204 protein-coding genes, 6 tRNA genes and 1 other RNA gene (1 of these 211 running past the window's edge) are annotated in these 229,097 nt (G+C 56.5%); 133 read left to right on the forward strand and 78 right to left on the reverse strand.

The features are described from left to right. The first annotated feature begins 25 nt into the window (after nucleotides 1–25). A tRNA-Met gene (locus NQF86_RS04650) sits at nucleotides 26–102 on the forward strand. Nucleotides 103–200: 98 nt separating this feature from the next. On the opposite strand, the gene NQF86_RS04655 is transcribed toward NQF86_RS04650, so the two are convergent. Next, nucleotides 201–1,007: an N-acetylmuramoyl-L-alanine amidase-like domain-containing protein gene (locus NQF86_RS04655; protein WP_266116479.1), complete on the reverse strand. Its 807-nt coding sequence runs from the start codon at nucleotides 1,005–1,007 to the stop codon at nucleotides 201–203. 169 nt (nucleotides 1,008–1,176) lie between these two features. Then, nucleotides 1,177–2,196: an MBL fold metallo-hydrolase gene (locus tag NQF86_RS04660; RefSeq protein WP_266116481.1), complete on the reverse strand. Its 1,020-nt coding sequence runs from the start codon at nucleotides 2,194–2,196 to the stop codon at nucleotides 1,177–1,179. 218 nt (nucleotides 2,197–2,414) lie between these two features. On the opposite strand from NQF86_RS04660, the gene NQF86_RS04665 reads away from it, so the two are divergent. After that, nucleotides 2,415–2,912, forward strand: a complete 498-nt coding sequence (locus tag NQF86_RS04665; protein ID WP_407652865.1) for a hypothetical protein — start codon at nucleotides 2,415–2,417, stop codon at nucleotides 2,910–2,912. 26 nt (nucleotides 2,913–2,938) lie between these two features. On the opposite strand, the gene clpA is transcribed toward NQF86_RS04665, so the two are convergent. Next, entirely contained in the window at nucleotides 2,939–5,272 is a 2,334-nt protein-coding gene (gene clpA / locus NQF86_RS04670; RefSeq protein WP_266116483.1) for an ATP-dependent Clp protease ATP-binding subunit ClpA, read from the reverse strand. 84 nt (nucleotides 5,273–5,356) lie between these two features. Continuing rightward, entirely contained in the window at nucleotides 5,357–5,737 is a 381-nt protein-coding gene (gene clpS, locus NQF86_RS04675) for an ATP-dependent Clp protease adapter ClpS (protein ID WP_266116484.1), read from the reverse strand. A 308-nt stretch (nucleotides 5,738–6,045) separates the two neighbouring features. On the opposite strand from clpS, the gene NQF86_RS04680 reads away from it, so the two are divergent. From NQF86_RS04680 to NQF86_RS04715, 8 genes are all read left to right on the forward strand, one after another. Beyond that, nucleotides 6,046–7,032 (forward strand): D-alanyl-D-alanine carboxypeptidase family protein, encoded by a 987-nt coding sequence (locus NQF86_RS04680; protein WP_266116485.1) that lies wholly within the window; start codon nucleotides 6,046–6,048, stop codon nucleotides 7,030–7,032. Nucleotides 7,033–7,223: 191 nt separating this feature from the next. Next, nucleotides 7,224–8,024, forward strand: a complete 801-nt coding sequence (gene map / locus NQF86_RS04685; RefSeq protein WP_266116486.1) for a type I methionyl aminopeptidase — start codon at nucleotides 7,224–7,226, stop codon at nucleotides 8,022–8,024. Between the two features lie 60 nt (nucleotides 8,025–8,084). Next, nucleotides 8,085–9,878 (forward strand): gamma-glutamyltransferase, encoded by a 1,794-nt coding sequence (gene ggt, locus NQF86_RS04690; protein ID WP_266116785.1) that lies wholly within the window; start codon nucleotides 8,085–8,087, stop codon nucleotides 9,876–9,878. A 72-nt stretch (nucleotides 9,879–9,950) separates the two neighbouring features. Further along, an RNA gene (gene ffs, locus NQF86_RS04695) (signal recognition particle sRNA small type) lies at nucleotides 9,951–10,047 on the forward strand. A gap of 104 nt (nucleotides 10,048–10,151) precedes the next feature. Continuing rightward, nucleotides 10,152–12,206, forward strand: a complete 2,055-nt coding sequence (locus NQF86_RS04700) for a DNA polymerase III subunit gamma/tau (RefSeq protein ID WP_266116487.1) — start codon at nucleotides 10,152–10,154, stop codon at nucleotides 12,204–12,206. 57 nt (nucleotides 12,207–12,263) lie between these two features. Continuing rightward, complete coding sequence (locus NQF86_RS04705; RefSeq protein ID WP_266116488.1) at nucleotides 12,264–12,587, forward strand: YbaB/EbfC family nucleoid-associated protein; 324 nt, start codon at nucleotides 12,264–12,266, stop codon at nucleotides 12,585–12,587. 23 nt (nucleotides 12,588–12,610) lie between these two features. After that, on the forward strand, nucleotides 12,611–13,207 hold the full coding sequence (gene recR / locus NQF86_RS04710) for a recombination mediator RecR (protein WP_266116489.1): 597 nt from the start codon (nucleotides 12,611–12,613) through the stop codon (nucleotides 13,205–13,207). A gap of 2 nt (nucleotides 13,208–13,209) precedes the next feature. After that, nucleotides 13,210–13,962 carry an SDR family oxidoreductase gene (locus tag NQF86_RS04715; RefSeq protein WP_266116490.1) on the forward strand — a complete coding sequence of 251 codons (753 nt, stop codon included), beginning with the start codon at nucleotides 13,210–13,212 and terminating at the stop codon, nucleotides 13,960–13,962. On the opposite strand, the gene NQF86_RS04720 is transcribed toward NQF86_RS04715, so the two are convergent. Both NQF86_RS04720 and NQF86_RS04725 read right to left on the reverse strand, forming a co-directional pair. Continuing rightward, nucleotides 13,898–14,590: a chorismate--pyruvate lyase family protein gene (locus tag NQF86_RS04720; RefSeq protein ID WP_266116491.1), complete on the reverse strand. Its 693-nt coding sequence runs from the start codon at nucleotides 14,588–14,590 to the stop codon at nucleotides 13,898–13,900. The genes NQF86_RS04715 and NQF86_RS04720 overlap by 65 nt on opposite strands. After that, nucleotides 14,571–14,888 (reverse strand): FYDLN acid domain-containing protein, encoded by a 318-nt coding sequence (locus tag NQF86_RS04725; protein WP_182040946.1) that lies wholly within the window; start codon nucleotides 14,886–14,888, stop codon nucleotides 14,571–14,573. Before NQF86_RS04725 ends, NQF86_RS04720 begins: the two co-directional genes overlap by 20 nt. Before the next feature lie 227 nt (nucleotides 14,889–15,115). Between NQF86_RS04725 and aroA the strand changes: the two genes are divergently transcribed. From aroA to NQF86_RS04755, 6 genes are all read left to right on the forward strand, one after another. Then, nucleotides 15,116–16,444: a 3-phosphoshikimate 1-carboxyvinyltransferase gene (gene aroA, locus NQF86_RS04730; RefSeq protein WP_266116492.1), complete on the forward strand. Its 1,329-nt coding sequence runs from the start codon at nucleotides 15,116–15,118 to the stop codon at nucleotides 16,442–16,444. After that, nucleotides 16,441–17,094 carry a (d)CMP kinase gene (cmk, locus tag NQF86_RS04735; RefSeq protein WP_266116493.1) on the forward strand — a complete coding sequence of 218 codons (654 nt, stop codon included), beginning with the start codon at nucleotides 16,441–16,443 and terminating at the stop codon, nucleotides 17,092–17,094. The genes aroA and cmk overlap by 4 nt, the downstream gene beginning before the upstream one ends. Before the next feature lie 253 nt (nucleotides 17,095–17,347). Next, a complete protein-coding gene (gene rpsA / locus NQF86_RS04740; RefSeq protein ID WP_266116494.1) occupies nucleotides 17,348–19,057 on the forward strand; it encodes a 30S ribosomal protein S1 in 1,710 nt (569 codons plus the stop codon). Nucleotides 19,058–19,279: 222 nt separating this feature from the next. After that, the gene (locus NQF86_RS04745) at nucleotides 19,280–22,660 is read left to right on the forward strand and encodes a glycosyltransferase family protein (RefSeq protein WP_266116495.1); all 3,381 of its coding nucleotides are present in this window, start codon (nucleotides 19,280–19,282) and stop codon (nucleotides 22,658–22,660) included. Between the two features lie 80 nt (nucleotides 22,661–22,740). Further along, nucleotides 22,741–25,677 (forward strand): glycosyltransferase, encoded by a 2,937-nt coding sequence (locus tag NQF86_RS04750; protein ID WP_266116496.1) that lies wholly within the window; start codon nucleotides 22,741–22,743, stop codon nucleotides 25,675–25,677. Nucleotides 25,678–25,711: 34 nt separating this feature from the next. Continuing rightward, complete coding sequence (locus tag NQF86_RS04755) at nucleotides 25,712–26,743, forward strand: CgeB family protein (protein WP_407652869.1); 1,032 nt, start codon at nucleotides 25,712–25,714, stop codon at nucleotides 26,741–26,743. Nucleotides 26,744–26,826: 83 nt separating this feature from the next. On the opposite strand, the gene NQF86_RS04760 is transcribed toward NQF86_RS04755, so the two are convergent. Further along, nucleotides 26,827–29,568: a M16 family metallopeptidase gene (locus NQF86_RS04760; RefSeq protein ID WP_407652876.1), complete on the reverse strand. Its 2,742-nt coding sequence runs from the start codon at nucleotides 29,566–29,568 to the stop codon at nucleotides 26,827–26,829. A gap of 156 nt (nucleotides 29,569–29,724) precedes the next feature. On the opposite strand from NQF86_RS04760, the gene NQF86_RS04765 reads away from it, so the two are divergent. Both NQF86_RS04765 and NQF86_RS04770 read left to right on the forward strand, forming a co-directional pair. Next, nucleotides 29,725–30,255, forward strand: coding sequence for a hypothetical protein (locus NQF86_RS04765; RefSeq protein WP_266116498.1), 531 nt, complete (start codon nucleotides 29,725–29,727; stop codon nucleotides 30,253–30,255). Then, nucleotides 30,245–30,751: an MliC family protein gene (locus tag NQF86_RS04770; RefSeq protein WP_266116499.1), complete on the forward strand. Its 507-nt coding sequence runs from the start codon at nucleotides 30,245–30,247 to the stop codon at nucleotides 30,749–30,751. Before NQF86_RS04765 ends, NQF86_RS04770 begins: the two co-directional genes overlap by 11 nt. 164 nt (nucleotides 30,752–30,915) lie before the next feature. Here NQF86_RS04770 and metE read toward each other — a convergent pair whose 3' ends face one another. Further along, nucleotides 30,916–33,243, reverse strand: a complete 2,328-nt coding sequence (gene metE / locus NQF86_RS04775) for a 5-methyltetrahydropteroyltriglutamate--homocysteine S-methyltransferase (RefSeq protein ID WP_266116500.1) — start codon at nucleotides 33,241–33,243, stop codon at nucleotides 30,916–30,918. Between the two features lie 257 nt (nucleotides 33,244–33,500). Here metE and NQF86_RS04780 point away from each other — a divergent pair, with 257 nt between their 5' ends. Both NQF86_RS04780 and metF read left to right on the forward strand, forming a co-directional pair. Further along, the gene (locus tag NQF86_RS04780; RefSeq protein ID WP_266116501.1) at nucleotides 33,501–34,469 is read left to right on the forward strand and encodes an ArsR/SmtB family transcription factor; all 969 of its coding nucleotides are present in this window, start codon (nucleotides 33,501–33,503) and stop codon (nucleotides 34,467–34,469) included. 27 nt (nucleotides 34,470–34,496) lie between these two features. After that, nucleotides 34,497–35,375: a methylenetetrahydrofolate reductase [NAD(P)H] gene (gene metF / locus NQF86_RS04785; protein ID WP_266116502.1), complete on the forward strand. Its 879-nt coding sequence runs from the start codon at nucleotides 34,497–34,499 to the stop codon at nucleotides 35,373–35,375. Between the two features lie 113 nt (nucleotides 35,376–35,488). Here the strand turns inward: metF and infC are convergent, their stop codons facing one another. The 4 genes from infC to NQF86_RS04805 form a co-directional block, all read right to left on the reverse strand. Beyond that, nucleotides 35,489–36,049, reverse strand: coding sequence for a translation initiation factor IF-3 (infC, locus tag NQF86_RS04790; protein ID WP_266116503.1), 561 nt, complete (start codon nucleotides 36,047–36,049; stop codon nucleotides 35,489–35,491). Between the two features lie 121 nt (nucleotides 36,050–36,170). Further along, nucleotides 36,171–38,117, reverse strand: a complete 1,947-nt coding sequence (thrS, locus tag NQF86_RS04795) for a threonine--tRNA ligase (protein ID WP_266116504.1) — start codon at nucleotides 38,115–38,117, stop codon at nucleotides 36,171–36,173. 140 nt (nucleotides 38,118–38,257) lie between these two features. Further along, on the reverse strand, nucleotides 38,258–39,208 hold the full coding sequence (locus tag NQF86_RS04800) for a glycosyltransferase family 9 protein (RefSeq protein WP_266116505.1): 951 nt from the start codon (nucleotides 39,206–39,208) through the stop codon (nucleotides 38,258–38,260). Between the two features lie 28 nt (nucleotides 39,209–39,236). Beyond that, nucleotides 39,237–39,866, reverse strand: a complete 630-nt coding sequence (locus NQF86_RS04805; RefSeq protein WP_266116506.1) for a nucleotide exchange factor GrpE — start codon at nucleotides 39,864–39,866, stop codon at nucleotides 39,237–39,239. 401 nt (nucleotides 39,867–40,267) lie between these two features. Here NQF86_RS04805 and NQF86_RS04810 point away from each other — a divergent pair, with 401 nt between their 5' ends. From NQF86_RS04810 to NQF86_RS04835, 6 genes are all read left to right on the forward strand, one after another. Then, nucleotides 40,268–41,044: a response regulator transcription factor gene (locus NQF86_RS04810; protein ID WP_266116507.1), complete on the forward strand. Its 777-nt coding sequence runs from the start codon at nucleotides 40,268–40,270 to the stop codon at nucleotides 41,042–41,044. Between the two features lie 56 nt (nucleotides 41,045–41,100). After that, on the forward strand, nucleotides 41,101–42,834 hold the full coding sequence (locus tag NQF86_RS04815) for a sensor histidine kinase (protein ID WP_266116508.1): 1,734 nt from the start codon (nucleotides 41,101–41,103) through the stop codon (nucleotides 42,832–42,834). A 120-nt stretch (nucleotides 42,835–42,954) separates the two neighbouring features. Further along, nucleotides 42,955–43,887, forward strand: a complete 933-nt coding sequence (rapZ, locus tag NQF86_RS04820; RefSeq protein ID WP_266116509.1) for an RNase adapter RapZ — start codon at nucleotides 42,955–42,957, stop codon at nucleotides 43,885–43,887. Nucleotides 43,888–43,889: 2 nt separating this feature from the next. Continuing rightward, nucleotides 43,890–44,465 carry a transcriptional repressor gene (locus tag NQF86_RS04825; RefSeq protein ID WP_266116510.1) on the forward strand — a complete coding sequence of 192 codons (576 nt, stop codon included), beginning with the start codon at nucleotides 43,890–43,892 and terminating at the stop codon, nucleotides 44,463–44,465. A 174-nt stretch (nucleotides 44,466–44,639) separates the two neighbouring features. After that, entirely contained in the window at nucleotides 44,640–46,040 is a 1,401-nt protein-coding gene (locus NQF86_RS04830) for a sugar porter family MFS transporter (protein WP_266116511.1), read from the forward strand. 182 nt (nucleotides 46,041–46,222) lie between these two features. Beyond that, a complete protein-coding gene (locus NQF86_RS04835; RefSeq protein WP_266116788.1) occupies nucleotides 46,223–47,617 on the forward strand; it encodes a sugar porter family MFS transporter in 1,395 nt (464 codons plus the stop codon). Nucleotides 47,618–47,736: 119 nt separating this feature from the next. Here NQF86_RS04835 and NQF86_RS04840 read toward each other — a convergent pair whose 3' ends face one another. Beyond that, nucleotides 47,737–49,266 carry a glycosyltransferase family 2 protein gene (locus tag NQF86_RS04840; RefSeq protein WP_266116512.1) on the reverse strand — a complete coding sequence of 510 codons (1,530 nt, stop codon included), beginning with the start codon at nucleotides 49,264–49,266 and terminating at the stop codon, nucleotides 47,737–47,739. A 32-nt stretch (nucleotides 49,267–49,298) separates the two neighbouring features. Then, nucleotides 49,299–50,357 carry a quinone-dependent dihydroorotate dehydrogenase gene (locus NQF86_RS04845; RefSeq protein ID WP_266116513.1) on the reverse strand — a complete coding sequence of 353 codons (1,059 nt, stop codon included), beginning with the start codon at nucleotides 50,355–50,357 and terminating at the stop codon, nucleotides 49,299–49,301. 371 nt (nucleotides 50,358–50,728) lie between these two features. On the opposite strand from NQF86_RS04845, the gene NQF86_RS04850 reads away from it, so the two are divergent. The 7 genes from NQF86_RS04850 (at nucleotide 50,729) to hflX (ending at nucleotide 58,376) form a co-directional block, all read left to right on the forward strand. Continuing rightward, the gene (locus NQF86_RS04850; RefSeq protein ID WP_266116514.1) at nucleotides 50,729–51,007 is read left to right on the forward strand and encodes a hypothetical protein; all 279 of its coding nucleotides are present in this window, start codon (nucleotides 50,729–50,731) and stop codon (nucleotides 51,005–51,007) included. Nucleotides 51,008–51,106: 99 nt separating this feature from the next. Further along, nucleotides 51,107–52,156, forward strand: coding sequence for a tRNA dihydrouridine synthase DusB (dusB, locus tag NQF86_RS04855; protein WP_266116515.1), 1,050 nt, complete (start codon nucleotides 51,107–51,109; stop codon nucleotides 52,154–52,156). Then, a complete protein-coding gene (locus NQF86_RS04860) occupies nucleotides 52,156–52,896 on the forward strand; it encodes a helix-turn-helix domain-containing protein (protein ID WP_266116516.1) in 741 nt (246 codons plus the stop codon). Before dusB ends, NQF86_RS04860 begins: the two co-directional genes overlap by 1 nt. Nucleotides 52,897–52,913: 17 nt before the next feature. Continuing rightward, nucleotides 52,914–55,271, forward strand: a complete 2,358-nt coding sequence (locus NQF86_RS04865) for a sensor histidine kinase NtrY-like (RefSeq protein ID WP_266116517.1) — start codon at nucleotides 52,914–52,916, stop codon at nucleotides 55,269–55,271. 9 nt (nucleotides 55,272–55,280) lie between these two features. Then, nucleotides 55,281–56,708, forward strand: coding sequence for a nitrogen assimilation response regulator NtrX (ntrX, locus tag NQF86_RS04870; protein WP_266116518.1), 1,428 nt, complete (start codon nucleotides 55,281–55,283; stop codon nucleotides 56,706–56,708). A gap of 11 nt (nucleotides 56,709–56,719) precedes the next feature. Further along, nucleotides 56,720–56,947: an RNA chaperone Hfq gene (gene hfq, locus NQF86_RS04875; RefSeq protein ID WP_266116519.1), complete on the forward strand. Its 228-nt coding sequence runs from the start codon at nucleotides 56,720–56,722 to the stop codon at nucleotides 56,945–56,947. Between the two features lie 106 nt (nucleotides 56,948–57,053). Then, the gene (gene hflX / locus NQF86_RS04880) at nucleotides 57,054–58,376 is read left to right on the forward strand and encodes a GTPase HflX (protein ID WP_266116520.1); all 1,323 of its coding nucleotides are present in this window, start codon (nucleotides 57,054–57,056) and stop codon (nucleotides 58,374–58,376) included. Nucleotides 58,377–58,435: 59 nt separating this feature from the next. Here the strand turns inward: hflX and NQF86_RS04885 are convergent, their stop codons facing one another. Next, nucleotides 58,436–59,890 carry a SulP family inorganic anion transporter gene (locus tag NQF86_RS04885; protein WP_266116521.1) on the reverse strand — a complete coding sequence of 485 codons (1,455 nt, stop codon included), beginning with the start codon at nucleotides 59,888–59,890 and terminating at the stop codon, nucleotides 58,436–58,438. 276 nt (nucleotides 59,891–60,166) lie between these two features. Here NQF86_RS04885 and NQF86_RS04890 point away from each other — a divergent pair. Further along, nucleotides 60,167–60,242: transfer RNA gene (locus NQF86_RS04890), tRNA-His, on the forward strand. Nucleotides 60,243–60,406: 164 nt separating this feature from the next. Here the strand turns inward: NQF86_RS04890 and NQF86_RS04895 are convergent. After that, nucleotides 60,407–62,059 carry a hypothetical protein gene (locus NQF86_RS04895; RefSeq protein ID WP_266116522.1) on the reverse strand — a complete coding sequence of 551 codons (1,653 nt, stop codon included), beginning with the start codon at nucleotides 62,057–62,059 and terminating at the stop codon, nucleotides 60,407–60,409. Between the two features lie 346 nt (nucleotides 62,060–62,405). On the opposite strand from NQF86_RS04895, the gene rplM reads away from it, so the two are divergent. The 3 genes from rplM to NQF86_RS04910 all read left to right on the forward strand — a co-directional run bounded on the left by rplM (nucleotide 62,406) and on the right by NQF86_RS04910 (nucleotide 64,704). After that, nucleotides 62,406–62,879 carry a 50S ribosomal protein L13 gene (gene rplM, locus NQF86_RS04900; protein ID WP_266116523.1) on the forward strand — a complete coding sequence of 158 codons (474 nt, stop codon included), beginning with the start codon at nucleotides 62,406–62,408 and terminating at the stop codon, nucleotides 62,877–62,879. 11 nt (nucleotides 62,880–62,890) lie between these two features. Continuing rightward, nucleotides 62,891–63,394 (forward strand): 30S ribosomal protein S9, encoded by a 504-nt coding sequence (gene rpsI, locus NQF86_RS04905; RefSeq protein ID WP_043558030.1) that lies wholly within the window; start codon nucleotides 62,891–62,893, stop codon nucleotides 63,392–63,394. A 224-nt stretch (nucleotides 63,395–63,618) separates the two neighbouring features. Beyond that, a complete protein-coding gene (locus NQF86_RS04910) occupies nucleotides 63,619–64,704 on the forward strand; it encodes a branched-chain amino acid aminotransferase (protein WP_266116524.1) in 1,086 nt (361 codons plus the stop codon). A gap of 25 nt (nucleotides 64,705–64,729) precedes the next feature. On the opposite strand, the gene NQF86_RS04915 is transcribed toward NQF86_RS04910, so the two are convergent. From NQF86_RS04915 to NQF86_RS04935, 5 genes are all read right to left on the reverse strand, one after another. Next, nucleotides 64,730–65,488 (reverse strand): tetratricopeptide repeat protein, encoded by a 759-nt coding sequence (locus tag NQF86_RS04915; protein WP_266116525.1) that lies wholly within the window; start codon nucleotides 65,486–65,488, stop codon nucleotides 64,730–64,732. 135 nt (nucleotides 65,489–65,623) lie between these two features. After that, a tRNA-Leu gene (locus tag NQF86_RS04920) sits at nucleotides 65,624–65,710 on the reverse strand. Nucleotides 65,711–65,727: 17 nt separating this feature from the next. Next, a complete protein-coding gene (locus tag NQF86_RS04925) occupies nucleotides 65,728–66,399 on the reverse strand; it encodes a M48 family metallopeptidase (protein WP_266116526.1) in 672 nt (223 codons plus the stop codon). Nucleotides 66,400–66,405: 6 nt separating this feature from the next. After that, nucleotides 66,406–66,900 (reverse strand): YcgN family cysteine cluster protein, encoded by a 495-nt coding sequence (locus NQF86_RS04930; protein ID WP_266116527.1) that lies wholly within the window; start codon nucleotides 66,898–66,900, stop codon nucleotides 66,406–66,408. Between the two features lie 17 nt (nucleotides 66,901–66,917). After that, on the reverse strand, nucleotides 66,918–68,045 hold the full coding sequence (locus NQF86_RS04935) for an extracellular solute-binding protein (protein ID WP_266116528.1): 1,128 nt from the start codon (nucleotides 68,043–68,045) through the stop codon (nucleotides 66,918–66,920). 362 nt (nucleotides 68,046–68,407) lie between these two features. On the opposite strand from NQF86_RS04935, the gene NQF86_RS04940 reads away from it, so the two are divergent. From NQF86_RS04940 to NQF86_RS04955, 4 genes are all read left to right on the forward strand, one after another. Further along, on the forward strand, nucleotides 68,408–68,851 hold the full coding sequence (locus NQF86_RS04940) for a hypothetical protein (RefSeq protein ID WP_266116529.1): 444 nt from the start codon (nucleotides 68,408–68,410) through the stop codon (nucleotides 68,849–68,851). A 297-nt stretch (nucleotides 68,852–69,148) separates the two neighbouring features. Continuing rightward, complete coding sequence (locus tag NQF86_RS04945; protein WP_266116789.1) at nucleotides 69,149–69,343, forward strand: DUF1656 domain-containing protein; 195 nt, start codon at nucleotides 69,149–69,151, stop codon at nucleotides 69,341–69,343. A gap of 15 nt (nucleotides 69,344–69,358) precedes the next feature. Continuing rightward, entirely contained in the window at nucleotides 69,359–70,270 is a 912-nt protein-coding gene (locus NQF86_RS04950) for an HlyD family efflux transporter periplasmic adaptor subunit (protein WP_266116530.1), read from the forward strand. A gap of 1 nt (nucleotide 70,271) precedes the next feature. Then, a complete protein-coding gene (locus NQF86_RS04955; protein WP_266116531.1) occupies nucleotides 70,272–71,780 on the forward strand; it encodes an efflux transporter outer membrane subunit in 1,509 nt (502 codons plus the stop codon). 21 nt (nucleotides 71,781–71,801) lie between these two features. Here the strand turns inward: NQF86_RS04955 and NQF86_RS04960 are convergent, their stop codons facing one another. After that, entirely contained in the window at nucleotides 71,802–72,758 is a 957-nt protein-coding gene (locus NQF86_RS04960; protein WP_266116532.1) for a glycosyl transferase, read from the reverse strand. A gap of 119 nt (nucleotides 72,759–72,877) precedes the next feature. Here NQF86_RS04960 and NQF86_RS04965 point away from each other — a divergent pair, with 119 nt between their 5' ends. The 6 genes from NQF86_RS04965 (at nucleotide 72,878) to NQF86_RS04990 (ending at nucleotide 79,133) form a co-directional block, all read left to right on the forward strand. After that, nucleotides 72,878–73,036 carry a hypothetical protein gene (locus NQF86_RS04965; protein WP_266116533.1) on the forward strand — a complete coding sequence of 53 codons (159 nt, stop codon included), beginning with the start codon at nucleotides 72,878–72,880 and terminating at the stop codon, nucleotides 73,034–73,036. Further along, on the forward strand, nucleotides 73,036–73,950 hold the full coding sequence (locus NQF86_RS04970; protein WP_266116534.1) for a J domain-containing protein: 915 nt from the start codon (nucleotides 73,036–73,038) through the stop codon (nucleotides 73,948–73,950). Before NQF86_RS04965 ends, NQF86_RS04970 begins: the two co-directional genes overlap by 1 nt. 99 nt (nucleotides 73,951–74,049) lie before the next feature. Continuing rightward, nucleotides 74,050–74,244: a hypothetical protein gene (locus NQF86_RS04975; protein ID WP_266116535.1), complete on the forward strand. Its 195-nt coding sequence runs from the start codon at nucleotides 74,050–74,052 to the stop codon at nucleotides 74,242–74,244. Nucleotides 74,245–74,299: 55 nt separating this feature from the next. Beyond that, the gene (locus tag NQF86_RS04980; RefSeq protein ID WP_266116536.1) at nucleotides 74,300–75,865 is read left to right on the forward strand and encodes a peptide MFS transporter; all 1,566 of its coding nucleotides are present in this window, start codon (nucleotides 74,300–74,302) and stop codon (nucleotides 75,863–75,865) included. Between the two features lie 249 nt (nucleotides 75,866–76,114). After that, the gene (locus NQF86_RS04985) at nucleotides 76,115–77,617 is read left to right on the forward strand and encodes a carbohydrate porin (protein WP_266116537.1); all 1,503 of its coding nucleotides are present in this window, start codon (nucleotides 76,115–76,117) and stop codon (nucleotides 77,615–77,617) included. A 160-nt stretch (nucleotides 77,618–77,777) separates the two neighbouring features. Next, on the forward strand, nucleotides 77,778–79,133 hold the full coding sequence (locus NQF86_RS04990) for an outer membrane beta-barrel protein (RefSeq protein ID WP_266116538.1): 1,356 nt from the start codon (nucleotides 77,778–77,780) through the stop codon (nucleotides 79,131–79,133). Nucleotides 79,134–79,177: 44 nt separating this feature from the next. Here the strand turns inward: NQF86_RS04990 and queF are convergent, their stop codons facing one another. Continuing rightward, nucleotides 79,178–79,666, reverse strand: a complete 489-nt coding sequence (gene queF, locus NQF86_RS04995; protein ID WP_266116539.1) for a preQ(1) synthase — start codon at nucleotides 79,664–79,666, stop codon at nucleotides 79,178–79,180. Nucleotides 79,667–79,818: 152 nt separating this feature from the next. Here queF and typA point away from each other — a divergent pair, with 152 nt between their 5' ends. Further along, nucleotides 79,819–81,639: a translational GTPase TypA gene (typA, locus tag NQF86_RS05000; RefSeq protein WP_266116540.1), complete on the forward strand. Its 1,821-nt coding sequence runs from the start codon at nucleotides 79,819–79,821 to the stop codon at nucleotides 81,637–81,639. 131 nt (nucleotides 81,640–81,770) lie between these two features. Continuing rightward, a complete protein-coding gene (locus tag NQF86_RS05005) occupies nucleotides 81,771–82,064 on the forward strand; it encodes a putative quinol monooxygenase (RefSeq protein WP_266116541.1) in 294 nt (97 codons plus the stop codon). Nucleotides 82,065–82,150: 86 nt separating this feature from the next. On the opposite strand, the gene NQF86_RS05010 is transcribed toward NQF86_RS05005, so the two are convergent. Further along, the gene (locus tag NQF86_RS05010) at nucleotides 82,151–83,179 is read right to left on the reverse strand and encodes an NAD(P)/FAD-dependent oxidoreductase (RefSeq protein WP_266116790.1); all 1,029 of its coding nucleotides are present in this window, start codon (nucleotides 83,177–83,179) and stop codon (nucleotides 82,151–82,153) included. Between the two features lie 133 nt (nucleotides 83,180–83,312). Here NQF86_RS05010 and tsaE point away from each other — a divergent pair, with 133 nt between their 5' ends. The 6 genes from tsaE to NQF86_RS05040 all read left to right on the forward strand — a co-directional run bounded on the left by tsaE (nucleotide 83,313) and on the right by NQF86_RS05040 (nucleotide 93,304). Further along, nucleotides 83,313–83,834, forward strand: coding sequence for a tRNA (adenosine(37)-N6)-threonylcarbamoyltransferase complex ATPase subunit type 1 TsaE (gene tsaE, locus NQF86_RS05015; protein WP_323670745.1), 522 nt, complete (start codon nucleotides 83,313–83,315; stop codon nucleotides 83,832–83,834). Further along, nucleotides 83,834–86,908, forward strand: a complete 3,075-nt coding sequence (addB, locus tag NQF86_RS05020) for a double-strand break repair protein AddB (protein ID WP_266116543.1) — start codon at nucleotides 83,834–83,836, stop codon at nucleotides 86,906–86,908. The genes tsaE and addB overlap by 1 nt, the downstream gene beginning before the upstream one ends. Further along, the gene (gene addA, locus NQF86_RS05025; RefSeq protein WP_266116544.1) at nucleotides 86,905–90,567 is read left to right on the forward strand and encodes a double-strand break repair helicase AddA; all 3,663 of its coding nucleotides are present in this window, start codon (nucleotides 86,905–86,907) and stop codon (nucleotides 90,565–90,567) included. The genes addB and addA overlap by 4 nt, the downstream gene beginning before the upstream one ends. Before the next feature lie 257 nt (nucleotides 90,568–90,824). Continuing rightward, a complete protein-coding gene (gene trxA, locus NQF86_RS05030) occupies nucleotides 90,825–91,154 on the forward strand; it encodes a thioredoxin TrxA (protein WP_266116545.1) in 330 nt (109 codons plus the stop codon). Nucleotides 91,155–91,285: 131 nt separating this feature from the next. After that, complete coding sequence (gene rnd / locus NQF86_RS05035) at nucleotides 91,286–92,467, forward strand: ribonuclease D (RefSeq protein WP_407652871.1); 1,182 nt, start codon at nucleotides 91,286–91,288, stop codon at nucleotides 92,465–92,467. A 147-nt stretch (nucleotides 92,468–92,614) separates the two neighbouring features. Then, nucleotides 92,615–93,304: a GcrA family cell cycle regulator gene (locus NQF86_RS05040; protein WP_266116792.1), complete on the forward strand. Its 690-nt coding sequence runs from the start codon at nucleotides 92,615–92,617 to the stop codon at nucleotides 93,302–93,304. A 93-nt stretch (nucleotides 93,305–93,397) separates the two neighbouring features. Here NQF86_RS05040 and NQF86_RS05045 read toward each other — a convergent pair whose 3' ends face one another. Next, nucleotides 93,398–93,898, reverse strand: coding sequence for a bactofilin family protein (locus NQF86_RS05045; protein ID WP_266116547.1), 501 nt, complete (start codon nucleotides 93,896–93,898; stop codon nucleotides 93,398–93,400). 299 nt (nucleotides 93,899–94,197) lie between these two features. Here NQF86_RS05045 and NQF86_RS05050 point away from each other — a divergent pair, with 299 nt between their 5' ends. Beyond that, nucleotides 94,198–95,184: an adenosine kinase gene (locus tag NQF86_RS05050; protein WP_266116548.1), complete on the forward strand. Its 987-nt coding sequence runs from the start codon at nucleotides 94,198–94,200 to the stop codon at nucleotides 95,182–95,184. A gap of 65 nt (nucleotides 95,185–95,249) precedes the next feature. Here the strand turns inward: NQF86_RS05050 and hpnK are convergent, their stop codons facing one another. The 4 genes from hpnK to NQF86_RS05070 form a co-directional block, all read right to left on the reverse strand. Continuing rightward, nucleotides 95,250–96,086, reverse strand: coding sequence for a hopanoid biosynthesis-associated protein HpnK (hpnK, locus tag NQF86_RS05055; protein ID WP_266116549.1), 837 nt, complete (start codon nucleotides 96,084–96,086; stop codon nucleotides 95,250–95,252). Nucleotides 96,087–96,225: 139 nt separating this feature from the next. After that, on the reverse strand, nucleotides 96,226–97,650 hold the full coding sequence (gene hpnJ, locus NQF86_RS05060) for a hopanoid biosynthesis associated radical SAM protein HpnJ (RefSeq protein ID WP_266116550.1): 1,425 nt from the start codon (nucleotides 97,648–97,650) through the stop codon (nucleotides 96,226–96,228). Nucleotides 97,651–97,733: 83 nt separating this feature from the next. Beyond that, a complete protein-coding gene (gene hpnI, locus NQF86_RS05065) occupies nucleotides 97,734–98,915 on the reverse strand; it encodes a bacteriohopanetetrol glucosamine biosynthesis glycosyltransferase HpnI (RefSeq protein WP_266116551.1) in 1,182 nt (393 codons plus the stop codon). Between the two features lie 113 nt (nucleotides 98,916–99,028). Beyond that, nucleotides 99,029–99,685, reverse strand: a complete 657-nt coding sequence (locus NQF86_RS05070; protein ID WP_266116552.1) for an ABC transporter substrate-binding protein — start codon at nucleotides 99,683–99,685, stop codon at nucleotides 99,029–99,031. A 357-nt stretch (nucleotides 99,686–100,042) separates the two neighbouring features. Here NQF86_RS05070 and hpnH point away from each other — a divergent pair, with 357 nt between their 5' ends. The 6 genes from hpnH to NQF86_RS05100 all read left to right on the forward strand — a co-directional run bounded on the left by hpnH (nucleotide 100,043) and on the right by NQF86_RS05100 (nucleotide 105,045). Next, on the forward strand, nucleotides 100,043–101,251 hold the full coding sequence (gene hpnH, locus NQF86_RS05075; protein ID WP_266116553.1) for an adenosyl-hopene transferase HpnH: 1,209 nt from the start codon (nucleotides 100,043–100,045) through the stop codon (nucleotides 101,249–101,251). Nucleotides 101,252–101,325: 74 nt separating this feature from the next. After that, entirely contained in the window at nucleotides 101,326–102,618 is a 1,293-nt protein-coding gene (locus NQF86_RS05080; protein WP_266116554.1) for a hemolysin family protein, read from the forward strand. Nucleotides 102,619–102,898: 280 nt separating this feature from the next. After that, a complete protein-coding gene (dksA, locus tag NQF86_RS05085) occupies nucleotides 102,899–103,312 on the forward strand; it encodes an RNA polymerase-binding protein DksA (RefSeq protein ID WP_266116555.1) in 414 nt (137 codons plus the stop codon). 56 nt (nucleotides 103,313–103,368) lie between these two features. Next, nucleotides 103,369–103,443, forward strand: a tRNA-Thr gene (locus NQF86_RS05090). A gap of 106 nt (nucleotides 103,444–103,549) precedes the next feature. Beyond that, nucleotides 103,550–103,912: an arsenate reductase gene (locus NQF86_RS05095; protein ID WP_266116556.1), complete on the forward strand. Its 363-nt coding sequence runs from the start codon at nucleotides 103,550–103,552 to the stop codon at nucleotides 103,910–103,912. Nucleotides 103,913–104,004: 92 nt separating this feature from the next. After that, entirely contained in the window at nucleotides 104,005–105,045 is a 1,041-nt protein-coding gene (locus NQF86_RS05100; RefSeq protein ID WP_266116557.1) for a hypothetical protein, read from the forward strand. A 67-nt stretch (nucleotides 105,046–105,112) separates the two neighbouring features. On the opposite strand, the gene NQF86_RS05105 is transcribed toward NQF86_RS05100, so the two are convergent. Together NQF86_RS05105 and NQF86_RS05110 are read right to left on the reverse strand one after the other, a co-directional pair. Then, complete coding sequence (locus NQF86_RS05105) at nucleotides 105,113–106,663, reverse strand: glycosyltransferase family 2 protein (protein ID WP_266116558.1); 1,551 nt, start codon at nucleotides 106,661–106,663, stop codon at nucleotides 105,113–105,115. Continuing rightward, nucleotides 106,653–107,126: a hypothetical protein gene (locus tag NQF86_RS05110; protein ID WP_266116559.1), complete on the reverse strand. Its 474-nt coding sequence runs from the start codon at nucleotides 107,124–107,126 to the stop codon at nucleotides 106,653–106,655. Before NQF86_RS05110 ends, NQF86_RS05105 begins: the two co-directional genes overlap by 11 nt. Before the next feature lie 144 nt (nucleotides 107,127–107,270). On the opposite strand from NQF86_RS05110, the gene gap reads away from it, so the two are divergent. Further along, entirely contained in the window at nucleotides 107,271–108,293 is a 1,023-nt protein-coding gene (gap, locus tag NQF86_RS05115) for a type I glyceraldehyde-3-phosphate dehydrogenase (protein WP_266116560.1), read from the forward strand. Nucleotides 108,294–108,295: 2 nt separating this feature from the next. Then, nucleotides 108,296–109,489, forward strand: a complete 1,194-nt coding sequence (locus tag NQF86_RS05120; RefSeq protein WP_266116561.1) for a phosphoglycerate kinase — start codon at nucleotides 108,296–108,298, stop codon at nucleotides 109,487–109,489. 143 nt (nucleotides 109,490–109,632) lie between these two features. On the opposite strand, the gene rpoH is transcribed toward NQF86_RS05120, so the two are convergent. Continuing rightward, a complete protein-coding gene (rpoH, locus tag NQF86_RS05125; protein ID WP_266116562.1) occupies nucleotides 109,633–110,538 on the reverse strand; it encodes an RNA polymerase sigma factor RpoH in 906 nt (301 codons plus the stop codon). Nucleotides 110,539–110,758: 220 nt separating this feature from the next. Further along, on the reverse strand, nucleotides 110,759–111,769 hold the full coding sequence (locus NQF86_RS05130; protein WP_266116563.1) for an RluA family pseudouridine synthase: 1,011 nt from the start codon (nucleotides 111,767–111,769) through the stop codon (nucleotides 110,759–110,761). On the opposite strand from NQF86_RS05130, the gene NQF86_RS05135 reads away from it, so the two are divergent. Beyond that, nucleotides 111,753–112,178, forward strand: coding sequence for a hypothetical protein (locus NQF86_RS05135; protein ID WP_266116564.1), 426 nt, complete (start codon nucleotides 111,753–111,755; stop codon nucleotides 112,176–112,178). The genes NQF86_RS05130 and NQF86_RS05135 overlap by 17 nt on opposite strands. A 36-nt stretch (nucleotides 112,179–112,214) precedes the next feature. On the opposite strand, the gene NQF86_RS05140 is transcribed toward NQF86_RS05135, so the two are convergent. Beyond that, a complete protein-coding gene (locus NQF86_RS05140) occupies nucleotides 112,215–112,541 on the reverse strand; it encodes an ArsR/SmtB family transcription factor (protein ID WP_266116565.1) in 327 nt (108 codons plus the stop codon). 180 nt (nucleotides 112,542–112,721) lie between these two features. Between NQF86_RS05140 and NQF86_RS05145 the strand changes: the two genes are divergently transcribed. After that, nucleotides 112,722–113,807: an alkene reductase gene (locus tag NQF86_RS05145; protein ID WP_266116566.1), complete on the forward strand. Its 1,086-nt coding sequence runs from the start codon at nucleotides 112,722–112,724 to the stop codon at nucleotides 113,805–113,807. A 75-nt stretch (nucleotides 113,808–113,882) separates the two neighbouring features. Here NQF86_RS05145 and rlmB read toward each other — a convergent pair whose 3' ends face one another. Next, complete coding sequence (gene rlmB, locus NQF86_RS05150; protein WP_266116567.1) at nucleotides 113,883–114,686, reverse strand: 23S rRNA (guanosine(2251)-2'-O)-methyltransferase RlmB; 804 nt, start codon at nucleotides 114,684–114,686, stop codon at nucleotides 113,883–113,885. A 75-nt stretch (nucleotides 114,687–114,761) separates the two neighbouring features. Between rlmB and NQF86_RS05155 the strand changes: the two genes are divergently transcribed. Next, a tRNA-Tyr gene (locus NQF86_RS05155) sits at nucleotides 114,762–114,847 on the forward strand. A gap of 157 nt (nucleotides 114,848–115,004) precedes the next feature. On the opposite strand, the gene NQF86_RS05160 is transcribed toward NQF86_RS05155, so the two are convergent. From NQF86_RS05160 to NQF86_RS05175, 4 genes are all read right to left on the reverse strand, one after another. Next, nucleotides 115,005–118,442, reverse strand: coding sequence for a DEAD/DEAH box helicase family protein (locus NQF86_RS05160; RefSeq protein WP_266116568.1), 3,438 nt, complete (start codon nucleotides 118,440–118,442; stop codon nucleotides 115,005–115,007). A 51-nt stretch (nucleotides 118,443–118,493) separates the two neighbouring features. Continuing rightward, complete coding sequence (locus NQF86_RS05165) at nucleotides 118,494–119,621, reverse strand: restriction endonuclease subunit S (protein WP_266116569.1); 1,128 nt, start codon at nucleotides 119,619–119,621, stop codon at nucleotides 118,494–118,496. Then, nucleotides 119,618–121,153 carry a type I restriction-modification system subunit M gene (locus tag NQF86_RS05170; protein WP_266116570.1) on the reverse strand — a complete coding sequence of 512 codons (1,536 nt, stop codon included), beginning with the start codon at nucleotides 121,151–121,153 and terminating at the stop codon, nucleotides 119,618–119,620. The genes NQF86_RS05165 and NQF86_RS05170 overlap by 4 nt, the downstream gene beginning before the upstream one ends. An 84-nt stretch (nucleotides 121,154–121,237) precedes the next feature. Then, complete coding sequence (locus NQF86_RS05175) at nucleotides 121,238–122,350, reverse strand: hypothetical protein (RefSeq protein ID WP_266116571.1); 1,113 nt, start codon at nucleotides 122,348–122,350, stop codon at nucleotides 121,238–121,240. Nucleotides 122,351–122,503: 153 nt separating this feature from the next. Between NQF86_RS05175 and NQF86_RS05180 the strand changes: the two genes are divergently transcribed. After that, nucleotides 122,504–125,041 (forward strand): excinuclease ABC subunit UvrA, encoded by a 2,538-nt coding sequence (locus NQF86_RS05180; protein ID WP_266116572.1) that lies wholly within the window; start codon nucleotides 122,504–122,506, stop codon nucleotides 125,039–125,041. A gap of 46 nt (nucleotides 125,042–125,087) precedes the next feature. On the opposite strand, the gene NQF86_RS05185 is transcribed toward NQF86_RS05180, so the two are convergent. The 3 genes from NQF86_RS05185 to NQF86_RS05195 all read right to left on the reverse strand — a co-directional run bounded on the left by NQF86_RS05185 (nucleotide 125,088) and on the right by NQF86_RS05195 (nucleotide 127,806). Continuing rightward, a complete protein-coding gene (locus NQF86_RS05185; RefSeq protein WP_266116573.1) occupies nucleotides 125,088–126,155 on the reverse strand; it encodes an NAD(P)-dependent alcohol dehydrogenase in 1,068 nt (355 codons plus the stop codon). A 102-nt stretch (nucleotides 126,156–126,257) separates the two neighbouring features. Next, nucleotides 126,258–127,214, reverse strand: coding sequence for an AraC family transcriptional regulator (locus NQF86_RS05190; RefSeq protein ID WP_266116574.1), 957 nt, complete (start codon nucleotides 127,212–127,214; stop codon nucleotides 126,258–126,260). A 4-nt stretch (nucleotides 127,215–127,218) separates the two neighbouring features. After that, nucleotides 127,219–127,806 carry an NAD(P)H-dependent oxidoreductase gene (locus NQF86_RS05195; RefSeq protein WP_266116575.1) on the reverse strand — a complete coding sequence of 196 codons (588 nt, stop codon included), beginning with the start codon at nucleotides 127,804–127,806 and terminating at the stop codon, nucleotides 127,219–127,221. 263 nt (nucleotides 127,807–128,069) lie between these two features. Here NQF86_RS05195 and NQF86_RS05200 point away from each other — a divergent pair, with 263 nt between their 5' ends. From NQF86_RS05200 to NQF86_RS05220, 5 genes are all read left to right on the forward strand, one after another. Beyond that, nucleotides 128,070–128,924 (forward strand): winged helix-turn-helix domain-containing protein, encoded by an 855-nt coding sequence (locus NQF86_RS05200; protein WP_266116576.1) that lies wholly within the window; start codon nucleotides 128,070–128,072, stop codon nucleotides 128,922–128,924. A gap of 17 nt (nucleotides 128,925–128,941) precedes the next feature. Beyond that, nucleotides 128,942–129,469 (forward strand): flagellar basal body-associated FliL family protein, encoded by a 528-nt coding sequence (locus tag NQF86_RS05205; RefSeq protein ID WP_266116577.1) that lies wholly within the window; start codon nucleotides 128,942–128,944, stop codon nucleotides 129,467–129,469. A 16-nt stretch (nucleotides 129,470–129,485) separates the two neighbouring features. After that, nucleotides 129,486–130,718 (forward strand): flagellar motor switch protein FliM, encoded by a 1,233-nt coding sequence (gene fliM / locus NQF86_RS05210; RefSeq protein WP_266116578.1) that lies wholly within the window; start codon nucleotides 129,486–129,488, stop codon nucleotides 130,716–130,718. Continuing rightward, nucleotides 130,702–131,295: a hypothetical protein gene (locus NQF86_RS05215; protein WP_266116579.1), complete on the forward strand. Its 594-nt coding sequence runs from the start codon at nucleotides 130,702–130,704 to the stop codon at nucleotides 131,293–131,295. The genes fliM and NQF86_RS05215 overlap by 17 nt, the downstream gene beginning before the upstream one ends. A gap of 112 nt (nucleotides 131,296–131,407) precedes the next feature. Beyond that, on the forward strand, nucleotides 131,408–132,370 hold the full coding sequence (locus tag NQF86_RS05220) for a flagellin (protein WP_266116580.1): 963 nt from the start codon (nucleotides 131,408–131,410) through the stop codon (nucleotides 132,368–132,370). 83 nt (nucleotides 132,371–132,453) lie between these two features. Here NQF86_RS05220 and NQF86_RS05225 read toward each other — a convergent pair whose 3' ends face one another. The 8 genes from NQF86_RS05225 to flgF all read right to left on the reverse strand — a co-directional run bounded on the left by NQF86_RS05225 (nucleotide 132,454) and on the right by flgF (nucleotide 140,779). Beyond that, nucleotides 132,454–133,386: a glycosyltransferase family 8 protein gene (locus NQF86_RS05225; protein ID WP_266116581.1), complete on the reverse strand. Its 933-nt coding sequence runs from the start codon at nucleotides 133,384–133,386 to the stop codon at nucleotides 132,454–132,456. 28 nt (nucleotides 133,387–133,414) lie between these two features. Then, nucleotides 133,415–134,320 (reverse strand): glycosyltransferase, encoded by a 906-nt coding sequence (locus NQF86_RS05230; protein ID WP_266116582.1) that lies wholly within the window; start codon nucleotides 134,318–134,320, stop codon nucleotides 133,415–133,417. A gap of 93 nt (nucleotides 134,321–134,413) precedes the next feature. Further along, on the reverse strand, nucleotides 134,414–134,854 hold the full coding sequence (locus NQF86_RS05235; protein WP_266116583.1) for a GlcG/HbpS family heme-binding protein: 441 nt from the start codon (nucleotides 134,852–134,854) through the stop codon (nucleotides 134,414–134,416). Nucleotides 134,855–134,888: 34 nt separating this feature from the next. Then, the gene (locus tag NQF86_RS05240) at nucleotides 134,889–135,902 is read right to left on the reverse strand and encodes an alpha-ketoacid dehydrogenase subunit beta (RefSeq protein WP_266116584.1); all 1,014 of its coding nucleotides are present in this window, start codon (nucleotides 135,900–135,902) and stop codon (nucleotides 134,889–134,891) included. Between the two features lie 28 nt (nucleotides 135,903–135,930). Beyond that, complete coding sequence (locus tag NQF86_RS05245; protein WP_323670746.1) at nucleotides 135,931–136,932, reverse strand: thiamine pyrophosphate-dependent dehydrogenase E1 component subunit alpha; 1,002 nt, start codon at nucleotides 136,930–136,932, stop codon at nucleotides 135,931–135,933. Between the two features lie 247 nt (nucleotides 136,933–137,179). Further along, complete coding sequence (locus NQF86_RS05250; protein WP_266116585.1) at nucleotides 137,180–138,265, reverse strand: flagellar biosynthesis protein FlgL; 1,086 nt, start codon at nucleotides 138,263–138,265, stop codon at nucleotides 137,180–137,182. Between the two features lie 51 nt (nucleotides 138,266–138,316). Next, the gene (flgK, locus tag NQF86_RS05255) at nucleotides 138,317–139,864 is read right to left on the reverse strand and encodes a flagellar hook-associated protein FlgK (RefSeq protein WP_266116586.1); all 1,548 of its coding nucleotides are present in this window, start codon (nucleotides 139,862–139,864) and stop codon (nucleotides 138,317–138,319) included. 159 nt (nucleotides 139,865–140,023) lie between these two features. After that, nucleotides 140,024–140,779, reverse strand: coding sequence for a flagellar basal-body rod protein FlgF (flgF, locus tag NQF86_RS05260; protein ID WP_266116587.1), 756 nt, complete (start codon nucleotides 140,777–140,779; stop codon nucleotides 140,024–140,026). 290 nt (nucleotides 140,780–141,069) lie between these two features. Between flgF and flgG the strand changes: the two genes are divergently transcribed. From flgG to fliP, 12 genes are all read left to right on the forward strand, one after another. Beyond that, nucleotides 141,070–141,858: a flagellar basal-body rod protein FlgG gene (flgG, locus tag NQF86_RS05265; protein WP_043558144.1), complete on the forward strand. Its 789-nt coding sequence runs from the start codon at nucleotides 141,070–141,072 to the stop codon at nucleotides 141,856–141,858. Nucleotides 141,859–141,875: 17 nt separating this feature from the next. Then, nucleotides 141,876–142,934, forward strand: a complete 1,059-nt coding sequence (flgA, locus tag NQF86_RS05270; RefSeq protein ID WP_266116588.1) for a flagellar basal body P-ring formation chaperone FlgA — start codon at nucleotides 141,876–141,878, stop codon at nucleotides 142,932–142,934. Next, complete coding sequence (gene flgH, locus NQF86_RS05275; RefSeq protein ID WP_407652877.1) at nucleotides 142,934–143,710, forward strand: flagellar basal body L-ring protein FlgH; 777 nt, start codon at nucleotides 142,934–142,936, stop codon at nucleotides 143,708–143,710. Before flgA ends, flgH begins: the two co-directional genes overlap by 1 nt. A 76-nt stretch (nucleotides 143,711–143,786) precedes the next feature. Further along, entirely contained in the window at nucleotides 143,787–144,308 is a 522-nt protein-coding gene (locus tag NQF86_RS05280) for a bactofilin family protein (RefSeq protein ID WP_266116589.1), read from the forward strand. 29 nt (nucleotides 144,309–144,337) lie between these two features. Next, nucleotides 144,338–144,922, forward strand: coding sequence for a MotE family protein (locus tag NQF86_RS05285; protein ID WP_266116590.1), 585 nt, complete (start codon nucleotides 144,338–144,340; stop codon nucleotides 144,920–144,922). A 27-nt stretch (nucleotides 144,923–144,949) separates the two neighbouring features. Then, complete coding sequence (locus tag NQF86_RS05290) at nucleotides 144,950–145,315, forward strand: hypothetical protein (RefSeq protein ID WP_266116591.1); 366 nt, start codon at nucleotides 144,950–144,952, stop codon at nucleotides 145,313–145,315. Nucleotides 145,316–145,490: 175 nt separating this feature from the next. Then, the gene (gene fliF, locus NQF86_RS05295) at nucleotides 145,491–147,116 is read left to right on the forward strand and encodes a flagellar basal-body MS-ring/collar protein FliF (RefSeq protein WP_266116592.1); all 1,626 of its coding nucleotides are present in this window, start codon (nucleotides 145,491–145,493) and stop codon (nucleotides 147,114–147,116) included. Nucleotides 147,117–147,128: 12 nt separating this feature from the next. After that, entirely contained in the window at nucleotides 147,129–148,214 is a 1,086-nt protein-coding gene (locus NQF86_RS05300) for a flagellar motor switch protein FliG (RefSeq protein ID WP_266116593.1), read from the forward strand. 17 nt (nucleotides 148,215–148,231) lie between these two features. Then, nucleotides 148,232–148,984, forward strand: a complete 753-nt coding sequence (locus tag NQF86_RS05305) for a FliH/SctL family protein (protein ID WP_266116594.1) — start codon at nucleotides 148,232–148,234, stop codon at nucleotides 148,982–148,984. A gap of 2 nt (nucleotides 148,985–148,986) precedes the next feature. Further along, entirely contained in the window at nucleotides 148,987–149,364 is a 378-nt protein-coding gene (gene fliN / locus NQF86_RS05310; protein ID WP_266116595.1) for a flagellar motor switch protein FliN, read from the forward strand. Further along, on the forward strand, nucleotides 149,364–149,729 hold the full coding sequence (locus tag NQF86_RS05315; RefSeq protein ID WP_266116596.1) for a hypothetical protein: 366 nt from the start codon (nucleotides 149,364–149,366) through the stop codon (nucleotides 149,727–149,729). The genes fliN and NQF86_RS05315 overlap by 1 nt, the downstream gene beginning before the upstream one ends. 134 nt (nucleotides 149,730–149,863) lie before the next feature. Then, on the forward strand, nucleotides 149,864–150,595 hold the full coding sequence (fliP, locus tag NQF86_RS05320; RefSeq protein ID WP_266116795.1) for a flagellar type III secretion system pore protein FliP: 732 nt from the start codon (nucleotides 149,864–149,866) through the stop codon (nucleotides 150,593–150,595). Nucleotides 150,596–150,608: 13 nt separating this feature from the next. Here the strand turns inward: fliP and NQF86_RS05325 are convergent, their stop codons facing one another. Together NQF86_RS05325 and flhA are read right to left on the reverse strand one after the other, a co-directional pair. Further along, nucleotides 150,609–151,463 carry a hypothetical protein gene (locus NQF86_RS05325; protein WP_266116597.1) on the reverse strand — a complete coding sequence of 285 codons (855 nt, stop codon included), beginning with the start codon at nucleotides 151,461–151,463 and terminating at the stop codon, nucleotides 150,609–150,611. Nucleotides 151,464–151,488: 25 nt separating this feature from the next. Further along, nucleotides 151,489–153,687, reverse strand: a complete 2,199-nt coding sequence (gene flhA, locus NQF86_RS05330) for a flagellar biosynthesis protein FlhA (RefSeq protein WP_266116598.1) — start codon at nucleotides 153,685–153,687, stop codon at nucleotides 151,489–151,491. Nucleotides 153,688–153,895: 208 nt separating this feature from the next. Here flhA and NQF86_RS05335 point away from each other — a divergent pair, with 208 nt between their 5' ends. Continuing rightward, nucleotides 153,896–155,503: a tetratricopeptide repeat-containing glycosyltransferase family protein gene (locus NQF86_RS05335; RefSeq protein WP_266116599.1), complete on the forward strand. Its 1,608-nt coding sequence runs from the start codon at nucleotides 153,896–153,898 to the stop codon at nucleotides 155,501–155,503. A gap of 3 nt (nucleotides 155,504–155,506) precedes the next feature. Next, a complete protein-coding gene (locus NQF86_RS05340) occupies nucleotides 155,507–156,424 on the forward strand; it encodes a glycosyltransferase family 2 protein (protein ID WP_266116600.1) in 918 nt (305 codons plus the stop codon). Between the two features lie 11 nt (nucleotides 156,425–156,435). Here NQF86_RS05340 and NQF86_RS05345 read toward each other — a convergent pair whose 3' ends face one another. Then, entirely contained in the window at nucleotides 156,436–157,452 is a 1,017-nt protein-coding gene (locus tag NQF86_RS05345) for a transglycosylase SLT domain-containing protein (protein WP_266116601.1), read from the reverse strand. Between the two features lie 161 nt (nucleotides 157,453–157,613). Here NQF86_RS05345 and NQF86_RS05350 point away from each other — a divergent pair, with 161 nt between their 5' ends. Genes NQF86_RS05350 through NQF86_RS05360 form a run of 3 tightly spaced genes read left to right on the forward strand, consistent with a single transcriptional unit; the run spans nucleotide 157,614 to nucleotide 159,609 of the window. Next, nucleotides 157,614–158,714, forward strand: a complete 1,101-nt coding sequence (locus NQF86_RS05350; RefSeq protein ID WP_407652878.1) for a flagellar basal body P-ring protein FlgI — start codon at nucleotides 157,614–157,616, stop codon at nucleotides 158,712–158,714. 56 nt (nucleotides 158,715–158,770) lie between these two features. Continuing rightward, the gene (locus tag NQF86_RS05355) at nucleotides 158,771–159,130 is read left to right on the forward strand and encodes a rod-binding protein (RefSeq protein WP_266116602.1); all 360 of its coding nucleotides are present in this window, start codon (nucleotides 158,771–158,773) and stop codon (nucleotides 159,128–159,130) included. Further along, a complete protein-coding gene (locus tag NQF86_RS05360) occupies nucleotides 159,127–159,609 on the forward strand; it encodes a hypothetical protein (protein ID WP_266116603.1) in 483 nt (160 codons plus the stop codon). Before NQF86_RS05355 ends, NQF86_RS05360 begins: the two co-directional genes overlap by 4 nt. Before the next feature lie 39 nt (nucleotides 159,610–159,648). Here NQF86_RS05360 and NQF86_RS05365 read toward each other — a convergent pair whose 3' ends face one another. Both NQF86_RS05365 and NQF86_RS05370 read right to left on the reverse strand, forming a co-directional pair. Continuing rightward, on the reverse strand, nucleotides 159,649–160,122 hold the full coding sequence (locus tag NQF86_RS05365; protein ID WP_266116604.1) for a hypothetical protein: 474 nt from the start codon (nucleotides 160,120–160,122) through the stop codon (nucleotides 159,649–159,651). A gap of 7 nt (nucleotides 160,123–160,129) precedes the next feature. Next, on the reverse strand, nucleotides 160,130–160,855 hold the full coding sequence (locus NQF86_RS05370; protein WP_266116605.1) for a glycosyltransferase family 25 protein: 726 nt from the start codon (nucleotides 160,853–160,855) through the stop codon (nucleotides 160,130–160,132). A gap of 201 nt (nucleotides 160,856–161,056) precedes the next feature. On the opposite strand from NQF86_RS05370, the gene NQF86_RS05375 reads away from it, so the two are divergent. The 9 genes from NQF86_RS05375 to NQF86_RS05415 all read left to right on the forward strand — a co-directional run bounded on the left by NQF86_RS05375 (nucleotide 161,057) and on the right by NQF86_RS05415 (nucleotide 170,246). After that, on the forward strand, nucleotides 161,057–161,890 hold the full coding sequence (locus NQF86_RS05375; protein ID WP_266116606.1) for a DUF1217 domain-containing protein: 834 nt from the start codon (nucleotides 161,057–161,059) through the stop codon (nucleotides 161,888–161,890). Between the two features lie 98 nt (nucleotides 161,891–161,988). Continuing rightward, nucleotides 161,989–163,404 carry a flagellar protein export ATPase FliI gene (fliI, locus tag NQF86_RS05380; RefSeq protein ID WP_323670748.1) on the forward strand — a complete coding sequence of 472 codons (1,416 nt, stop codon included), beginning with the start codon at nucleotides 161,989–161,991 and terminating at the stop codon, nucleotides 163,402–163,404. 52 nt (nucleotides 163,405–163,456) lie between these two features. After that, entirely contained in the window at nucleotides 163,457–163,906 is a 450-nt protein-coding gene (locus tag NQF86_RS05385) for a hypothetical protein (protein WP_266116607.1), read from the forward strand. A gap of 245 nt (nucleotides 163,907–164,151) precedes the next feature. Then, nucleotides 164,152–164,883 (forward strand): hypothetical protein, encoded by a 732-nt coding sequence (locus NQF86_RS05390; RefSeq protein ID WP_266116608.1) that lies wholly within the window; start codon nucleotides 164,152–164,154, stop codon nucleotides 164,881–164,883. Nucleotides 164,884–164,928: 45 nt separating this feature from the next. Further along, nucleotides 164,929–166,146: a flagellar motor protein MotB gene (locus NQF86_RS05395; RefSeq protein ID WP_266116609.1), complete on the forward strand. Its 1,218-nt coding sequence runs from the start codon at nucleotides 164,929–164,931 to the stop codon at nucleotides 166,144–166,146. 42 nt (nucleotides 166,147–166,188) lie between these two features. Continuing rightward, nucleotides 166,189–167,049 (forward strand): flagellar motor stator protein MotA, encoded by an 861-nt coding sequence (gene motA, locus NQF86_RS05400; RefSeq protein WP_266116610.1) that lies wholly within the window; start codon nucleotides 166,189–166,191, stop codon nucleotides 167,047–167,049. 40 nt (nucleotides 167,050–167,089) lie between these two features. Continuing rightward, a complete protein-coding gene (locus tag NQF86_RS05405; RefSeq protein WP_266116611.1) occupies nucleotides 167,090–169,033 on the forward strand; it encodes a hypothetical protein in 1,944 nt (647 codons plus the stop codon). Between the two features lie 26 nt (nucleotides 169,034–169,059). Continuing rightward, complete coding sequence (locus NQF86_RS05410) at nucleotides 169,060–169,782, forward strand: flagellar hook assembly protein FlgD (protein WP_266116612.1); 723 nt, start codon at nucleotides 169,060–169,062, stop codon at nucleotides 169,780–169,782. A 95-nt stretch (nucleotides 169,783–169,877) separates the two neighbouring features. Further along, nucleotides 169,878–170,246 (forward strand): flagellar biosynthesis regulator FlaF, encoded by a 369-nt coding sequence (locus tag NQF86_RS05415; protein WP_266116613.1) that lies wholly within the window; start codon nucleotides 169,878–169,880, stop codon nucleotides 170,244–170,246. A 10-nt stretch (nucleotides 170,247–170,256) separates the two neighbouring features. Here NQF86_RS05415 and glf read toward each other — a convergent pair whose 3' ends face one another. Together glf and NQF86_RS05425 are read right to left on the reverse strand one after the other, a co-directional pair. Next, nucleotides 170,257–171,411: a UDP-galactopyranose mutase gene (glf, locus tag NQF86_RS05420; protein ID WP_266116614.1), complete on the reverse strand. Its 1,155-nt coding sequence runs from the start codon at nucleotides 171,409–171,411 to the stop codon at nucleotides 170,257–170,259. Nucleotides 171,412–171,424: 13 nt separating this feature from the next. Next, nucleotides 171,425–171,850 (reverse strand): hypothetical protein, encoded by a 426-nt coding sequence (locus NQF86_RS05425; RefSeq protein WP_266116615.1) that lies wholly within the window; start codon nucleotides 171,848–171,850, stop codon nucleotides 171,425–171,427. A gap of 301 nt (nucleotides 171,851–172,151) precedes the next feature. Between NQF86_RS05425 and NQF86_RS05430 the strand changes: the two genes are divergently transcribed. Further along, nucleotides 172,152–172,436, forward strand: coding sequence for a hypothetical protein (locus tag NQF86_RS05430; RefSeq protein ID WP_266116616.1), 285 nt, complete (start codon nucleotides 172,152–172,154; stop codon nucleotides 172,434–172,436). 316 nt (nucleotides 172,437–172,752) lie between these two features. Further along, a complete protein-coding gene (locus tag NQF86_RS05435) occupies nucleotides 172,753–173,463 on the forward strand; it encodes a MucR family transcriptional regulator (RefSeq protein ID WP_266116617.1) in 711 nt (236 codons plus the stop codon). Nucleotides 173,464–173,582: 119 nt separating this feature from the next. On the opposite strand, the gene NQF86_RS05440 is transcribed toward NQF86_RS05435, so the two are convergent. From NQF86_RS05440 to NQF86_RS05460, 5 genes are all read right to left on the reverse strand, one after another. After that, on the reverse strand, nucleotides 173,583–175,340 hold the full coding sequence (locus tag NQF86_RS05440) for a flagellar hook-basal body complex protein (protein WP_266116618.1): 1,758 nt from the start codon (nucleotides 175,338–175,340) through the stop codon (nucleotides 173,583–173,585). 107 nt (nucleotides 175,341–175,447) lie between these two features. After that, the gene (locus NQF86_RS05445) at nucleotides 175,448–176,560 is read right to left on the reverse strand and encodes an EscU/YscU/HrcU family type III secretion system export apparatus switch protein (protein WP_266116619.1); all 1,113 of its coding nucleotides are present in this window, start codon (nucleotides 176,558–176,560) and stop codon (nucleotides 175,448–175,450) included. Then, nucleotides 176,553–177,386: a flagellar biosynthetic protein FliR gene (locus NQF86_RS05450; protein WP_266116620.1), complete on the reverse strand. Its 834-nt coding sequence runs from the start codon at nucleotides 177,384–177,386 to the stop codon at nucleotides 176,553–176,555. The genes NQF86_RS05445 and NQF86_RS05450 overlap by 8 nt, the downstream gene beginning before the upstream one ends. Further along, entirely contained in the window at nucleotides 177,387–177,662 is a 276-nt protein-coding gene (locus NQF86_RS05455; RefSeq protein WP_266116621.1) for an EscS/YscS/HrcS family type III secretion system export apparatus protein, read from the reverse strand. It abuts the gene before it with no gap. A gap of 29 nt (nucleotides 177,663–177,691) precedes the next feature. Continuing rightward, on the reverse strand, nucleotides 177,692–178,048 hold the full coding sequence (locus NQF86_RS05460) for a flagellar hook-basal body complex protein FliE (protein WP_266116622.1): 357 nt from the start codon (nucleotides 178,046–178,048) through the stop codon (nucleotides 177,692–177,694). A 236-nt stretch (nucleotides 178,049–178,284) separates the two neighbouring features. Between NQF86_RS05460 and NQF86_RS05465 the strand changes: the two genes are divergently transcribed. The 5 genes from NQF86_RS05465 to NQF86_RS05485 all read left to right on the forward strand — a co-directional run bounded on the left by NQF86_RS05465 (nucleotide 178,285) and on the right by NQF86_RS05485 (nucleotide 183,089). Then, nucleotides 178,285–178,527 carry a hypothetical protein gene (locus NQF86_RS05465; RefSeq protein ID WP_266116624.1) on the forward strand — a complete coding sequence of 81 codons (243 nt, stop codon included), beginning with the start codon at nucleotides 178,285–178,287 and terminating at the stop codon, nucleotides 178,525–178,527. A gap of 179 nt (nucleotides 178,528–178,706) precedes the next feature. Further along, nucleotides 178,707–181,400 carry a tetratricopeptide repeat protein gene (locus NQF86_RS05470; protein WP_266116625.1) on the forward strand — a complete coding sequence of 898 codons (2,694 nt, stop codon included), beginning with the start codon at nucleotides 178,707–178,709 and terminating at the stop codon, nucleotides 181,398–181,400. A gap of 19 nt (nucleotides 181,401–181,419) precedes the next feature. Further along, entirely contained in the window at nucleotides 181,420–181,815 is a 396-nt protein-coding gene (locus NQF86_RS05475; protein ID WP_266116626.1) for a flagellar basal body rod protein FlgB, read from the forward strand. A 45-nt stretch (nucleotides 181,816–181,860) separates the two neighbouring features. After that, nucleotides 181,861–182,271, forward strand: coding sequence for a flagellar basal body rod protein FlgC (gene flgC, locus NQF86_RS05480; RefSeq protein WP_266116627.1), 411 nt, complete (start codon nucleotides 181,861–181,863; stop codon nucleotides 182,269–182,271). Nucleotides 182,272–182,303: 32 nt separating this feature from the next. Beyond that, nucleotides 182,304–183,089 (forward strand): MotE family protein, encoded by a 786-nt coding sequence (locus NQF86_RS05485; protein WP_266116628.1) that lies wholly within the window; start codon nucleotides 182,304–182,306, stop codon nucleotides 183,087–183,089. A gap of 12 nt (nucleotides 183,090–183,101) precedes the next feature. On the opposite strand, the gene NQF86_RS05490 is transcribed toward NQF86_RS05485, so the two are convergent. Continuing rightward, nucleotides 183,102–183,743, reverse strand: a complete 642-nt coding sequence (locus NQF86_RS05490) for a hypothetical protein (RefSeq protein ID WP_266116629.1) — start codon at nucleotides 183,741–183,743, stop codon at nucleotides 183,102–183,104. Between the two features lie 495 nt (nucleotides 183,744–184,238). Here NQF86_RS05490 and NQF86_RS05495 point away from each other — a divergent pair, with 495 nt between their 5' ends. Genes NQF86_RS05495 through NQF86_RS05515 form a run of 5 tightly spaced genes read left to right on the forward strand, consistent with a single transcriptional unit; the run spans nucleotide 184,239 to nucleotide 191,991 of the window. Then, the gene (locus NQF86_RS05495) at nucleotides 184,239–186,485 is read left to right on the forward strand and encodes a dynamin family protein (protein ID WP_266116630.1); all 2,247 of its coding nucleotides are present in this window, start codon (nucleotides 184,239–184,241) and stop codon (nucleotides 186,483–186,485) included. 33 nt (nucleotides 186,486–186,518) lie between these two features. Continuing rightward, nucleotides 186,519–187,589, forward strand: coding sequence for a hypothetical protein (locus tag NQF86_RS05500; RefSeq protein ID WP_266116631.1), 1,071 nt, complete (start codon nucleotides 186,519–186,521; stop codon nucleotides 187,587–187,589). Further along, nucleotides 187,589–190,864 (forward strand): ATP-binding protein, encoded by a 3,276-nt coding sequence (locus NQF86_RS05505; protein ID WP_266116632.1) that lies wholly within the window; start codon nucleotides 187,589–187,591, stop codon nucleotides 190,862–190,864. The genes NQF86_RS05500 and NQF86_RS05505 overlap by 1 nt, the downstream gene beginning before the upstream one ends. Beyond that, entirely contained in the window at nucleotides 190,861–191,568 is a 708-nt protein-coding gene (locus NQF86_RS05510) for an HNH/ENDO VII family nuclease (RefSeq protein ID WP_266116633.1), read from the forward strand. Before NQF86_RS05505 ends, NQF86_RS05510 begins: the two co-directional genes overlap by 4 nt. A 24-nt stretch (nucleotides 191,569–191,592) precedes the next feature. Then, nucleotides 191,593–191,991: an SMI1/KNR4 family protein gene (locus NQF86_RS05515; protein WP_266116634.1), complete on the forward strand. Its 399-nt coding sequence runs from the start codon at nucleotides 191,593–191,595 to the stop codon at nucleotides 191,989–191,991. A 6-nt stretch (nucleotides 191,992–191,997) separates the two neighbouring features. On the opposite strand, the gene NQF86_RS05520 is transcribed toward NQF86_RS05515, so the two are convergent. Continuing rightward, nucleotides 191,998–192,981, reverse strand: a complete 984-nt coding sequence (locus NQF86_RS05520) for a helix-turn-helix transcriptional regulator (RefSeq protein ID WP_266116635.1) — start codon at nucleotides 192,979–192,981, stop codon at nucleotides 191,998–192,000. Between the two features lie 44 nt (nucleotides 192,982–193,025). Then, complete coding sequence (locus NQF86_RS05525; protein WP_266116636.1) at nucleotides 193,026–193,208, reverse strand: hypothetical protein; 183 nt, start codon at nucleotides 193,206–193,208, stop codon at nucleotides 193,026–193,028. 1,190 nt (nucleotides 193,209–194,398) lie between these two features. On the opposite strand from NQF86_RS05525, the gene NQF86_RS05530 reads away from it, so the two are divergent. The 12 genes from NQF86_RS05530 (at nucleotide 194,399) to NQF86_RS05585 (ending at nucleotide 205,653) form a co-directional block, all read left to right on the forward strand. After that, complete coding sequence (locus NQF86_RS05530; RefSeq protein ID WP_266116637.1) at nucleotides 194,399–195,937, forward strand: methyl-accepting chemotaxis protein; 1,539 nt, start codon at nucleotides 194,399–194,401, stop codon at nucleotides 195,935–195,937. Between the two features lie 23 nt (nucleotides 195,938–195,960). Next, on the forward strand, nucleotides 195,961–196,236 hold the full coding sequence (locus NQF86_RS05535) for an STAS domain-containing protein (protein ID WP_266116638.1): 276 nt from the start codon (nucleotides 195,961–195,963) through the stop codon (nucleotides 196,234–196,236). After that, on the forward strand, nucleotides 196,226–196,609 hold the full coding sequence (locus NQF86_RS05540; protein ID WP_266116639.1) for a response regulator: 384 nt from the start codon (nucleotides 196,226–196,228) through the stop codon (nucleotides 196,607–196,609). Before NQF86_RS05535 ends, NQF86_RS05540 begins: the two co-directional genes overlap by 11 nt. 12 nt (nucleotides 196,610–196,621) lie before the next feature. After that, nucleotides 196,622–198,877 carry a chemotaxis protein CheA gene (locus NQF86_RS05545; protein ID WP_266116640.1) on the forward strand — a complete coding sequence of 752 codons (2,256 nt, stop codon included), beginning with the start codon at nucleotides 196,622–196,624 and terminating at the stop codon, nucleotides 198,875–198,877. A 69-nt stretch (nucleotides 198,878–198,946) separates the two neighbouring features. Next, complete coding sequence (locus tag NQF86_RS05550; RefSeq protein WP_266116641.1) at nucleotides 198,947–199,429, forward strand: chemotaxis protein CheW; 483 nt, start codon at nucleotides 198,947–198,949, stop codon at nucleotides 199,427–199,429. A 10-nt stretch (nucleotides 199,430–199,439) separates the two neighbouring features. After that, a complete protein-coding gene (locus NQF86_RS05555; protein ID WP_266116642.1) occupies nucleotides 199,440–200,282 on the forward strand; it encodes a CheR family methyltransferase in 843 nt (280 codons plus the stop codon). Nucleotides 200,283–200,286: 4 nt separating this feature from the next. Next, nucleotides 200,287–201,333 carry a protein-glutamate methylesterase/protein-glutamine glutaminase gene (locus tag NQF86_RS05560; RefSeq protein WP_266116643.1) on the forward strand — a complete coding sequence of 349 codons (1,047 nt, stop codon included), beginning with the start codon at nucleotides 200,287–200,289 and terminating at the stop codon, nucleotides 201,331–201,333. An 85-nt stretch (nucleotides 201,334–201,418) separates the two neighbouring features. After that, entirely contained in the window at nucleotides 201,419–201,808 is a 390-nt protein-coding gene (locus NQF86_RS05565; protein WP_266116644.1) for a response regulator, read from the forward strand. After that, nucleotides 201,805–202,266, forward strand: coding sequence for a chemotaxis protein CheD (locus NQF86_RS05570; protein ID WP_266116645.1), 462 nt, complete (start codon nucleotides 201,805–201,807; stop codon nucleotides 202,264–202,266). Before NQF86_RS05565 ends, NQF86_RS05570 begins: the two co-directional genes overlap by 4 nt. A gap of 73 nt (nucleotides 202,267–202,339) precedes the next feature. Beyond that, the gene (locus NQF86_RS05575; RefSeq protein ID WP_266116646.1) at nucleotides 202,340–202,726 is read left to right on the forward strand and encodes a hypothetical protein; all 387 of its coding nucleotides are present in this window, start codon (nucleotides 202,340–202,342) and stop codon (nucleotides 202,724–202,726) included. 95 nt (nucleotides 202,727–202,821) lie between these two features. Beyond that, nucleotides 202,822–203,661 (forward strand): hypothetical protein, encoded by an 840-nt coding sequence (locus NQF86_RS05580; protein ID WP_266116647.1) that lies wholly within the window; start codon nucleotides 202,822–202,824, stop codon nucleotides 203,659–203,661. A gap of 144 nt (nucleotides 203,662–203,805) precedes the next feature. Continuing rightward, nucleotides 203,806–205,653, forward strand: a complete 1,848-nt coding sequence (locus NQF86_RS05585; protein WP_266116648.1) for a carbohydrate porin — start codon at nucleotides 203,806–203,808, stop codon at nucleotides 205,651–205,653. Nucleotides 205,654–205,746: 93 nt separating this feature from the next. On the opposite strand, the gene NQF86_RS05590 is transcribed toward NQF86_RS05585, so the two are convergent. The 4 genes from NQF86_RS05590 to NQF86_RS05605 all read right to left on the reverse strand — a co-directional run bounded on the left by NQF86_RS05590 (nucleotide 205,747) and on the right by NQF86_RS05605 (nucleotide 208,005). Next, nucleotides 205,747–206,229, reverse strand: a complete 483-nt coding sequence (locus tag NQF86_RS05590; RefSeq protein WP_266116649.1) for a phosphate-starvation-inducible PsiE family protein — start codon at nucleotides 206,227–206,229, stop codon at nucleotides 205,747–205,749. 220 nt (nucleotides 206,230–206,449) lie between these two features. Next, a tRNA-Thr gene (locus NQF86_RS05595) sits at nucleotides 206,450–206,524 on the reverse strand. Between the two features lie 122 nt (nucleotides 206,525–206,646). Further along, nucleotides 206,647–206,847: a hypothetical protein gene (locus NQF86_RS05600; protein ID WP_266116650.1), complete on the reverse strand. Its 201-nt coding sequence runs from the start codon at nucleotides 206,845–206,847 to the stop codon at nucleotides 206,647–206,649. 39 nt (nucleotides 206,848–206,886) lie between these two features. Continuing rightward, nucleotides 206,887–208,005: an Mrp/NBP35 family ATP-binding protein gene (locus tag NQF86_RS05605; RefSeq protein WP_266116651.1), complete on the reverse strand. Its 1,119-nt coding sequence runs from the start codon at nucleotides 208,003–208,005 to the stop codon at nucleotides 206,887–206,889. A gap of 113 nt (nucleotides 208,006–208,118) precedes the next feature. Here NQF86_RS05605 and NQF86_RS05610 point away from each other — a divergent pair, with 113 nt between their 5' ends. Next, entirely contained in the window at nucleotides 208,119–209,735 is a 1,617-nt protein-coding gene (locus NQF86_RS05610; RefSeq protein WP_266116652.1) for a Do family serine endopeptidase, read from the forward strand. A gap of 18 nt (nucleotides 209,736–209,753) precedes the next feature. On the opposite strand, the gene NQF86_RS05615 is transcribed toward NQF86_RS05610, so the two are convergent. Together NQF86_RS05615 and NQF86_RS05620 are read right to left on the reverse strand one after the other, a co-directional pair. Next, a complete protein-coding gene (locus NQF86_RS05615; protein ID WP_266116653.1) occupies nucleotides 209,754–210,587 on the reverse strand; it encodes a TerB family tellurite resistance protein in 834 nt (277 codons plus the stop codon). A gap of 66 nt (nucleotides 210,588–210,653) precedes the next feature. Next, entirely contained in the window at nucleotides 210,654–210,905 is a 252-nt protein-coding gene (locus tag NQF86_RS05620; RefSeq protein ID WP_266116654.1) for a ribbon-helix-helix domain-containing protein, read from the reverse strand. 79 nt (nucleotides 210,906–210,984) lie between these two features. On the opposite strand from NQF86_RS05620, the gene NQF86_RS05625 reads away from it, so the two are divergent. Then, nucleotides 210,985–212,577, forward strand: a complete 1,593-nt coding sequence (locus NQF86_RS05625; RefSeq protein ID WP_266116655.1) for an adenosine deaminase family protein — start codon at nucleotides 210,985–210,987, stop codon at nucleotides 212,575–212,577. Between the two features lie 25 nt (nucleotides 212,578–212,602). Further along, on the forward strand, nucleotides 212,603–213,703 hold the full coding sequence (locus NQF86_RS05630; RefSeq protein WP_407652873.1) for a purine nucleoside permease: 1,101 nt from the start codon (nucleotides 212,603–212,605) through the stop codon (nucleotides 213,701–213,703). 13 nt (nucleotides 213,704–213,716) lie between these two features. Here NQF86_RS05630 and tgt read toward each other — a convergent pair whose 3' ends face one another. The 4 genes from tgt to NQF86_RS05650 form a co-directional block, all read right to left on the reverse strand. Continuing rightward, nucleotides 213,717–214,865: a tRNA guanosine(34) transglycosylase Tgt gene (tgt, locus tag NQF86_RS05635; protein WP_266116799.1), complete on the reverse strand. Its 1,149-nt coding sequence runs from the start codon at nucleotides 214,863–214,865 to the stop codon at nucleotides 213,717–213,719. Nucleotides 214,866–214,906: 41 nt separating this feature from the next. Continuing rightward, the gene (gene queA, locus NQF86_RS05640) at nucleotides 214,907–215,971 is read right to left on the reverse strand and encodes a tRNA preQ1(34) S-adenosylmethionine ribosyltransferase-isomerase QueA (RefSeq protein ID WP_266116656.1); all 1,065 of its coding nucleotides are present in this window, start codon (nucleotides 215,969–215,971) and stop codon (nucleotides 214,907–214,909) included. Between the two features lie 92 nt (nucleotides 215,972–216,063). Further along, complete coding sequence (locus NQF86_RS05645) at nucleotides 216,064–216,669, reverse strand: MlaC/ttg2D family ABC transporter substrate-binding protein (RefSeq protein ID WP_266116657.1); 606 nt, start codon at nucleotides 216,667–216,669, stop codon at nucleotides 216,064–216,066. A 47-nt stretch (nucleotides 216,670–216,716) separates the two neighbouring features. Beyond that, on the reverse strand, nucleotides 216,717–217,409 hold the full coding sequence (locus NQF86_RS05650; RefSeq protein WP_266116658.1) for an MlaA family lipoprotein: 693 nt from the start codon (nucleotides 217,407–217,409) through the stop codon (nucleotides 216,717–216,719). Nucleotides 217,410–217,863: 454 nt separating this feature from the next. Between NQF86_RS05650 and NQF86_RS05655 the strand changes: the two genes are divergently transcribed. Next, nucleotides 217,864–219,030: an aldose epimerase family protein gene (locus NQF86_RS05655; protein ID WP_266116659.1), complete on the forward strand. Its 1,167-nt coding sequence runs from the start codon at nucleotides 217,864–217,866 to the stop codon at nucleotides 219,028–219,030. Between the two features lie 221 nt (nucleotides 219,031–219,251). Here the strand turns inward: NQF86_RS05655 and cysE are convergent, their stop codons facing one another. After that, the gene (cysE, locus tag NQF86_RS05660) at nucleotides 219,252–219,986 is read right to left on the reverse strand and encodes a serine O-acetyltransferase (protein WP_407652879.1); all 735 of its coding nucleotides are present in this window, start codon (nucleotides 219,984–219,986) and stop codon (nucleotides 219,252–219,254) included. Between the two features lie 84 nt (nucleotides 219,987–220,070). Then, nucleotides 220,071–221,291, reverse strand: coding sequence for a UbiH/UbiF/VisC/COQ6 family ubiquinone biosynthesis hydroxylase (locus NQF86_RS05665; protein ID WP_266116661.1), 1,221 nt, complete (start codon nucleotides 221,289–221,291; stop codon nucleotides 220,071–220,073). A 193-nt stretch (nucleotides 221,292–221,484) separates the two neighbouring features. Here NQF86_RS05665 and NQF86_RS05670 point away from each other — a divergent pair, with 193 nt between their 5' ends. The 3 genes from NQF86_RS05670 (at nucleotide 221,485) to NQF86_RS05680 (ending at nucleotide 223,770) form a co-directional block, all read left to right on the forward strand. Then, nucleotides 221,485–221,823 carry a P-II family nitrogen regulator gene (locus NQF86_RS05670; RefSeq protein ID WP_266116662.1) on the forward strand — a complete coding sequence of 113 codons (339 nt, stop codon included), beginning with the start codon at nucleotides 221,485–221,487 and terminating at the stop codon, nucleotides 221,821–221,823. Continuing rightward, nucleotides 221,823–223,094, forward strand: coding sequence for an ammonium transporter (locus NQF86_RS05675; protein ID WP_266116663.1), 1,272 nt, complete (start codon nucleotides 221,823–221,825; stop codon nucleotides 223,092–223,094). The genes NQF86_RS05670 and NQF86_RS05675 overlap by 1 nt, the downstream gene beginning before the upstream one ends. Before the next feature lie 154 nt (nucleotides 223,095–223,248). After that, on the forward strand, nucleotides 223,249–223,770 hold the full coding sequence (locus NQF86_RS05680; RefSeq protein ID WP_266116664.1) for a hypothetical protein: 522 nt from the start codon (nucleotides 223,249–223,251) through the stop codon (nucleotides 223,768–223,770). A gap of 79 nt (nucleotides 223,771–223,849) precedes the next feature. Here the strand turns inward: NQF86_RS05680 and NQF86_RS05685 are convergent, their stop codons facing one another. After that, nucleotides 223,850–224,746, reverse strand: coding sequence for a 4-(cytidine 5'-diphospho)-2-C-methyl-D-erythritol kinase (locus tag NQF86_RS05685; protein WP_266116665.1), 897 nt, complete (start codon nucleotides 224,744–224,746; stop codon nucleotides 223,850–223,852). Between the two features lie 177 nt (nucleotides 224,747–224,923). Here NQF86_RS05685 and NQF86_RS05690 point away from each other — a divergent pair, with 177 nt between their 5' ends. From NQF86_RS05690 to edd, 3 genes are all read left to right on the forward strand, one after another. Beyond that, on the forward strand, nucleotides 224,924–225,745 hold the full coding sequence (locus NQF86_RS05690) for a uracil-DNA glycosylase (RefSeq protein ID WP_266116666.1): 822 nt from the start codon (nucleotides 224,924–224,926) through the stop codon (nucleotides 225,743–225,745). 236 nt (nucleotides 225,746–225,981) lie between these two features. Continuing rightward, nucleotides 225,982–227,928, forward strand: coding sequence for a transglycosylase SLT domain-containing protein (locus NQF86_RS05695; protein WP_266116667.1), 1,947 nt, complete (start codon nucleotides 225,982–225,984; stop codon nucleotides 227,926–227,928). Between the two features lie 327 nt (nucleotides 227,929–228,255). Then, nucleotides 228,256–229,097, forward strand: the beginning of a protein-coding gene (edd, locus tag NQF86_RS05700) for a phosphogluconate dehydratase (protein ID WP_266116668.1). 1,027 nt of this gene lie beyond the right edge of the window; only the first 842 of its 1,869 coding nucleotides appear in the window; it begins with the start codon at nucleotides 228,256–228,258; its stop codon lies off the right edge, out of view.

Below are 229,097 nucleotides of genomic sequence, written 5' to 3' on the forward strand. Positions count from 1 at the left end.
TCTTTCTATATACACCACCCACCACCGCGGGGTGGAGCAGCCCGGTAGCTCGTCAGGCTCATAACCTGAAGGTCGTAGGTTCAAATCCTACCCCCGCATCCAATATACCTCCCCACATAAAAATCTAAGTACTCCCAATAGTCCAGACACCTGAAGTGCCCCACGTACGCACTCCCTGTCCCAAAAATGGGGAGGCATGCCTAAAAAATTGGGCGATAAATGACTACGCCTCGCCGTTCCTTCAGATATCCTCCCAAGGGCGTATCAACAACATAGCGGTGTTCCGGTAGGGATGAGGCGTTGCGGAAAAGCAGCTCTCCATTGCGCCATATAGCCAAGCCAATGTGAAAAACATCCAGTCCCGGTAGGGGGCTGTAGATGCCAATCACATCACCATTTTTGATCCGTCCACGAACCCCGCCATTCTGTAAATCATTCAGGAATGGGCGTGTCGGTAGATATGTTATGGAGCGTTTCTTTAGAGGAAGTCCCGGTAAGTACCGTTCAGTAGATGAATCTAAGGCTGCATTACCGATAGAGGATGAACTCTGCTGTCGTTCAGGAGAGTTGGATGAATTGGAACTGCCAGTAGGAAGTTTCAGGTTCAATATTTTTTCAGCATGCTGTGCGTAGGGAAAAGATGATCCCAGATCACGACAAAGCACAGGCGATCCATGCAGCCAGTCACTCAAAAAATGCCGCCGTTCCATAAAGGCAACATGATGATGACGATAACGGACAGAAATCAGAGCATGAATGAACTGTGCTACTGTGAGGCTCATACTGGCGGCCAGAATGATTTCCACGAATGTCATGCAGTTCACACCACGCCATGAAAGAATGAGTTCTTCCTGCGTTGTTGCAGACCCGATAAGAGGCTGGGCTAGATAAGGCGTGCCCTTCATGGCTTGAGAGATCAGAACGATCCGTTCCTGTCGGGAGCGATGCGGCGCAATGGCAACAAGCTGACTGATCTGCTGGCGGGTTGAATCCGATAGAGCACTCACAGGAGGTGCATCCGAAGGGAGTGGAGCAGGTACAGTCTTGCGGGAAAGATGGGGATTATGTGTTCCTTTGGATGTTCCAGCTAGCGAGGAGCTGCAAAAAGTCAGGCCTCCCATGCCGATACTGGTAAGGAAGGCCCGTCTTTTTATTCCGTTTCTATCAAAGTACCCGTCAGACAAGATAACGTGCGCTCTGTTCAGCCATCATGAAATGAATACCAATGTCATTACCGTCCTGAAGCTCCCGATAAATCTGCTGAACCGGGTTTCCATTATCATGGAATGTTTCCTTTACATGGGAAACCAGAACCCGCAGGCCACGTATATGATGGCGGCCACCACAGACATGGCCAAGGTCCCGCAGGCTTGCAAGGAGGTCCTTGGGGCGTAGCTGGCCACAGAGAGCATTATCAGGCTGATTGTCCGGATATGTTGCACCCATGATGATGGTGCGTAGCTTGCCTTTTTGTACCAACGGGGCAATGGCCTTCCAGAGCTCATGAAGATTTTGGGGGCCATCAGGCTGGTCAGCCTGCGTGTCACCTAAATAAAGAATAGCCTGTTCATGGTGTTGGATCAGGAAGGCTGTGGAGGTCGTGCTCGCATGGCTGAGCGGCCATGCTGTTATGTTCAGCCCGCTGCCTTCTATGGTTTGGGCTTGCCCAGGTGTCATATCCTTGTAGCTATATTTGCCGATATGGGGTTTTGCTCCTCTATCCCCCATGACACCCCAGACCCGGCCATTGAACAGATTTTCGGAAAGAATGGCGTTGGTCTGCGGCAGGGCATAGATGGGCTTGGGCGTATCTTCTGGAGAAGACAAAACCAGTCCCGCCACATGGTCAAGATGGGCATGGCTGATGAGATAGGCCCGCACGCTCTGCTTGAGCACATGCCCCGCCCGGCTGAGTGAGGAATCCGGCATGATGGGGATGTCATCAAGAACTCCCTTGGCTTCAGCCAGCTTCAGACCATGCCCCAATGTTCCAGTATCACAGATGACAGCCTCGTTCGTACCGAGAGGACGCACCATATAGGAGGACAGATTACCATCCGTAACGCCACTGCGCACGCCAAGAGCTACAATCTCAAAAATCGGGTGACTATCGGCAAAGGTGACGGGTGTTTCTGTTTTGCCTGCCCGTGTTGTTTTCAGCCGGTCACGGAGTGTTTTCAGGTGATGTAAGGGCATGATCTTATCCTCCTTGGCGGTAAGGTAGGTGATGACGTGTCCGGTCACGAATGTGGTTGAGCCATTATGACGTCATCCAGTAAGGATGAAAAACATGACGGACCGTATTCCTGGGGCATCACACGGCCTTGCCGGGGTATCTCCAGTAATGATGAGGTCTGTTCAGGATACTCCCGCCTTGCCTGTGGGGAAAGGGGGAATGAGGAGAAGGAGAGGCTATGCGATCCGTTCGTTCTACCCTGTTGAAGTATGGGGTGCTGGCTATTCTGGCCGGTGGGCTTTTGGGAACTCATCAGGCCCAGGCTGAGGCCTCTATGCCAGCCCAATGTGACAATGCCCGGTTTGTAAACGACCAGACAGCCTATGCGCAGCAATTTTCCCACAAGCAGGTCCCTTATGGCCAGCATCTGGACCTGCCAGAGCATGTCTGTGGCACGGTCATGCAGGTCTATCGGGCACGGCGTAGCCGCAGCGGTATGCACGGTTATTTTCTGATGTCCGTTCCCGGAGGGAAACCCATCCGTGTGGTGTCCAATCTGGATGAGATGAAAGCACCGTCATGGCCATGGGTAAAAACGGGGGATCAGGTCGAGGTTCAGGGGCGCTATTACTATGATGGTCCCAGCCGGCAGGGGTTGGATTGGACACATCATGGTACGAGCCGGAAATGGCCATGGTCTGGCTTTGTCAGCGTGAACGGCCAGCGCTACGAATAGAGCCACGTATGCCCCTGCCTGATGGATTAGGCAGGGGTAAGCGTTCTGGTCTGCTTGCGTCCCTTTTTCTTCTGCTGGAGAGTGTCATCTGTGGGAGAAAAAGAAAAGGTTAGTTGTCCGTCCCGTGCGCCAATTTTGACAGACCCGCCTTCGGTCAGTTTTCCAAAGAGGATTTCTCCTGCCAGTGGTTTCTTGATGTGATTCTGTATCAGGCGGCCGAGAGGGCGGGCGCCATTGGTGCGGTCATAGCCATGCTCGGCCAGCCAGCCTTTGGCGGCAGCTGTAAGGTGCAGGGAGACATTTTTGGCAGCAAGCATGGCTGTTAGCTGCTGGATGAACTTGTCTACCACATGGCTGACAATGGCGGGTGTGAGGGGCGCAAAGGGAATGATCGCATCAAGCCGGTTGCGGAACTCTGGTGAGAAAAGCCGTTTGATGGCGTCCTCATCATCGCCAGAACGGGCTGTGCGGGCGAAACCGATGGCTTCCTTAGAGAGATCAGTGGCTCCTGCATTGCTGGTCATGATGAGGATGACGTTGCGGAAATCCACTACCTTGCCGGTATTGTCCGTCAGCTTGCCATGATCCATCACCTGAAGGAGAATGTTGAAAAGGTCGGGATGTGCCTTTTCAATCTCATCCAATAGCAGGACAGCATGAGGGGTCTGATCTATGGCGCTGGTCAGCAGGCCGCCTTGTTCAAAGCCCACATAGCCCGGTGGTGTCCCAATCAATCGGGATATTGAATGAGCCTCCATATATTCAGACATATCAAAACGGATCAGCTTGATATCGAGTGATTGGGCAAGCTGTCGGGCTGCTTCTGTCTTGCCAACACCCGTTGGACCGGAAAAGAGATAGCTGCCGATGGTTTTTTCTGTATCACGCAGCCCAGCACGGGAGAGCATAACAGCGGAGGCAAGGGCATCCAGCGCTTCGTCTTGTCCATAGACAGCCTGACGCAGGTCTTCCGGCAGATTGCGGATGGCTGTGCGGTCATCGGTAGAGAGATGGCGTGGGGGGATATGGGCAATGCGGGCGACCGTGGCTTCAATATCCTTTACGCCGACTGTGCGGCGTTTACGGCTGCCGGGAAGCAGACGGCAGGCGGCTCCGGCTTCATCAATGACATCAATGGCCTTGTCGGGCAGCTTGCGGTCATGAATGTAACGGGCGGAGAGTTCCACGGCACTGCGGATAGCCGGGTCTGTGAAGCGTATGTCGTGATGTTCTTCGTACCGTTCCTTCAGCCCTCGTAGGATGCGAATGGTATCGGCCTGTGATGGTTCCTCAACATCAATTTTCTGGAAGCGCCGTGTCAGAGCATGATCTTTCTCGAAATGCTTCCGGTATTCCTGATAGGTGGTGGAGCCGATGCAGTGTAGCTTTCCCGTAGCCAGCGCGGGCTTGAGCAGGTTGGACGCATCCATGGAGCCATTGGTGGTAGCACCCGCCCCGATAAGCATGTGGATTTCGTCAATAAAGAGCAGACTGCCGGGATTCTGTTCCAGCTCGTTCATGATGGCTTTGAGGCGTTCCTCAAAATCCCCACGATAGCGTGTACCAGCCAACAGGGCGCCGAGGTCCAGACTGTAAAGCTGGGCATCCATCAGGATGGCAGGAACCTGCCCCTGTACGATTCTCTGGGCAAGACCTTCTGCAATGGCTGTTTTGCCGACACCGGGATCACCCACAAGGAGAGGGTTGTTCTTTGTACGGCGGCAGAGAATCTGAATGACCCGCTCCACCTCTTTTTCCCGACCGATCAGCGGGTCGATCCGGTTATGGCGTGCACGATCATTCAGGTCCGTGCAGTAGGTCTGCAAAGCCTCCTTGGCCTCAGCCTCGGCCATGTCGCTGCTGTCACTGCTTTCCTTGCGGTTGGGCTTTGGCTTTCGGTTAGCCCGGCTATCCTGCCGTGTGCCGCCTGCGGCTTCATCATGCTGCATAGCGTGGATGGCATCCAGCCGTGTCAGCCCTCTCTGCTGAAGAAAGAAAACGGCATGGCTTTCTTTTTCTGCAAACATGGAGATCAGAACATGCGCCCCGGTCATGATGGACTGGCCCGCACTTTGGATATGCACGGCAGCCCGCTGAATGACCCGCTGGAAGGCGGCTGTTGGCTGAGGGGCGTCATCAAGCTCAGGGCGGATGATGGCCTGCTGCTCGTGCGAGAGGAAATGATCGACATCCCGTCTCAGCTGCTCAAGATCAGTCTGGCAGGCTGTAAAGATGGTCATGGCATCCCGATCATCACACAGGGCGAACAGAAGATGCTCAAGTGTGATGAACTCGTGATGATTCTGACCAGCAAGAAGGAGCGCACGCTGGAGCGTCTGTTCAAGTGTGGAGGACAACATAGGGCGCTCCTTGTGACATGAAGGAATGTCAGAATGATGAAATGACGATAGAGAAATCTGTCAGATCATTACGTGGCTATGGTTTCAGGCTTTCTCAAGGGTGCATTGCAGCGGGTGCTGGTTCTGTTGAGCCAGGTCCATGACCTGCCCGACTTTTGTCTCGGCAATTTCGTAGGTGAACACACCACAGACACCGCTGCCACGATTATGGACTTCCAGCATGATGGCCCGTGCTTCCTCAGGGGATTTATCAAAAAACTGTTCCAGAACGGAGACGACAAAATCCATTGGCGTGTAATCATCATTCAGGAGAATGACCCTGTACATGGAGGGATAAGCCATGTCCGTTTTCTGTGAGGTTAGGATTTCTTCCTGTGCAGCGTGAGCAGGATGCTGTTCCGTAATGTCTGTCGTGACAGCAGACGTAGGGCATCCTCCGGCTGTCTCGTATGACCTGCACTGCATGGGTGCTCTCCTGTTCGTAGTAGATACGCCCGACAGTGTATCAAGAAAGAGTAGAAATCATATGATGTGCTCGGCGAGCGAATCCATCAGAAGAAAGGGCCGGGATGGCCGTTTTCTGCTGGTTTCACTGGGATTCCGGTTGGTTATTCGTAACAGACTTGTGATAAAAAATGGACCATTGCTTAACGGGCGGCAGGTATTTGGTCCCACGCCATGAAATTTCTGGACAGGATAAGGAAGGGAAGACTAAAGTCGACCATCTTCTGTTTTCTGTGTTTCCCGCTAGCCTGTAAGGATAACGCGTTCTGATGCGTCCGTTTTTCAGTCGTGCCCTGCTTTCTTTTGTAGTCACTCTGGCTGCTTTTTCTGGTACGGCACGGGCACAGTTTGCAGGACATGTTTCCTCTCTTGTCATCAATGCTCGTACAGGCGATGTCCTTTCGGAGTCTGACGCTGATTTACAGCGTTACCCGGCATCGCTGACAAAGATGATGACGCTTTACATGACATTTCAGGCGTTGGAGCGAGGCAGCATCACGATAGATGATGAAATGCCGGTGTCCATTCATGCCTCCATACAGGCTCCGTCCAAGCTGGGACTGCGGCCGGGGACACATCTGGGTGTGGAACAGGCGATTCTCGCCCTTGTGACCAAATCAGCCAATGATGCCGCCTGTGTGCTGGGTGAATATCTGGGGGGCGGGGATGAGACCCGCTTTGCAGCTCAGATGACCTATCAGGCTCGGCGGCTTGGCATGAGCCATACGACTTTCCGCAATGCGTCCGGCCTGCCGGACCCGGATCAGGTCACTACGGCACGGGATCTGTCCGTTCTGGCACGGGCTCTGATGCGTGATTTCCCGCAATATTATCACTATTTCGGCGTGAAGGGTTTCCCGTTCCGCCATGGCGTCATTCCCAATCATGACCCGCTGCTGGGGCTGTATCAGGGGGCCGATGGCTTCAAGACGGGGTATACCGATCTTGCCGGTCATAACCTTGTCAGCTCCGCTCAGCAGGGCGGTGTGCGACTGATTGGTGTCGTGCTGGGGGCTCCAAGCAATGAGAGCCGGAACCGGACGATGATTTCCCTGCTGGATGACGGTTTTTCAGCATCCGGGCAGGTGCCTTTGCCGCTGCTCAAGAAGCCCGGCTATTACGCCATGGCGCATCATGGTGCAGGTCATCACCCGCATATGCGCCGGGGAGTCGTGCTTGTGGCCTATCATGCGCACGGAGCCCCTCGTGGCTTGCGTCATTCATGGGCCTCCCGCCGTGGGCATCACCGTTCCTGATCCGGTTTGACGCTGCCTGTCCCTTCATCGAAGGGGCAGCGTGGAAAAGCCATCATATGAGCCTCTGACAGTACGGCCATTCTGCATGGGCTCTTGCGCCATGGCGGGGTGGAGCGCATTTTGTGCGTAGTTCCGGCATGGGGTCGGGTCGATTATCATCACATCCAGATAAAACAGGGTTACGTTACTTCATGTCTTCTCAGGACGGACGCAGCATTCAGCATTACACAGCAGACGATTTCAAACATCTCAAGGCCGCCGGGCAGCTTGCCGCTGCGACACTGGACATGATTACCGAACATGTCCGCCCCGGCATCACAACGGGGGAGTTGGATAAGATCATTCATGATTATACGCTGGAGCATGGTGCGACACCGGCCCCGCTTAATTATCATGGGTTTCCCAAATCCTGCTGTATTTCTCTCAATCACGTTGTTTGCCACGGTATTCCCGGTGACCGCCGTCTTCAGGAAGGGGACATTCTCAATATTGATGTCACGTCCATTCTGAATGGCTGGTATGGGGATACATCCCGTATGTATGTGGTGGGTAAAGCCCCCCGCAAGGCTGAGAAGTTGATTGACTTGACCTATCAGGCCCTCATGTTGGGGATTGAGCAGGTCCGTCCCGGCGCTACGCTGGGCGATATCGGCCATGCCATTCAGAGCTTCGCAGAAAAGAACCGTCTCGGTGTGGTGCGGGATTTCTGCGGACATGGCATTGGTCGCAGCTTTCATGAGGCACCGAGTGTTCTACATTATGGTCGTCCCGGTCAGGGAACCGTGCTGAAGGCCGGTATGGTCTTTACCATCGAGCCGATGCTCAATCTCGGCCGACCGGACGTGAAGGTGCTGGCCGATGACTGGACAGCCGTGACACGGGACCGTTCCCTGTCTGCCCAGTTCGAGCATCAGCTGGGCGTGACGGAAGACGGGTATGAGATCTTTACTCTGTCCCCCCGTGGGTACACGAAGCCCCCTTATTCTCTCTGAGTTCAGCCTGCGGAAAGGAAGGCGCCCATGATGATGGCATTTCGTAAACTGGCCCCTCGTATGGCCTTGGGAGCGGTGCTGCTGGGCAGCGTTTCTTTCGTTCAGGCTGAACCGTTGAGCGCCGCACATGACCCTCTGGCCTATGGGCCAGACACGACCCGCCCCGGCACGCTGGTGAAGGGTGAGAAGGGCATGGTTGTCTCTGCCCAGCATCTGGCCTCCGAGGCAGGGGCTCAGGTGTTGCGGGAAGGGGGAAATGCGGCCGATGCTGCCGTGGCTGTTGGGTATGCGCTGGCTGTCGTCTATCCGGCAGCGGGTAATCTGGGGGGCGGTGGTTTCATGACCCTGCGCCCTCCTCATGGGCCTGCTGTCTTTATTGATTTCCGGGAACATGCGCCTCTACGCTCCCAGCCGAACATGTATCTGGATGAATCCGGGCAGGTGAAGCCGGGTTTGTCCACGGTCGGCTGGAAGGCCGTGGCCGTGCCGGGAACCGTTGCCGGGTTGGAAGCCGTGCGGAAACGCTGGGGCCGCCTGAGCCGGGAGAAGGATATGGCCCCGGCCATTGCGCTGGCACGGGATGGTTTTGTTCTGGAAGAAGGTGATGTGGAGCTGCTGCACACATCGACCGACTATTTCCGTCAGGATGAGTATGCTCGTGGCATCTTTCTGCGTCCTGATGGGTCGGAATTGGCGGTCGGGGATCGACTGCGCCAGCCCGGTCTGGCCCAGTCATTGGAGCTGATCGCTAAAGGGGGCGAGCAGGCCTTTTATCGTGGTCTCATCGCCGCAGAAATCCTCCGGGCATCCCGTCTGGGAGGGGGCTTTCTGACAGAGGCGGATTTCCACGCCTATAAACCCCGCTTCATGAAACCGATTACGTGCCAGTATCGGGGTTATCAGATTGAAACAGCTCCGCCTCCCAGTGGGGGCGGTGTGGCCTTGTGTGAAATCCTCAACATTCTTTCCGGTTATGACATGGGCCGTCTTGGCCTGCATAGTGCACCTGCCGTTCAGCTGGAGCTGGAAGCCATGCGTCATGCCTACTCCGACAGGCGGGACCTTGGTGACCCGGCTTTCGTCATGAATCCTGTATCCTATTTGTTGAATCCGGCCTATGCGGCGCAGATACGGTCTGCCCTGCCAGAAAATAAAGCCGTGCCGTCCGATACGCTCCAGATAGGGCAGCCTGCTCCGGGGCCAGCCCAGCCCGGGACAGAACCGGCTGCTGAGAAGCATGAGACAACCCATTTCTCCACCATTGATGAGCACGGCATGGCGGTTTCCACCACCTATACGCTGAATGGCTGGTTTGGTGCGGGTGTCATGGGCGGACGCACCGGCATCTGGATGAATGATGAGATGGATGATTTTTCCATCAAGCCGGGTGAGCCGAACATGTTCGGTATTGTCGGGTCTGTGGCGAATGCCATTGCGCCGGGCAAGACACCTCTTTCCTCCATGACACCAACAATCATCAGTAAGGATGGGCGTGTCGTGATGGTGACGGGTAGCCCCGGTGGCTCCCGTATTCCGACCATCGTCCTGTCCAGTCTTCTCGGTGTTGTGGATTACGGGCTTGATCTGGCACAGGCGGTCGATCTGCCCCGCCTGCATGAGCAGTGGAAGCCCGATGATGTGGAAATGGAAACAGGTGCCCTGAGCCCGGACGTTCAGAAAACGTTGGAGCGGGAAGGGTATCATTTCATCGCTCATCGCCCGTGGGGTATTGCCGAGGCGATTCTGGTCGGAGGGCCACGGCTGGACGGGCAGGCATCATCCTCAAAGACGCTGGGGCCATTCTATGGTGTGGCAGACCCTCGTCATCCCGGTGGCGGAGCAGTCGCCCCCTGAAAGCCGTGAGGGGGCATTGGTGAAAGTAAGGGCTTGCCTGCCCCCCCTGTTTCTGTGCTAGAAGCCCGCTTGGGAGATCGGCCCCGGGCGGTTGACTTGCGAACCCGGTCAGGCCCGGAAGGGAGCAGCCGTAGTAAGCTCATATCGGGTCGGGTGTCCGGTCTTCCTCTGATTGCCATGCAGGCCTCTGGACGCAGGGAGCAGAGCAGGCCGAAGTGCCTCCGGGGCGTCCTTTCCAGACAATGAAAAAGCTGTGGGAGGCACGTTGCAGCCGTGAGTGAAGAAGATATCCCCCTCCCACCTGAAGGCAATGCCGGTTTTTTCGCCGAGACCCCAGCAGCAGAGCCGGAACCTGCACAGAGCGGTACACCCTACCGTGTTCTGGCCCGTAAATACCGTCCCCAGACATTTAATGATCTGATCGGTCAGGAAAGCCTTGTCCGCATTCTGCGCCGGGCCTTTGCCGTAGGGCGTGTGGCTCATGCCTTCATGCTGACAGGGGTGCGTGGTGTGGGGAAGACCACCACAGCCCGTATCATCGCCCGTGCCCTGAACTGTACTGGTCAAGACGGCAAAGGCGGCCCAACAGCGGACCCGTGTGGTGTCTGCCCCAATTGTAAGGCCATTCTGGCGGATCGTCACCCGGACGTGCTGGAGATGGATGCGGCATCGCGCACCGGCGTGGATGACGTACGGGAAATCATCGAGGCGTCCCGTTTCCGGCCCATGCAGGCCCGCATGAAGGTCTTCGTGATTGACGAAGTGCATATGCTGTCCCGCAATGCCTTCAATGCGCTGCTGAAAACGCTGGAAGAACCACCTGCACAGGTCACTTTCATTTTTGCCACGACTGAACTGCGGAAGGTGCCTGTCACGGTGCTGTCCCGCTGTCAGCGTTTTGACCTTCAGCGTGTACCGCAGACTATGCTTGCCGAGCATTTTGCCCGTATCGCTGGGAAAGAAGGGGCAGAGCTGGAAGAAGGCGCTCTAGCCCTCATCGCCAGAGCGGCTGATGGGTCGGTGCGTGATGGCCTTTCCCTGCTGGATCAGGCCATTGCACAGGGAGCCTCCGACACGGCCAGTGTGGCGGACATGCTGGGTCTGGCGGATCGTGGCATGGTGTTCGACCTGCTGGAGGCAGCCCTTCATGGGCAGGTGGCTTCCGTGCTGGAGATTGCCGGGCGGGCTTATGCCCGTGGAGCTGACCTTGGCGTTTTGCTGACCGATCTGATGGATGTCCTGCATCTCCTGTCTCGCATCAAGGCTCTGCCGGAACTGCGTGATGGACCTGAACTGCCGGAAATGGAACGGGTTCGTGGCGGGGCGATTGTGGATCATGTGGGTGTTACGGTTCTGGGGCGGGCATGGCAGCTTCTGCTGAAAGGTCTGGCCGAGGTAGATGCTGCCCCCGACCGGCGGCAGGCTGCCGAGATGGTGTTGATCCGTCTCTGTCACGCCAGCATGTTGCCGACGCCGGACAAGCTGATCCGCCAGTTGCAGGATGCTCCGGCAGGGAGTGTTCAGATGGGGGCTGCACCAGCTTCGCAGGGGCAAGGTGCTTCATCATCTGGCCATCAGGCTGGAGCGGGGCCTGCCAGCGGGACTGCTCCTGTATCACGATCTGTTCCGGCTCAGAATGGTGGGCAGGGTATGGCGCCGTCAGCGTCTGTACGAGGGGCCGAGGCTGTCATGGGGGGGAGTACGCTTCAGCAGGGCAGTACGGTCCTGAAAGCCGCTCCGGAGCAGCCTGCACCACAGCCTTTGCGTCTGGCCACGGAGAACGGCGCACCCGTTCCACAGCAAAAAGAGGAATCGGCTTCAGCAGGGGAGGCGATACCGCCCATGCCCCGGAGCTGGCGGGAGATGGTGGCCCTTGTGGGGCAACAGAAAGAAGCCCGCCTGCATGGGATGCTGCGGCATCTGGGGCATCCTGTAGAGTTCGCCCCGCCCCGTCTCGTTCTGCGTCTCGCTGAAGCTGATTCAGAGCAGAAGCGGCAGGCATTTCGTGCTCTGACGGGGCTGTTGGACAGGCTGTATCCCGGCTATTGGCAGGTGATTGCTTCCGATGAGCAGGGCGAGCCGACACTGGATGAACAGGGGGCTGAAATTATTGCCTTGCATCAGGACAAGGCAAAGCAGCATCCACTCGTGCAGGCTATTATGCGGCGCTTCCCGCAGGCGCAGATTGGTGAGGTACGGGATCACAGTCTGGATGATTATGGCCTTCCACCAGAAGAACCAACTGTTTCTCTGGGAGAAGATGTGCCGCCTGACTTTGAGTTTGCCCCGCCAGATGCTGATTATTCTGATGAGGATGATTTTTACTGAGCCACAGAGGGCTGTGTTTATGGCCCCGGTTCAGTTCTGTAACCAAGGAGTGACGTGATGAAGAATCTTGCCGGCATGATGAAGCAGGCCACCCAGATGCAGGCCCGCATGAAAGAGGTTCAGGCCAAGCTGGAATCGGCGGAAGTGATTGGCGAAGCCGGTAATGGTCTGGTGCGGCTGACCCTGACGGGTAAGGGTGTTCTCAAGACCATCACGATTGACCCCAAGCTGGCCGATCCTGAAGATATGGAAACTGTGCAGGACCTGATCGTGGCCGCTTTTGCTGATGCCCGCAAGAAGACGGAAGCCATGAGCAAGGAAGAGATGAAGGCTGTTACAGGTGGCCTTCAGCTGCCGCCGGGCATGGATTTCCCTTTCTGAGCTAGAGAGGAGAGGGGGCTGACGTGCGCATAAGTCCTGAGATTGAAGCTCTGATTTCCCGTCTGGCCCGCCTGCCCGGTCTGGGGCCTCGTTCGGCCCGCCGGGCGGCGCTGGCGCTTCTTCAAGCCCCCGAAACACGTCTCCAGCCCCTGATTGGGGCCATGCAGGAGGCGGCCCATTCAATCCATACCTGCCCGCAATGTGGGAATCTGGATAGTTGCACCCCTTGTTCGCTCTGTATGGACCCGCAGCGGGATTCATCAGTCATCTGTGTGGTGGAAACTGTGGGTGACCTCTGGGCGCTGGAACGGGCCGGGATGCATCGGGGGCGGTATCAGGTGCTTGGGGGTGTGCTGTCTGCCCTCTCAGGCTTGGGGCCGGAAGATTTGAATCTGACGGGCCTCATGGAGCGTGTTCAGTCTGGCGAGGTGGAAGAAGTCATTCTTGCCCTTGGGGCCACGGTGGATGGGGCTACAACGGCCCATTGGTTACAGGAGAAACTGGCCCCGTATAAAGTGGCGGTGAGCCGTCTGGGGCATGGTGTCCCTATGGGCGGTGCGTTGGATGTGCTGGATGAAGGTACGTTGGCTGCTGCCATGTCTTCCCGGAAGGTTCTGTAAGCATGTTTGGTCTGTCGCCTCATATGCCTCGTGTTGCGCTGGTGACGGGTGGGGCTCGCCGTCTCGGCCGTACTATGGTGGAGATGCTGGCCCGTGAAGGGTTTGCCGTTGCCATTCATTGCCGCCACAGCCGCAACGAGGCCGAAGCCCTGTTGAAGCAGATTGGCGGCAAAGGCTGTGTCGTTCAGGCTGATCTGGCCGATGAAGCAGCCCTGCTGCCCATGCTCGCTGAGGTTGAGGCACAGCTTGGGCCGGTCGGGGTTCTCATCAATAATGCGTCCGTTTTTGAACGGGATGAGCTGGGCGGTGTGACCCGCCAGAGCTGGGATGCGCATATGGAGCCGAATCTTCGGGCACCGTTTGTTCTGTCTCAGGCTATGGCTGAATCCCTGCCAGATGGGGCTGAGGGGTTAATCCTCAACATGCTGGATCAGCGTGTCTGGAATCTGACGCCTCATTTCGTCAGCTATACCGTGGCACGGTCTGCTCTATGGAGCCTGACCCGTACCATGGCTCTGGGGCTGGCGCCCCGCATCAGGGTGAACGCCATTGGGCCGGGGCCTGTCCTGCCTGCCGCCGGGCAGTCGCAGGAGCATTTTGATACGATGTGCCGCCGCACACCCCTCCAACGCGGGGCAGACCCGGATGAAATTGCCGCCATTGCCCGCATGTTCCTGATGCTGCCTTCCGTTACGGGGCAGATGCTGGCTCCTGATGGGGGACAGCATCTGAACTGGTCTCCCGCCACGCCCTGATGTCCAGAGCGTCATCCGTATAACGTTCAATCAGATAGGCAAAATTACGTCCATCTGTTCTGCGGCGTAGAATGGCCCGGTTCTCCAGCATGATGCCGGAGGGCAGGTCCGTGAAGCGGCTGTTCAGACGCTGGCGGGAGAAGTTACTTTCTCCAATGGCTTTACCGAAGGGCGTGTGCCCGTTGGCCAGTGTCCGGCGGGCCTGTGATGTCAGACGGTCGGGGAGATAGAGATTCCACGCTTCAGACCAGACCTCTCCACCGCAGAGAAGCTGGACATGCCGGATTTCCAGTTTTTCCGTGGGGGTGGCGTTCAGGGCCAGTCGGGCATCCTGTTGCAGGGTAGCAGGAGCCTTTCTGTCCAGCAGGTGGGCCGTGATGGGTGTGGCGCAGTGCTGTTGCAAGGTTGCCGTGGCGCTGTCTCGCTGTGCCAGTTCATGAGCAAGAGTTGTCGCCGAAGGGCTGGGGAGGGCCTCATGAGCCTGTGCCGTAGCGGCCATGACATAGCCAGCTAGACAACAGAAAAGCCGCACCCGTGTAAGGATGCGGCTCCTGCAAAAGGAGAGACACCGCCAGAGGCGGGGCTCTCCGTAAGAAGGGACAGAGCCCTTATGAATCGTCTCGGTCATCTTTGTCGGTAGAGACTTCGATATCCTTGCTGATATCATCGTCATCATCCAGATCATCATCATCGGAGATGACATCATCGTCATCGCCGGTATCGATGTCCACATCATCCTCGTGGTCTTCCTGAGCGAGATTCTTGTCTTTCTCGTCAGCCAGCTCCTCCTCCTTCTTCAGGCGGGAGAGGTTGGTCGGCTGGGTTGTCCCGCATTTCGGGCAGACGGCTGGCACGCGGTTGAGATCATAGAAGCGTGCATTACAATCGACGCATGTCCGTTTCAGACCGAGTTCTGGTTTTGCCATAATGTTGGAAGCCCGTATTGCCACAAAAGAGAAGTGTCTGGGCCATGCCACTGAAATGCCCCGCTGTCAAATATTTCTCCATCTGGTGGCAGAAGGCGCAAACTCCCGTTTCATGGTCCGTTTCGGCAGGTAGAATTGCGGCATGAAGGGGACAGACTTTTCCGGATGAATGGAGTAACCTAGCCCACCATAGAATGATCCACCCTTGTATGATGTGAAGCAGGCTTATGACAGCACAGCGTCCCTTGACCGTTTCTTCCGCCCCGGCTGGGCTGGCAGGGCGGGTCCGTGTCCCCGGTGATAAATCCATCAGTCATCGTGCCCTGATGTTTGCGGCTCTTGCAGAGGGACGGACTCATATTTCCGGCCTTCTGGAAGGTGAGGATGTGCTGCGTACGGCAGAGGCGATGCGTGCCCTTGGGGCGAAGGTCGTGCAGAAGGATGGCCGCTGGATTGTTGATGGCTGTGGCGTGGACGGGCTGAAAGAGCCTGCTGACGTGCTGGATATGGGCAATTCCGGTACGGCGGCCCGTCTGCTCAGCGGTGTTCTGGCGACCCATCCTTTCATGAGCATCATGACGGGTGATGCATCCCTGCGCAGCCGCCCGATGGGACGGGTCAGCGTTCCGCTGAGCGAGATGGGGGCACGATTCGTCACCCGTGCCGGTCAGAAACTGCCGATGGCTGTGGAGGGGACAGGCAAGGGCAAGCCGCTGCATTACCGTCTGCCGGTGGCTTCAGCGCAGGTGAAATCTGCCATTCTTCTGGCTGGCCTGAACTGTGAAGGCGAGACGGTGGTGGAAGAACCCGCTCCAACCCGTGATCATACCGAAAATATGCTGCGTCATTTCGGTACGGAAGTGAAGGTCGAGGAACTGCCAGAAGCAGGGCGGCGCATCACGCTGAAAGGTCCGGCTCGTCTGGTGGCACAGGACGTGCTGGTGCCCGGAGACCCGTCATCAGCCGCTTTCCCGGTTGTGGCCGCTCTGCTCGTGCCGGGGTCGGAGATTGTCGTGGAGGCCGTGGGGCAGAATCCTTTGCGGACTGGCCTGTTCAAGACATTGAAAGAAATGGGGGCTTCTCTTGAAATCCGTGATGAGCGGGTTGAGGGTGGTGAAGTCATCGGGGACCTGCATGTCCGTGCGGGCCGTCTGAAGGCTGTGGATGTGCCAGCCGTGCGGGTGCCGTCCATGATTGATGAATATCCGGTTCTGGCGGTAGCCTGCGCTTTTGCTGAGGGGACATCTCGTCTGCGGGGTCTGGCCGAGCTGCGTGTGAAGGAAAGTGACCGTCTGGCCTCTACCGTGGCCCTGCTGGAAGCCAACGGGGCAAAGGTGCATGTGGAAGGGGACGATCTGATTATTGAAGGTCAGAAGACCCTGCCCGGTGGTGGAAAGGTTCAAACCCATATGGATCACCGTCTGGCCATGAGTGCCACTGTTCTGGGATTGGCCGCTGAAAAGCCGGTCCATATTGATGATACGGCCTTCATTGAGACCAGCTTCCCCGGCTTCGTGTCTCTGATGAATGGCCTTGGGGCAGGGCTGAAGGCATGAGTAAGCGGGGTATGAAATATCCGGTTATCGCCATCGATGGCCCCGCCGCAGCGGGGAAAGGCACGCTGGCCCGCCAGCTGGCTGATGTGCTGGAGCTTCCTTATCTGGATACAGGGCTTTTATACCGAGCTGTGGCCCGCCGGGTTCTGGACCAGGGGGGCGACCCTGCTCATGATGGGCCAGAGCAGGCCCGTCAGCTTGTGCCGGAAGATATGCGCCGGACAGACCTGAGAGAGCCGGAAGTGGATAAGGCAGCCTCTGCCGTAGCCCGTCACCCTGAAGTGCGAGAGGCTCTGCTGGAGCGTCAACGTCATTTCGGGCGTGCTCGCGGGGCCGTGGTGGATGGGCGCGATATTGGCACGGTTGTGTTTCCGGATGCTTCTGCCAAGTTTTTTATTACAGCCTCTCCGGAGGTCCGGGCGCAGCGGCGTTATGTGCAGCGTTATGGTCACCCCTGCGCTGATCCGGCCGAGCTGGCTGAGGAAGTGGCTGCCATTAATGCACGGGACCAGCAGGATTCTGCCCGTGAGACGGCACCGCTTCGCCCTGCCGAGGACGCTGTGCAGATCGTCACGGATGATCTGGATGCTGCTGGTGTGTTGGAGCGTGTCTGCCTTATTTTGCAGGAGAAGGGCATCATCCGGCGCTGATTCATATCTTCGGTGTTGACAGCCCCCCCTTTATGCGTGTTGGTGAGGGGGTATGTGGTGTCGCACAGCCCGCGGCATCGTGAATCCTCATGTCATCAGGATATGAGGTGCTTTAATTGATGACGACTTCCACTTCGGGCTGTGGAGCTGGAAGGAGACGTCGTTTTTCTGCCTTTTCTATATTGAGGCGGGAGATGCGGCGCATGGCTGGGTGCCGGGCATAGGCTGCGGCACTCTGGAATGCTGGAAATACATGGCTTCTGCCACTCAGAATACACCGGAACACGGTAAAGAAGATTTTGCTGCTCTGCTGGAAGAAACACTGGGCAGCGACAGTGCGTTTGACGGTACCGTTGTCCGCGGTCGTGTCATCCGTCTGACAGACGATCACGCTATTGTCGATGTCGGCCTGAAAAGCGAGGGCCGCGTGGCTCTGCGCGAGTTCGGCCCTGTGGGCACAACACCGGATGTGAAGCCGGGCGATGTGTTCGAACTGTTCATTGAGCGTTACGAGGACCGTGACGGTTCCATCGTTCTGTCTCGTGAAAAGGCTCGCCGTGAGGAAGCTTGGACAGCTCTGGAAAGTGCTTTCGCACACAACCAGCGCGTCAATGGTACGATCTATGGCCGTGTGAAGGGTGGCTTCACGGTGGATCTGGGTGGTGCCATGGCCTTCCTGCCGGGCAGCCAGGTTGATATCCGCCCTGTGCGTGATGTCGGGCCGCTGATGGGCCAGCCGCAGCCGTTCCAGATCCTGAAGATGGATCGTGCTCGTGGCAACATCGTTGTGTCCCGCCGTGCCGTTCTGGAGGAAACCCGTGCCGAGCAGCGTTCTGAGCTGATTCAGGGCCTGAAGGAAGGCATGATCCTTGACGGTGTCGTCAAGAACATCACCGATTACGGTGCGTTCGTTGACCTCGGCGGCGTTGATGGTCTTCTGCATGTTACCGACATTGCCTGGAAGCGCATCAATCATCCGTCTGAAGCTCTGCAGATCGGCCAGCCTGTCCGCGTGCAGGTGATCCGCTTCAACTCCGACACGCAGCGTATCTCTCTGGGTATGAAGCAGCTTGAGGCTGACCCGTGGGAGAACGTGGCTGTCAAGTATCCGGTCAATGCCCGCTTCACGGGTCGCGTGACCAACATCACGGATTACGGTGCATTCGTTGAGCTGGAGCCGGGCGTTGAAGGTCTGGTTCACGTTTCCGAAATGTCCTGGACGAAGAAGAACGTCCATCCGGGCAAGATCGTGGCTACGTCTCAGGAAGTCGAAGTCATGGTTCTGGATGTGGATAGCGCCAAGCGCCGTATCTCCCTGGGCCTGAAGCAGGTTCAGCGTAACCCGTGGGAGCAGTTCGCTGAGGAGCACAAGGTTGGCTCTGTCATCGAAGGCGAAATCCGTAACATCACCGAGTTCGGTCTGTTCATCGGTCTGTCCGCTGACATTGACGGCATGGTCCACATGTCCGACCTGTCTTGGGACGAGGCTGGCGAAGAAGTCATGAAGCGTTACGAGAAGGGCCAGGTCGTTCAGGCCAAGGTTCTCGATGTGGACGCTGAGAAAGAACGTATCTCCCTGGGCATCAAGCAGCTTCAGGAAGACCCGGCTGCCGATGTTCTGGACCGCATCAACAAGGGTGATGTTGTCACCTGCGTTGTGACGGCTGTTCAGAGCAACGGGATTGAAGTCAAGGTTGATGACGTTCTGACAGGCTTCATCCGCCGTGGCGAGCTGGCCCGTGATAAGAGCGAGCAGCGTCCGGAACGCTTCGCTGTTGGCGAGAAGGTTGATGCCAAGGTTGTTGGTCTGGACCGCTCTTCCCGCAAGCTGGCTCTGACAATCCGCGGCCGTGAGGTTGAGGAAGACAAGCAGGCTATCAGCGAGTACGGTTCTTCCGACTCTGGTGCTTCTCTTGGTGATATTCTGGGTGCGGCTATCCGTCGCCGTAGCACAGAAGACTGAGAGGTCTTTTTTTAGACATAAAGAAAACAGTATAGTTGCTTTTGTCTATTAAAGAGGTGAAAGGGTGGCCTATTGGCCACCCTTTTATTGTTTCACGGCCTTAATAGTGGTAAATATATACCTAGGGTGTGCTCCTTCCGGGGTATTTTGTTGTAACAAGCCGTCATTGCAGTCTGGTCATGGGCTGTGAGACAGGTTCTGCTGCGAGGCGTAGGGTTATCAATGGCCATTATCTATAATACAAATTATACCCATAACCCGAATGCTTATCTGACACTTGCAATACAACGTGCAGCCGAGGAACTCTTTGGGAAAGAGAATATCCTCGTTGCTGATAACATGAGCCTGGCTGCCGCTGCGGCATCTGGTGAGCATGACACGCTGCTCTGCATTGATGGGCAGCGTCTTAATCAGGCTCTGATCCGCCGTGTCCGTCCGGCTTTCAAGACTGTGATCCTGTGGACATTTGAAGACCCCTTCATGCAGGATGTTAACGCACTGGCGGCATCCCTGTTTGACTATGTCTTTACGAATGATCCCACATCCGTGGGGGCTTATCAGGGGAAGGGGCATTATCTTCCGTTGGCAGCCAGCCCCAGCTTGCATGAGCGTCCCGTCCGGTCATTTTCTGACTGTGAGTATGATCTGTTTTTTGCAGGGACGATGTGGCCCAACCGGGTCCGTACCCTGCGCCGTGTGCTGGCCAGCTTCCCAGATGTTCGGCTGAAGCTCGTTTGCCCGGGCAATGAGTTTTTGCCGCCTTTGCCGGACGACATTGCTGCGCTTGCTCTGGAGCGCCCCGTTAGTCATGAGGCTTTCATCGACTTTGCGAATGCCAGTGCCGTGACGCTTACGATGTTCCGGGACTATGCCAGCCAGGGCGATGTCAGTCAGGCTACGGCACCGGGTCCACGTTATTTTGAGCTTGGACTGGCCGGAACAGCTCAGGTTGTTGAAGTAGCGCCTGGCATGGATGTCGAGCACTTCAAGAGCGTGGAAGGCGTCCAGCTGGCGTATAATGACGATGAGGTCGTGGAGAGCATCGCCAAGTTGCTGGAGAATAGTGGCCTGCGGCGAAGCTCTGCCATTGATGCACAGCGTTCTGTTGCGCAGCAGCATCTCTACATACACCGGCTTCAGACTATGTGTGAGGTGACTGGAGCTGATTTTGGCCGTCGTACCCCTGCTGAGGTCGTTCCAACGCCACGGCGTGGCCGCCTGCGTGTGTTGATGTGCACGCACTCCACCATTCATGAACAGGTCTGGGGTGGTGTAGAAGTTTATCAGCGGGAGCTCTGTTCATTTCTAGGCCGGGATGTGGAGTTCTTCTTCTGGCTGCGCCGTGAGACCTCCTGCCGTCTTCTTTCAGCCAACGGGCATGAGCTGGAACGATTCGATATCGCTGAACGCAGCTGGGATGACATCGTCTGCGATGCTCAGGAGGAAATGGCGTTCTCCAGTGTGTTGAGCCAGTATAATATTGATGTTGTTCACTTCCAGCATCTTGGCCATCACGCTCTGTCTCTGCCGCTTATTGCCAAGGCGAATGGAACGGGGGTTCTGTTTTCTGCGCATGATTTCTGGCTGGTGTCTTCACGGTACAATCTGCTGAATCGTGAAATGCGGTATGTGGAAGGTGAGTTCGGGTCTGTTCTGGCCATGGATATCATGCTGAAGCAGGCCGAGGGTGTGGAGTATGGCGGTGAGCAGACACGCCGTGCCTTCATCGACCGGATGTTACATCATGTTGATGCCATCATGTTCGGTACGAAGCACTCTCGTGATTTTGTGCATCATGTCTATCCGGTTCTGGATAAGAAAATCAGCTTGGTGAACGGCATCCCAAGCCCTGATGTGACAGTGCCTGTCGTGCCCAACACATATAAGCCGCTGGAAGGGCGTCCGCTTGGTGTGGCTGTGGTGGGGAATTTTGCACGCAGTAAGGGTGCCGACACCATTCTGTCCATCATTGAGGCGGCGCATCCAGATCATTTCCATTTTCATATTCTGGGATACGTCCATCCAGATTATCAGCCCGTTATAGAGAACATGAAGCGGCCGAACATGACCGTTCATGGACGCTATGATGTCGGTAATACCGATATCATGAAGCAGGCTGATGTCGCTCTGTTCCTGTCCATATGGCCCGAGACGTACTGCATCTCTCTTTCCGAAGCATGGCAGTACAGGCTTGTGCCCATTGTGAGCGATGTTGGGGCTCTGCATGATCGTGTATCGGAAGGCGTGAACGGTTTCCGTGTGCCGATCAGCCGGGCGGATGTCGTGCTGGAGAGGCTGGAGCTGCTGCGATCTTCCGAGGAAATCCGCAAGTCCATGATGGACGCCATTACGCCAGACCTTTGGACGCATGAGGGTGAATATACTGAAGGGCTTCTGAAGCTCTATCGTGACCTCGCACCACGGCGTACGTTGGGTGTGTCTGAGTTGATGCTGGATGCTGGGCAGGTTCATATTCTGCCGATTTCTTCATGGAAGCATCAGGCACCGCCCCGCCATATTTTTGATCCGCCTCTGGTGCGGGATATTTCCGTCAATCTGCCTGCACAGATCAATGACTGGTTCGCCATTCAGGGAGCACACTGCTATCTGGATGATATCTGCCATCATGTGCTGGTTGAGGGCGCTGAGAAGACCTTTAAACCAGCTGACGAGTTCCATATCCGGGGCTGGCTGTTCTTGCCGGGTGTCAGCACATCGGGGCAGGCTTATGTTGTTCTCATCAATGAAGATGAGCGCAGTCCGTTGATCTTCCTGAAGGCTGAACGTGAGATCCGTACGGATATTTCGGAACTCTTTGGCAGTGAAGTGCCACGCCGCTCCGGTTTCTCTGCAAAGGCAGCGCTGCGAGGGAAATGGTGTGAAGGCCGGTACCGGATTGGTGTCATCAACGTCATTAACGGGCGGGGTGCCTTCCAGCTTTCACCTTATGGGATGGAAGTTGAAGGCGGTAAGGTCAGATATATCCGTGCTCTCAAGCTGGATAATGACATAATTCTAGCAGACTTCTTCCGTGTGACGAATGATGGCAATGCCTTGCAGGGTGTTCCTCTGGCTCGTTTCCCACGGGGGTCTTTCTTTGCGCAGGATCGGGGCGAGCAGTTCTATTACTTCGACCGTTTCGAGCTCTATGGAGCCTCTGAAGAAGGCCCAGACCTGGAGATTCCAGAGGAAGATCGGGGCGCAGTTGTCGTGCGGGGCTGGAGCTTCATGGGGGGCCCCTGTCGCTCCGGTGTGATGTACGTTGCCATGGTTGGAGATGATGGTGATCGGGTCGTTCTGTTCTCCATGGCTCGTTTTGCTCGTGATGATGTTCGTAGTGCCCATCGGGATGCCCCGCTTTGCTCCGGTTTTGAAGGACTTCTGAAGCCGTGGAAGGGCCAGTTCGTAGCCATGGAAGGCGTCTGGCGTGTCGCTCTCGTCAACCTTGTGGGCGATGCGTTTGGTATGGCCGTGACGGATGTGTGCCTGGATATGGAAGGAGGCCGTTGCCAGTCTGTCCGGCGTGAGGTACCGACTGAGCAGCAGACGGAACGGCTCAAGGTGCTCGTGGGGGCACTGGCAGATCGTCAGTCCGGCCGATGAGTATCGCCATGTCTGCCCTGGAAATGGTTTCATCGCAGGGACGTAAACCCCGATGGGCCGATTTCCAGGAAGAATGGTACTTGCTGCGCTATCCTGATGTCAGGGAGCTCATGCAGCAACACGGCTATGTGGATGTGCGCCTGTTTTATGAGGAAATAGGCTGCCATCGGGGGCATTCACCGAATCGGTATTTTGACGAGGTCTGGTATCGTCAGCGCTACCCAGAGGTCCGGCGGGGTCTTCTGGAACGGCGCTGGGCATCGGGCTTTGAACATTACTGCATGGAAGGCCACACGCATCTTTCGCCACACTGGTTATTTGATGAGACAGCGTACCGCCAGCGTTATCTGGAGCTGACAGATCAGCATCTAGCGGGGCGTGGGTTTTGTAATGGGTACGACCATTACCTGTCCTATGGGGAGGCACATGGGTTTCAGGCAGGGCCGTTCTGTGACCTGCGCCTGATGCGCCAGATGGCGCAGAAATATGATGTCTGGTTCGGTCCGGAGGGGCTTCTGGCATCGTGGCTTGCGCTGCCGGCCCATATTGCAGATGCAGCACCCATATCGTGGTATTTTGATGCTGGTTGGTACCTGGAGACCTATCCCCAGGTTCGGGAGGCGATTGAAGCTGGTGAATATGGGAATGCCCTGCATCATTATCTGACGAATCCTACCCCTGAGGCATTCAGTCCGTCTCCCTGGTTTGACGAGGATTATTACCGCAGGACATCCCCGGATATTCTGCCCTCTCTGGGAGGTGATGGCCTGCGGAATGGCTATGATCATTTTGTGCTCTTTGGTGCCAGTGAGGGGCGCTCTCCAGCGGAAGGAGTTGACTTAGCCCGTTATAGGCAGAGTCCGCTTGTCTGGTCGGATTGTGAGGGGGGTGTCTTTGACAGCCCCTTTGCCCGTTTCGTGGCAGAAAAGAACGGGCAGGCTGTTCCGGTCGCTGTGGAGGAGCCGCCGCTGGATGAGGAGCAGACCCGTCAGCTTTTTCGGGAGGATGCGACCCTGTATCTTCCTGTCCTTGCCCGGCAGAAACTGGACTTTCGTGTGCGTGGCATGGCGGAGGTCAGTGTCATCATGGTTGTGCATGACCAGATTGATCTGACTCTTCAGGCACTGGCGTCTCTGCGGGCTGGTTATGATGGGGCGATTGAATTGATTTTGGTCGATTCAGGGTCTCGTGATGAAACAGCCGGTTTAGAAGAACTCGTAGAAGGCGCCATTATCCTGCGCCATAGAACCAATATCGGGTATCTTCTGGGGTGTAACGAGGCGCTGCATCATGTGACGGCCCCGGCGGTCCTGTACCTGAATAATGATGTCCGGCTTTATCCTGATGCTCTGCATCATGCTCTGAAGCGCCTGTATCGCCTCGAGACGACCGGGGCCGTGGCGGCACGGCTGGTGCGGACTAACCTGTATCTTCAGGAAGCAGGATCAATCATCTGGCGGGACGGAGCAACTTATGGCTACCGGCGGCAGGATGATCCCAATATTCCGGAAGCCAGCTTCAGCCGGGATGTTGATTATGGCTCTGCGGCATTCCTATTGGTGAAGACCGGCCTGCTCCGGCGGCTGGGCGGGTATGATACACGCTACTGGCCAGCCTATTTTGAAGATACGGACTTGTGTGTTCGTCTTCAGAAGATCGGGGCCCGTATTGTCTATGAGCCGCTAGCCATGGTGGAGCATTTGGAGTTCGGCAGTTCCGGGCAGAGTGGTTCTCACCAGTTAATCCAACGGCATTGGAAGGTGTTTGCCCAGCAGCATCAGGAGTTTCTGCGGCATCAGCAGCCTCAGCATATTCGCAATGCTTTGTTGGGGCGGGAGCGGCGGCGGCCAGAGCGCCAGCGTGTTCTTTTGATCGAGGACCGAATTCCCTTGCGAGGTCTGGGGTCCGGCTATGTGCGCTCTAATGATATCGTCCGGGCGCTGGTAGCGCTGGATTATCACGTGACAGTTTTCCCCGTCATGCGGGAACGGACACCATCTTTCCTGCTCTATCGGGATTTCCCGGAAGAAGTGGAACTGGCTTTCGATCAGGATATGTCAACACTTCCGGCATTTCTGGAGGAGCGGGCGGGCTATTATGATCTGCTTTGGGTAGGGCGGACCCATAACATGGCCCGCCTCCTGCCTCTGCTCAATGAGGCCAGTCGGTTCCTGCTGCATTGCGGATCGGTGCTGGATACGGAAGTGGTGGCGGCCCCCAGAGCACTGCTTCAGCAGGACGTCACGGGCCTGATGGCAGATGGTACGGCTGCCAAAGTGCTGACCCTGGCTGAGCGAGAGAAGGAGCTGGACAGGCTTCTGGCAGATGAATTGCAGAGTGCCCATTATTGCCGACAGATTGTGGCCGTGACGGAGCATGATGCGGGGCTGATCCGCCGGGCCGGGTACCCGAATGTGATGGTGCTGGGCCATGGCATGGAACTTGTCCCAACGCCACGGCCTTATGGGGAGCGCCGGGATATTCTGTTCCTTGGGGCGTTTCATGGCGAGGCGTCCCCTAATTATGACAGCATGATGTGGTTTGTGGAGGAGGTCATGCCTCTGCTGAAGGCCCTGCCTGATGACGTCTGCCTGCATATTGCTGGCTATGTTCATCCTTCAGTGGATATGACTCCTCTGGGGCGTCATCCTCGTGTCGAGATTCTGGGGGCTGTGGAAGATCTTTCTGCACTCTTTGATCGGTACAGGGTGTTTGTAGCACCGACACGTTTTGCTGGCGGGTTGCCTTTCAAGGTTCATGAGGCCGCTGCACGGGGGCTGCCCATGGTTGTGACGGAGCTGCTGCGGGAAGAAGTGGGCTGGCAGGCGGAGGAGACTCTGCTCAGTGCACCGGGGAATGATCCGGCAGGCTTTGCCGCTGCCGTGGAGCGGCTGTATGATGATGAAGTGCTCTGGCAGCATCTTCGTCAGTCCGCCCTGGAGGCTGTTCGTCATGATACTGACCTGGAGCAGTTCCGGCATAGAGTGAAGCAGATTGTAACCGCCTCCCTGAACTGACAGGGTGAGGAGAGTTGTAGGGGGTGAGGAAAAAATGAGTGCAGCTGAAGGGCAGACCATAGAGATGGATGGCCAGACAACAGACAGCAACATTGCCAAAAAGAAGCACACGGTGCTGCTTTGCAGTGGCGGCCGGTATGAGAGCCATGCCAATGCTCAGGTGCGGGCCACCATCATGGAAGGGCTTGAAGACTGTTTTGGCAAAGGCAACGTGATTTCCGTTCATGTCACGGCAGCGGCATCTGCTGTGAAGATATTGCGGCCTGCACTGGTTTTTGCCATGGGGTCCTACCTGCCAGAGAGTACCTATTATGGCGAGATTTCACGTGCAGCCCGTGAGATTGGTGCCGTTACGACTTTCTGGGCTACGGAAGACCCCTACGAGCAGGATGCTCATTATCAGATCAGCAATGATTTTGATGTGATCTTCTCCTGCGATCGCTGGGGCCATAATTTCTACCAGAGAGACAGGGTTTTCCACCTGCCGCTGGGTGCCTGCCCGAAGCTGCATTATGTGCCGATCGACAGGAATGCAGAAAAGACCATTGATGTTCTTTTCTGTGGTGTGGCGTTCAGCTCCCGTAAGGAAGTGGTCCGCAACCTCATGCCTGTTCTTCAGCAGTTGAATATCCGCATCATCGGTCCGGGCTGGGGTGAGATGGGGATTGGCTTCTCTGATGCACGGATTGAGAAGCAGCAGCTCATCGAGCTGTATAGCCGGTCCCGTCTTGTCCTGAATCTGGGGCGTTCCCTGCATTTCGAGAACAAGCGCTTCATGATTTCCCCTTCCACGCCGGGGCCACGGACCTTTGAAGCTGCCGCTGCCGGGGCGTTTCAGGTGTTCCATGAGGAAACCTACGAGCTGCGCCGTTATTATGATGCCGATGAAATCCCGGTCTTCTCGAATCGTGATGACTTTGAGCGTGTCGTGAATACCTATCTCAGCAACGACACTCTGCGTTATGAGATGGCCAAGAAGGCGCAGGAACGGACCATGAGGGAGCATCTCTACGGGAACCGTATCCTTCAGGCCGTTGAGCGTCTTATGGAAGAAAAGCTGCTCTGATTTCAGGCAGAGCTAAGCCGGTATGAAAAAGGGCACCTGATGAGGGTGCCCTTTGTTGTATATGGCGTCGTGATCCGGTGAGGTTATTTGGCCGGTGCAGGTCCCATGATGATGCGTGCCATGTCTGCTGGACGGATCCATTTGGCAAAGGCTTTCTGCACATCTGTAGCGCTCATCTCATAAACGGCTTTGGCGGCCTTGTCCGGGCTGTCCAGCGGCAGGTCCAGATCAATGAGGGAGAGCCAGAGGCCAGCGAGGGAGTCAAAGCTGGCCCGGTTCATGGGGAAACTGCGGAGCAGGCTGGCCTTGGCGAGGTCCAGAGTTTCGGCTGGGACGGGTTTTGTCCGTAGGCTGTTCAGGTCCTTCATGGCCAGTGCCTGCGCTGCCGGTACCTTGGCCGGGTCTGCCCCAAAGGTGATGGAGAAGCTGCTGCGTGTCCGGCTGTAATTCAGGCTGCTGCCCACACCATAGACATAGCCGGTACGGACACGGAGGTCCTGCATCAGGCGGGAGGAGAAACCATCACCCAGAATTGTGTTCCCTACGGCAAGGGCATGCCGGTCCGGGTTTGTGATGGTCAGCTCCAGCGTTTCAGTCAGGGTCACCTTGTCCTGAGAACGACCGGGGTCTGCCACAACGCTCTTGCTGGCACGGCTGGGGGGAACGGGCGGCAGGTCCACCTGCGGCGCTGTGCCGTTAGCTTTCCAGCCCCCGAAGGCGGCGGTGATCTTCTGAATGGCCTTTTCTGGTGTGATGTCGCCAATGATGACGATGGTGGTCAGGTCTGGCCGATAGGCCATTCTGTAATAGGAGCGGACATCAGAAAGACGCAGGGCCCGGATGCTATCTGGCGTGGCTTCTCGTAAGGTGGGGTCTTTCTGCGGGACAAGCGCTTTCTTGATGGCCCGACCATAATGATAGGCGGGTGACTGCAACGTGCCCTGCTGGCTGCGGGCTTCTTGCTCCCTCGTGATGAGAAAGGCCTGCTCGGGGAAGGCGGGGTGCAGTTCATGCTCGGCAAGCAAGGACAGACCCGTATCGAATGAGTCCGTCAGGGTGCTTAGGCTGAAGCTGCTGCCTGCTTCTTCCTCGGCAGAAATGTCATCCAGAGCACGGGCCAGAGCCAGCCGGTCATGTTGCACACTGCCATAGAGGAATAGCCTGTCTGTCAGGGAGGCGACACCTTCCTTGCCTTGTGGCTGTTCCAGCGCCGGATTCTGGCGGATGGAACCATAGAGCTCAATCGTATGGCTCACATGTTCAGGCTGGACGATCAGCCGTAGCCCGTTTGGCAGGGTTGTGGCGTAAGGCTGGGGAGAAGCCGGGGGCAGGCTCAGCCGGGCGAGGGCCTTTTCAGCCCAGTCGGGAAGGGTGACGTGATCCTTCGGTGGATTGGTGAAAGATTCTGCCCCGCCGAATCCTTTATCAGCCAGCGGCTTGCCGGAGTTGCTGGGCGTCAACGTTGCGCTGATGGCGTGGTTGGGATCAAGCCATTCCTGCGCCAGCGCATCAATATCCGCCTTGGTGACCTTCTGGAAGGCACGGATCATGTCACGGGGATTCTGAAGATGCTGGATGGCCACGGCCTGAGACCAGCTTTCTGCCTGCCCGCTGATGCTGTTGGCGTTGAACTCCAACGAGGCGATTTCGCGCCGTCTGGCAGCTTCGATGAGGTCTTCAGGCAGGCCGGTGGCTCTGTAATTTTCCAGAATGGCAGCCATCTTGATTCGAACCGGGGCCGGGTCGCTCCCCTGTGGGAAGACGGCGTAGGCAGTGGCGATGCCTCCCTGTGCTTCCGGGTCGTACATGAAGCCGGTTTCCAGCGCCTTACCTTGAGGGACGAGCCCAAAAAGGTCAGCTCGCTGGCTGGAGAGGACATCAGCGAGCAGGGTGGCTGCGGCAAAGCGGGGATCACGCTGGCCGGGCATCTGCCATGCCAGTGTGACCAACCCAGCCGGGAGGTCTGTCGTCAGAGAGAGTTCCTGACGGGCGACTGGCTTGGGTGTGACATCCGGGCGGGTTGGCAGGGGACGGGCAGGCAGGGCCCCAAAGGCGTTTTCAACCTGCTGGAGTGTTTTGGTCGGGTCCACATCCCCGGTGATGATGAGTACGGCATTATTGGGGGCGTACCAGCTATCGTAGAACTTTCGCAGTTGTTCCACCGTTGTGGCATCAAAGGAAGGGCGGCTGCCCAGAGCATCGGCTTCGTAAGGTGTGCCTTTATAGAGTAGTCCCCGAACCTGTGAGAGATAGCGATAGATGGGGCTGGAGAGGTCCCGGGAGACTTCCTGCTCGATGGCACCACGTTCATGGGCCCATTCATCCTTGCTGAGAGACAGTCCTTCCATACGGCCCGCTTCGATATGGAGGAGTATGTCCAGATCGCTGGCAGGAGCCGTGAAGTAATATTGTGTGACGTCCGCTGTGGTATCGGCATTGTCATTATTGCCAAGCCGTGCGCTGAGAGCTGCCAGCTGGTCCCGGCTCAGGGAGTGTGAGCCATTGAACATCATATGTTCAAGAGCATGGGCTGTACCGGGGAACCCTTTCGGGGCATCAACAGACCCGACTTCATAATTCATCATGGTCTGCACAACGGGTGCCAGACGGTTCTGTACGATGATGACCCGCAGGCCGTTTTTCAGCGTGGCACGAGTGACGCCTTCTTCATCATTGGGTGTGGCGGGGCTGGAGGGGGCGGCAGCCTGCTGCTCTGGCGTGGACTGGGGCGGGGTATCAGCCAGCGCCGGAAGGGCTGTGAGGCTGGTGGTCAGGAAGGAGGCCGCAAGCAGGGCCGGGCGGAACAGGGAAGCGGGCAGAGCCATGGAGACCATGCATCCTTTCAGCGAAGGAGGAAGGGGAAAACGTCCTGTTCCCGTTTTCGGTGTGCGGGCTGCATATCGTCAAGGGGGGTCTTCTGGTATAATCCCCCTCATTGCAGATCAGGCTGATAGAGTGTGGCACAGGAAAGAGGGAGCAGAATGGCAGAGGGATTCCTTCAGGCACTGGATGATTTCATTCTGGATAGGCTGTTTCAGCCCGTGGCGGATAGTATGCCGGAGAGCCTGTCTGCCTGGAGCATAGGCATTAATTTTGAGCTTGGGTCTGTGGTGCTTCAGGTCGCCTGTATTCTGGCGCCGCTGGTCATGTATGGAGCTTCCATCAGTGAGAGCGTGCAGTCTGTGCTTGTGCTTCTGTGCAGCATTGTCCTGTTCATTGGGTTCCAGCGGTTTCGACCATTGGTGCGGCCTAATACGCTCAATCCGCTCCGCCCGCTCATGCGTAGCCTGAGGCTGATCTGTCTGGCCTTTCTTGTTTATGAGGTCATATCGGTTTGCGTTACTCCTGCGCCGCAGTCGGCATGGTTGTGGAACAGGCTGGGCCTGCTGTCGCAGTTGGCTTTTGAGATAGGGCTTTATTTCATGGCCTGTCAGCCCCGCCCGCCGGGTGCCGAACGCAGGGCCGAGAAACGGCGTGCTGAACTGAGGGGAGCCGTATCTGATGGCATTTGAGGGAATCAGGAACAGGCTGGCCCTGTGTGGGCTGGCGCTGATGGTCGGCCTTGCGGGGCAGACGACACAGGCTGATGCGGCTGTTTCGTCATCATCGGCTAAAGGGAAGGCGACTGCGGTCCATAAGACGGACAACCATCTGCTGATTCCCCTACCTGCTGATGAAGTCGTGGGGCGGCAGGATGTTGATTACACATGCAGCCTTGATGAGAAAAAGGCCGGTGATGATGTTCGCTCTTTACGGACATCTCTGCCTGCGGGCCGTTTCACGGTCACCTATCTGAGTGCGGACATCATGGCTCTGGCTGTCCTGCCTGTGGATGGACGGGTTATGGTCTTCGCCAATGTCGTGGCGGGTGACGGGGCCAAATATGTGGGGGACCGCTATAGCTGGTGGGCCAAGGGCGATCAGGTCACGTTTGCACGGGAGGATAAGGGAGGTGTGTCCTTTACCTGTCATGTTGTGCCTGCTGTTGGGAAAACAGTCGACCACTGATCTGATCGTTCATAGAAAGTGTTCTTACAGAAAAGGGCTCCCTGCTGAGGGAGCCCTTTTCATGTGGGGGAGACTGTTCTAAATCGCCCCCTCGGAACCCGGCTTCATTGGATGGATCGTGCTAGGTAACGAAGCCGGGTTCCATCTCTTTCAGCTCTCAGCTCTCAGCCACGCAGGACCTGAGCGGCCTTGACCATGTTGATGACGGCCGGGCGGACTTCTTTCCAGTTACGGGTTTTCAGGCCGCAATCCGGGTTCACCCAAAGTTGGCGGCGGGGAACCTTCGTTTCTGCCGCACGCAGCAGCTCGACCATTTCCTCGACAGACGGGACACGGGGGGAGTGAATGTCATACACGCCCGGGCCGATCTCGGCAGGGTATTTGTGGTCGGTGAAGGCTTCCAGCAGTTCCATCTTGGATCGTGCCGTCTCGATGGAGATCACGTCAGCATCCATGTCGGCGATGGCCTGAATGATGTCGTTGAACTCGGAATAGCACATATGGGTGTGGATCTGTGTCTTGTCCTGCACACCGCTGGCCGTGACACGGAAGCTTTCCACAGCCCAGTCCAGATAATGCTGCCAGTCTTTGCGGCGCAGGGGGAGACCCTCACGCAGGGCGGCTTCGTCAATCTGGATGACGGGGCAGCCAGCCTTCTCAAGGTCCTGCACCTCGTCACGGATGGCGAAGGCGATCTGACGGCAGGTCTCGGAGCGTGGCTGATCGTCACGGACGAAGGACCAGTTCAGGATCGTGACCGGGCCTGTCAGCATCCCCTTGACCGGCTTCTTGGAGCAGGACTGAGCATACTGCCACCAGTCGAGCGTCATGGCTGCCGGGCGGGAGACATCACCAAAGATGATGGGCGGACGGACATAGCGGGAGCCGTAGGACTGCACCCATGCATGTTTGGTGAAGACGAAGCCTGAAAGCTTCTCACCAAAATACTGCACCATGTCGTTACGCTCGAACTCACCATGCACGAGCACGTCCAGACCAACTTCCTCCTGCCACTTGATGGCGGATTCCGTTTCCTTCTGAAGGAAGGCCACATAATCCTGTGTGGAGAGTTCCTTCTTGGCATGGCGGGCACGGGCCTGACGCACTTCCTTCGTCTGCGGGAAGGAGCCGATGGTCGTGGTGGGGAAGAGCGGTAGCTTCAGGGCTTCTTCCTGCGCCTTCTGGCGGACAGGGAAAGCGGACTGACGCTGTGTCAGCTTGGCATCCTTCTGGGCGGCACGCTTCTTCACATCCTGATTATGGATGCGTGTGGACGTGCGGCGGCTTTCGGCAGCAGCATCGGAAGCTGCCAGAATAGCCTTCACGCTGTCATGGCCTTCATTGAGGGCCTTGGCGATGGTGGCAAGTTCCGCAATCTTCTGTACGGCGAAGGCCAGCCAGTTCTTCACCTCGGCATCCAGCTGCGTTTCACGCTCCAGATCGATCGGTGTGTGCAGCAGGGAGCAGGACGGTGCCACGATGATGTCACGCTTGGCGGCAATCGGAGCAATGTGCTTCAGAATCTTGGAAAGATCAGCCTTCCAGATGTTACGGCCATCAATCACACCGAGGGAGAGCAGCAGGTCCGGACGGGCCTTGGCGACAACGTCTTCCAGCTGGTGCGGTGCACGGACGAGGTCAACATGCAGACCATGGACCGGTAGAGACAGGGCTGTATCAAGATTGTCACCCAGACCACCGAAATAGGTCGTCAGCAGCAGCTTGATGTCCGGAACGGCGCTTGTGAGGCTCTGATAGGCAAGGGCAAAGGCCTTGCGGGCAGCGTCATCAAGGTCCAGCACCAGAGTCGGCTCGTCAATCTGAACCCATTCAGCACCAGCCTGACGCAGCTCACGCAGCACTTCCGTATAGACGGAGAGCAGGGAAGGCAGCAGGTCCAGCTTGTTGAAAGCCTTGCCGTGAGCCTTACCCAGCAGCAGGAAGCTTACCGGCCCCAGCAGGACAGGGCGTGTTTCAATACCCTGAGCCTTGGCTTCCTTATATTCGTCAATGATCTTGGTGGAGGAGAGGCTGAAGCTCTGCCCGGCTTTAAATTCCGGCACGAGGTAGTGATAGTTCGTGTCGAACCACTTCGTCATTTCCGCAGCGGGAACATCGGTGGCGTCATGGTGATGGCAGGAACAGTCTGCATGACCCTCGGCCACCTTACCACCGGCAACCTGACGGCCACGGGCAATAGCGAAATAGGTGGTGAGGTCCACCTTGCCACCCTTGTGGCCATAAATCTCCGGCACGGCCCCGACCAGTGCACTGGTATCCAGCACATGGTCATAGAGGGAGAAGTCGTTGGAAGGGATGATATCCGCTCCCTGTTCCTTCTGGCGGGTCCAGTTCTCCTTACGGAGGGTAGCGGCAGTCTGGAGCAGCTCGGCTTCGCTGCTGTTACCAGCCCAGAAGCTTTCCAGAGCCTTCTTTAACTCACGATGGCCACCAATACGGGGAAAGCCCAGTGTTGCGACGCGTACGGTCATGACAATGCCTCCTGGCGTTGGGTGGGGGCCGGTCCATTTGCCTTCCACCACCCTGCGGAAGATTCGCCGGGGGAGAAAGGCAAACGGGCGGGCAGTCTGTGCCCCACCGAATAAGATCAGGAAAAGCGTCCCTGCCTGCCCTCATGGTGTGATGATGAAGCGAGCCGGGATTGCTCCTCGGGGACAAGAAGTGGCAGGGCTTTTTAAATGTGTCAACACATATTGCATATATAATGAAGTCATTATATATATTGCGCATGGATCGTGCTCTTATAATTTTTCAGGCTCTTGCAGAGCCAACACGTTTGAGAATTTTGCGCTTGTTGCGTGAAATGGAGTTGTCAGTCGGTGAACTGGCTCAGGTTCTGGGCCAGAGCCAGCCGCGTGTCTCCCGGCATGTAAAGGTGCTGGCTGAGGCCGAACTGGTGGAGCGCCGCAAGGAAGGAAGCTGGGTTTTTCTCGCCCTTGGGGACGAGAATGATCTGGAGCCCATCTTTGCAGCGCTGGACCATTGGCGGCGTTATCACGAGGATGATGATGACGAGATGGGCCGGGCGGACCGGCAGCGCCTTCAGGCTGTGCGGAATGTCCGCATGGGTGAGGCTGAGGACTGGTTTGAAGTTCATGCTGCAGAATGGGATGCGATTCGCTCCCTGCATGTGTCTGAACAATCAGTCGAATCGGCCATCATGAAGCTGGTGGGTGAAGGACCGCTTGGCCGTGTTGTGGATATCGGGACAGGAACCGGGCGTATGCTCGAGCTTCTGGCTCCGAAATGTGAAAGTGCCATCGGGTTTGACCGCAGCCCCTCCATGTTGAGGCTGGCACGGGTCAAGCTGGAGGAGAATCGGACGGCAGATGGAGAGGAGATCAAGCTGCGGCAGGGTAATTTTTACGCCCTGCCATTGGCCGCTGGCTCAGCTGATCTGACCATCCTGCATCAGGCGCTGCGTTATGCGCAGCACCCGGCTGCCGTGATTGCCGAATCGGCCCGGATTCTCAGCCCGGGCGGACGCCTGCTGGTGGTGGATTTCGCCCTGCATGACCGTGAGGAGCTCCGCACACGGGATGCCCACATGTATCTCGGCTTCAGTGATGAACGCATGCAGCAATGGTTTGAGGCGGCAGGGTTGGAAGCAGACCCCCCTGTCTCTCTCGATGGAGAATTGACGGTAAAGCTCTGGATGGGCCGCTTGCCGTTGGATCAGCAATCAAGGGTTACGTAAAACCGTATGTAATAAGGAACTGGCATCATGCCTGAGGTCTCATTTGAATTTTTCCCGGCGAAGACGGACGAAAAAGCCGCCTCTCTCCTGCGGGTTGCTCAGCGGCTTACGGCCTATGAGCCTCGCTTCATGTCCGTCACCTATGGGGCTGGTGGGTCTTCACGGGACCGCACTCTTGAGACCTTACGGCAGATGTCGGATCGGGTATCTACACCGCTGGCGGGGCATCTCACCTGCGTGAATGCCTCTCGTGGAGAGGTGGATGATGTTGCCAGAGCCTATTGGGACATTGGGGTGAAGCATATTGTGGCACTGCGGGGGGATGCGCCAGTGGCCAAGGGAGCACCAGCTACCCCTTATGTGCCGCATCCGGAAGGATATTCTTATGCGGCGGATCTCGTTGCGGGGCTGAAAAAGATTGCTCCCTTTGAGATTTCCGTGGCGGCTTACCCGGAAACGCATCCTGAGGCCGAATCAGCTCAATCTGACATTGATCATCTGAAAGAGAAGTTTGATGCCGGGGCAGACCGGGCCATCACGCAGTTCTTTTTCGATCCGGAAAACTTCCTGCGTTTTCGGGACCGTGCCGTGAAGGCAGGTATTACGAAGCCGATCGTACCGGGAATTCTGCCGATCGGGCGGGCCTCACAGGCATGGCGCTTTGCTAAAATGTGTGGTGCTTCCGTGCCGGAGGAGCTGAAATCCCTGTTTGACGGTGTGGATGAACTGGCCCCGATCCGCTCCCGCCTGAGTGCCGTGGTGACAGACCGCATCTGCCAGCGCCTGAAGGCAGAAGGTGTGGATCATTTCCACTTTTACACACTCAATCAGAGTGCGCCGACATCAACCCTCTGCACGCTTCTGGGGCGGGAGCGGTCTCATGCTCTGGTAGAGAATGCCGCCTGAATATCTCATGCAGATATGATGCAGTTGTTATGAAAAAAACCCCGACCAATTATCAGGCCGGGGTTTTTTCATAAAGTATATTTCAAACCGTCTCCTGAAAGACGGCCAGAAAATTACTTGGTGTCCCGCTGTTTGCTGGGAGCCAGAATCATGATCATCTGACGGTTTTCCAGACGGGGCATCTGTTCTGCCTTGGCGATGTCGTCCACGGATTCGCGGATACGATGCATCATCTTGGCACCGAGGTCCTGATGGGCCACTTCACGACCCTTGAAGCGCAGGGAAACCTTGACCTTGTCGCCATCCTCCAGAAAGGAGCGCACAGCCTTGGCCTTGGTCTGGAAGTCATGCTCACCCGTACCGGGGCGCACCTTCACTTCCTTGATTTCAATGACCTTTTGCTTTTTGCGAGCTTCGTTACGCTTTTTCTGCTGTTCATATTTGAACTTGCCGTAATCGAGGATCTTCGCAACCGGAGGCTCCGCCGTCGGGCTGATTTCCAGAAGGTCCAGCCCCTCGGAAAACGCACGGGAGAGTGCTTCACGCGTTGGCATGATGCCGATCATCTCGCCTTCGGCATCAATAACACGTACCTGTGGCACCCGGATCTCTTCATTGACACGCGGCCCATCGCGGTTCGGGGCGGCGTGAAACGGCGGTCTAGCTATGGTCATCTCCTGTCGATACTACGGCCCCACCACATTATAGTGATGAAAGAGCGGCGGGACTCAAACTACCTGTTTAGATTCATACCCCCCGCACCGATGTGGTGCAAGGGGGCAGAAAGGGTGCAGATCAGGCAGTTTTCTCGGACATGGCTCGCAGGATGTCGGGCGGTGTTGCTTCCTTGGTCAGGCTTGTGATGATTTCATCGGCATTCATCACGTTCTGGGCCTGCTCACCGAGGCGGCGGACGCTTACGGTGCCTTCTTCTGCCTCACGGCGACCGACTACGAGCATGACTGGCACACGGGCCAGACTGTGCTCACGTACCTTAGCATTGATCTTCTCGTTGCGGGTGTCGGCTTCGGCATGGAGACCGGCCTTGCGCAGGCGCTCGGTGACCTCAAGGGCATAATCAGCAGCATCGGTGACGATACTGGCTACAACCACCTGTGTCGGTGCCAGCCAGAGTGGGAATTTACCTGCATATTGTTCGATCAGAATACCGAGGAACCGCTCGAAGCTGCCCAGAATGGCCCGGTGCAGCATGACAGGGCGGTGGCGGGCGCTGTCTTCCCCGATATAGGAAGCATCAAGCCGTTCTGGCAGGACATAATCCACTTGAAGCGTACCGCACTGCCAGTCACGTCCGATAGCGTCCGTCAGGACAAATTCCAGCTTCGGACCATAGAAGGCGCCTTCACCGGGATTCAGTTCATACTCCACGCCGACCATCTCGCAGGCCCGCTTGAGAGCCCCTTCTGCCCGGTCCCACACCTCGTCAGACCCGGCACGGGTTTCGGGGCGGTCGGAGAACTTCACACGGAAGCTTTTAAAGCCGAAATCTTTATAGACCTCGCCCAGCATGGTGACGAAACGGGCCGTTTCCTCGGCGATCTGGTCATCCGTGCAGAAGATGTGGGCATCATCCTGCGTGAAGCCACGCACCCGCATGATGCCATGCAGGGAACCAGATGGTTCATACCGATGGCAGGCCCCGAATTCAGCCATACGCAGCGGCAGCTCACGGTAGGAACGCAGACCATGACGGAAAATCTGCACATGGCAGGGGCAGTTCATCGGCTTGAGGGCGAGGGTCTTGTCCTCATCCTCCACTGTAGCGATGAACATATGTTCCCGGTACTTGTCCCAGTGGCCGGAGGCCTCCCAGAGGGTCCGGTCCACGAGCTGCGGCGTGCGGACTTCCTGATAGTCATTCCGGTTCTGGGCACGGCGCATATAGTCCTGCACCGCCGTGTAGAGACGCCAGCCCTTCTGATGCCAGAAAATCTGACCGACTGCTTCTTCCTGAATATGGAACAGGTCCATATCCCGGCCAATGCGGCGATGGTCCCGCTTTTCGGCTTCTTCCAGTCGCAGGAGGTAGGCTTTCAGCTCTTTTTTGTCCCGCCATGCCGTGCCGTAGATGCGGGTCAGCATGGGGTTGCGGTGGTCGCCACGCCAGTAAGCACCGGCGACACGCATCAGCTTGAAGGCATTGCCCACGTCTGCCGTGCTGCGGAGATGCGGCCCACGGCAGAGGTCCAGCCATTCACCCTGACGATAGATGGAGATATCTTCACTCTCCGGCAGGTCCCGGATCAGTTCGGCTTTGAACTTTTCACCACGTTCCTCGAAGAAGGCAATGGCTTCGTCACGGTCCCAGACCTCACGGGTGAAGGCATCACCCCGTGTGATGATCTCGGCCATCTTGGCTTCAATGGCTTCGAAGTCAGCCGGTGTGAAGGGTTTGTCCCGGAAGAAGTCGTAATAGAAACCGTCCTTGATGCTCGGCCCGATGGTGACCTGTGTGCCCGGCCAGAGTTCCTGCACGGCCTCGGCCATGACATGGGCGGCATCGTGACGGATCATCTCCAGCGCATCGTCATCTTTGCGGGTGATAAAGCGGACGGCGCTGTCCTTATCGATCGTAAAGCTGAGGTCAACGGCCTTGCCGTTTACTTCCATGGCCATGGCGGCACGGGCAAGACCCGGCCCGATGGCCTCGGCGATCGTTGTCCCGGTCACTGCCCCATCGAAGGTACGAATGCTTCCATCGGGTAGGGTAATGGCGGGCATGGAGGAACTCCTTGGTCATTGATCGAAAAGGATGCCGTGTTTCCTGTGCATATGGAACGGACGGCAGAAATAAGTATGGCAAAAATGGCCCGTTATGGCGCTTCTCTGCAAGCCCTAATTACAGGCTGGAGCGTGGAGAGTCATTTTCTCTTGTTTTCAGGGTGTTCTGCAAGCAGTCCCCCATACTGGATGAGCCTGATGACACGGTCGGGCGAGAGGGAGGAGAGGTCTGGGCAGTCCAGTATCTGGCTTTTTCCGGGGGTGATGCTGCGAGGGGCGCAGCGTCTGGGATCACTATCGGCGGAAAAGAGCGTCAGGGTGGGACAGTCCATCGTGGCGGCCATATGAAGCGGGCCGGTATCATTGCCAATGCAGAGCGCTGCCCGATAGAGTAGCCCGGCCAGAGAGGGAAGGTCTGTCTGGCCTGTCATGTCCAGAACCTGAGGCGCCTGAGAGCGGATGGTGTCCGCTAATGGGCGGTCTGCAGCACTGCCGATGATGACGGGCTGGTAGCCCCATGTACTGATGGCTTGGGCAAGTGCTGCAAAATGACGCGCAGGCCAGCGTTTGGCAGGGCGATGAGGGGCCGCACCGGGGACAAGCACGATATAGGGGCCGGGCAGTTCTGGTCCCCTGTCCTTCAGAAAGTCGGGAATGGTGCGGGGGAGTGAGGGGACACCGGCGGCACGGAGCTGGTCAACCTGCCGCATGAGTGTGTGCATCTGCCGGGCCTGCGGGTTGCGATGGGGCAGGCTGGCCCGTCTGTTCTGGCCGGACCAGAGTGTGCCGGGGCGGGCAAGATGGAAGTAGCGGGCTGTCCGACCAGAGTTCTGGAGGTCGAACACCATGTCCATTTCCCGCAGAAGGCGGCGGATTCCTAGCCAGTGTTTCAGATTCGTGATGGGAGGACGGTCATCCGTGGCGATGGTATCAAACCACGGGCAGCAGGACGCCAGAGCGTGATAGGGGCTGGCCGTCAGAAGGGTAATGTGAGCATCGGGGAAAGCGTGGCGGATGGAGGCGAAGGCTCCAAACGCCTGAAACAGGTCCCCCAGAGCGCCATGACGGATGATGAGAATCTTCTGTGGCATGGGTCTGGGGAGCCTGTGATCCAGAAGATCAGTCCTTCTTAGGGGCCTGACCTGTGGAGGAGGCGTTGGAGACGATCACCATGGCCGGTTTCAGCAGGCGGTCTTTCAGCATCCATGTGGGGGTCCATGCCTGCACGACATGGTTGGGCGGAAGATGATCGACTTCCTGCTCCTGCATGGCCTGATGCAGGTTGGCATCGAACGGCTCATGCGTGGGGTCCAGCTTGGTGATGCCGTGGCGCTCCAGAATGGAGAGGAAGGAGCGTTCCGTGCCCTCAAAGCCTTCACGCAGGCGGGTAATCAGGGCGTCTTCGCCGTCCTTATGTTCCGGGAGGGCGGAGAGACCACGGCGGAGATTCTCGGCAGCCTCCACCACATCACGGGCGAATTTCTGAACGGCGTAATGGCGTGTGTCTTCAATTTCCCGCTTGTGGCGTGAACGGAGGTTCTGATTATCCGCTTCAGAACGCTTCCAGCGGTCTTCCATCTCGGCCAGTTTTTCTTCAAGGGCAGCGATGCGCTCCTCAGCGCTGCCTGCCTCGGTGTGGCCTTCTTCAGTTTCATGATGAGCGGCCTGTGTGGCGGCCTCGTGCGGCTGGGCCTCATCCTGTGGAGCGTTGGTCTGTGGCGTTTCGGTATGAGACGTCTTGTCTGTCATGTCGTGACCCTGTTCTCGTCATACGGGGGAGGCGGCCCGTCATGGCGGGGAATCGCCTCCTTGGGCTGGTCCTCACGGGGCCGGGGCACTGCCCTTGCGGGCGTACGGCACCACGGCAGGAGACCTGCCCTTTACATAGCCCATAGGAGATAGTGCTGCATGTCATAAAAACAAGGGGGCAGCGCACTCTGGAAAGATTGCAAGTTAATGGTGAGTAAAACTGTAAAGATCGATATTTTACATAATGGGCTAGCGGATATTTATAAAATCAATGTATGATGTTGTCAGAATAGTGGCGGAAGTTGGTAGTCATATTTCTGTTAATATTTGTCGTAAAATACCATTAACTTTACGTTAATGGTTCTGCTTGTCCCGCAGCCTTACAAGAGACAGGAGTTTGCATGAAGAAGACCCCTTTCCCTCCCGTGGGTTCCGCTCACACGGAAGAGAAATACGGCTCGAAAGCACATCAGGTTCCCGTTATTGCCCTGGTGGATGATGACCGCAATATTCTGACGTCCGTTCAGATGACGTTGGAGGCCGAGGGTTTTACGGTTCATGCCTATACGGATGGGGAAAGTGCCTTGCAGGGCATTCTGTCCCGGTCCACGTCTCTGGCTGTGCTGGACGTCAAGATGCCCCGTATGGACGGGATGGAGCTTCTGCGCCGGTTGCGTATGCGCTCCAGCAGTCTTCCTGTCATTTTTCTGACCTCCAAGGATGAGGAGATGGATCAGCTCATGGGGCTGCGTCTGGGGGCGGACGATTATATCACCAAGCCATTTTCTGTCCGGCTTCTGGTGGAGCGGATTCGGGCTTTGCTGCGGCGTCATGAGGTGAGTCAGGCGGAGATCACGGGGGAAGCTGGGGCGAGTAGCAGCATTCTTGTTCGGGGCGCTCTGGCGCTGGATGAAGCCCGGCATCAGTGTCTCTGGAATAATCAGGAAGTGGCGCTGACGGTCACGGAGTTTCTGCTCGTCAAGGCACTGGTGGTGCGTCCGGGACTGGTGAAGTCCCGTGACCAGCTTATCGATGCTGCCTACGGGGACAGCATCTATGTGGATGACCGGACGATTGACAGTCACATCAAGCGGGTCCGCAAGAAGTTCCGCCGGGTGGATGACTGCTTCAACCATATCGAGACGCTCTATGGCGTTGGGTATCGGTACCGTGAATGAGCTGTGGGGTGTCTGACTGGACATGGCGTTTTTTACGGGTGGTCAAGTGAAGGAGCATGGGTATGACAGTCGGCGGGTATGACGGGTCGCAACAGCCTTTTTTATGTCCGTTGCGGCGTCTGCGTACCCTGAGACTGCGGAACTGGGTTTCTCCCCTGACAAGCCGCCTGATGATGGTCAATTTCCTTCCGCTGCTTTTCATGGGGGGGATGCTGCTTTCCATCAATGCCGTGCGGAACACGCTTCTGGCCGAGAGTGTGGAAGCCTTGCGGGAACAGGCTCGTATTTATGCGTCCGTTCTTCAGCAGGCGCAGCGTGTGGAGCCGGGCAAGGAGAGAATCAGCCTTGATACGGCGCAGGCACATGTCCTTCTAGAGGATATGATCCGGTTTAGCCGTAATGCGCAGGTCAGACTCTATGCGCCTAACGGGTCCGTGTTGACAGAAAGCCGTAAGGGGGACTTCGAGGTAGGGGGGGCCCGCTGGCAGCCAAATATCAATGTGGCAGATCGTGTTTATGGTTGGGTGCTGGCCATGATTCCCCTGCGGACGAGAGAAGGGCTCGTACCGCTTGATAACTCGACCATATCGCAGGATTTTGGGCATGAGACGGATGAAGACGTCCATATGAGCCCACAGGATGAGCTTCCTCCCTATATACGCTTAACAGCTGAGCATGAGCTGGTCATGACCGTTGTGGAGCCCGTGGTCGTAAAGGGGAAGACGCTCGGTGTGCTTCAGTTGACCCGGTATAATGCCGATATTGACCGTGCCATTATCAAGGTACGGTGGGTTATCATCATTATGCTGCTGTTGGGGATGGGGGCAGCCGTGCTGCTTTCATGGTATTTTGCCCTGACACTGGCCCGCCCTTTGCGGCGGCTCGTTGAGCGCTCCAGAGAAATGCGGGAGCCGGGAAAGGGACGGGTGGATGGCCTGCCTTATTCCCTTCTGAGTCGGCGGGATGAGATTGGTGAACTGGCCCGGACCTTGCGGGAGAGTGCTCTGGCTCTATGGGCTCGGATGGATGATGTGGAGCGGTTTGCCGCCGAGGTCAGTCATGAGCTGAAGAACCCGCTTTCTTCGATCCGGTCGGCATTGGATACTCTGCCACGCATTACGGATAGTCAGGCACGGGACAGGCTGCTCTGTATTCTGGGGGGAGATGTCAAGCGGCTTGAACGGCTGATTGCCGATATTTCCCTTGCCAGCCGGGTGGAAGGGGAACTCCAGCGGGGCGAGCGGGAAGCCGTGGATGTGATTGCTCTGCTGGGGCTGTTCGTGGAGGTTAATGAGGCGACCCGTCAGGAGCGAACCGTGGATCTGGTGCTCTCTACACCAGAGGGGGATGACGCTCTGTGCGTGTTTGTGGTGCGGGATCGTCTGGTACAGGTGCTGCATAATTTGATTGGCAATGCCACGTCTTTCTCGCCAGCCGGGGGAACAATCGGGTTGAAGGTTCGTCCTATACAGGGTCCGCCGCAGTTGCAGGAAGATGGGACAATCATGCCCGGTGGTCCGGCGATTGAGATCGCCGTGGAAGATGAAGGGCCGGGTGTCCCTCCGGCCCGGCTGGATAGTATTTTTGATCGGTTTTACTCAGAGCGCCCGGCAGGGGAGCATTTTGGGCAGCATTCTGGTTTAGGGCTGGCCATAAGCCGTCAGATCATTACGGCTTTTGAAGGCACCCTGCATGCCGAGAACCGGGAGGAGTTTGACCCACAGACTGGTGAAAAGCGGATATGTGGGGCTCGTTTTGTCATCCGTTTGCCCCGTTTCATGCCCTGCTGAGGTCCCGCCCGCTGGAAAAATGCCTCGAAGGTGGGCGGTTTCTTGCGGATTGGAGACTGTGTTATGCTGCCGCCATCATGAAGTCGTGCCAGCGTGGCGCAGGGAGACGGGAGCAGGGGCATGAAGGCGAAGGATCAGTCTTTGCGGAACATTGTGCTGGTGACAGGACTTTCGGGTGCTGGCAAAGCCTCTATCCTGCGGATGCTGGAAGACCTTGACTATGAAGTCGTGGATAATCCGCCGCTTGATCTGTTCGATGCGCTGATACCTCAGTCCGGCCGCCGTCTTGCCATTGGTGTGGATGTTCGCAGCCGGGGGTTTGATTCCGGTCGTATTGTAGATTTTCTGACCCGTGCCCGGAGAGAACCGGACTGTTCGGCGCAGCTCCTCTTTGCCACAGCGGATTATGATGTTCTGCTGCGCCGCTTCACGGCTACAAGGCGGCGGCATCCTCTGGCGGGAGAGGGTGGTGTCCTTCGTCCCGCATTGGAACAGGAGGCTGAGATGCTGGCCTCGCTGCGGGCGGTGGCTGACCTTGTGATTGATACCAGCGACCTGCCCCTGCCTGATCTACGCCAGATGATTGAGGCCCGCTTCAGTGCCGGTGCTGGGACCATGCTGTCCGTGGCACTGATGTCGTTTGCTTACCCGGATGGCCTTCCCCGAGAGGCAGACATTGTCTTTGATGCCCGTTTCCTCCGTAATCCTCACTATGATGAAGCCCTTCGCCCTCATACGGGTCTGGATGCCGATGTGGCGGATTACGTTACGGCTGATCCGTTTTTTGGAGGGTTCTATGGGCATGTTCTGGGGCTGGTGCAGATGGTTCTGCCCCGCTTTGCTCAGGAGGGAAAAAAATACGTCACGATTGCCGTGGGGTGCAGCGGGGGGCGGCATAGGTCGGTGACCGTTGTGGAGGCACTGGCACGGGACCTTGCAGGGAATCCTGAGATCATCAGCCTGCGTGCTCCGATCATGGTGCTTCATCGGGAGCTGGCCCGTAAGGGGCTTGCTGCTTGCCGCTGGGCCATACCGCCTGATGAGGCGTCATAAGCATGAGGAGCAAGGTAGCCAGTCGGGTAAAGACGGTGGATAAGGACAGGCCGGAAGCAGCCAGTGGGCCGGAGTTCAGCCGTGAGGTTTTGACTCGTCTGGAAGACGCAGCCCATTGGTGCCAGCATCGTGGGCAGAGGCTGACAGCGGTACGGCGCTTGGTTCTGGGGCTTGTTCTTTCAGAGGAGCGGCCTCTGGGGGCTTATGACATTCTTTCCCTTTTGCGGACCTATCAGCCGAGGGCCGTGCCGCCGACAGTCTATCGGGCGCTGGATTTTCTTTTGGAGCAGGGGCTGATCCACCGTATCGAGCGGCTCAGTGCTTTTGTGGGGTGTCACCATCGGCTGGATTGTGGGGAATGCTGTACGTCTCATAAGGCATGGGGCGTGCATAGAGCGCAGTTTCTCATTTGTCGGCATTGTGGGCAGGTGCAGGAGCTGGAACAGGATGTTGTGGCCGCCGTGCTGTTGCAGTCCGCACGAGGGCAAGGATTTCGGGCCGAAGCCGCCACTGTGGAAATTGAAGGACTCTGTGCCCGCTGTTCCAGTAGCCAAAAATTGTGCCCGGCAGAAAAATGACCATGCCAGTGTGGCAGGTCTTTTCCATTCTACAGGGCGCAGTTTAGCTAGGGTTTTTGTTCTTTCCCGGAACTGTGATCTGACGTGAAAATGTAACCTGTAGGTCGGGTCGTTTTTTGTGATAATGAACGATCTTATTCAGGGAGTCTCCCTGCCAATAAAAAGGTCGATGTTATGAACAGGACAACTGAGTCCCCTCGTCCCGCTGTCGATCCTGCAGCGAGAAGGCGGGTACTGCTCGTCTGTATTCTGGCCTCCCTTGCGGGGCTGATGTGCGGGATGGATATCGGTGTCATTTCTGGTGTGCTGCGCCCGTTTGGTCTCCAGTTTCATGCGTCCACGGTGGCGCTGGAATGGATTGTCGGGGGGATGCTTGTCGGTGCGACAATCGGTGCCCTGACAGGGGGACAGCTGACCCAGCATCTGGGGCGTAAATATACCCTGACGGTTGCTGCGGCAGCATTCTCTATCGGTGCTGCAGGCTGTGCGGCATCGCAGTCCATCGCCATGATGATCGTATGCCGTGTGCTGGTCGGTTTTGGTATGGGGCTGTCCGATTTCTCCACGCCGCTCTATCTTTCCGAGGTGGCCCGGACAGAACAGCGTGGGGCGATGGTGTCGCTCTATCAGCTGCTCAAGACGATTGGCATTTTTCTGGCCTTTTTCTCCAATAGCTGGTTTGCCGTCTCTGGTTCATGGCGCTCCATGCTGGTCGTGGAGGCTGTGCCGGCTGTCGTCTTCCTGCTGATCTTCCTGTTCCTGCCTCAGAGCCCCCGCTGGCTGATGATTAAGGGGCGTGAGGATGAAGCGCTGGAGACCATGACCCGTCTGCGTGATGCGCCTTCACAGGCCCGTCAGGAGCTGAAGGCGATTGGCGAACAGCTTCAGACGAAGGAGGAAGGATGGAAGCTGCTCCGGACCAACCATAATTATCGCCGTTCTGTAGGGCTGGGGATGCTTCTGCAGATCATGCAGCAGTTCGCTGGCATTAACATCATCATGTACTATGCTCCACGGATTCTGGAGACGGCCCATTTCAGTCTGGAAGCGCAGATGTGGTGCACCGCACTGATCGGGCTTGTCAACGTGCTGATGACGTTCGTTGCTGTTGGCTATTCCGACCGCTGGGGCCGTAAGCCTATCCTGTATGCTGGTTATGTCAGCATGGCAGCGAGTATGGCCATTCTGGCATTCCTGCTCTGGTCTGGAACCACGACACTGCCGCTACAGCTGCTGGCTCTGGCTATGATCATCATCTTTGTGGGTGGGTTTGCCATGTCTGCTGGTCCGCTCATGTGGGTCATCTGCTCGGAGATTCAGCCGGGTGCCGGGCGCAGTCTTGGGATTTCCATTTCCACCGGCACGAATATGCTGAGTAATCTTCTGATTGGGACAACCTTCCTGAGTGTTCTGGAGCTGATTGGCGGGCCAAATACTTTCTGGCTGTTTGCCATCTTCAATGCTCTTGGTGTCGTGTTACTCTATCTCTTTGTTCCGGAAACCAAGGACGTTTCTCTGGAGGATATTGAGAAACGCCTCATGAGTGGTGTAAGACTGCGTGACCTTGGCCGTTAACTGAAGATAAACTCTGTTCATTTGCCAACGGGCGGGAGCGGCAGGTTGTCTCTCCCGCCCGAAGCGTGTCTGGCGGGCAGAAATATCTCACAGTCGGGCCAGTCAGGTTGGTTTGTCAGCTTCAGAGAGGTGATGTTCTTCATATGGTAGATGAAGTCGATCCACGTACCGTTCCCTCCGGTATGGGCGATGATGGTGACGATACGTCATTCTTCGACCCAACAAAGTTCAAGATTCTGGTCATTGGGGTTGTAGCCGCTCTGGCGGGTCTGATGTCCGGTATTGATATTGGTGTGGTTTCCGGTGCGCTGGATTTTTTCTCTCGTGAGTTCCACCCTTCCACCATTGCACTTTCATGGGTTGTTAGCTCCATGATGGCTGGTGCGGCAGTTGGGTCTGCCAGTGCCAGTAAGCTCGCTCAGCGCATCGGCCGTAAACGGGCCTTGATCTGCGGGGCGGGGGTTTTCGTGGTTGGGGCGCTTGGCTGTGCGCTGAGCTGGTCTGTGGCGTCCATGATCACCTTTCGTGTGGTGATGGGGTACGCTGTTGGCTTGTCCGCTTTTACCGCACCGCTTTATCTCTCCGAGATTGCCAGTGAAGAATCCCGAGGGGCCATGATTTCCACCTATCAGCTGATGCTGACGGTAGGAATCTTTGTGGCTTTTCTGGCGGATACATATTTCTCCTATAGCGGTAGCTGGCGGGGTATGTTCGGTTTTGCGGCGGCACCGGCTGTTCTGTTCTTCATCGGGGTGCTTTTTCTGCCTTACAGCCCGCACTGGCTGGTGATGAAGGGCCGCCATAAAGAGGCAAGACGGATCTTGCTGGACCTGCGGAATGATCCGCTGGAAGCCGCAAAGGAAATTCAGGCCATCCGTGAACAGCTGGAGACAAAGCAGGAGGGCTGGGCGCTGCTGAAGCGGAACAGCAATTTCCGGCGTTCTGTCCTTCTGGGGATTGTCCTACAGGCCATGCAGCAGCTGGCGGGCATCAATATTGTGATGTTTTATGCCCCGAAGATTCTTCAGGCAGCGCATTTTGATACACATGCGCAGGTCTGGTGCACGGCCATCATCGGGCTTGTGAATATGCTGGCCACATTTGTGGCTGTCGGGCTGGTGGACCGTTGGGGGCGCAAGCCTATCCTCTATGTCGGTTTTGCTGTCATGGCGATGGCGATGGGTATTCTGGCCTATCTGCTGCATGAAGGTATGGCAGAACAGGCATCTCAGATGATTGCTGTCTTTGTGCTCATGGTTTTCTGTGCTGGTCATGCCATGTCGGCAGGGCCGTTGATGTGGGTGCTGTGTGCTGAGATTCAGCCTATACAGGGGCGTAATTTCGGCATGTCTATCTCTACCCTGATGAACTGGATGGCCAATATGGGCGTGAGCGTGAGCTTTCTGCCGCTTATGGAGACATTCGGGGCTTCGGGTACGTTCTGGCTTTTGGCTGTGTTGAACTTTCTCTTTATTGGTCTGACATATCTGTATGTGCCAGAAACCAAGGGTATGTCTCTGGCCAAGATTGAGGAACGTCTGATGAGCGGCGTGAAGCTGCGCAAGCTGGGCCGCTGAAGGTAGAAGGAACCATCACGGTCGAGGCGTTTGAGTGTCGCCGTGATGAACAAGCTGATTGATATGAAAAAGGCTCCCCACGATTTGGGGAGCCTTTTTCTTTGAAAGGGCAGGTCTCGTTAGAGAATGAAGGGTGCCAGAGCGCCCAGATGGCTGCTGAGTTCCTTATGCTGCACTTCATTCAGGTACAGGGCCAGCAGAGGGAGGAGCCATGCTGTGGTTTTGCGGTCCATTTCTGTCAGGGCGGCAATGGTCTTCAGTGAGAAGGCAGGAGACTGCAAAGCCATTTCTGCCAAACCGAAGGCAGGGAGTGTAAGCCATGACTCACCAGAGGGCATCATCTCCTGCGGGAGAGCGTAGAAGCATTCCCAGAGCGCCACTTTCATCCTGTTTGGCATTAGGGGCTCGTTGGGAGGAGAACACAGGAACTGCCCCCGGCAAGCAAAGCCACCCTGCTGCCTTAGGGCAATGGCGGTTTCCGCAATGACGGGGAGAATGTCATAGCGAGGCAGTCCGCTGAGCCGGCTGTCATGCAGCAGGAAGAAGTCCTTGATGGTGTGTGAGCCATCCAGACCGAAAAGGAAGGCTGCTCTCGGATATTTCTGGCTCTGCAACATGTAGAGCTGGAAATCATCATTAGGCTGGTTTGGATCGCCCGTGTCGCAGAGCAGATCATTTACAAGCCCAGGCCGCCGCGGGTCTTTGGGATAGAGGGCGAATATTTTGAAATGAGTTGGGTTATACCGTGGGCAGGGAGGTACAAGCCCGTGCTCTGGTGTGTGCTGCGTACGTATCTGTTCCAGTGCCACAAGAGTACCGGATGTGATGACAGGTTTGATCCAATGTAGGGCATCGACTGTCTTGTCACGGCGGGGTGATGTATCTTCGACTTCGTCCCACTGGGTCAGCTCATGTTTGTCCAGCAACAGCTGGATGTCCTTGCGGTTGCGGGCACGCCCAACGAACTGTTCCAGACTTCTGTTCTGGAAGTGCATCAGGTTTGCTACGGACCAGTCTGGCTGGTCTTCTGTAATCCCGCGGGTTGAAGACCAGTTAATGGGCTGGCCAGAGGAGGTTACGTATCTGCCTTTCTTTAGTGGGAAATAATGTACATTGACCCACTCATCCTTCTGCCAGAAGGAAGGGCGAATGAAGCTCTTGACGTGGCGGTTGATAGCCTCATCCTGTGTGCTATGGCGGCTGAAGCTGTGGAAGGGGGGCAGGTTGGGTGTTGTGATGTGCCCGTTATGACCATAAGTCTGCCAATGCAGCGCCACAGCCCCGACATCCGGTTCCATTGACCCCAGAAATTCGGTCAGGGTCTGGTGTACATGCAGCTTGGCATATTCATCCGTATCCAGAAAACCGATCCAGTCATATTGATCATGAATGGCATTCAGCGCATCCAGATAGACCTGTCTCTGCCGGTTCAGATGGCTCTGTTCTGTTAGGTCGAGGCTGTGTTCCTTGACGTGGAACAGGCGTATGTCCCAATGCAGGCTGGCGGCCTTGATGAGGTCTCTTGTGCCATCCTGTGAATCATCGTCAAACAGGATGAAACTATTGACGCCAAGCAAGGCATGCCATGCCAGCCAGTACAGGATGTCATGGGCTTCGTTCTTGATGATGCCGACCAGAGCAATTTTCATGAGATAATACCGGAATCCTGCGGTTCTATGGTTCAGCGGCGGAGAGCTGCAAGGCTACGGATGCCAGACCGGCTCATCTCCTGTAGCAGTTCCTGTTTCAGCCGTGTCAGCACTGCTGGGCCTTCATAAATGAAGGTGGTGTAGATTTGTACAAGGTCAGCACCCATTTTCAGGCGGTCGAGAATGTCTCGTCCGGTCTCAATACCTCCAGAGGAGATGAGACAGAGCTGTCGAGCATTCAGTTCGCTGACGAGGCCCAGAACATCACGGGCTCTTTCAGTGAGGGGGGCACCGGAGAGACCGCCTGTTTCCGCACGGTGCGGGCTGTGGAGGCTAGCCGGACGGGCGAGGGTTGTGTTGGTCAGGATGAGGCCGTTCACACCGCCATCAATAGCTGTCCGCAGAATGGGAGCATAGGCCCTGTCCTCAAGGTCAGGGGCCAGCTTTACCAGCAGGGGCGGGCGGTCAGGATGCGCTGTCTGGATGGCATCCAGAATACGGGCCAGCATGTCCGCCGCCTGAAGATCCCGAAGTCCCGGCGTGTTGGGTGAAGACAGATTTATGGTGATGTAGTCGGCATAGGCTTTGGTCCGCCCCACCAGAGCAGGATAATCAACAAGCGGGTCGGACCCTGTTTTGTTGATGCCGAGATTAATGCCAATCGGGGCGCTGGCGGGTTGTACCTGCCCATTTCGGTCCGGCCGGAAAAGCGGAGCCAGATTCTGGCAGAACTGGTCGATTCCGCAACTATTGAAGCCCATGCGGTTGATGATAGCCCGGTCTTCCGTCAGCCGGAAAAGACGGGGCCGGGGATTGCCGGGCTGGGGCCGGGGTGTGACCGTGCCTGTCTCCACAAAGCCAAAGCCCAGATTGGCCAGTCCCCGTACGGCACGGGCATTCTTGTCAAACCCGGCGGCCAGACCGATGGGGTTGGGGAAGGAGAGTCCCAGCGCCTCGGTCCGTAGGGCAGAGTGATCGGGTTTGCCATGACCGGCAAGCCCGTGGGCGATACTGTGGATAGCCAGTTCATGAGCCGTTTCAGGGTTGAGACGGCGCAGTAACCAGGTGGCTGTTTTTCCGATATCCAGCATTCACTCTCCCCTTACTGATGATTAAAAAATCTTTCAGAACGCATGACCTATCTTGTCAAGGAAATTCCTGTCAGCTCCCTTGCATGGAGCGTGCCAGATCAAGCGGATCATGGGCCAGCCTGTCCATGTCATGGCTCATCAGTTTCCCTGCAAAAGGCGTACCCATCGATATATTTTCAACGGTCTCTTTATCATAGACGTAACGGGCGTCATTGCCAGAGGCCTTGCGTAAGAAGTGTTTGGAACTTCAATTTCTAGGATGGCATCCCTGAATATCAAAGATGTGTTAATGAAAGGGAACAACGTCATGAAGGTGGCTTTGCTTGTGAGGCCGATCCGAGGAAACAGGGTGTGAAGGAGGACAGGAAAGCATGAGCTGGGATGAGCTGTATCTGGAGACCTGCTGCCGTTCGGCCCTGCACAGGCTGGTGCTGAGCGGCAAAGTGGGGCGCCCGGTTGGTCCCCCGCCAGAAGGGCGGATGCTCGACTTCCGGGCACCGCTCAAGGACCGTTCCTGCCTGATGAGGATGGAAGGCATGGGGTTGGCGCATCAAAGGGATGATGGTCGCTTTGAGGTCACGCAGGCTGGAGAGCAACGCCATGACCGGGAAATCCTTTCAATGAAGCGTGCCCGGCATCGCCGGAGGTGATGACGCAGATCGTTTGGGCCGTGTTTGCGCTTTGAAGGGGGGATCGGTAAAATCGTTGCCCGATCTGCTCCACGAAAACCTGACAGGTACCCTGCATCCATGCCGAAACCGATTTCTCTGCCTCCCATCACTCTGGGGCCGGGCTGCGTGATTGATGACCCCGTCATCCTTGCTCCCATGTCTGGCGTTACGGACCTGCCTTTCCGCCGGCTGACCAGAGAGTTGGGCGCCGGGCTTGTCATCTCAGAGATGATTGCCTCATGGGCTATGGTGCGTGAGAACGAGCGGACCCTGAGCATGGCCCGGAGCGCAGGGGCCGGTGGTGTCAATGCCGTCCAGCTGGCCGGGTGCGACCCGCAGGCCATGGGGGAGGCGGCAAAGATTGCCGTGGCAGGTGGTGCGGATGTCGTGGACATCAATTTCGGCTGTCCGGTCAAGAAGGTGGCGATCGGCCAGATGGCCGGGTCGTCCCTCATGAGGGATGAGCTGCTGGCGGCCCGCCTTCTGGAAGCCACCGTCAAGGCTGTGGATGTTCCCGTGACGCTGAAAATGCGTATGGGCTGGGATCACGATCATCTCAATGCGCCCACTCTGGCCCGTATTGCCGAGGATGTGGGCATCCGCATGATTACGGTCCACGGGCGTACACGCCAGATGTTCTATAATGGTCGTGCGGACTGGAAGTTTGTTCGCAAGGTCAAGGATGCTGTGAAGCTGCCGGTGATTGTGAATGGTGATATCGTCAGCATGGCCTCTGCCCGTCAGGCCCTAGCCGATTCCGGAGCCGATGGACTCATGGTGGGGCGGGGTTGTTATGGGCGCCCGTGGTTTCTTGCCCAGCTGGTCCAGTCCCTGCGGAGTGGCGTGGACGTACCGGACCCTGATCTCGCTACGGAGAAAGAGATCGTCCTGAAACATTATCACATGATGATGGATTATTTTGGCGAGCGGCCTGGGCTGCGCCTCGCCCGTAAGCATGTCTCATGGTATTCCGCTGGTCTTCCGGGGTCTGCGGCGTTCCGTGCAGAGGTGAACCGGCTGGATGAAGCACCGGCTGTTATTGCTCTGCTGGAGCGGTTTTATGATGAAGCCATTGCGGCCGGTATCGTGCGTGACCGTGAAGCGGCTCTTGCCCGGCATGCTGCGTAATGGGTGATCAGACCGCCCGAGAGGTCCGGGCCATGCGGCCCCTGTTTCTGTATGGGGCCAGCTCGCAGGAGCGTCTTGATGTCGCTCAGAGGATTCACACACATAGTCCCTGCTCTGGCGGGGCTTTTGTTGTCGCCGGGCTGACGGCTGTTCCTCGTGCTTTGCGGGAAGAACGGTTATTCGGCACGGCAGGGAATGGCTGGCTGGAACAGGCACGTGGTGGCACGCTTCTGCTGGATGAGCTGGATTGTCTCTGCCCTGCACTTCAAAAACGTTTTGCAGCCTTTCTGGCGCATAGGCCGCAGGCCGGGCGGGAGGAAACGGTGCGGATCGTGGTGGCCAGCCGCCACGATCAGGCCACTCTGCTGCGACATGGTGGGTTGGAAGACGGGCTGAAACACTGGCTGGCTTCCCTGCCAGCGGAGCAGTGCCTCGGACCGGAACGTCTGCGAGCTGTGCGGGCTTTGTCCAGCGACCGCAGCGGCGGGCTGGCGGCGATGTTCGAGCCTGTCATGCGCAGTTATGTTCGGGCCGGACTGGAGGCAGGAAGCTGTAATCTGCATGGCAGTGTGGTGGGTGCTGTGGAACGCCCCCTCATCACTATGGCGTTGCAGCATACGGGGGGTAATCAGCTTCGAGCGGCTTCTCTTTTAGGGCTGAACCGCAATACGCTGCGGAAGCGCATCAAGGAACTGCACATCACCGTGCCACGACCCGGTTCACGGTCAGGGGACCGCTGAAAAGAAAAGAGACAGTCATGATCCGAGCTCTTGCCGTAAAAGTGCGTTCGTCCATCGGGCGGCTGACCAGCCCTGATGGTGTGGTGCTGCTTACGGTCATTGCCCTGATCCTGACCTTCGTGACCTTCATCGTGCTGGCGGGTGGCGTGTCTCTGGCACGGGTGCCACGGGCACAGGCCCTGCTGTTTCTGATGGATTTTATTACCATCATGCTCATCGGGGCGGCGGCGGTACGGCAGATTGGGCGTATGCTGGCCGAACGGCGTATGGGGCAGGCAGGGGCACGGCTTCATAGCCAGCTTGTCATGTTGTTCGGTGTGGTAGCCGTGGCGCCTACCCTGATGGTCGGGGCTTTGTCGGCATTATTCTTCCATTATGGTGTGGAAATCTGGTTTTCCAATCGGGTCAACACGGCATTGAGTGAAGCCCGTTCCGTGGCGGCGGGGTATCTGCGGGAACATAACGAGAATACGAGGACAGAAGCCTTCGCTCTGGCCAATACGCTTCTGACTGTTCAAAATGACGAGATGTTCGCCCATGGGACGGATTTGTTCCATGACCAGTCCCGCCTTCAGGCCCTTCTGGAAGATGAAGTGACTGAGCGTGGATTGAATGATGCGATCATCTTCAACCCGATCACCTACAAGATCATTGCAACAGGGGGACTTCTGGCCATCAGGGCCGGAGACCCGGAGAAGGAACTGCCGCCTCGGTCTGTTGCGGCTATGGCCCGGACGGGTGAGGTCGTGTTGCTGGACCAGCCAGAGGCGCAGGTGGTGCGGGGTGTGGTCTCGCTGGGGGGTAATTCCGGTCTTATGCTGGTTATTACCCGCCCTGTGGATCCGGAAATTCTGCATCATATGACCCGCACGAACACGCTGGTGCAGGATTACCAGCGGATGCTGAACAACCGTGGAAAGACGCAGCTGACGCTTGTCGTTCTTCTGGCGTTGATGGGTTTGCTGGTTCTGGCTGTGGGGATGCTGAGTGGTCTCTCACAGGCCAATCGGATTACCCGCCCGCTCAGTCTGCTCATTCGGGCATCCTGCCGTATTTCCAGAGGCGACCTGACAGCCCGTGTCCCTGTGGAGAGCCGAGGGAATCGAGAGGATGAACTGGTTGCCCTGTCCCGGTCTTTCAACCTGATGGCCAGCCAGCTGGCGAGCCAGCGTTCTGAGCTGATGGTGGCCTATGACCAGATCAATGAGCGCCGCCGCTTTACGGAGACCGTTCTGGCGGGCGTGTCGGCTGGTGTGATCGGGCTGGATCATGAGCAGAATATTGAACTGCCTAATCGAGCAGCCTCTTTCATTCTTCAGCGTGATCTGGAGCAGGCGAAAGGATGTCCGCTGGTGGAGCATGTGCCGGAGTTTGCGGCATTGTTGCGTGCCGTGCGGGAACATCCTGAAAAGGAACATGGCGCCCAGATACAGATTGATACGGAAAGTGCTCGTGCACCGGGTGGGCCGGGTAGCGGTGGTGGCGCAGGCGCTGGGCGGACCCTGCTTGTCAGCGCTGTAGCGGATCAGAATGGCCATGAAGATAGAGGGGGCTATGTCGTCACTTTCGATGACATAACCCTGTTGCAGGTAGCGCAGCGTAAGGCGGCATGGGCGGATGTGGCCCGTCGCATTGCCCATGAGATCAAGAATCCGTTGACGCCCATCCAGCTGGCGGCAGAGCGCTTGAGACGGCGATTCCATAAGGAGATTACCAGCGATCCCGAGATTTATGACCAGCTTATCAGCACGATTGTGAGGCAGGTCGGGGATATTGGGCGCATGGTGGATGAGTTTTCATCATTCGCCCGGATGCCTCAGCCGGAGATGGCTGAGCATGATCTTGTTCGCCTGTGTCGTGATGCTCTGTTCCTTCAGCAGAATGCTCATCCAGAGATTGCCTATCGGCTGGATGTTCCCGCTGGCGGGCCAGTCATGGTACGGTGTGACCATCGCTTGATTGGTCAGTCTCTCATCAATCTGCTACAGAATGCTGCTGATGCCATCCTTATGACAGGACGTCCTGTTACTGAGGATCAGCCCGTGGTGGGCTGGATTGTCCTCAGCTTGACGCTTGAGGATGGAGCGGCAATCATTGGCGTAGCTGATAATGGTGTGGGTCTGCCTGCTGGGGAGCATCAGCGTCTGACCGAGCCTTATGTTACCCATAAGGAAAAGGGAACCGGGCTTGGGCTGGCTATTGTGCACCGGGCCATGGAGGCCCATAAGGGGCGGCTGCATTTGCGTTCCCTGACAGAGGAGGAACGCCGGGCACTTGCAGGTAGCGGGGATGAGGGGATAGCTGGCACGTTGGTTTCTTTGAATTTCCCGCTGGTGGACAGGAGCCCTGCAACAGAAGGCGTAGGCGGAGCATGAAGGTATCCCATGGAGCATGAGATTCTGATCGTTGATGACGAGCCGGATATCCGCTTCCTGCTGGCCGGGATTCTGGAAGATGACGGTTACGTTACACGAAGCGCTGCGGAGTCTGATGAGGCCATCCGTGCCTTTAGGGAGAGCCGTCCTTCACTGGTCATATTGGATATCTGGCTTCAGAACTCCCGGTTGGACGGCATGGCTCTGCTGCGCCTGTTCCGGGAAGAACAGCCAGATGTGCCTGTCATCATGATTTCTGGCCATGGAACGATCGAAACGGCGGTGTCCAGCCTTCATCAGGGAGCTTATGACTTTTTGGAGAAGCCGTTTCAGTCCGATCGTCTTCTGGTCATTGTACGCCGTGCGTTGGAAGCTGCACGCCTGCGGAAGGAAAATGCTGAGCTGCGCCTGCGTGCCGGAGAGCAGAGCACGCTTATGGGTAATAGTGCGCTCGTCAATGCGTTGCGGGGGCAGATCAGCCGGGTGGCACCTACAAATTCCCGTGTGCTGATTACAGGTCCTGCCGGTGCGGGTAAGGAAGTTGTTGCCCGGATGATCCATGCCGAGTCCAAGCGGGCGGAAGGGCCGTTTGTGGTGCTGAACTGCGCCGCTCTGGCACCTGACCATCTGGAAGAAGAACTGTTCGGTGTGGAAGGCACGGGAGACCAGCCGGGGCGTCCGGGCCTGCTGGAGCGGGCCCATAAGGGCACTCTCCTGCTGGATGAAGTAGCCGATATGCCGCTGGAAACACAGGGCAAGATCGTGCGGGCTTTGCAGGTCAATACGTTCGAGCGTCTGGGGGGCAGCCATAGCGTGAAGGTGGATGTCCGTGTGCTGGCCACAACCAGCCGGGACCTTCAGGCAGAAATTGCGAGACGCCGCTTTCGGGAAGACCTTTATTATCGTCTGGCAGTTGTACCGTTGCAGGTTCCGGCCCTTTCGGAGCGGCCGGAGGATATTCCGGTCATGGCACAGTATTTTCTGGAAAGCTGTGCCCGGTCTTCAGGCCTTCCCGTTCGGACTCTGGCCGTGGATGCGCTGGCCTGTCTTCAGACCTATGAATGGCCGGGCAATATTCGTGAGCTTCGGAACCTGATGGAGCGGATGCTCATTCTGGCCCCCAGTGGAGATGGTGAGGGGCAGAATGTCATCCGGGCGGACATGTTGCCGGAGGTCGTGCGGGAGGGGGCCCCTTCCATGACCTGCCTGACGCCTGATGCGGATGTGATGAGCCTGCCCTTGCGGGAGGCACGGGACCAGTTCGAGACACAATATTTACAGGTCCAGCTGATGCGCTTTGGTGGTAACATCAGCCGGACAGCTAATTTTGTCTGCATGGAGCGGAGTGCACTGCACCGCAAGCTCAAGCAGCTGGGTGTAACACAGGAAGATCGGTCTGCTGCTCTGTCAGGGCGTGACGGGCAGGATGGGAAGTGATGAAGGAAGCCATGTCAGAACAGATGAAGGATGATGTGCAGGAGCTGTTTCTCTCCCATGTGCAGCAGCGGGAGGAGCCGGTAACGGTGTTTCTGGTCAATGGGGTTAAGCTTCAGGGGGTCATTACACGGTTTGATGCCCGGACCGTGCTGCTCCGCCGGGATGGGCATGTGCAGCTTGTTTATAAACATGCTGTCAGCACCATCATGCCCGTGGCGGCTCTGTCAGACCTGCCCTGATCCGTTTTCCGTATTTGGGGATGCTTGTGTCCTGTCCGGTTCCGCCCCATATGAGGCGGGCCTGAAAACAGGCCATTATAGACTTTAAAGACAGGATATCCCGGATTTGAGACGCCAGCCCCAGGAAACCGCCCGTAAACCCACCCTTGCCGCTGTCATTCTTCCTGCCGAGAAGCAGGCCTTTACCGAGGGCCGTGCAGCAGAGGCACGGCTGGAGGAGGCGGTGGGGCTGGCAGCGTCCATCGGTCTGGAAATCGTTCATACGGCTATCTATCCCCTGCGGACGAAGCGGCCCGCCACCCTTCTCGGTGCGGGACAGTTGGAAGAACTGACGGAAATCGTTAAGGCGGAGTCGGTCGGGGTTGTGGTGATGGATGCCCGTTTGTCCCCTGCCCAGCAGCGCAATCTGGAAAAAGAGATGGGCTGCAAGGTGGTGGACCGTACCGGCCTGATTCTGGATATTTTCGGGGCCAGAGCTGCCACACGGGAAGGTGTGCTTCAGGTTGAGCTGGCGCATCTGGAATATCAGCGGTCCCGCCTTGTCCGGCTTTGGACGCACCTTGAACGTCAGCGTGGCGGGTTCGGCTTCCTTGGGGGGCCGGGTGAAACGCAGATTGAAGCGGACAGGCGGATGCTGGATGAGCGTCTGGTCAAGCTGCGGAAGGAGCTGGAGCAGGTCCGCCGGACCCGTGGTCTGCATCGTCATGCCCGCCGTAAGGTGCCGTTCCCGGTTGTGGCTCTGGTTGGCTATACCAATGCGGGGAAATCCACTTTGTTCAACCGGATTACCGGGGCGGGCGTTCATGCGCAGGATCAGCTCTTTGCCACGCTGGACCCGACCATGCGGAACCTGACCCTGCCATCAGGTCGCCGGGTGATTTTGTCTGATACGGTGGGCTTCATCAGTGATCTGCCGACTGAACTGATCGCTGCCTTTCGGGCTACGCTGGAAGAAGTGGCCGAGGCTGACATCATTCTGCATGTGCGTGATGCTGCTCATCCTGATAGTGCCTCCCAGCGGGAAGATGTGCTGTCTGTTCTAAGTGACATGACAGCAGATGGAATGCTGGATGAAGCATGGCCGGAACGGACGATTGAAGTTCTTAATAAGGCTGATCTTCTGGGGGGTACGGAGGCCGTGCCCAAGCGTGAGGGCAGCGTGGCGGTTTCCGCCCTGACAGGGGAAGGGCTGCCGGACCTCATGGAGGCCATAGATGCCTTCATGACACGCTCCATGAAGCATTTTTTGGTGCATGTACCTGTCACGGATGGAGCGGCACTGGCGTGGCTTTATGAACATGGCGAGGTGATGGAACGTCTGGATGAGGAGGAGATGCTGCATCTGCGGGTCCGTCTTTTCCCGGCAGACCAGCAGCGTTTTGCCCGACAGTTCCCGGCCCTGCCGCTCAGCCCGGAACAGGCGGCCTGATAAAGAAAAACCCCCGACAGGAAGCCTGCCGGGGGTTTTCTTCATCCGGAGATGATGTTTCAGATGGTGAAGGCGTCTTCGTTCGACTGTTCAGTCAGGATGCCATGCTGGGCATGATCCAGCCCGCAGACGGTGACTTCCTTGCCATGCTTGCGGAACTTCTCGACAATTTTCTCCAGTGTCTGCACGGCGGTAATGTCCCAGAAATGGGCATGGGAGAGGTCAAGCGTCACCCGATGGGCATGGGTGTTGTAGGCCATGGCTTCTGCCATCAGATCGGCCGAGGCAAAGAAGATCTGCCCCTGTATGTGGTGGGTCAGTATGTCATGGTCTTCTGTGGAGCGGACCTGCACCAGCCGGGAGGTGTGCCATGCGAAGAACAGGCCAGAGAGCAGGACACCAACCAGCACGCCAGCCGCCAGATTATGGGTGAGGACCACCACGCCGACAGTGACGAGCATCACGAGGCTGGTCAGTTTGGGCTGGTGGAACAGGTCTTTCAGGCTGCTCCATGCAAAGGTACTGATGGACACCATGATCATGATGGCCACGAGGGCAGCGACTGGCACACGGGCGACCCATGGGTGCAGTACGACCATCAGCAGCAGGAGGAAGGCCCCGGCCGTGAAGGTGGAAAGCCGTCCCCGCCCGCCATAGCGCAGGTTGCCGACTGTCTGGCCAATCATGCCACATCCGGCAATTCCGCCGAACAGCCCTACGAAAATGTTGGAAATGCCCAGCCCCGTGCATTCCCGCTGCGGGCGGCTGTGCGTGTCGGTCAGCTCATCCACAACGCTGGCGGTCATCAGGGATTCAAGTAGTCCGACAGCGGCCACGGCCAGTGCGTAAGGAAAGGTGATGGCCAGTGTTTCCGCATTCAGGGGGAGGTGCGGCAGGGTCAGTTCCGGCAGGCCGGTCGGTAGGGCACCGAGATCAGAGATAGTGCGCACGGGCATCGGATGAATGATGGTGATGGCCGTCAGGATGACGATGCAGATGAGCGGTGAGGGAATCGCCTTGGAAAGGCGTGGCAGGAGATAGATGATAACCAGCCCGATGATGATGAGCAGATGCGTCTGCCAGCTCACCCCCAGCATCTGCGGGACCTGTGCGGAAAAGATGAGAATGGCCAGCGCATTGACGAAGCCTGTGCGAACCTCGCTGGAGACGAAGCGCATCAGGGAATGAAGGCGCAGTAGTCCAAAAATGACCTGCAATCCCCCAGCCATCAATGTGGCCAGCAGCATATACTGTACGCCATGAGTATGAACCAGCGGTGCCAGTACCAGCGCTACCGATCCAGCCGCACCGGAAATCATGCCCGGTCTGCCGCCAAAAATGGCGATGGAAACGGAAATGACAAAAGAGGCAAACAGAGAGATAGCCGGAGAGACCCCAGCAATATAGGAGAAGGCGATGACCTCAGGAATGAGGGCGAAAGTGCCTACCATGCCTGCCAGTATTTCTCTTATGGGGCGTTGGGTCCATTGCTGGATATAGGAATCACTGGCCATAGATGTGGCGGGTCCTTCTCTCTGTTGCGGCTATGGGGGCAGGAACATGGCACTGCCTCGGGATCACCGTATTGGAGAGCCCGGTGCGGCTGGTCGTCCTACGACTATAGGATGCCCATGGAGGGCTGTGAAGCATTGTGGCCATGCCGTGCCCGGAGCCTGCCAAGGGGCTTGGTCTATGGTGCTGAATGGAAAAACTCTAAAAAAATATAACAAAAATGCGTTTGGGGGCTGGACGGAACAGGCAGGATTTAATAAACGTCAGGTCGCTGTGTGGCGGATGTAGCTCAGTTGGTAGAGCGCCGGTTTGTGGTACCGGTGGTCGCGGGTTCGAATCCCGTCATTCGCCCCAGCAGTTCCCCTTGAAAAACTGAACGCTCGCAGCAGGCTGAGCCCTGAGCCCTGAGCCCTGAGCCCTGAGCCCTGAGCCCTGAGCCCTGAGCCCTGAGCCCTGAGCCCTGAGCCCTGAGCCCTGAGCCCTGAGCCCTGAGCCCTGAGCCCTGAGCCCTGAGCCCTTTACTGTTCCTGTGTTACGACACTCAGCACATGCAGCCGGTCAAACCGGGCGTCATCGCTGTTGTCGGTTGAGATATGGGCAAGTTCTTCCAGAGAAAGCGGGCCGGTCTTAAAGGAGAGGGCACGCCGTTCCGGGCTGAGAAGGAAGTCCAGCACTGGAGCTAGAATGGGACGCTGGAGCGCCAGAGCGCTGAAGCGTGGCGTGATGACATAGCCCTGTGCGGTCATCGTGGGACCTTTGGTTGTCTCCGTGGCAGCGGTGGCATTTTCTGTACCTTCAGCAGGTTTGTTCTCGTCTGTTGAGGCGGCAGCAGGCTGGTGATTCAGGATGCCGTAATAAGAGAAAATATCCAGCCCCTGTACCGTCAGTTCTGTGCTGAGACACTGGCCCGCCTGAAGAAAGCGTGACGTGCTGTCGTCAGACATATGAAGCGGGTTGATATCAGGCAGGCTGAGTTCTGCCGTCAGGTTGGTGGGGCTATCCTTGCCGAATACAGTGTGCAGTTGGAGGGCCATGTGCCAGTCGCCCATCCTCTGCTGTGTTGTCGTGCTGATATGATAATCCGCAGGCATGCTGACAGGGGATGGTATCAGGGATGGCGGTGGTGACAGACGTGTCGTCAGTCCCTGAAGGTCCGCTTCTGTATGCATATTGTCTTTCTCGCCCCGGCGTTCGCCTGAGAGATGAGCCAGAATGAGGGTGCGGCGTAGGTCCTGCTGGTTGAACAGAAGGGACAGGCCGGAGATTTCCAGCTTGCCGGGTTTTTCCCATAGGGTGGCGGCAGGGTCCTGCCAGAAGCTTTCCGCCGGATTATCCGTATGCTGGAAAGGGCGTTTCAGCCACTGGATGTAGCCCTGCCGTGCCTCCAGATGGTCGAGTGCCAAATGCATTTCCATGGGGTCGGCAGACTGTGTTGTTGTGCTGTCGGAGGATGGAAGAAGTATCTGCTTCAGAACGGGCGGTATGGCGCTGGCTTTGCCTTCTGGCAGCTGCACCGAGAGAGATAATTCGTTCATGAGCGTATGGACACGCATCCCCTGTCCATAACCTTCCACGACCAGCGTGCCAGCAGAAAGAGCCTGAATGGTGAAGGGCCGGACAGGACCATGATCCGTTTTTTCAGGCGCAGTGTCCGTGCGGAGCACATGAAGCTGCGTGAGCTGCATATGTTCAAAGCGGAGGGCCGTTACGTCTTCCGGCTCAAAAGACATGATGGCGGCCAGAGACCTCATGCTGTCTGCTTCACCATGACCTTCATGCAGCGTTTCAGCGGATGAAGGAATCAGAAGGTGATGAAAGGCGGCCTCGGTAGCGGTGATCTGGTGGGTCCGGTTGGTATAGCTGGGGGCATCCAGCAACAGGCTAGCCAGACTCAACGTGCCGCTGGAGAGCATTTTGGGGTAGCCGAAGCGCACCCGCCGCGCATGAAAGCTCGTATCCTGATAGTGGAAGGATACATCATACAGGGTTACGCCACCGAGCAAGAACGCAGGCCGGACTTTCCCATAATGAAAGACGGCTCCAGCGGGTAGGGCGCTCTGGAAGCGCTCCAGCGCATGGGAAAGACGGACCCCAGCCTCCCGGTATATGCCGAGTCCTCCCATGATGAGGACAAGAATGGCCAGACCGAGGGGCAGCTGTAACCGTTTCATGCAGAAAAAACCTCATGTGGCACTCTGATTCAGGAGGGCACAATACCACCGGCAGGGCTATGGGCAAACAGAAGGAGATGTTTGGGTGGGAAAACAGGAAAAGTTGGGAAGAAAATTTTACGGTATAATAATACCACATAACGAAAAATGCTGGTTTTCTGCCATTTTTTGTTCCTCTGTTGAGAAACAACCCTCTTGACCTTTTGCTCTGCTCCCGCAATAAGGCCACATCCTGAATCTGTTTTCGGCTTTTGATGGTTCCGCCTTACGGGGTGAGCCTCTGCTGGGGACAGTCCTTTTCCTGGTGCTGCGATGTTGTGGCGCCTCAAACTGGAAATGATACGTCATGAAGACCACACTTTCGCTGAAACCCGCGGAGGTGACGAGAAACTGGATCCTGATCGATGCCGAAGGGCTGGTTCTGGGCCGTCTCGCCACCATCATTGCAAACCGTCTGCGCGGCAAGCACAAGCCGCAGTACACGCCGCACGTTGATTGCGGTGATGCGGTTGTTGTCATCAACGCTGAGAAGATCGCTCTGACAGGCAACAAGGTCGGTCAGAAGCTCTTTCACTACCACACGGGTCACCCGGGTGGGATCAAAGAGCGCACCATCACGCAGCGCCTTGAGGGCAAGAACCCCGGTCAGGTCGTGGAAAAGGCCGTTGAGCGTATGATCACACGTGGTCCGCTCCAGCGCGCCCAGATGAAGCACCTGTATGTCTATGCTGGCACGGAACACCCGCATGAGGGTCAGAAGCCTGTGAAGCTGGACGTTGCTTCTCTGAACCGCAAGAATACCCTGAACCGTCAGTCGTAAGGTCTGCCATTATGTCAGAAACTCAAGAGCGCCCCGCCGCCGAGCTTACCGGCACATTGCAGGACCTGGCCAATGCGGCTCCTGCTGTTGCCAATGCAGCACCTGTTTATGAAGCCAAGCGTGATGCGCAGGGCCGTTCCTATGCAACGGGCCGCCGTAAGGACGCCGTGGCTCGCGTGTGGATCAAGCCGGGTAAAGGCGAGATCACTGTGAACGGTCGCCCGGTCACGAACTACTTCGCCCGCCCTGTGCTGCGCATGCTGATCACTCAGCCTTTCCTGCTGACAGACCGTTACAACCAGTTTGACGTGTACTGCACGGTAACAGGTGGTGGTCTTTCCGGTCAGGCTGGTGCTGTCCGTCATGGTATTTCCCGCGCCCTGACTCACTATGAGCCGGAGCTGCGTGGCGTGCTGAAGATGGCTGGCTTCCTGACCCGCGACAGCCGTGTCGTTGAGCGTAAGAAGTACGGTAAGGCTAAGGCCCGCCGTTCCTTCCAGTTCTCCAAGCGCTGATTTTTCAGCCTTTTTGGGAAACTGGCAACGGCCAGAAAAACCCTCACCCTACCGGGTGGGGGTTTTTTTATGGCCGTATGAGAGGAGTAGGGAGTGTTTGAAATAAAGTTTCAAATTAATGTCATTAAAAGACATAGTATTTCACATAACACCCCCTTGACGGCATGGGCCATAATCCCGGAAATGGGGTAACTTTGGCTTTATCGGTAAGGCAGGAAAGCATCATGGCAGATTTCAGGATTGAACGGACCAAAACCCCCACATCAGCCGAGCAGCGACAGGCCCTGATGGTGGACCCGAAGTTTGGGCGTGTCTTTACGGATCATATGGCTGTTATCCGCTATACGGATGGCAAAGGCTGGCATGATGCCAAGATCATTCCTCGTCAGCCTTTGCAGATCGACCCGGCTTCTACGGTGCTGCATTACGGGCAGGAGATTTTCGAAGGGCTGAAAGCTTATCGTGGCAAGGGGGGAGCCGTCACTCTGTTCCGTCCGGAGGCCAATGCGGCTCGTTTTGCGGCCTCTGCTCGCCGTCTTTCCATGGCAGAGCTGCCGGAGGAGCTTTTCCTCGGTGCCATCAAGGAACTGCTGAAGGTGGATCGGGACTGGGTGCCGTCCAACCCGGAGCAGAGCCTCTATCTGCGCCCCTTCATGATTTCCAATGAGGTGTTTCTGGGCGTGAAGCGGGCCAATGAATATCTGTTCATTGTGCTGGCCAGCCCTGTGGGGGGGTATTTCAGCGGGAATGGCAGTATTCCGGTCTGGGTGTCCGAGACCTATACCCGTGCAGCACCCGGCGGTACGGGTGAAGCCAAATGTGGGGGTAATTACGCCTCCAGCCTGCTGCCTCAGCAGGAAGCAACAGACAATGGCTGTAGTCAGGTCCTGTTCCTTGATGCAAAAGAACGCCGCTTTATTGATGAAATGGGTGGCATGAATGTCATGTTCGTCCGCAAGGATGGTAGCGTGGTGACGCCGCCACTTGGTGGGACAATCCTGCGTGGCATCACGAGGGACAGCATCCTCAAGCTGGGCCGCAAGCTGGGCCTGACGATGGTGGAGGAGCCTCTGGCCATTGATGAGGTGTTCAAAGCTGCTGAAGCGGGTGAGATCACGGAAGCCTTTGCTTGCGGCACGGCGGCGGTCATTTCACCAATTGGCGAGTTCCGCCGGGAATCCGGTTCTGTGGCGTTCGGTGATGGCAAGACAGCAGGCCCCATCACCATGAAGTTGCGTAATGCCCTGTGCGGCCTTCAGCGTGGTGAAGAAGCTGATCCGTTCGGCTGGGTTCACACCGTATCCCTTTAACGGTGACATCGCCCGCCAGAGATTGTTAGTCGGTCTCTGGCAGGGCGGCTTTTAGACGTTCCTGAAGCGTTGCCATGAGCTCTGGGTCCTGTGGAGCGTTGGGCTCGCTGAGTTCCCTCTGCATGGCTTGAAGAATGTCTGGCGTAGCGTCTTTCACGGCCATGCGCCAGTAACGGAGGGCTTCATCAGGCTGGCCCATGCTGAGCAGGGCCGTGGCGTAGTTATGCTGCCCTCGATAGTCCCCGCCATCGGCAGAACGCTGATACCATTCCAGCGCTGCGATAGGGTTGGCTGGGGTTTCCCACCCTTCTTCAATGAAACGGGCCAGCAGGTTCATGGATTTTGCATGACCTCGCAGAGCCGCACGGCGGAACAGCAGAAAGGCTTTCCGCCGGTCCGGCTCCACGCCCAGTCCCCGCATGTGGCAGATACCCAGATTATAGATGCCCCACAGATCATCCAGCTGTGCAGCTCTGTCATAGTGGCGCACGGCGTCTTCAAGGCTCAGCGGGCAACCCCAGCCGAACTGGGAGCAGCGGCCCAGCATGTTATGGGCAGGCCCATAATTGGCGGACGCAGCAATGGTGAACCATTCCCGTGCCTTGTCTACGTCACGGGGGACGTACTGGCTATCCAGCAGGACCTTGCCCCACAGAACCTGCTCCAGCACATGGCCATTCCGTGCCTTTTGATAGATTTCAGCCAGATTGTCCGGCAGGTCTGGTCCTTCAATCGGGCGGGCTGATGAACGGCTGATGAACCGGCGGATTCGGGCGAAAACCATGGGGTTCCTTACTCTGCTGGACCGGGGGAAAAGGCTAGACCGGCATAGTATCAGCTGGTGGCGTTGAGGTCAGGTCAATAATCTTCGATCAGAAGACGGCGCTGTATCAAGATATATATCGGGGATACTCCCCCTTGGTGCGCGCTGCGGGACTTGAACCCGCACGTTCTAACCGAACTCGAGATTTTAAGTCTCGTGCGTCTACCATTCCGCCAAGCGCGCAGAGGGAGCGAGGGTTTCTATATCATAGCCAGCAGGTGAGCACCATTCTGTGTAAGCCATTTTTCAGCTTTTCTGCGTCCCTGTCCGCCACCCGGTGCATATTGGTCCACCAGAGCCCAGAAGTCCGGCCCATGGTTGAAATGGCTGAGATGGGCGAGCTCATGCACCATCACATAGGTGTAGATGTCCGATGGCGCCATGATGAGCCGCCAGCTGAGCATGATGCGCCCCTGCCGTGTGCAGCTTCCCCAGCGGCTTTTGACATCACGCAGGCTGAGCTTGGCAGGGTTGGCCTGCATCCGTGCACTTTGCTGTTGGAAAAGGGGTGGAAAAACGGTTTCAGCACGGCGCTTCAGGAAGGAATGAAGATAGCGGGAATGTTCTTCTGGCGGATGGCCGATATGCAGCCCTGCTTCTGTCAGGCGAGTGCGTCCGTCCATTTCTGTGGTGGGTAGGATGGGTGTAGGGGTTCCTTCCAGCCATATTTCGCCTTGTTCCATGGCAGAACGGGGCAGCTCCTCAAGGGCTTGTGCAACCCATTGGGACTGGCTCTGAAGAAAGCGCATCCCCTGCTGGCGGGTCACACCGGCAGGCAGGGTGATGACGATGGCACGTTTGTGGATGTCCAGTCGGAGGATGATCCGCCGTGCCCGTGATGAGGTGCGCCAGAGAACAGGCGGAGCCAGCATGAAAAATCAGCCGTTCTGGTCCCGGCGGGGGGCTATACAAGGTGGGGCGTTTTCCGGCCAGTTGCCGGGCCAGTCGGTGATGTGATCTTCCAGCATGCCTGCCCGCCTTTCACTGATGCAGCGTCCGCCAGCCGAGGCACCTGCCTGCACAACGGTTTCATGCGTGCCACTGCGGAGGGGGTGCCATTCTGGCAGGTCGAAGCCATCCCGCAGGAGGCGATAGGCGCAGCTGGGGGGTAACCAGTCCACATCTTCCAGAATGGCCGGCGTCAGGGAGATGCAGTCAGGAACTTTTTTCTGGCGCCGTTCATAGTCGGTGCAGCGGCATGTCTGTGTGTCGAGCAGGCGGCAGGACACGTCAGTCCAGACGATTTCATCCGTATCTTCATCCCGCAGCTTGTTCAGGCAGCAGCGACCACAGCCATCGCAGAGGGCCTCCCATTGGCTCGGCGTCATGTCCTGAAGGGAGGTGGTCTGCCAGAAGGGGGGCTGGTCTGTCATTGTTGAAACTGCTTTGCCTATGGGGCTGGAGGAGACAGATGAGCAAGCCACGTTTTGAAGCGTTCGCTCAGGAATAGTGCATGTGTTGCCCAGAAACTGTCACTGATTTCAAGTGATTCGGCAGGGAAAGGCGTTGGCAGGGTTGGAAGATGTGGCGGGTTGGTCAGCAGGATCGCCTTGGTCTCGCTGGTTTTTTCTGCCGAAAGTGTTGCCGGAATCCCCCAGACGGCAGGGCTGTAAAGAATGCTGTTTTCCTGCGCCTGGTAGGGACGGGCCAGTGTATGTCTTGTCTGGCCGGAAAAGATGATGGCGCTGGGTATGACGCCCATCAGAACAGCTTGTTCCCGCAGGATATGATAGGCCTCCGAGGGGGAACGCCACCAGATGATATAGGGAATGAGCTGGTTAAGCTTGCGAAAGGCCCGGTCGATCCCTTGGGGGGTGGAGAGTTCCTTATAGATCAGAGCCGGAGGGACGCCATCAGCCAGCAGGGCGATCTCCAGCGTCATGCGTGGCCCTTGAAAGAAAGCCCGCTGCCCCGGATAGCGGGCAACGTCCCAGAGTGTAGCCCAACGGGGCGGTGAGCTGATGCGTGAAGGGTCCCAGAACAGGATGTTGCGGAAGAAACCAGCTGGCATACCACAGGCACCGAGAGGGTGTATGGGTTGCAGCCATGCACGGGCGCAGGCAATGGCGGATTCCGTGCTGTCGAGCATGATGGCTTGTATGAATTGTGGATAGGCGAGAGTTTGCCGTTTGATTTCCTCCAGTCCGCCCCCGTTCCGGCTGATAAAATGGAGAGACAGGTTCCCCGGGCTGCTCAGTATCGTGCTGATGAGGCTTCGTTCTGGTATGGCCCAGTAATAGAGGGGAGACGGAGCTTCCTCCCCTGTCTGTCCAGCCTGTGATGATGAGGAGGTTGGTGGCGTATCAGGCGTAGCTGTGGCCGCAAGCACGGGTGAAGCCGGAACCATCATCATGGTGGCCAGCATTTTCCCCGGTGGCAGCAGGTGCCGTGCGGGACGGCAACGGTTCCGGACGTACCTCCCAGCATGGTGGATGACTACCGCAGCAGAGCGCAGTAGCTTGTGACTACGCAGGGAAGATGACGGGCACTGAAGGCTCCGAAGGTGGGTCATGCTCATGATGTTGCGATACCGTACAGACAGACATAAGGGACGAATGATTGTGGCTTCTGAGGAGGCCGGGTCTGGTGATGATCGGGATGGGCGGGAGACTACAGACTGTTTCTTGAAACTTCGTTACATGTGGCAGGAGAAAGTAGAAAAAGACATTTTTGTGCCATTTTTGAGGCATTACACTAAAGGAACTTGTAACCTTTGTCGTGCATGGGATGGCCATTCTGACAGAGTAACAAGAGAGTTTTGGTTTTCCCTTGCAGGGTGCTATATCGGCCCGATAGTCTGCGAAAAGAAACCGGCAAGGCCGGGTCTAGTGCGGGCCTGTGCATGTTTCATTGAATTTTGGAAGGGGCAGCGGTCATATCATGGGTGGTCTACTGGAAATTGGTCAGGCAGTTCTTGCTGCTCAGGGGAAAATCTTCAAAGCTTGTGCAAAGCGCCACGGGCTCCGGGTTGCATTCCTGATTATTGCGGTGGTTTTCCTCGCTTTTGCGGCCATTACCCTGCACGGGGTGCTATGGGCGTTCTTCCTTGATGTCTGCCACCTTGGGGCACTGGCTTCTGCGGCCTGTGTGCTGGGTGTGGATGTGTTGCTGGCTGTCATCTTCCTGCTGCTGGGCCTTCGGGCCGGGCGTGCTGGTCTGGCCGAAGCCCATGCACGGATGGAGCGGGACAGAAAGCTGAACGAGTTGAAGCAGGGTTTTGCCCTTTCCACGGTTCTTAGTGTCGCAAGCGGCCCTGTGGGTCGTTACGCTGGTGGGCAGGCATGGCGTCTTGTGCGGTCTGCCTTTACACGCCGGAAAAAGTGATTTTACGCCCTCATGACCATATGAGAGGAAAGAAGCGGCCTTCAGGGGCCGCTTCTGCTATGGGCCTTTTTTTCACGGGGCGTTCCTTTTCAGCTTCACGAGGTCTGTAACTGACGTTATGGGATGACAGAAGTCATTCCTGCCCCTGTGGCTGGACAGGAAGATGGGCAGGGTGGTTCTGGTACCATCTGCCCGGTAAAGGACTGGGGCCTTTGCAGGTGCGATGGGAAATAACGTGAGCAACGCATCAGAGATATTACCCGTGTTGCCCTGCTGGCAGGGGGGACATGGGGCATGATGCTCTCAGAAGTTAGTCTCTGTGGTGTTTTTGTCTCTCCGATAGCCGTCTATGCTGTCTGTGCCGTGCTGGTGACGCTGGTTTTGCGTCATATACTCTGGCGCCTTGGGGCGCTGAGCTGGTTCTGGCATGTCGCCCTGTTTGAGATCGCACTCTATGTTTGCGTTCTCTGTCTGCTGGTTATTTATGTCTGAAGTGGAGCGGGGGATATGAACTGGTTACGGCGCCTTATACGTCCATTACTGACACTGATCGTCATCGCTCTAGCTGTTGGTCTGGGGTATGTCGTCTGGGACCTGTATGTTCTCGACCCATGGACACGGGATGGTCGTGTTCGTGTCTATGTCGTGACAGCAACGCCTGAAGTTTCAGGAACGGTCGTATCTGTTCCTGTGGTGGATAACCAGTTCGTTCATCGGGGTGACCCGCTTTTCACGATTGACCCTCTACGGTTCCGCCTCAGGATTGATGAGGCCAAAGCCCGTCTTGCCGGGGTGACCGAGGATTACAAGCTGAGCGTTCTTAATGCACAGCGCCGTAAAGGGCTTGGGGGCGTTGTCTCTCGTGAAGAACAGGATGTTTTCGATTCAGAAATGGAAGTCCGCCGGGCCAGACTGGAAGAAGCCCGGTCCGCTCTGGATACAGCTTTGCTGAATCTTCAGCGTTCTACGGTCTATGCGGCGGTGGATGGGTATGTGACCAATCTTAATCTGCGGGTTGGGGATTACGTGACAGCAGGCCAGCCTCGCATGGCTGTTATTGATGCTAATAGTTACTGGGTCTATGGGTATTTTGAGGAAACCAAGATGCACGGTGTGCATATTGGGGATGAGGCCCGCATCAAGCTGATGGGGTACCGCCATATTCTCAAGGGGCATGTCGTGAGTATTGGTCGTGGTATCAATGATGCGAATGGCGTGTCCGACAGGCTCGGCCTGCCGGATGTGAATCCTATCTTCACATGGGTCAGGCTGGCACAGCGTATCCCTGTAAGGATTGAGATTGATGAAATGCCGCCAGAGGTCATTCTCTCTGCTGGTATGACGGCAACTGTGGCGGTTGGTAAAGAGAAAGCAGGCGGGCGAGGACTTCTGACCACATGGTTGCAGGATCACCTTTGAGATGGCCATACGGTTTTTCCCTCTGGTTGTTGGCAGCTGTTTGCTGCTGACCTCCTGTATGGTCGGGCCGGAATATAAGCCTGAGAAAATGGCTGTCCCCGATCATTTTGCAAGCCAGCCCCACCCGGCCACAAAAGAAGAAATTGCCGAGACAGAAGCCAATCTCAGGGACTGGTGGGCGCAGTTTAATGATCCTGTGCTGAACAGGCTGGTGGAACAGACCATCCGGGGGAATTACGACCTTCAGGTTGCTACCCAGCATATCATGGCAGAGCAGTCCATTCGCAGGCAGGCTCAGGCGAACTGGTATCCTCAGCTGGATGCCAATGCGGGCGGTGGGGATAACCGTTATTCCATCAATGTTGATAACTGGCCTTTGCGTCCGGGGAATCCGAATAATCATCCCAATGCGTCCGTTCTGACATATGGTGCTCGTGCCAGCTGGGAGATTGACGTGTTCGGGCATATTGCCCGGCAGGTGCAGGAACGTAAAAGACTGGTCGAGGTCAGCATAGAAGAACGCCGGGGGCTGCTGCTTTCTTTGTTGAGCCAGCTCGTGACGGATTATGTCGAGCTGCGCACGATTCAGGCACGGATGGGCGTTACGGAAGATTCTATCCGGACAGCTCGTGACAGTACGCATCTGGTGGAGAGGCTCTATAATAACGGGGTCGGCAATACGCTGGCCATCGCCCAGTCCCGGACCGAGGAACATGCCGAGCTGGCCCGTCTTCCGATGCTCCATGCCCGGCAGGAGCAGCTGATTCATTCCATTAATGTGCTGATGGGGGAAATGCCCGGCAAGGAACAGCCTGATCTGGAAGAACGGCGGCCTATCCCGACACTGCCGCCTTTTCCGGCTATGCTGCCTTCCACCGTTCTGACCAATCGGCCAGACATACGTTCAGCCGAGCGGCGTTATGCGGCGAGTGTGTCCCGTATCGGGATTACGATTTCCAATCTGTATCCCAATTTCAGCATTCCGCTGACGTTCAATCCGAATGCCTCGGCGGCCTATCAGGCGTTTCAGGTGGGCGGGATGAGCTGGAATGTCATGATGATGGCATCCCTGCCGGTTCTGCATGGTGGCAAATATAGCGCCCAGATTGCTCAGGCGCGCAGCGAGGCAGAAGCCAGCCGTCTGCAATATCGCCAGACTGTTCTGAATGCGTTTCGGGAAGTGGAAGACAGTCTGGATGACTGGCATCAGGATAATGTTCTGGTGAAGGAAGAGCGTGAGGCCGCAGCACAGGCCGGTCTGGCCCTGTCCCGTGCCCGTAAGCTCTATGCTGCGGGGCTGACGGGGTATCTTGATGTGCTGAACTCTCAGCAGACGTTCCTGTCCCGCCGGGTTGCCGCTGTGACGGCAACAGGCAAACGCATGAATGATGCTATTTCGCTCTATATCGCCTTCGGTGCTGGTTGGCAGGGGCGTGAGCTCTCCAGTACAACTCTGCCGGTGGAGCAGCATGAGGGAAAGAATATGATTCTGCGGGCGTTTAGCCGATAAGAGACACATCCGCAGAAGGTGTTACAGGAGGTTGTGGGTCTTCCGATAGGTATGCATCGTGCTGAAGCGCAGGTTGAGCGTATGGGTGCCACCTGTCAGGTCAGGGACATCCATCGTTACGGTCGGGTCCAGCCTCATGGCGTCATAACCAGCCAGATGGACAAGGCCGACAGGTTTGTGAGGAAATGTAGCCTCACAGAGCAGGCCTGTCTGTGGATCAATCTGCCATGGCCCCAGATAGTTGCAGCCAGCGGGCATGAGGGCAGTGGCATAGCCATCGTGATAGCTGGTCAGGGCAATAGCGAGCTGACCGGAGCTGAATATCTTGCCATGGCGTAGAGCCTGTCCTTGCCAGTATTGCAGGCGGGGCCAGTGCGATGCCGTACGGGACAGGGCGAATATGCCCGCATTGAGGGTCGGGCGTACGCCAATGCTGCGGCAGATGGCACGGGGCAACCGGGCCAGTCGGGCATTCTTGTACAGGATGGAACGGAGTTGCACGAGGCCGAGAGGCAGCCAGCGTAGCCGGAAAAGAGGCTTGTGCAGAAAGAGTTCCGGCGTGATGGCCAGAGGCTGCGCCGGTTGTTCTGCTGCCTGAAAGAGCAGCTCCACGGCCTGACAGTCTTGCACCCACGCATCTGCATCAATCCAGACGAGTGTGTCATGGTCTGGGAATAGCTGGTCCAGCCACATTTTGGAGAGTTCAATGGCTAGATTGGGTCGTCTGCGTAAAGCCCAGCGTGAGACATGGGGGAATGTCTTGGGAGAGCGGACTGTGATGCCGTTCTGTTCCAGCCATGTGATTTGTTTTCGTTTCAACCCGCCATCAATACAGCCGATCTCCAGCCCGGCCAGTGATGGAAACCGGCGGATGGAGGCAATCAGTTCCTGAAGCAGTGGAAAATAGCGGCTGTCGCTGCCCGTAATGATGAGACGGCGGGGGATGTTGTTACGGAAAGGGCTATCAGTATGCGGCATGAAGAACTGTCTTCTGATAAGGTCAGGGTATGAAACCGGAAAAGCGAGAGTAAAACTTTATTCTCTATTGACCTTATCTTACAGGCACACCACCTTTTTGGGAAAGAAAGGTTTTTTTCATGACAGACGCATCAACAGGGTCAGCAGCCGATTTTCTGCGTCCACGGGTGCAGACCCTCATCAAGGAAGCCGAGGCGGCCGGATATTCCAGAAGCCGGGTTCTGGCCGTGCTGATTAATCTGTTAGAAGATACGGATCTGGAGGATACAGGACAGTAATGGCGACTGACCCATATAAGGTTCTTGGTGTAAGCAACACAGCTTCGGATAAGGAAATCCGTAGCGCTTACCGCCGGCTGGTCAAACAGTATCACCCCGACCGTAATCCCGGTGATGCCAAGGCGGAGGAACGCTTCAAGGAGATTGGCAAGGCCTACGAGATCATTGGGGATGAGGAGAAGCGTGCGCAGTTTGACCGTGGCGAGATTGATGCTGACGGGCAGATGCGTGGCCCCTTTGGTGGTGGCTTTGGCGGCGGTGCTGGTGGCCCTGGCGGTGGGTTCGGCGGTTTTGGCGGGTTCTCCGGTGGAGGGTTTAACCCGGAAGATCTAGGCGACATTTTTGGCGGCGCCTTTGGTGGCGGGTTCCGTTCTGCCCGTCCTCGCCGTGGCGAGGATGTGCGTGGTGAGTTGCGCATCAGCATGGAAGAATGCGCCCTTGGTACACGCCGTGATGTTCGTCTTGGGGACGGGCGTGAGGTCTCTGTGACCATCCCGGCCGGTATCGAGGATGGCAAGACCTTACGGCTGAAAGGGAAAGGTCAGGCTGGTCCGCCCGGTATGGATGGCCGCCCCGGTCCCGCCGGTGATGTGCTGCTGAAGATTCATGTAGCGGAAGACCCCTATTATAAGCGCGATGGTCGTAATCTGCGTGTGACGCAGGACATTGACCTGCGAACGGCTGTTTTGGGCGGCAAGGTTCATGTGCGTACGCCAGCGGGTACGGTGGCCCTAAGGGTTAAGCCGCATTCTGACAGTGGGACGGTCCTGCGCCTGAGCGGGCGGGGTATTGCCGCTGACAGGAATCATGAGGCTGGAAACCTTCTGGTTACGCTTCGGGTCGTGCTGGGGACTGTGTCGCCAGAGCTGGAAGCGCTCATGCGGCGTGAAGCCGAGGCAGAAACCTCTGATTAAAGGTTAAAATATTATATAGGCCCTGCCTGTGTGGGGCTGGTATAAGAAAAGGAAGGCAGGTATTCAGCCCGATCTGGGTAGTGGAGACCTGCCTTTGTCATGTCGAGGCCATGCTGGGCCGGGGTAGGGAAGGAAAGGGCAGGGGCCATGGTCTGGGGAGTGTCTTTCTGGCAGCGTATTCGGCAGTCCAGTATTCTGGGGGCACTGGTGGCTGTTATGTTTGTCGGGGTGCTCTGCGTACTGGGTGTGCTTGGCATTGCCCATGTTGATGGGTTCCATCTCGCAGGCGGTTGATTTTTGCGCTAGGGAGGAAGGATCAGTTTCTTCCCCGTAACGGATGCGTGCCCTCATGACCGATCAACAGCACTCTGCGGTGCCTTTTCTTTCCGCACGGCGGCGGGCCTTTGCCGTTGTCATGGCCATCGAGCTGTGGGAGCGTTTCGGTTATTATGGAATGCAGGCCGTTCTCACGGTCTTTATGGTCGCTCAGCTGCATATGCAGGATCACGATGTGAATCTCATGCAGGGTGGGTTGGGTTTTCTCATTTACAGTCTGCCGGTTCTGGGAGGGATTCTGGGCGATCAGTGCGTTGGCACACGCCTGACCATGCTCATGGGGGCCTTTGGCCTGACGGCAGGTTATGGTCTGCTGGCCATGTCCCTTGGCCATCAGGCCGTATTCCTGCCTGCTCTGACGTTGATTGCCCTGTCCAACGGGTTGTTCAAGCCCAATGCGGGGACGCTGGTGCGGCGTATCTATGCGGGGGACGGCACGGCACTGGATGCTGCTTTTACGCTTTATTATATGGCCATCAATGTCGGTTCGACTGTTTCCATGCTTCTGATGCCGTGGCTCCAGCAGCGTTACGGGGCGGCTGTGGCGTTTCTGGCCTGTGTCGGGGGGCTGTTGGTTGGGCTGGGCTATTATGCGGTGCGAGGTGGGCGTATGCGCCGCTTTCTGGTGGGTCGGGCTGCTGAAGCAGTGCAGCACCATGGGCCGACCGTTATGCCTGTGCCGCTGATGGAGCGCCTGTCTAACCCTGTGCAGAAAGGGGGACTGGGAGCCGCCATTCTTCTGGCCATCCTGCTCGTCTGGGCTTTCTGCACATGGGTGCTTTACAGTCCGGCTCTTGTCCGGCTCTGCATCATTCTGGCTGGTTTGGGGCTGGTTCTGTTATGGGTCTGGTTATATGTGCGAGCAAAGGAGAGCGAAAGGCCGGGGTTGTTGCTGACATATATTCTCTGTGCGCAGACAATGGCCTATCAGATTTTCTATCAGCAGATGCAGACCTCTCTGACCCTGTTCGCCATGCGGGACGTTTCTGGCGTGTATCAGCTGGGTCCGTATCGGCTGTTTACTATGACAGCGGGGCAGTTTCAGGCACTTAATCCGATTGCTGTCATGCTGTTCAGCCCTGTGCTGGCATGGTTGTACCGGCGCAGCGCCCGTAAGGGGCATGATGCGCCACCGGCCGCAAAGATATTGTGTGGTTATGCTCTGGTCGGATTGGCCTTTCTCATCTGGTGGTTGGCAGCGGGACATAGCACGGGGCTGGTTTCGCCGTGGGTCATGGTGGCAGGCTATGGCACCATGTCCCTTGGGGAGCTTCTGACGATCGGCCTCGGTCTGGCAATCGTGGCCCGTTATGCTCCGGCCCGTGTGAGTGCGGTGCTGATGGGGGCGCTGTTCCTGCTCTGGGGCATTGGCATGTATCTGGGTAGTCTGGTCGCAGACCTCGCCAGTGTTCCCGCTGATGGTGGGGGCAGTCTGGCGGGCTATGTGGCGCTGTTCAGGGGGCTTTTTCTGGGATGTGTTGGCCTCTGTGTTGTGTTGGCACTGCTGCTGCCATGCACCCGCCGCCTTGGGCAACAGCATCGTAACCAGACGGTAAAAAAGCCGGCAACAGTCACATGAAATTGAGGGTAGGGGAGAGGGGGGACTCGGTACAGACAGATTTCACCACTGGAAGTTAGCGATAAAATTTATATAAGAGGGCAATATTGTCTATTGCCGCAGTGCTGTTTGTAGCCTGTCGGACATGGTGTGCTGGGGGCTTTCGTGGTGCGTTTTGCCTTCAGTCCTTCTCGGGTCAACGGCTATAAAGGCTAATATATGTGTAGAAAGTGGCAAAAGGCTTGTGCAGCAGTAATAGGTATTACCTTTATGCTGGGGAGCCATGCTACTTTTGCCCAGAGTGAGGTGTCCGGTACGGATGTGACAGCCGCACAGAGGCAGGAACTGCTGAAAGCCGGGAAGTATGGTGCCCCTGCCAAGGATGAGCAGCGTGCTTTCGGTTCTGTCCCTCTCCCGATTCCGGGTGATGTCTTCTCCCGTGGGGCTTCCGAACAGGCAGCACCGGAGCGGCAGAAAGGTCTTTTCCCTAATAGCTGGCGTGATTTTGCCAATCAGGATGGTTTTTTCGGTGACCCGTGGGGAACACGGAGCTGGCTGGCCGATCATGGTGTGACGGTTGGCGGGCGTTATTTTCAGGATACGGCGGGGAATCCGTTCGGTGGTAAGTCTCGTGCGGCCCGCTATGCGGATGAAGAAGCTCTCTCGCTGGATTTCGACCTGAAAAAGCTGACAGGTGTGGCCTTCAATGCCGGTGTGCTGCATTTTCTGACGCTGGCCCGTCAGGGAGCAGGATTGGGGAACACGCTGCCCGTCATTAACAGCCCGATGGAAATTTATGGTGCTGGTGAGACCATGCGCCTTGGCCGCCTGAGCTGGGAAATGCACTGGAACAACTATGTCCAGACTGAGGTTGGTGAGATCAATACGGAGAATGACTTCGAGCAGTCTTCTACCTATTGGGGCGCCAATCTGTACTGTCAGTTTCAGAATAACGGTATCTGCGGTATGCCGCAGTCCATTGCCATGAATTCAGGCTATGGTTTCTATCCGACTGCTCACCCCGGTGCGTGGATCAAGCTCTATCCGGCTGGGAACGATCATTATCTGGTGCAGTTCGGGGTCTATAGCGTGGACCCGACCATTTCCGGCGTTCGCAATGGCTGGAAGATGAATCTGCATGGGGCCACTGGTACATTTCTGCCCTTTCAGCTTGGCTGGCATCAGGGTGGAGACGATGATTATAGTGGCCCGCTACAGACGAACGTGAAAATCGGTGGGTATTGGGATACGTCCGAGGTCAAGAATGTCTATGGCCAGATGGGCACGTACAATATTCCTGCCGCTGCGGCGCAGGATGCGCCTGTCTCCAAGGTCAGGGGGCGGTTTGGCGGGTGGTTTCAGTTTGACCGCATGTTGCAGCGTGACGGCGCAGACCCGCATCGTGGTACGGCCTTCTTTGCGTCTTTCACATGGGGTGACCCCCGTACGGCTGTTGCCCCTTATTTCGTGACAGCCGGTATTACCCGAAAGGGCACCTTTGCCAGTCGGCCTGATGATACCATCAGTTTTGGTATGAAGTCCCTCTGGGCTAACCCGAAGATCACACATTGGATTCAGCATCTCCAGCGGTCTGGCCGGGGGGCCGGGCTGTATGCACCGCATTCAGAGGAGGCGATCGAGCTCAATTACGGCTATCGTCCCACACGCTGGCTCTTGTTGCGGCCCGGTTTGCAATATCTCTGGAATCCGGGAGCTGTGAAACGGTACAAGGATGCCATGTTGATTGATCTGGAATCAGCCATTTCTTTTTGAGGGAGCTGCCAGAGGCTGATTGTAAAGGGTCACACCATCATGTGGCCCTTTTTTTGTGTCTAGAAACGTCTTTTTTAGTCCTCCGTTACGTCTTTGATGTTGTCCCGTTTTTCAGAAGAAGGATATACTTACGGAACCGAAACAATAGGTGGGATGGTTCATGCGGCACTGGCGGTATCTTGTGATGATGGCGGGTTTATGTGGCGGGGTTGGCTCTGGGCTGGAAGGGGCACAGGCGGCTCCCAGCGAGCAGGGCGGGCCTGTTCAGGCTACGCTGGCCAGTTCGGCATCATCAGGCACAACAGCCCCGTCTCCTGCTCCGGTAGCAGCACCCAGTGCGGTACAGCCCGCCACTCCGAAAGAAGCCGGAAAAAGCTGGTTCTCCGATATTGATGTCGGTCTTCAGATAGAAGGCGGGGCCATGGCCAATACGGGGCACCCTGATAATGGGATGAACTTCGGCCAGCTTCTGCAATCCCATAGCGATACGGCGATGCTTAATCAGGTGGCCCTGACGATTACCAAACCTGTGGACCCGATTGGTGACGGTTATGGTCTGGGGGCCAATATCCAGATGCTCTATGGCTCTGATGCCAGAGCCTACATCATCACGGGGATTTCAGACCGCTGGCTGGATCATCATCGCTATCAGCTTACGCCCATTCAGGCCAATATTGCCCTGCATATGCCGTGGCTGACCAAGGACGGGCTGGACATGCAGGTCGGTATCCTGTCCTCTCCCATGGGGGTGGAAGTGCTGAATCCGGCAGGGCGTGCCTTCTATACCATGTCTTATACGGCGCAATATTCCAATCCGTTTGAGCATGTCGGTTTCTATGGGCAGTGGCATCTGAATTCGCATTACGCTGTCCTGTTCGGGATGGATGCGGGGAATCAGAAGTCCTTTGGTCGTGGGAACAATAATGGCGAGCCAGCGGGTTATGTGGGTTTCAATGCCAGCCAGCTGGCCGGTGGTGCCCTGTCCGTGACCTATCTGCTGCGTGTCGGGCCGGAGGACCCCCGCCGCCTATTGGGAAGCCGCCGAGCGCATGAGGCGCAGCGTTTCTGGAACGACCTTAACGCCACATGGCAGATCAATCCCAAATGGAGCCTGACAGCCGAGGCCACGCAGGTGCATGATGAAGGGCTGGATGCCAATACATGGAGTGGTGTTGTCTGGGGTGCTTATGCGGCGACCTCTACCCTGACCTTCAATGCTCGTGCGGAAGTCTATCGGGACAGCACGGGGCAGTTTATCGTTCAGTATCCGGAGGATGCCGGTTATGGCCGGGCCCTGCTGGGGCTGCCTACCCGGACTTATAGCGCTCCGGCAACGACTTACGGCGATCTATCCTTCAATGCCGTGTGGCGGCCGAATATTGGCCATCACGTCAAGCTGCTTCAGATCCGCCCGGAAATCCGGTTTGACCGTTCTCTGAACAACACACGTCCTTTTGCCGATTTCCGGCATCAGAACCGCATCCTGATCGGTGGGGATGTGACGCTCGGCTTCTGATGGGCAAAGGGGGCACGGAACAGACCGTGCCCCTTGTGGCTGTGTCAGCCACGGCCCCGATAGCCGGGCACATCCTGCGCTGGAATCCAGACATCAGCCGGGGCGGGGCCTGTCTGCCAAAAGACATCAATCGGCATCCCGCCGCGGGGGTACCAGTAAGCCCCGATACGCAGCCATTCCGGGTCCAGCAGCTCTACGAGACGTGTGGCGATGGTCACAGAGCAGTCTTCATGAAAGGCACCGTGATTGCGGAAACTGGTGAGATAGAGCTTGAGAGACTTGCTCTCCACGATCCAGTCTCGTGGGATGTAGTCGATGACGATATGGGCAAAATCCGGCTGTCCTGTGACTGGGCAGAGAGATGTGAACTCCGGGGCGGTGAAGCGGACAACATAACGTCGCCCTTTGTGGGGTGCCGGGACACGCTCCAGCTCGGCAACGTCAGGCGACTCCGGCTGAATGGTCTGCCGGCCAAGCTGGCTTAATGTTTCCGTTCCGGGTGCGGTGGGGCCCGTAGGGGTATGGCTGGTCATGCGGCTGCTCCTTTGTCGCTGAAATGGAAAAATGATGGCATGAAATATGATGCTGCACGGTTTAATACACGGTTCGGATTTGCAAAAAAATCAGTTTCGGTGCAGTAAGGGCACCATTCTGTCCCAATCTGTCACTTCCTGAAAGATCGTCCATGGACATCCGTAACATTGCCATTATTGCCCATGTCGATCATGGGAAAACGACACTCGTGGATCAGCTGCTTCAGCAGTCTGGTACATTCCGTGAGAATCAGGCCATCACCGAGCGTGCGATGGATAGCAATGATCTCGAGCGTGAGCGCGGGATCACCATTCTCGCCAAATGTACCTCTGTCGTGTGGAAGAACACCCGTATCAACATTATCGACACACCGGGCCACGCTGACTTCGGTGGTGAGGTGGAGCGCATCCTGAGCATGGTGGATGGCGCCGTGATTCTGGTGGATGCCGCCGAGGGTGCCCTGCCGCAGACGAAGTTCGTGCTGGGTAAGGCTCTGGCCCGTGGCCTGCGCCCGATGGTTGTGGTCAACAAGGTTGACCGTGGCGATGCCCGCCCCGATGAAGTGCATGACGAAGTGTTTGACCTGTTCGCTGCCCTTGGTGCCAATGATGAGCAGCTCGACTTCCCCATGCTCTATGCTTCTGGCCGTCAGGGCTGGGCGGATACGGAGCTGGAAGGGCCTCGTGAGAATCTGCATCCGCTGTTCGACCTCGTTCTGAAGCATGTGCCGAGCCCGGGTCTGGACAAGGACAAGCCGTTCGCCATGGTTTCCACCATTCTGGAGAGCGACAACTTCCTTGGCCGTATCCTGACGGGTCGTATCGAGCAGGGCCGTGCCAAGGTGAACATGCCGATCCGTGCCCTCCGTGCCGATGGCAGCGTGGTTGAGACAGGCCGTATCACCAAGCTGCTGTCCTTCCGTGGTCTGGACCGTGTGCCTGTCGAGGAAGCAGAAGCTGGTGACATTGTTGCCATTGCTGGTCTTTCCGAAGCCACCATTCCGGACACGCTGGCTGATCCGGCTGTTGAGGCGCCGCTGCCTTCCACACCGATTGATCCGCCAACCCTCTCCATGACCTTCCGCATTAATGATGGTCCGCTGGGTGGCCGTGAAGGCAAGAAGGTGACGTCCCGCCAGATTCGTGACCGTCTGTTCAAGGAGACAGAGGGTAACGTGGCCATTAAGGTGACGGAAAGCCCGGAAAGCGAGGCTTTTGAAGTTGCTGGTCGTGGTGAACTTCAGCTGGGCGTTCTGATCGAGAATATGCGCCGTGAAGGCTTCGAGCTGACCATCGGTCGTCCTCGTGTGCTGTTCCGTGAGAATCCGGAAACGGGTGAGCAGGAAGAACCGTTCGAGGAAGTCGTCATCGATGTGGACGAGCCTTATTCCGGCGTTGTCGTGGAGAAAATGTCCCTGCGTAAGGGCGTGATGCAGGATATGCGTCAGTCCGGTGGTGACAAGGTTCGCCTGACATTCATGATCCCGTCCCGTGGTCTGATTGGCTATCACGGCGAGTTCCTGACCGACACCCGTGGGTCCGGTCTGATGAACCGTCTTTTCCATTCCTACCAGCCGCACGCTGGTGCGATTGAAGGCCGCCGTAACGGCTCCCTGATCTCTGCTGAAGATGGTGCTACGACACCGTATGCACTGTTCTCCCTTCAGGATCGTGGGACGCTTTTTGTGGATGCAGGTGAGAAAATCTACACCGGCATGATCCTCGGTGAGCATTCCCGTGAGAATGATCTGGAAGTGAACGCTGTGCGTGAGAAGAAGCTCACAAACATGCGTGCTTCCGGTAAGGATGATGCTGTCGTGCTGGTTCCGCCTCGCAAGATGAGCCTTGAGCAGGCTATTGCCTACATCGAGGATGATGAGCTGGTGGAAGTCACGCCATCTGCCATCCGTCTTCGCAAGCGGTATCTGGACCCGCACGAGCGTAAACGTGCTGCCCGTGGTGCAAAGGGCTGAAGCTCAGCTAGCCATCAGGGTATTTAGAAAGAAGGCCGGGGCATTGCTCCGGCCTTTCTTTATTCCAGTCTATATCGAGACCGTTCCCTTATGGCATGATGATGCCTTATGAGAGAGGAAGGAAAAACGTCATGACCAAAAGTCTATACGCCACCATGAAAGCCCTGCCCGGCCATCGGGAGAAGGTTGCCAGCCTGTTGACAGCTCTTGCCGAGAATGTGCGGGCCGAGCCGGGCTGCGTGCGCTTTGTTGTCTATACGCTGGAGCACGAGCCGGACCTGTTCCATGTGGAAGAAAGCTATCGGGATGAGGCTGCCTTCAAGGCCCATATGGGGACGGAACATGGTCGTGTGTTCAACAAAGCGATTGAAACCCTTGTTGAAGGTGGGGCTTCAAAGGTCGTGTTCCTGAAAGAAGTCGCCTGAGCAGACGTACTGTCAGGTGGATAAAAGAAAAGCAGGTGTCTCATAGCGAGGCACCTGCTTTTTCATGAGTTATGAAAAGGGCCGTATCAGGGCGTGCCCGGCTGGCCCCGGCTTGTGGAATGTTCAAAGCGCAGAGCCTTGTCAGGATGGGCAACATGGTGGGCAGCATGGGCCGCTACGGCCCCCTCGGAGAAGCCCTGAAGGATCAGCTTCATTTTGCCGGGATACTGGGCCACGTCACCAATGGCGAAGATGCCTTCAAGGCTGGTCTGCATGGTGGCCGGGTTTACGGCGATGGTGCTGCGCTGCGTTTCCAGCCCCCATGAGGCCACCGGGCCGAGATCGGTCGAAAGACCATAGAAGGGGAGCAGTACGTCAGCTTCCAGAGAGCGGACCGTGTCATCCATGGCGATGAGGTCCACATGGGTCAGCTGGCCACTGTCGCCCTGCAGGCCATGAAGCTGGTAGGGTACGACTTTCTCAATGACTCCAGCGGTGATTTTTGCTTCAATCTGGGCCAGTGTTTCCGGTGCCCCACGGAAGCGGTCCCGCCGGTGGACGAGATAGACCTTTTCGGCAATGTCGGAGAGGGACAGAGCCCAGTCCAGCGCTGAATCGCCGCCACCTGCCACAACAATGCGCTTGCCGGTGAACTCGGCCCGCTTCTTCACATAATACTGTACGGCGCCGCTGCGTTCATAAGCTTCCAGCCCTTCCAATGGGGGGCGGTTCGGCCCGAAGGCTCCAGCACCAGCGGCGATGATGATGGCTTTGGCGTGGATGGTGTCGCCACGCTCATTCTTCAGGGTGAAGGCTCCAGCCTCACCTTCCAGATGGCTGACCCGGCTACCCAGAAGGCGGGGTACGTTGAAGGGAGCGATCTGCTCCTCAAGGGCGGCGATCAGGTCCCCGCCTGTGATGGAGGGATGGGCCGGAATGTCATAGATCGGCTTTTCCGGGTACAGGGCCGCACATTGCCCGCCCACACTGTCCAGAACATCCGTCAGGATGCAGTTCAGGCGTAACATCCGGCATTCAAAGGCGGCAAAAAGCGCCGTGGGGCCTGCGCCGATAATGGCGATATCTGTCGTGTGGGTAGAAGCTGCATGTGTCATACCAGTATTCATAAGCATTTTTTTGCCTGTCGAGTAGAGGTTTGTTCTTACGGGGGCTTCTGTTCATGGTGGTATGACAGAAATGGACGTAGGGTTGTGTCGGGCACTCTTGTATCTCGGGGAGGCTTCGGCAATGCTGTTGCCCGTTTTTGAGGGTCGTGATTACGGGGCAACTCTGTCGATGAAAATGCATCTTTCGTCTCCGCAGCAGACGGTTTTTCTGGCGTGGCATCTGGCAGGGATGCTGCATTACGGGGATTGCGTAGCGCTTCATGGCGAGATGGGCACAGGCAAGAGCACCTTTGCCCGTGCGCTCATCCGTAGTCTGGCCGGTGATGAAGCGCTGGAAGTCCCAAGCCCGACTTTTGCGCTGGTACAGCCCTATAACACCAGGATCGGTCTGGTGTTTCATTACGACCTCTGGCGGCTTTCCAGCCCGGATGAGCTGTATGAACTTTCATGGGATGATGCCTGTGAAAGTGTCATGGTGGTGGAATGGCCAGATCGTGCCGAGGAGCTTCTGCCAGCCGGTGCTCTGCATATTACGTTCAGGCACGGAGCAGGAGAGGATGAACGCACCGTGACCCTGCGGGGCTGGCCGACAGAACGGCTTGAAGCCTTGTTCGCTCTTGTTGAGGAAGGGCAGGACCAGTGATGCAGGGGCGTTCATTGAACATCGCTACGATTCCGGCTTCCCGCCCGTTTCTGGATATGGTGGTGCAGAACTGGCTGAATCGTGTGGGGGTAGAGGCTGGATCAGGGGATCGGAGCGGCGGCGATAGTGGCATGATTCTGGTGCCCGGCCGCCGTGTGGCCCGTGCTCTCATGGAGGCCTTTCTGCGGGTTCTTGATGGCCGCCCGGCTTTGCTTCCGGCCATTGTGTCGCTGGGGGATGTGGAGCAGCAAAGCCTGTTCCCCATGATGGTGGATGAGACTGTGCCGCCTGCCGTAGGGCCGGTCTTTCGGCTGGCTATTCTGGCACGACTGATTCTGGCGGCCCCTTTCTTTACGACCGTGTCGGGCCGGGAGGGTGGAACGATTGATCGGGTCTGGCCTCTGGCTCAGGCTCTGGCGGAGCTGATGGATGATGCCGAGCGGAACGGCGTGGACCTGCGAGAGGCTCTGCCCAAGGCCGTAGCGGATGATTTTGCCGGACATTGGCAGAAGACGTTAGAGTTTCTCCAGATCGTCACGGAGGCATGGCCTGCCATTCTTCAGGAAGAAGAACGCAGCAACATCATGGCTCGTCAGGTGGCGTTGATCGAGGCACAGGCCCGTCTTTGGGCACAGACTCCTCCAGACTATCCGCTCTGGGCCGTGGGATTCGTGGATGGTTCTGCTGGTGTGGCAACGGCACTGGAGGCCGTAGCAGCGCTGCCTCAGGGCGTGGTGGTGTTTCAGGGGCTGGATTGCAGCATGGATGATGAGCTGTGGAAGCAGCTTCCTCCAACTCATCCGCAGGCTCTGTTTCACGAGTTTCTGTCACGGGTGGGCGTAAGCCGTGCGGATATTGCCCAATGGGGAGAGCCTTTGCGCCCGGAACGGGAAAATCTTTTCCAGCATGTCATGTTGCCAGAAGCGGGTATTGCCCGTTGGGGACAGCCTGCGGGTGAGATTGCACCTTCAGGAATCAGTCTGTTATCGGCGGCTGATTCGCAGCAGGAGGCGCAGGCCATTGCGCTGATCCTGCGGGATGTTGCGAACCAGCCGGGACGCTCTGGGGCTCTGGTAACACCGGATCGTGGGTTGGCTGATCGTGTGAGGGCGGAGTTGCTGCGCTTTGGCATTCATGCGGATGACAGTGCCGGGGAACCGCTGGTCCGCACCCCCACGGCTGTCTTTCTCCGCCTGATCGTTCAGGCCGTGACGGCTCGGTTCAGCCCGGTGGCGCTGCTGTCCGTTCTCAAGCATCCGTTGGCGGCTTTGGGGATGAGTCCCGGTCGTGCCCGTGCCAGTGCCCGCTTGCTGGAGAGGCGGCTTCTGCGTGGTCCTGCGCCCCAGCCGGGGCTGGAAGGGCTGCACAGGGCTCTTGGTGCCTTGCAGGACGCACAGCGGACAGACAATGGTTATCAGGCAGATGCACCAGATAGCCCGGAAAGCCTCGAATCATTCCTGAATCAGGTGGAGGCTGCTTTCAGCCCTCTGCTGGCGCTTGAGGCAACAGCCCGTGTGCCGGAGCTTTTGACGGCCCTTCTGGAGACAGCCGAAAAGCTGGCCGCTGTGGATGATGAAGGCGATGAGGCCGATCAGTCTCGCCCCGGGTCCCGTCTTTGGCTGGGAGAGGATGGTGGTGCCCTGTCCCGGCATTTTGTGGAGCTGATGAGCCATACAGGGGATCTGCCGCCGCAGCCTCTGAGTGCTTTAGAGGGCCTGCTGACGGCCAGTATGGCCGGCAAGACGCTGACAGGCTTGCGAGGCTATCAGGGTGGTGTGGAACTCGCTCATCCTCGCATCTCCATCTATGGCGTGCTGGAAGCCCGGCTTCTGGCGTTTGATACGGTCATTCTGGGTGGGCTGAATGAAGGTATCTGGCCGCCCGTGGCGGAATCCGGCCCATGGATGAGCCGCCCGATGCGTCAGCGTGTCGGGCTGCCTTCACCAGAACGGCGAATCGGTGCACAGGCGCATGATTTTGTATCTGCTGCTTTGTCTTCGGAGCATGTCATTCTGTCCAATGCCCAAAGGCGGGAGGGGTCTCCTGCCGTTCCAGCCCGGTGGCTCATGCGTCTTTCAGCCTTTTTGGAAGGGCGAGGCATTACGCTTCCCGTTCATCCAGCACTGGCGTGGCAGACCATGTTGGACATGCCTGCCGGGGAGGCGAAGCCTGTCGCTCCGCCAGAGCCACGGCCTCCTCTGGCCCTACGCCCCCGGCGGTTGAGCATCACACAGCTTGATACGCTCAAGCTGGACCCGTACGCCATTTATGCCCGGTACATACTGGGCCTGAAAGCTCTGGCCCCGCTGGAAGAAGGGGCAGAACATGCCGATTACGGAAAGATTGTTCATACGGCTCTGGAACGCATGATCCGGCAGCATCCCGGTACATGGCCGGAGCGTTCTGCCCAGATTTTGCACCGTCATTTTGATGATGCTCTTGATGAAGCGTTAGTGAATCCGGCGTTGTCCAGTTGGTGGCGGCCCCGGCTGCATCGTATTGCTGATTGGGTGCTGGCGCAGGAACAGTGGCGTCAGGTGGGGCGGCTGAACTGTACGTCTCATACTGAGGTGTCGCTGGATTACACATTACGGGACCTGCCGGGTGGTGAGTTCCGTATTACAGGGCGGGCAGACCGTATTGACCTGTGGATGACACCGGGACAGGAGGCACCTACAGGGCGTATCCTGGATTACAAGACAGGTACTCCACCCAGCAGCAAGGATGTGGTTGAAGGCTGGTCATCCCAGCTGGTGCTGGAAGCTGCCTTATTGGCCAAGGGTGCCTTTGAGGGCTTGCCCGCTGCCGAAACGGAAGCCCTGACTTATTGGAAACTGAGTGGCGGGGAAGAACCCGGTAAGGAAGTCGCCATTCCGTCCGTCAGGGCCAAGGTGACGCTGGGCGAGCTTGTCGGCCCGGCCCTTGAGCAGTTGCGGACCCTTCTGGCGGATTATGATGATCCATCCCGGCCTTATCGGTCCCAACCATGGGCAGGAAAAGAGGCCCGTTATAGCGATTACACCCAGCTTGCCCGTGTGGCGGAGTGGCGTCTGGCAGGAGGCGATGAGGAATGACCCAGAACCAGCTTTCACCAAGGGAGCAGGCCAATCAGGCTCAGAAGAAGGCCTCGAACCCAATGGCCTCCGTGTTCGTGTCGGCGTCTGCGGGATCAGGGAAGACGAAGCTGCTGATCGACCGGCTACTTCGCCTCATGCTGCCGCTGGAACAGATAGGGGAGGATGGACAGCCCGTTCTGCTGGAAGGCTCCGAGCCCTCCCGTATATTGTGCCTGACCTATACGAAAGCGGCAGCTGCCGAAATGGCACATCGTCTGCAAAGCCATCTCGGCCATTGGGTCTCCCTCTCGGATGAGAAACTGGGTGAGGCACTGACAGCCTTGGACGTGCCCGATACGGCCACCACACGGGAGCGTGCCCGTGGCCTGTTTCTGAAAGTGCTGGATGCGCCGGGTGGTTTGCAGATTGAGACCATTCATGCCTTCTGTCAGTCCCTTCTGCGGCGTTTCCCGCTGGAGGCCGCACTGGACCCGCATTTTGTCCTGATGGAGGAAGCGGATGGCCAGATGGTTCTTCGCCGTGCGCTGGAGGATAGTCTGGCGCAGAATCAGGACCCTGTGCAGGTGCTGGCCGCTCTAACGGGGTTTGACAGGTTGATGGGCCTTCTGGGGCAGTTTAATGCCCAGTCCGGGCTGCTTCAGCCTCTGCTGCGGCTCTGGGAGATGTGGCCGGAGCGTGTGAAGGAAGCTTATCAAGGGCTGCTGGAGGCAGGGAGTGAATCTTCAGCGACCCTGAAGGCTGAAGCCTGCCGACTGCACGATGAAGCAGTGTGGCGGGCTGATATTCAGGAGGCTTTGCCGCATCTGGCGGATTCCAAAAGGGAGCAGTTTGAAACGTTCCTGAGATGGCTGGAGCGTGACAATCCGGCCGAACGGGATGATGCGTTCCTATTGTCGCTCTTATTCACGCAGAAGGGCGATATCAGGAATATGAGCCGCCATTTGGGGGCAAAAGCGCGTAATGCCGCTCCTGAGCTGGAGCAGCGTCTCCTTGATGAGGCCAGACGTCAGCAGGATATGCAGGAGCGCATCCGCACTCAGCGGCTTCTGGAGATCAACACGGCCTTTCTGTCCCTTGCGCTGCCGGTCATGGGGCGGTTTGCTGATGAGAAACGGAACCGTGGAGCGGTTGATTATAATGACCTGATCGCCCGGACCCGTGATGTCCTGCGGGAGCCGGGGGCGGCATGGGTGCTATATAAGTTGGATGGCGGTATCGACCATCTTCTGCTGGATGAGGTGCAGGATAATTCCGGCCTGCAATGGGAAATTGCCGGTGCTCTGACGGCTGATTTCTTTTCCGGTTCTGGTGTGCGGGAAGACATGCCACGCCCCCGTACCGTCTTTGCGGTGGGGGACTTTAAGCAGTCCATTTACAGCTTTCAGGGGGCGGAACCGGAGCAGTTCCATAAATGGCGGCAGGAATTTGCCCGCCGTGTGAAGAATGCCGGTCTTCTCTGGGAAGACCCGCAGTTGAATGTATCCTTCCGTTCTCTGCCGCCCGTGCTGGATTTTGTTGATGCCGTCTTTGAGGATGATGGTGAGGTTGGCGGCAATGAGGCTCTGAATGGCCTGCGGGAGCAGGGAGATGCGAGCCCACTCAGGCATCGGTCAGCCCGTTCAGGCGGCGGGGGGCGTGTGGAGCTGTGGCCTTCTGTCCCTTCGGATAAAGCGGTGGCAGAAAATGGAGCCGCAGATGGTTCCTCTGGTGAGGTGGCCAATCCGTGGCGTGCGCCAGAGAAGAATGAAGATCAGCGCAGTGCCCAGCAGCGTCTGGCTGATGAACTGGCCCGGTATCTCAGGGAGCAGATCGGTCAGCCCCTTCAGTCAGGTACGGCCCCGCTGAAGGCCGGAGAGGTGATGATCCTCGTGCCGAAACGTTCAGCCTTTCTGCGGGCGCTGATCCGGGCATTGAAGGCACGAAATGTGCCGGTGGCGAGTTTCATCAATAGCGGGCTGGTGGAACAGGCCGCCGTGCAGGACCTGATGACACTCTGCGATGCACTTCTGCTGCCACAGGATGATCTCAGCCTTGCCGGCGTGCTGACATCCCCCCTTGGCGGGTTAAGCGATAATTCCCTCATGGATCTGGTAACGGCCAATGGCAAGCGGCGTGAACTGGGGCGTGAGGGTACTCCTCTTTGGAGTCTTCTGGCCCGCAGGCATGAGGAACGGCCCGAATGGCGGGCAGCATGGGAGCGGTTACAGGCTCTCTACCGGCGTGTGGATTATGACACGCCGTATGACATTCTCATGCAGGCTCTGGGTGTGCAGGGGGGGCGTGCCCGCCTTCTGGCCCGTTTGGGCGCAGAAGCGGCTGAGCCGGTGGATGAACTCCTAACAGCCGCTCTGACATACGAAACTCAGCATCCTCCTTCCCTTCAGGGATTCCTGCACTGGCTGCGGGCCAGCACGGTGGAAAGTAAGAGGGAGGTGGAATCGGAGATTGATGCTGTACGCATCATGACGGTTCATCGGTCAAAAGGGTTGCAGGCCCGTCTTGTCATCCTACCCGATACGACCAGCACGAGGAGCCGTTCTGACAGTCTTCTTTGGGCAGAGCTGGATGCTGATCTGCCAGAAAGTGATCCTGCTGGTGATGCGCTGCATGGGCCGCTTTGGATACCGCAGGCCGCTATGGGGACAAAACGGACAGAAGACTTTCTGACCGATGAGCAGATTCGTCAGAAGGAGGAAAAGAATCGCCTGCTCTATGTGGCTCTGACTCGTGCCAGTGATGCGCTGCTTATCTGCGGGTGGGACCCGAAAAGCGGCAGTAAGGAATCAAGCTGGTACGCTTATTGCGAGGCGGGGATGGAGCGTCTGGAGGGTGTTCAGACACTGCCCTTTGAAGGTGAATGGGGTGGGGAGCGGCTCGTGTTGGAGGCCGCTGTGACGGAAGCTCGAACGCCTCGTGAAGCAGAGGAGCCTTTGGCCGTTGTTTCTGAAGTGCCGGACTGGATGGGACAGGCACCGGACTGGCAGGTGACGCCTGCGCCTCATGAAGATGCTCTGGCCCGCCCGCTGGCACCGAGTCGGCCAGAGGCGGCAGCTTATGGTCCTTTGCCTGCGGCTCGGTCCCCGTTGGAGATCATGCAGGGAGGGCTTGTCATTCCTCAGCCTGCTCGCCGCCGTCAGGATGCTATGGAACGAGGAACGCTGGTGCACAGGCTGCTCCAGTTCCTGCCGGACCTGCCTGCTGGGGACCGCCGGAAGAAAGCCGAAGCATGGCTGCGGCACACCATGCCGGGATTGGCGGAGAAGGATGTAGCGGAACTCGCCGGGCATGTTGTTTCTGTTGTGGAGATGGATGTTCTTGCCCCTCTATTTGGGCAGGGAAGCCGAGCCGAACAGGGAATCTCCGGTACGCTGGGCAATCCCGGTGATGGAACGGGGCGGGTTGTTCTGGGGCAGGTGGATCGTTTCTGTTTTGATGGGCAGACAGTCTGGCTTTGTGACTACAAGACGGGCCGGTCTCCGTCCCGGCCGGATCGTGTCCCGGCGGCCTATCTGGGGCAGATGGCCAGTTACAGGCGTGTCATGCAGAGGCTGTATCCGGGCTATCCCGTGCGTTGCTTCCTCGTCTGGGTGGATGGCCCTGCCGTGACAGAGCTGCCCGCCGCCCTGCTGGATGAGCAGAAGGTGATACCCGGATGAGCTGACCCGCTAACGGCCTGTTACTGTTTGTCTATTATAAAGAAAACATGTCACTCAGGACGATAATACCTGTTTCTCATTTGGGTCGATCGTCTGCAAAGGTTAACAGGACTGGATGGGTACACAATGGCAGAAGGCAGGGTAGAGTCCCTTATTTTGAGGGGCTGCACTGCTGGCCGGCTGGTGGCTACTGTTCGTGATGTATGGCAGAGACATCAGAGTGAGAGATCATATTTGTTGAGGGGAAGGACCACATCATGAGCGAACATACAGTAGCAGTGACAGATCAGGGTTTCGAAGCTGACGTTCTGAAGGCTGAGGGCTTTGTGCTGGTGGATTTCTGGGCAGAATGGTGCGGTCCTTGCCGCATGATTGCGCCTGCACTGGATGAAATCGGCAGGGATTATAAGGGGCGTGTTACGGTGGCGAAGGTGGACATTGATTCCAACCCGGAGACCCCGACCACATTCGGCGTGCGCAGCATTCCGACCATGATCCTTTTCAAGGATGGCAAGCCGGTTGCCCAGCAGATGGGTGCCCTGCCCAAGAGCCAGCTTAAGGCATGGCTGGATGCTCATCTCGGCTAAGGCCGTAACGGGTCATTTATTCTGATGGCTGGCAGCCCGATGGCGGAGGAACACTCTGCTGTCGGGCTGTTTTTTATGGGGTAATGCGGGGGAGATGGTCAGCGTCAGACAGACGGTGTAAGATGGCCGTCATGTCAAAACAGTCTGATTTTCCTGCGCCCGTCCTGATTACTACGTCTTCCGGGGTAGCTTCCCTGTGTGAGAAGCTGCGTCATGAGCCTTTCGTGACGGTTGATACAGAGTTTGTGCGGGAGAAGACCTACTGGCCCCGTCTGTGTCTCGTACAGCTTGGCGGTGTCGAAGATGTGGCTCTGATTGATACATGCGTGCCGGGCATCGATCTGTCCCCTCTGGCCGAATTGCTCGCCGAACCGAATTGTGTGAAGGTCTTTCACGCTGCCCGGCAGGACCTTGAGATTTTCCTTCATCTGTTCGACCAGCTGCCCGTCAATGTGTTCGATACACAGGTTGCTGCCATGGTGGCCGGGTTTGGTGAGCAGGTGGGGTATGACAGTCTCGTCTCGGCCATGACAGGCCAGAGCATCGACAAGTCGCATCGTTTCAGTGATTGGGCGGCCCGGCCCTTGTCTAAGGCGCAGATTGCCTATGCAAGCGCCGATGTAACGCATTTGCGGGTCATTTATGAGAAGCTGACTCGTCAGTTGGAAGAACAGGGGCGCCTGCCATGGGTGAAGGGTGAGCTGGCTGCTCTGGGTGAAGTGAGTCTGTTCCGGCCTGATCCCAGAGGGTTGTGGGTCAAGCTGAAGCCCCGGACGAATAACCGCAAGGTGCTGGCTGTGCTGCGGGAAGTCGCTGCATGGCGGGAGGAGGCTGCCCAGCAAGAGGATGTACCCCGCCAGCGCATCATCCGGGATGAGAGCCTTTTGGAGGTTGCTGTGGCTCGCCCTCACGATGGGGGAGCTCTGGCCCGGATTCGGGGCGTGACGGCTGATTTTGCCAGAAGCGCATTAGGACATGATCTGCTGGCTGCCGTGCAGCGTGGGGAGAAGTGTCCTGAAGATGAACGACCGGAACTGCCTAACAGGCGTAAGACGGAACGGTCCCGTGCGCCTTCGGGCGTGCTGGCCTTGCTCAAGGTTCTGCTGACGGCACGGAGTGAGGAAGGGCGTGTGGCAGCCCGGCTGATTGCCTCATCTGATGAGCTGGAACGTCTGGCTCAGGGTGAGACGGATCTGCCCGTTCTCAAAGGCTGGCGTGCCGAGCTTTTCGGGCGGGAGGCACAGGCCCTGCTCAGAGGGGAGAAAGTTCTGTTTGTCAGCAGGGGGCAGTTGCAGGTAGTGGACAGGGGATAATTCCTGCCTGATGTCCATAGGGGCCAGAAGGCTATAGGCTGGATGAAAGAAATGGGCCGGTTTTGGGCTGGTCCGGTTTCTGGTAAGCATGGTGCAGGATCGCTGCGATGGTGTGCCGTGGGAACGAGTGGAGAAACGTGGATGGCTATGGAATGGACAGACGAGCTGATCGCACGGCTCAAGGAGCTTTGGGAGCAGGGCCTCTCAACGGCGGAGATTGGCCGTCAGCTTTCTATTACAAAAAATGCGGTTGTTGGTAAGGCTCATCGTCTCGGTCTGCCGCCCCGTCCTTCGCCTATCCGCAATAAGAGCGCTGCGGAAAGTGCCAGCAAGCCTGCCCGCCCACGTACGACCCGTACGAAGAAGACTGATGCTGAGACACCTTCGGACGATGTGAAGGTCGAAAAGGCTAAGGCTATCGTAGAGGAAGCCGCTCCTGCAAAGCCTGTTGAGAAAAAGGCCAGTGCGGCGAAGGCTACCAAGGCAAAGGCCGAAAAGGTGGAGAAACCTGCCAAGGTAAAAGCCGACACTTCAGTAGCAGAGACACCGGCGAAAGTGGCAGTCCCCCGCAAGGAAGCGGCAGCTCCGGCTGTTGATGTTGAAGAAGCGGACGTACCGGCTCGTCCTGCTGCGCCTCAGCGCAAGGTGGCACCGCCCCGTCGTGTGCGGGATACGCTGGATCGTTCTGTTCGGCAGGGGCCGACATGCCAGTGGCCGATCGGCGACCCGGGCACGCCGGAGTTTCATTTCTGTGGGGCCACGCCTCTGTCCGGCAAGCCGTATTGTGCCGAACATGCCGCAATTGCGTATGTGAAGATTCGGGACCGCCGCCACTAACAGGTAAGGCCCGGCCATTAAAAAAAGCTGCCATCCCGTCCGGGGCGGCAGCTTTTTTTCTGACTGCATGAAAATGGGTCTACGAAAAGCCTGTCAGGCTGTCTGCCCGTTGGCGGAGCTTTCCGGCTCATGAGTATGGGCAGTCGTATTATGATCCTTGGCACCGGGCAGCGGTGAGGTAATCATGCCCAGTTTCCCCGTGACCTGCCCACCTTCCTCTACCTGAAGGCGGCGGCATTCTGCATCACCGATCAGCCGCCCGCTGGCACGGATGGTCAACGTGTTGCGCACGGTCAGCTCGCCTTCCAGTGTTCCGGCAATTTCGGCAGACCCTGTTTCGGCTACGCCACGGAAAAGCCCTTCCGGGGAGATCAGGATTTCCTTGGCGATGAGATGTTCTACCTCGACCGTTCCCTCGATGATTAGACGCTCGATATTTTCGATCGTCCCGCGGATGGTGATGCCACTATGGACAACAAGCGTACGCGCATTATCGGTGTAACCGCCATTATCCTGGCTGCTGAAGCGGCTGGATGAGGCACGCTGACGGGGAGCGGAACCGGGCATGGGGGAGGGAGGAGTAGGTAGAGACATGATTTCCTTTAGTCAGGCGATTAGGGTGGCGCTGAATGATGACACTGTGGCGCTCAGGACACTGTGCCGAATTCTGGTCTGTCAGAAGGTATGCCTCCCAGAATAGAGCCAGAAAGCGGCCTTGGCTAGGTGAACAGGTCTCACTAAGGAAGCTTTTCCATGGGCTGTCAATGCTACATGGGGTGAGAAGATTGATGCAGGGTGAATATTAAGGGCATCGTGAAGATGGATTGATCTGCACGGCACGGGCGCTATGGTAGCAGCCATTGTGCCAGAAATGAATGAGAGTGTGCCTTATCATGTCCTCTACCTCCCCAAAATATGATCTTCTCTGTGTTGGCAATGCCATCGTGGACGTGTTGGCGACTGTCAGTGCGGATGTACTGGCAGAGCTGGGGGCTGCTCCGGGGAGCATGACCCTGATTGATGCGCCAACGATGGCGCAGATTGAACGGCGCATTCATGTGGAGCAGGTTGCCGGTGGTGGTTCTGCTGCCAATAGTGCGGTTGTGGCGGCCCGCATGGGCGCAAAGACGGCCTATCTGGGCAAGGTGGCCGCTGATAAGGCTGGTGAAGATTTTACGGCGGACATGGCCAAACAGGGTATTGCCTTCCCTTCAGTGCCACTGAGCGGAGACGGCACTATTCCTACGGCCCGCTGCATCGTGCTGATTACACCGGATGGCCAGCGGACCATGTTCACCTATCTGGGGGCCTGCGTGGAGTTCACACCGCAGGACGTGGTAGCCGATGTGGTGGCTGAATCCGCCATTACCTATCTGGAGGGGTATCTGTTTGACCGCCCGCAGGCACAGGAGGCGTTCTACCGGGCGGCTAAGCTGGCGCACGAGGCTGGCCGCAAAGTGTCCTTGACGCTTTCTGACACATTCTGCATCCAGCGGCATCAGGCAGCTTTCCGATCTTTCGTGGCTGAATCGGTGGATATTCTGTTTGCGAATGAGGGTGAGATTCTGGCGCTCTATGAAACGGAAAATCTTGATGAGGCTCTGAAGGCGCTTTCCGGTGATGTTGCTCTTGGTGTGGTGACCCGTGGTGAGAAAGGTGCTGTCGTTCAGGCCGGTGAAACTCGTCATGACGTGCCAACGGCCCCGGTGAAGGTTGTGGACACGACAGGCGCTGGTGATGCGTTTGCAGCTGGATTCCTTGCTGGCTACAGCCGGAAGCGGCCGCTCGTAGACTGCGCTGCCTTGGGGAATCAGGCGGCTGGCCATGTCATTACCCGTCTTGGTGGGCGCCCGGATGATGGCTTTGCGCTGAAAGCCTGATGGTAGGCTTCTGAACGTAAAAAGGCCAGCCCCGGTATGAGAGGGCTGGCCTTTTTTATGCTGTTTTAGAGCGCATCCCACGTGGTGGTCTGGATGTTGTTGGCGGCAAGAAGGTCTTTGGTTGTAGGGCTAATCAGGCTGGCGAGCTCCTGATCCGGCTGGTAACCGGGCATGAGTTCCGCCATCTGCTGGCTCTGTCCCTTGGCGGGGTGAAAATAGATTTCGCTCACACCGGGAGGGAGCTGTGGGATGAGGCTGTGAATACGTTCGGGGGTCATATGGCCAGACCAGCGCAGACCGAAGCATGAATCATTGGTCTTCATGCCAGCGGCGTGAATCTGGGCACGAAGAACACGGGTCCACTGTTCCAGAGCACGATCCCCGAGAGAGGGAGTGCCGCCCAGAGGGGCGGCGGGCTCCATAGGGGTGCGGACTGCCTTCAGGCCGTATGTCTTGCCCGTATGGATCATCATATGCCCGATGGTTGGGTGCAGATGCATGTGCTTATGGGCGTTGGCATGGTCCAGCCGTAGCCCTGTGCGGGCAAACTGCTGGAACTGGGCATGAATCTCTTTCTTCAGGGCCGAGCGTGTAGTGGGAGAAAAGAAATATTGGAAACCCAGCTTGAGCTGGTCCCGCCCGAACCACCCTTGCTGATCTGTAATGATGGGGAGATGGAGCAGAGAATCTCCTTCAATGACGACCAGATGAAGTCCCAGCCGTAGATTGGGCATTTTCCGTGCCCGTTTCAGGGCGTCCTCAAAGGCCGGTGCGGCCACCATGAGGCTGGCCGTGCTGAGAAGCCCTTTGCGGTGAGCTTCCTCAATGGCTTCGTTGACTTCCACACTCATGCCGAAATCATCAGCGGAGAAAATGACACGGCGGGGCGAAGAAACTGTCATGGTCTGTCTCATGAAAGAAGGATCAGCAGGGAAGGCGCATCATGTCGCAACTCTGGCTGCATGGAAAGGTGCAGGCAGGGCATGAAAAAAGGCGGCCACATTGGGCCGCCTTTTTCTGTTCTGCCATGTCAGGCCGTCATCAGGAGGAATGACGCTGACGGAGGAACTGGAAGAACTCCACACCCTCACGCAGACGACGCTTGAGCATCTGCGGGTCTGTAGCCATTTCCTTGACGATGGCAAAAATTTTGGACGGACGGAAATAGAACTCCTTGTAGAACGTTTCCACGCTCTTGAAGATTTCCGTATGGGAGAGGTGCGGGTAATGCAGCGGAGCAATCTGCACGCCGTTCTCGTCAATCAGCTCAGCTTCATCTTCGTTCAGCCAGCCATTTTCAGAGGCCTGCTTGTGCAGGAACGTGCCCGGGTAGGGGGCCGCAAGGGAAACCTGCATGGTGTGTGGGTTGATTTCCTTGGCGTACTCGATGGTCTCGCGGATGGTTTCTTTTGTCTCACCCGGCAGGCCGACAATGAAGGTACCGTGGATTTTGATGCCCAGCTTGTGACAGTTCTTTGTGAACTCACGGGCTGTCTCGATGCGCATACCCTTCTTGATGTTATGAAGGATCTGCTGGTTACCGCTCTCATACCCAACGAGCAGCAGGCGCAGGCCGTTGTCACGCAGCACTTTCAGCGTGTCATAGGGGACGTTGGCCTTGGCGTTGCAGGACCATGTCACACCCAGCTTGCCCAGCTCACGGGCGATGGCCTCGGCACGGGGCAGGTCATCGGTGAAGGTATCGTCATCAAAGAAGAACTCTTTCACCTGCGGGAAGTATTTCAGAGCCAGCTTGATCTCGGCAGCCACGTGCTCAGGGCTGCGTGTGCGGTAGCGATGCCCCCCCACCGTCTGCGGCCACAGGCAGAAGGTGCAGCGGGACTTACAGCCACGGCCCGTATAAATGGAGATGTACGGGTGCTTCAGATAACCGATGAAGTAGTCTTCGATCTTCAGGTCGCGCTTGTACACTTCCGTCACGAAGGGGAGGCTGTCCATGTCCTCAATCATGGCGCGGTCTTTGTTGGTGATGATCTCACCCTTCTCATTGCGCCATGTAATGCCATCCACCTCGGCAAGAGGCTTGCCTTCGGCAATTTCCTTGATGGTGAAATCGAACTCGTTGCGGGCCACGAAGTCAATCGGGCTGCCCTGTGCAAGGCTTTCATCCGGCTGAACGGCAACCTTGGCCCCGACCATCCCGATCTTCAGCTTCGGGTTGGTTTCCTTTAGCATCTTGGCCACACGGACATCAGACGGGAAGGAGGGGGTGGATGTGTGCATGATCACCAGATCACGGTTCTTCACATCCTCAAGGATCGGCCCCATGCCCATCTTGGCCGGGGGGGCGTCAATCAGGCGTGAACCGGGCACCATTGCTGCAGGCTGTGCCAGCCACGTAGGATACCAGAAAGACCGGATTTCCCGCTTTGCCTGGTAACGTGAGCCAGCGCCACCATCAAAGCCATCGAAAGATGGGGGCTGCAGAAATAGTGTTCTCAACATGAACGGACACTCCTGATTATGTCGGGCCTGTCAACGCCGGTTTCGCTGAGCAGGGAAGAAGGGCACAAGGCTAGTTGGGATTGTTATAGGGGTTTCGGAAGTTTTTTGCCACGGGAGATATGCAGCGTCTGCCCCCGCCACGCTACCCGTGTGCCACAGGCGCTACCAAGCATGACAAGAATGGAAAGCCAGTCCCGAAAGATGAGAAAGGGGGAAATACCGGGCAGGGCACAGTTTGTCAGGCGGCCAATGCGTTTTGTCATGGTCATGCGGCATAGGAACCCGCCCCCAAGCACGGCCCATGAAAAAAGCCGAGCTGGTGCAAAAAGGACACAGAGGCTGCCCCAGAATAACGGGAGCTGAAGGGCAGAAAGGCCATAGCCCACAGGTTCCACACTGCGGACAGTCCGGCCCCAGCGCAGTTCATGGCTAAAGAGATCGCGCAGGGTCGTTTCTGCTACGGTTGTCTGGCAGATGGTGTCTGCCAGTGCGATCTGTCCACCATTACGGCGAATGAGCTGCCCCAGAACGGCATCATCCGCCACATGTTGGACCAGCGCTTCCAGCCCGCCAATTTCTGCGAGATGTTGCCGCCGTAGGGCCATGGTTGCGCCCAGACAGTCCTGTCGTCCCATTTGGCGGGACATCATGACACCGGGCAGGAAGTTGGCATTGATGCTGTAGGCACCCAGCTTGCGGACAAGGCTGTTACTGGCGGGCAGGCCTGCATAGAGGGTGGTGACAAGTTGCACCCCATTCCGCTGGAGTGCACTGATGATGCTGCTTATGTAGTCTGGACTGACATGAATGTCGGAGTCAGAAATGACGAGTATGTCATGTCGACAGGACGGATACATGTTGATGAGATTACCAACCTTACGGTTTGGTCCGTGTTGAGTCTCGTTAATAACGATGGACACGTCATGGTCGGGGTAGCGCTTCTGTAGGCGCTGGATGACTTTCAGCGCCGGGTCATGCTTATCCTGAAGCCCGAAAACGATCTGACAGGCTGGATAGTCCTGCCTGAAAAAACTTTCCAGCGCTTCTTCAAGCAGGGGTTCGTCCCCGTGTAGGGGCTTCATGATTGTTACGCCCGGCAGGGTGGTTGTCTGCCGTTTGGGGGCGGGAGCAGGCTCCGGGTCACCGGGGACCCGTACATTCCGGCGGAAGCGATCCAGCAGTACCGTCCCGATCACACCCTGTACGGCCCCGGCTAATGAGAAAGCGCCGCTTACGGCAGAGGCTATCGCAAGCAGTGGGGGCATCAGTCGCGGTACCTGTAGGAATGGTGGAAAGAATAGGAAGAATCAGTCCCCTTTCGGCATGGCAGACTGTGCTGGCAGGAGGTGCAGAAAGGGGAGGGGGTCAGCTTGGGACGTTATTCTGTAAGAAAATCGTCAGCTTTTTTGGTCAGTGTCCGTGCCAGACCGCTGGCACCACTCTGGCTGAAAATGGACTTGAAGTCAGAACGCTGAGCTGCAACCTGACTGATATGGCCATCAAGCAGGATGTCCACGATGCGCCAGCCATCAGGGCCCTGCACCATCACGTAATCAATGGGAGTCGCAGCGTTGGCAGGATCGTTCTTGTTGCCGATGGTCGTATGGACGATGGTGCGGCCATCTTCCACGCTGTTCTGTGCCACGGTGAAGGTGGCAGCCGTCCCCGGCTTGAAGGTGGAGGCATAGCGGGCCACGGTAAAGCGTTTGAAAGCAGCGATGAGGGAGCTGCGTTCATCCGGGGAGAGGTGGTCATAATGCAGCCCGACCGAACGCTTAAGGATAGCGTCCATATCGAAGGCACGGTCCACCACCGGGGCGATCATGGCACTGCGCTTGCCCACGCCAGCGCTGGAATGTTCGGACAGGTCCAGAGCCTTGTAGAGGGCCTGTATCGGTGCCTGAGGCGTTGCAGCGCCCGCAGCCGCAGATGCCCGGGCACGGTCAGCGGCCTGTGCAGGGTTCAGGCCGGTGGCGGTGAGGACCCCTGCCAGCAGGGCCATCATGCCAATGGAAGACATAAGACAACGTTTCATATGCATGCTCTTTCCTCCTATGTGCCTTTTTATGCAAGAGGCCATGAGGCTTTTTACAAGAGAGACCCCTGCAGGACGCCGTACAACTGTGATGAATATGTTACAGTCGATGAGGCACCATAACGCATTATCATTGAATGAACGAGTCCAGAGGGGGTATAGCAGTCCTGATGGCAATGAGGGCTGACAGTGAGGCGTAGGAATAGCCCGTCAAGCTTGCATTTCCATGCCGCTTCTGCAAAGGAACCGGGCAGGTTTCGTGGCGGTTTCTGGTTGTAGTGGGGTGTTCCCATACACCGGGCACGGGTGTTCTGGTACCGTGATGCAGCCCCGATGGAGAATTATCAGAGGATTATAATGGCCGTACCATTGATGCAGGCTGTCCGAGTTGGACGGTACGTTCTCAAGCAGCACCTTACCGGGCGCAAGCGCTATCCGCTGGTGCTGATGCTTGAGCCGCTGTTCCGCTGCAATCTGGCTTGCGCAGGTTGTGGCAAGATTGATTATCCAGCAAAGATCCTCAACCAGCGTATGAGCTACCAGGAATGTATGGATGCTGATACGGAGGCCGGGGCTCCCGTGATTGCCGTGGCTGGTGGTGAGCCGCTGCTGCACAAGGAGATGCCGCAGATTATTGAAGGGCTCGTAGCCCGCAAGAAATACGTCTATCTCTGCACGAATGCCCTGCTGCTGGAAAAGAAAATTGACGATTATAAGCCGTCACCTTTCTTCTCATGGGATGTCCATTTGGATGGCGACCAGCAGATGCACGATTCGTCTGTCTGTCAGGAAGGCGTGTATGAGCGTGCGGTCAAGGCTATCAAGCTGGCCAAGTCCAAAGGGTTCCGTGTTTCCATCAACTGCACGCTTTTCGATGGCGTAAAGCCGGAACGTGTTGCCGCTTTCTTTGATGAAGTCATGAAGCTGGGCGTTGATGGCGTGATGACGGCTCCGGGCTATGCCTATGAGCGTGCTCCGGATCAGGAGCACTTCCTGAACCGCCAGAAGACCAAGACGCTGTTCCGTGACATTTTCCGCCTTGGTAAAGGCCATAAGTGGCGTTTCACGCAGTCCCCGCTGTTCCTGAACTTCCTTGCCGGGAATGAGACCTATCACTGCACACCGTGGGGTAAGCCGCTGCGTACCGTGTTCGGTTGGCAGCGTCCCTGCTATCTGCTGGGTGAAGGCTATGCCAAGACCTTCAAGGAACTGATGGATGACACGGCATGGGATCAGTACGGTACGGGTGCTTATGAGAAATGCGCCGACTGTATGGTCCATTCCGGGTATGAATCCACGGCTGTGATGGATGCTGTGCGCCGTCCTCTCCATCTTCTCAAGGTCGCTCTGAAAGGCCCTGAGACGGAGAAGCCGATGGCACCGGAAATCTCTCTGGCCAATCAGCGCCCTGCTTCCTACGGCTATGATGATGAAGTGGCCCGCCAGCTGGAGCGCATTGAGGGTGAAGAAGCCAAGCGTGGTGGCAGTAAGCCAGCCCGTGGGCCGCGTGTGCGCATCAATGGCCGCACCGAGGCCGAGGGTTCCGCCACGGCTGCTGCGAAGTAATAAGGCAGCTTCTGCCATCTGTCCTGATCGGCTCCTTCTTGTGATGAGGCGCAGATCAGGGCAGGATGGACCTCATGATGATTTCTGTTTTAACAATCGTTCTGCTCATCTTTCTCAATGGTATTTTTGCCACGGGGGAGCTGGCGCTTATTTCAGCGAGGCGTGCCCGGCTTTCTCATCTGGCACAGAGTAAGGTTGCCGGAGCAGAGCGTGCGCTAAAACTCGCAGAAAATCCGCAGAACTTTCTGCCGACTGTACAGATCGGCATGACACTCGTCTCCATTCTGGAAGGTGCCTTTGGGGGCAGCCAGATAGAGGAGGCGGTACGGCATTCCATTGAGCATTGGGCGGTTTTACAGCCTTTTGCTGGTGAACTCTCCATCATCATCGTTGTGGCATTGATTACGTTCGCCATGCTCGTTTTTGGCGAATTGGTGCCGAAGCAGATTGCGCTGCATCGACCTGAAATTATTGCCATACGTTTGTCATCTGCCTTGCTGATGCTGGCATGGTGTACGAGGCCGGTCGTCTGGCTGCTGAGTAGAACGTCCGATTTTGTTCTGCGCCTTATAGGTATTGGCTCTCTGCCCCGTGCGACCGTGACGGAGGAGGAGCTGAAGGCCGTTCTGCAGGAAGGGATGCAGGCGGGAATTTTGGAGACGGGGGAGCGAGAGATTATCGAGCGTCTGCTCCGTCTGGCAGATCGTCCCGTTCGTGCCATCATGACCCCCCGGAATGAATTGTTCTGGATCGATCGTAATGCGGATGAGGAGACATTGGCACGGAAGCTTCGCCAGTCATCCTATGGGCGGATCGTGGTCTGTGACGGGGATGTGGACCATCCTGTCGGTGTCATGCTGGCCAAGGATGTGATGGATCGGCTCCTGCTGGGTTTGCCTCTGTCTATTGATGCCGTGTTGCGGACACCACCTGCCATTCCGGATAGCCTGACGGCGCAGGGTATGATTGAACGCCTCAAGGGCATTTCCTTGGGGATCGTGTTTGTCTTTGATGAATACGGGTCTTTTGAAGGGATCGTGACGCCTTCAGACGTGTTTGAGGCTATTATCGGCGATGAGGCGCTGGATGCGTCTACGCAGAAAGGTGAGGAGGCTGACGGCAAGGAGGAATATATCCTTGATGGTACCATGCCTGTTGATGAGGTCTGTGCCCGTCTGAATATCCCTGTTCCACCTGAAGATGGGCGTTACCATACGCTTGGTGGTGCTCTGATGGCTCTGTTGCGCCGTGTCCCTGCCAAGGGGGATAAGGTCGTGTTTTCTGGCTGGCTTTTCGAGGTTCTGGAGATGGAACGGCGCCGTGTTCTGCGGGTGCGTGTCAGCCGTTGGGCATTGGCAAAGAACTGAGACCGGGAATCTGTGCCGGGTGGGTAGTTGATTCTCAGTAAAGAAAGAGTAAGTTTTATATAAACTTACAGTTAAGTCATAAGTTTGTGATGGGCTTGTCTGTGTTTTTATAAAAAAAATTATAATATTTCTTTCTGATCAGGCAATGATTATCAAAAAAACTCCTTTGCCTGTCTTGGCGATGTCTGGTGGTGTCGATATAAACCGGGCAACCACTATCCCTAGTGTCGTGTCGTTGTGTAGCGGCGGAGTGGGGAGGTGCTACGAGAAGGAGTTGCGCATGATCACGCTTTCACCTGACTACCGTCCTTCCGCAGATGAGGAGTTCATGAATGAGCGGCAGCTGGCCTATTTCCGCCAGAAACTGCTGCACTGGCGGATGGACCTTCTCAAGGAAGCAGGGGAAACTCTGGCCAGTCTCTCTGAAGGTGGGATTCATGAAGCTGATCTGGCGGACCGTGCTACAGTGGAAACGGACCGTGCCTTCGAACTCAGAACCCGTGACCGTGCCCGTAAGCTGATTATCAAGATTGATATGGCTCTGGCCCGGATCGAAGATGGTTCATACGGCTATTGCGAAGAAACGGGTGAACCCATCGCTCTACAGCGTCTTGAGGCCCGTCCGATTGCTACATTGTCGCTTGAGGCGCAGGAACGGCATGAGCGGCACGAAAAGATTTATCGGGATGACTGATTAGAGGTTGCATGGCGGGGGCGAATAGGCTAGTTAACCCGCCATAGGACAGCAGGGCTGCTGTAGCTCAGTGGTAGAGCACTCCCTTGGTAAGGGAGAGGTCGCGAGTTCAATCCTCGCCAGCAGCACCACCGCCACGAGGCGCTTTTCTATCCTGTCTGTTTTTTCCCCTACATGAATCTTCTTATGTCCCTTGTGGGGCTGTGTGTTCCTCTTTCGTATTAGGGCATGTTTTCTATGGCTGATCCGGTTGTTCTTTATGGCATCAAGACCTGTTCTACCGTGAAGAAAGCCATGCACTGGCTGGAGGAGCAGAATATTGCCTTCCGCTATCATGATGTACGCAAGGATGGTCTGACAAATGCTCTCCTGAAAGAATGGAGTGCTAGCGTAGGGTGGGAGAAGCTTCTCAACCGTTCGAGCCTGACATTCCGCCGCCTTGATGAGGTGGCCAAGCAGGATATTGATGAAGCCAAGGCTATGGCTCTGATGCTTGAACATCCGACATTGGTTCGCCGTCCTGTTCTGACGGTTGGAGACACGGTGACGGTTGGTTTTAAAGCTGACAGTTATGAGGCTCTTTTCTCTCGAAAAGGCTGAAAGGTGGCGGGCATGCTCGTTGCCTCGTTCATAAGATGGTAATAAAGGCTCCACTCGTTGGAGCCTTTTGTTTTTTCAGATGAGGGAGAGGAATGATGGAAGTGTTTTCACGGCGTATTCCTGCTTCTTCATCCACACTGTCAGAGAAGGATTTTCCGGTGATGGCGCCGGAGCAGGTACAGATGCTGTTCCGGCGGCGTCTTTCGGAAATCTGTGCCCGTTTTGAGGACTGGCAGACTCCAGTGCAGGTTTGTGGTGTTGTGGGCGAAGTTCCCGTGGACCGCTGGCGCCGGCGTGAAGGGACGCCGTTAGTGGATCAACGGACCGGCGCCGCCATTCTGCTGGATATTTCTCCTTCCTTGCTGGAGGGAGAGGGCCTTCACGCTGGCGAGCGTGTGCGCGTGTTTGGTTTGGTGAGGGCGCATCTGCATCAGGGGCAGGTGGTTCCTCGTTTTGAAGTTCTGTCCATTGCGCGCGATGAGAAAGAGGAGGCAGCCCGACAGAGTGAGGCTGTCATGCAGACTTTGCGTGACCTGAGTCCGCAACGGCGTGTTTTTCCTGTTCAGGAAGGGGCAAGGATGCTCCTTCTGGGACTAGGTGTGGGTGTGGAACGGCTACGAGCTGTGCAGCAGGCCCTCGGTGGTTTCTGGACAGAGCGGACAGTTACGATACAGGCTATTCAGGAGGATGTGGTCAGTTCGGCTATCCAGAGTCTGCAGGCGCTTGAACAGGATATTGTTTTTCTGGTTGTCGCAGAGGATTGCTTATCAGCTCTTGAGAGGGCCGCTTTCACGAAGGCCCTTCTCCAATGTCCGGCATACAGAGTGCTTGCCTGTGATAGGGGGACAGATGGCGGCATAACCACGATAGTGCCGCATCTGGTGGAGTGTTTCTTTAGTACGCCTCTGGAGGCTGCCGGTTATATTAGGCAGCAGAGCGGTATGGTGCGTTTGCGTCAGGATGAAGAACGAGCCCAGCAGGAAGAATTAACAGCCCTGAGGGCAAGTCTGGCAGCGTTGACAGAACGGCCAGCCGAAGCGGGACAGAGGCCGTTATTCCTGCCGCTTCTGGTTGGGTTGATTGTGGGGGCCGGTATCATGTTAGCTGTGCTGGGAGCTTTCCGGTTTCTATGAAGCGAAAAAAGGGGAAGCCTGTTTTGATGGCTTCCCCTTTTTTGTCTTTCGGTCACTAAAGCGGCCGTTAAGGCATGAAGGCCGGTCTGGTCTGAAATTTGGGTAGGAACTCCTCCAGAGCCGGGGCTAGCATGTGCATCTGATGGGCGGAAGCTGGTGAAAGCAGGAGGAGTGCCCGCTGGAGGTCATGCGGCTTGACGTTGGGGTGCCCTGCCAACCACATGAGCAGGCCATGCACGCTTAGTCCACCCGGTTCATCGGCTGGTGGCAGGGGCACGAACAGAATGGTGGGCGGGACGGATGCTGGAATGATTTCCAGAGGAGTGCTGCTATGACCAGTTTCATAAGGGAGATGAACTTGCCGTTTTTCTGCATCAAACGTGATGCGCAGGCTGGTCATCCCGAAGGGACAGGGGGCATCCCCCAGAGTAAAAGGGGCCCGGTCCTGTGTATGAAGTGTCAGAATATGCGGGTTCGCTTCCTGCCAGAAGCCAATGAAGGGCTGCCGCTGTTCTGTCTGGTCACATTCCAGGAGGCGCCCTTCCGTGAAGCGGAGAAGGACGCTCTGACCTGTCACATAGGGCGGAGAGAACTGCAGGTTCAACAGTAATGTGCTGTCAGCCGGGGGCAGTATCCGGTCATAATGGAACGTGTCATGTTGGACATGGTCCGCTATGGCGATGTTCGCATCCTGTTCCCGCTGTTTTTTCCGGTATTCGTCAAGGCGCTGCGCTGCCAGTTTCTTCAGGCGGGAGAGACCAGCCTGAAGGGCGGCTTCCCGCATCTGGTTCGCGAGCTTTCGCATTTCCCGAAGCTGATGCGTTCCCTGAGCGGTCATCTGTTCATTACGGTCGTAATGGGCCCGCATGGGAGGAGGCAGCTCTTTCTTCCCGTGAGCCAGAGCGCAGATATAATGCTGGATACAGCCACCTTCCCACAGGGAAGTGAGCACGGTTCCATCATTTGGATGATAAGGCTGGCCGTTGATGCGGCGTATCTTTTCTGCTGGCAGACCGAACATAAGTGGGTCTGTCAGCTCCTCAGCGGCGGGTAGGCTGTCGAGTCGAGCTAGGAGGCGGACAAACTGATGATCCGGGAATGAAGGGAGGGCATGCCAGATATGGTTGGCAACGATATGCCCCGGTGGCGGAGATAGATGGCCCGCCGTCCCGTGGATACGCCAATGGACAGCAATGGCCGAAGTTTCATCGGGAATGCGATGAAAGAGCGTCTGGGCACCACGCTCGACTGTGAGATACTCATCAGCATCCAGAATGATGATCCAGTCATCGACAGGGTCATCATGACCGTTTTCTTCGCGGGAGAGCTGCTTCATCCCCTGCGTGATGTGACGGAGATGCGTTAAGGCACGGCGGGTCAGGGTGAGGCGTCTTGCTTCGGCTGTCAGATCATCGGGCAGCTCCACGGGGAGCCATGAGACAGGCCAGTCCGGCTGGAGGCTGCGAATGATCTGCCGGGCGCTGTCATCAATGCCGCCATCAATGACGGCAATATGCTCGATACCTAATGAAAGATGCCATGCCAGCCAGCCCGGTAATGTGTGATCGGCCTGTTTCAGAAGGAGGGCACAGGTAAGCCGGGGGCGCTTAGCGGACATAAATACGCACCATGTTGTTCTGGATAGTCGGGTCGGAGCTGGCCCGCATGTCGATCTGTATGGGGCGGGCGCCCGCAGCCAGAATATGGCTGGCAACCGGATTGACGAGTTCCTGAGTCAGACGATGCAGGGATTCCGCTTCGGCATCCGGCGTCTTCTGCATGGGAGCCATGCCCTGAACGATGAACAGAATGTTGCTCTTGCGGCTTAGGGCTAGCTTGGTAGCTTTTTCCACTTCCGGCCCGTAGGTCTGCTCAGGCGTACCACCAGTGATCTGGAGGAAGGCCGGCCTGCCCGGTGCTGCGGCGGGCAGGGCAGGAGCGGCCACCTGTGGCGGCCTGCCAGCCTGAGGGTCGAAGGTGCGCTGGTCAATAGGATTGCAGCCGCATAGGGAAGCTGTGAGCCCTGCCAGAACGACAGGCCAGACTCGTAGAACAGAACGGTGGACAGAAAGAGCCATCATAAAACAACTAGTTACAGGAAGCGGGGCATGACGCAAGAGGGAAGCAGGCCTGCTTTAAAAACTTCATTTTCCCCCTGTTGCTCTTTCGCAGTGGTGCTATGGATAAAAGAGTCCTTTAGCTACCAATCATGGAGGAAGCGACCAATGGCCGTTAAAATTGCAATCAACGGGTTCGGACGTATCGGACGTCTGGTTCTTCGTGGCATCATCGAAAGCGGACGCACTGACGTCGAGCCGGTTCTGATCAACGATCTCGGCTCCGTGGAGGCCAACGCTCACCTTCTGAAGTATGACACCGTTCACGGCCGCCTGCCGGCTGATGTTGAGGTTGTCAATGGTGACCTGCTCATCAAGACCCATCAGGGCCGTACAATCGGGCCGATCAAGGTGACAGCTCATCGCAACCCGGAAGAAATCCCGCTTCAGGGCGTTGACGTGGCCATGGAATGCACAGGCCTGTTCACGGCTCGTGACAAGGCTTCTGCCCTGCTGACAGCCGGTGCCAAGCACGTGCTGATCTCTGCTCCGGGTAAGGACGCTGACGCCACAATCGTGTACGGCGTGAACAATGATGCCCTGAAGCCGGGCATGACCATTGTTTCCAACGCTTCCTGCACGACCAACTGTCTCTCCCCGGTTGCTTCCGTTCTGGATGAGACATTCGGCATTGAGCGTGGTTATATGGTGACCGTTCACTCCTACACGGGTGACCAGCGCACCATCGACACACTGCACAAGGACCCGCGCCGTGCCCGTGCAGCTGCTGTCAACATCATTCCGACATCCACGGGTGCTGCTCGTGCTGTTGGTCTGGTTCTGCCGCACCTCAAGGGCAAGCTGGACGGTACGGCCATTCGCGTGCCGACACCGAACGTCTCCCTCGTCTCTCTGGACTTCGTGCCGAAGCGCAAGCCGTCCTCCGTTGAGGAAGTCAACGAAGCCATCCGTGAAGCTTCCGAAGGTCGCCTGAAGGGCATCCTCGGTTACAACACGGAGCCGCTGGTGAGCCACGACTTCAACCACGTTGCCTTCTCCTCCACCTTTGATGCCACACAGACAGCACTGGTTGATGGTGGTGAGCTGGTTCGTATCTGCGCATGGTACGACAATGAGTGGGGCTTCTCCAACCGCATGTCTGACACGGCTTCTCTGTTCGGGAAACTCTGATCATGGCTTTTCGCACGCTTGATAAGGCGGAGGTACGTGGCAAACGCGTACTTCTCCGCGCTGACCTGAATGTTCCCATGCATGAGGGTGCCATTACCGATACGACCCGTATCGAGCGTGTGCTGCCGACTATCCGTGAGCTGACTGAGAAGGGGGCCAAGGTCATCCTTCTCAGCCACTTCGACCGCCCCAAGGGCAAGGTCGTTCCTGAGATGTCGCTGGCACCGGTTGGCAAACGTCTGGGCGAGCTTCTGGGTAGCCCGGTCGCCTTCGCTGCGGACTGCATTGGCCCCAAGGCCAAGGAAGCCGTGGATGCGCTGAAGGATGGTGGTGTTCTCCTGCTGGAAAACACCCGCTTCCACGCTGAGGAAGAGAAGAACGATCCGGAGTTCTCCAAGGCACTGGCTGCCAATGGGGACATCTATGTGGATGATGCCTTCTCTGCCGCTCATCGTGCCCATGCCTCCACGGAGGGCGTGGCCCATCTGCTGCCCGCTTACGCTGGCCGCCTGATGGAAGCCGAGCTGAAGGCCCTTTCCGCTGCTCTGGAAAGCCCGAAGCGTCCTGTCGGTGCCGTGATCGGTGGGTCCAAGATTTCCACGAAGCTGGACCTGATCGGCAACGTGCTGGACAAGGTGGACGTTCTGTTCATCGGTGGGGCCATGGCCAACACATTCCTCGCTGCTGAGGGTGTGAAGGTCGGCAAGTCCCTCCAGGAATCCGACATGCATGAGACGGCTCGCAAGATCGCTGCTCACGCCAAGGAAAAAGGCTGCAAGCTGGTTCTGCCGGTTGATGCCGTTGTGGCTCGTGAGTTCAAGGCGGGTGCTGCCTCTGAGGTCGTGCCGGTGGATAAGGTGCCTGAAGACACCATGATCCTTGATGCCGGGCCGAAAACGGCTGAGCTGATCTCCAAACATCTGGCCGACCTGAAGACTCTGGTCTGGAACGGTCCGCTGGGTGCTTTCGAGATTGCTCCGTTCGACAAGGCAACGGTGGAAGTGGCTCGTGCTGCTGCCAAGTTGACCGAAGAAGGCAAGCTGCTGACGGTGGCTGGTGGTGGTGACACCGTTTCCGCTCTGCGTCACGCTGGCGTAGCCGACCGTATGAGCTATGTCTCCACGGCTGGCGGTGCCTTCCTCGAATGGCTGGAGGGTAAGACCCTTCCGGGTGTTGAGGTTCTGCGCGCCAAGTAAGATCAGTTCATACTGGTTTTGCAGGAAAGGCGGTTACCCTTCGGGGTGCCGCCTTTTCTGTGTGTGGAATGGTTGTCATAAAAAAACGCAGCGGGAACAGGGTCCGGCTGCGTTTTGTAAAGTCTCAAAGTTTGGAGGAGGGGTTACTCCTCGTCTTCTGAGAACCCCTGCTCCTTACGCCGTTCCTTAACGGCGGAGGCCATAGCCTTTTGTAATTTCTCCATGGCACGAGCCTCAATCTGGCGGATACGCTCACGAGAGACGCCGTAATGGTGAGACAGTTCTTCCAGCGTGGAAGGGTCTTCTTTCAGGCGGCGTTCTGTCAGGATGTGGCGCTCACGTTCATTCAGGGTCTGCATAGCTTCGGCAAGCAGGGCCTTGCGACCGCTCATATCCTCGCTCTCGGCCAGCAGGTCTTCCTGATTCTCGTTCTGGTCTACGAGCCAGTCCTGCCACTCCTGTTCACCATCCACTCGTAGCGGGGCATTCAGGCTGTGGTCAGGTGCCGTGAGACGGCGATTCATGGAAATGACGTCTTGTTCCGGCACGCCGAGCGTTTTGGCGATATGGTCGATCTGCTCCGGCTGAAGGTCGCCTTCGTCATAGGCCTGCATTTGGCCTTTGAGGCGGCGGAGATTGAAGAAAAGCTTCTTCTGGGCAGCGGTTGTGCCCATCTTCACCAGAGACCAGCTATGAAGGATGTATTCCTGAATGGCAGCACGGATCCACCACATGGCATAGGTTGCCAGACGGAAACCCCGCTCCGGGTCGAAACGGCGAACAGCCTGCATCATGCCAATATTGCCCTCGCTGATGAGCTCGCTGACGGGCAGGCCGTAGCCCCGGTAGCTCATGGCGATTTTGGCGACAAGACGGAGATGAGAGGTCACCAGCTCATGGGCAGCGCTGCTGTCATGCTGGTCACGCCAGCGGCGGGCAAGGGCCAGTTCCTGCTCGGATGTGAGAAGGGGGAACCGGCGGATTTCCTGAAGATATCGGGAAAGATTTGTCTCCGGGCCGATAGCGGGTAGAGTTGAGGGAGACTTCATGTAATTTCGACTCCTTGCACCCAGCTGGTGGAGAGACGGGTAAACCAGACCGGCTCATCCACCACAGGAACGATGGGACCAGCCTGCACATGCTACATCTGGTCTGCTGTCGCCTCCATCGCAAATAAGGCAAAGGAGGCATGTTCCAATTCATTATAGGACGCTTCTTGTCCTATAACTCTCTAATTGATTCCTTCGGGAAGTCAAACTTAATAAAAAGTTAGACCGTTTCATCGCCTGAGAGGGCCTTCATGAGCGTCTGAAAGTCTTCTGGTAGGGGGGCTTCAAAGCGGAGGGATTCCTTCGTTCTTGGGTGGATGAACCCCAGCGTGGCGGCATGAAGGGCCTGCCGTGGGAAGTCCAGCGCCTGATGGCGTATGGCAACGGGCAGTTTGCGGGCCGCAGCCGGGATACGGCGCAGATAGACCGGATCGCCAAGCAGAGGGTGGCCATTATGAGAGAGATGGACACGGATTTGATGGGTCCGTCCGGTTGCCAGTCGGCATTCCACGAGGGATACGCCAGCATGGAAGGTCTTTTTCGTTGTAAAGCGTGTCAAAGCGTGTTTGCCACCTTGTGAAACAACGGCCATGCGTTTGCGGTCTCGTTTGTCCCGCCCGATGGCACCTTCAAATTCACCAGAGGGTGGCAGAAGTCCCCATGCCAGAGCGAGATAGGCACGTTCCATAGTGCGAGTGGCGAAGGCTTCCGACAGGGCCTCATGGGCGAGGGGTGTCTTGGCCACGACCATCACGCCGGATGTATCCTTGTCCAGCCGATGAACGATGCCGGGTCGTTTCTCCCCACCAATGCCTTCAAAATCCGGCCCGCAATGGCCGAGGAGGGCATTGACGAGTGTTCCCGTCTCATTGCCGGGGGCGGGATGAACGACCAGCCCGGCCGGTTTGTCCAGAACGATCAGGTCCCTGTCCTCAAATAGAATGTCCAGAGGGATGCTTTCGGCCTGCGGGCGAGCGGGTTCTGGCGGGGGCAGGCGTAATTCCAGCTGCATTCCTTCGCGGAGGGAGAAAGCGGGGTCTCGCCGGGGCGTGCCGTTGCAGGTAAGGTGCCCCGTCTCGATCAGAGCTTTAACACGGGAGCGGGACAGGGTGCCGATGGTGTCGGCCAGCATACGGTCAGCCCGCTGCCCTGCCTGCTCGTGCGTGATGGTGAAAGAGTAGAGTGCGGGCGCATCCGCAGGGAGAGAATCGGAAATGAGTGAGTCGGACATGGCCCCTAATCTAGTTGAGTCTGGGCAAAACGGCGAGTCGAACCCGCCACGCACCCCTAAGGCTCTGGTAGCGGCTGTTATCATCATGGGGGTGATGATCGTACTGGGGACGGTTCTGCTGGTGGGGATCATCATTCATCGGATGATGAATCATGCTGCCACGCCGTCCACACCGGCATCTCCTGCGGCGATGCAGGCGGTAGCGGGGCCTTCGTCACTGGCGGGACCGGCCCTGCTGAAACTGCCCCGTCATGCGGATGAGCAGGTTATGGCTGTAACGGCCCGACCTGATGGTGCTCTGGCGGTTACGCTCAGGGATGGGCAGGGCGATGCCCGTATTCTGCTCTGGCAGCCGGAACAGGCCCGCCTTGTGGCGGAACTGACGTTAAGCGGCACGGCTGAGCACTAACCGTACGACCTGAAAAAGGAAGGCTGGCGGAGAGTGTCAGCCTTTTTCGGATAGGTTTGTTGGGCATTCCCGGAGGATGGAGGTCATCAGGCCGGGAAAGCGGTCTTCCAGTACATCAAGGCGGAGTGTATTGCGATGTTGTACGCCCTCTACCCGTGTCTGGAGAATGCCTGCTTCTCGCAGTACCTGAAAATGATGCGACATGCTGGACTTTGGCCTGCCACGCAGAAGGGTCGTGCAGTTAGCCTCGCCCAGACTGTGCAGATGGCAGATTATGCCTAGACGCACGGGGTCTGCTACGGCCCGCAGGAGGGGCAGGAGGGTAATGTCTTCTGGGGCGGGGTGGTGATACAGCACGGCCATGGGCATGTGTATCGGGAGTTCGGGGACATTTTGTCAAGGTTTTATAGTTTTATACATATGGAACTAATTTCATTGTTCTATGTTGATAGAACAAAAAGGAAGTGTTAGCCACAAAGACAGAGGGCAGGGTTTTGTCATTCTCTGTCTGGGTTATCTGGTCATGTTTTTGAGGAGAAAATCATGCCAACACTTTTTGATCCCATTTCCTTCGGGTCCATTAAGGCAGCTAATCGTGTCGTCATGGCCCCACTTACACGGGCACGGGCAGGTAAGGATGCCGTGCCAACGCTAATTATGGCGGAATATTATGGACAGCGGGCTACTGCCGGGCTGATCATTTCTGAGGCTGTGGGTATTTCCCGTCAGGGGCTTGGTTGGGCCTATGCCACGGGCATCTGGAATGAGGAACAGGTGGCGGGTTGGAAGACCGTTACTGATGCCGTGCATGAAAAGGGCGGCAAAATTGTCTGCCAGCTCTGGCATATGGGCCGGATGGTTCATTCCTCCACGACCGGGGAGCAGCCGGTGGCTCCGTCTGTTTCAACCGCACCGGGGCATATCCATACCTATGAGGGCAAGGCTCCTTATGAGGAAGCCCGTGCGCTGCGTCTGGATGAGATTCCGGGGATCGTGGAAAGTTACGCCAAGGCAGCACGCAATGCGATGAAGGCCGGTTTTGACGGTGTGCAGATTCACTCTGCCAACGGCTATCTGCTGGATGAGTTCCTGCGGGATGGTACCAACCATCGGACAGATGCGTATGGCGGGTCTGTCGAAAACCGCCTGCGTCTGCTGCGTGAAGTTACTGAGGCTGTCATTAAGGAAGTGGGGGCCGAGCATGTCGGTGTCCGTCTTTCCCCTAATGGAGAAGTACAGGGTACGGTGGACAGCAACCCGGCGGCTGTTTTCATCCCGGCAGCAAAGATGCTGAATGATCTGGGTGTGGCATGGCTGGAACTGCGTGAGTCCAACCCGTCCAGCACATTCACTTTTGGTGGTGCCACCGATCAGCCCAAGCTGTCCCCGGAAATCCGTAAGGTTTTCACCCGTCCGCTGGTGCTGAATCAGGAATATACACGGGATGAGGCCCTGAAAGCCGTAGAGGAAGGCAAGGCTGATGCCATCAGTTTTGGTCGTGCCTACATTGCCAATCCTGATCTGGTACGCCGCCTGAAGGATGATCTGTCGTTTCAGGATGATGACATGGCAACATGGTACGGTCCGATTGGAGCCAAGGGCTATACGGATTATTCGTTCGCCAAGTGATGGGCTGATAATATCGCCTGAAGGCGGGGTGGTGACTGGTATTTCCGGTCCCACCCCGTTTTCTGTAGGAGGGTATTAGTCCAGCGGGCGGGTCAGCTCGTACAGGGCTACGGCAGAAGCGTTGGAGACGTTCAGGCTCTCCATCGGGCCGGACATGTAGATCGAGGCGATTTCATCGCAGGTTTCCCGTGTCAGGCGGCGCAGACCGGCCCCTTCGGCACCCAGAACCAGAGCGACACGGCGTTCGCCAAGCTGGTTGCGGTCCAGTCTTGTCCCGCCTGCATCCAGCCCTACGACCCAGAAGCCGGCCTTCTGAAGCCCCTGCAACGCACGGGAAATATTGGTTTCCCGGATGATGGGTACAACATCCAGCCCGCCGGAAGCAGCCTTGGCCATGGTGCCGGTTTCATCAGGTGTGTGACGGTCCTGCACCAGAAGGGCAGCGGCCCCGAAGGCAGCGGCAGAGCGCAGGATGGCTCCGATATTGCGGGGGTCCGTCACCTGATCCAGCACCAGAATGGGGCCGGGACGGTCGATGACGTCCACGATTGCGGGGTTGTCCAGCGGTTCGACATTCAGGCAGACGCCCTGATGCACGGCGTCCTTGCCGCAGAGGGCATCCAGCTCTTCCCGGCTGACGATACGGGGCTGATGTGCTGTGTCGGGCAGGGAGTCAGCGGTTTCTTTTGTAGCCAGAAGGCTATAGATGATTCGTGCTGGATTCAGGAGGGCAGCCTCCACGGCATGCTGACCGTAGATCCAGTAGCCTTTGCCAGTGGCGGGGGCTCCGTGTTTGGTCGTGCTGCGGCGGGAGCGGTTGCGGGAGAGATTTTGCGCCTCGGGCAGGGCCACACGGCGGGAGGATGATTTTCTAGCCATAATCCTTTGTATAATCTTTCCTGATCGCATTGACATAGTAAGAAATGCATATTATCACACGCACATCCTGAGTTCGGAGGGGTGCCCGAGTGGCTAAAGGGGGCGGACTGTAAATCCGCTGGCGTACGCCTACGTTGGTTCGAATCCAACCCCCTCCACCAGGATGTTTTTCCCTGAAAAAATTTTTATGTTGTAGCCTTGTGAGGTAGTAGCTGTCTTTTTCTGTTATGGGGACAGGGACACGTGCCCGGTAGACCTTGATTTGTGCAGGGGACCGGGTACAGCCTTGGACTGCTGGTCCCTTCGACACTTCATATTTTACGATTGCGATGCGGCAGTGGTTTTGTCCGTAACAGGTTCAAACGAACGGACGATTGAGAGGAGGGTTTGAGTCTCCTCCTTGCCAAACAATCCACTGACGCCGTGCATGTTGATGTCTGTAAAAGGGCTTTCAAACAGAGTGGCAGGAGACAGGAAGCCATTTTCACAGAGACTGCTGATGACAAGTTCCAGGAACTCAATCTGATCGGCTGTCAGTGGCTGATGGCTCTGGATGAAACTGTCGAAAGCCTGACGGGCACAAACACGGTCCAGTCCCGTCAGAGCACGAAGAAAGCGTACGAGGCCGCCTTCTGCTTCTATATCTGCCCGTATAGTGTCATCCATGGCCAGGGCACCCTGTTGAAGGAGCTGTTCGAGGGCCTGAAGGTCCTGTTGTGTCAGAGGTTCGCCACGGCGGATTTTCAGGAGGCTTGCATGGTCAAGATGAGCATCAAGAAACTTCCGGACCTGCCGTTTGAAACGGTTTTTATCGACACTTGTATTAGTAAGTGTCAGAGATACTGCCTCTGATGGGCCGCGTTCATCCTGAAAAGATGTATATAATATGGGGTTGGTTTTTGTCTCAATGAGCTGGACGAGTGTCCGGAGACGGCAGCGCACATCTTCCAGCATGTCGACAGTGATACCTTCCCACCATGCAGCATTCTGTAGCTCACTGATCAGAGGCAGTTCGTGTTTGACGAGGGGGATGTTGGCAAGTCCCTCCAGAGCGGAGGCAACCTGACATATCTGTTTCTGGATACCGACAAAACTGGCTGCTTTTTGCAGTAAGGCCAGTTGTCCCCGTATTATGAGAAGATCGAACTGTTTGGCGGGCAGATTGTCTTCCGGTTCACGGAAGGCGGTGGGGAGAGCTGCCAGTTCATCCGCCAGAACTGTACGATCCTCGGCGCTCAGGGTGGCCCATGCATCGTCAGACTGGAAGCGCTCCAGAACACGAAGGTGGGGGCGTACAAGGACATTATTGGGATTCAGGGCTTGCACCTCGTTGCGCAGACGGGTTTTCAGGCTGTTTTGTAGGGTAGTGTGTTGGTCCTGTGCAGTTTCAAGGGCGGCAAGTAAATCCAGCCGTGAGCAGAACAGACGTTCATTCAGGGAAGGTTGTGGGGCGACTGCGGGGCGTTTCAGTTCCGTGTTGAATGTTTTCAGATTGTCGTAATAGTCAAAGATGCGGAAGCGGGTCTTGTCTTCACCGGGGCCAAAGAGATCGGGGCACAGTCGTGTTCCCCTTCCGATCATCTGCCAGAACTTCGTATGAGAGTAAACGGGGCGGAAGAACACCAGATTGACGATTTCCGGGATGTCGATCCCTGTATCCAGCATATCCACGGAGACTGCGATCTGAGGATCACTGTCGGATTTTGAGAAATCATCAATCAGGCTTTGAGCGTGGGAGATGGAGTAGTCAATCTGTTGGGCAAAATGGCCCTTTAGTTCCGGATAATTGATGTTGAAGCGGTCTATGATGGCTTGGGCGTGGCGACTGGAGCGGGCAAAGATGATGGTTTTGCCCAGTTTGTTGCCATTCTCTACATGGATGCCTTCTGTCATGAGCTGTTCGATGACGAGATCAATCGTATCGGCATTGAAGATGGATTTATTGAAATCACTGCCTTCCAGCTGAGTGGGCAGGTCGCCTTCATCACCCCATTCCAGAGCTGCCCATTGTTCTTTTTCTTCATCACTCAGCTCATCGTAACGTAGTCCATCCCGGGGGAGACGTAGCGAGGAGGCGATCCCTTCCGGCGGGACAAGCATCCCATCTGCAATGGCGTCTTCCAGATCATAGACATCTGTTGGCGTGCCCGTTTTCAGGTCAAAAAGCTGATAGGTGTCGCGGTCGATTTCATCGCGGGGTGTTGCGGTCAGGCCGATCAGAAGACTGTCAAAATAGGAAAAAAGAGCCTTATACTTGCGATAGATGGAGCGGTGTGCTTCATCGACAATGATGAGGTCGAAATGACCGGGGCCGAAGCGGCGGATATCACCGTCCATCTCCTCCAGTTTGCTGATCATGCTCTGGTAAGTGGAGAATATGACATGCGCCCCTGTAACCGTATCGGTAGAGCTGCGTGATACTTTGAGAAGATTGGCAAGAGGAGCCGTAGGCAGATGCTCTCTGAAGGCTCGTTCCGCCTGTTCAACAAGGGCAACACGGTCGGCCAGAAACAGGACATTCCGTATCCTGTTGGCACGCATGAGTTGATCAATCAGGGCAATTGTCGTGCGGGTCTTGCCCGTACCTGTTGCCATGACGAGCAGCGCCTTACGCCGGTGATCCTGCTCAAAACTTTCGCCAACGCGGCCGATGGCCCGTATCTGATAGAAGCGGTCCACGATTTTCGTGGAGACTGGAATTTCGGCGAGGGGACGGCAGGTCTGACGGCGCTGGATGATGCGCTCTATTTCATCTTTCTTGAAGAAGCCTTCCACCTGCCGCGGGGGATATGTGTGATCATCCCACAGCCAATGCTCATAACCGTTCGTGCAGAAGATGAGGGGGCGCTGGCCGTAGGTTTTTTCGAGGCAGTCAGCATACAGCTTCGCCTGATGCTGGCCTGCTTTTGCGTTTTTGCGGGTTGATTTGGCTTCCACGAGCGCGAGCGGTTTGCCGTCATCTCCCCAGAGGACGTAATCCACACGTCCCTGACCGCTGCTGCTGGGCATCCCTGTAACCGGGAACTCCTGATCGTCAGCTCCCTCCAGTGACCAGCCTGCTTCTTTTAGCAGAAGGTCAATGAGAAGGCTGCGGGTCGTCGCTTCGTCATAATTGTGCCGGTCTGGTATTTTCTGGCTGGCAAGGCGTAATGCTTCTACCTCTGCACGGACGGCAGCAAGTTCTTCTTCTGCTTTCCTGCGACCTTCTTCGGACTCAAACTGTTTTCTTTCTGCTTCTCGTCGGAGTTGTTCTTCCTTGTCCAGTTCCTTCCGCATTTCCTGTATCTGGCTGACAGTGGAAGCGGTGATGGTGAGCGTTTCTTCCAGTTTTGTGGGGTCGAACTGCAGGGTTTCGGTAGGTCTTGCTGAACGGTTATAGGTGCGGGCCAGCCAGTAGGCGATGTGAAAGAATTCGCTGACTGTCGATTTGGAATCATGCTGTGTAATGGGCCTATGGTCATGGGCTGCACGGTTCCCCTGATCCTTCACATAGCGTGCCTTGCAGGTCAGGGTGGGGCCGACAAGCTGGTAGAATGAATCGGTACCGAGTTTCTGGGCAAGGGTTGTTTCCCGAAGGATCAGGTTTTCCCGAGCAAGGAAAGGTTCGTTTGTGTAGAGCCAGTTGATGGCGGTCTCTAGTGCGAGACGTGTCCAGAAGCAGGCCCCTCGTGGGTCGGACAGGGCTGCCTGTTCTGCTTTTGTGGCATATTTGTAGATGATCGGGAAATCGGTCTTTAGAAATGTGAATTGATGCATGATTGTTTTTCCTGAGAAAAGGGATGGGCGTTGGGTGAGGAAGCAGGGCGGTTATAACTCTCCTCGAAAAGCCCGTTGCTGGAGAGACTGAAACAGCATTTCCTGCTTTGCCAGTGCCTGCCTGTGATGTTCCTGAAGTGCTTCAAGCTTTGCAATTCGGGCAGCAAAACGCTCCTGTTCTGCGAGGGGTGGGAGGGGGATGGGAATTTGTCTAGTATTTTTTTGATTTAGTTTGGGCACGGTAGTACCTGATATGAATGGTGTCAGGTCGGTCTTGTTAAGAAAAAATATTAGAAAGCTATCGATTATTTTTTTTCTATTGGGCTTGAGGACGTGTGCATGGTTATTTACCCATGTCTTTCCTGAGATGGGGTAAGCACTTTTTTCTAATTTCCCCCATTTAGCTCCATCTTCACCAAGTAAGACTAGGGGCTCATTAAAAATGTAGTTATCAACATAGTCAAGAATTCCAGTTGCTCCGTAATATGGGAAAATTCCGGGGGTGCGATCTTTTTTCGTTATGGGGCGGCGCATATTATCTAGTATGTCCACAATATTTTCTAATTTCGTAATATGTATATTTTTATTGTGTTGTTCAATATGTCCAAACATATCATGAAAAATAGCTTCTCCCAGTACATCCAGTTTCTTTAAGGCGTGTCTACGAAGCTGGCATAGGTCATATGCTTTATCCAGAATGGCAGCGATGCGTTTCTGTTCTGAAAGAGGTGGGAGAGGAATAGAAATACGTTGGATGGCAGATTTGGAAAGTTCTTTAAATGTTGCACCGCTTCCCATTGCCTGTAGGTGCGCCTTGTTATGATTCAGCCACCAATATAGAAAGTTGGCATCAAGTCGATTGGAAGGAAGGAAGCTTTTGAAGCCCTGATTGGTGGCCATTGGAACGCTGTTGATGGCGATATGGCCAATTGGAGCACGGGATGAAAATAAGACTGATCCAGCAGGTAATAATTCGGCGGAGCTATTCTGTATTCCGAGCTCCGTAAGTGTCCTTTCTGTTTTAGAAATATATTTCTCCTGCAAGTTACTGAGGTCTTTGGGCGTTGCCCATTTAATGTCACCACCCCAAAATTCTGACCGCGTACTCTTTGGGGTTCCACCGCTAATGATTTGTGTGACACTATCCAATTTCACCATTGGCCACGTCTGTGCGGTCATCCCAGCATCTCCTTCAGGGCGGCCATTTCAGCGGTGATGCTGGCATCCAGCTCATTCAGTTCGGCCAGAAGTTCGGTAGGAGTGGGATAATTGATTTCTTCCTGCTCGATCATTTTATATCGGCTCATGGAAAGATCATAATCTTTGGCCGCTATATCTTCCTTGGGGACAAGAAAGCTTTGAGCCGTGCGGGGGCGGTCAGCTTCTGCTGTCAGGGCGTTCCAGCGGGTGAGTATGTCAGGCAGGTTGTTTTTTTCGTGCCCGGTATCGCCCAGCGGGTGAGCGGGGGTAGGGCCAAGCTGCTCCGGGTCCAGAAGGGGCGTGCGTTTGTCGTCCAGAGAAAAGCCATCGGCCTGCATGTCGTAGAACCAGACATTGTCCGTCCCGCCAACGCCTGTTTTGGTAAAGAGGATGATCCCGCAGGATACACCAGCATAGGGGCGGAAAACGCCGGATGGCAGTTTGATGATGCCTTCCAGTTTGTGGGATTCGACCAGTGTCTTCCGTATTTTCTTGTGAGCGGCTGAACTGCCGAACAGGACGCCTTCCGGCACGATGACAGCTGCACGGCCACCCACTTTCAGGAGGCGGAGAAAAAGGGTCAGAAAGAGCAGCTCGGTTTTCTTCGTCTTGCTGAACTGAAGAAGATTTTTTGCGACTGTTGTTTCATCCAGTGACCCCTTGAAAGGGGGATTGGCGAGGATAAGAGAATAGAGGTCTTCATCCTTGCCATGACGTTCAGACAGGCTGTCCCGGTAGGAAACTTCAGCATTGTCCAGTCCGTGCAGAAGCATGTTCATGGAGCCGATGCGGAGCATCGTGGCATCAAAGTCGAACCCATGGAACATATGGTTCAGGAAATGGTCACGCTGTTCCGCATTACGCAGCATCTGGGGTTCGTGATGACGGAGATATTCCCCGGCTTCCATGAGAAAGCCGCATGTGCCAGCGGCAGGGTCACAGATGGTGTCTGCTGGAGTAGGCCGCCTTAGCGCGACCATGAGCTGTATGATGTGCCGGGGGGTGCGGAACTGGCCATTGGTACCAGCACTGGCCAGCTTGCCGAGCATGTACTCGTACACATCGCCTTTTGTGTCCCGGTTTCCCATTTCCAGCTTATCCAGCATGGCCACGGCTTTGGCCAGAAGGCTGGCACTGGAGAAGCCAAGCCGTGCATCCTTCATGTGCTGGCCGTAGGATGAGCCTTTCTCTCCCAGAGACCGCAGGAAGGGGAAGACGTGCTCATCCACAACCCGCATCATTTCACGGGATTCAAAATTTTTGAAACGGGACCAGCGGAGGTTGCTGTAAGGCTCTCCCTCCTCATCCGTCCCTGCGGGGAAGATGGGGTTCGTGATGGGCTCGCCAAGCGTTTCCGCTCTGGTTTCCATGGCCAGTTGCAGATCATCCAGACGCTTTATGAAGATCAGAAAGGTCAGCTGTTCAATGACGGACAGGGGATTGGAAACACCACCAGAGTGGAAAGCGTTCCATATCTGGTCAATCTGATTGCGGATCTGTCCTGTCAGCATGGGGCTTCCTTTCTGGCTGGCCGTGTTGTCTTTTTTAATCAGGGCGGCAGGAGAAAGTAAATGGAGGCGGTAGCGTAGGGCTGTTCAGCCAAATACTGGATAAAAGGGACGGTGCCAGTCTTCATGGGGATTGTACATCATGATGGTGATGAAGGTTGGAAGAAAGGTACCGAGTACCGTGGCGGCATGTTCGACAGGCTGGCGATTGAGGCTGCTCTGCCATGTAGCACCCCCGTAGAGAAGCTGACTGCGCAGGACATGCAGCCGGTCAAACAGGATGCTCAGCACATCAGTGGCGTTTTCTGCCCTGATGGCAGCTTCGTAATGACTGACAGAGAGATGAAAATGTTTTTCCCAACCTTCATGACTGTCATGTCCATGTTTATGGTGCCAGTATGATGCAAAAAGGTAGTGATCCTCACTAAGGCCACGAATGGCAGGGAGCAGTTTGTCCCATAAATGGGTTTGCAGGATTTGGTCTGTGTCATGCTCGATCAGTTTCTGAAGAAAGCTGTCACGGATGGCTTTCTGATCTTCATGGCTGGCAGAACTTTCCCGGTCATCGGTGTAAAGGGCGCTCATGGCAATCCAGAGTGATATGACCTTTCCATCGGTATCATTCTGAATGCTGTCTGCCCGTCCAACCCAGCTGATGGCACGGTAGGTCCGCAGGGCCAGAGTGGAGGGTAGGGTCCCTCTCAGGTTTTGGTAATCCAGCCGTAGCCTGTCTGTTTGGGATGGTTCAGCCTGACGGACAGGGCTGTTGATGAAGTGTGTGTTGCCCTCATGCCGCGAAGGCCCCTGATATGGCGGCGTAGCCGGGGTGTTTTCCGTGACTTCATAGCGGCAGTCATCATCCGACAGGAAAAGATCGTCCCGGTTCTGCCAGAGCCATTCATCGCAATAGAGGATGGTCCAGTCCGGGAGTTCAGATTTTAGGTTTTTTGCAATGGTCAGCCCGGTAGCTGTAAAACCTTTCAGGTCAAAAGGGGCTCGGTCTTTTTTGGGCAGGTAATATTCAAAATTATCGGTAAGGCGTATCCACTCATCCAGCCTTGTGCGGAGCTGGTTCGTTATGGGCAGGTCCTCCAGAAGAATGGGCTGGCCATCGCTTGTCCAGACAGATTCTGTCAGATCGCCTCCAAGAACAAGGCATTTATCATCGGGCAGGTCAGGTTCATCCGTTATCTGGTTCATGATCTGTTACGTTGTCGCCTGGTGTTGAAAATCAGGTAGAGAGGCGTGTGGGTCCCAACTGTTTTGCTGAGAGTAGGCATGTTAGTATTTTTTTCATGATAACGACCAGTTTTGACGATCATGTTTGGAGCTGGTCAGAAGGAGCGCACGGTCATGGTGTCATCGGATAATAAGCCTTCCCACCATTGGAAACCAGCAGACATGATCCGCATAGAAGGCGCGCAGGAGCATAACCTGAAGGATGTCTCGCTGGAGGTGCCACGGGGCTGTCTGGTGGTGTTTACCGGCGTGTCCGGGTCGGGGAAGTCCTCGCTGGCGTTCGGGACGCTCTATGCCGAGGCGCAGAGGCGGTATCTGGAGACAGTCGCTCCCTATGCACGGCGGCTGTTTCATCAGCTTCCACCACCGAAAATCCGTAATATTGAAGGTTTGCCGCCCGTTATTGCGCTTCAGCAGCAGGCGGGAACGAGTAGCCGGTCTTCCGTGGGGAGTGTAACGACTCTCTCCAATCTGCTGCGGATGCTCTATTCCCGTGCAGGAACCTATCCAGCCGGTGCGACCATGCTGGAAAGTGACGATTTCTCTGCCAATACGCCGCAGGGGGCCTGTCCACGCTGTCAGGGCACGGGATGGCTCTATGATGTCGTGGAAGAAAAAATGGTGCCCGATCCGGCCCTGACCCTGCGGGAAAAAGCCGTGGCGGCGTGGCCCGGTGCGTGGCAGGGGCAGAATCTGCGGGACATCCTCATGATGCGTGGGGTCGATTTGGACACACCCTGGAAGGACTTGCCCAAAGAAACACGGGACTGGATTCTGTACACGGATGAAACCCCGACAGAGCCGATCTATCGGGGGCTGGATTACGCCGAGAGTCAGGCGGCCATGAAGCGGGGAGAACCGGCGACCTATCAGGGTACTTTCGCCAGCGCACGCCGCCATGTCATGCAGAGTTTTCATGGCTCCAAAAGTGCGAAGATGCGTGCCCGTGCGGCGACCTTCATGCAGGCGACACGCTGCCCGGTCTGTCACGGTGCCCGCCTGAAACCCGAAGCTCTGGCCGTGCGTTTTGCAGGGCAGGATATTGCCACCCTGTCCCATCTGCCGCTGGAACAGCTTCATGCCGTGCTGAAAGACCAGCTGGCCGGGGAACAGAGGGCCGATGCGCAGGGGCGTGTGATTGAGGAAATCGGTACGGCCCTGCTCCGGCGGCTGGAGATTCTGCTGGAGCTGGGACTGGGTTATCTCCAGACGGATCGGACCGTGGATAGCCTGTCTCCCGGTGAATATCAGCGGCTCCGGCTGGGGACGCAGGTCCATTCTGCCCTGTTCGGTGTGGCCTACGTGCTGGATGAACCTGCTGCCGGACTCCATCCAGCGGATATTGAAGCTCTCTTGAACGTGCTGGGCCGTCTGCCCAAGGCCGGGAATTCCCTGCTGGTGGTGGAGCATGATCCCGTTGTCATGCGGCGGGCGGACTGGCTGGTGGATATCGGTCCCGGCGCAGGCAGTCATGGCGGGCAGGTGCTTTATAGCGGCCCGCCAGAAGGGCTGAAGCGGGTGGAAGCTTCCCGCACACGGCCTTACCTGTTTGCTCCGCCGCCGCTGGAACGCAACTCTGTCAGACAGGTGGAGCGGTGGCTTCAGATAGACGGCATCACATGGCGGAACATGCAGACTCTGTCCCTGAAGCTGCCGCTGGGTGTTCTGGTGAGCGTGACGGGTGTTTCAGGCTCTGGCAAATCCAGCCTTATCAGTCAGGCTCTGGTGAGTCTGGTGGGGCGTGCTCTGGGGCAGAAGATTGAAGAAGCGGATGAACCGCAGGATGATGAAGACACCACACCGCTGGCTGGTGAGGCGGTAGATGCGCAGCCGGAAGGGCGTATCGTGGCAGGGCTGGAACATGTCCGCCGTCTGTCCATCATCACGCAGAAGCCCATCGGGCGGACGTCACGCTCCAATCTGGCGACCTATACGGGCATTTTCGACCAGATACGCAAGCTCTTTGCCGCAACGGAAGCGGCCCGCACGGCAAAACTGGATGAAAGCTGCTTCAGCTTCAATGTTGCCAAAGGGCGGTGTCCGCATTGTGAGGGGCTGGGAACAGTCTCGGTCGGGTTGCTTTTCATGCCCGGTGTGGAGGCTCCCTGCCCGGTTTGTCACGGAGCACGCTATAAGGATGAGGTTCTGGACATCACGCTGCGGGAGAAAAATATCGCTGATGTACTGGCCATGACGGTGGAGGAGGCCTGCATTTTCTTTGCCGGGGAAGGTGCGCTGGCCCGTGGTTTGGAAACGCTGGAACAGTCTGGTCTGGGTTATCTCCGTCTTGGTCAGCCTGCGCCGGAACTTTCGGGCGGTGAGGCGCAGCGGCTTAAACTGGCAACAGAGCTACAGAAGCGCCGACCAGCCCCCATGCTCTATATTCTGGATGAACCTACGACTGGCTTGCATCCCTCCGATACAGACCGGCTGCTGGGGCAGCTTCAGACATTGGTAGAGCAGGGGCATAGCGTGGTCGTGACCGAACATAACATGCGTGTCGCAGCGGCGAGTGACTGGGTGATTGATATTGGCCCCGGCAGCGGGGAGAAAGGTGGGAAGATCATTGCCTCTGGTCCACCGGAAGACGTAGCTCGGAATAAGGCCAGCCGCACCGGGCCCTACCTGAAGGAAGTTCTGGCTGGAGAGTGACACCGGCCGCCCCACCATGTGAGGTGGGGCGGGGTGTTCTGAAAGCTTAGTCGGCTTTCAGCGTGCTCATGTCGATGACAAAGCGATAATGTGAATCACCTTTTTGCAGCTCAGCGAAGGCCGCATTGATGTCCTGCATGGCGATGGTTTTCGTGTCAGGCAGGATGTTCTTGCGGGCGCAGAAATCCAGCAGTTCCTGTGTCTCACGAATACCCCCGATGAGGGACCCGGCAATGCGGCGGCGGCCATAGACCAGCGGCAGGCTGGAGCTTGGCGGCAGTGGGCCAATCTGGCCGACCATGGCGATTGTTCCATCTATGTCCAGCAGGGGGAGATAGGGGGTGATGTCGTGTTCCACGGGCACAGTGTCGATGATGAGGTCGAAACTGTCTGCGGCCTCCTGCATGGCCTTTTCATTGCTGGATGCCAGAAGGCGATCGGCACCAAGGGCGAGGGCCTCCTGCTTTTTTTTGTCACTGCGGGAAATGACAGTGACCTCTGCCCCAAGGGCAACAGCCAGCTTGACGGCCATCTGGCCCAGCCCGCCGAGACCGATGACAGCAACATGCTTGCCCGGTCCGGCCTGCCATGTACGCAACGGTGACCATGTGGTGACACCGGCGCAGAGCAGGGGCGCAGCCTTGGCGATATCCAGTCCTTCCGGCACTTTCAGGGCGAATTCCTGACGGACAACCAGATGCTTGGAATAACCGCCCATGTTGGGGGTGTTGTCGAAGATATCAATGCCGCCATAGGTGCCATTCATGCCCAGAGGCTGCTTCTTGCCCTCACGGCAGTATTGTTCATCCCCTTTGCGGCACTGGTCGCATTCCAGACAGCTATCCACCATGCAGCCTACGGCCACGATGTCCCCGACCTTGTGACGGGTGACGTCCGGCCCCGCCTCGATGACACGACCTACGATTTCATGGCCCGGAACGGTGGGATAAGCTGTATGGCCCCAGTCATTGCGTGCCCAGTGGAGGTCGGAGTGACAGACACCACAATAGAGAATCTCCATCACCACATCATTGGCGCGAGGGTTGCGGCGGTCGAAATGGAAGGGGGTGAGGTCTTCCTCGGCGGAGGTGCAGGCAAAACCAATAGTACGCATGGAATCATCCTTCTCTGGAACAGTGGCGGGATATGAGCCGGGTACAAGCCTATGACCTGTTCACGTTCTGTTCAATAATACAGAGGTGATGACCGCTCTGTTTTAGAACCAGACATTTTCATGCTGCTGCTTGTAGGTCTCCACGCCCATGCTGCGAATATAGCGGAGGTCCGCCTGTGGTGGGCGACCAAAAGTCTTTTTGTAATCCCGGCTGAACTGGGAAGGGCTGTCATAGCCGACCTGAAAGCCCGCACTGGCGGCCTTCATGTCCTCATGCACCATGAGGCGGCGGGCCTCCTGCAAGCGTAGCTTCGTGCGGTACTGAACAGGCGTCATGCCGGTCAGCTCTCCAAAGCGTTTATAGAAGCTGGATTGTCCCATTCCAGCGATGTCCACCAAGGTGCCGATCTCGAATTGCTCCTGAAAATGATTGCGGAGATGGCTTATGGCTCGGTTGATGCGGGCAGTATCGCTTTTATCATGTGCAATTTCCCGAAGAACATGGCCTTGTTGGCCATGAAGAAACAGGTAGAGCAGCTCTTTTTTGTAAAGTTGAGCCAGAAATGTCTGGTCGCCTTCTTTGGCAAGTAGCCCGACTAGACGCAGAAGGGCATCAAGCAGTTCATCGGTAATCCGGCTTACCCCCATGGCAGAGATGGGAGAGCTGTTATTTTTCTGGAAGGCCATCTTCCGGGCCTGATGGCTGCTGGCAGACTGGCTTTCTCGCAGGAGCTGTTCCATCTCCGTAGGGGAAAAGCTGATGCACAGGGCCAGATAGGGCGCCTCGGCAGAGGCATGGGTGATCTGGCCAGAGACGGGAAGGTCCAGCGTGGAGATCAGGTACTGGCCTTCACCATAGGGCAGGGGATGGTCATGAAGATGGAGAACCTTCTGCCCTTGCACAACGATATAGATGCGGGGTTCATAAACGACCAGAACGGGATCAGTCACGGTTTCGGTGCGGTAGAGGGTCAGGAAGTCGAAAGCCGTGTGCGTCACTTTTTCCGGGCAGTGACGGCTAACGGCTTCCTGTAGGTCTGGCAGCAGGATATGTGACATCAGTCTATGGGGACAGGATGACCCGGTTGAGATGCTGCCGGTAGGCGTCCTTCAGCCTGTCCACATCCGGGTTCTTCATCACGTCTGTCGCCAGAAAGGTAGGCAGGCGTTCCATGCCGAGAAAGGCATGAGCCCGATAGAAGGGAAAGAGGACGGCATCAATGCCTCCACCATTGAAGAATTGAGCCTTGTCTTCAAAGGCTTCAAGCGGGGCGTTCCATGTGGTGGAGACCATGAAGCGTTTGCCGTGAAGCAGACCACCAGACCCGTAATGTTTTGAAGGGTCATGCCGGCTGCGGCCATCATTGGCGTAGAAAATACCATGGGCCTGTGTGAAGACCTCATCCATATATTTCTTCAGGGGCCAGGGTGTGCCCATCCACCAGCCGGGAAACTGGTAGATGACGATTTCTGCCTTCTGGATAGCCTGAATCTCTTGGTCCACATCATAGCCGTCATCAATGACGGTCTGGCTGACGGTGAGTCCGGCCTTTTCAAGATGAGCAGCCGCAAGGGTCTGGAGCGTGTGGTTCAGGCGTCCGGGGGAGTGGGCGAATGGCTTGGCACCATTGATGAGATGGCAGTGCGACATGAGAGAGAATCCTATAGCCAGTGTCTTGCTGTTTCCAGTTCATTAAGCGGAAGGGAAGACGTCAAGAGAAAAGATGTGAGGGGCTCATCGGCATAGCAGATCATGAAAATGACTTCATAAATCGGTTTTAGCTTTAAAAATGGTCTTAAATTAAAAGAATATTCTTATTGCATTCAAAACATATAAGGCTATTTTAATGTCGTATTAGCAATAAGCCTTGATAACGGAGAGGATAGGAAACGATGACAAAAAGGAAAACTGCCATGCGGTTGATTTGTGTCGGTGACAGCCCGAAGAATATGGACGGTCGCCCCTGCTCTACTCTCTCCGAAGCTGTGTCTGAGGGCGGCATCTTTTTGCGTATTTCAGGGCGGGAAGGCGTGCTCAGTGCCCTGCGGAACGATCAGTCAGACGTAGCGGTTATCCAGCAGACAAGCCCGGACCCGCTTCTTATTCGGACAATCCGCAATAATCGTTTCAGCCTGCCGATTCTTGTCATTGCTCGGAACCTGACCTCCCAGAACGTGGCTGATGCGCTTGCTGCTGGTGCGGATGACTGTGTGCCCATTACGGTTGGGCCGGTTGAGCTTCTGGCACGGCTGAAGGCTATTGTCCGGCGTGTCATGGATCATGGCGTGACGAGCCAGATCATCACGGTGGGCCGCCTGACGGTGAAGGAAGATACCCGTGAAGTGCTGGTGGATGATGAGCTCCTGCCGCTGACACAGGGTGAATATGACATCATGTCTCTCATGGTGCGGCGGCGTGGCAGCTTGCTGAACAAGGCCGCCATTCTCTCTACCCTGTATGCTGGGCGGGAGAAGCCCATCAGCAAGACTATTGATGTCATGGTCTGCCGTATCCGTCAGAAGCTGCGTGTCCGTGGTATTCAGAAGCCTTTCATTACAAGCTGGGGCATGGGCTATCGCCTGAATGAAGAAGCATTCCTGCCGCTGGGGGCCAGAGCAGAAGATGAATGCGGCCCTGTACAGCAGGCTCTGCGTGAGGCCAGCATGCCGGTTTCGGCAGGGTTTGGTGTCACGGCCATGGCAGGCGAGACCGAAGGACGCACTGGTACGGAGGCTGCTGCTACCAGACAGCCAGTTCCCCATAGCTGAGAACGGAGCAGTACCGTATGAGTGACGAGACAGCAGCCCCAGCTGCCGGAGAGGAAGGTAATGGCGCTCCGGCTGAGGGGCGGAAAGGACTGTCCAGAAAGAAGTTGATCCTGCTGTCTGCTGTGCCTCTACTTCTTGTAGGGGGAGGTATTGGCGCATGGCAGGCTCATCTCCTGCCTTTTGGCGGGAGTGGCAAGGCGGCTGCCCATAATGGGCAGCCAGCCAGCAGTGAGGCGGCATCTCAGCGTCTCCTGCTGTCTGTACCGTCTGCTACGGCCAATCTGGATAACGGGGCTGGCCGGACGATGTATGTCAAAATGACAGCCAGTGTTGAGGTGGAAGGTGCCCAGAATCTGACGGCTCTGCAAGCCCGTATCCCGGAGATACAGGACATCTTTCAGACCTACCTGCATGAGAGCCGCCCGCAGGACCTGCATGGCAGTGGCTTCTATCGTCTGCGAGAGGCCCTGCTGCGGCGCTTGCGTGTGGCCTTTGCTCCGCTGACGATCAGCAACATCTACATCACAGAACTTCTAACCCAGTAAGGTGGACCCAGACCCAATGGCGGATGAAGACGAGCAGGCCCGGGCCGAGCAGCCCGACCTGACAGAAGCGCCGGGCCCGATGGACCAGTCCGGCCCGGATGGAACAGAAACAGCTGACTGGAATGACGCCCCGGGAGAGGATGACCCCCCTCTTGCCGGGGCCGATGCGCATGAGGGCCCTGATGGTGGGGAGGATGGCCATGCGCTGGACCAGTCTGCCATTGATGCCATGCTGGGCAATGCGTTCTCCGCATCTGCCATGCGGGAAGAAAGTGGCATGGAACGCATCGTCAAGGCCGGTTTTGTGGCTTATGAGCGTATGCCCATGCTGGAGAACGTGTTCGACAGGCTCGTGCGTTTTCTGTCCTCGACATTGCGTGGTTTTACAAACGACAATGTCGATATCACCATGGAGAACATGCGGTCCCTGCGTTTTGGGGATTATATGGGAGAGGTGCCGTCATCATCCCTGTTCTCCGTTTTCCGTGCGGAACAGTGGAAGAATTATGGCCTCGTCGTTGTAGACTCGGCTCTGTCCTATTCCATTGTGGACATATTGATGGGCGGTGAGCGGGGTGCTGGCCCAAAGATCATTGAGAATCGCCCCCATACAGCCCTTGAGCGTGCCTTGATCGAGAAGCTGATCGTCATCACGCTGGCTGATCTCTCCGAGGCCTTTGCGCCGGTTGGTAAAGTTGATCTGTGCTTCGAGAGGCTGGAGATCAGTTCAAGCCTTGCCGTAATTGCCCGTCCCTCCAATGCGGCTATTGCGGCCCGTTTCCATATCGATATGGGAGACAGGAGTGGTGATCTGGATATCGTCATCCCCTATGCCACGATGGAGCCGGTGCGGGAGAAGCTGACCCAGCAGTTCATGGGGGAAAATTTCGGCAATGACTCCATCTGGGAAAGTCATCTTATTTCCGAAATCATGGAAACGAGCGTGACAGTCTCTACTGTGTTCGAGACGGCGGATTTCCCACTCTCCCAGATTCTTGACCTGAAAAAGGGGAGTGTCCTCCATCTGCCCAGCAAGGGGGAATCACCGCATCATGTGCGGATGGAATGTGACGGCATACCGATCTTTGAGGGCACGTTAGGGCGGCTGCATAAGATGCAGGCGGTTCGGATCGATCAGAGGCTGATCCCCCCCGAAGAAGAACTGACGCCGGAGCTTCTGGCGTCTCTGGGCGGGATGGTCGGTCATCATTCAGTAGAGCAGGAGGAGCATCATGCTTCTGAAAAATAGTCAGCTCATCATCGAGATCCTCCTGATGATCGTTCTGATAGCGGGAATTATCAGCTCCCGCCTTATTGTCCGGCGTCTGGGGGTGATCCGGGAATCTTACACGGCGCTGAACGAGATGGTGGCAACGCTCGATTCGTCAACCGAGCAGGTCAACAGTATGTTCGAGCGGGTTCGGCATGAGGTCAGTCAGGGTGACAGACGCCTTTCTGTCCTGCTGGATCGTGCCCGGAATGTGGAGGAAGACCTGCTGGACCAGAAGAAGATGACGCAGGAAACTGCCGATTCGCTGTCAGCCCTTCTGGAACGGGCTGAAAAGCAGGAAGCAGGGATGGGCACTGCTATGGAGGCAGCACAGGCCCTGCTGCGCCAGTTTGAGGAGCAGGTGGAAAAACAGCAGGAACTTCTTGAACAGGCCAGACATGCCGTTACCGAATCGGTGGAAAGTGCTGCTGGTGTGAAAGACGGGCAGGCCCCGCATTTTTCCGACCAGATCGCCGTACCTGTTCCGGGGCGTCTGCGGGGGCCACGGCCTTATCTGCGTCAGAAAGATGGTGAGGATCAGGCACGAACCATTTAAGCCTGTGTAATTTCAGGAAGGCCTTGTAAGAATCATGTAAAACTTCTGTGTTTCTATCCATCTGTCAACGCAATGCGTTGGTTCTTAAACAGATGCGCAAGGAGAGAAGACCATGAGTCTTTCCATCAATACCAACCAGTCCTCAATGGTTGCTCTGGAAACACTGAACACCACACAGAGCGATCTGGCCAAGACAGAAAACGCCGTCTCCACTGGTAAGAAGGTTGCTAATGCTTCCGACAACCCGGCTGCTTTCGGTATTTCTTCCCAGATCGGTGGTGACATTGCCGGTCAGAGCGCTGTCAATGATGGTCTGAGCTATGCATCCCAGATTGTCAGCTCCACAAACTCCGCTGCCAACAGCATCATCAACATCCTTCAGAACGTTCAGAACGCTGTGACGACTGTTGGTAACAATCTGGGCAACTCCTCATCTCTCGGTCAGCTCGACAAGGAGCTGACAGGTTACATGAAAAGTATCGACACCATTGCCCGTAACGCCACGACAAAGGGGATCAACCTGCTGTCCGGCGGTACATCTGGCGGTACGGCTGATGGTCTGGGCATCACCTCCAACAGCCTGACCTTCGTTACGGGTCTTCAGGGTGATACACAGACACTGACCGGCTATGGCAGCCTGATCTCCGCTACGACAGGTGCTTCAGGTGCTACCCTGACCGATGTTCTGGGCCTGACAAGCAGCGGCAAGGCTGGTTCTGACCCGACATCCAACGTCTTCCTGACAGCCAGCGCCACGGGTGCTTCCCTTGCTTTTGGCTCCAGCGATCCGAAGCAGGCCGTTGCTGATATGATCGGTCGTGTTCAGAAGGCTATCGTTGCCATGACGAACGTGACGTCTGATCTGGGTTCCAACCAGCAGACCATTGATTCCATGAGTGCCTACGGTCAGAAGTCCTCCGACTCCCTGACAGCGGCTTCTGGTGCCCTGACGGATGCTGATATGTCCGCTGAATCCGCCAAGCTGACATCTCTGCAGACCAAGCAGTCCCTCGGCATTAAGTCTCTGTCCATTGCAAATGGTCAGTCTCAGAACATTCTTTCCCTGTTCCAGTAAGGGGTATGGGCCGGTCCTTCGGGGCCGGTCGTCTCTGGGTGATGATTGTGCCAGACGCCACCGTGTTTTCACGGTGGCGTTTTTTAGTGGCTGCTGGTCATGATGTTCCATGAGGGGCCGCAGATAATCGGTGGTGCCACGAGGGCAATATCCTGCATGATTGCTTGACAGACCTTCCTGTAATCATTCCGATGTTCAGTGAAAGTAGTGGGATAGAGATTATCTCGGAACCATCCGGCATGGTGTTTGCTCCATGGTTTGGAAGGCCCAAGAAAATGGCACATTTTGATATGGCTACGACTGGTCTGTAGATCATCCCGGATAGTGGGATTGAACAGTGCCGGTGATTCAGCGATGATCATCATGGGGAAATTCCAGCGCAATGAGAAGAAATGTAGGGAATGCTGGAACACATGATTGAGGATGCTTTCCCCATATCCCGGCCAGTTCCGGGAGATGAGCTGTAGGCAGCGTCTGCCATCTTCGCTGGAAATAGCTCTCATGTTGAACAGGATGAGACCGGCATTGAAATAGTCACATATGGATTCAACTTCTACCAGTGCCGTTTCCTGATAGAGAGGGGATGTCGGGTTCTGGTTGTGTAGGTAATTGCGGAACAGGCAGCGGACAGCCCCTATCTTTTTATCCGGTGGCATGGCGCCAGTGAGTGAAAGGATGTCGTCCTTCATAAGTGTATCGGCATCCAGCCAGAAAACGTATCTGTGGTCCGTAAAGTGGACGGGGATCAGAATGGAGGCGAGCATTTCCATTTTGTCGGGTGGGTTCTGCCCATGAGCCATGAATATGTGGGTCATATTCAGGAAAGAGATACTGCCGCCATGGTGCGTCACGATTTTTTCCAGAATAGCGATCGTCTGGCTGTCCAATGCGCTGTGCAATATGACGAACTCAATGCGGTTCTTGTCTGATACTGTGTCCAGCACGGACTTCATGGCGGTGAGGGCCGGGATGATATAGTTGCTGTTGAGGGACAGAACGACAGGAATACGAGACATGATGACCTTCGTTTTATAGATGAGAATCTCAGATAGCGCTCATCGTGTCCCACATAGGGCCACACAGGGCTTGCGGAGCATAGTCCGCCATAGCGTGCATGATGGTTCGGGCGATGGCTTTATAGTCCTGAGCATGGTTGTTTGTCTGGTTCAGGCCGATGTCGATCCTGTTTGGATGCAGTGAGGATGAGAACTGGCAGATTTTCACGTCTTTTCTGCCTTCTGTGACGGCCTGTCGGGCAGAAGGAATGAAACTATCTTCAGGTTCGGTGAATAGTTCCATCGGGATATTCCATGATTGCGGAAAGAGATGGAGTTCCTGCTGAAACAGATGATTCAGGATGGCCTCATCACGGGCACGCCAGCCTTTATCAAGAAGCTGGATGCAGGTCTGTCCCTCCATGGTGGAAATGGCGTTTCGGTTGAACAGAAGAAGGTTCCGGCTGAAATAACGTTCTGGTTGTGTCAGTCCTATGTCTTGTTCTGCCTCGCGGGTGAGGCCATAAAAGGCATCATGCTGCTTGTGGGCGTGATAGAGGCAGCGAACGGCCCCCAGTTTTTTCTCGGTTGGGAATTGTTCCAATAATGTGGTGATGTCATCTCGTACCAGAGCTCCAGCACCGAGGCTGAGCACGAACGTCCGTGATGTAAAATATTGCGGAATGAGCAGGGGATAGAGCATCTCATCGCAGATGATGTCCTTATAGGCGAAGCCGGACAGGATGCGGGGCATGTCGATGAGCGTGAAGGCTGTACCACAGGAGGACAGGACGTGTTTGACCATGCTGGCCATGGGGCTGGCGATGCCATCATGAAAGAGGGCAATGGCTAGGTCATGAGGGTTTCGGGTCGTGGCGAGCAGCGATTTTATGGAGACAAGAACAGGGATCAGGTTGGTTTCACTCAGGCCCATGGCGATAGTCAGGTGAGGCATTGCAGGATCCCCGTTCGTGGTAACTCTTTGTCTCCCTTCTATGATGGATTAACCATCTCTCAACAAGTATCAGGCCAGGGCCTGAATGGTCTGTCAGGAAAGTTCAAACCCCAGATCAGTTAGGGCCTGTTCAGCGATGGTACGGTCTTGTTCATGCGTGCCACCAGAGACACCAAGCCCCCCAATGACCTGATGGTTTGCGATGATGGGATAACCCCCGCCAACAGCAACCATCCGTGACCTGCTGGCTATGGGGGCCATATGCGGGTCCTGCACGAGCTGGTTCCAGATATGGGTAGGCTTGCCGAAGGAACAGGCCGTCCATGCTTTGTCCAGCGCCATATCGACCGTCAGAAAGGCGGCGAGATCATGTCGTCCAAAAGCCTGCAGATGCCCGCCCGCATCGGTCACGGAGACAGACAGATGTAGCCCCTGTGTCTCTCCGGCCTTCAGAACGCTCTTGATGAGCGCATTGGCGGCATCCAGTGTGATCGTGGCCTTATTTTTGTAAGGGTCTCTGGTCATGTTTTTCATATCCCTGATCTGTTCTGAGGAAGGTGAGGGGCCGTCATGCGTGGGAGGCCATGGTCCTGCTCACGGCAGCGATGATCTGCTCAGCGCCGGGAATGTAGGCTTTCTCCAGAACAGGGGAGAATGGCACGGGTGTATGCGGTGCGCTGACCATCTGGGGAGCGGCCTTCAGGGATGTGAAGCACTGTTCCGTCACCTGTGCCACGATGTCGGTCGCTATGTTGCAGCGGGGATGAGCTTCATCGGCAGCCACAAGACGTCCGGTTTTCATGACGGATTTCAGCACGGTGGTACGGTCCAGCGGGGAGAGGGTCCGCAGGTCAATCACTTCCGCACTGATGCCTTTCTGTTCCAGCTGGCTGGCGGCTTCCAGTGCTCGTGGCACCATCGGCCCATAGGTGACGATGGAGACGTCACGTCCTTCTTTAGCGATCCGGGCCTGTCCGAAGGGGATGGTGTACGGGTCTGCGGGGACAGCACCTGATGTTTCGTAAAGAAACTTGGGTTCGCAGAAGATGACGGGGTCTTTGTCCCGGATGGCCTCAATCATCAGCCCCTTTGCGTCATGGGGTGTGCTGGGGCAGACGACCTTCAGGCCCGGAATATGGGTGAACATGGCTGTCAGCATCTGGGAATGCTGGGCGGCTCCATTGATTCCTGCCCCGACCATCGTGCGGATCACGAGGGGGATTTCTGCCGTACCGCCGAACATATAGCGTATCTTGGCAGCCTGATTGAGAAGCTGGTCGAAGCAGACTCCCATGAAATCGATGAAGGGCACTTCCGCCACCACGGGCACACCGGAAAGGGCAGCGCCAACGGCAGCACCGACATAGGCCATTTCTGTCGGTGGGGCATCAATCACCCGGTCGCCATATTTGGTATAGAGGCCCTTGGTGACACCCAGCACGCCGCCCCATGTGTCGGCCACGCCGCCTGCACCAACACCGCCAGCCGTATCCTGACCGAAAAGGAGCAGTTTCGGGTCTCTGGCCATTTCCTGATCCAGAGCTTCATTGATGGCGGATTTCAGAGTGATATGTCTTGTCATGACTGATGGTCCTTCAGAATGGTTTTTTTCAGTAGGAGACGTACACGCCGTCATGGAGTTCGCTGAGGGCGGGATGAGGGGCCTTGAGGGATTCCTGCACGGCCCGGTCGATCAGTTCCGCTACCTCATGGTCAATCCGGTCCAGCTCTGCCTGACTGATGCCCATGTTGCGGGCTGATTCTGCGAACAGCTTCAGGCAGTCGTGGTTTTTCCGGGCATCGTCCACTTCCCCGGCAGGGCGGTAAACCTGATCGTCCCCTTCAAAATGGCCATAGAAACGGACGGTCCGGCATTCCAGCAGGACAGGCCCATGCCCTTCACGCATCTTCTGGATGAGGGCGCCTGCCGTTTTGTACACGGCGAAGAAGTCCAGCCCGTCCACTGTTGCAGCAGGCATGCCGAAGCCTTTTGCACGGTCTTCGTAACTGCTGACGGATGTGGTTCTCTGCTGCGGTGTAGACTGGGCATAGCCATTCTGTTCCACCACGAACATCAGGGGCAGTTTCCAGACACTGGCGAGGTTCATGCTTTCCAGCACAGCCCCTTCATTCACGCCGCCATCCCCTCCAAAGACGATGGCGACATGGCCCTGTCCTGCCAGCTTGTCCGCAAGGGCTGCGCCGCAGGCCAGCGGTGCCCCAGCGCCCAGAATGCCATTGGCGCCCAGCATACCTTTCTTCAGGTCTGCAATATGCATGGAACCACCCTTGCCATTGCAGATGCCGCCCTGCCGCCCATAAATCTCTTTCATCATTGCCACGACACCCACACCCTTGGCGATGCAGTGGCCATGCCCACGGTGCGTACTGGCGATTTGATCCTGATCTGTCAGATGACTACAGATTCCGACAGCGGTGGCCTCCTGCCCGGCATAGAGATGGGCAAAGCCCGGTACATTTCCTGTCTTGAAATCCTCGTGTAGGCGGTCCTCGAACATACGGATCGTCTTCATGCGCCGGTAGGCAGAGAGCACCGTGTCGTGTGGAATGGATGCGTTATAGGCGTGTTGCTCTTTTTTATCGTGGCTCATGACTGCCTCCATAATAATTCTATTACGGGTAACACCTGTATTTCTAAGGTGTTTTCTGGATAGGACAGGCCGTTTCCGGTCTCCTTTCCGTTGTTAGACAGTCTTTTTCTATGGTTTTTTCTCTTATGGGCGGTAGAAAGATTCTCCGTAAAACTTGCCTTATTTTCCATAAATACAGAACGGGCCATTCACCCTTTTCATTCAGGTGAATGGCCCGTTTCTGTCATGTGGCCGTATGACAGGGGGGTCAGATATAATCGGCTAGAGACATGGTTTTCGTATCGGCAATGAGGGAGAAAGAGGCTTTCAACTGGAGGCTGAGATCAGAAGAACGGCTTGCTACATCTGCAAGATTGACGTTCAGATTGGTGGAAAGCTGTTCTTTGATTGTCAGCTGGAGGCTGGAGAAAATGCCTTGCTGGCGGGTCAGAGTATTCTGGGTTACGCCGATGCCGCTATTCATGTCGATGAGCTGATTGGTGGTCTGCCCCAGTGAATCGTGAAGCTGACGGACAAGGCTTGTAAAGCCTGGTGTTGTGTTGCTCATGCCTTTCATAGAGGACATGACCATCATATCTCGCATCAGGTCTCGGATGGGGGAGCCGGTGGATGTGCTGGAGGCGGCTTCACCCTCTGTTGCAACGATCCCTACGGTCATGTTGCCGTCATCCGGCCCTGTGATGGCCGAAGCTCTCATGCCCCGTGCCTGATCGGCAGGAAGGGAAAGAGTGGAGGAAAATACGCTCATGCCTGCACTATTGTCTGCACTGGCAGAGGTGGCCTGACTGAGGATTGTGCTGCTGTTGCTGTCTGTCAGCCCGGAGACAAGGCCGGAAATGGTGTGGGCAAGCTGGCTGTTATATAATGTAGACGGCGATGTGACGGGTGGGTTGGATGGGCTATGCCCTGCAAAGATGAAGCCATTGCCATCGGTTGTATTGAGGATGGTGCCAAGACTGGAGAGGCCGTTCTGGGCGCTGCCTGCTGCTGCATTCGTACTGGTGGTGCTGCTTCCCTCTGAAGACAGCATACCCAGAAGCTGCGTGTTGAGGGACTGTGCAAGGTCTGTGATCTGTTTGAGAGCTGTGGAGCTGAGGGACAGGCGGTTCTGTATGGATGACAGATTATCCTGATAGCTGTTGAGTGCAGCCAGTTTCGGACTGAGGGAAAGCGCTGTCTGTCCATCATCATCCAGCCCGGCAATACTGGATGATGATGTCCCTTGTGATGTCTGCCAGGCAATGAGACTCTGCTGTGATTGAATCTGCTTGATGCCTGCATTGAGGATCAGGTTAGCGCCTGCTGCACCATACTGGCCGACAGTCATGCTCATGGGGCTGGGTTCCTATGAATGATGAGAGATGAAGGACGGGATGGCGGACTGTCAGTGCACGGCATCCAGCAGGGTGTTGAACATGGTCTGCACCATGGAGACGACCTTGGCGTTAGCGGAATAGGAGTTCTTCAGTGCTACGACCGTGGCCATCTGGCTGTTGACATCCACGCCGGAGACATTGGCCACTTTCGTGGACAGGGATGTCTGGATGGATGTTGCCGTGGAGAGGTTGCTGCTGGCCGTGCTGATGACCCCGGCCTGACTTGTGGTCAGTGATGTGGCGAGCTGGACAAGGCTCTGTGTTCCTTCATAGCCGGTGCTCTGTGTACCATCCGGCCCCAGAGAGGTGGATGGAGCCGCTAGAGCGCCAGAAACGGCGGATAGGCTGCTGCCCATGACCTGATTCAGCACGGCATTGGGTGCGAAATTGACGTGACTGTTGTCAGCCCCGAATGCTGTCAGAAGATAAGGGGACTGCTGGTACGTTCCGGATACGGCGAGTTGGGAGGAAAGGCCAACCAGGCCAGCCGGTGATGTTTTTGTCGGGTCGGATGAGAGGGATGATGAGGTGCCATTGGTAAAGAGAGGCACTCCGGCCGCATTGAAGCGGTTGACGAGTGTGTAGGTGAAGGAATCAAGCTGAGCTTGCATCTGCGGGTATGTGTTGTCGCGCAGGGTGAGGGCTGCCCCGAGTGTTCCGTCTGTTAGATGAGACGTAATGTCCCGTCCTGCCAGCATGATGCCCGGTACGCCTTTGTCGCTGCCATCGGTGGCATGGTACATGCTGGGGGTCAGATTGGTGGCTTTTGTGGAGAGTGGCCAGCTGGCGTTAGGGGCTGTGAACTGGCCATCCGGGAGGCCAAGCTGGTCTGGCCGTGTGGGGAGGCGTGTGCCGTCCTGCGTGCTGACCAGCATGTCGCCATTGGGTTTCTCTGTGAAGGTAACACCCAGTTTGCTGGAAAGCCCCTGCATAACCTCCAGCCGTTTATTGGCCAGGTCTGTCGTATTGGCATGGGAGGTACGGGCCAGCATGATCTGTTGAGAAATCTGCCCGATGGTGGTCAGGTCGGTATTGATACCGGAGACCGTGTTGGTGACGGTATCCTGAGCGCCCTGTCGCTGGGCCTGATAGACGGAAGACAGCGTATGGATGTTGCTGACCAGAGTCTGCGCTGCGGAGATAACCCCCTGCTGCGAGGCGCTGTTCTGCGGTGTGTTGCTCAGGGAGATGAAGGCCGTGCTGACATTCTGCAGGTTGTTGGTCAGGGTGCCGATGGTATTGGCACCATCAGACCCTGTTGTCGTACCCTGCACAGAGGAAACGGCAGCAAGGGAGTTATCGGTGACTGTCAGGCCGGCAACATGGGCATTTTGCTGGTAGAGCGCATCCTGTAAAGGCTGTGAGATGTTGAGCCGGCTTGTACCAGAGGTTGTCCCGACCCCGATACCGGACACCACGGCAGATGACGTGACGGGGGAAGCCGCCACATAGCCCGGTGTGGAGGCATTGGTGACATTGTCGGAGGTCGTTGCCAGCTCATTCTCAATGGCCTTGAGGCCCGTTGAAGCAATGTTGAGGGACAGGCCAAGATCCATATTCTTTCTCCTGGAATGAGGAATTGGCCTGATGGCCATCATGATTCTGATGAAAGACAAAGAGCTCTCATCAGTGGCCAGATTACGGCTGGAATATTACAGGAAGTTAAACACAAGGCCTATATTTCAGTGTTATTTCTTGATCTATGTCAAATAGTCTTATGTCGTTACCTCTGTTGCTATTTTATCAATGGCATTCAGGCGGCGGGTAAATTCGGTCTGAAGAAGCTGGAAATTTAGGTCATATTCCCTCTGTGTTTTTATCATGGTCGTTGTTTCTTCCACGGCATTGACGTTGCTGGATTCCAGCATGCCCTGTCGTATTTCCTGTGTTGGAACAGGGCGTAGATCATTCTCATTGGCAGGGCTGAACAGGTGGTTGCCTTCGGCATGAAGTGTGTTGGGATTGTCCACCGTAGCGAGACCAAGGCGGGCAATATCCCCTTTTTCCGTGGAAATGATGCCATCAGAACCAATGCCGAGTGGCAGAACTTGATCGTCCGGTGTGAGGGTAATGGGGCGGCGCTGGTCATCCAGCAGGGCATTGCCAGACGAATCCACCAGTGTGCCATTCTCGCTGCGGTGGAACTGCCCGTTACGGGTCAGTCTGATTCCCTGCTGTGTGCGCACGGCGAAGTAGCCTGCTCCATTAATGGCAAGGTCCAGAGGGTTGCCTGTCTGGCGCAGCTCACCCTGCAATGTGTCCATATAGGTGGACCTGTCCTGATTATAGGTCAGGACTTTCTCGCCATTGACCAGATGGTCGCCGTGCTGGCGTGAGAGATAATCCGAGAAAAGGACACGCTGTTCCTTAAAGCCATCCGTGCTGCTGTTGGCCAGATTGTTGGCCGTAACCTCAAGCCCGCGTGTCAGTGCATCAATGCGTGAGAGGGCAAGATAGCCGGTTACATCCATGAAGAGTCTTCCTCAAGGCTATATTTATGTATGAATCACCATATCATGACCTGTTAAACATGAAATTGGAAGGTTTTTTGTCTTAATATAGTCTTTAAAAGTCAATATTTGCTAACAGCTCTTTATTTTGAAGGGCTGTTTATGGTCTGTTTTCAGAATTAACCTTGATAATGGTTTTTGTGTCGGTCTATGAGAAAGGCCAGTTAATGTATTTTCTGTGCCTGCCATGATCGTGATGGCCTTTCGTCCCTGAGGCGTGGATGGTGGCAGAGTCGTGAGGATGTTCATCTATGCTGAGATCACTTGATGTTGCTTCAACGGGGATGCAGGCCCAGTCCACCAATGTGGAGACCATATCTCACAACATCGCCAATATGACGACAACCGGCTACAAACGGCGCCGTGCTGAGTTTCAGGATCTGATCTATCAGGACCTCCGCCGGGTTGGGACAATGAGCTCCGATACAGGGTATCGTGTGCCAGCCGGGGCACAGGTGGGGCTGGGTGTGCGGACGGCAGCCATTTACCGTATCAACGAGCAGGGAACCCTCTCCCAGACCGGCAATGCGCTGGACCTCGCCGTGGAAGGGCGGGGCTATTTCCGTATTCTGCTGCCTAATGGGGAATATGCCTATACGAGAGACGGTACCTTTTCCCTGTCGCAGGATGGGACGATCGTGACGGCAGACGGGTACCCGCTGACACCTAACATCTCCATTCCGAATAATGCCGAGAACATTACGATCGATCAGACGGGGCAGGTGCAGTACACGCTTTCGGGCCAGCCTAATTCTCAGGTGGCCGGCCAGATTCAGCTGACGACCTTTCAGAACGAGAATGGTCTGGCGGCTATGGGGCAGAACCTCTTTACCGAGACCACATCATCGGGTGACCCCATCATCGGCAATCCTGAGACGACAGGTTTTGGAACAATCCGTCAGGGGTTTGTGGAGGAATCGGCCGTTAATGCGGTGACGGAAATTACCGACCTCATCACGGCTCAGCGTGCTTATGAAATGAACAGTAAAAGCATCACCGCCTCCGATGAGATGCTCCAGACATTGACCAACCTGCGTTGAGGCTGGGGAGCGGCTGTATGGTATCTCTCATCAGACACCAGAGGAATGGGCAGCGTGTTCTGTTGGTTTTGTCTCGGCTGGGGGCAGGGCTGGCACTGGCGGGCAGTCTGCTTTCAGGCGTGGTCGCAGCGGCGACTTTGCGGCCTTCTGGTGTGGTGCATGGACCGTCCGTTTATCTGTCAGACGTGTTCAGCGGTCTGGAGAGTGGGCAGGATCGTCTGCTTGGTCCAGCCCCCGCACCGGGAAAAACCATCACCATTGGCGGCGGACAACTCATTGCTCTGGCGGACCAGTATGGTGTGGATTGGGACGACCAGTCATCATCTACCAGCCTGTCACTGACCCGTGCCGGGCGTGTGCTGGGGCGGGATGATTATGCGTCCCTTGTGCGTAAGGCCATCTCCCAGGATGAAGGTGGCGTTGTGGTGGATGTGACCAGCTTCACGCCGCTGGTGACGGGTGAAAGCGAAAAGGACCCGGCCACACTCTCCAATCTGAATTGGGATCACAAGACAGGCCAGTTTTCGGCGACTGTACAGCCCGTTCATCCTGCGGGAGAGATGGCGGCGGACAGCTTCACGCTGCGGGGCAGCATCAGGCCGGTACAGCCCGTGATGGTGTATGACCATGCCCTGCCGTCCGGTCATATCATTCAGCCGGATGACATGCATATAGACCCCGCCTTCACGGGGACAGTGCCCCCTCTGGCTCGTACCCTGCCGGAACCTGACCATATGATTGGCATGGCACTTGTTCGTACGGTTGGGGCGGGGCAGCCTGTGCAGGGGACAGACCTGCGGCGGGCTGTGCTTGTGCATCGGGGAGACCCGGTTCTGTTGAGTTATGACAGCACGGGCATCCGGCTGACGGCAACAGGCCGTGCGCTGGAAGATGGTGGCAGCGGCCAGTTCATCCATGCGCTGAATCTGGGCAGCAAGATGGTTCTTATTGGGAAAGTCTCTGCCTCCGGAGAGGTGCGGGTTGATGCGTCCTCCACGGCCATTCCACCTGATTCGGAGGAAGTCAGGCGGTTGGGTATCAGCAGCCTGATGCTGGGGGACAGGAACAGGCCATGATGTATCCCGTACGCATGCTGTTTCGTGATCTCTCATGGCAGAGACTGTCCCGGCTCTGGCGGAAGGCCGTGCCAGTGGCTCTGGTGGGGCTTTCGGGCTGCATGGGGGCTGGAACCATGAGTGAGCTGGGGCATCTCCCCCGTATGACACGTACGGCCGATCCAACACAGGCACCGGATTATCGCCCTGTGACAATGCCTACGCCGCCGCTTCAGGCACCACCAACGGAGGCTGGTAGCCTCTGGCGGCCGGGTAGCCGTGCCTTCTTCAAGGACCAGCGGGCTGCACAGGCCGGTGACCTGCTGACGGTGAAGATACAGGTGGCGGATACGGCCAATGTGACCAACAACACGACAGCTTCTGGCAGCGGTGCAGAAGTGTTCGGGATTCCCAGTCTGTTCGGCTTCAAAGGGAAGACTCTGTCCCATCTGACCAGCGCAGACGCTCTCCAGACCAACAGTTCCAGCTCCAATAACGGCGCTGGGACGATCCGGCGGATTGATACGGTCACGCTGACATTGGCGGGGGTGATTACGCAGGTGTTGCCCAACGGGAATTTCGTGGTGGTTGCCCGGCAGGAAGTCCGTGTGAATGGCGAGCTGCGGCAGATTATGGTCAGTGGTGTCGTCCGTCCGCAGGACATCTCGGAGGATAACGTGGTGACGCATGACCGTATTGCGGAGGCTCGGATTTCATACGGGGGGCGGGGGCAGCTCTCGCAGTATCAGCAGCCCCGTTATGGCCAGAAGGTACTGGATAGTGTCCTGCCCTTCTGAGGGCTGGGAGGCTGTTCTTGTCTGATGTTGTGAAACTGTAAGCCATCATGATGGCATGGAAATGAGAGGCACATGAATGTCTGAGTCAAAACAGCTGGAAGGATTCATCCCCGGCGGACTTGTTGTGGAGAATCTGTACGGCACGCTGGAAGGCAGCCTGAGCATTGCCGGAGAGGTGGAGCATATTGAGCTTCAAGCTGGGCAGCTTCATCTTGCTGAGACAGGCGTGATGAAGGACGGACGGGTTGAGGCTGCTTCTGTCATGATTGATGGTTGTGTGTCTGGGGTGACGTTCACCACACCACGGCTTTCCGCGGGGGCTGGTGCCCGCATTTCGGACTGCGTGATTGAAATGGGAAACCCGACAGGTTGCGCCATTCATGAAGATGCCTGTTTTGAGGGCGATGTACGCATTTCCGTCTCCCGTAAGGGGGGTGGTGACACAGCCATCGGAAAAGCGGCAGCAGGAAAGCAGGATGCTTCCCTTATGAAGGCCGATACACTGGTTGGTGATGATGAGCCTGACCCGCATTGGCCCGCTCAGACACCTGATATCAGCGAGGCGGATAAAGACGCCGACATTCCGTTGGGGGGCTGATGCGCAGGGCGTGCTTTCATCCTGCAGGAGTGGGGGCAGGGGTCTGTCTGGCTCTGACCCTGACCCTGTGGCCTGTTGCGGCTGCCCAGTCTGCCGTACCCGAGGAAACCCTGCCTATGGATGGGGTGGAACAGCAGATGCAGGAGCAGCAGCGCATTCTGGGGTCAGCCCGCAAGGCGCTGGAAATGCGCTTTCATGTGTTGAATCAGTCCATGGCAGCGCTTTCCGAGCATGTGGATAATCACAAGCTCGTTCCGCAGGAGGCTGTGACCCGACTTGTTGGTATTTACGAGGCTATGCGCCCCCGTGAGGCCGCTACGGTCTTTAATGTGATGGACCCGCATGTGCTGATCGCCATTGCGACCGCCATGAACATTCGCCGGCTGTCGGGCATCATGGCGCATATGACGCCAGACCGTGTGAATCTGGTGTCCCAGTATCTGGTGGGTGTGCGGCATTTTCATCATGCCGTGCTGTCGGTGCCTGTCATGATGAACGGCTCTGATGCCTCTCTGCCAGCAGGGCAGGAAGCCAGTACGGAATCGGGTATGTTGGAGGCCCTACATTATGAAAGCATGGCACAGCATGGGCCGCTTCTGCCTTCACGGCAGTAAGGGGCGGCAATGGGAGACAGATAAGAGATGAAGCGTTCCTGTTCCATGCGTGCATCATGGAAGCGCATGATGATGTTTCTGCCCGTTCTTGTAGGGATGACGGCCTGTGCGCCGGATTACATAGCCAGCAAGCTGACAGGGCGGGAATGTCAGGCTGGCTATCTGGAAGAAGGGGAAGACTGGTGCAATCCGCCAGAACGGACACCACCCCCGCAGCCATACTGTACACAAAGCTGGAACGGTGTGGATTGCTGGGCCCGACCAGAACTGACGCCCAACATGGCGCATGAAGCCTATGAAGGCCCGCGAGGGCTTACGGCACAGCAAAATGCCAATCGCCTCATGATGCCGGAAGGTAAAGTTCCTCCTTCCAACCCTTACTATACGCCATAAAGGTTTAATGTAAGGGAAGTGTTTATAATTGGCCTTATATATTACTTTACACCTTGTCTTTTGCAAGGTTAATTGAGGCGCTCAGGTGTCCTCTCTCCAGTAGGGCAGATCATGGAAAGTCCGGGAACAACCTATGTTGTTTCTGGGGATAGAGAAGCAGGTAGATACCTTTCATATGAATTTCGATAAGCTCCGATTGCCGAAGATTATGGAAGGCCTGAAGTGTCTGGGCCGGATGAGGCTCATGGCTCTTGGGGTTGTTGGTGTGCTTCTGCTTCTGTCTCTGGGCGTGATTGCCTTTCATAATCGGGCAGCGCCCATGTCCCTGCTCTACGGGGATTTGGAGTTGAATGAAGCCGCCGAGATGGTGGATGACCTGACAAAAGCGCACATTCCCACAACAACCGGGCCGGATGGGCGCAGCCTGTATGTCCCGGCGAATGATGTGGCACAGGCTCGTTTGCTTCTGGCCAAGGCTGGTCTGCCCGGCGGTGGGGCCGTGGGGTACGAGCTGTTCGATAAGAGCGGGACCCTTACCAGTACGCAGTTTGAACAGGGCATTGATGAGACCCGTGCGTTGGAGGGTGAGCTGGAGCGGTCCATCCGGCTGATTCATGGTGTGCGTAATGTGCGTGTGCATCTTGTCCTGCCTCATCGTGATCTCTTTTCCACGGAGACAAACCCGTCCCAGGCCAGTGTTATTCTGGACGTAGGCCGGTCCGGTGCCGTGTCTGAGGATGCCATTGCGGCGATCCAGAATCTGGTATCAGCCGCCGTGCCGGGGCTGCGGATGCATGGTATTTCCATTGTCGATACACGGGGTGATGTGCTGGCCCGTCCGGGTGACCCGGACAGCCTTGCCGGGGAAGAGTCGTCACTGGAAAAGCAGCGTCATTCTGAAGAACAGCGTCTGGCGCAGGCTGTTGAAGATATTCTGACGCCCACGCTCGGTATGGGGCATGTGCGGGCTCGTGCTGCCGTGACCATGAACACGGATATCATCCACGAGACGGATGAATCTTATGACCCCAATCAGCAGGTTCTGCGTTCCCAGAGCACAAGTTCGGATAAGAGTGCCAATAGCGAGGCGAACCAGAATACCAGCGTAGGCAACAACCTGCCGAATGCTAATGCAGGGAATAACCGTACCGGCTCCAGCGAGGAGCGGACGGATGAAACCAATAATTACGAGATCGGCAAACGGACCCGTGTCATCAACCAGACACGGCCCCGTGTGTCCCGGATCAGCCTTGCTGTCATGGTCGATGGCACTGTCACGACAGATAAGGGTGGTAAGCCCTCATGGAAGCCGCTGGATGAAGCCGAGGTCAAGCGTCTGACCCAGCTCGTTCAGACAGCTATCGGCTATGACAAGAGCCGGGGTGATGAGGTCAATGTGGTGTCCATGCCGTTCCGTGTGGATGGCGGGGCTGACCTGCCGCATGAAGACACGCCGTTCTTTACACGGGACATGCTGATCTATCTGGCTGAGTGGATTGTTCCCATCCTGCTCATTCTGGGGGCTGCGGCCATGCTGCTGGGGCCGATCCTGCGGCGTGCCCGCAAGGGGAATGAGGAGGAAGGAGAAGCTGCCTCTGACATCTCCGCGGCAGAAACCGGCATGGGCATGGCTGGTGGAACGCCGGACCGTGTCAGTGTTGACGGGGTAGAAGGCGAGATGCGCCGTGAGGCTCTGGCCCGTGTGACGCAGCGTGTTGAGGAAAATCCTGACGATGCGGTCGCCGTTGTCCGTAACTGGCTGGCGGAGCCTGAACCTTCCAAAAAATCGGCAGAGAGCTGAGGAGGCGCAACCATGGCAGAACAGGGTATTGCTGTCGGAGCAGGTGAGGAGGGAGGACAGTCCGACACGGCATCTTCCAGCCTGACTACCGGAATGAGCGGCAGCCGTAAGGCCGCCATCCTGATGCTGGCGATCGGGCAGGAACGCTCGGCCCGTATCTTCCGTTCTTTGCAGGAAGATGAGGTCCGGGACATTTCACGGGCCATGTCATCGTTGGGGCTGGTCAAGGCGTCTGTTGTGGAAGCTGTCTGCAACGAGTTCTCTCAGAAATTCGCCAGTTCGGATGGTTTTGTCGGCAGTTATGAAACGACCGAGGATTATCTGAAGCGGGCCCTCCCTGCCGAAATGGTCGAGAAGATCATGGAGGATATTCGTGGTCCTTCAGGGCGGAGTGTCTGGGCGAAGATGGGGAATATGCCGGAGGCTGCTCTGGCCAACTATCTGCGCAATGAACAGCCGCAGACGGTTGCTGTTATCCTCAGCTACATTTCACCGGCGCATGTAGCCCGTGTTCTGTCGCTCTTTCCGGAAGATTTTGCCACGGATGTCATCATGCGCATCCTGCATATGAGTCCGGTCAGCAAGGATGTGCTGGAAAGTTTGGAAATGACGCTCCGCAAGGAGCTGATAACCGCCTTTGGCCGGTCCACGAAACGGGACAGCTATGCCTTTGTGGCCGAGGTGTACAACAATTTCGACCGCAAGACGGAGGCCAGCCTGACAGAACAGCTTGGTCGCCGCAGCGAGGAGGATATGGAAAAGGTGAACAAGCTGAAGTTCACCTTTGATGACATCAAGCGTCTGACACCGGATGACATGATGCGCGTCATGGCCGCCATCAACCGGGATGGCGAGGCCAAGAGCCGTCTGCCTCTGGCCCTCAAGGGCGCTAATGAGAGCATTCGCCAGCTGTTCTTCAACTGTGTTTCCAAACGTGCGGCGGGCCTCATGGAGGATGAAATTCGGGGGCTTGGGGCCGTGCGTTTGCGGGATGCTGAGGCCGCCCAGATGGAGCTCATCACGCTCATCAAGACCATGGCCAATGATGGGGAGATCGATATTTCGCCATCCTCGTCTGATGATGAGATTATCGAGTGACACCGATGGAGCAGGCCATGGCGCATCCACCGGAATCTTCTGATGGTCCTGTCGCTGGAAGTCCGACTTTCAGCGACACGCTGGAAGATTTTTCACGTCATGACATGTCCGGCATGGGTGCAGAGCCGGTGGAAGACGGGTCTGTTCCCGAGGATGAACAGCCCGAGCCGGAGCCCGTCATCAGCCTGCATCCTGACGAGCTGGAACGGCTGAAGGATGAAGCCCGTCAGGCGGGATATGAGGCTGGGGAGCGTGCGGCTGAGCAGGCCCTGTCCGGCCAGATGGCCGAAGCCGTGCAGCAGGTCTTTGCCTTCATGGCGGAGGAAGAAGCCCGGCGGACGGACAGCATGATGCATATGGCGGAGCTGTTCGTTCAGTCTGTCTGTCAGACGGTGGAGCAGCTCGTTTCCGGCGATCTCTCAGCTACTATGCTGGGTCGGCAACTGGCTGATGATGCGGTGGACATGGTGCGGCGCTGTGAAGGGCCGGTCAGCCTTTCCTGTTCCCTCCATGACGAACCGGCCTTGCGGGCAGCTCTGGAGGGCATGGAGGGCGTGACCCTGCATGTGGTGGAGGACAGGCCCGCAGGGCATCTCACGGTTTCGGCAGCAGATACACGGATGGTTCTGGATAAGGACAGATGGATGGAGATGGTCCGTCAGCGTGTGGCGGAGGCGATTCAGGCACTGGCCCGCTCATCGTCCACCGAGACGTCCTCTGACAGTCCAAGACCATCCGATGAACAGATAGCAGAGCATGAAGGAGACTGAACATGCCAGAAGGTAACAGCGCAGCGGAAGACATGCAGCAGACCCATACTCCAGAAGTCGATCTGTCCGACTTTGCTTCTGACGTGCGGGAGGGCGGTGATGTTCAGCCACCCGGCGGGCAGGAAAAGGAGTGGGAACGGGAAGCTATTCTGGACGTTCCGGTCAAGATCACGGCTGTCGTGGGGGATGTGAAGATGCCCGTGCGGGACCTTGTCCGTCTTGGTCGTGGCGCCGTTGTTCCGCTGAACCGCAAGTTGGGTGCGTCCATTGATATTTACGCCAATGACCGGCTGATCGCCCGTGGTGAAATCACCATCATTGAAGATGACAATATTGCGGTCACGATGACGGAGATCATGTCATCTTCCGCCAGCTCCTGATGTCGGATGGAGCGGGAGGACATGGTGGTGACGTCATGATGCAGGTCATTACGGGATTTCATGTGAATCCGCTGCTGGCACTGTTCCTTGTTGTAGGGCTGATCTTTGTGACGCCATGGTGCCTGAGGCGGCTGAAGCACCGTATGCCATCCCTGCTGAAAGAGGGAGATGGGCAGGGACGGGCCCTGAGCGTGCAGGACGCTATCCCACTGGGTGCGAAACGGACACTGTTTTCCGTAGCGGTGCGAGGAGCGGACGGTCAGCGGGCCACGGCTATCATCCTGACAGGGGGGCCGTCTGACCTGTGTGTTGGCTGGATGAAGGAAAACGGCCCTGCACGGCAGGAAATGCAGGAGACAAGCTGATGACGGACTATGGAAGGACAGGCTCTACGGATACTGACAGGATTATGGAAGATGTACCTGCCTGCCAGAAGCGGCTGTGGCGTGCCTTGCTTTTGGGTTGTGTGGGGCTGTGTGGTCTGGTTGTGGCCATCACCATGCTCTGTCTTCTGGCGCATCCGGCGGCGGCGCAGTCCATTACGCTTGATATGGGGAAAGGCGGTGGGATTGGTGAGGCCGGAACAACCAGCCGCCTCATCCAGCTGACGGCGATTGTGGCCTTCCTGTCCCTTGCGCCCAGCCTGTTGGTTATGATGACGGCCTTTACCCGCATCATCATCACGCTCTCCCTGTTACGGAGTGCCATCGGGGCACAGGGAACACCTCCCAACATGGTGCTGATTGCTCTGGCGCTGATTCTGACTCTGTTTGTCATGCAGCCTACGCTGGAACGCTCATGGCAGCAGGGTATCGAGCCACTGATGGATGGTCGTGTGGAAGAAGTGACTGGTCTTCAGGCGGCGGCGGAGCCGTTCCGGGACTTCATGATTCATAATGCCCGCCCGAATGATGTGGCCATTTTCTATCATCTGGCTGGGCTGAAGCCGCAGCCTGCTCCGGCTAATGGTGCCTCTCTAGCGATACCGTGGCGGGTCATCGTGCCGGCTTTCATGGTCGGTGAAATGAGCCGTGGGTTTGAGATGGGCTTCCTGCTCTATCTGCCGTTTTTGGTGATTGACCTTGTCACTTCCAGCGTCCTGATGAGTCTGGGCATGATGATGCTCCCCCCGCCGACCATCTCCCTTCCGTTCAAGCTGATCTTCTTCGTGCTGGTGGATGGGTTCCAGATGGTGTCCGGTGGGCTGGTACGGAGTTTCGGCGGGGGGTAGGCCCTCGCCACTCTCACCCCGGCAGCACCAGTAACCGCCGTGCCAGAATGGTCGGGGTAAGCTGGGTGAAGCCCTCATTGATGCTGCCGGAATAGCTGCCATAGGTCAGGGCCAGACCGCAGGCAGCGGCGGTGATGATGCTGCCAATACGGCCAGACTGTTCCATACGGCTGGCTATCATGGATTTTGCTCCGCATTGATGGAAAGCAGCTGCAATGTCCGTGCTTTCCTCCGGGTCCATCCCGGCCGGAATGACGAGGGAGAGGCTGGCCCTCGTGCGTTCCACCACCTCTTTCATTTCTGCCATGGCGGTGGGCGAATAGACGCAGAGACCCGGCAGGTCCACCAGAATGATGCGGTTATAGCCGTCAATCAGGTCCGGGCTCAGCCCGCCATAGGCTTTTATCAGGTCAATGTCACAGCCCCGTAGGATGGAGGCCAGTTTGATGTAACTGCCCGGCGTGCTGTCGCAGGCCAGCACGAGCGGCCGTCTTATCCTGCCGTTAGATTGCCGAGCCTGCCGTGCGTAGCGGGCGGCCAGCTTGGCCAGTGTAAGGGACTTGCCAGACCCTGATGCCCCGCCCAGAGCCATGGGAATACCGGGCAGGAGCGGAAAGGGTGAAAAGGTAATCATCCGCTCCAGCCCAGCCGCCAGACTGCTGCCTGCCATGGCATTGATGAGGTCCTGCGGGATGGAATGCCACGCCAGAATGTCCGGTATGCTTAGGGAGTTGGAGGGAAGGGCGACTTCTCCAGCCTCCGCTTGCGGGGTGGCGGGCTGTGGCGGCGGGCTGGCAGGCTGTGTTTTTGCCACGGTGGTGCTGGCAGGGTGGGGATAGTGTGTATGGTAGGAAAAAGAGCTGTTCATGTTTCTGGTCCAGTTCAGGAGACGATCAGTTCACCGTGGCAACGGTACGGATGCGGGTACGGGGATAGATTTCCGCCTGTGCCATGACGGCGACTGAAGGGCGGATGCGGTCCACGATCATCCGCACGGAGTCCCGTGTGGCGGAGGTCGTGACGATGACGGGCATTTCCCCAAGGGTGGCGGTTTGGTCGAACGCACGGCGTAGAGCCGTGACGAAACGGTCCAGCATGGCAGGTGGCATGGCCAGTGTGCGGTCATCACCCTGCCCGACCGTGTTGTTGAGGATGTTGCTTTCCCAGTCCGCCGAGAGGGTAATCATGGAAATGCAGCTGGAGGGGCCGACATAGCTGTTGCATATCTGCCGGGCGAGGCGGATGCGGACATGGGCTGTCAGGGCCTTGATGCCCTTGGCAGCGAGGGCGTGGCCCTCCTGTATGCTTTCCAGAATGGTGGGCAGGTCACGGATTGAAATGCGCTCCTGTAGCAGGGACTGGAGAACACGCTGGACCGTGCTGAGGGATACCTGCGAGGGGATGAGCTCGTTGACGAGCTTCTGCTCCTCGGCAGGCAGGTCATCCAGCAGGGACTGGGTGGCGGCATAGGTCAGCAGGTCTCCCAGATTCTGACTGATGGATTCCGTCAGATGGGTGATGATGACCGTGACAGGGTCCACGACCGTATAGCCGGCATCCGTGGCCTTTTTCTTCAGTTCAGGAGTGATCCATATGGCGGGCAGGTTGAAGGAAGGTTCGGTCGTCCTTTCACCCGGCAGGGTGGCTTCGTCAGTCCTGTGAGAGGGGCAGATGGCCAGAAGATGGTTCGGGCGTATCTCGCCTGAAGCGATGTCGATTTCCTTGAGCTTGATGACATAGCGTTCCGTAGGAAGCTGGATGTTATCCTGAATCCGCACGGAGGGCGTGATGAAGCCCATATCCGCCGCCATCTTCCGGCGGAGTGCTTTGATCTGTTTGGTGATCTGGGCATTGTCGCCACTGGCGAGCGGCAGCAGGCCATAGCCGATCTCCAGCCGTAGCAGGTCAATCTTCAGAAGGTCGGAAATGGGCTGCGTGGTGGGAGCTGCAGGCTGGGTCAGGTCCTGTTCTCCATCATCCTGACGGGGTGTCTTGTAGCGTATCCAGGCCCCGGTACCCGCCACGGCAGCAATCATGAGGAAGGGGAAGGCGGGCAGGCCGGGCATGACGGCAAAAATGGCCGACAGCATGGCGGCAATGGCCAGCGGCTTGGCGTTTCCACCGAGCTGGCGGAACAGCGTGACGTCTGCCGAGCCATCCGTGCCTCCTTTCGTCACCACGATACCGGCTGCCAGTGAGACCAGCAGAGCCGGAATCTGAGAGACCAGACCATCACCAATGGTCAGGGTCGTGAAGGTCTGTGCAGCTTCGCTGATGGGCATATCATGGCGCAGCACGCCAATGGCCAGCCCCCCCAGAATGTTGATGGCTGTGATGAGAATCCCCGCAATGGCATCATTACGGACGAACTTCGCAGCCCCATCCATGGCCCCGTAGAAGGAGCTTTCTTCTTCCAGCTCTTTGCGTTTGGAGCGGGCCACACGCTCGTTGATGGCGCCGGAGGCCAGATCAGCATCAATGGCCATCTGTTTTCCGGGCATGGCATCCAGAAAGAAGCGGGCGGAGACTTCAGCAATGCGTCCTGACCCTTTGGTAATGACCATGAAGTTCACCACAAGCAGGATGCAGAAGACGATTCCGCCAATCACCACATCATTGCCCATGAGGAAGCCGCCAAAGGAAGCCACGACATGCCCGGCTGCATAGGCGCCTTCATTACCATGGCTGAGGATGAGCCGTGTCGTGGCCACTTCCAGCGACAGGCGGAACATGGTCGTCAGCAGGAGCAGCGTGGGGAATGATGTGAAATCCAGTGGTCGTTCCAGAAACAGCGCCACCATGAGGATCAGCACGGATGAGGTGATGGAGAGCGACAGCCCGATATCCAGAATCAGCGTGGGCAGGGGCACGATGAGAATGGAGATGAGCAGAATCACACCCAGAGCGAGAAGAATATCCGTCCCCGGCAGGCGTGCCGTAAGGGGGGAGGCGATTCCATCTCTTTTGAACAGGCTGGTCGGGTTGTTCAGCAAGGTGCCCAGCCATCCGGTCAGCCCGTCAGCCCGCCCCGTGCCGGATTTTCTGGGCAGGGGAGCACCGGATGGCGGGGGAGCAGAAGGGGAAGCGGACATGGGTATCCTGACTGGTCATGTACAGCTCTACCTTCCAGTAAAGGGGGTGAAGGCAGAGTGTCTCAAGGTTTGTTAAGGCCTGTTATCTGTGGATTTGCAATTTAACCATTAAAACCTTGCCCATCAAGATTTGAAAGGACATGATATTTCAATGAAGTTATGGCCTGTCTGGTCATTTATAGAACAAACCATGCAGGGAGGTGGTGCCATGGCAGAAACAGAGCAAGGCGGAGGAGCGGAAGACCGCATGCAGGGCATGGATGAGCGGCCTATGACGCCACAGGCCCTTACTGCTTGCTGTCAGAAGCTTTTTTCCTGCGGGGAAGGCGAGCAGGCGATCGGTTTGGCGATACAGGCGGCGCAGGCGAGTCAGGATGCCTCGGTCCTGCTGGCAGCGGGCATGTTTCTGGCCCGGTGCAGTGCTCGGCATGAGGTGACGGTGGCTGTGTTCCGTAAGGCCCTGCTGCTTCTGCCGGAAGCTCGACCAGAAATGACCTCGGTACGGGGAGAGGTGAAGATTTTTCTGGCCGGTGCGCTCATGGCGGCTGGCCAGAATGATGAAGCCATGTCCCTGTTTATGGAAGTGGCCAGAACGTGCCCGCAGCATCGTGTTCTAGTGGGTGAACATCTTTCCATGGCTCTGCTGGAAGCAGGGCTGGCAAAGGAGGCCGAGCAGATTCTGGCTGTATGGCTGAGAGACGGGCCGCCATCTGTATCGCTGTACAATAATATGGGCTGTGCTCTGGAACGTCTGAATCGTTCACGGGAGGCCATGACCTATTATCGTAAGGGCATTGAGCTTTCATCACGGCACGAGATGGTATCATTTGGCTATGCCATCGCTCTGTTGAAGGCTGGCGATTATGAAGAAGGATTTGCACGCTACGCACGGCGTGTGCCCCGCATGCCCAGTCTGGACTGTTGGTTTTATCAGGACCTGCCACGGCTGACGAAGGATGTATCACTAAAGGGCCGTCATATCCTGTTTTATCAGGAGCAGGGACTTGGGGACACCATTCAGTTCATCCGTTTCCTGCCGGAGATTGTCCGCCGGGGAGGGCGTGTCACGCTGGCCGTTCTGCCGTCATTGCTGCGGTTGCTGCGGGAAAGTTACCCCATGGTGCAGGTCAGTCTCATTACGGATATTCTGGAACAGCCGGAGCAGGCTGCGGATTATGATTTCTCCTGCCCGATCCCGGACCTGCCTTATATTTGCGATCTGAAAGGACCGGAGGAGATTCCGTCTTTCAGTCCTTATCTGGAAGTTCCAGCCCAACGGCAGGAGCGTTTTGCCCGACTTGTGAATGAAGCTGTGGCACGGGAGAGACCATCTTCAGGGCGCCGCCTGCGGGTGGGGCTAGTGTGGGCGGGAGATGCCCGTTCCAGTGCAGAGGATGTCGCTGCGGATCGGCGGCGTTCGACTAGCCTGACGGAGATGCTGGAGGCACTTGGTCCTGTGGATGCCGATTTGTTCAGCCTTCAGTATGGCAGAAGACGGGGTGAGCTGGTCCATGCAGCCGGGCAGTCGGTTCATGACCTGATGGAGTCCGTGCAGGATATGGCAGATACGGCGGCCCTTATGGAAAGTCTGGACCTTGTGATTTCCGTGGATACAGCACCGCTGCATCTGGCGGGGGCTCTGGGGAAGGAGGTCTGGCTGGTCAGCCGCTGGGACGCCTGTTGGCGCTGGGGCGATCAAGGAGAGCGGACGCCGTGGTATCCGACCATGCGCATCTTCCGGGCGCAGGAGCTTTCTCTTGTGCCGGTCATGCGTGAGGTGGGGCTGTGTCTGAAACGGCGGATTGCGGAGGGTTAAGTCATGTCACCCTATAAAGTGGCTGTCCTGCTGCGGACAAAGAACCGTCCGATCTTTTTGCGCCGGGCTCTGGAAAGTCTGCACCGCCAGAGTTTTCAGGATTTCCGTATTCACGTCATTAATGACGGGGGAGACCTCACGGAGTTGCGGCATTGTGTGGAGGCACATGGCGCCGTATGGGGAGACCGTCTTTCCTGCGTGGACTTGCCTCGGTCGGTAGGGCGCAGCAAGGCGCTGGCGCTCGCTCTGGCCGTATCTGAGGAGCCCTATATTCTCATTCATGATGATGATGACACGCTGGAGCCTGCCTTTCTGGCCGAGACCGTGGCCTATCTGGAGCGTGATGAGGTGGGTTTTTATGCAGGTGTCACGACCAGCAATTATGACGTGTATGAGCATCTTGAGGATGATTGCATCATCACGGACAGGAAGACGGATCAGTATGGCCTGAAGACAGGTACGATCATGGATTACGGCCTGTATCTGTCCCATATATGCGTTGTCATGCCGATCACGTTTCTGTTCCGCCGGTCAGCTCTGGCTGTTGCGGGAGAGGTGGAGACACGGCTGGATTATGTTGAGGATCATGATCTGTTCCTACGCATCATGATGGCGGGGGAGATCGGGATCATCGGGGCGTTTCTCTGTTCCTATCATCACCGCCGCCAGACAGGGGATGATAACGACACTAGTAAGCATGAAGTGCAGCATGATTATGCGCTGGCTTACAAAAACAGCATCATCCGCAAGGCTATACAGGGCGGAGATGCGCTGAAACAGTTGCAGGCCGGGTTTATTCAGAGCCACCATCTGGGGCGTGCCCAGTTGGGGCAGCTATCGCAACAGGTTGTTCAGCTACAGGAAGGTTTTGCCAGTATGTCGCAGGTGCTGGTCCAGCTGCTGGAGCATATCAGGCGTTGAACTCTGCCATTTCAGTAAGCCGGAGCATAGGGCATGGTCTGGATGGTATGGACAGGCATGGCCCGGTAAGCGGCAAGGCTGCGTCCGTTCTGCGTGCTTTTCATCCTCTGATGGGGTGGCGGAGGTAGAACGGGCCGGAACATGCCACGGAATGGCCGAAACTGACGGTGGTTATATGGGCCACTTCCTGCCTGTGCTGAAGGCGTGGTGGGAACGGGCTGGCGGACCGTGCTCGTTTCCTGATGATGCAGCGCTGCCAGAAAGGCGGCTGATCCCGTTTCAGCATGGTTGATGCCGGTCTCGGAAGGGGATGATGTGGCTGGCCGGATGATGAAAGGCCGGTATGGCATGGGGGCGTGTGGCGCAGTGGTTCGTGCAGGGGGAACAGCCCTGCCCGTGATGCCATGTGGCGGCATGGGCAGGGCCGAGGAATGGTCTGAATGAGCATCCTGCGGTGTTGCCCATTGCTGGAGAACCTGTTGCAGATAGGCCGTGCCGTTGCTGGCTGTTTGGGAGTGGTAGGCAGCGGCGGCACGAGGCCAGCTCCCTGTCTGTTCTTTCATTTTCTGCAGGAACATCCCGGCATAGCGGGCATTGCTGTAGGGGTCGAAGGCACTGTCCAGTGAGGGAAACGCCGTGGGGTGGTGAAGAAGATTGACCTGCATGCAGCCTACATCAATGGAGGTCACACCCTGTTGCTGAAAGGCTCTGACGGCATCAATCGCTTCCTGCCGTGTGGCGTAATAATAGCCTTTTCCTGCGGCATTGATGCTCCATGGCCATGGTAGAAGCGTGCCATTTTCATCAGGTCTGCCAGTTTCCACGCGGCTGATGGCGGCAAGGAAGCCATCTGGCAGGCGAAGGGCCCGCTCGACCTGTGCCGTCGCCTCCCGGCAGAGGCGGGATGCTGTGTGGTCGGCAGGCATGTCCGGTGTTTGCGCCATGGCCGGAACGCTCAGGCTCATGCTGAACAGGCAGCTCAGAAGGACATGGCGATAATTGGATAATAAAGCCTTTATCATGGTCATTTTATACGTTAACCAAAGACAGTTTGTGAAATTATTTCCTTGTGTATTCCATATATAAGGTTAAGTTTGGGCGTAGGAGACTATGCTTGATGTTTTTGAGACGCTGTTGCGTGAGGCTGTTCCGGGGCGTGGATGGCACCCGGCCTGCCTGTCGTTATGTCCTGTTGGCGACCCTCGGATGTGTGCTGTCTGGCATTTTCTGGGATGGTTCGGCTCGTGCTTCTGCGGTGCGGATCAAGGATATTGTGGATTATGAAGGCGTGCGGGATAACCAGCTTGTAGGATACGGGCTGGTTGTCGGGCTGAATGGTACCGGAGACAGGCTGACCAATACGCTTTTCACGCGTGAGACGCTGGTTGGTATGCTCAACCGTCTCGGTGTGAATATCCGGGACAAGGCTATCCAGCTTCAGACACACAACACGGCCGCCGTTATGGTCACAGCAACCTTGCCGCCTTTCTCCCATGGGGGCAGCCGCATTGACGTGACGGTTTCCGCCGTTGGGGATGCGCAGAGCCTGACAGGCGGTACGCTGGTCGTCACGCCATTGCAGGCGGCGGATGGTGAGGTCTATGCCGTTGCGCAGGGCTCACTCGTGACCAACGCCTTCACGGCACGAGGGCCGGGGGCCACGGCAACACGCAATGTCCCCACCAGTGGCCATATTGCCAACGGCGCCGTTGTGGAACGGGAAGTGCCTGTCATGCTCGGTGCTGGGGGTATCATTCATCTTTCCTTAAAGAATTCTAATTATACAACGGCTGTTCGCATAGCGGAGGTTATCAACCGGCATATGGGGCGGGGGACGGCACGCGTGAATGACCCGAGAACAGTGGCCGTCAATCTTGCTGGGCGTAATGTATCTGAGGCGCTTTATGAGATCGGCGATCTGACCGTCACGCCTGATACGATGGCAAAGGTGATTGTTGATGAGGCAGCCGGGACGATTGTCATCGGCGATAATGTCCGCATCACGACCGTGGCGATCGCACAGGGGAACCTGACCATACAGGTGACGAACAGCCCGGAAGTTGTTCAACCTAATGCGTTTGGGGCAGGGCAGACGGCAGTTGTGCCGAGAACGCAGATCAATGCCACGACCGATCGCGATCACAAGATGGGTATCCTGTCGGACGGACCATCTCTGGCGAATCTCGTAACAGGGTTGAATGCGCTCGGCGTAGGGCCACGGGACATGATCAGCATCCTTCAGGCCATCAAGGCGGATGGTGCATTACAGGCCGAGCTGGAAGTCCGCTGAGTGTGATGAGGGGGCAGTCTGATGAATCTGTCACCCAGAAGAAGGAATGTTGTCTGATGAGTGCTGTATCATCACTCTCTGCCATATCCGTACGGAATACGGGTCATGCTGGCAGCCACCCTGCGGCACCGTCACAGAAGGATGACGGTAAGATACGCAAGACGGCGCAGGACTTCGAGGCCATGGCGCTGGGTGAGATGCTTCAGCCCATGTTTGATACTGTGGATAATTCTGCGGCTCCCTTTGGGGGAGGCAATGCGGAGAAGCAGTTTCGCTCCATGCAGGTGTTGGAATTGGGCAAGGAAGTAGCCCGTAACGGGGGCGTGGGGATCGCCCATCAGGTCTATGGCCGGATGAAGGAGATGCAGGAGAAAGCATCACGGTCCGGGAAAGAAACGGAAGGGCGCAGACCATGAAAATGCTGCATCTGGGTAAAGTTGTCCGCCGTCTGTCAGGGCGTTTTTCTAGTCGAAATGAGGAGGAGATGGATGATTTCTCCCTCTCACGGCTGACTGACGCCTTTACCAGAGCCACGGACATTATGGCGCAGGAAAATCATTTCCTGATGGAAAAAGATGTTGCCGGGGCGGCTGCTCTCCTGCCGGAAAAGACGGTGCTCATTGAGGAGCTGGGAGCGCTGGTTACCCATGCCCGCAAGACAGGTGTGCGGGCTGAGAATCTGCCTGCGAGCTTCAGGCAGGTACAAGGGCGCTTTATGGATATTGCAACCCAGAACCGTGAGCTTCTTCAGGAAGCGATGACAACGCAAGAAGCCGTGATGAAGCTGCTTATTGATAGTGCTGTGGAAGAAAATCGTCATGGGTATGGTCGAACGGGCGAAGTGGGGTCTGATACATCATCCCGTGGCGTGTTCTCCCTGAATGACCGGGCCTGAAGGGAGATAGCCAGCCAGTCAGGCTGGCTTTTTTTCTGCTTACCAGTAATCGCCAATCATGTGGCGGGGCTGGTTGTTGCCTGGGTCGGCGGCAGGGCTCCAGATCGTCCAGTCCCATGGGGTCGTGTCCCGGTAATTTTCTGCCGTCATGGCAGGCAGGGGCGGGTCCTGTGGCGGGTGATGGGCATGTTTACGCTGCCCTATAGCCTGCATATGTGCCTGCAGGGTTCTGTAGGCTGTTTCATCCCCCATATAGACACAACCGCAGGCGAGAGGATCAGCATAGAGGTAGATGGGCTGGCCGTCTGGTGCCATGCGGTAGGTCAGGCTGCCGGGGGGCAGGCTGTTCATCAGCCCATACCGGGCTGTTGTATTGGCGGGATGTGCTACAAAGCCAGCATGGCTGAGCAGGCTGCCTTTTTCCAGATAGGGCGTAGCAGGGCGTGTGCAGCCTGTCAGGCAGAATAGTGCGGCTGCGGCAATGGATGTGATGAGGGACAGAGGGTGCTTCATGGCTGTTTCAGTCCCTGTTGAGGCTCTGGCTGGTCAGATTGTCCGTCAGGACGAGAGGGGGCACGCAGCAATAGGCTTTCATGTCCACATAATGGCGGTTCATGATATGGTCGATGCTGGTGCTGATGAGCGTTCGCCCGCCCAGTGAAGGGTAATGGATGGGCAGGGAAACCATCGGCAGGCAGCGCTGCATCAAAGAGAGGGCGCCACGTGGCGAGAGGGCATAGCCACAGATTCCGAAGGTCTGGCGGAGGCGGAAAGGGAGTGTCTCGACCTGCTGGTGACGGAAATTTTCAATTCCCCGGCGGACATCATCCTGGCTGAATTGGGCGAAACAGTCCGTCTGCCCTGGCAGAACTTCGTAATGCAGCGGTGCATCCGAGTTTTGCCCCCACAGGATAATTTCCCAGTCTTCTGGAAGCTGGTTGATGATCTGGCGGCTTTTTTCTTCAAAGTTGGCGCAGAGGAAGGCGTCATCCTCAAAGATGTTGGCTGGTTCTCCACTCTGGGCAATGCTGCCCCATAGGGCGACATGGGTCAGGCCGGAGCCTACTGCTCCAGCGGTGAACTGGCAGTCTGCTGCGAGAAGGCCGGCCTTGATGGTCTCTTGCCTATCCAGAGTTTGGCCATCAATGCCGGGAGCATGGATGATGCCGGGAATATGATGATTGACCCGTTGGAAGCGTTCCAGCCGCTCCGGTGTACGGGCAAGGCTGATGACATAATGTTTCACGTAAGACCTTTTCCATCATGATGGTATATGGCATGAAATATACTGAAAACATGACGTGTTTTCATGGAATAATAAATTTATACATGGTTAAATTATGAAAAATGCAGCATTCTGTTAATGGTTGATGGTTTAATCTGTGCCTTCCGGATGCTGGCAGGAGTGTGACTGTGCCAGTTGAAAGCTGTATGAGGGAGGTGGCTTATGGGACTGAGTGGTATCTCACCAGTGGCCCAGTTTCTGATCGCTCGCAAGAATGAGGCACAGACGGCCGCAGAGAGTGTGAAGGGTGACGGCGAAGCGAAGCGCATGGTGGCTGATTTCCAGCAGAAGGCCCCTTCCATCCGCTCTGCGGACCAGCTTATGAAGAATTATTCCGTCAATCAGGTGGTTCTGGGGGCTTATAACCTTAGTTCTTTAGGGTCACAGCAGGCCGTGGAACGGGCGTTGCTGACGCAGGACCCCACATCATCGTCATCTCTGGCCCAGACATCCCATAATGCCAGCTGGCTGGCCTTTGCAGATGCCTTTGCCAGTATGGGCGCCGGGAAAGGGACGGCATCAGCCTCGCCTTTTACGTCAGACATGATTGCTTCCACGCTCAGCTCCTATGAGCAGCGTCATTATGAGACGAGCGATGCCCAGCAGAAAAGCGGGGTGGGGGATGCGCTCTATTTCACCCGGAAGATGCAGTCTGGTAGCGTGAAGACCCTCAATGATCTCATGTCCGATGCGACATTGCTGCGTGTGGCGGAAGTGGTCAGCGGGTATGACCCGGACCAGTTCGGGGCTCTCGATTTCAGCCAGCAGCAGCGCATCTTGAGCAAAAAAGTGGATATGAAGGCATTCTCTGATCCTGATCGTGTGCAGCGTTACGCCGAGCAGTATCTGACACAGATTCAGATGCATCCTAACTATAATGATGATGACAAGCCCGCCAGCATGATGGACCTGTTCGGTGGGGATGATGGAGGGGATGGCATTCTGTCCCTGTTCGGGGGCAGTGGTGACGGATCATCTTCCTCTGGTCTGTTCTGATGGCTGTATCGCTTGGTCTGCCAGATGGTGAGGAAGCGTTTCAGGCAGTAAGGGCACGGCGGGAGGCCCTGTCTGGGTCTTGGGTTCGGCAGGAGAGGATGATGGCAGCCCTGCCGGGTGTGAGTCACCCTGCGGCGGCGACCGTGCCTATTGGGGAGCTCTCTGGCCGTGTCGTGGATGTTTCCGGCCTGTGTGTTACCGTGGCGGGTCTGACCTCCTTTACGGCTGTGGGGGATCATGTGCGGGTCCAGACTTTGGATGGTCGTGACGTTCTGGCAGAGATTGTTGCGTTCCGTCAGGGACAGGCATTGGCCATGACGTATGAGTCCATTGAGGGCATAGGGGCAGGCTGTCCTGTCTTCTTTGCCCTTTATGGGCAGGAACAGCGGATGAATGCCGTGTCCGGTGGTCTGGCTGTCAATGAATCATGGATCGGGCGTGTTGTGGACCCTATGGGGCAGCCGTTGGATGGAAAAGGGCCATTGCTGCCTTCCAGCAACAGGCAGAAGCGCCATGCTGTTCCGCCCGCAGCGGCAGATCGTGCTCGGTTGGGGCCTCGGATTGACCTTGGCGTCAAGGCGCTGAATCTGTTTGCAACCTGTCGTCAGGGGCAGCGTCTGGGCCTGTTTGCCGGGTCAGGCGTGGGAAAATCGACCCTGATGGGAATGCTGGCCCGGGAAACTGCCTGTGATGTGGCTGTCATTTCCCTTGTGGGGGAACGGGGGCGTGAGGTCCGGGAGTTCATAGAGGATGATCTGGGGCCGGAAGGTTTGGCACGGTCCGTTCTGGTCGTGGCAACGTCCGACAGTTCCGCTCTGATGCGGCGGGAGGCAGCCTATGGTGCCATGGCCGTTGCCGAATATTTCCGGGATCAGGGGAAGTCTGTCCTGCTGCTGATGGATAGCGTGACTCGCTTCTGTCAGGCATTGCGGGAGATTGGTCTTTCTGCGGGTGAAGTCCCGGCAACTCGTGGGTATCCTCCCAGTGTTTTTGCTGCTTTGCCTCGCCTGTTGGAGCGTGCCGGACCGGGTCGCCGGAATGGGCAGGAGCAGGCAGGGCAGATGACAGCCCTGTTCTCCGTTCTTGTGGAGGGGGATGACCAGAACGAGCCTGTTACTGACACGGTACGGGGGATTCTGGATGGTCATGTGGTGCTGGACCGTGCGATTGCCGAGGCGGGCCGTTATCCAGCCATCAATGTCCTGCAATCTCTGTCCCGTTCTGTGCCGGGCTGCAACAGTGAGGCAGAGAATGAGCTGACGGTTCGGGCACGCCGCCTCCTTGCTCAATGGGAGGACATGCGGGACCTCGTACGCTTGGGCGCCTACAAGGCGGGCAATGATGCCGAGGCCGATCAGGCTGTTCAGCTTGGCCCGCAGCTTGAAACTTATCTGATGCAGAAGAAAACGGAACATGTCCCGCTTGAGGACGCTTTTGCCGGTCTGGCGCAGCTTCTTGGCCCCGGTGAGGCAGGAGAATCAGCTGCGATCACCGGGACGCAGGCGGTGGAATGACAGGATGCAGAAGCACCTCATACGGGAATAGGCCGTTCAGGGAGAGACGATTATGAAACCAGCACGTCACAAGGCGCTGACATCATTGGTTACGCTTCAGAAGCGGAGCAGTACCATAGCAAGAACGCAGCTTGCCCGCTGTCTGGCTGAAGAAAAACGCATCGAGGCGCAGATTATCGAGCTGAAAACCCAGATGCAGGAGAACAGGATTCTCGTCAGTGCAGCACGAGAGGAGCAGGCGCAGGACCTGACCTTATGGAACGGGTACCGTTACTGGTTGCCCGTTGCACAGGAGGAGCTGGAACGGCTGGAGCAAAAACGGGCCGAGGCTGAGCAGCGGAGTGACTCTGTTCGACAGACTGTGATGGAATCGGTCCGTCAGCATGAGGCGACATCTGGCCTTCTGCGAAAAGACAGGGAGACCCGGATGCAGCAGAGGCAGCGCCAGGAACAGGCCGTGCTGGATGAGAGAGCGCAATATTGCGTTATGGCGGAGATGTAGCGGGTAGAATAGTAAGGCGAATATTGCATCATCATGACGTGGTCGTCACAATATGATGTATAGGACATTAAAATAGTACAATTTTGATATGTAGTTAATAACTAGCCTTATAAAAACCTTGAGAAGCATGAATTATGTGAGGTAATTTAAGGCCACAACAAGTTTTGGTCATGTCTTTGTTGTGGTATCTTTTTTACAGAGGGGTTGCATTGATGCAGATGGGTAATTCACCTTCGGGGAAGATCATGCTGGCGACGCCCTGTTTCGGTGGGATGGTGACGACAGGCTATATGCTGTCCGTCATCGGCTATGCCTCCAGCGGTCAGAGCATTCCCATGACCGTCATGCATGTTGGTGATGATGCGCTGGTGACACGGGCACGGAACACGCTTCTCTCCAATTTCTATTTTCGGTCGGACTGCTCTCATATTCTTTTTGTGGATGCTGACATCAGCTTCCCAGCTAATGCGCCGACACGTCTTTTTCAGGCTGGCAAGGATGTGATTGCCGGGATGTACCCCTTGCGGGACCGTTACTGGGATGATCAGACAAAGCGTAATATTCTGGCCGGTGAACGCCAGCAGACAGCCTCCCTGCGTTATGTCGGGGAAACGGCTGCCATGCATGAGACATACGAGCACGGCCCGCTATTGCAGACAGCCTATGCGGGTACGGGCTTCATGATGATAAGCCGGAATGCTGTCAGCCGCATGATAAAGGCTTATCCAGAACTGGAATATAAACGCATTGATGCCCCTGCTGGTGAGGATGGACGCCGCTTTGCTTTGTTCGAGGGCAGTGTGGATGCGGAAAGCGGCACTTACCTCAGCGAGGATTATACGTTCTGTAAACGGTGGCGTGAGATTGGCGGCGAAGTCTGGCTGGATACTGCCATCGAGCTGACCCATACGGGTACGGCGTCTTTTGCGGGTATGCCTTCCGTACGTGTGGGCATTGCTCATAACAGAGGTCGCTGATGGTCTCTGTTTCTGTCATCCAGATGCTGACATGGTGGTATGACCATGGCTGAGCGCAAGAACACGCCCCCCATCATCATAAAGCGGGAGGAGGTGGTGGAGGCCGGTCACCATGGTGGTGCATGGAAAGTAGCTTATGCTGATTTCATGACGGCCATGATGGCGTTCTTCCTGCTCATGTGGCTGCTCAACATCACCACGGATGAGCAGAAACGGGGGATTGCCCTGTTCTTTAATCCCATGGCGGATAAGACAGGTAAGGCGACATCCAACCAGGCCCTTCTGGAAACATCGCCCCTTTCGGCACCGTCTTCCCTGCGGACAATTCATAATTCTGACCATGAACCACCACCGAAACCGGATGCCTCACAGACTCATCCAGAGGATCAGGGGCGTGATGGTCAGAAAGCCGGGCAGGCTGATGATGGAATCCTGACCAGCAGTGGCGTCAGCATTCTTCCCCCCGGAATGCAGGATCATCCTGATGAGGATGAAGCCCGTATAGGGCGTGCAGAGATTATTCCTCTGGGCGGGCCGAAAACGGGGGCGGCAGAAAATGTCGGTCAGGTTGGTGAAGGCAATGTTGCAGATGATGGGAGTGCCGGAACGGGCACAACGGTCGCTGGAGCCCCGCCAGCTGATGAAGGACCGCATGACGCCACGGCTGCATCGGGGCACGGTGCGGAAACGCTCCGTCAGGCAGCACAGGAGGACGCCCATCTCCAGCAGACGATGAAGGAGCTGAAAGGCAGCCTCGCTCATGAAGCCGGACTGAGTGGGTTGAAAGATAATCTCGGGTTCGAGATGGGCACGGATGAGATCCGTATTGAAGTGCAGGATACGGCGCATAGGCCCATGTTCGATAATGGCGAGACCATGCCCAACAAGGATGGCCGGGTGCTGTTGGGGCAGATCGGGGCATGGCTGGGAACATTGCCAGAAGACATCTCCATCATCGGGGAGACGGATGGCGTGCCGTATCATCTGCGGCAGGTGGGCAGCCATGGCCTTTCCAACTGGACTCTTTCGGAAATGCGGGCAGACCGTGTGCGGGAAATTCTGGTCCGATCTGGTTACCCGGACCGGCGTATCAGAAGTGTGGAAGGGCGGGCGGATCGCAGTCTTGCCGACCCGGCCCATCCTGAAGCGCCTGAGAACCGGCGCATCGTTCTGCTGATTCACCGTCTCCATCCGTTGCCAGCGTCTTTTCAGACAGCAGAGCCGTCAGCGCATTCAGCACCGGAACAGGGGAAGGCACGATGAAACAGTCAGGGAACAGGGCCGTTTTGAGAGAGGAACGATAAGATGCTGTATATCGGTGGGCTGATTTTTGCACTTCTATGCGTATTTGGCTCCTTTGCGGCTTCCGGCGGTGCGCTGGCGCCGCTTCTGGCCTCCATGCCCTTTGAGCTCCTGACTATTCTGGGGGCAGCCGTTGGCGTGTTTGTCATGAGTAACAGCATGTCGGCACTGAAATCCGTTTTTGGATATCTGATGCTGGTTGTGAAAGGCCCCCGGCACAGCCAACAGAGTTATATGGACCTTCTGGCCCTGCTGTACCGCCTGCTGAGGCAGGCCAATATGAAGGGTATTGCCTCTCTGGAAAATGACTTTGAGGAGCCGCAGGAGAGCAGCATTTTCGCCACGTCACCCCGGATCAAGCAGGACGCCAAGACACGGGACATGATCTGCGACTATCTGCGGCTCATCAGCATGAATCTTGATGAGAGCCACCAGCTTGATGAGATCATGGGGCGTGAGCTGAAAAAGAACCTGCATGAGGACCTGCACATTGCTGAATCCCTCTCTGGTATCTCCGATGCTTTGCCAGCGCTGGGGATCGTGGCGGCCGTTCTCGGTGTGGTGAAGACCATGGCCGCCATCAGCAAGCCGCCTGCCGTTCTGGGTGAGATGATTGCCGGGGCGCTTGTGGGGACCTTTCTGGGCGTGCTGCTGGCCTATGGGGTTGTTGGCCCTCTGGCCTCCCGGATGCAGGCCATCGTGAAGATGGACAACCGTTATTATGACACCATCCGTACCGTGCTTGTGGCGTTCCTTCAGGGGCAGCCTCCGCAGGTTTGTATTGAGATCGGGCGTAAGGACATTCCTGAGGAGTTCATGCCCGATTTTGCGGCTGTCGACAGCATGCTGAATGAACTGACATGACCGGCACCGCCGGTGCCCGTACTGAAATTGTGAGACGTTTATGGTGATGCCTCGTCCTTCTCTTTCCAGCCCGGTCATGCCTGATCTGGGAAAGACCCAGCCTGTAGCCTCTGCCCCTTCCGGCAGGAAGGTGGCCCTGCCAGTGACGGCGAAGCGTGCGGGTTTTGCCCGTGTTCTGGCAAAGCAGGAATCAGCCTCACAACTGCCTCAGACGCAGGATACAGGGGAGCCCGTAGACCAGCAGCCGTCTCAGGAGCCGCCACAGAAACAGGGTGGAACAGAGCAGGACAAAGGGAAAGAGACCCAGCCTTCTGCTCCGTCCACCATGGTGGCTGATGTGACGCCGCCGCCCGCGCCTCAGGCAGTCTCGGATACGGGGCAGAGTGAGTCCGGCAGCCCTCCATCTGCACAGGCCGCCTCTCATGATGAGCCGCAGAAGACTGACGATCAGGACAGGAAAACAGATACAGGGAACGATAGTCTTACCATGCAGGAACAATCTCTGGCGGCTCTGATGGCCGCATCATCACAGCCTATGCAGGATACAGGGCCAGCGGCAGCCTATGCGGTCTCCCAGTCTGATAGAACAGCCAGTACGGTGATCGCATCGACTTCGTCTTCGGTCGGGGCGGTACGTATCAAGGCTGATGATTTGTTTGTCATTACGCCAGCGGCTGCCAGTGTTCATGGGGTATCACGGGCTGATGTCAGAACAGGGACAGCTGGTAGCGTGGTGGGGCAACCTTCATCATCTATGCAGTCTGTTCTGCAGCAGCGTGCCGGGAATGGTCCGGCTGGGCTTGTCTCTGCCATGGCGGAACCAGCACAGGCCGCCGCCGTGCAGCCCCGGGTCCTTCTGCCACGGGGGAAGGATTACGCCATTAAGGATGAAACGACTCTCCGGGCAGCGGATGGTGGCGGGAAAACCATATTCCAGACACCGGATATACGTCATGCTTCGGTGGTACCGTCACAGGGGATTCAAGGGAGTGGAAGCTGGCCTGCATCTTCTGTGAAGATGGTGGGGTTTCTGGCAAGTGCGGCCAGCATATCGGGAACATCCATGACGGATAGGGCTGTGGCGGCCTCTCGTTCAGTGGATACGGTGCCGGGTGCTGGCGGCCAGTCTGACTCTCTGTTCGGCCTTATGGTGAAGACCTCATCAGGCGGAGCCGAAGCGTCTTTTTCAGAGTCCGGCAAACAGCAGGGAGGGTCTGGGGACGGGCAGGCCATGGCAGGTCACGATAGTGAGTCTGTGGCCTCTGCCAGTGAGTCAGATGTGAAGACACAGACCGCTGGGGAACCGTCATCTTTTGCCGGACTCGCCACGGTTCTTCATGGGAGTGAGGCGGCTCCTCTGACGGAAACACATTCTGTCCCTGCCAGCAGTAGCCCCCATGACATGATGAAGCCTGATACGGCAGAGGTTACATCTCTGCATGGCTCTGCCCTGCCCGGGTTGGCGGGTAAGGAATCTGGCGGTCCGGCAGGGACCCTGAGCATGACCGTCATGACGTCTGATGAGGCTCCCGTACATGTTCAGATCAACCGTTCCGCTGAAGGGCTTTCAGCTCTTTCCCTTCAGGGGCGGGATGATGGCACGACTGAGGTGTTGCAGAAGACTCATCATGTTCTGGCTAAGCAGTTGGATGAAGCTGGACTGCATGGCAGCACAATGAAGATTGATGTCCTGCCAGCCGATTCAGGTCAGATGGCAGGCGGGCAGGAGCAGAACATGCCGCAGCATCAGCGTCAGGCACCGGATCAGACCATGGGGCAGGGTGCTGGCGATCCATCGTCTTTCCAGATGGGCGGGTCCTTTGCTGGAGGTGATGGAAGCGCACGGCAAGGGCCGCAGACCCGTCAGACAGCGGCTTTTTCTGGTGTGTCACAGCAGGACACAGCATCATGGCCGGATGAGCAGGATGGCGGATCGGCAGAGGGATCATCAGGTCGGACAGGACGCCTGAATATTTCAGTCTGAAGTAAGTTGCGGAGAAGGAGACGATCATGGCTAATTCACTTTCCACCAATATTCTGGCCTTGCAGCAGGCTACGGATAGTGCAGCCCGTAGCGGGGCGGCTTCTCTGGGGAAGGCGGGGCAGAGCGGGTCTTCTGCCGGGAGCACGGCCGGGGCTTTTGCCTCTATGGCGAATAATGAAAACAACTTCCTGACATTGCTGACGGCCCAGCTGAAGCATCAGGACCCCAGCAGCCCGATGAATACGGAGAATATGGCGGCACAGCTTGCCCAGTTCTCCACTGTGGAGCAGCAGGTTCAGACCAACAGCAATCTCAACACGTTGATCTCCCTGAACGAAACAGCCCAGCTGACGCAGGATAAGGGGCTGGTCGGGCGTCAGGTCAGCGTGTCCGGTACAACGCTGCCTCTCCAGTCTGGGTCTGCGGGGCTGTCCTTTCAGGCAGGTGCCGGGCAGACGGTGGGGATTTCTGTTGCCAACAGTGCTGGGCAGGTGGTTCGTCATGATGTGCTGCGGGCTGGTACGGGCCAGACATCATGGACATGGGATGGCAAGGATGACAGCGGCACGAGCTTGTCTGATGGTGCGTACAGTGTCGCCGTGAAGACGGTGGATAGTCAGGGCAATACGTCTGATGTGCCCTTCACTATCAAGGGGACTGTCACGGGTATGAAGAAAAGCAGCACGGGCATGAATGTGCTGATGGGCGATGCGGAGATTCCGATGTCCAGCGTACAGGCCACGAGCTGACAGCATATCAGCCGGACGGTCGTTGAGACTGCGGGGTAGGGTGGCTTCATCGGGAGAGAGAGTCACCCGCCAGAAGAAAGGAGGCGGGAGGGTGTATGTATCAGAATAATGCCATGAATGTTTATCGTCTGGCTGCCAGCACATCGCTGACAGACCGGGAAGCAGACGCTGAATGTTTTCGCCGTCTGATTGCTGTGCTGGAAAGTGTGGTGCATGGCCGGGATGTCGTGCAGCGCAATCAGGCCATTGCCACGCACCAGCGCCTCTGGTCTTTGATCCAGAGAGCCAATGCAGTGGAAACGGGTGTCGTGGAAACGGAGGATCGGCTGCTCTTTGCCCGTATGGCGGATCAGGCGCAGAGATATGGCATACGGGCCATGCTGGACCCAGATCTCAGCCTTGTTCCTTTGATTGAGACTGCCCGTAATGTGCTGGAAGGACTGGAACAGGCCGGAGACGATTGAACGCTCTTTTTTAATCCGGAGATGTGAAGAAAACCGGCAGAGGTTTTTGCTGGGCGATATAGTCATCCATGATGCGGCAGGCATCAAGCGCTTCGGCAATGGTGGTGTCCATGTCCAGATAGCGGTATGTGCCCAGCCGCCCCAGAAAAGAGACGTTCTCTGTAACCATGGCCGTACGGATGTACTGGCTGAGCATAGCTGTTTCTGTTGCGAGACGGATGGGATAATAGGGTGTGTCCTTTGGCCCAGCCAGACGGCTATATTCCCGGAAACAGACTGTCTTTGTGAAGTGTGATGCCTCCCACGGGGCGAAGTGTTTATGTTCGCTTATGCGGGTATAGGGCACGTCCTCATCGCAGTAATTCATGACGGCCGTTCCCTGATAGTCGCCTTCTGCGTCAATACGCTCAAAATCCAGTGTACGATAGCCGAGGCGGCCATGACAGAACTGGAAGTAGCGATCCAGCGGCCCTGTATAGAACGTATGATCCATGCTGTCCCGGTGTGGGAAGGTTTCAAAGGCTGTGTTGAGATGCACGGTGATGCGGGGATGTGTCAGGATCGTTTCAATCAGTGCTGTATAGCCTTCAACAGGAATGCCCTGATGGGGATGACTGAAATAGTTGTCATCGTAGTTAAAACGAACAGGAAGTCTTTTCAGGATTGATGCGGGTAGGGAAGAAGGGGCCATTCCCCATTGTTTTGTCGTGTAGCCTTTAAAGAAGGCGTCATATAGCGCCGGGCCGACCATATGGAGGGCCTGTTCTTCAAAATTGCGGGGGGACGTGATGTGTCGGGCCGCCTGCTGCCTGATGAACTCTCTGGCCTCTGTGGGGTGCAGGGCCTTATTGAAAAACTGATTGATGGTCAGAAGCGTGATGGGCAGCGTATAGACCCGTCCCCGGCTGATGGCCTTTACCCTATTGATGTAGGGGGCAAAGTGACCAAAACGCTGCACGTACCGCCAGACATGGTCATGTGCCGTATGGAAGATATGCGGCCCATAGTGATGGAGCATAATGCCTGTTTGCGGGTCTCGTGCCGTATGGCAGTTGCCCCCAAGGTGTGAGCGTTCATCAATCAAGGTGATGTGATGGCCCCGCTCGGCGAGATGGCGCGCCGTGACAGCCCCGCTGAATCCCGCCCCAACGATACAGAACTTCATGGCCGTTTTTGTCTCAGGGGCCTGTGCAGCTTTGATCTATGCAGCTGCGACTAGGGGGTGCCGGAGGATAAGGGAGACCGGGATAAGGCGCCTGAGAGGGGACATAAGTCCCCCATGGGAGGAAATCCGGTGCATTCCAGCCATTCTGGGGTGAAACGGTAGGGTTCTGATAGGTACCCCATAGGGGGGCTGCCCATGGTGCTGGCAGGGATTTGGGGCGATAGCCGTCACGCTGCCATGTTCCTGCCAGTGAGGATGGAGGAGGTGGTGGCGGAGGGAGATGTGTGAACTCCCTGACGGGAGGCGGCGGCGGTGATGGTGGGCTGAGCAGATATTCATTACCGCCATAGAAGCCCTGAGCCATGGCGGATACAGGGAGGAGGCAAAGAAGCCCCAGATACAATGAATGATGCGCTGGCATGCGCCTGAATGTGATCATATCATGGTCCTTGCAGTGCAGGTCCGGGGTAAGTCGCCATCATATGGCCTTGTGGCCTATAATAGGATGTCATTATTAAATGATGGAAAATTGCGCCGCTTTTTTTGTGTTTTACTTGTTTATGGCTCATTGATTTTGTTTGGCTAAAATTTGGCTATTTAATAGATATTTAATACTATTATAGTATATGAATGTTCGTGTTTTGATCTTGTTTAAGTCTTTGGGTGGCTTCCATGTCTTGTGTTTTTATGATCCTGTATACCAGGGTCATGGTGACATGATATGGGCATGATGGTCGGCCATGGCGAAGTTTTGGAAGAAGGATTACCCGATGCCTCGTATAGCTGGTTCTCCCTATCCTATGGAAATGGAAGACCGGATAGAAGATTTCCTTGCGGATATGCGTGAAATTGCCACGGGAGGACTTGCGGAAAGCGTAGAGGAGAAACCGGCTGATGTGCATTCTTCAGCACAGCTGTGCCTTACGATCCGTGAACAGGACAGACGTCTGTACGAGTACGCTCTTGCGGTGGGGATGAGGGCTGCCGGGATGGTGGCGTTCAGTGTGGATAGCGTCATGGAGTGATGCTGATCTTGGTTCCGTCATGGTGAGCATGACCTGTTCTAGGGGAGGTAGGCGTTTTTTGCAGGCCTGCCGGGAGATTTCCCGGCGGGTCTTTCTGTTTTTGAAAGGCTATTTTTCCATAAAATTATGGCTATGCCATTTTTTTGGCTTTTTCAGGGGGTATGACTTCGCCTGCTCAGATTGGTGTGTCTTGTCTGTTTGATATGGGAGCCTGTTGTTCCTATATAGTACTCTGGCCTTATGAAAGGTCTTGTAGGCAAGACGACAACAATCATTTAATATGGTGCAAAGAACAGGCCGGAGAAGGGAGTGGGATATGACATCACAACCAGCCAGTACGTTTATCGAAAAAGGAATAGGGCGTCTTCTGTCACGGTTCCAGCAGGATTTTCTGCCATCCCAGACATTAAGTGATATTGTTGGGCAGGCAGAACGTCTGCGTAACATGACAGAAACATTGCTGGAACTATCCCGGCAGTATCCTGAACGGGCAGGGACGGTCCTGAATGTCCTTTCCGGTCTTGCTGATGTCGGTGTCATTCATGATATGGCCAGTGCTGCAGAGGAAGTCTCCAGCCTTGCCCGAAAGATGATGGGCAGCCTTCCTTCTGGTACGAAAGGAACAGGTGATACGTTTGCTGGTCTTCCAGCCTTGGCAGGGCAGCATGACGGCATGACGTCCAGCGCTCTGGGCAGTCATTTCGTTCAGGGCATGTCACCGGAAGTCAAAGAAAAGCCGGGCCAGTGGATCGCCAGCCGTGATGAACCCTACTGTGCCCCCGAGGATTCCGTTTTCAGTGATGAGATCATCTGTCTGCATTGCGGCGGAGCATTCAGCATGCTGAAACGTCACATTGAGCGTCAGCACAGGCAGAGCCCGGACGGGTATCGTGTCTATTGGGGGCTGGCACCAGATTATCCCATGGCTTGCGAAAGCTATTCGACCATGAAGAAGCTGGAAGCGTCCAGAACTGGTCTCGGTCATTATGATCGGAAAAAGAAGGGCCGCTCCCGCATCAAGGCCTGAAATCCAGAGTGACCGTACGTTCTGCCGATACGGGTTTTCTGGTGTATGTGAAGATAATGCAGAAAAGGGCGCAGGAGGATAACTTCTGCGCCCTTTTCATATGGCCTGTTCGTGCAGTTTTACTGCTTCATGGCAATGGTCTGCTGGAGCAGATTGTCGGCTGTTGTGACTGTTTTCGTGTTGGCACTATAGGCTTCCTGCGCCACGATGAGGGCAGAAAGATCGCCTGTCAGGTTTGTGGTGGAGGACTCAACATACCCGACAGCAAGGGACCCTGTACCATTCTCACCAACAAGGCCTGTTTTTGGCGTGCCAGAGCGGGCTGTGGCCAGATAGGCCTGACCATCTACGGCCTGAAGCCCGTTGACGTTGTTGAAGTTCGTCAGGGCAACCTTGCCGATAAGCTGGCTGTAACCATTGTCGAACTGCGCCATGACAGAGCCATCACTTTCGATTTCTGCGCCTTTGTAGGTGCCGGATGTGATGCTGTCATTGGTCAGGGCTGTCGTGTCGGCCCCGGTGGATGTGCCGGTTGTCAGCGAGGCATTGGAGAGATCAAGGCTGTAATTGGTGCCATTGACTGTCAGGCTGGCAGAAACAGGGCTACCTTTGCTGACAGCCTGCCCATCAAAGCTTTTCATGCTGCCATCTTTATTGAAGACGACAGAATGAACCTTGTCCGCCTGCACGGGAGAGGTGGCGGAACTGTCATAAGGGTCAACAGCCTGTACGGACCATGTTGGCGGGGAGGCTGCTGTCTGGGTCCATTTTACGGCAACGGGTGTGGTCGTTGTCGTACCGTTCTTGTCCGTGCTGCTGATGGGGAGTGGAGAGCTCATGTAGCTCTGCATGCTGTCTGTTGTCGTACCGATGGTGGTCGGGCTCATGGCCAGACTGGTACCGGATAGGGTAAGTGGATTGGCCTGATTGGCCGCTGTCGTGTTGTTGGAGGACACCATGGTCGTCCCGCTGGTACCACCGATGGTACCCAGAGAGAGGGTCATGGTCTGTTCTTCATTATTGCCATAATGGGCTGTAACGGGGATTTCCGCTGCCGAGCCAGAGGTTGATGACCCGACTTCCTTGCCTGTCTGAAGATCAGTGATGGAAGAAAGAGCCCCGGAATGGTCGAATGCGACCTGATAGCTGTTAGGGGCAATGGTGCCGTTACCATCCGCATCATAGGCGGAGACATTCCAGATCAGCGGATTGGTATCACTTTGCTGCCATTGCACGGCAATTTTGTGCGGGTTGGAGCTGGAATCATAAGTCGTGGTGGGGGCTGTGGTGTAGTTCTGCGGTGTGTAGTTTGTGGAATCCGTGGGGAGCTTCCCAATGGCGGCATTCAGCGTCATGGTCGTTGTGGCTGTCGGCTTGAAGCCGATATTGCTGACATTGATGGGCGTCAGCTTGTTGGTCAGCGTGCCTGTCTGGTCAGCCATGTAACCATCCAGATAATAGCCGGATGTGTTGACGAGATAGCCCTTCTTGTCCTGCTGAAAATCACCGTTTCTTGTGTAGAACTTCTGGTCGGAGAAGTTGGTCACCCCTGCATTGGCCGTGCCTGCCCCTGTCGGCTTGGAGGTGACGAACATGCCGCTGCCAGAGATGTCCATGGCAAGGCCGTTAGTGCTGCTGGTGGCTGTACCGGAATTATCAACATGCTGGACCGTGATGGCCTGAACGGTGTTGGATTCTGCCTGCGAGGCTGAATTACCCGTGATGTTGCCTGCCACGAAGTCTGCAAAGGAGGTCGTGTTAGCCTTGTAGCCGACCGTCTGACTGTTGGCGATGTTGTTACTGAGGTTGGTGAAGGCGTCTGACTGGGCATTGATGCCACTGACAGCCGTCGTAAGTGCATTGAATACACCGGACATAGTTTTATCCTTGATCTTTACCTGATATTTAAGGCTATTCCTTCATCAAGCCTATGAAACGGCATTTTTAAAATCAAATATAACATCATTTTTTCCTGAACAGGCGATTAAAGCCCGGACATATCCGTTCCTTGTGGCAGAACAGCACGGGAGCCGGGCGTTTTCAGCCGGACGACATAGGCGATGATGGTGGCGACTGGCTTCCAGAATTCTTCAGGGATTTCAGTATCAAGTGGCAGGCTATGCAGGGCACGGGCTAGCGGCGGGTTGGAAATGACGGGAATTTTTTCCTCTCGTGCGACTTCACGGATGCGGAAGGCGAGCTCATCCATCCCTTTGGCCACGACCGTGGGAGCAGAGCCGCTGGCCTGATCGTACCGGATGGCAACGGCATAGTGAGTCGGGTTGACCACAATGACCGTAGCATCCTTCACGGCTTTCTTCATGTGACGGCGGGAACGACTCAGGCGGAGCTGTTTGAGGCGGGCCTTCATCTGCGGGTCGCCCTCGCTCTGCTTCATCTCATCCTTGATGTCCTGAAGGCTCATTTTCAGCTTGGAGAAGCGATGATAGCGGGACCAGACTTCATCCAGCCCGGTGATGACGCATTGTATGGCCAGCACCATGAAGCCCGCATAGATGAACCATGACTTCATGGCGGCAATGAGCTGATAGGGTGTCCAGCGTTCCGTCTGTGGGGCGAGGGCGATGGTCTGGAGAGCCACCTTATAGAGAATCAGCCCGAACACGGCGAACTTGGCCAGAGTCTTGAGCATTTCGATCAGATTATTGAGGCTGATGATCCGCTTGATTCCCTTCAGGGGGGATAGGCGCCCGATATCGGGTTTCAGCGCTTCTGGCCGAAAGAGAAAGCCCGTCTGTAAAAGCCCACCGATCAGGATGGCGCAGGCTCCTGCTCCCATGAGTGGGCCTATCAGATGCAGTCCGATCATGAAGGCGTTAAGGCTGAATCGATACAGGGCAGTCGGGTCATTTGGTACGAGGCCGAAATTGATGAAAATTCCGCTCATATCGTGAGTAAACTGCCGGGCAGAGGCCGGGATGCTCAGGGCAAAGACAAGCAGGAAGGTGCCTAGTGCCACAAGAATCAGCAGTTCTTTGGATTGCGCAACATTGCCTTCTTCACGGGCTTTCTGGAGGCGTTTTTCTGTTGGGGCCTGCGACTTCTCGCCGCCTCCGCTGCCATTTTCCTCAGCCATGCGGCATCAGGCCGGGAAGGGCCGAGAGATAGAGCTGCATTTTCTCGGCCCATGTGCCCGTCAGAATCTGGATCAGCAGGGCCATGAGCAGGATGCCTCCCAGAATCTGGGCCGGAATGGCGAGGGAATAGACCTGTATGGAGGGCATGAGACGGTTTAGCACGCCCAACATGGCAGGCCAGAGCGTGCCAAGCAGCAGATAGGGAGCTGCCAGCTGCATGGCGATGAGGAAACTGGTGCTGACGGCCCGGACCATGTCCGTGGTCATGTCCCCGATCAGCATGGTGGTGACATGGCCTGCGGGAAAGAGCGTATAGGAGCCGGACAGGGCCATGAGGGGCAGGGCATACAGCCCGGTGGAAAAGAGAATGATGGGCCCCAGCGCACTGGCCATATGGCTGATGGCTGTGCTGGAAGCCCCAAGCTGGCTGTCCGTCTGTATGACGCTGGCCATACCCGTGAAAACGGCGATGATCTGCCCGGCAATGGCGAGGGACATGGCGAGGAGACGGGCCAGCATCCCCAGAAAGAATCCGCAGAGCAGCTCACCAGCGATTAGTTTGAGCACCATGGCGGGCATACGCAGGGCCTCACCAGACACGGCGACCAGCCGCTGCTGAAGAACGGGTAGGAGGGTGAGGGTGATCATCAGGCAAAGTCCTGCCCGCACCCGTGCTGGGGCTCCGCTTTCCCCCAGCCCCGGCGCCACCATGACAACGGCACTGACACGGCAGAGAATAATAACGAACATACCCGTCAGCACGGCGAGCGACCCATGAGGGGTGGCAAGGTCCGGTGAACCAAAGAAGTCGGACAGGGAGAGCATTCAGACGCCCCCAGCTTTGATGAGTTGATCGAAGATCATTTCAGCATAAGCGTGGATGGTGGCATGCATGAAGGAGGCTGTCAGAATCAGCGTGGCCGTGGCAGCTATGAATTTCGGCACGAAGGACAGCGTAGCTTCGCTGACCTGCGTCATGGCCTGAAACAGGGAGACACACAGCCCTGCCAGCAGGGAGGCCAGTAGGGACGGCGCTCCCAGCTTGACGGCAACAATGAGCGTCTGGCGCAGGATTTCCTGAACATCAACAGCATGCCCCATGAGTGTCCTCCTGTTTCCGGCCTTATCGGTCAGACAGACATCCGCATGACATCCTGATAAGCGCTGACAAAACGGTCCCGCAGGGTCGTTACGGTCTGGAGGGTCAGCTTGGCTTCTTCAACAGAGGCCACAACGTCCGACATATTGCCTTTGCCGGAAAGCGCCTGTGCTGTCTGGCTCTCGGCCACCTTTCCGGTATTGATGGCCCCTTTGATGGCGCTGCTCAGAACAGTGCTGAAGCTGGAGACGGCGTCAGATGTTTCCGTCTCCCCCATCAGGTCACCATTGGCGGGGAGGTTGGTCTGGCTGAGCTGCTGCGCACGCCCATAGGCCTGCCCGGCATCAAAGCTCTGGGCGGAGGAACTGGCAATGCTGGAGATGGACATGAGGTGATCTGGCCTCCTTTGCATTCAGGAAAATGATGTGTCGTGTGTTTGATACGCTATACAGCTTTACTTGTAATGACTATTTTTAAAATATTCCATGTTTTTTCTTTTAATAGAAGGTTTATGTAAGTCTGTTTTCATCTATAGGCATGTAAATAGCTTTGTTTTTTCCTTGTATGTTCGGTATCAGGAACTGCCATCAGAATGAATGGATGGCTCATGAAGGAGAGAAAATCATGTCAGCACCATCAGTAGCGTCCGAGCTGGCTTCTGCCATGCGTCTCAAGACGTCTCAGCAGGCAAATGAAATGCGTAAGGCCGCTATGTCGGAGAAGGCCGCTCGTGTGCAGCTTTCTTCCAGTCGTACCAAAGGGGGCGAGGCAACCATGCAGTTTGATGCCACAGGGCAGGTTGTTCCCAGTGCCAAGGGTGTGCGGAAGAACTCTGCCACGAGCAGTTTCGTCAACCTGCTGGCCTGAGGCCAGTCATGTCGGGTGGGCTGGTTTCTGGCCCGTCTGGGTAAAGGGATGAAGGAACGGATTTGAGGATCATGAGGGATCGCAGCATCATGCCATGCATTGTCCATAAGGCTGACTCCGGGTTTCCGGCAGGAGACGGACCCTGGCGTAGAGTCGGCTATGGTGTTGCCGGTCTCATCATGTTGGGCCTGACAGCTGGAGGCGGGCAGGGCTGGCTGTGTGGTACGGCTCTGGCAGCGCAGACTCCAGCTCGTGCTTCGTTCTTTATGGATGCAGTACCGTCTGCTTCGGCCCAGACACGGCCAGATGAAGCGGAGCAGAAGCGGTCTCCTGTACATCTTCATCACGGCCATCCTCATCATGCTCCCGCAGCTGGTACTCAGCCCGTACCGGCAGCAGAGCCGGTGCAGAACCATGTAAAGCCGGGTGACCCTCTCCTTCAGGGTGTTCCCTCTGGTTGGGGGGCGCATGTTCTGGGTGTTGGTAAGGCGCAGGGCGAGATGCCTGCTGCGGCCCAGAAACAGGCCCCTGCCACCCCAGAGAAGAAGGATCAGTCTCTCAGTCAGTTTCTGGAAGCTGCCGGGAAAGATCAGGCCGTGCTGCGGTTGGGAGTAGGCAGGATAGACCATGCGCCTTCATCCCGTAGAACAGGGAATGAAGCACCTGTTACGGCTCCGTCACGAAACCGGATTTTGATCCCCGTGCCGGGGCAGATGGGCATTGCCGCCTATCAGAGTGGTGACCGTTTCATCATTCTGGTGGATGCCAGTCAACCTATGGATGTATCGGCTCTGCATGGTGATGGCATTTTCTCTCGCCTGAATGTCACGACCCTGCCAGAGCTGACGATGATAAGCCTGCCCGTGCCGGATACCCGCCAGCTTTATCTGTCGCAGCAGAGTGACGGCTGGGTGCTGGGCGATCAGCCACCTCCGGGCATGGATTATATGGACAGGCCAGATATTACCCCCGAATTGCGGGGAAATGGGCTTTTGTTCCCCATGCGGCGGCCGGGGCGGGTCTTCTCCATCAAGGACCCTGTTTCTGGCACGCCCCTGATTGTGGGGACTTCAGCGCTGGATGATGGCGGGATGCTCTCCCTGCGTAAGGGTAAGGATTACGATGTCTGGCCATCTCTGGAAGGTGTGGTGATTGCCCAGCATGAACCGCCACAGGTGGTTATGCGGGCCACCATGCAGGGGGACCTGCTTCAGAGGGCTGATGATCGCCCGCTGGCGGATATGGACAGGGCTGTCTATGCCAGTGATGTGGATTTGAACTGGCTGGGGCTGAAACAGCTTACGGCTCCACAGGCGCAGGAGCGCTATCGAAAGGCCCTTGTGGCAGCGGCAGATTCATCACCAAAGGATCGTTTTCAGAAGCGTCTGGAAGCTGCACAGGCAGCACTGGGTGCCGGTGCTTTCCCCGATGCACGGGCCATCATGGACGTGGCTCTGGAGGATGATCCGGAAGAAGCCTTCCGTCCGGATGTACGTTTCTTTCTGGCAGCGGTGGATCTGCTGACAGGCCGCATGAAGGGGGCTGCCCAGCTGATGCAGGAATGGCCGGAAGAAGCCATGCGGGCCACGAAACTCTGGCAGGGGCTGTACGAGGCCAAGGCTGGCGGCAAGGATGCGGAAGCGACCCGTCTGCTGGCACGGGACATGCCCCGCCTGCTGAACTACCCTGCTTCTCTGCGTGCTTCCCTGCTGCCTGTGGCGGCGGAGGTCATTGCCCGCCGGGGGACGCCATCTGACAGGCAGGCCCTGAATCATCTTCCCGCAGGAAGTGATACCCGTTTCGTTCAGGCTGTCCGTGCGCTGCGTGATGGTGATGAAAAAGAGGCCACCCATCTGCTGGAAGCACTGTCCATCGACCATGACCCCATCATTGCTGAAAAAGCGATGGAGGAGGGTGTAGCCTTAAGCCTGCGTGATGGGCACCTGACATCAGAAAAAGCCGCTCGGCAATATGCATCCCTTCTGCCCGATGCCTGCCTTTCTGGTCGGGATGGCATCGTGAATATGTTGAGAGCCGGGGCGCATATAAGGGCGCATCAGTGGGAGTCTGCCTTGCAGGCTCTGGATCAGGCCCAGCAGGCACCAGCACCCCATGATGAGGCCCGGATGCAGGCTCTGACATCTGCCGCACTGGCCGGTGTCGTTCAGGGGTTTTCGGGAGCAGATGGGGCGCTTGTATCATCGCAGGATCAGGCGGCTCTGCTGCATGGGGCTGCCTTGTTGCGGGCGCATCTGCCGGACCTGCCTGCCAGCGACCAGAAGGGAAGCCTTCTGCTGGATTATGGGCGGGTTCTGGGTAGGTTGGGGCTGGAGAAAAGAGCCGGAGAGGCTATGAGCACGGCCATCCCCATGATGACGGACCCGCAGCACAGGGCTGCTGCCGGGGATGAACTGGCAGAGAATGAAATCCGGCGGGGTTTGTTCGATAAGGCTTCTGAGACCCTGTCGAGCACGGGCGGAGCACATCTACCCCCGCAGGAGGCGGCCCGGAGAAACCGCATCATGGCCAGTATGGCTGCTGCTTCCGGCAAGCCGGAAGTTGCCCTGTATCTTCTGGGAGCGGATCAGGACCCGCAGGCGGCGGACATGCGGGCGCATATTCATGAGAACCGGGAGGAATGGTCTCCCGCCGTCACAGACCTGCGCAGCATGGTGGAGCAGCTTCTCCCACCCAAAGGAACGCTGACTGTCTCTCAACAGCTTCTGGCGCTTCGTCTGGCATCTGATGCCTCTCGTGCTGGTGATGCAGGAACATTGGACTGGATACGCAACCGCATAGGGGACCGCCCCTTTGAGGGAGACGCCGGGCAGATGTTCCGTCTGTTGGTGTCCGCACAACAGACGGGCCAGTGAGGAAAGGGAATAAAAGACAATGAGCATGACGCAGACAGGCGGGACAGACCTTTTGAATCTGGCGGAGCGGCGGATGAGCTGGCTTCAAAACCGTGAGTCCGTTCTTGCAGGGAATGTCGCTAATGCGAATACGCCCCATTACAGCCCGAAGGATGTATCGCCTTTTCAGGGGGTGTTGAATGCGGCTCATGGCGTGGCTCTGAAGCGCACCAATCCGGCCCATATGCTGGGGCCAGCAGGGGAGACCCATGCCCACAAACAGGGCGGTCGTGCCTCGCTGGATGGCAATCGTGTCGTGCTGGAGGATGAGCTGGGCAAGATTGCCCAGACGAGCGATCAACAGCGTTTCGCCACGACTGTTTATGGCCGGTACATGGGGCTTTACGGCATGGCCCTCGGGGGAGGCGGGCAGTGATGCCCTGCCCGTGATGCAAGAGCGGTAAGAAGAGAGGAGAACAGGATGGATTTTTCGGATACGATTGGCGTTTCAGCCGCTGGGATGCGGGCCCAGACAGCCCGTTTGCGGGTTGCGGCTGAAAATCTGGCAAATGCGGAGACAACGGGGTCATCACCTGGCGCAGACCCGTATCGCCGTAAGATCGTGACGTTTCGGGAGGCGCTGGACCGTGCCAGTGGTGTCTCCAGCGTGACGGTGCGCTCTGTTGGGGAGGATCAGTCTGACTTTCAGATGCGTTACGACCCGGCTCATCCTGCTGCCAATGAGCAGGGCTATGTGAAGATGCCTAATGTCAGCTCCATCGTGGAAATCATGGATAGCCACGATGCCCAGCATTCTTATGAGGCCAATCTCAACACCATGCAGGTTACCCGGTCCATGCTGGCACGGGCCATCAATCTGATGAAGGATTGAGGAGTAACGCCATGAGAGGGAATGTCAGACCCATGAGAAAACCCGGATTCTCCCTGAGCAAGATCACCAATCTCGCCTCTTGCCTGATGACGGTGCTGCTGGCGTTGAATCTTCATTCTCTTGCGGCGCAGATCAGCAGTCCCTCCGCACAGAATGAAACGCCTCCAGAGACTCCCCCCAAGCCCGAACCGCACGGCACGGGTGCCAGTGTCGTACCTGCCGGTGTGAAGGCGCCTGAAAGTGTGAAGCCCAGCAGCCAGCGTATCCTGATGAACCGTCTTCAGGGATGGACGCCAGCCAATGGGCTGGCTGAGGATGACCCCGCTACCGGGCAGGCTGATGAGGAACTGCCGGACTCCCGTGTCCGTCTGGCCGAGCAGGGGTTGAGCGGGGAGTTGGCGAGCCATCGGCAGGCCATGCAGGGGCAGGCGGAAAGCCTTCAACACCAGCAGAAGGCCCTTGAACAGGAACAGAAGGAACTGGACGAAAAGTTACAGGCTCTTGGGCGCAATGCCTCCGAACTTTCTGCCCAGCAGGAGAAGCGCCGTCAGGATGTGGAGCAGAGCATTGCCCGTCTGGCGCACATCTATGAGCAGATGCCGCCCCGTGATGCAGCGGCGATGTTTAATATTCTGGATATGCGGGTGCTGGTGCCCGTGGCCCAGCATATGATTCCCCGCCGGATTTCCGATGTCATCGGCAACATGCAGCCGGATCGGGCGAATATTCTGTCCCAGTATTTGGCAGGCATCCGCAAGCTCAGCCCTGATACGATTAACCGGCTGAACAGCCCGGTTGATACCAATATCGCACCGTGAGTCAGCCGTGTTTCACTGGCCCTGCATACATCCATCCGGTGATGTCGTACCGGGTGGCAGAGGCTGGTTGAGGAAAGTGGTAAGGGCGACAGTACTGTTGCAGTAACTGCCAACCGGCAGGGTGGCGATTTCTGCGAAGTAATTATTTTCCGGCATGGCCGCATCCGGCGCCTGTGGAGCCAGCTTGAACAAACTGACATGGGCGGTTGTTGCCGTTTTGGAGTAAGCTGAATCGCCTGATGAGCGTTCCATACGGATCATGAACAGATTCCAGCGGCCTTGAGCGCTCTGGACGGTATAGAAGCCGACCGTGGTGAGGGCATCTTCATCGGCATGCAGAGCATCTTGCAGGCTGTATGCATTGTTCTGTGCATCCAGAAAAGGCACGGCGCAGAGGGTGTTGTTGTCACGGGGGCAGGGCTCGAAGGCGATATACTCATTCCACGACCATGCATTGCCACTGTCGTGGTAGAGCCTGAGAAGATGAAGTGTCTCCCCCTTCTTGATGGGCACCTTGGCCTCTGCATCCAGTTTTATGGGAATGACCCGGACAGTATCACGGACATCCCGGATAGTGGGAGCCGCATGGCCTGCATTGGGCAGGCATGTCAGTGCAAGAGCAAGCGCCGCCCCGAAGGTTTTCTGCTTTGTCATGGTGATTCCGGAAAAATGACTTAATTGAAGAAATAGGCCGGTACCGTAACGGGGCGGCATGTCCAGTAACGGTTGTTGGGGCCGTTCAGTTGGTTGGCTATGTTCCAGCAGACATTTGCGCTTTTTATATATGGGCGCCAGACCGCCATCTTTGTTGCACAATACCCATCCGGGGACGAGTTGTTCTGCCGCCTGTGTAATGATGGGGGTGGCGAAGCCTAATAAACATATCAGTTGTAAAATACGCCGCATGTGAAGGTGCCTCATTTCAGGGTCTGATCCGAGATGGATGAACGGACATGATTTTAGGTTGAAACGGCATCAATGCCAGCCTGTTGTTTCAGGTACATGACCGTTTCTGTCGTGTTAACCTACGTCCGAAAATGACGTAGCTATATTGTAAGGAAAGATTAATGAATGGACTTGCCAATATTTTGGGGTAGGTCTAGCGTGTTTTCGTTTTGTTAACTTACCCAGCGTTGGAAGTGCAATCTGATGATTGATGTGTCTTTGGTTTATGACCCATTTTCCCCGGAAAATCGTTCTATTACGGTGAATGGCAAAACACTGGAGAAGTCATTGCCACTGGCGGATATGAGCCGGAGGATGCTCCAGAGCTGGATTCATAAATTGCCAGATGAGCTGGAAAAACAGTTTCACGGGGAAAAGATCATCAACCTGACGTTTTCTGGCACGAAGTCCGATCAGGAAGATGTCGAGACAATGGTCCGTGATGCCAATCGCAGGGGCTTTAAAATTACCGTCAAGCGGTATGTAACGATGGAGTCCCCTGAAGAGAAGTTCAGGGCTTTTACAGGCTGGCTGAATGCGCAGTATGAGAAACCATTTTTTAAAAAGCTACTGAAAGAGCATCCGGATAAGCAGGCCAAAATTAATGAGGCACTGGGGGATCGTTTTGACATTTACGTCATTGCGACCATGTCTTCTGGTAAGTCAACCCTGATTAATGCTTTCCTTCATAAGGAACTGATGCCGGCTGCTAATGAGGCAACAACGGCCGTCATAACAGAAATTAAAAATGAAGCGACTCCTTCATATGCAGGGATTGCTTATGAAGGGGTACCCGGAGCTAAAGATTCTCGGGAGATTGATCGCTCTGGTAATGTCACTCTTGATATGATGCAGGAGTGGAATCGTGATGAGCGTGTTCAGACAATTACGATAGAAGGGCCTCTTCCTTTTGTGTTGGGAGAACAGGATCTCAATGTTGTCCTGACAGACACTCCTGGCCCGAATAATAGCCGTGATGATCGTCATCGTGTTATTACTATGAATAAGATTTCTGATAATAAAAGGAAGCCTCTTATTCTATATGTGCTTAATGCCCAGCAGCTGGGCATTAATGATGACAAGAATCTGCTGGAAACTATTGGGAGAGAAATAAAAGAAGACCCACAGGCACGGGATCGCTTTCTTTTTGTCCTGAACAAGGCAGACACGTTTGATCCGGAGAGAGAGAATATTGATGCTGTTCTCGGTAGGTGCCGCTCTTATTTAGATGATGTAGGTATTAAAAATCCCTTTATCTATCCAGTATCAGCCCGTCTGGCACTGCTGTCCCGGAAGTCTGCCAGTAATTTTACGCGGGCGGATAAAGGGGATTTACCAAGGCTTGAGATGGCTTTTCTGCCAGAGCCATCGGAGAATTGGGCAGGCATTGATCTTAGCGCCAAGGCACCTACTACATTTTCCATGTCGGTTGATAAGAAAAATGAGCTTGCCTATCGCTCCGGTATGGCGGCTCTGGAGGCAGCCATCAAGGGGTATGCCCGCAAATATAACTACCCATTCCGTCTGCATCGTGTAGCGTCTGTTGCGAAAGAGGTGCTGGATATTGGTAGAGGTGAAGAACAGTTTCAGAAGCTGATTGCTGAAAATGAGGAGCAAATCCAGAAGATCCGGAAGGTTTGTGATCAGTTACGGAATGAGTCTGCAAAAGTATGGGAGAGCCAGTCTTTTTTGGATGAACTGAGGGGAGTGGAAACACTCCCTCGTGAATTCGTGGAGCAGATACAGAAGAAGCGGACCGAGCGGGAGATGTTTCTGGCAGCGACCGGGAATAGGCTGCCAGATGGGCTTGTTGAGCCTTCCAAGGTTGAGTCAGTCTTAAACAAGGCCAAGACTGAGTTTGAAGGTTATTTTGAACAATATCTGGCATTTTTGAATACTCTGATGGAAGAGTCTAATGAGCAGATTGGAAAAGAGCTTGAGTCCTTCTACGCAAATAAGGTGAAGGACATGTTCAAGGGCCTGGATGATGGCACGATGAGCCGCCCTTTGTGGAGTGCATTGGGGGATGTGGCCTTCAACATGGATACGGAGCTTGATTCAAGTGAAATTGTAAAAGAAGCTCGGCAGGTTTCAGTGTCGAGATGGTGGAATCCATTCACGTGGGGGGATGAAAAGACGGTCTATGACAGGAAGGCCAATGTTAGGGCTATCTGGCGTAAAAGGCAGCAGTCAATTGAACTGAATTTTGAAGACGCTACCAGAATAGCTGAAGATAAAATTATCACATATCGCAAGGACTATGTGGAGCTGTTCAAGAAACGTGTGAAGACGCTGCTGCCCAAGAAGCTGGATGAGCTGTCAGAGAGTATTCAGAGGCAGGAAGATAATGTGAAGGCCAGGGCTGTGGCGCAAGCAGAAGCGGAGGAGCGGCTTGAAGAAATTGGTGAAGTAAAAGCCCGTCTGGACGAGATCCTCAGTAATAAGGCCTGATGAGTTTTATGAGAGAGGAAGGAAGGTAAGAAAATGGCAGATACACAAAAATCGCTGTATGAATTCTTTAAGGAGTTTGAAGACCCCTCGGTCGAATCAATTTTCCTTCAAAAAAAATGGTGTCTCGCCTCTCCGGAAGGAGAGGTGAGGATGTCGGCCAAGAATCTCAACCCAGAGATGCTAAGTGTTGAGACGTGGCAGTCTTATAAAAAATATTGTGCTGAGCCTAAATCTCTCTTGCCCGAGAACGAGGTGATGATGTTGCTCGGTAAGCGGGAAGCGATTCTGGCAGTTATTCAGAAGCAGGAAAAAACGGCATCTGTGGAGAAAACGTCAGAGTCTACTTCAGCTGGACGGTCTGGTGGGGAGCAGTCGATTAAGACTGCTCAGCCCTCGCCGTTGTCCGGTGGAAGCTCCGAACCACAACAGAAGGATGCCCCTTTGCCTGTAAAGGAGGCTGTGCAGCCGAAGTTGTTAGAAAACCGTGATCGTTCTCAGGTTTCGGCAGGTGCTGCAAGCAAAGAGCAGGGGCAGATTCCCGCAGACTTTGAAGATCTCTTTGGCCGTAAGACCGAACCTGTGACTGGTGCACGCCTTGCGATGCTCTCGATCCTGAATGATCCTGCTATCAGCACGGCGGATCTGTATACGACATTGGACTGGTGCAAAGAGCAGCGTCCTCATGACCTGTTTGAGACTTATGCCGTCACCATGTTGGCGGAACCGTTGCCAGAGCCTGAAAAAGAGCCGCTTGTAGAAAGAGATTTATATGAGCAGACGGCATGGACACGAGATAATTTCTCGGAGGAACGCTATAGAGCCCTGATTGCATTGAGGCATCGCCTACGGAAGGCAGGGTTACTTCCTGTTAGTGAAAGGGCTCAGCCATCCCATGCCACACAGGGAGGGGAGAATAACAGTGGCCCTTTCGTGGGGAAAAAGGGAGGGGGCAGCTCCTCCGCAAGGGAGGACTGCGCCGTAAAAAAGGTTCTGCAAGTGGGGGGGATGATTCTCCTCATTCTCGGTGGTAGCGTTGTTGCGTATTTGTACACGCATTCTGCACCACAGGCGGGGGTACAGCCTGCATCTAGTGGAAAACAGTAATGTTACAGAAAGAAGGTGGCCAGATGCTGGCGCCGGAGCAGGTTAAGGCAGAACGTAGTCTTACACTGGCACAGTCCGTTATTTCGCAGGATTATCTGTCACAGCTGGGACGTTGCGAGGTTTTGCTGCCCCAGTTGAGGGATGAGGAAGGATTCACTCTAGAGGGAGATGTGCGCATCTTCCGGCTTGCACGCCTTGTGCAGGAAAACCGTGAGGCTGTTCTTGAGAGTGCAATAGCAGCCTATTCTGCTCTTGGTGCTGCGAAAAGCTCCGTATTCTTCTATCTCCATTCTTCAGGTAATGAGACGACCTTTTACATTGGTGTACGTGGTCAATCCGGGACCGTTACGGGTGAGCAGAAGGGGCAGCTCCTGCAGGAAGTGTTTCGTGGGCACTTTCCCGGTAGCAGATTAGAGGCTCAGAATAGGGAAGGTATCGAGGCTATATCGGGCTCGCTGCGTGGCACGATGGCGATGGACGCACAGGGGAGCGTTACAGCAGTCACGGGTGTTCCGGACCTTTCCAGCAATGAACGATCAATGTTCATTCAGGGGCTGGAACGCTTTATTGATGCTGCAGAAGGCAAACGCTACCAGGCATTAATTCTGGCTGATCCTGTCCTGCCAGAAGAACTGAAGGCTATGAGGCTAGGCTGTGAGCGCCTTGCGACCATGATCTCACCCTTGGCTAAGACAACAACAGCTTACAACCAGTCAGAAAGTCATTCTGTTGCGGAAAGCCTGACAAATGCAATCAATGAGGGCTTTTCTGAAACAGAGACGGAAGGTACGAATTCCAGCCGGAATTGGGGAGGGAGTGAAAGTACAACTTCTGAGAGTGCAGGACGTAGTGCTGCCCGAGGTGTCCTGAAGTTTGCAGGAGCAGGAATAGGTCTGGCGGCTACGGCGTTGTCGGGGGGTGGATTACTGGCTGATATTGTGGGTGGTATTGGCCTAGGGTCTTTAGGTGACTCATTGGTTCCGCAGAAAACTAAGACGGAAGGTGAAAGTTGGGGTGAAACTGAAGGAACCAGTTTCTCTACCTCCAAGGCTACAAATAAGGGGACTTCCAGAAGTGAGGGAGAAACTACAACAGATGGTACCAGTCAGGGCATAACCCATACAATTGAACGGCATAACAAGACTGTTGAGCAGTTTCTGAAGACAATTGATTATCGTCTTGAACGGATTGATGAAGCGCACTCCTATGGAGGATGGAACGCAGCAGCCTATTTCATAGCCGATACTCCTGCTGTTTCGGAAGCATTGGCCAGCACCTACATGGGGTTGATGCGTGGGGCGGCTTCTGGGAAAGACACACATGCCATCACTACATGGAGTGGTGAAGATGTTGAAATGCCACGGAGATGGCTCGCCAGTTTCCAGCACCCTCGCCTGAATGCACAGGCCCTTATTGGGGAGGGGCAGCATACGAGTGGCTGGCTTTCTCCGGCTGTTATGGTCAGTACCCGTGAGGCTGCCATGCTGCTTAATCTTCCGAGGCGTTCAGCATCTACCTTGCCCGTATTGAAGGCTGAGCCATTTGGCAGGTCAATTCAGTATGTGGATGGCACGGCCTATCAGGGAGGGATGTCCTTTCTGAACAGAAAAGCCCTTAGGCTCGGTTGTATCCGTCATTTGTGGGAGGACATGCCACAGAAGATCAGGCTTGATCGTGAGCAGTTGAGGACCCATGCGTTTGTGACGGGCACCACGGGCTCCGGAAAAAGTAACACGCTGTATCTCATGCTGCATCAGTTGCTTGAAGCAGAGATTCCCTTTCTGGTGGTGGAACCAGCTAAGGGAGAGTATGCCCAGGTCTTTGGAGGACATGAGAAGGTAAACTGTTTTGATGCGGGAACAGGGAAGGCTAACAGGCTAAAATTAAATCCATTCCGTTGCCCGAAAGAGCTTTCTTTACTGGAGCATATAGATCGTCTGACAGGAATATTCTGTGTCTGCTGGCCGCTTTACAATGCAATGCCCGCTCTGTTGAAAGATGCGGTTATTGTTTCTTATGAGCGAGCCGGATGGGATATTGATACATCGGCTTATTTGGGGGAAGGCGAGCCGGTTTATCCCGATTTTACGATGCTGCTCGGTGCGCTGGAGGATGTGATTGCCTCTGCGGGCTACGGAGAACGTTTGCAGGCTGAATATACGGGGGCTCTCTGCACACGGGTAAGGTCGTTGACCACAGGGTTCAGTGGTCGGATTTTTGTAACTGATGAGACAGGCGATGATGTTCTGTTCGATAAAACAGCGCTTGTTGATTTAAGCCGTGTCGGGTCGGCTGAAACCAGATCGCTGATTATGGGCATCCTGGTCATGCGTCTGGTGGAATATCGGCAGGCGCAGGGGGAAATGAATGCGCCGTTGCGTCATGTCACTGTACTGGAAGAAGCTCATAATCTCTTGAGAGCTGATACAGCGCAGGGCGGAGATGAGCAGGGCGGCATGATCGGGAAATCCGTTGAAATGTTGACGGATGCTATTGCCGAAATGCGGACTTATGGTGAAGGCTTTGTTATTGTTGACCAGTCTCCACGGGCGGTGCATCGTGCTGCTATCCGTAATACGGGTACGAAGATTGCCCTTCGTCTGCCAGATGAAGAAGATCGCCACGTCCTGGGGACATCAATTGGCCTGAATGATGAGCAGATCAAGGAAATGGCCCGACTGGAAAATGGCGTTGCTGTCATAAGGCAGCCAGGATGGTTGGAAGCTGTTTTATGTCATATGGACCGCTTTAATGAGGAAACCATGGCTATGCCTATGGTCCCTCGTGGCGGGGCCAGGCTGACGGGTATTGATGTTAAGGCATTCCGTTCAGCAGCTATCCGGTTTCTGATGTGGCCGTGGACAGACATGGCAGGTAAGCCGGATATTGCTGGTCTAAAGTGGCAGGTAAATAGATGGCCTGATGATATAATAAGGGCAAAACTTCTAACGTATATTGAGTATTATGAAAAAGGGTCTTTTTCCATAAGCTCACAATTAGAAGATGATGGAGGCTATCGTTTTTCACGTTTTGTGACAGACCTTATTGGCTTGCGTCGTCAGGTTGCTCTGGTTGCTGCAAAGGATCAAGCACCACGTGAACTGGATATGGCGTTAGGCAGGTTGATTCAGAGGAGCTGCAGACTTTCTGGAGAAATGCAGAGACAGTTGACGGCCTTTCTTCTGATGGATTGGGCAGGAAGCGATCATGTAAAGCGTAATGAGGTTCTAGCCCGGTGGCGACATTATATTAAACAGGATGGAGAAATAACATGATGAACCATAGTAGTATTGAGGAGACTGTAGAAGCCGATAAGCCTAAGGCTTCAGAAAGCGCTAGCGGTCGTCATAGCGGTATGCTGATAGGAGGACTGCTGGGCACAATGGTCGGCGGCCCCGAAGGTGGCATTATAGGTGGTCTTGCTGGGGGAGTTACTGGTGGTACCCTACTGCGTGTTCTTGGCGGTGAGGCAATTCCAGACGCTCTAAAAGCTGAAATTGAGGCTGTTAAGCACGATATTAAAGTGACAACACAGGAAGCTGCAGCCATTGTTAAGGTGTTAGGTCTGGATAACACAACAATTGGCAAGATTATTACGTCTCTTTCCGGCATAGGTGAGGCGAGTGTTTATGCTGAGGAAGGACTTAAAGGGGCCAAGGTTGGTAATGAGGTCGCCTTGATTCGACCTGATATTGATATGAATCAGGTTGATCCTGTGAGAAACTGGACAAATGCTGAACGTATGGAGCGTGGTTTGCCTCCGTTAACCCCAACGGGGGAAATTGTGGAGCTACATCAGATTGGTCAGAAGCCAGGAGCACCATATGCGGAAATAACTGGTGCCATTATAGGCAACATTAATACTGCGGTACATCTTTTCCAGAAGGCGAGTGGTATGGTGGAGGATGTTAAAGATTTTGGAGTGAGCACGTATAATTATTGGCGTGATAGAGTAGATACATTTCAAAATTCTAAGTGATTACGTGATATAGGGAGGATGGTTGTGGAACAACTCAAAGAATACCTTATCGAGAGAGGTGCCATTTTTACGCCGTCAGATGAAGATGGAGTGAAAAATGTGGAGAATATTGTAGGGATGGCACTGCCAGAAGATTATAGGGTCTATCTACGTGAGATGGGCACTATTTTCTTAGCTGGAAAAGAATTCTACGGTGCTGGTGTACCGGAGGGTTATTATCTGAATGCAGGAACTGCGTTGAAGAAGCTACGCACATTTCCCGATTACCCTGCATTTATGTTACCTTTGGTAAGTAGTGGAGATGGTGCCTGGTTTCTGTATGATTGCCAAAGAGAAAGCGTATTCTCGTGGCAAGTAGCAGGCGATGTTGATGATCAGAAAAAGAGCCTGGAAGCTTTCATTAGAGAGTTTTTCCAGGCTTGATCAGGGTTATTGAGGTGTGTTGGCTGTTAAAACATTCTGGCACATCTCAAGCAGAAGTGCCCTAAGCTCGGTCGGGGCGAGGATGGTGACTTCTTTGCCCCATGTAAAAAGGTGGTAGGCCATTTCGTGTAGGCCGCTGGCGGTGAAGGTAACGTGCAGGCTGCCATCGTCTTCATCTGTCATGGTCTGGCTGGGGTGAAAGAGAAAACGGCGGGCATCCATGGCAGCAGCAGGCGAAAAGCGGAGAGCAACGTCATATTGCTTGTTCTGCCATACCCCGAAAGAGCGGCTGGCAAAGTCCTGTAAGGACCAGTCTTCTGGGGGAGGGGTAGCCGGCCCAACCTCAGTCACATCATGCAAGCGGTCCAGCCTCCAGAGTACTGGGGTTGCTACGCCCTGCATGGGGCCAACCAGATAATAGGCCTTGCCGTACAGAAGCCCCCACGGTGAGACAGTACGTTCCTTCGCTGCTGTGGCGGATTTATAGGTGAAATGCAGGGCATGGCCTGCCTTGAGGGCATGACGGATTGTGCTTAGAAGGGCTGCATCAGCCGTAGGGCGGGGGCCGGCCTGCATGGCATCACCTTCGGCTAGCACCAGCGCATTGATATCCGGGTCAAGGCGGGCTCGGGCTGGTCGGCGCAATATGCTCTCAATCTTCTGGTAAAGGCTGGAAAGCAGGAGCGCGCGTCCCGTTGCCTGCTGCTGCTCCAGAGAGACTTGTGCATGACGTAGTGCCGCCATTTCATCGGCAGTGGGTTCGTTGATGAAATGGTCTTTCACGCTGAGGGGCAGACGGAAGCGGTGTTTTTGTTCGTCCGTGAGGACTTCCATACCGGGAAAGGCATCCTGAAGGACATCACGGACACGTTCTGCTGTGCGGCGACTGACCTGCATGTAGCTGGCAATGTCATCCAAAGTCATACCCTCGGCTGAGATAGAAAGCCTGCGGGCAAGTTTTATGATATCCGCTAGTTTTTCCTTTCTCATGGTACGTCTTCCTTCCTTATGTAACTTTGTTAAGTTAATGTTAATTATCTTGCCATGTCATCTGGATAAGGGGGCACATTTCTTTGCATGGCAGCACGGCGGTACCAGTCTAGTTCTTTTTCCAGCTCTTGGATCCTGCGTTTGCGTCCGTTGTAACTACGGATCAGCGTCACTAATGCAAATATCATTAAGCTAACGATTAATAGTTCTGTCAGTAATGCGGCCATGGGGGGGCCCTCCCGTTTGTTGTAAGGTGGTGAAAGAAACGGGACAGAACGTAAACGAAGCCTACGTCAGAAACGGCCATATGGCGCAGGGAGAGTGCTTTTTCAGCTGGAACCTGCCGGATAGGTGTGATTAGGCTTGGTCATGGCGAGGGAATGCGCATGACAGGTCATGCGGTTCGTGCGGGTAACGTCATATTGCCGATAGGAAGGTCATTCTGCTGGATTTCCTTTTGTCGGTTTCTTTTTACACGACAGACAAGGAGCGACCTTAAATGGTACGTACATCCATCTCAGAAATCATGACAGTTGCCCGGCAGGGTGTAGGGGTAAAGATTTCAGCCGCTGCTTATAGTGCGTCTGAGATATTGTCTTTGGCTACATGCATCAAGCCCGGTTGTTATCTTATCATCACGGATGCATCGTCAGCCTCATCGGCTGCGCTTCTTAGCCTTAGTACGAAGATCAAGGGAAAAGTCATTTTTGATTATATGTAATCTAGCCATGGTATCAGCCTTAGCCTTGAAAGGCGTTAGCCGTGGTGGCTGGTGCTTCTGTCAGCTCATGATGTTGGCTCTGGTCGTATGGAGTGCACCAATACGATCAGCGGAGGCAAGAGGGTTGCCTTTAAGAGGTTTTTTCAGGCTGTTCATTCATGTCCACATGCCAGAAGCTGGTGTGAGAGTGCGGGAAGGTGTGGAGGCTGAGCCGTCAGCTCTTACGGAACGCTCATCAGAGACGGGAAAGCCTGTAATAACAGGCAAGCCGGGGCGTGTTACGGCCCCCTTTCCATCTTCTGGCACTTTAAGGTGCCAACAGGATAAAACAAAGCAGCAGCCCTGCACCGCAGAACAGGGATAGAGCATGCAGGTGGCGGAGAAGCGTCACCTGCCTTATTCCGTGCTTTAATGATCAGCAAATAAATATCCCTATTTGTTTACAGCTCATCGATCATGAATAGATGATGAAGTTTGTATTGAATAATAGCTACTTTAAAGGCTTATTATCCAATCTCTCCTAAAAATGTCTTTTCTTCTGTTAAAAACTTTATCATATTTCTGTCTTAAACATAGATCATGTCATGTATATATCATGGCTTTTAAAAGATTATGTCTTGAGTCTCTGTTGTCGTAAAGGCCTTCTCTGGCTGATGACGGAAGGAATGAATTTTCTGGAGGGATGGGACGTTTTTCATGTTCAACTGGTTGTATAAAACAGCATCATTCCGTGTGCAGGTGCGTGTGGCGATGCTGGCCATCGAGCTCTATCTGGCCGTACAGCTTCTCGTGGAGGGCATAGGGTACCTTCAGAGCGGCACATTCGGGCATATCTCTGTCATCAACATGGCGACCCTCATGTTTGGGATGTTCCTCGTCTGGGCCGTCTGGTTCTTTCTGACCAAAGCCCTGACAGAGCCGATTGAAGAACTGACCGCCATGGGGGCCGCCCTCAGCCGTGGTGAGACGCCCGACCTCAGCCTGTATGAACATAGGACAAACTGCGTTGGCCGTGTCGGCAGGATGCTGGCCTCGTTTGCCCTAAGCCTTCAGGAACAGAAAGCGGCAGAAAAAGCGCATAATGAGGCAACCAGCAAGGCCATGAAGGCTACGGAAGTGCTCAAGGAGCGTGAAGCCCGCACACATGCCGTTGTGGAGGAGCTGAACCGTGTCATGCAGATGCTGGCACAGGGCAATCTTTCCGTTCGCATCACCAGTGCCCTGTTCGATGGTGAATTTGGCCCGGTGCGTGAGGCCTTTAATGAATCCCTCGCCGGGTTGGGTGGTGCGCTGTCTGTCGTGGCAGAGAGCTCTAACATGATCGCCAATGGCGCCAGCGAGATTTCCACCGCTTCGGACGATCTGGCAAAGCGCACGGAGCGTCAGGCTGCCAGCCTTGGGCAGGTGACGGCATCCGTCAAATCCATTGCGTCCGGCTTCAAGGTGACAGCCAGCAACTGTTCCCATGCCAGTAACGAAACGAGAGCAACGCTGGAGAAGGTCAAGACAGCCTCTGGCGGGATGGAACAGACCAGCGTGGCGATGAACTCCATCAAGACATCGTCTGATGACATTGTGCAGATCACCCGCTCCGTCAGCGATATTGCCTTCAAGACCAATGTTCTGGCTCTCAATGCCAGTGTGGAGGCTGCCCGTGCTGGTGAAGCTGGCCGTGGCTTTGCCGTGGTGGCTAAGGAAGTCCAGTCTCTGGCGGAGCAGTCTGCCAAGGCAGCGGATATGATCCGTGACGTGCTGGAGACAGCAACGGCCCATGTGCAGGAAGGTGTGCGCCTCGTGGCCCGTACTAGTGGTCTGCTCAAGGATGTGGAAGAAGGTACGGAAGCCCTTGCGGATCGTGTTGAAGTGGTTTCCAAGGCAACGGAGGAGCAGGCTCGCAGTCTGGCCGAAGTCTCCGATGCCGTGGGCAGCATGGACGGCATGACCCAGCAGAATGCGGCCATGGTTGAGGAATCCACAGCGGCCAGCCACAACCTGACCACGCAGACAGTCAAGCTGCGGCAGACATTGGCAACATTCACCATTGGCTCCGCTCATAATCTGAAGGCCGTGCAGGGTGGACAGGCTGCTGTCACGCATGAAGGCACTTCCCGACCACAGATTGCCTCACAGAAAAGCCGGACCCCGATGCTGACAAGCCAGCATGGGGCGATCCAGCAGGATGGCAAGATTCTGCCGACCCACTCTGATGATGAAGCAGGCTGGGATCATTTCTAATGGCGGAAGCAGAACAGGAAGACATGGCCATGATTACCCTTCCGCAGCGGCTGGATACGAGCGCTGCGGACAGCCTGAAAACCCTCCTTCTGGAAGGAACGGAACAGGGTGCCAGAGCGCCCTTACTGGATGCCGCCGGTGTCGATTATGTCGGGGGGCTGTGCCTTCAGCTCCTTCTGGCCAGCGGGCTGAAAGTGGGACCGTGCTCCGAGAAGGCAGAGGAGGCCTTTGGGCTGTTTGGTGTCCGGCAGCGGCTTCTGGAACGGATGGACGAAAAGGAGGCCAGTCATGGCGGATGAACAGAAGGTGAGAGTCCTGACAGTGGATGACTCCCGTACCATGCAGGGCGTTCTGCGTAAGGCGCTGAGCGAGGCTGGGTATGATGTCATTCAGGGTGGTGATGGTGTCGAAGGGCTGGAAGTGCTGGAGCAGGCTGATCCAGCTCCGCAGGCCATCATCACGGATATAAACATGCCACGGATGGATGGTTTTCAGTTCATTGAAGCGGTGCGGAGCCGGGAGGCTTTTGCCCGCATTCCCATCATCTGCCTGACGACTGAAACGGATGAGGAGAAGAAAAGTCGTGCCCGGTCTCTTGGGGCCACGGGATGGATAGCCAAACCCTTCAATGCCGAGAAGCTCGTATGGGCCATCCGGCGGGTCACAGCGTAAGGGAGCGTGGATATGGGCGATGTGATGGATGATATTCTCAAGATCTTCTTTGAAGAATGCGATGAGCTCCTCCCAGAGCTGGAAAGAGGTCTGGGAGAAATCTCTGAAGATGAATCCAGTCAGGAAACCATCAATGCCATTTTCCGGGCAGTGCATTCCATCAAGGGCGGTGCGGCCTCTTTTGGGCTGGATCGTCTTGTTCGCTTTGCCCATGTTTATGAAAGTGCACTGGATGGCCTACGGTCCGGGCAGGTAGAGCCGGACCCGGCCATCATCAAGACGTTCTATCTTGCTATGGATGTGCTTAGCGACTTGGTAGCAGAGGCTAAGCATACGGGCGATGCGGTTGAGGACAGCCGGATCGAGGAGAATGTCCAGAAGCTGGAAGCCATCATTGGCCGGGAAGGGGATGCTCCTGCTACGGCTGAGGTAGGGGAAACTCCTGTACCGGAAGATTTTACGCCGGTGGCGGTGGATTTTGGCGGTTTCGATTTTGATGAGCCTGCCGCAGAACCACCGGCCAGCATGTTGACGGTGAAGTTCCGTCCCCATAGCGAGCTATATGTTCGTGGGGATGATGCCCGTAATCTTCTGCTGGGGTTGAAGGAGCTCCTGCCAGAAGGGGGAGCGGAGGCCATGCAGGTCGTCTGTGAGACGCAGACCCTGCCTTCTTTGGTCGAGCTTCCGGTGGATGAAGCGCATCTTGGCTGGACGGTCCGTCTGCCAGAAGGGCCGGGCGGTACGACTGAAGATGACGTGCAGGCTGTTTTTGACTGGGTCGGGGATGTCTGCGATCTTGAGATTGTGCGTGATGATGCCGTTGAACCGGCCACTGCTGATGAAAATCATGCTGTAGAAGACGAGGCTGCCCCTCAGGAAGCAGTATCGGCAGATGTGTCAGATAGCCTACCCGTTCCGCAGGATGAAGCTTCATCCGGCGTTGTGGAGGCTGATGCGCAGGCGGCATCCCGTCCGGCAGCAGCGCCACCTGCCAAGGCGGGCCGCAAGAGGGAGCAGAATGCGTCCATCCGTGTGGATATTGGCCGGATTGGTATGCTGATGGATATGGTCGGTGAGATGGTCATCGGTCAGGCCTCTCTGGAATCAGCTCTGACACGGGAAGGGGCCCTGCACGATCAGGAACTGGTGAAGCGTCTGGCTGTCATCAAGACACTGACACGGGACATTCAGGAGGCCGTCATGGCCATCCGTGCCCAGCCTGTCCGCCATGTGTTTCAGCGTATGCAGCGTGTGGTGCGGGAGGCCAGTGCGCTGGCGGGCAAGGATGTCGCTCTCGTTCTTGAAGGTGAAGAAACGGAAGTTGACCGTACCCTGATCGAGAATCTGACAGACCCGCTGACGCATATGCTGCGTAATGCCGTGGACCATGGGATTGAAAGCCCGGAGGTTCGGCAGGCTGCGGGCAAACCGGCGCAGGGCACTATTCTTCTATCAGCTCGCCATCGGTCCGGTCGTATCCTGATTGAAATTCGGGATGATGGGGGTGGCATCAATAGCAAGCGTGTCCTTCAGACAGCCATAAAGAGGGGAATCGTCCCGCCGGGTGTGTCTTTGGGAGAAAATGAGATCAATGAGCTCATTTTTGCCCCCGGTTTCTCCACGGCCGAGACTGTATCGGACCTGTCCGGCCGGGGTGTGGGCATGGATGTGGTGAAACAGGCCATCCAGAATCTCGGTGGCCGTGTGACCATCAAGAGCAGGCCAGGCCGTGGGACACTCTTTACCCTCAGCCTGCCTCTGACTCTCGCCGTGCTGGATGGCATGCTGATTGAATGTCGTGGCTCTACCATGGTCGTGCCGGTTTCCTCCGTTGTGGAACTCGTCACGGTGAAGATGGGGGAGGATGTCTATACCATCCCCGATGGGAGCCACGTTGTTTCTGTAAGAGGGCGGTGCATTCCGCTGATTTACCTTGGAGACGAGCTGACCCTGCCAAAAGATATGATCGGGGAGGAAGAACCTCATCATATGGGTCGTGCCGGTGAAGACGGGCAGATGATCGTCCTCGTGGTGGAGAATGAAGCGGGAGCACGGGCGGCTCTGGTGGTGGATGGTGTTCGGGATCAGGCGCAGGTCGTCATCAAGAGCATCGAGAAGAATTATCGCCAGATCAAAGGCGTGTCTGCTGCAACTATTCTCGGAGATGGCAGCGTATCGCTGATCCTTGATGTATCAACGCTTATTGTTTCTGCAACGAAACGTATCGATACCCGTGCGCTCGAGGCTATTGCCGAGCGTGCGGCGTAATCGGGCGGGTCAGAAAAGAAAGTCGTGGAACTCATGTCACTGAACGAAAACAAACAGACAGGTCGACAGATGAACGGGGACACTGCCATCCCTGCCGGAGGGCGGGAGCAGATGATCATTTTCACCGTGGGGGATCAGCGTTACTGCATTCCCATCCTGAGCATCAAGGAGATCAGGGAGTTTGAAGACCCGACCTATCTGCCACACTGCCCGGCCTATGTGGAAGGGGCAATCAACATCCGTGGCAACATCGTGACGGTCGTCAATCTTGCCAACTATCTTGGTACGAAACTGGAAGCCGATAATGAGCGGCGTGTCGTCATCATCATTGAGGATGGCGTAAGTCGTGCCACATGCGGGCTGCTCGTGGATAGCGTGATTGGCATCACGGAGATTGTTCTGGATGAGATTCAGCCGATCTCTGTTGATGGCGGCGCAGCCGAGCTGAGCGGCCTTGTGAGCATTGATGAGCGTGTCATCCGTATCTTGCGGCTGGATACTGTTCTGGCCCGTCTGCTGGGGGATGATGCCATTAGCGCCGCAGTTGGATGAGGTCAGGCCGATGATGAACATGGAGCCTCAGGGCGGTTTTTCTTACTCGGAAGATGATTTCCGCCGTGTACAGGAAATTGCCCGGCAGGAGGCCGGAATCAGTCTGCCTCTTTCCAAACGCAGTCTGGTGTTCTCGCGTGTTTCCCGGCGCATCCGGGCGACTGGCCGGGCGTCTTTCCGGGATTATCTGGATTATGTCACGGCGAGGGAAGGGCATGAGGAGCTGCGGGAGCTTATCTGTGTCCTGACGACCAATGTGACCCAGTTCTTCCGTGAGAAAAGTCATTTCGATCATCTGGAGGAACATGTTCTGCCCCAGCTGGGGCAAAAGCTGCGGGCCGGGGGGCGGGGGCGGCTCTGGTCGGCGGCCTGTTCGACCGGGCAGGAGCCGTGGAGCATGGCCATGTCTGTCATGGCTGAGCTCCCGGATGCGCTGCGGCTGGACCTGAAGATTCTGGCCACGGACATCAATCATGCTGTGGTCGAGACCGGGCGTATTGGCCAGTACCCTGCCGAGGAAATTCGTAGCGTGCCGGAACGCTGGCGGGATGCCTATATGCAGGCCATGGATATGGGACAGTTCAGCATGGCTCGGGAGATACGGCGCCTTGTCACGTTCCGGTCTCTCAATCTCAATCGTGCGTGGCCTTTCCGCGGGCAGTTTGATGTCATCTTCTGCCGGAACGTGGTGATCTATTTTGATGACGATACCCGTAATGCCCTGTGGAAGCGGTTGGCCGAGCGGCTTGTGCCGGGTGGGTTCCTCTATGTTGGTCACTCGGAGCGGGTGGACTGCATTGGGGAGTGCCATCTGGAAGCCGTGGCACCGACAATCTACATGAAAAGGAGCTGATGCCATGAAAGAACGGGTCAAGGTTCTTGTCGTAGATGATTCAAGAACCGCCAGAGAGCTCATCAGGCGTTCCTTTCTCAAATATCCCGAGATTGACGTCATTGGGATGGCGTCCAACCCGATAGAGGCAAGAGACCTCATCATTGCGGATCAGCCGGACGTCATCACGCTGGATATTGAGATGCCGGGGATGAATGGGCTCCAGTTTCTGGAGAAGATCATGCGGCTTCGGCCGATCCCCGTGGTCATGGTGTCCAGCATGACGACACGGGGCGCCAATACGGCGATCACGGCGCTTCAGATGGGAGCGTTTGAATGTTTCCCGAAGCAGGGAGGCGCTGGCGAGGCTTTTGCCGGTTTGGGGCAGATCGTGCTGGAGGCTGCCCGCTATCAGCCCGGCCCACGGCAGGAGATGGCGGGCCGCTCCCGGCCTGTACGGACAGGGCCTGTCATAAGCAGTAACAGTACCGTGTGGCGGACAGCGTTTGATGTGGTGGGTATTGGGTCTTCCACGGGGGGAGTGGAAGCGGTTGAGGAGGTCATAAAGGACTTTCCGGCCAGCAGCCCGCCTATCGTCATTTGTCAGCATATGCCGTCTCTTTACACATCCAGCTTTGCGGCACGATTGGACAGTCTCATTCCGCAGCTTTCGGTAGCGGAAGCAAAGGATGGTGAAGTTCTGACGCCGGGCATGGTGCGGATTGCGCCGGGTGGCGAAAGACATCTCGTGCTGGAAGGCCATGCGCCACGCCTGTTCACACGGCTCAGGGCCGGGGAGCCTGTTGGTGGGCACCGGCCATCGGTGGACAGGCTGTTCCATTCCATTGCCCAGACGGCAGGGGGCACGGCGCTCGGTATCATCCTGACAGGCATGGGGCAGGATGGCGCCGAGGGGCTGCTGGCCATGCGGCAGGCAGGAGCAAGGACAATCGGGCAGGATAAGGCATCCTCTGTCGTGTACGGGATGCCGCGGGTCGCTGCGGAGCTGGGAGCTGTGGAAAAGGTGGCGTCCCTGCTGGAAATACCCGGCCTTGCGATGGGCCTGCACTGACAGGAAAACGCTGCCACGCTCTCGTGGCATTTCAGATGTCAGGTGATCCTGACGAGTGATTATCAGAAGGCAGAAAGGTTCATACATGCCATCCGCATCTCAGATTCGAGCTTTAATTGTAGATGATCAGGCTTCCATTCGGCAGGTTCTGGCCAGCCATATGGCGGCTCTTGGGTTTAAGGGGGTTGTGCAGCGCAAGGACGGAAAAGAGGCGCTGGAATATCTGGAAACCAACCCCATCCATCTTGTGATTTCGGATTTCAACATGCCGGGGATGGATGGTCTGGCCTTGCTGGAGGCTGTGCGGTCCAATTCCAAAACGGCGAAGCTGGCTTTCATCATTCTGACAGGTGAGGCGAATGCCGGACTGGTGCAGAAGGCCGTTGCGGCAGGGGTCAATAATTTTCTGGCCAAGCCTTATACGGTCGCCAAGCTGAAAGAAACTCTGGAGAAAGTTTTCGGGCCCATCAGGTGACGACACAGCTGGAGATCACGACTGTTATACAGGGGGAAATTGCAATTTCGGATGATCCCGGCGTGGTGTTCGGTACGCTGCTCGGGTCATGTATATCGGTCTGCATGTATGATCTTCAGGCGCGTGTAGGGGGGATGAACCATTTCCTGTTGCCGGGGGAGGACTGCATGGGCACCATGGATGCAGCAGCCTATCTATATGGCATTAATGCCATGAAGGGGCTGACAGAAGGGCTGATAAAGGCGGGATGCGTGCGGGAGCGCCTCCAGTGCAAGGCCTTTGGTGGGGCAGCGGTACTGTCCATTGCCAGTGATATTGGGCAGGAGAATGTGGATTTCCTGAAAGGATATTTCCGTCAGGAGGAAATCCGCTGTGTGTCTTACAGTTTTGGAGGGAACAGGGTGCGGCGCATCCGTTTCTGGCCGACAACAGGGAAGGTCCTTCAGAATCTGTGCTGATTTTACATCTGTTTTCTCAGCAGTCCGGTCCTGAAGCTGAAATTGGAGGTCACGGTATGGAGGAAGAAAGAATATGTCCAACAAGACAGGGGCGTTGCCTGTAACGGAGCCAGAGACCGTTAAGGCTTCCGTATTGATGATGAGGCTGGGGGTGGTGCTGGATGATGTGTGTCGCCGCCTTTCGGATGTGCAGGGTGTCGTGTCGGATTATGTCGGGACGGGGCATCTGGACCAGAACCAGATGGAACGGCTCCAGGGGCTTGATGCGTTGACGCAGGAGGTAGAAGCTGTCCGGGCTGTTCTGGAAAAAGTGGAGCAGGTCACCCCAGTAGTGGGTGAGATACAGTATGCTGTTGGAAATGTTCTTGCTGGTGTGCGTTTATCCCAGATAAGAGACATGTTGCGTTATGGTAAAACGCCAGACAGGCAGGAAAGCCATGGTGATTTTACATTGTTCTGACCCTGACCTATGCTTTATGTCTTAGTTCAGGCAATGTTGCCGGATAAAGGCCATATGAGGCGGCCTGATTACTGGCAGTTTATGTCAGTAATGAGGTGGCAGGCAGGGAACAGAGAACGGATGTGATTGGTGTCATCACTGAAACCACCCACGGGGCTGTTTTCCAGCAACAGGGTTACATCGGAGAGCAGGCTACCCGTTTTCTGGCAGGATATCACGAGGCTGCCGGGCTCGTAGGGCTGGGGGTGAAGGTATTGCCTGTCATCCTGACAGGACAGTGGCCGTTTCCCGGTACGGGAACGCCCGGAAATGAGAAACGCTGCCTCGTGGGCTTGGGAGATGGCAGCGGTAATGACGGGATTTATGATTCAGTCTTGCGTTTCTATCCGGCCCTGACGCGTGATGCCGATGAAGTCGTTATTTCATTCATTCCATCAGACAGTATTCAGTCCAGCTCAAAAGGTGAAATACTTGATATAGGGCGGTTTTCAGCCTGTTTTGATCTTGCCGCATGGTTTGTAGACGCCCTGCCAGACCGGGCAAGCCGGGGAGCTCATGACCTGACAAAATGGGAGGTCAAGGCTCTATCTCTGGGTGTATGGGTTAATATCCTGATTACATGGCTTTATGGGATGGATGTTATTTCCCATAGAACGCTGGAAAAAATGCGGTTGGCCATTTGCGGGATTGTAATGGAAAAGCTGGCCTTGCTGGCGGCTAGCCGGCGCCCGTGTGTTCGGGCCTGTTCTGCGTCTCCTCTGTCTGTTCAGTGCCTTGTGGAAACATATATAGAGCTTTATCCGGGGATGATGGGGCGGATTTCCGCCATGCTGACATGTTGTTCGGAGGATTATATCCTTCAGTCTTCCACCAGCCCGGAGGAGCTATGCCACACGATTTTGGCGCGTTCTCTCCATTTTTTTCAGAGTGGCTAACAAAATATAAATTTGGTATTTGCAGGGGAATGGAGCAGGATATCCCCTTTTTTTAATTGGTACTTCTCTATATAAGCGGCAGGATCATCCTTAAATATCGCGCTGGTAGTAGCCGAAAACTGGTTTTGTAAGGGAGCCTGGAATATGGCAGCGTTTTCCATGCTGGATATTCTGCGAAATTTTAGAAGAAAGGCCTGTGGAACAGCGCTGACTGGTGCGGGGTCCGCCCTTGCCGTCATGTGCCTGGGGGCTCCTTCTCTTTGGGCAGCAGGAGAAGGGTCTTCATCCGGTCAGCCATTGCTGTATTCGGCGCATGGGGCATTGTCTCATGCCATGCAGGCTCCCGGTGTTGTGGCGCAGACGCAGCATAGCCCGGATAGGCAGGCTTTGTTTACACGTGATGGCCAGAAGGTGCCTCCTTCTTCCGCTGTCAGGAAGGATACGGCGGCAGATGCCAAGCAGGCCGCCTCTACATTCATCCGTAATATGGGGATGCAGCCACATCCTTACTCCAACTACCCGTCAGAACAGTTCGGCGTTTATGGTGAGAACGGACGTGAACTTCTGGAGCGTGTGAATATTCCCCTTCATGAAGGGGACCCGATCACCAATGATGGCCCGCCACTGCCCCGGCCGGAAGCGCTTTTTCAGAAGATGCGTTGGAATGAATGGCTGCGTGAGCGTGGCGTGGCGTTCATGCTGGATAATACCAACGAATTCGCCGGTGCTATTACCTCCCCCACGAAGGGGCTGGGGCTGAAGCAGGGGGCATCCAACTCGGGTCAGTACAGTTTTGAAAACGATATTGACTGGAACAAGCTGGCCGGAATCCGGGGGTTCCAGACCCATATCATCGGTGTTGGCCGTTATGGTATTTCTGCCAGTAAGATGTTTGGCGATAATGTGAACCCCAGTCAGGAAATTTATGGCGGTGGTGGTAACGTTGTCTTCCATCTCATTCATTTCTATGGGGAAGAAACACTCTGGGGTGGACGGCTGAATATTGCTGCGGGCCGCATGTCCACCAATACGGACTTTGCCAACAGTCCGATCTACTGTAACTTTATGAACAACGCCTTCTGTGGAAATCCCAAGGCGGTTACGGATTCATATACACGGTCTTCCTATCCGGGGACGAGCTGGGGGGCCCGTGTTCGTGGCCGTCCTACAAACAGCACCTACATTCAGGTCGGTATCTATTTTCCTGAGCGTGGCATCTATGGCGTGCAGGAGAACCGTACGGGCTTCAAGTTCAACGGGGCTACCATCAGTGGTGTGGTGACTCCTATTGAAGCGGGCTGGGAGCCGGAATTTGGCAAGCAGCATCTGCCGGGTCATTATAAGGTTGGTTTCGCCCCCGATACGTCCGATCACTATCTAGGCGTGTATAACCCGCCGAACCGCCGCAATGGTTGGCGTACACTCATGACCATTCCTAATTGTCCAACCTGTCAGGGTGTGGGTGATGAGGTGCCGGGCACGGGCAAACGGCGTAACTTCAACTGGAGTCTCTGGTTCCTGGCAGATCAGATGATTATGCGGAACAAGACACAGGATACGCCTGAAGGTGGTCTGGTGGCCTTCTTTGATGCGTATTGGAACAAGGCAGCTACCGCCATGCGTGGCAAGCTCTATGCGTTTGGTCTTGTCGATACGGGGTTCTGGCCTGCGCGTCCGCTGGATACAGTGGGTGTTTCGTTCTCTTACACCGGGTCCAGCCGTTATACGCGGGATGCACAGCGCTTTCAGATTGAGCATGGCATGGCTCCTGCACCGGGGAGCGCCTATTATGAAAGTGGTGGTGCGCCGCTTATGTGGGGGTCTTACGGTGTGCAGCGTTGGGGCAGCACTCTGGAAGCCACATATCGCATCCATGTCATGCGGGGTGTGACATTTGCGCCGGACTTCCAGTACTATTTCAATCCGGGTATGCAACGTGTCTTGAAGGATGCTGCCATGCTGGGCTTCAAGTCCCACGTGCAGTTCTTCTGAGGGGAACGCTTTCTTCCTGACAGGGAAGATGCAGAAGTTCATGACCCCTTTCCGACTCTGGGTCGGGAAGGGGTTTTTTTTAGTGGGATGATTTTACTGGTTGGCTGACGGTGTCTGGGGCATGGGTTCCGTGCGTACCATGGCTTTGCCACGCACCAGCCAGTAAGCAGCAGAGAGAGACAGGACCGCTGCGGAAAGAGCCAGCAGCTCACTGACATTCACGCCATTCAGGTCCAGTACGATGAATTTCCGCACGGCAGCCATCATGCCAATGAGCAGAACGGAACGCATACGAATCATTCCCTGTGATTCTGACCCGGGCAGAACGAGAATGGAATGACGGAATTCCAGAGCAATCAGAACCGTGAAGAACAGTCCAAAGACTTCCTGCAACACGGCTGGCTCCGTAGGGCTGAGACCGGCATGGATGATGAGCCTTGCAACAGCTACCACGACATGCAGCAGTCCCAGACAGGCAACCAGTGTGATGCATATGGACAGGATAAGCATGGCCGCCCCTTCGAAAAAATCGAACAGGCGGGCCAGCCCGATGAAGCCGGGTAGAGTGTTTTTCATGGAATAGTAAGGGCCTTTGTCATGAAGTGTTACAAGCTGGGCCGCTTCTACTGTATTCTGGCGCGATAGGGGAGGTGGGTATCTCCGGTCCAAAATGGCAGGCGATAGACCTGCTTGTGCAGCGCTTGGGAAGTCTGCACCGACAAAGGGCCACTTTTAAGGTATGCGTGACATCAATTAGTGTAACGCGCTGTAAAACGGCATATTTTCAGGGAAATCATGGTGCCGGATGAGAGATTCGAACTCCCGGCCTTCGGTTTACAAAACCGCTGCACTACCACTGTGCTAATCCGGCGACGGAGGCGTACATCTCATTTTTTCTGTTCTGAATCAAGTGGAAAATGCAGAATAAGGGCAGAAAATATCCCGACACGTCACCGTATCGGGACTAGCTAGCGAGAAAACCCGCAGAAAACCTCAGCGCTGGGGTGTAGCGGGGGCCTGGTGCTGCATCAGATGTTCCGGCGGGGCCAGAACAGGACCGTCTTTTACAAAGCCATAGCCATCAGAGGACAGGCCGGGATGGTGGCTGCCGGTATCAGAGCAGGCCGTCATGCCAAGCAGGGAGAGGGTCAGTCCGGCAAAAGCGGCTAGGCGTAGGGAAACGGGACGGAACATGACTGTTTTCCAATAGATAGAAAGGGAATAAGAACCGGCTTACGCTTTGCTGTCAGATAGTTTTGCCATGAGCGTGCGGGCAATGGCCATATAGGCTTTGGCAGCAGGGTGCTCCGGGTCACGCAGAACGAGAGGCGTGCCTTCATCGGCACTGCATCTTATCTCACGCAGCAGGGGGATTTCGCCCAGAAAAGGAATATCAAGGGCAGCCGCTTCTTTCCGGGCACCGCCATGGCCGAACAGATCGGTCCGTTCCTGACAGTGCGGGCAGCAGAAATAGGACATGTTTTCAATCAGCCCCAGAATGGGCGTCTCTGTTTTTTCAAACAGCGTGACACCCCGGCGGGCATCCAGCAAGGCGATATCCTGCGGCGTGGAAACAATGACAGCCCCACCCGCCTGAAGCTTGTCCGAGAGCTTGCGGGTCAGAGTCAGCTGGGCATCACCTGTTCCGGGGGGGAGATCGACCACCAGAACATCCAGTGCCCCCCATGAGACGTCACTCATGAGCTGGGTCAGGGCCCCCATGACCATCGGGCCACGCCAGATCATGGCCTGTTTCTTATCGACCAGATAGCCAATCGACATGGTTTCCATGCCCCAGCGTTCCAGAGGACGGAGTTTTCCGTTTTCGACAGTGGGTTTCTGGTCTTCGCCCAGCATGTGCGGCAGGGAAGGGCCGTAGATGTCGGCATCCAGCAGGCCGGTTTTGAGACCGAGACGGGCCAGACTACAGGCCAGATTGACCGCTGTGGTGGATTTCCCAACTCCGCCTTTGCCAGAGGCAACGGCAATGACAGCTTTGACATCAGGCAGGCAGGCTTCTGGTGGAGCAGACCGGCCGGAAGGGCGCTTCCCCAGTGCCAGAGGGCGGTGACCGCCTGTGCCTTTGCTCTGTCCAGCCTGTGCAGAAGCGGGACGATGGGCTGTCAGGGACAGGGTGAGGCTATGCACGGAAGGGTGCTGCTTTATCTGTTCCTCAAGCGCCGCATGGGCTGACTGGAGAAAGGCAGCACCTTCTGCCGTGGTCCGTAGAATGAGGTGGGCGTGGCCTTCATCCAGCGTGAGAGCCTCTATGCTGGTTTGCCCGGAAGGGCCTTTTTCAGCCAGAAAATGGGAGATGCTGTCTTTCAGGGAGGAGATGTCGGAAGCTGTCATGGGGCAATAACTCTCATGCAACGCCCCTCATGAGGCAAAAAAACGTAAACTTGCAGGCTGGAAGGATGACGTCCGGTCTGCGGTGGAGTAGATTCTACAGCATGAGCCGATTCATGTCTTCTTCTCTTATATCCCTCCCCTGTATGCGGGCTGCACGTCTGTTCTCCGGTATGGTCTTGTCTGGCCTTCTGGGAGCGTCTGGTGCTGCTCTGGCGCAGGATGCAGCTCCTGTTCCGACATTGCCTGCTGGGGGGGCTCAGCAGGAAGGGACCGTGACAACTCGTGCCGAGCATGAGGCCGCCATGATGCCCGGTTTTGCGGCGCTGGTGGAAAGGCTCCTTCCGGCGGTGGTGAATATATCCGTCTCCAGTGTGATTCACCCTGATGAGTCCCAGCCGGAGGGGCCTGATGGCAGTGCGCCATCTGGTCCGCAGTCATCGCCTTTCCCGCCGGGATCGCCGCTGGAAAAGTTCTTTCATGATTATCTCCACCGCCGCCATGAGGATGGCAAGCCGGGGCGGCAGGTGCAGGCTCTGGGGTCCGGCTTTATCATCGACCCTTCCGGTGTGGTGGTGACGAACAATCACGTCATCGACAATGCCCAGCAGGTGAGCGTGACCCTGTCGGACGGCACGGAGTATCCGGCCCGCATCGTGGGGCGGGACAGCAAGGAAGACTTGGCCGTTTTACAGGTAAAGGCGGATCGTCCCCTGCCATCCGTACCGCTGGGGCATAGTGATGATGCTCGTATCGGTGACTGGGTGCTGGCGATCGGTAACCCGTTCGGGCTGAGCGGTACGGTGACGGCGGGTATTATTTCCTCCCGTAAGCGTAATGTGGAACATGGTCTGTATGATGATTTCATCCAGACGGATGCGGCCATCAATCATGGTAACTCGGGGGGACCGCTTTTCAATCTCAAGGGTGAGGTCATCGGGATCAACACGTTGATCTATGGTGGCTCTGGCGGGGATTCCATCGGGATCGGCTTTGCCATTCCTTCCGATGATGCACGGGGCATCATCAGTCAGCTGCGGCAGAACGGGTATGTCCGGCGGGGTTGGCTGGGTGTGCGCTATCAGGATGTTACCCGGAACATGGCCGAGGACCTCGACTTCCATAAGGCTGATGCCAGTAAGGAACGGGGTACGGGCGCCATCATAGCGGAGGTCAGTAAGGACGGTCCGGCTCAGAAGGCGGGTTTGCAGGTTGGTGATATTCTGACGGTTCTGAATGGCCAGCCCGTGACGGGCCAGACACTGCCCCGCCTTGTGGCGGGATACCAGCCGGGGGAGACGGTGCATTTCACGCTCTGGCGGCGTGGCAGCTATCAGAAGCTGGATATGACCCTTGGGAAGAACCCGGAAGAAAAAGACCCGCTCCCTTCAGACACGCATCCACCGGAACATCCGGTCAAGACCCTGCGGGACTTGGGGCTTAGTCTGGGGGTAATCGATCAGGCGGCCCGCACGCAGTATGAACTGACGGACAGCCAGCGGGGCGTACTCGTAAAGCGTGTTTTTGATGGTAGTCCGGCGGCCAGTCGTGGCCTGATGGAGGGTAATCTGATCCTTCAGGTTGGCCAACAGGAGGTCAATACGCCGGATGCTTTACAGGCTGCACTGGACCGTGCCCGTGAACTCAAGAGAACGGATATCCTGCTTCTGGTGCAGGACAAGGACGGGCTGCGCTGGGTAGCGGTGCCGCTGGGTGATCCGCACCAGCCATGATGGGGTGGAGGGCCTGTTTTACAGGCCCCTATCCCGCTTGATCTGGTCCCATGCCGCATTGATGCGGGCGACACGCTCTTGTGCTGCTTGTCGCTGGGCGTCTGTCATGGGCTTCTGGGCGAGGCGGTCAGGGTGGTGTTCACGGATCAGGACACGCCAGCGGGCACGGACCTCGCCATCGCTGGCGGAGGCGCTGATACCCAGAACACGGTAACATTCTGCCGCTGATGATGTGGACGCCGCACGGGGCTGCCCGCTTTCTGCCCGCTCCCATGCTCGTTCTGAAAGGCGGAAGGCTTTGTGTGTGCGGCGGAGAAAGTCCGTCTCTAATGGATGTAGCGGAGCACCTGTGGGCAGGTCTGCTTTAGCGATGCGGAACAGGACGCTGAGGAGGGTTTCCAGAGGTTCCGGTTTGTCGCTGAAGGCACGCCCAAGCTCCCGCGCATACATTTCGAAATCATCCGTCCGTTCTCTGGCTCGGTCGAACAGCAGGGCGATCTCTTTCTGATTGTCTTCGGGAAAGCGGAAGGAGCCCTTGAAGGCATTGATCTCGGCCCGGTTCACGGGGCCGTCAATCTTGGCCAGTTTGGCAGAGAGCGTGACAACGCCCAGACCATAGAGCTGATCTGTTTTGCCGAGCAGGGCAGAGAGCTTTGCAGCCGTGAAGAAGGCGGCATTATGCGGGTCTGGCTGTCCCCGTGCGGGGAAACGGTCCCCCCATGTGCCGGATAGCGGGGTCAGAAGTTTGTTCGTATCGGACATATGGCCGAGAATGACACCCAGAAGCCCCCCAACAGGCCCTCCGGCTGCAAAACCGGCCACACCACCAAACATTTTCCCCCAGAAAGCCATCACCGCCCTCCCTGTTTATATGGGCGGCAGCTTATCACGGGGAGAGGAGAGGCGGGAATAGGCTTATCATTTTTTGCTCTCTGCGGGGGCGTGCAGGGCAAAGCGGAGGGCTGTCAGGCGGAGGAGTGAGGCTAGCGCCTGCTCTGGGGGACGATGCCTGTCCAGCCGGGCGATAAAGGCGGCAAGGGCAAGATTCTCCCGCTCCGCCATGTGGTCCAGAACCTGCCAGAATTCGCTTTCAAGAGCGATGGATGTTCTGTGTCCATATAGGCTGAGACTGCGTTTCTGTAACCGTGAAGGCGCCGGACTGTCATGCATGCGGGGAATTGTGACAGCAGACCTTTCGTGAGGAAAGGGATTTTCTTGTCAGTGACGGAAGGGGCCGCCATTATGAGGCATGATGTTCTTTCGTCTCTGTGCCCTGCTGTCCGTCTGTTTTCTGGCTCTGTCGGCAGAGCCTGTCTCTGCTGAGCCTCTGCCTCCTGCGGCAGAAAGCATGTCCTCCGTGGCGGCCCTGTTCGACCGGGTGAAATCTGATCCTGTCCGGCTGGAACTGTTCCTGCGGGCTTTCCCCAAGGGGGCGGACCTGCACAATCATCTGTCCGGTGCGGTTTATGCGGAGAGTTTTCTCCGCTGGGCCGCAGAAGACGGGCTCTGCGTGTCGCTGAAGAATCACGCTATCCTGTCCGCTCACTGTCCGAAACCGGCCGAGGGGCAGGCTCTGGCCGAGACACTGCCCAGCCGTGAAGATGACTGGAATGAGATGGTGAATGCGCTTTCCATGCGGAATTTCATTCCGACTGAACATGATCGGTCAGGGCACGATCATTTCTTTTCCACCTTTCTCCGCTTCACGGCTGTGGAACAGCGTCATCAGGGGGACATGCTGGCTGAGGCTGCCGAACGTGCTGCACGGGACAACGTGCAGTATCTTGAGCTTCAGATTGCGCCCATCAGTTTCGATGCTCTGGCTGAGATGATGAAATCGGCAGCCCTGCCACCGCTGAAAAGTGAGGCCGATCTGGACCATGCCTATGAGGCTCTGAAGCCCGTTCTGGGCAGGATGGCGGCGTTATCCCGTGCCTCCATGGATGAGATGGAAGTTAGAGCCCGAGAGGTCATGCGTTGTGGCACGGCGCAGGCATCAGCCGGGTGTCGTGTGACGATACGGTACCAGTATTCTGCCTTGCGGGTGTTTCCGGCAGCATTCGTCTGGATGCAGCTTGTCGCCGCTTATGAGAGTGTGAAGCGTGATCCCCGTCTCGTGGGCGTCAACATCGTGGCACCGGAAGATGATCCGGTGGCGCTGCGGGATTATGACCTGCATATGCAGATGTTCCGCTATCTGAACCGGGTCTATCCGGGGACGCAGCTCAGCCTTCATGCCGGGGAGGTGACGCCGTCTCTCGTGCCGCTGGCTGATCTCGACCATCATATCCGGGCAGCGATTGATGTGGCAGGGGCCAGACGCATTGGCCATGGGGTTGATGTGCTCTGGGAGCATGACCCGGTATCCCTGCTGAAGGATATGGCCCGCCGTTCCATTCTGGTGGAGATCAATCTGACCAGTAATGATGAGATTCTGGGGGTGAAAGGCAGCCGTCATCCTTTCTCGCTCTATAGGCAGGCGGGTGTGCCTGTGGCCCTGTCCACTGATGATGAAGGGGTCTCCCGCAGTGATCTGACGCAGGAATATGTCCGGGCCGTGACATCCTATCATCTGGATTATCCGTCTCTCGTGCAGCTCTCCCGCACGGGGCTGGAATATGGCTTCATGCAGGGGGAAAGCCTATGGGTGGGGCATCATCTGGGGCAGGTGGTTCCGGCCTGTGCGGGAGGGACACCGGGGCATGAGGATGGTATGTCTCGTCCCTGTCATGACTTTCTCCAGAAGAATTTGAAGGCTCGCCTGCAATGGCAGCTGGAAGGTGCTTTTCATACTTTCGGGCAGGACGTGCTGAACAATCCATTACTGATACCGCCACAATGAACAGACCAGATGGGACAGGAAGATCATGATGAAACGAAGGACAGGAAGACTGAACTGGACATGCCGCCTTGGAATGGTTGCCGGGCTGGTGGCCGGATTATGGGGTGGACAGGCTCGTGCGGCCCAGACCCCCCCACTTGATGTACATGTTGTTGTGGTGACGACCTTCGAGCTGGGGCAGGATCAGGGTGACATGCCGGGCGAGTTCCAGCACTGGGTAGAACAGTACCCGTTGGACCAGACATTTCCCGCACCGGGCACGGAGCACGGCGTGCTGCGCTATAACGCAAAAGACCATGTGCTGGGGCTGGTGAGTGGTGAAGGGCCGAGCCATATGGCCGCTGCCATTACGGCGCTGGCACTGGACCCTCGGTTTGACCTGCGACATGCCTATTTCGTGCTGGCAGGTATTGCGGGTGTGAATCCCAATAAGGGCACCATCGGTTCTGCCGCATGGGCGCTGCATGTTGTGAATGGCGGTGCAGCCCATCTGATTGATGCCCGTGAGATTCCGGCAGACTGGCCGGATGGTTTTACACCTCTACAGGGCCATGTGCCGAATGAGCAGCCACGGCCACCGCTGCATTCCATTGCGGGCGACATGGCCTATACGCTGCGGCCTTCCCTCGTGCAGTGGGCCTATGAAAAGACACGGCATATTGCCCTGCCGGATAATGATGGTCTGCGGACCCATCGCCGGGCCTATCAGGGCTTCCCGGAAGCGCTGAAGTCGCCCCATGTGATGATGGGCGATACGATTTCTGGTGAAACCTACTGGTTGGGGGCCCGGATGAACCAGTGGGCAGAACGCTGGGTCGCTTACTGGACAGATCATCAGGGTGAGATGGTCACGACAGCGGAAGAAGATATAGGTCTCTGTCAGGCTCTGGCGTTGCAGGCCAGAGCGGGCCGTGTGGATGACCAGCGCCTTCTGGTCCTGCGGACGACCAGCAATTTCGACATGCCCCCCAATGGCGTGACACCGGCGGCGATGCTGGCCAATGCGGCTCATGAGGAGACCCTGCCGGGGCTTCAGGCCTCCACGAGTGCGGCCTATCAGGTGGCCAGTCCGATCGTGAAGGAGCTGGCCACGCACTGGGATCGCTATGAAACGCAGGTCCCCTGATTGAGATGATGGCTCAGCCCTGCTGATAGCGGGGCATGGGCCATTCATCTTCACTCCAGTCGCCTTTGGCCCAGTTCTGGCGGAGTTCAGCGGCGGTCTGTTCCAGTGTTCCGGCCACGATGGCGGCTCGAATCTGGCGCATGAGCCGCTGATAATAGGCGAGATTATGGAGGGTCAGGAGCATCGGCCCCAGCATCTCATTGGCCCGGAAAAGATGATGCAGATAGGCACGGCTGTAACGGCCTGCCATCGGGCTGTCATCTTCGGGGGAGATGGGCCGTGTGTCTTCGGCAAAGCGGGCATTGCGGAGATTCAGCGTGCCCCGTTCAGTGTAGGCACGGGCGGTACGGCCTGCACGGGACGGCATGACGCAGTCGAACATGTCACAGCCACGCATGACGGCGCCCAGCAGGTCATCCGGCGTGCCGACACCCATCAGATAGCGGGGCTGGTCTTCGGGCAGCATGGGGGTTGTGTAATCCAGCGTGGAGAACATCAGCTCCTGACCTTCTCCCACGGCCAGACCACCAATGGCGTAGCCCTCAAAGCCGATCTTTCGCAGGGCAAGAGCGGAGCGTTCCCGCAGGTCCTGTTCCGTCCCGCCTTGTACGATGCCGAACTGCCCATAGCCGGGGCGGGCAATGAAGGCCTCGCGGGAGCGGGCAGCCCACCGCATGGAGCGTTCCATGGAGGCTTCCAGAACCTCCTTGGTGGCCGGGAGGGCGGGACATTCATCAAAGGCCATGGTGATGGTGGCATCCAGCTTGTACTGGATATCCGTTGAGCTTTCCGGTGTCAGACGGTGGGAGCTGCCATCAATATGGGAGCGGAAGGTCACCCCATCCTCATCCATTTTCCGTAGAGGCCCCAGAGACATGACCTGAAAGCCGCCGGAATCTGTCAGGATGGGGCCGGGCCAGTCCATCATGCGGTGCAGACCGCCGAGACGCTGGACACGTTCAGCCGTGGGGCGGAGCATGAGATGGTAGGTATTGCCCAGCACGATGCCCGCCCCGGTGGCCCGCACGCTATCCATCGTGATGCCTTTGACGGTTCCGACCGTCCCAACCGGCATGAAGGTCGGTGTTGGGACGCTGCCATGGCGGGTATGCAGCCAGCCAGCACGGGCCTGACCACATTGGGCGTCTTTCTGCCAGTGCATACGGTCGGATGGGGTGAGGGTGGGGCGGATGGACTCGGTCGTCATGGGGCACGTTCCAGAAGGCAGGCATCACCGTAGGAATAGAAGCGCAGCCCTTCGGTAATGGCGTGATGATAGGCATGGCGCATGGTTTGTGTTCCAGCGAAGGCACAGACCAGCATGAATAAGGTAGAGCGGGGCAGATGGAAGTTTGTCAGCAGCGCATCCACAGCCCGGAAGCGGTAGCCGGGCTTGATGAAAATGGAGGTTTCGCCTGTCCATGGATGGACAATGCCTTGCTCATCAGCCGCACTTTCCAGCAGGCGCAGGCTGGTCGTGCCCACGGCAACGACACGCCCCCCATTGGCACGGGTCTCGTTGATGAGACGGGCTGTTTCCTCATCAATATGACCCCACTCCGCATGCATTTTATGCTCGGCAATGGTGCTGCGGACGGGCAGGAAGGTACCAGCCCCTACATGGAGGGTCAGGGTCTGCTTCTTGATCCCTTTGGCAGCCAGAGCGTTTAGCAGGTCTTCTGTAAAGTGCAGTCCTGCCGTGGGGGCAGCTACAGCGCCACGGAAGCGTGAGAAAATGGTGCGGTAATCGCTGTTATCGGCTTCGGTCGGGCCATTGGGGCGGGCAATGTAGGGCGGGAGAGCCAGAGCGGCTCTACGCTCCAGAAACGCATCAAACGCATCACCTTCGACCGAGAAACGGATGGTCACGGCCCCATCGTCCTCATTGGTCAGGACTTCGGCGGTGACGGGATCATCCTCAAAGCGGAGCTGATCGCCGGGGCGGAGCTTACGGGCATTGCGGGCCAGAGCGTGCCATTGCCCTTCTGGCAGGATGCGATCCAGCGTGATGCCGATTTTTGCCTCACCTCGCCGAGCTTCCATTTTCGCCCGGATGACCTCCGTATCATTGGCAATAAGGAGGTCACCTTTTTTCAGCAGGTCCGGCAGATTGCGGATACGGTGGAGGGACAGAGCGGCTTCGTCAGTCCCGGTAAGGGCAGGCGGGACGACATGCAGCAGCCGGGCCATATCCCGAGGGCGGGCGGGTTCCGTAGCGATGTGGTCACGGGGGAGGGTGAAGTCGAAAAGGGAGAGGTCGTCAGTCATTCAGGGTAATGGCGCTGGGAGAAACAGGCCAGCTAGCGAAAAGGGGGCCGATGCCCCCTTCAAGCTGCTGGTTCAATGGGAATAGGGAGCGATCAGTCACGGCCCAGCTGATGCTTGAGCGCATCAATCAGTGTCTGCACCTGCCCACCGTGGCGGGTGAGGAAGGTGGTATAGTCACTGCGCTGTGTCATGCGCATGCTGGCTCCTTCACCATAGAGATCGATCACCTTGGGCGGTTCCCCGGCGATGACGGCTGTCATCAGCACGTCAGGCTGATGTGGGCGGGAAATCTGGAGGGTGACCTTCTGGCCAGCCGGAGAGGGAACGCTCTCCACAAGGCGGAAGGAGATGTTCTGATATTCACCCATCCGTGCGGTGACGGCATTCAGCAGAACATCCTGAAACAGCTCAAGATAGAGTTTCTGCTGCTCTGGTGTGGCAATCCGCCAGAAGCGGCCAAGGCAGTAGCGACCGATTCCCGGTACGTCCACATTGGCACGCAGGAGCGGCAGCAGGGCATCACGCTTTTTATCCAGAGGGGCGCTGCTATTCAGGACGGTGACCAGTTTCCCGCCAAAATCATTGACGAAGGCATTCGCCTCATCGCTGGAGGGCGCAGCGAAGGCCAGAGTCGGGATGAGAGCGAACAGGCTGGCAGCTCCCAGAATGGTGCGGCGTGTAAGCTGACGGAGCATCATGTTGAGGGATCCTTCCAATAAAGGCTGTCCTAGCGAGGACGGGATGGTCAGTACCAGTCTGGTGTCGTAGCGCGATGGTCAGCCTTGAGGGCATCAATCTGGCTCTGGCGCTGCTGCTGCCATGCACTCCGCATGAAAGCGTAGGGGTCGAGGCTCTGATGTTCCAGCTGGTCAAGCTGGTCCGTGCTGTCTGCAAAGTTGTTGAAGGTTCCGAGAATGTTATAGCCCCAGTTGAAGCTGATAAGAGCATAGCCGCTCGGAACGTAATTGATCGGTGTCAGCCCCTGACTGATGGCATAGCCGGTCGCATCACGGAAGTTGCTGGGACCAAGACCCGGCAGGAAGATATAGGGACCAGACTTTACCCCCCAGAGCGCCAGAACCATGCCGGGGTCTGTCTCATGCTGCTTATAGCCAAGATGCTGGGCAACATCGTAGAAGCCTGCTGTTGTCATGTTCAGCAGGAAGCGCATGAAGGCATCACCAGCTCTGCGGGACTTTCCGGCACCAACATCGGAGAAGAACACGGCAGGCTCACGCCATGTCTCGTTCAGCGTGGCGATGGAGGTCCGGATAGGCTGGGGGATGTTGTTCTTCCAGAAACGGCCAACCGGGCGCAGAGCCTTGTGATAGACCCACATATTGAGGTTGAACATCTTGCGGTTGAACGGCTCGTAGGGGTCGTCAACAGCCTTGTAGTCTGCCAGGTCATCCGGGTCTGTCGGCGGTTTGGCGTGCATGGAGCCACACCCGCTGAGTGATAGCAGAGCCAGGCAGCCGACCAGTGTAAAGATGGCAGAAAACCTGCCTCGGTGATGCTGCGTTGTGCTGCCTGTGCACGCCATGTTGCTGCCGCTCCTGCTTCTTCAAGGCCCGGCTATGGCAGGCAGCACCCCATCATCATGGAGAGGCGCGCCTAAACGGGAACGGGCCGGGACTGTGTAACATACTCTGTTTCTATACCGTGCAAAGGCCGCAAGGCCAGTGCCCGCCAAGCATATGGCACTTGCTTCATGCTGCCTACCCCTTTCGCATATCAGTATTGTATAAGGCAAAAGAAGTATTGCATTTTTGCATCGTTAAGCTCTTTCATGGAAGTCTGCCCCGAGGTGGATGGCCTGTTCCGGTTCGCCTTTTCAGGGGCAGCGGCCCGCTTTACAGGCGGGGTCTGTCTTTTGTGAAAGGGAGGATCATATGTCCCGTTTTCTGAAAAGCCGTAGCTGGCTCCTGTCTGCCAGTGCACTTGTTGCCAGTGTCGCCCTGTCTGGAGTGGCGGCTGCACATCCAACAGTTCATGAAAAAGACTGGGGGCATCTTTCCAATGGTCATCATGTCAAGGCTATTACCCTGACCAATGATGATGGTGTGAAGGTGACGGTCCTGACCTATGGCGCCATCATTCATGAGGTGGTCGTGCCGGATCGTAACGGCACTCCGGGTAATGTGGCGCTGGGTTTTCCTGATATTGCCGGGTACGAGAAGAATAATGCAGACCCGCATTTCGGGGCTGTTCTGGGGCGTGTTGCCAACCGTATCACAAATGGCAGCTTCATTCTGGAAGGCAAGACGTATCATACGGCTGCCAATGAAGGCCCCAATACGCTTCATGGCGGGCCGGACAGCTTCGACCGCAAGCTCTGGACCGTGGAGAGCAAAGGCGTGGACGCTCAGGGTGCCTATGTGGAGCTGAAGCTGGTCAGCCCTGATGGGGATCAGGGCTTCCCCGGTGAGCTGACAACGCATGTTACCTACCGTTTGACGGATCAGGATACGTTGAGCCTCAACTTCCGTGCTACGACAGATGCCCCGACAGTCGTCAACCTGTCCACGCATAACTACTGGAACCTCAATGGTGAGGGGTCAGGTTCAGTTGATTCCGAGGTTGTGCAGATTTTTGCCGATCATTTCCTGAAGACAGACGAACATTCCATTCCGACTGGGGAGCTGGCCTCTGTGGCAGGCACACCGTTTGACTTCCGTCAGCCTCGTACGGTGGCAGAAGGCCTGCGGAGCCATGATCAGCAGATGCTGCTTGCAACTGGCTATGATAAATGTCTGGTACTGAATGGTTCATCCAAGCCGGGCGATGCGGAGCGTGTTGTTGCCCGTGTAACGGACCCGCATTCTGGTCGTGTCATGGAGGTGTCCACGAACATGCCGGGGATGCAGTTCTATTCGGCTAATCATATTTATGGCTCTTATTATGGGCCTTCCGGGCGGACATACCGTCAGGGTGATGCTCTGGCATTCGAGCCGGAATTCTTCCCCAACAGCCCGAATACGCCGAGCTTCCCCAGCATCGAGCTGAAGCCGGGTCAGACCTATGATTACGGGATGAGCTTTCACTTCTCCCATCAGTAAGAAGGGATGAGGCCCTTGGGTCTCTGATCTGAAAGAAAGGTCGGGCTGGCGCAGGGCGCTGGTCCGGCCTTTTTTTATGAGGGAGGGTAGAAAATGACTCATCAACAGCCGGATATGGCGGACTTTCAGGAGTCGCCTGACTCTATCCACATTTCTCCCGGCTCAGCGCACAGGATGATGCCCCAACCTGTCCCCTGAACTGGGGATAAGTGGGGCATTTCTCATATCTGATAGTTCGTGAAGTCCTGATCCATATCGCCAAAGCGGACGATGCGGGCGGGGTTGCCGACAGCTGTTGCACGGGGCGGCACATTGCCCAGAACGACCGAGGCTGCGCCGACACGGGCATGGGCCCCGATTTCCAGATGCCCCAATATTTTGGCTCCGGCCCCAATCAGGCAGCCCTGACGGATGACAGGATGGCGCTGCCCGCTATTTTTGCCGGTACCGCCTAGGGTGACGCTCTGAAAGAGAGACACATCATCTTCAATGATGGTGGTTTCCCCGATGACGATCCCTGTTCCATGGTCAATGGTGATGCGTTGGCCGATCTGTGCGGCAGGGTGAATGTCGATCCCGAATTTCTCATTCACACGGCTCTGGAAGTGATAGGCCAGTGGTCTGCGGTTGGCTTTCCAGAGATGATGGGCAATGCGGTATGCCTGCAGTGCCTGAAACCCTTTGAAGAACAGGAAAGGCGTGGCGAGGTCTGGGCAGGCTGGGTCCCGCTGGAAGGTCGCCACGATATCCGAGGCCGCAGCCCGTATGATGGTGGGGTCATCCTCCAATATGGAGGTGATGAGGCGCATCAATGTAGGCTCTGTCATGGCCCGGTCTGTCAGCTTCGTGCTGAGCAGGGAGGACAGAGCAGAGGCAAAATCAGCATGATTGCAGATATTGACGGCAAAAAGGTCCTGAATCAGCGCATCAGAACAGCAGCAGGCCTGTGCCTGCATAATGGCCCAGAATTCTTCCAGAAATCTGGGAGATGATGAGGAATGCGGAAAGTCGTCAAGAAGGTCTGCCATAATGCTTAACCTTTACAGCCCCATGGCTCTCTGGACAAATCCTTGTCGTAGAGTCGGAAGGCGCTTCAGGGCCATGAGTCCGGCATGGCGTGCATGGCGTATGAGCGGCATATTGGTGCTGAATAGCCGTTCCATCATGTCGCATCCGGCCAGCATGGCCAGATTGCCCGGGCGGCTGAGCCGTTGATAGCGTTGAAGAAGGGCGGGAGCCCCAAGGTCTTGTCCCTGTGCGTGGGCTTCACCCAGAATCTGGTCGAGCGTGCGGACATCCCGGAAGCCGAGATTCATGCCTTGTCCAGCAACAGGGTGCAGCCCATGGGCGGCATCGCCTGCCAGAAGGAGGCGTGTGGCGTAATAGCGGTGGGCATATTGAGAGGCGAGCGGGTATGTCCAGTGCTTGCCGATCAGCTCAATGGCACCGAGGTCTTCCCCGCAGAGGCGGTCTTTCACCAGCCGGGTGAAGCTGGCTGCATCAAGGCTTCTGAAATGGGCGATACGCTCGGGACGGTCTGTCCAGACAATGGCAGAACGGTGGGGATGTGTGTCCGTACCGGGGAGGGGCAGGCGGGCAAAAGGCCCTTGCGGCAGAAAGTTCTCAAGTGCACTGCCATGATGGGGATGTTCATGGGCCAGAACGCTCACAAGGGCGAGCTTGTTATAGGGGATACGGGTCAGCCCGATTCCAGCCTGTTGGCGGAGGAGGGACTGCCGTCCATCTGCCGCAATGACCAGTGAAGCCGTAACGGTCTCGCCTGCGTTGAGTGTGATCCGGGCTTCATCAGGGGTGAAGGTGAAGTTCCCCGTGGCTGGAGCACGAACATCCAGCCCCGGCTGGCTGGTGAGGGTGCGGGCAATGGCGGCCAGAAGATTGTGGGCTTCCACCATCCAGCCAAAGGGGCGGTCTTCCGGGGCGTCATCGTTGGTGAAGCTCAGCCCGTCCATGATGGTGCTGCGGGATGCAGCCGGAACACGGCCCTGACTGTCTGTGACGTGGATGATGTTGATGGGTTGCGGTGGCAGGGGCAGGGCCTGCCAGATTCCGGCATCTTCCAGTAGGGGGCGGATGCCTTCGGCGAGGGCATAGGCCCGACCATCGGGATTCTGGGCTGGTGTGCTGGAGAGGGGGGAACGCTCCAGCAGCAGGATGCGCAGCCCTTTGCGGGCCAGCAGGCAGGCCAGTGTTGCCCCTATGGGGCCACCACCATTTATGCAGAGGTCATAATCTGTGCCCATGGTCGGGATGCTCCTTTCCGGCCTGATGAATGGCAGGATGCTCCCGCCGTGGTGGCTATCTTTGGCCGAGGGAGCAGGTTTATCGTGTCTAGCCCTATCTTTGGTGAAAAGAAAGTCTTGCAGAAATCGTTATGAAGGTGGCACGATTTTAGTCTGGATCAGCAAAGGACCAACGGGAGAAGGGCCAGAGGGGATGAAACTTGTAACGGCGATCATAAAGCCATTCAAACTGGATGACGTGCGTGAGGCCCTCGCAGGGCTCGGCGTGCATGGTCTGACCGTGACGGAGGTCCGTGGGTTCGGGCGTCAGAAGGGGCAGACAGAGATTTACCGTGGTGCGGAATATACGATCAATTTCATCGCCAAGATCAAGGTCGAGACGGTCGTGCCGGATGAGCGTGTGCCCGATATTATTGAGGCCATTACCGAAACGGCCCGGACAGGCCGCATTGGTGATGGCAAGATCATGGTTACAGATGTGGAACAGATGGTTCGCATCCGTACCGGCGAGACCGGCGAGGGAGCTCTCTGATGCGTGCGATTGATACGGGTGATACCGCATGGATGTTGATGAGCACGGGGCTGGTGCTGCTGATGACTGTCCCCGGTCTTGCTCTGTTCTATGCGGGTATGGTGCGGCGGAAGAATGTGCTGTCCACCATGATCCAGTCTTTTGGCATCTGCTGCATTGTCAGCATTGTCTGGATGGTGCTGGGATATAGTCTGGCCTTTTCGACCGGCACGGCGTGGATTGGGGATCTCTCCCGCTTCTTCCTGCGGGGGATTGCGGATCACATCCATCAGGGAGTTGATGGTGCCTTCACGCTGGGGGCAGGCACCCCCGCTGAGACACCCATGACCATCCCGGAGAGTGTCTATCTGATGTATCAGATGACGTTCGCCATCATTACGCCTGCCCTGCTGACGGGCGCCTTCGCCGGGCGCATCCGTTTCTCCGGGCTGTGCGTGTTCACCATTCTCTGGTCCTTGCTGGTCTATTCCCCTATCGCCCATTGGGTCTGGAGTCCGCTGGGCTGGGTGGCTGGTCTTGGTGCTGTGGATTTTGCCGGCGGTACGGTCGTTCACATCAATTCCGGTGTGGCCGGTCTGGTCTGTGCTATCATGATCGGGCAGCGTTACGGGCTGAAGCGTGATGACATGTCCCCGCATAATCTGGCCTATGCCATCATTGGGGCGTCCCTGCTCTGGGTGGGCTGGTTCGGTTTTAATGCTGGGTCGGCACTGGGGGCAAATGGTCGTGCCGGTATGGCCATGCTGACGACACAGGTGGCTGCCGCCGGTGGCGGCATGGGCTGGATGCTGGTGGAATGGTGGCGCCATGGCAAGCCGACAGCACTGGGCATCATTTCCGGTGTTGTCGCTGGTCTGGTAGCGGTGACACCAGCTGCCGGTTTCGTGCTTCCCGGTGGGGCTCTGGCCATTGGGCTGATCGCCGGTGGTATCTGCTTCTATAGTGCTGCCGTTCTGAAGAACAAGCTCGGCTATGATGACAGTCTGGATGCCTTTGGCGTGCATGGCGTAGGCGGCATTGTTGGTGCTTTGCTGACGGGTGTGTTCGCTTATGGGCCGCTTTCGGCAACGGCCTCCAGCCCGGCAGGCATCAGCGGAAGCTGGGCGCAGCTCCTCCGTCAGGCTGAGGCGGTAGGTGTCACGATCGTCTGGTGTGTCGTGGTGACAGCCGTGATTTTCTGGGTTGTGGACAAGCTGATCGGTATGCGTGTCTCGGCGGAAGAAGAACAGATCGGTCTGGACCTGACCCAGCATGGCGAACGTCTGAACTGATCTTTAAGGGACTGTTCTGCCTTCTGTTGAGGGCAGAACAGTTTTATGACTGAACAGGGTCGTATTACATACGGCCTGATGGAAAAGATGCGGGCCTTTTCCATTCATGTTTACTATAATCGCCGTGTCATCATGAAAGATAAGGATTGAACCTATGAAGCTGGCACGTCTGTGTCTGTCTGCTGTGGCCTGTTCTATGTTGAGCGCTACCGCTGCAATGGCAGAAACTCCTGCTGCACCCACACCTGCCCCGTCTGCCCCCGCACCGGCAGCTGCCCCTGCGCCGACAACGGGCCCGATGTCTCTTTATGCCTGTCATCGTGCGTTCAATGCTGCCAAACGGGCTGGTAAGCTGAATGGACAGCAATATGCTGATTTCCGTCAGAGCCACTGTAAGGGCAGTGATGCCGCGGCGCAGTCTTCAGCCTCTGCACCGGCTGAGGCAGGCAACTCCTCACCTGCTACTGCTCAGGCAGCGGCTGGTAATGCTGTGTTTCCGTCCCAGATTGCACCGGAGTTTGCGTCTCTGACACCGGGGAAGGCTCGGATGCAGACCTGTCTGGCACAGTATAATGCCAATAAAACGGCAGGTCACAATGGTGGCCTGAGATGGATTCAGAAGGGCGGCGGATATTATTCCGAATGCAACATGCGACTGAAAGAAACGGCCAAGTAAGTTGCTTGTCTGTAGAATAAAAAAGGCCTGCCTGTAAGAGCGGGCCTTTTTTATATCTGTCTGTTCAGGGCGTCCCAGATCAGGGCAGAACAGGCCCAGCCCATTGCCACCAGCTTCGTGAGGCGTCCTGTTGGGCAAGATGTTGTGCTGCTTCAATAGCGTGTTCGGCACTGTCGAACAGGGCGAAACATGTTGCTCCGGACCCGCTCATGCGGCTGAAACGGACCTTCGGAAGGGTTGAAAGCTGTTCCAGAACGGCAGCGATGACAGGCTCCTGCGCAATGGCGTGGGGCTGGAGGTCATTATGCGTGGTGCGGAGGAAGGCGATGAGGGCATCCAGCGTAGGCCAGCCTTCAGCCGGGAAGGAAAGAGGCGGGCGGGGCGTGATGCCGCCGGTAGCGGCCAGTCTTTTGAAAATGCTGGGGGTCGAAACGCTGACGCCGGGATTAACCAGTATCATGCCCATTTCTGGCAGTGCTGGGGCCGGGGTCAGTATCTCGCCGATGCCTTCCATCCGGGTGGCTTTCTGCATGAGGCAGACAGGAACATCAGCCCCAAGTGAAGGGGCCACCGTGATGGCCGTTTCCTGTGGAAGATTCCAGAAACGGGTGAGCAGGCGCAGGGCGCAGGCGGCATCTGCTGATCCGCCTCCAATGCCGGAGGCGACAGGAAGGTGCTTTTCCAGCTTCAGAGAAGCGGCAGGGAGTGTTTGGTTTGTTTTGTTCTGTGCGTGGCGCAGGGCCCTTGCGGCCTTCAGAACAAGATTGCTGCTATCCGCTTCCAGCCCTTTCGAGAAGGGGCCTGTTATACTGAGCGTGTCTTCCGTGTTCGATCCTGTGGAGGACAGGCTGACCTGATCCCCTGCCCCGGCAAATACGGCCAGACTGTCCAGCAGGTGATAGCCGTCTTCACGGCGGCCCGTCACATGAAGGAACAGATTGATTTTGGCGTGAGCCATATCCTGATGCAGCGCCATGGCAGGGCATCCTTGCGTAAAAGCCGGACAGAAGGCGGTGATGGCCCGGTCTGGTGTCCGGTTGAGGGGTGTTCATTTCTGGTCAGGCTATGTAACAAATCAGGAGGTCAAAGACCATGAGGGAGCTGAAACCGCTCTCTTGATCCTCGGAACCGTGCAGAAAAGTTTTCATCCATCATGGCATCTTTCCCGGCATATCCTGTTCAGGACGCACTTGCGGCCCTTCGTCTGCATCAGGAATGGGGCATTGATGGTGTCATGGAGGATATGCCGTGGGATGTGTGGGAAGATAGCCCTGCCCTGCCGGAACGTCTTAAGACACGGCCTGCTCCTGCCGCTGTAGCCGGGCAGGGGCGGGCTCGTCCGGTTTCGCCGCAGCGGACGGCGAGGAGCATGGATGATGTTCTGGCGGCTCTTGCCAGTGCACAGGATCGTGACGCTCTGGTGAAGGCCAGTCAGCAGATTCCCGGTGTGAGTCTGGAGAGAACGGCCAAACATCATCTGGCGCCTGTTTTTGTGAAGGATGCTCCTTTTCTTCTGGTGGGCGAAGTGCCCAATGAGGATGAAGACCGTTACGGTACGCTGTTTGCTGGTGATGCCGGGCAAATGCTGGAGCGGGTGCTGGCCTCGATAGGGTTACAGCGGAGTATGCTTTCCATGGCACCGGCCATTCCATGGCGGCCACCGGGGGGGCAGCGTGTTTCCCAGAGAGAGCTGGAAGCCTGCCTGCCGATTCTGCACAGGACCATCGTTCTGGCCAGACCGCAGCGTATCGTGACGATGGGTCCCACACCGGCATGGATGCTGTTGCAGAAAACAGCTCGCCTGAGCCAGTTGAGGGGGCGCTGGCATGAGGTGCGAATACCGGGGCTGGAAGGCCCTGTGCCTTTGTTGCCTCTCTGGCATCCTGCCCAGCTTGGGGAGAATGCCGGGCGGCGGAAGGCTCTCTGGGCAGACCTGCTTTGCCTTGATGAAACCCTTTTTCCAGAGAAAGGCTGAAAGCCTCGATTCGCCTCTCGAAAAGAGGGGGTGCTCCCCCCGGAACAGGATGAAAATGGCCATTTTGTAATCATGTTGTAGGGAATGGACGAAAAAATTGCTAATGGCGTGTAAAATCAGAAGAATAGTCTGGATTATCCCCTAGGGAAGCGGTATTCATTTATCTATGCTGGGAGAGTTTGGTTCAACTTCAAGGGTTGCCAGTGGCGTAAAAGCAGGATACGTCCCCCTGCATTATGCGATGGATACTTCCATGTGGGTCTCCCGCAGCTTTGTGTGGCGTTGTGCTCAGCGCTGCCATGCTGATGGGGCACACTGTTTTTCCGGCGCAGGGGCAGGCTATTCCTTTTCCGTCCCATACGCCGGAGCATCATGACGGTGAGGGCCACGCTGCACCACCTTCTTCCAGAACAGGGCTTTCCCTGCCTCGTCCGCTTTCTGCGGCTGTTGCCGGGCATTATCGGGCTCTGTTTGCGGCTGTCCGGGAAGGGAATGCCGCACGTCTGGCAGAACTAACCCACGGAACGGCCGGTAGTACTGATGGAACAGCCGGGCGTCTCCTTCTGTCGGACTATCTGGCAGAGCGTTATCTGAGTACGGCTTTCCATTCTTCGGAGGCTGAACTCGCAGACTGGCTTCATCATTATTCCGCATTGCCGGATGCACCGCTCCTTCAGCAGAAGCTGGAGCAGATGCGGACAGGGAAGGCCACAGCGGACCTTCCTGCATCCTTTGGCTATGAAAATGTGGCTGACCTGCATCAGGTCGAAAAAGCAGTCCCTTTCTCTCAGACACTCACTCATAACAGCCCGTTGGAACGTGACCTGATGGACAGGGCGGCACAGGGCGAGGACGGAATACGGAAAGCGCTTGCCCAGCTGCACCGTACGCCGGGTGTTACGCCAGCCTATGCTGCGCAGTTGCATGGTGAGATCGCCATGCAGGCGCTTAGTCAGGGTGATACACGTGCCGCCTTGCGGGTCGGTTCAGCCGGGCTGGAGGTCGGGCAGTATAGGGTAGGGCTTCCTGCCTTTGTGGCGGGTCTTGCTGCGTGGCGTGAGGGGCAGTTAGACGCTGCCTATAGCTTGTTCGAGACAGCCGCCAATGCTGAGCAGACGGATGGAGATGTTCAGGCAGCGGCTTCATTCTGGGCGGGGCGTGTGGCCGAGCGCCACGGAGACAGGCCCTTGTATCGGACATGGTTGCACCGGGCTTCTGTTCAGAGTGAAAGTTTTTACGGTCTGCTGGCTGGGCGGATGCTTCATACCGAGCACCCGCAGGAAGCCGCGTTGGCTGGGGTGCTGTCTGACATAGGGCTGACAGGCGCAAAGAGGGACGTGCTGAGCGAGGTGGACATCAATGTCGTGTCCTCTATGGAAGAAGGAGCCCATCTGTTCGCCCTGTTACAGATTGGCGAGCAGGGGCGGGCTGAAATGCTGGCCCGCCAGATGTGGCAGGGGGCTCTAGTAGACCCGGTCCGGGCTCATTCCCTTCAGCTGGTCGTCCGAAAGGCGGGCATGGTGGCGCTGGCAGACCAGATGCAGCACGCTCTGGAGCGGGTGGATCATAAGGAACTGAAAGAAGTCCTTGGCCCCTTGCCGGAGCTGCATCCCTATCACGGGTTCCGTCTTTCTTCAGCTCTGGTCTATGCCGTGGCCCGGATGGAATCTAATTTTGATGCCGCAGCGTCTTCATCGGCTGGGGCCTATGGGATGATGCAGGTACGTCCGACCACAGCCAGTTTTGTGAGTGAGCAGTATCATCTGCCTCAGACTGTTTCGGCATCCTCTGAGGATGATTTCAATCAGGCGATGGAACAGCGCCTTCTGGAACCGGGCTATAATCTGGAGGTCGGGCAGCTTTACATGCTCTATCTCGCCCGGAGCATCGCCCAGAGCGAGCAGAGTGAGGAGGCGTCTTTGTTGAAGGTTCTGGCCTCCTATAATGCAGGGCCACAGGCCATCATTCGCTGGGAGAGCGGGCAGAAGGACCTTCAGGACCCGCTGATGTTCATTGAATGTCTGCCCAGCCCGGAAACCCGGCAATATGTCCGGAATGTCCTGACGAATGACTGGGTTTATGGTCGGCGCCTTCATGTAGCTACGCCGTCCCTCGTGGCCTTGGCTGGAGGGCATTGGCCGAGCTTCCGGGATGAGGAACAGGGGCGTGACTCGCCCAGCTGATGCCTGACCCGGTATGTCGAGAGGCTCATTTCGTAAAGCCCAGACTGGAGTTTCATGCATGGCAGCATGGGGTTCCGTCTGGGTTTTTGCCTGAAAAACCCTTAAGAAATGCCCCTTTTTAGGCGCCGCCTTGTATAGGGCGAGAGGGTGATGACTGAGATGTGCATGGGTGGCCCGCTTGCCCGGTAGGGCGTCTTTCCTTACAAAAGGCGGTGCGTGCTTTCCTTACAAGACTGGAAAGCGAGCGGATGATAATATGATGCCGTGTCTCTCAGGGGGAATTATCCGTCTGTCTGTGGGGTGTCCAGCCGAACAGCGAGTGCTTCAATGTCTCTGAATTCCGTTGTTGAGAGTGTAACGTCCAGAATTATTGAGCGGTCCAAGACGTCCCGCCGTCGTTACCTCACTCTTATGGAGCGTAATCGTGAAAAAGGTGCAGACAGGTCCCGGCTGACCTGTGGTAACCTTGCTCACGCCGTTGCTGCCTCCAGTGCTGCTGATAAGCAGGAACTGGTGTTCGAGCAGCGGCCCAATCTGGGGATCATTACGACCTATAACGACATGCTCTCCGCACACGAGCCTTATGGCCGTTACCCGGAGCAGATGAAGGTTTTTGCTCGTGAGGTTGGCGCAACAGCACAGGTTGCTGGTGGGGCTCCGGCCATGTGTGATGGTGTCACGCAGGGGCAGGAAGGGATGGACCTTTCCCTGTTCTCCCGTGATGTGATCGCCCAGTCCACCGCTGTGGGCCTTAGCCATGCCATGTATGACGGTGTGGCTCTGCTGGGTATCTGCGACAAGATCGTTCCCGGCCTGCTGATGGGTGCGCTGCGCTTTGGCCATCTGCCGGGCCTTCTGATCCCGTCCGGTCCGATGACATCTGGCCTGCCGAACAAAGAGAAGGTCCGTGTCCGTCAGCTCTATGTGCAGGGCAAGATTGGCAAGGACGAGCTGATGAAGGCCGAAATGGCCTCTTATCACAGTGAAGGTACCTGTACCTTCTACGGTACGGCCAACACCAACCAGATGATGGCAGAGTTCCTCGGCCTGATGATGCCGGATTCCTCCTTCATCCCGGTTGATACACCTCTGCGTCAGGCCATGACCCGTGCCAGCGTGCACCGTCTGGTCGAGATCAGCACGAAGGGCAAAGACCCCCGCCCAATGGC

Origin of the sequence: Bombella pluederhausensis (assembly GCF_026385525.1) — a bacterium.
GTDB lineage: Bacteria > Pseudomonadota > Alphaproteobacteria > Acetobacterales > Acetobacteraceae > Bombella > Bombella pluederhausensis.

Coding starts and splice junctions, on each gene's coding strand:
- NQF86_RS05575 (WP_266116646.1), top strand. CDS start 202,340: ATGTCCAACAAGACAGGGGCGTTGCCTGTAACGGAGCCAGAGACCGTT.
- flgF (WP_266116587.1), bottom strand. CDS start 140,779: ATGGATGTAACCGGCTATCTTGCCCTCTCACGCATTGATGCACTGACA.
- rpsA (WP_266116494.1), top strand. CDS start 17,348: ATGGCTTCTGCCACTCAGAATACACCGGAACACGGTAAAGAAGATTTT.
- NQF86_RS05465 (WP_266116624.1), top strand. CDS start 178,285: ATGTCAGCACCATCAGTAGCGTCCGAGCTGGCTTCTGCCATGCGTCTC.
- NQF86_RS05325 (WP_266116597.1), bottom strand. CDS start 151,463: ATGAACAGCTCTTTTTCCTACCATACACACTATCCCCACCCTGCCAGC.
- aroA (WP_266116492.1), top strand. CDS start 15,116: ATGACAGCACAGCGTCCCTTGACCGTTTCTTCCGCCCCGGCTGGGCTG.
- flgG (WP_043558144.1), top strand. CDS start 141,070: ATGCTGAGATCACTTGATGTTGCTTCAACGGGGATGCAGGCCCAGTCC.
- NQF86_RS04965 (WP_266116533.1), top strand. CDS start 72,878: ATGACAGACGCATCAACAGGGTCAGCAGCCGATTTTCTGCGTCCACGG.
- NQF86_RS05540 (WP_266116639.1), top strand. CDS start 196,226: ATGGCGGATGAACAGAAGGTGAGAGTCCTGACAGTGGATGACTCCCGT.
- NQF86_RS05460 (WP_266116622.1), bottom strand. CDS start 178,048: ATGTCCATCTCCAGCATTGCCAGTTCCTCCGCCCAGAGCTTTGATGCC.
- flhA (WP_266116598.1), bottom strand. CDS start 153,687: ATGTCCGCTTCCCCTTCTGCTCCCCCGCCATCCGGTGCTCCCCTGCCC.
- NQF86_RS05425 (WP_266116615.1), bottom strand. CDS start 171,850: ATGATCACATTCAGGCGCATGCCAGCGCATCATTCATTGTATCTGGGG.
- NQF86_RS04865 (WP_266116517.1), top strand. CDS start 52,914: ATGATCCGAGCTCTTGCCGTAAAAGTGCGTTCGTCCATCGGGCGGCTG.
- NQF86_RS05195 (WP_266116575.1), bottom strand. CDS start 127,806: ATGTCGCACTGCCATCTCATCAATGGTGCCAAGCCATTCGCCCACTCC.
- NQF86_RS05395 (WP_266116609.1), top strand. CDS start 164,929: ATGGCTGAGCGCAAGAACACGCCCCCCATCATCATAAAGCGGGAGGAG.
- NQF86_RS05625 (WP_266116655.1), top strand. CDS start 210,985: ATGATGTTCTTTCGTCTCTGTGCCCTGCTGTCCGTCTGTTTTCTGGCT.
- NQF86_RS05430 (WP_266116616.1), top strand. CDS start 172,152: ATGGCGAAGTTTTGGAAGAAGGATTACCCGATGCCTCGTATAGCTGGT.
- NQF86_RS05230 (WP_266116582.1), bottom strand. CDS start 134,320: ATGCCTCACCTGACTATCGCCATGGGCCTGAGTGAAACCAACCTGATC.
- NQF86_RS05300 (WP_266116593.1), top strand. CDS start 147,129: ATGGCAGAACAGGGTATTGCTGTCGGAGCAGGTGAGGAGGGAGGACAG.
- NQF86_RS04765 (WP_266116498.1), top strand. CDS start 29,725: ATGGCAGAGGGATTCCTTCAGGCACTGGATGATTTCATTCTGGATAGG.
- NQF86_RS05550 (WP_266116641.1), top strand. CDS start 198,947: ATGAACGGGGACACTGCCATCCCTGCCGGAGGGCGGGAGCAGATGATC.
- NQF86_RS05070 (WP_266116552.1), bottom strand. CDS start 99,685: ATGAAACGTTGTCTTATGTCTTCCATTGGCATGATGGCCCTGCTGGCA.
- NQF86_RS04725 (WP_182040946.1), bottom strand. CDS start 14,888: ATGGCAAAACCAGAACTCGGTCTGAAACGGACATGCGTCGATTGTAAT.
- NQF86_RS05375 (WP_266116606.1), top strand. CDS start 161,057: ATGGGACTGAGTGGTATCTCACCAGTGGCCCAGTTTCTGATCGCTCGC.
- NQF86_RS05590 (WP_266116649.1), bottom strand. CDS start 206,229: ATGAAAAACACTCTACCCGGCTTCATCGGGCTGGCCCGCCTGTTCGAT.
- NQF86_RS05505 (WP_266116632.1), top strand. CDS start 187,589: ATGTTACAGAAAGAAGGTGGCCAGATGCTGGCGCCGGAGCAGGTTAAG.
- clpS (WP_266116484.1), bottom strand. CDS start 5,737: ATGCAGTGCAGGTCATACGAGACAGCCGGAGGATGCCCTACGTCTGCT.
- NQF86_RS05670 (WP_266116662.1), top strand. CDS start 221,485: ATGAAACTTGTAACGGCGATCATAAAGCCATTCAAACTGGATGACGTG.
- rnd (WP_407652871.1), top strand. CDS start 91,286: ATGTCAAAACAGTCTGATTTTCCTGCGCCCGTCCTGATTACTACGTCT.
- NQF86_RS04930 (WP_266116527.1), bottom strand. CDS start 66,900: ATGACAGACCAGCCCCCCTTCTGGCAGACCACCTCCCTTCAGGACATG.
- NQF86_RS05600 (WP_266116650.1), bottom strand. CDS start 206,847: ATGTTCCGTCCCGTTTCCCTACGCCTAGCCGCTTTTGCCGGACTGACC.
- NQF86_RS05175 (WP_266116571.1), bottom strand. CDS start 122,350: ATGAACCAGATAACGGATGAACCTGACCTGCCCGATGATAAATGCCTT.
- NQF86_RS04885 (WP_266116521.1), bottom strand. CDS start 59,890: ATGGCCAGTGATTCCTATATCCAGCAATGGACCCAACGCCCCATAAGA.
- cysE (WP_407652879.1), bottom strand. CDS start 219,986: ATGCAGGCACAGGCCTGCTGCTGTTCTGATGCGCTGATTCAGGACCTT.
- NQF86_RS05645 (WP_266116657.1), bottom strand. CDS start 216,669: ATGATGCTCCGTCAGCTTACACGCCGCACCATTCTGGGAGCTGCCAGC.
- addA (WP_266116544.1), top strand. CDS start 86,905: ATGACCCAGAACCAGCTTTCACCAAGGGAGCAGGCCAATCAGGCTCAG.
- map (WP_266116486.1), top strand. CDS start 7,224: ATGTCTTCTCAGGACGGACGCAGCATTCAGCATTACACAGCAGACGAT.
- NQF86_RS05215 (WP_266116579.1), top strand. CDS start 130,702: ATGCTTCTGAAAAATAGTCAGCTCATCATCGAGATCCTCCTGATGATC.
- NQF86_RS05245 (WP_323670746.1), bottom strand. CDS start 136,932: ATGAGCCACGATAAAAAAGAGCAACACGCCTATAACGCATCCATTCCA.
- clpA (WP_266116483.1), bottom strand. CDS start 5,272: ATGTTGTCCTCCACACTTGAACAGACGCTCCAGCGTGCGCTCCTTCTT.
- rpsI (WP_043558030.1), top strand. CDS start 62,891: ATGTCAGAAACTCAAGAGCGCCCCGCCGCCGAGCTTACCGGCACATTG.
- NQF86_RS04840 (WP_266116512.1), bottom strand. CDS start 49,266: ATGAAAATTGCTCTGGTCGGCATCATCAAGAACGAAGCCCATGACATC.
- NQF86_RS05290 (WP_266116591.1), top strand. CDS start 144,950: ATGAAGCGTTCCTGTTCCATGCGTGCATCATGGAAGCGCATGATGATG.
- ntrX (WP_266116518.1), top strand. CDS start 55,281: ATGGAGCATGAGATTCTGATCGTTGATGACGAGCCGGATATCCGCTTC.
- NQF86_RS05490 (WP_266116629.1), bottom strand. CDS start 183,743: ATGACAAAGCAGAAAACCTTCGGGGCGGCGCTTGCTCTTGCACTGACA.
- gap (WP_266116560.1), top strand. CDS start 107,271: ATGGCCGTTAAAATTGCAATCAACGGGTTCGGACGTATCGGACGTCTG.
- NQF86_RS05450 (WP_266116620.1), bottom strand. CDS start 177,386: ATGCTCTCCCTGTCCGACTTCTTTGGTTCACCGGACCTTGCCACCCCT.
- rapZ (WP_266116509.1), top strand. CDS start 42,955: ATGAAGGCGAAGGATCAGTCTTTGCGGAACATTGTGCTGGTGACAGGA.
- tsaE (WP_323670745.1), top strand. CDS start 83,313: ATGCTGTTGCCCGTTTTTGAGGGTCGTGATTACGGGGCAACTCTGTCG.
- NQF86_RS04950 (WP_266116530.1), top strand. CDS start 69,359: ATGAACTGGTTACGGCGCCTTATACGTCCATTACTGACACTGATCGTC.
- NQF86_RS04955 (WP_266116531.1), top strand. CDS start 70,272: ATGGCCATACGGTTTTTCCCTCTGGTTGTTGGCAGCTGTTTGCTGCTG.
- NQF86_RS04970 (WP_266116534.1), top strand. CDS start 73,036: ATGGCGACTGACCCATATAAGGTTCTTGGTGTAAGCAACACAGCTTCG.
- hfq (WP_266116519.1), top strand. CDS start 56,720: ATGTCAGAACAGATGAAGGATGATGTGCAGGAGCTGTTTCTCTCCCAT.
- NQF86_RS05530 (WP_266116637.1), top strand. CDS start 194,399: ATGTTCAACTGGTTGTATAAAACAGCATCATTCCGTGTGCAGGTGCGT.
- NQF86_RS04800 (WP_266116505.1), bottom strand. CDS start 39,208: ATGCCACAGAAGATTCTCATCATCCGTCATGGCGCTCTGGGGGACCTG.
- NQF86_RS05470 (WP_266116625.1), top strand. CDS start 178,707: ATGTTGGGCCTGACAGCTGGAGGCGGGCAGGGCTGGCTGTGTGGTACG.
- fliF (WP_266116592.1), top strand. CDS start 145,491: ATGAATTTCGATAAGCTCCGATTGCCGAAGATTATGGAAGGCCTGAAG.
- NQF86_RS04940 (WP_266116529.1), top strand. CDS start 68,408: ATGGGTGGTCTACTGGAAATTGGTCAGGCAGTTCTTGCTGCTCAGGGG.
- NQF86_RS05665 (WP_266116661.1), bottom strand. CDS start 221,291: ATGGGCACAGATTATGACCTCTGCATAAATGGTGGTGGCCCCATAGGG.
- NQF86_RS04990 (WP_266116538.1), top strand. CDS start 77,778: ATGCGGCACTGGCGGTATCTTGTGATGATGGCGGGTTTATGTGGCGGG.
- NQF86_RS05005 (WP_266116541.1), top strand. CDS start 81,771: ATGACCAAAAGTCTATACGCCACCATGAAAGCCCTGCCCGGCCATCGG.
- glf (WP_266116614.1), bottom strand. CDS start 171,411: ATGAAGTTCTGTATCGTTGGGGCGGGATTCAGCGGGGCTGTCACGGCG.
- NQF86_RS05695 (WP_266116667.1), top strand. CDS start 225,982: ATGCGATGGATACTTCCATGTGGGTCTCCCGCAGCTTTGTGTGGCGTT.
- dusB (WP_266116515.1), top strand. CDS start 51,107: ATGCCGAAACCGATTTCTCTGCCTCCCATCACTCTGGGGCCGGGCTGC.
- NQF86_RS04915 (WP_266116525.1), bottom strand. CDS start 65,488: ATGGTTTTCGCCCGAATCCGCCGGTTCATCAGCCGTTCATCAGCCCGC.
- NQF86_RS05435 (WP_266116617.1), top strand. CDS start 172,753: ATGACATCACAACCAGCCAGTACGTTTATCGAAAAAGGAATAGGGCGT.
- dksA (WP_266116555.1), top strand. CDS start 102,899: ATGATCACGCTTTCACCTGACTACCGTCCTTCCGCAGATGAGGAGTTC.
- NQF86_RS05545 (WP_266116640.1), top strand. CDS start 196,622: ATGGGCGATGTGATGGATGATATTCTCAAGATCTTCTTTGAAGAATGC.
- NQF86_RS05525 (WP_266116636.1), bottom strand. CDS start 193,208: ATGGCCGCATTACTGACAGAACTATTAATCGTTAGCTTAATGATATTT.
- NQF86_RS05225 (WP_266116581.1), bottom strand. CDS start 133,386: ATGTCTCGTATTCCTGTCGTTCTGTCCCTCAACAGCAACTATATCATC.
- NQF86_RS05585 (WP_266116648.1), top strand. CDS start 203,806: ATGGCAGCGTTTTCCATGCTGGATATTCTGCGAAATTTTAGAAGAAAG.
- addB (WP_266116543.1), top strand. CDS start 83,834: ATGCAGGGGCGTTCATTGAACATCGCTACGATTCCGGCTTCCCGCCCG.
- NQF86_RS04860 (WP_266116516.1), top strand. CDS start 52,156: ATGGGTGATCAGACCGCCCGAGAGGTCCGGGCCATGCGGCCCCTGTTT.
- NQF86_RS05535 (WP_266116638.1), top strand. CDS start 195,961: ATGGCCATGATTACCCTTCCGCAGCGGCTGGATACGAGCGCTGCGGAC.
- NQF86_RS05235 (WP_266116583.1), bottom strand. CDS start 134,854: ATGAAAAACATGACCAGAGACCCTTACAAAAATAAGGCCACGATCACA.
- fliI (WP_323670748.1), top strand. CDS start 161,989: ATGATGGCAGCCCTGCCGGGTGTGAGTCACCCTGCGGCGGCGACCGTG.
- NQF86_RS05475 (WP_266116626.1), top strand. CDS start 181,420: ATGAGCATGACGCAGACAGGCGGGACAGACCTTTTGAATCTGGCGGAG.
- hpnH (WP_266116553.1), top strand. CDS start 100,043: ATGGCCGTACCATTGATGCAGGCTGTCCGAGTTGGACGGTACGTTCTC.
- NQF86_RS05445 (WP_266116619.1), bottom strand. CDS start 176,560: ATGGCTGAGGAAAATGGCAGCGGAGGCGGCGAGAAGTCGCAGGCCCCA.
- NQF86_RS05200 (WP_266116576.1), top strand. CDS start 128,070: ATGCGGTTGATTTGTGTCGGTGACAGCCCGAAGAATATGGACGGTCGC.
- NQF86_RS04810 (WP_266116507.1), top strand. CDS start 40,268: ATGAAGAAGACCCCTTTCCCTCCCGTGGGTTCCGCTCACACGGAAGAG.
- rplM (WP_266116523.1), top strand. CDS start 62,406: ATGAAGACCACACTTTCGCTGAAACCCGCGGAGGTGACGAGAAACTGG.
- NQF86_RS05205 (WP_266116577.1), top strand. CDS start 128,942: ATGAGTGACGAGACAGCAGCCCCAGCTGCCGGAGAGGAAGGTAATGGC.
- NQF86_RS05165 (WP_266116569.1), bottom strand. CDS start 119,621: ATGACCGCACAGACGTGGCCAATGGTGAAATTGGATAGTGTCACACAA.
- motA (WP_266116610.1), top strand. CDS start 166,189: ATGCTGTATATCGGTGGGCTGATTTTTGCACTTCTATGCGTATTTGGC.
- NQF86_RS05190 (WP_266116574.1), bottom strand. CDS start 127,214: ATGTCACATATCCTGCTGCCAGACCTACAGGAAGCCGTTAGCCGTCAC.
- NQF86_RS04960 (WP_266116532.1), bottom strand. CDS start 72,758: ATGCCGCATACTGATAGCCCTTTCCGTAACAACATCCCCCGCCGTCTC.
- NQF86_RS05555 (WP_266116642.1), top strand. CDS start 199,440: ATGATGAACATGGAGCCTCAGGGCGGTTTTTCTTACTCGGAAGATGAT.
- NQF86_RS05630 (WP_407652873.1), top strand. CDS start 212,603: ATGATGAAACGAAGGACAGGAAGACTGAACTGGACATGCCGCCTTGGA.
- flgK (WP_266116586.1), bottom strand. CDS start 139,864: ATGGATCTTGGCCTGTCCCTCAACATTGCTTCAACGGGCCTCAAGGCC.
- NQF86_RS05040 (WP_266116792.1), top strand. CDS start 92,615: ATGGAATGGACAGACGAGCTGATCGCACGGCTCAAGGAGCTTTGGGAG.
- NQF86_RS04780 (WP_266116501.1), top strand. CDS start 33,501: ATGGATCGTGCTCTTATAATTTTTCAGGCTCTTGCAGAGCCAACACGT.
- NQF86_RS05565 (WP_266116644.1), top strand. CDS start 201,419: ATGCCATCCGCATCTCAGATTCGAGCTTTAATTGTAGATGATCAGGCT.
- NQF86_RS05360 (WP_266116603.1), top strand. CDS start 159,127: ATGAAAATGCTGCATCTGGGTAAAGTTGTCCGCCGTCTGTCAGGGCGT.
- rpoH (WP_266116562.1), bottom strand. CDS start 110,538: ATGAAGTCTCCCTCAACTCTACCCGCTATCGGCCCGGAGACAAATCTT.
- NQF86_RS05510 (WP_266116633.1), top strand. CDS start 190,861: ATGATGAACCATAGTAGTATTGAGGAGACTGTAGAAGCCGATAAGCCT.
- NQF86_RS05615 (WP_266116653.1), bottom strand. CDS start 210,587: ATGGCTTTCTGGGGGAAAATGTTTGGTGGTGTGGCCGGTTTTGCAGCC.
- NQF86_RS04720 (WP_266116491.1), bottom strand. CDS start 14,590: ATGACCGAGACGATTCATAAGGGCTCTGTCCCTTCTTACGGAGAGCCC.
- NQF86_RS05675 (WP_266116663.1), top strand. CDS start 221,823: ATGCGTGCGATTGATACGGGTGATACCGCATGGATGTTGATGAGCACG.
- metF (WP_266116502.1), top strand. CDS start 34,497: ATGCCTGAGGTCTCATTTGAATTTTTCCCGGCGAAGACGGACGAAAAA.
- hpnJ (WP_266116550.1), bottom strand. CDS start 97,650: ATGTTGAGAACACTATTTCTGCAGCCCCCATCTTTCGATGGCTTTGAT.
- fliP (WP_266116795.1), top strand. CDS start 149,864: ATGCTCTGTCTTCTGGCGCATCCGGCGGCGGCGCAGTCCATTACGCTT.
- NQF86_RS05095 (WP_266116556.1), top strand. CDS start 103,550: ATGGCTGATCCGGTTGTTCTTTATGGCATCAAGACCTGTTCTACCGTG.
- fliM (WP_266116578.1), top strand. CDS start 129,486: ATGGCGGATGAAGACGAGCAGGCCCGGGCCGAGCAGCCCGACCTGACA.
- NQF86_RS05685 (WP_266116665.1), bottom strand. CDS start 224,746: ATGGCGCTGCATCAGGATATGGCTCACGCCAAAATCAATCTGTTCCTT.
- ggt (WP_266116785.1), top strand. CDS start 8,085: ATGGCCTTGGGAGCGGTGCTGCTGGGCAGCGTTTCTTTCGTTCAGGCT.
- NQF86_RS05440 (WP_266116618.1), bottom strand. CDS start 175,340: ATGTCCGGTGTATTCAATGCACTTACGACGGCTGTCAGTGGCATCAAT.
- NQF86_RS04850 (WP_266116514.1), top strand. CDS start 50,729: ATGAGCTGGGATGAGCTGTATCTGGAGACCTGCTGCCGTTCGGCCCTG.
- NQF86_RS04985 (WP_266116537.1), top strand. CDS start 76,115: ATGCTGGGGAGCCATGCTACTTTTGCCCAGAGTGAGGTGTCCGGTACG.
- NQF86_RS05335 (WP_266116599.1), top strand. CDS start 153,896: ATGGCAGAAACAGAGCAAGGCGGAGGAGCGGAAGACCGCATGCAGGGC.
- NQF86_RS04760 (WP_407652876.1), bottom strand. CDS start 29,568: ATGGCTCTGCCCGCTTCCCTGTTCCGCCCGGCCCTGCTTGCGGCCTCC.
- NQF86_RS05135 (WP_266116564.1), top strand. CDS start 111,753: ATGAGTGAGTCGGACATGGCCCCTAATCTAGTTGAGTCTGGGCAAAAC.
- NQF86_RS05390 (WP_266116608.1), top strand. CDS start 164,152: ATGCTGGCGACGCCCTGTTTCGGTGGGATGGTGACGACAGGCTATATG.
- NQF86_RS05100 (WP_266116557.1), top strand. CDS start 104,005: ATGATGGAAGTGTTTTCACGGCGTATTCCTGCTTCTTCATCCACACTG.
- NQF86_RS04805 (WP_266116506.1), bottom strand. CDS start 39,866: ATGACAGACAAGACGTCTCATACCGAAACGCCACAGACCAACGCTCCA.
- flgA (WP_266116588.1), top strand. CDS start 141,876: ATGGTATCTCTCATCAGACACCAGAGGAATGGGCAGCGTGTTCTGTTG.
- NQF86_RS05415 (WP_266116613.1), top strand. CDS start 169,878: ATGTATCAGAATAATGCCATGAATGTTTATCGTCTGGCTGCCAGCACA.
- NQF86_RS04830 (WP_266116511.1), top strand. CDS start 44,640: ATGAACAGGACAACTGAGTCCCCTCGTCCCGCTGTCGATCCTGCAGCG.
- NQF86_RS05280 (WP_266116589.1), top strand. CDS start 143,787: ATGTCTGAGTCAAAACAGCTGGAAGGATTCATCCCCGGCGGACTTGTT.
- NQF86_RS04825 (WP_266116510.1), top strand. CDS start 43,890: ATGAGGAGCAAGGTAGCCAGTCGGGTAAAGACGGTGGATAAGGACAGG.
- NQF86_RS04755 (WP_407652869.1), top strand. CDS start 25,712: ATGAGTGCAGCTGAAGGGCAGACCATAGAGATGGATGGCCAGACAACA.
- NQF86_RS05130 (WP_266116563.1), bottom strand. CDS start 111,769: ATGTCCGACTCACTCATTTCCGATTCTCTCCCTGCGGATGCGCCCGCA.
- NQF86_RS04910 (WP_266116524.1), top strand. CDS start 63,619: ATGGCAGATTTCAGGATTGAACGGACCAAAACCCCCACATCAGCCGAG.
- NQF86_RS04815 (WP_266116508.1), top strand. CDS start 41,101: ATGGGTATGACAGTCGGCGGGTATGACGGGTCGCAACAGCCTTTTTTA.
- NQF86_RS05520 (WP_266116635.1), bottom strand. CDS start 192,981: ATGAGAAAGGAAAAACTAGCGGATATCATAAAACTTGCCCGCAGGCTT.
- NQF86_RS04715 (WP_266116490.1), top strand. CDS start 13,210: ATGTTTGGTCTGTCGCCTCATATGCCTCGTGTTGCGCTGGTGACGGGT.
- NQF86_RS05160 (WP_266116568.1), bottom strand. CDS start 118,442: ATGCATCAATTCACATTTCTAAAGACCGATTTCCCGATCATCTACAAA.
- NQF86_RS05220 (WP_266116580.1), top strand. CDS start 131,408: ATGAGTCTTTCCATCAATACCAACCAGTCCTCAATGGTTGCTCTGGAA.
- NQF86_RS05610 (WP_266116652.1), top strand. CDS start 208,119: ATGTCTTCTTCTCTTATATCCCTCCCCTGTATGCGGGCTGCACGTCTG.
- NQF86_RS04770 (WP_266116499.1), top strand. CDS start 30,245: ATGGCATTTGAGGGAATCAGGAACAGGCTGGCCCTGTGTGGGCTGGCG.
- NQF86_RS04895 (WP_266116522.1), bottom strand. CDS start 62,059: ATGAAACGGTTACAGCTGCCCCTCGGTCTGGCCATTCTTGTCCTCATC.
- NQF86_RS05140 (WP_266116565.1), bottom strand. CDS start 112,541: ATGGCCGTGCTGTATCACCACCCCGCCCCAGAAGACATTACCCTCCTG.
- thrS (WP_266116504.1), bottom strand. CDS start 38,117: ATGCCCGCCATTACCCTACCCGATGGAAGCATTCGTACCTTCGATGGG.
- NQF86_RS04935 (WP_266116528.1), bottom strand. CDS start 68,045: ATGAGCATGACCCACCTTCGGAGCCTTCAGTGCCCGTCATCTTCCCTG.
- cmk (WP_266116493.1), top strand. CDS start 16,441: ATGAGTAAGCGGGGTATGAAATATCCGGTTATCGCCATCGATGGCCCC.
- NQF86_RS05355 (WP_266116602.1), top strand. CDS start 158,771: ATGAGTGCTGTATCATCACTCTCTGCCATATCCGTACGGAATACGGGT.
- NQF86_RS04835 (WP_266116788.1), top strand. CDS start 46,223: ATGGGCGATGATGGTGACGATACGTCATTCTTCGACCCAACAAAGTTC.
- NQF86_RS05080 (WP_266116554.1), top strand. CDS start 101,326: ATGATGATTTCTGTTTTAACAATCGTTCTGCTCATCTTTCTCAATGGT.
- NQF86_RS04660 (WP_266116481.1), bottom strand. CDS start 2,196: ATGCCCTTACATCACCTGAAAACACTCCGTGACCGGCTGAAAACAACA.
- NQF86_RS05045 (WP_266116547.1), bottom strand. CDS start 93,898: ATGTCTCTACCTACTCCTCCCTCCCCCATGCCCGGTTCCGCTCCCCGT.
- NQF86_RS05170 (WP_266116570.1), bottom strand. CDS start 121,153: ATGCTGACAGGACAGATCCGCAATCAGATTGACCAGATATGGAACGCT.
- hpnK (WP_266116549.1), bottom strand. CDS start 96,086: ATGACAGTTTCTTCGCCCCGCCGTGTCATTTTCTCCGCTGATGATTTC.
- NQF86_RS05620 (WP_266116654.1), bottom strand. CDS start 210,905: ATGCATGACAGTCCGGCGCCTTCACGGTTACAGAAACGCAGTCTCAGC.
- NQF86_RS05110 (WP_266116559.1), bottom strand. CDS start 107,126: ATGATGGCTCTTTCTGTCCACCGTTCTGTTCTACGAGTCTGGCCTGTC.
- NQF86_RS05180 (WP_266116572.1), top strand. CDS start 122,504: ATGGTGTCATCGGATAATAAGCCTTCCCACCATTGGAAACCAGCAGAC.
- NQF86_RS04975 (WP_266116535.1), top strand. CDS start 74,050: ATGTCGAGGCCATGCTGGGCCGGGGTAGGGAAGGAAAGGGCAGGGGCC.
- NQF86_RS05410 (WP_266116612.1), top strand. CDS start 169,060: ATGGCTAATTCACTTTCCACCAATATTCTGGCCTTGCAGCAGGCTACG.
- queF (WP_266116539.1), bottom strand. CDS start 79,666: ATGACCAGCCATACCCCTACGGGCCCCACCGCACCCGGAACGGAAACA.
- NQF86_RS04945 (WP_266116789.1), top strand. CDS start 69,149: ATGCTCTCAGAAGTTAGTCTCTGTGGTGTTTTTGTCTCTCCGATAGCC.
- NQF86_RS05145 (WP_266116566.1), top strand. CDS start 112,722: ATGCCAACACTTTTTGATCCCATTTCCTTCGGGTCCATTAAGGCAGCT.
- NQF86_RS05340 (WP_266116600.1), top strand. CDS start 155,507: ATGTCACCCTATAAAGTGGCTGTCCTGCTGCGGACAAAGAACCGTCCG.
- typA (WP_266116540.1), top strand. CDS start 79,819: ATGGACATCCGTAACATTGCCATTATTGCCCATGTCGATCATGGGAAA.
- metE (WP_266116500.1), bottom strand. CDS start 33,243: ATGACCGTACGCGTCGCAACACTGGGCTTTCCCCGTATTGGTGGCCAT.
- NQF86_RS04745 (WP_266116495.1), top strand. CDS start 19,280: ATGGCCATTATCTATAATACAAATTATACCCATAACCCGAATGCTTAT.
- rlmB (WP_266116567.1), bottom strand. CDS start 114,686: ATGGCTAGAAAATCATCCTCCCGCCGTGTGGCCCTGCCCGAGGCGCAA.
- NQF86_RS05455 (WP_266116621.1), bottom strand. CDS start 177,662: ATGGGGCATGCTGTTGATGTTCAGGAAATCCTGCGCCAGACGCTCATT.
- NQF86_RS05495 (WP_266116630.1), top strand. CDS start 184,239: ATGATTGATGTGTCTTTGGTTTATGACCCATTTTCCCCGGAAAATCGT.
- NQF86_RS05405 (WP_266116611.1), top strand. CDS start 167,090: ATGGTGATGCCTCGTCCTTCTCTTTCCAGCCCGGTCATGCCTGATCTG.
- NQF86_RS05305 (WP_266116594.1), top strand. CDS start 148,232: ATGGCGCATCCACCGGAATCTTCTGATGGTCCTGTCGCTGGAAGTCCG.
- NQF86_RS05365 (WP_266116604.1), bottom strand. CDS start 160,122: ATGAAGCACCCTCTGTCCCTCATCACATCCATTGCCGCAGCCGCACTA.
- NQF86_RS05315 (WP_266116596.1), top strand. CDS start 149,364: ATGTCGGATGGAGCGGGAGGACATGGTGGTGACGTCATGATGCAGGTC.
- queA (WP_266116656.1), bottom strand. CDS start 215,971: ATGACTGACGACCTCTCCCTTTTCGACTTCACCCTCCCCCGTGACCAC.
- NQF86_RS05485 (WP_266116628.1), top strand. CDS start 182,304: ATGAGAAAACCCGGATTCTCCCTGAGCAAGATCACCAATCTCGCCTCT.
- infC (WP_266116503.1), bottom strand. CDS start 36,049: ATGACCATAGCTAGACCGCCGTTTCACGCCGCCCCGAACCGCGATGGG.
- NQF86_RS05605 (WP_266116651.1), bottom strand. CDS start 208,005: ATGACAGCTTCCGACATCTCCTCCCTGAAAGACAGCATCTCCCATTTT.
- NQF86_RS05250 (WP_266116585.1), bottom strand. CDS start 138,265: ATGAGCATGACTGTCGGCCAGTATGGTGCAGCAGGCGCTAACCTGATC.
- NQF86_RS05345 (WP_266116601.1), bottom strand. CDS start 157,452: ATGACCATGATAAAGGCTTTATTATCCAATTATCGCCATGTCCTTCTG.
- fliN (WP_266116595.1), top strand. CDS start 148,987: ATGCCAGAAGGTAACAGCGCAGCGGAAGACATGCAGCAGACCCATACT.
- trxA (WP_266116545.1), top strand. CDS start 90,825: ATGAGCGAACATACAGTAGCAGTGACAGATCAGGGTTTCGAAGCTGAC.
- NQF86_RS05655 (WP_266116659.1), top strand. CDS start 217,864: ATGTCCCGTTTTCTGAAAAGCCGTAGCTGGCTCCTGTCTGCCAGTGCA.
- NQF86_RS05185 (WP_266116573.1), bottom strand. CDS start 126,155: ATGCGTACTATTGGTTTTGCCTGCACCTCCGCCGAGGAAGACCTCACC.
- NQF86_RS05680 (WP_266116664.1), top strand. CDS start 223,249: ATGAAGCTGGCACGTCTGTGTCTGTCTGCTGTGGCCTGTTCTATGTTG.
- NQF86_RS05050 (WP_266116548.1), top strand. CDS start 94,198: ATGTCCTCTACCTCCCCAAAATATGATCTTCTCTGTGTTGGCAATGCC.
- flgC (WP_266116627.1), top strand. CDS start 181,861: ATGGATTTTTCGGATACGATTGGCGTTTCAGCCGCTGGGATGCGGGCC.
- flgH (WP_407652877.1), top strand. CDS start 142,934: ATGTATCCCGTACGCATGCTGTTTCGTGATCTCTCATGGCAGAGACTG.
- NQF86_RS05560 (WP_266116643.1), top strand. CDS start 200,287: ATGAAAGAACGGGTCAAGGTTCTTGTCGTAGATGATTCAAGAACCGCC.
- NQF86_RS04925 (WP_266116526.1), bottom strand. CDS start 66,399: ATGCTGGCTCCGCCTGTTCTCTGGCGCACCTCATCACGGGCACGGCGG.
- NQF86_RS05500 (WP_266116631.1), top strand. CDS start 186,519: ATGGCAGATACACAAAAATCGCTGTATGAATTCTTTAAGGAGTTTGAA.
- NQF86_RS04665 (WP_407652865.1), top strand. CDS start 2,415: ATGCGATCCGTTCGTTCTACCCTGTTGAAGTATGGGGTGCTGGCTATT.
- NQF86_RS05650 (WP_266116658.1), bottom strand. CDS start 217,409: ATGCACGCCAAACCGCCGACAGACCCGGATGACCTGGCAGACTACAAG.
- NQF86_RS04705 (WP_266116488.1), top strand. CDS start 12,264: ATGAAGAATCTTGCCGGCATGATGAAGCAGGCCACCCAGATGCAGGCC.
- NQF86_RS05105 (WP_266116558.1), bottom strand. CDS start 106,663: ATGTCCGCTAAGCGCCCCCGGCTTACCTGTGCCCTCCTTCTGAAACAG.
- NQF86_RS04980 (WP_266116536.1), top strand. CDS start 74,300: ATGACCGATCAACAGCACTCTGCGGTGCCTTTTCTTTCCGCACGGCGG.
- NQF86_RS05385 (WP_266116607.1), top strand. CDS start 163,457: ATGAAACCAGCACGTCACAAGGCGCTGACATCATTGGTTACGCTTCAG.
- NQF86_RS05240 (WP_266116584.1), bottom strand. CDS start 135,902: ATGACAAGACATATCACTCTGAAATCCGCCATCAATGAAGCTCTGGAT.
- tgt (WP_266116799.1), bottom strand. CDS start 214,865: ATGCACTGGCAGAAAGACGCCCAATGTGGTCAGGCCCGTGCTGGCTGG.
- hpnI (WP_266116551.1), bottom strand. CDS start 98,915: ATGCCCCCACTGCTTGCGATAGCCTCTGCCGTAAGCGGCGCTTTCTCA.
- NQF86_RS05010 (WP_266116790.1), bottom strand. CDS start 83,179: ATGACACATGCAGCTTCTACCCACACGACAGATATCGCCATTATCGGC.
- NQF86_RS05120 (WP_266116561.1), top strand. CDS start 108,296: ATGGCTTTTCGCACGCTTGATAAGGCGGAGGTACGTGGCAAACGCGTA.
- NQF86_RS05690 (WP_266116666.1), top strand. CDS start 224,924: ATGGCATCTTTCCCGGCATATCCTGTTCAGGACGCACTTGCGGCCCTT.
- NQF86_RS04680 (WP_266116485.1), top strand. CDS start 6,046: ATGCGTCCGTTTTTCAGTCGTGCCCTGCTTTCTTTTGTAGTCACTCTG.
- NQF86_RS04845 (WP_266116513.1), bottom strand. CDS start 50,357: ATGCTGGATATCGGAAAAACAGCCACCTGGTTACTGCGCCGTCTCAAC.